Source organism: Mycobacterium sp. NGS63, from assembly GCF_059812295.1.
Window position 1 is genome coordinate 222,611 of sequence record NZ_JCALCJ010000001.1, and the last position, 226,697, is coordinate 449,307.

Below are 226,697 nucleotides of genomic sequence, written 5' to 3' on the forward strand. Positions count from 1 at the left end.
CGGCGTCGCTGGCGCTGGAGGCCATCCCCGCCGACGCGCACTCGGCGGCCACGCTGCAGGTGCCCGACGGGGCCGCGCTGCTCATGCTGGAGCGCCTCACCAGCCTCGACGACGGCAGACCCGTTGACTTGGAGTACATCCGGATGCGTGGCGACCGAATCACCATGCGCGGCAGCCTATTGAGGAGCAAGCTATGACGCTGGTCAACAGCCGCGCCGACGTGCCGGTCACGATCGACGAGTCGCTGTGCATCGACGGCTGCACGCTGTGCGTCGAGGTCTGCCCGCTGGACGCGCTGGCCATCGACCCGGAGACCGGCAAGGCCTTCATGCATGTCGACGAATGCTGGTACTGCGGCCCGTGCGCGGCCCGCTGTCCCACCGGCGCCGTCACCGTCAACATGCCGTATCTCTTGCGCTGAAACTCCCGCTGAAAACCCAGGGCCCCCAATGAAAAGCAACGCCCGCCGGCTGCTGTCGGTGCTTACCGCCGTCGTGGCCGTGGCCTCCGGCTGCTCGCTGGAATCGCTGTCGCAGTCCTCCGGCGTGGTCAACGTGGTGGTGGGATACCAGTCCAAGACCATCAACACCGTCACCGCCGGCGCGCTGCTGCGCGCGCAGGGCTACCTGGAGCGCCGGCTGGCCGACATCACCACCCGCACCGGAACCAGATACGCGGTGCGCTGGCAGGACTACGACACCGGCGCCCCGATCACCGCGCAGATGCTCGCCGAGAAGATCGACATCGGCTCGATGGGCGACTACCCGATGCTGATCAACGGCTCCAAGACGCAGGCCAGCGCCCGGGCCCGCACGGAGATGGTGTCGGTCACCGGCTACAACCCCAAGGGCGCGCTGAACATGGTTGTGGTGAAGCCGGATTCGGCGGCGACCGGGCTGGCCGACCTGGCCGGGGCCAAGGTGTCGGCCAGCGTGGGCTCGGCCGGCCACGGCACGCTGGTGCGCGCGCTGGCCAGGGCCCGCGTCACCGGCGTGGAGGTGCTCAACCAGCAGCCACAGATCGGGGCCTCGGCCCTGGAATCCGGCCAGGTGCAGGCGCTTTCGCAGTTCGTGGCCTGGCCCGGGCTGCTGGTCTACCAGAACAAGGCCAAGCTGCTCTATGACGGCGCGGAGCTGAACCTGCCCACCCTGCACGGCGTGGTGGTGCGGCGCTCGTACGCGTCCGCCCACCCCGAGGTGCTGGCCGCGTTCCTGCAGGCGCAGCTGGACGCCACGGATTTCCTCAACGACAAGCCGCTGGAGGCGGCGCGCATCGTGGCCCAGGCGAGCGCGCTGCCGCAGGAAGTGGTGTACCTCTACAACGGTCCCGGCGGCACGTCGTTCGACACCACGCTGAAGCCGTCGCTGTCCGACGCGCTGAAAAGCGATGTGCCGTACCTGAAGTCGATCGGCGACTTCGCCGACCTCGACATCGGCAAGTTCGTGGTGGACGGGCCGTTGCGCGCGGTGTTCGCCGCCCGCGGGCTGGACTACGACGCGGCAAGGGCGCGCACCGCGAACCCGTCGGCGCTGCGCGGTGAGCCCGCCCGCGCCAGCGAACTGTGGCTGGACGGGGCCGACGCGACGCAGACGGTCGCCGACCCCACCGGCCTGCTGCAGGCGATCCGGGACGCCACCGCCCGCGGCGCCAGGGTCCGCGCGGCCTACGTTCCCGACACCGAGCTGGGGACGCGCTGGTTCGCCGACAAGGCGGTCTGGGTGCGCGACGGGCAGGCCTACTACCCGTTCGGCACGACGGCGGGGGCGCGCCGCTACACCGCCGCACATCAGGGCAGCGTCGCCGTGGATTACCAACAAGCACTGGGAGGTTCGGTATGACCGCCGAGTTGAGCGAACGGGTCGCCGGGCCCGTCACGCTGCCCACCGTCGCGACGCCGCGAGCCTCCGCGTCACCATGGCGGTGGCGGCTGCTGCGGCTGGCGTCCGTGGCGGCCGCGATCGGGCTGTGGCAGCTGCTGACCGCCGGCAAGGTGCGGCTGCTGCTGCGGTTCGACACGCTGCCCACCGTCACCGAGATCGTGCACGCGCTGGACCGCCGGCTCGGCGCAGGCGAGTACTGGCTCGACCTGGCGCAGTCGTTGCTGCGGATCCTCACCGGCTTCGGCCTGGCCGCGGTGGTCGGCGTCGCCACCGGCGTGCTGCTGGGCCGCTCGCGGCTGTTCGCCGACACCTTCGGCCCGCTGGCCGAGCTGGCCCGGCCCATCCCGGCCATCGCGATGGTGCCGGTGGCGATCCTGCTGTTCCCCACCGACGAGGCCGGCATCGTGTTCATCACCTTCCTCGCGGCCTTCTTCCCGATCATGGTCAGCACCCGGCACGCGGTGCGGGCGCTGCCCACGCTGTGGGAAGACTCGGTGCGCACCCTGGGCGGCGGCCGGTGGCAGGTGCTCGGCCAGGTGGTGCTGCCGGGCATCCTGCCCGGCGTGTTCGGCGGCCTGTCGGTGGGCATGGGGGTGGCGTGGATCTGCGTCATCTCCGCGGAGATGATCTCGGGCCGGCTCGGCGTCGGCTACCGCACCTGGCAGGACTACACCGTGCTGGCCTACCCGCAGGTGTTCGTGGGGATCATCACGATCGGCGTGCTGGGGTTCGCGACGTCGGCGGCCGTCGAGCTGGTCGGGCGCCGGGTGACCCGGTGGCTGCCGCGGGCAGAGGAGGAGCGGCGATGACGGTCGGGATGAGCCTCGAGCTGGACCGAGTCCGGTTGTCCTACACGGGAAAACCCGTCATCGACGGGCTGAGCCTGACGGTGCGGCCGGGGGAGATCCTGGTGCTCACCGGGCCGTCGGGCTGCGGCAAGTCGACCGTGCTGCGCGCGCTGGCGGGCCTACTGGCCCCCGACGACGGCCGGGTGCTGGCCGACGGCGCCGAGGTCACCAGCACCTCGGGCGACCGCGGCATGGTGTTCCAGGACAACGCGCTGCTGCCGTGGCGCACGGTGCGCTCCAACATCGAGCTGGCGCTTCGGCTGCGCGGCGAGCCGCGGGCCACCCGCCGCGCGGCGGCCGAGCGCTGGATCTCCGAGCTCGGCCTGCGCGGCTTCGGCCACTTCCTGCCCAAGAGCCTGTCCGGCGGGATGCGCCAGCGCGTCCAGCTGGCCCGCGGCCTGGCCGGGGCGCCGCGCGCGGTGATGATGGACGAGCCGTTCGGGGCGCTGGACACCCAGACCCGCGCCGCCATGCAGCGGCTGCTCATCGACACCTGGCGCACCCACCCGACCACGATCGTGTTCGTCACCCACGACGTCAACGAGGCGCTTGCGCTGGGGGACCGGATCGTCGTGCTGGGCCGGGCCGGTGAGCCGCCCCGCGCGTCGATCGACGTGCCGGACCCGCGCAGCGACGTGCCGGCCGAGGAGCTGTTCGCGCAAGTCATTGCCGCGCTTGATCATTCGGTGGCGGCATGATGCAGATCCCCGACGCGGGGGCGCCGCTGCGCCTCGACTGTGACGTGCTGGTGATCGGCGGCGGCACCGCGGGCACCATGGCGGCGCTGTCGGCCGCCGAGAGCGGCGCGCAGGTGCTGCTGCTGGAGAAGGCCCACGTGCGCCACTCCGGCGCGCTGGCGATGGGCATGGACGGGGTCAACAACGCCGTCATCCCCGGCAAGGCCGAGCCCGAGGACTACGTCGCCGAGATCACCCGCGCCAACGACGGAATCGTCAACCAGCGCACCGTCTATCAGACGGCGACGCGCGGCTTCGCGATGGTGCAGCGCCTGGAGCGCTACGGGGTGAAGTTCGAAAAGGACGAGCACGGCGAGTACGCGGTGCGCCGCGTGCACCGCTCGGGGTCCTACGTGCTGCCCATGCCGGAGGGCAAGGACGTCAAGAAGGCGCTGTACCGGGTGCTGCGGCAGCGCGCGATGCGGGAGAAGATCCGCATCGAGAACCGGCTGATGCCGGTGCGGGTGCTGGTTTCCGAGGGCCGGGCCGTCGGGGCGGCCGCGCTGCACACGCGCACCGGCGAGTTCTATGCGATCGGCGCCAAGGCGGTGATCCTGGCCACCGGGGCGTGCGGGCGGCTGGGCCTGCCCGCGTCGGGCTACCTGTACGGCACCTACGAGAACCCGACCAACGCCGGCGACGGGTACGCGATGGCCTACCACGCGGGCGCGGAGCTGTCGGGAATCGAGTGCTTCCAGGTCAACCCGCTGATCAAGGACTACAACGGGCCGGCGTGCGCGTACGTGGCCAACCCGTTCGGCGGTTACCAGGTCAACGCTTTGGGGGAGCGGTTCGTCGACTCCGACTACTGGTCGGGGCAGATGATGGCCGAGGTCAAAAGCGAGATCGACTCCGCCCGCGGGCCCATCTACCTCAAGGTGTCGCACCTGCCCGACGAGACGCTCAGCGCGCTGGAGAACATCCTGCACACCACCGAGCGCCCGACCCGCGGCACCTTCCACGCCAACCGCGGCCACGACTACCGCACCCACGACATCGAGATGCACATCTCCGAGATCGGTTTGTGCAGCGGGCATTCCGCGTCGGGCGTGTGGGTCGACGAGCACGCCCGCACCACGGTGCCCGGGCTTTACGCCGCGGGGGACCTGGCCTGCGTCCCGCACAACTACATGATCGGGGCGTTCGTGTTCGGCGACCTGGCCGGCACGCACGCCGCGTCGACATGCGCGGACGTCGCTGCGCCGCAACAGCTTCCGGATGACCAGCTGCGCGAGGCCCACGAGCTGATCTACCGCCCGCTGCGCCACCCCGACGGCCCGCCGCAGCCGCAGGTCGAATACAAGCTGCGGCGCTTCGTCAACGACTATGTGGCGCCGCCGAAGACCGCGGCCAAGCTGTCCATCGCGGTGCGCACCTTCGACCGGATGCGCGCGGAGATCGCCGAGATGGGCGCCCACAACCCGCACGAGCTGATGCGCGCCGTGGAGGTGTCGTTCATCCGGGACTGCGCCGAGATGGCCGCCCGCTCGTCGCTCACCCGCACCGAATCGCGGTGGGGCCTCTACCACGACCGCGCCGACCTGCCCGGCCGCGACGACGGCCAGTGGGGCTATCACCTCAACCTGCGCAAAGGAACCGGCGGCCGGATGGCCTTCCTCAAGCGGCCCGTCGCGCCGTATTTCGTGCCCGTCCCGGAGCTCGACGGCCTGCCGCCAGCCGACCAGACCGTGCACGAGGTGGAGCAGCCGCCGCTGATCGGCGGCCAGGCCCCGGCCGCCGCCCGGTCCCGGATCGCCTCGCCCGCACCGGCGTTCGAGCCGCCCTCGCCGCGCATCGCCGAGGTCCTGGCACTGGAGGAGCCGACGATCGCCGACCTGGCGCCCTATCTGGCCGACGCGGATCCCGGGGTGCGCCGCACCGCGGTGGCCGCCCTGACCGAGCACATCCCCGACGGCTACGCGCCCGCCCTGTTCGCGGCGCTGGACGACGCCGACGCCGCGGTGCGCCGCACCGGCGCCGAGGGCATCCGCGAGCTGGTCGAGGTGCTGCCCGACCCCGGCGGCGCCGAGCCGTACCTTCGCTCGGCCGACACCGTGGTGCGCGCGGCCGCCGTGTACCTGCTGGCCGCCCGCCGCGCGGGCGACGCCGGGCAATACCGGCGCGCGCTGGACGATCCCGACCACCGGGTGCGGATCGAGGCGGTGCGCGCGCTGGTGTCGGTCGACGACGTGGCCGGCGTGGTGGCCGCCACCGGCGACGAGAGCCGGGAGGTGCGGATCGCGGCGGCCGCCGGCCTGGCGAGGCTGGGGGACGGCGCGCACGCGGTGAGCGCGCTCATCGCCGACCCCGACCCGCTGGTGCGGGCGGCGGCGCTGGCCGCGCTGGGCCAATTGGGTTGCGGCCCGGACGATTTCTCCGCCGTCGAGAGCGCGTTGCGCGCGCCGGCGTGGCAGGTCCGCGAGGGGGCAGCCCGGGCGCTGTCCGGCGCGGCCGCGGAGCTCGCGATCCCCCGGCTGGTCGAGGTGCTGGGCGACGCGCACCTCGACGTGCGCAAGGCGGCCGTGCTCAGCCTGACCCGGTGGGCCGGCGAGCCCGCCGCCCGCGACGCGCTGGGCATCGCGCTCAAGGACGGCGACGCCGACGTGCGGGCCTACGCGCGCCGCGCCCTGGGCGTCACTTGAGCATGCTGCCCGCGTCCACGGTGACCGGAAGCCCGGTGATGTAACGGGATTCGTCCGAGGCGAGGAACAGCACCGCGTTGCTGATGTCCACCGGCTCGACCCACCCGATCGGCAGCACGTGCATGAACTGCGCGGCGACCTTCAGGTCGTCGGGGCCCGGGTTTTCCAGGTCGGGGCGGAACAGCCTCATCGTTCCCTCGTTCATGAACATCGGCGTGTTCACGTTGGTGGGGTGCACGGAGTTGACCCGGATGAAGTGCTTGCCGAGTTCGACCGCGAAGGTGCGCATCAGGCCCACCACCCCGTGCTTGGCGGCGATGTAGTGGCCGGTGTGCGGGTAGGCCTTGAGCCCGCCGACCGAGCTCGTCAGGATGATCGATCCGCCCTGGCCCTGGGAAATCAGGTGCGGGACACCGGCTTTGACGGTCTTCCACACGCCCTCGAGGTTGACGTCGATCATGTCTCGCCAGTCTTCCTCGCTGGTCTTGTCGAGGGTCTGGCCGCCGTTGCCGATTCCGGCGTTGGCGCAGATGATGTCCAGGCGGCCCAGCTGCTCCACACCGGCGTCCACCGCCGCTTTCAGCGCGCCGTAGTCGCGCACGTCGACCTCGGTGGCGACGATGCGACGGTCGAGGCCCTTGATGAGGTCGACGGTTTCGGCGAGGTCGTCCGGCGTCGCCGGCGGGATCACCGTGTTGCTGCTGACCGGCTTGCAGATGTCGACCGCGATGATGTCGGCGCCCTCCTGCGCCAGGCGCACCGCGTGGCTGCGTCCCTGGCCGCGGGCCGCCCCCGTGATCAGCGCGACCTTGCCGTCGACTCGTCCACCCATGACTTCACCTCGTTTGTTTGTCGCTCGATCAGGAAGCGTTACACCTTTCGCCCGTGGTGTCAACCGCGTGGGGCGGGGGCCCCGAGCAGGCCCAGCAGCCGTTCGGCGAAGGCGCGCAGTTCGTCGTGCCCCTGGGTGACGCCGACGGCGCTCTCGTTGCACAGGCTGCGCGCGGTCTGCGCGATCAGCATCGAGATCGCCACCGGCGGATACTCCTCGAGGTCGACGCCGTGGGCCCGCAGCACCATCGTGGCCGCCGCGGTCTCGATGTCGCGGACACGTTCGGCGTAGGCCTTCAGCTCGGCGCCGATCGCCTTGCGGTGGTTAGCCAGGGCCATGAACTCCGCGTTCAGGGTGGTCAGCGCTGGATCGCTGTTCATCAGCCACAGCGCCCGCAGCGGCTCGTCGTCGGCCAGCAACGCGCGCATCCGCGCCAGCGCGACGTCGGCGCCCGCGCGCAGCACGGCCACGAACAGGTCGTCCATCGTCGGAAAGTAGTAGTACACCAGGGCCTGCTTGACCCCGGCCCGGGCGGCCACGCGCCGGGAGGTGGCCGCGGCGTAGCCCTCCTCCCGCATGATCCGGGCGGTGGCCTCGATCAGCTTGCCGCGCGCCCCCTCATTGCTTGACCGGTTCGCCCGCTCCGTGGTACGCATACCGCATCCTAGCAATTTGATCGATCGATCAGTACCCGAAGGGAGCTGTGCTCGTGAGCGGTGTCGCCGACGTCGACTACTTCACCGACGCCGAGACGGCGCAGGATCCCTACGGGTACTGGGATTACCTGCGCGGCCGGGGGCCTGTATTCCGCGAACCGCACCACGGGGTGGTGGCCGTGACCGGCTACCAGGAGGTGCTCGCCGCGTTCAAGGACGTCGACTCGTTCTCCGCGGTCAACGCGATCGGCGGCCCGTTCCCGCCGCTGCCGTTCACCCCCGAGGGTGACGACATCAGCGACCAGATCGAGGCGCATCGCCACGAGTTCCCGATCTTCGAGCACATGGTGGTCATGGACCCGCCGGAACACGACAAGGCGCGTTCGCTGCTGGGCCGGCTGCTGACGCCGCGCCGGCTGCAGGAAAACAAGGACTACATCTGGCAATTGGCGGACCGCCAGCTCGACGAGTTCCTCGCTCACGGCCGTTGCGAGTTCCTCGGCGAGTACGCCAAGCCGTTCGCCACCCTGGCGATCGCCGACCTCCTCGGGGTGCCCGAGGAGGACCGCCCGCAGATCCGCCGCAACCTCGGAGCCGGCAGCGCGCCGGGCGCGCGGGTCGGCGCCCTGGACCACGAGCCCGTCGGCAGCAACCCGCTGCAGTACCTCGACGACCTGTTCAGCGGCTACATCGCCGAGCGCCGCGAACGCCCGCGCGAGGACGTGCTCACCGGGCTGGCGACCGCCACCTACCCCGACGGGTCGACGCCGCCGCTGCTGGAGGTGGTCCGGCCGGCCACCTTCCTGTTCGCGGCCGGACAGGAGACCGTGACCAAGCTGCTGAGCACGGCGGTGCAGGTGCTCGGCGACCAGCCGGAACTGCAGGCGAGGCTGCGCGCGGACCGGGACCTGGTCGGCGCGTTCGTCGAGGAGTCGCTGCGGATGCAGAGCCCGACCAAGGTCGACTTCCGGCTGGCGCGCAAGACCACCACGCTGGGCGGGATGCGCATCCCCGCGGGCACGGTGCTGATGCTGTGCCTGGGCGCGGCCAACCGCGATCCGCGAAAGTTCGAGAACCCCAACGAGTTCCGGGTCGACCGCAAAAACGTGCGCGAGCACATCGCCTTCGGCCGCGGCATCCACACCTGCGCGGGCGCCCCGCTGGCGCGGGTGGAAGGACACATCACCGTCAACCGGTTGCTCGACCGCACCCGTGACGTCGCGATCAGCGAGACCGAGCACGGCGCGGCTACCGACCGCCGATACCGCTACGAGCCCACGTTCTTGTTGCGCGGGCTCACCGAGCTGCACATCGAGTTCACCCCGGTGGACTGAGCTTTACCGCAGGATCCTGGCGTACAGCAGGCTGTCCTGGGGTTCGGGCCCCATGGTGGGATAGACGGCGTGGCGGGCCAGCCGGCCCTCCAGCACGAAGCCGGCGTGCTCGAGCAGCCGCGCCGAGCGCTCGTTGTCGGGGCTGCACGTCGCCCAGACCCGATAGACCGTCGGGTCGGCGTCCAGCGCGGTCAGCAGCAGCTCGAGCACCTCGGACATGTACCCCTTGCCCCACCACCGCCGGCCCAGGCAGTAGCCGATCTCGACCGAGTGCGGGACGGGGCGCCGGCAGCTGGTCAGGCCGATGACGTCGCCGCGGTGCTTGAGCGCGATCGCCCAGGTCCGCTCCTCGTCGCTGGCGTTGAGCTTTTCGGTGATCACCCGGCGCGTCGCCGCCACGTTGGGGTGCGGCGCCCACAGCAGGTACTTGGTGACCGCGGGATCGCGGGCGACCCGCTGGAACAGCGCGCCCGCGTCGTCGAGCACCGGCGGGCGCAGCAGCAGCCGCGGCCCGGCGATGCGGTCAGGCGGGTAGTCGACCACGGGAGTCAGAGGCCGAGCGCTTGATAGGTCCGCCGGACGAATTTCGGTTGCGTGGATTGGAGTTTCGCCAGCGTGGTGTTACCCGCGACGGCCGCGGCCACGTCCACGGACATGTCGGGCAGATTCTGGACCAGATACATCAGCACCAGGTCGGCGGTCGGGTCGGCCTGCCACCACGTGCCGTACGCGCCGGGCCAGCTGAACGTTCCGAGGCCGCCCGGCCCGAACAGCGGCGCGCTACTGGCCGGATCGGTCACGACCGACAGGTTCAGCCCGAAGCCGCGGCCGACCCAATACGGCGCCCCCAGGAAGTTGTGGCGCTTTTGATCGTCGGTGAGCCGGTCGGTGCGCATGAGGCGCGCCGACTCGGGGGAGAGCACCCGCGCGCCGTCGATCGTCCCGTCGCCGAGCAACATCCGGATGAACCGCAGATAGTCGTCGGCCGTCGACCACAGCCCGCCGCCGGCATTGCAGAAGGACGGGAGTTTGATGTGCGGCGGCCCCATCGCGTCGTGGTGCAGCTGGCCCTGCCCGTCGAGCCGGTACATGGTCGCCGCGCGGCGGCGCCCTTCGGGGGACACGAAGAACCCGGTGTCGGGCATTCCCACCGGACCCAGGACCCGTTCGTCGAGCACCCGGTGGAACGGCTTGTCGTCGACGCGAGAAGCGATGACGCCCAGTAGGTCTATGGAGTGGCTGTAGGTCAACCGGTCACCGGGCTGGTGCACCAGCGGCAGCCTGGCCAGCTCGGCCAGCCAGGCGTCGGGGCCCTGGTTGAACGGCAGCCGCACGTAGGCCTTGGCGATCGGCCCGGACACCGAGAAGCCGTAGGCCAGGCCGCTGGTGTGGGTGAGCAGGTCCTCGATCAGGATGGCGCGGCGCAGCGGGTGCGTGCGCTCCAGCGGGCCGTGCGGGTCGTCGAGCACCCGCACGCCGGCCAGCTCGGGCGCCCACCGCACGACCGGGTCCTTCAGCGTCAGCTTGCCCTCGTCGACCAGGCTCATCACCGCCGCGACCGTGACCGGCTTGGTCATCGACGCGATGCGAAACAGCGTGTCGCGCTGCATCGGCAGGCCCGCGTCGATGTCGCGGTAGCCGATCTCGTTGACCTGCAGCAGGTTTCCGCTTTGCCAGACCATCGTCACCGCGCCGGCCAGCAGGCCGGCCTCGCACGCTTCGCGGATGGCGGCCTGATTGACGTCCAGATTCACGCTGTTCAGGGTAGTGGGCGCCCGCCTGGGGGTGACCGTCGGTCAGTGGGATTGCTTCCAGCCCGCTCCCACCTGGTCGTTGTTCACCAATATCGGATAGGCCAGCATCACGTTCGCCGAGTTGTCCATGGTGTCGTAGACGCACGCGACCCCGTCGGCGCTCGGGGTGTACCACGGCAGCGACGGTTGGGAGATGTCGGACGGCACGGCGTACGCCTGGGTGATCGTGCTGTTGGGAAACGTTGCCAACCAAGTCAATTGGTTGTTCGCCAGGGTGACCCGCTCGAAGATCCACTCGGCCTGACGGCCCGTGACGAACGTGCCGCCCAACGGTGTGACGGCGCGGCCCAGTTGTTCGGTGGTGAGGTTGATGACGTCGACGAGACCGCCGACACCGTTGTGCGCGGGCGCGTTGTTGCGGTCCACCACGGCCACCGTGCACTGGATCTGAGCATTCGGTGCGACCGGCAGGTTGTTCAGGACGACGTACGACGGCTGGTTGGGCAGCAATTCGGACCACGCCTGGTGTGTGGTGACGACGTGACCGGCGTTCTTCGAAACCGAGTGAACGGTTCCGCCCTGCAGGAGATCGACCTGGCCTTCACCGCCGTCCAGGCCGACCCAGATCGCGACGTCCGCCGACCCGTTGTCGGCGTCGTCCAGCGACACGTTCGGCACCATCCACGCGCCCTCGACCTCGTCGAACGAACGGCCGTCGACGTAGCGGAGCTCACCACCGCACCAGTTGAAGGTGTTGTCGGTTTCGACGTAGTCGGGGTGGATCATCGACGGGTCCACCTTGACACCGGTATCCGTTGGTGTGCCTCGCTTTTCGCCGATCTTGACTTTTCGGCCATGCCCGATGTCGGGGTTGGGGACATAACTCGGGGCGACGATGGTCAGCGGCCGGGACACCGCCCGACACCAGGTGCGGTACGCGGCCGGCGCCGCGTCGGGGTCCGGCCGCGACGGGTAGCCGCGCGCCATCAGCTCCGCCCGGTCGGAATCGCGGCACTCCTCCTCGCTGAGCGCGGGCAGCCGAATGTCCGCCGGCGACGACGGCCACGGCGACGCCGCCGGGCTCGGCGCGTCGTCCGTCGGGGATCCCGCGCAGCGGATGTCGATGACGTGTTCGGCCGACTTCTTGCCGCTCTCGGCCTCCACGGTGATCCGGCGGATCTCGCCTTCCGCCGTTGTGGTGGAGTACAAGTCGAGGCACCCGGCGGGACTGGCGATCACCGCGGCGGATCTTTCAGTGCGGTCGTCGAGGCGAATTCGGCAGACGGCATCGGGCAGGGTCCGCAACCGGATGAGCGTTTCGGTTCGGGGACTGATCGTGTAGCTGAAATGCGTGTCACCATCGGGAAATTCCGGTGGCGGTGACTGTGTGGCTGACTCGGTAGTCATGGAAGGACGATACGCCGACCAGCGACTTCGCATAAGAGCCTCCGCTCGCCAACCTAGGCCGCATGCAGATCGTCGAGTTTGATGGCGATCCGGGTTTCGATCTCGCTCAGCTCCACCCGCGGCGGCCCGGGCGCCGGTGGTGCGCCGGAGCGATAGCGGGCCCCGGTGGGCGTGACGAATTCGGCGGTGTGGCAGCCGGTTTCGTCCACTTCGGTGGTGACGCGCCAGCCGGGCGCTTCCTTGGCGTAGTTGCAGCGCTCGCACGACCCGAGCCCGTTGGCCGCGGTGGTCGGTCCGCCGCGGTGACTCGGCTCGGCGTGGTCGCGGTGGCGGATCGGGGCGTCGCAGTACGGCGTGCGACAGCGCTGATCGCGCAGGCCGATGAACGTCGCCAGGCCCTTCGGGAAGCAACGCGCCCGCGATTCCATGGTCAGCAGCGCCGCCGAGTGGGGATGGCGGTAGAGCCGGCGCAGGGTCGCCCGCGACCGTGCATCACCGACCGCGTCGCTCACCAGGTGGCGGGCGACCGCCCCCGGAATCGGGCCATAACCGTCGACCACCGCGGCGCAGTCGTCGTCACCGAACAGCGTCCCGTCGTTCAGCGCCAGGTTGACCGCGATCGGTTCGGCCACCTCGGCGGGGCGCCCGGTGACGCGCTCGACCAAGGTGTCGGCCATGACCTGGCCGCGGCTGCGGTCGTCGAACGTGGTGTCGGCCGCGCGCTTGAGGGCCGCGTACACCGCCACGCCCTTGGCCACCGGCAACAGCGCCGTCACCCAACTCATGGTGTCGGGGGCCGGCCGAATCGTCACCGTGCGTTCGGATTCGGCCTTGGCCGCGCGGTCGACAAACGCCTGCGCGTCGAGCCGGTAGGCGATCGCCCGGGCCGCCGCCGCGATGCGCGCGTCGCCCATCCCGTCCAGCTTCGAGCCGTCGTCGCACATCTCGGCGTCCAGCGCGCGGCGATCCTCGACGTCCAGGCACGCCGACTCCCGCACGATCAGGGTTGCCCGCCACTCGGACAGCCGCCCCGCCTCCAGCGCGGCGAGGGTGTGCGGCATCTCGTGCACCAGCGCCTTCGCAAAACCGAGGTGCCGCCCGCCCCGCGCCGGCGAATCCCGTCGCGCCAGCGCGATCTCGCTGGCCACCCCGCGGCCACGCTGCGCGGACGGCACACCCGCGTCGGACTCGTTGCGGCGGCGCAGCGCCTCGAACGCCGCGGCCGCACGCGCCTGACCCGCGGCGGCCGCCGACTTGACCGCCTCCAGCTCGGCGATCCGCGCGATCAGCGCCGCCTCGTCGGCGCGCGGATCCACCGCCGCAAGCCCACCGTGTTCGAACATGTGTTCGACAGTAGCACGGCGGCCGGACGCCCGCTAGCGCCGCTGCGCGCGGACGTACCAGAAGGCCATTTCGACCGAATTCCCGTCCACCTCGCGGCGCACGGCGGCCGGTTCCAGCGACTCGATATCCCAGCCGGCGCCGGCGAGGACGTCGCGCAGCGTCTGCTCGGACACCGCCGGGCGCGGCCGTTCCTCGTCGGGGTTGGCGTCGGAGAAGCAACTGATGAGCAAGGTGGCGCCGGGCCTGGTCGCCCGGTGCGCCGCGGCGGCGTAGCTGCGCTTGCCCTCGTCGTCGAGGCAGTGGAACATGCCGCTGTCGACGATCGTGTCGAAGGCGTCGGTGTAGCCCTCGAGCTTGGTGGAGTCGGTCACGGCGAAGCGCACGTCGACCCCGGCGTCGGCGGCCCGGCGCTCGGCGGTGATCAGCGCGGTCGGCGAGATGTCCAGCCCCGTGACGCGGTAGCCCTGCCCGGCCAGGTAGATCGCGTTGTCGCCGAGCCCGCAGCCGATGTCGAGAACGTCGCCGTGTATCCACCCGCCGGTGTGCCAGGCGATGACACTCTCCTTGGGCGCCTTGGTATCCCACGGCGGAGTGGTCATCGGCGGGATCCCCGGGCCGGGGCTCTCACCGCGGTAGAGCGCGTCGAAGTCCATCCGCTGCAACCCGGACGGAAAACCGGAAGGATTAGAGCCTGTCATTTTCGCCAGGGTAGGCCGGAATGCTACGCTGCCCGGCAGTCGACATCCTTTAACGATCCGTCCGGCGAGGCGGAGAAGGAGGTCAAGTCCTTTCATGGGTGACGCCAACGGCAGGGAATTGATGTCGGCGGCCGACGTCGGCCGCACCATTTCCCGCATCGCGCACCAGATCATCGAAAAGACCGCGTTAGATGAGGCGAGCCGGTCCCGGCCCCGCGTGGTGCTGCTGGGCATCCCGACCCGCGGCGTGATCCTGGCCGAGCGCCTGGCCGCCAACATCGGCGAATTCAGCGGCGTGGACGTCGCGCGCGGCGCCCTCGACATCACCCTCTACCGTGACGACCTGATGCAGAAACCGCCGCGGCCGCTGGAGGCGACCTCGATCCCGGCCGGCGGCATCGACGACGCGCTGGTGATCCTCGTCGACGACGTGCTCTACTCCGGGCGGTCGGTGCGCTCGGCGCTGGACGCGCTGCGCGACGTCGGCCGCCCGCGGGCGGTGCAACTGGCGGTGCTGGTCGACCGCGGCCACCGCGAACTGCCGCTGCGCGCCGACTACGTCGGCAAGAACGTGCCGACCTCGCGCGGCGAAAGCGTGCACGTGCTGCTGAGCGAGCACGACGGCCGCGACGCGGTGGTGATCTCGCGATGACCCGCCACCTGCTGGCCGCCGGCGACCTGAGCCGCGACGACGCCACCGCCATCCTCGACGACGCCGACCGGTTCGCCCAGGCCCTGGTGGGCCGCGAGATCAAGAAGCTGCCGACGCTGCGCGGCCGCACCGTCGTCACCATGTTCTACGAGAACTCGACCCGCACCCGGGTGTCCTTCGAGGTGGCCGGCAAGTGGATGAGCGCCGACGTGATCAACGTCAGCGCCGCCGGATCCTCGGTGGGCAAGGGGGAGTCGCTGCGCGACACCGCGCTGACGCTGCGGGCCGCCGGCGCCGACGCGCTGGTCATCCGGCACCCGGCCTCCGGGGCGGCGCACCTGCTGGCGGAGTGGACCTGCGCCGACGGTGACGGCCCGTCGGTGATCAACGCCGGGGACGGCACCCACGAGCACCCCACCCAGGCGCTACTGGACGCCCTGACCGTCCGCCAACGGCTCGGTGACATCGAGGGCCGGCGCATCGTGATCGTCGGCGACATCCTGCACAGCCGCGTCGCCCGCTCCAACGTCCACCTGCTGGCCACGCTGGGCGCCGAGGTGGTGCTGGTCGCGCCGCCGACGCTGTTGCCGGTCGGGGTCGAGGGCTGGCCGGCCACCGTGTCCTACGACTTCGACGCCGAGCTGCCCGCCGCCGACGCGGTGCTGATGCTGCGGGTGCAGGCCGAGCGGATGAACGGCGGCTTCTTCCCGTCGGTGCGCGAGTACTCGGTGCGCTACGGACTTTCCGAGCGGCGCCAGGCCATGCTGCCCGGCCACGCCGTGGTGCTGCACCCGGGCCCGATGGTGCGGGGCATGGAGATCTCGTCGACGGTGGCGGACTCGTCGCAATCGGCCGTGCTGCAACAGGTCTCGAACGGCGTGCACGTGCGGATGGCGGTGCTGTTCCACCTGCTGGTTGGGGCGGAGGAGATAGCGGCATGAGCGTGCTGATCCGCGGTGTGCGCCCCTACGGCGAGGGCGACGGCGTCGACGTGCTGGTCGACGACGGCCAGATCGCCGAAATCGGGGCGGGGCTGGCCATCCCGGACCTCGCGAACGTCATCGACGCGACGGGCCAGGTGCTGCTGCCCGGGTTCGTCGACCTGCACACCCACCTGCGCGAGCCCGGCCGCGAGTACGCCGAGGACATCGAAACCGGCTCGGCGGCGGCGGCTTTGGGCGGGTACACGGCGGTGTTCGCGATGGCGAACACCACCCCGGTCGCCGACAGCCCGGTGGTCACCGACCACGTCTGGCATCGCGGCCAGCAGGTCGGGCTGGTCGACGTGCATCCCGTCGGGGCCGTCACCGTCGGGCTGGCCGGGGCGGAGCTCACCGAGATGGGCATGATGGCCGCCGGCGCCGCGCAGGTGCGGATGTTCTCCGACGACGGCGTGTGCGTGCACGACCCGCTGATCATGCGCCGCGCCCTCGAGTACGCGCGGGGCCTGGGGGTGCTGATCGCCCAGCACGCCGAGGAGCCGCGCCTGACCGTCGGCGCCGTCGCCCACGAGGGCCCCACCGCCGCGCGGCTCGGGCTCGCGGGCTGGCCGCGCGCGGCCGAGGAATCGATCGTGGCGCGCGACGCGCTGCTGGCCCGCGACGCGGGCGCCCGGGTGCACATCTGCCACGCCTCCACCGCGGGCACCGTCGCGATCCTGAAATGGGCCAAGGGGCAAGGCATTTCGATCACCGCCGAGGTCACCCCACACCACCTGCTGCTCGACGACAGCCGGCTGGCCAGCTACGCGGGCGTGAACCGGGTCAATCCGCCGCTGCGCGAGGACACCGACGCGATCGCGCTGCGTCAAGCGCTGGCCGACGGGGTAATCGACTGTGTGGCCACCGACCATGCCCCGCACGCCGAGCACGAGAAATGCGTCGAGTTCTCGGCGGCGCGCCCCGGCATGCTGGGGCTGCAGACGGCGCTGTCGGTGGTGGTGCAGACCATGGTGGCGCCCGGGCTGATGACGTGGCGCGACGTCGCGCGGGTGATGAGCGAGAACCCGGCCCGCATCGTCGGCCTGCCCGATCACGGCCGCCCGCTGGAGGTGGGGGAGCCGGCCAACCTGACCGTCGTGGACCCGGGCGCCACGTGGACGGTCGCGGGGTCGGACCTGGCCAGCCGGTCGGCCAACACCCCGTACGAGTCGATGACCTTGCCGGCCACCGTGACCGCGACCCTGCTGCGCGGAAAGATCACCGCGCGGGACGGGAAGAGCCCGGCATGAGTTCAGGGACGCTGGCGGGGTCGCTGATCTTCGCGGCCGTGCTGGTGGTGGTGATCGCGGTGCTGATCCAGCTGATGATGCGCGGCTGGCAGCGCCGGTCGCAGCGCCACGCCGAGCTGATCGGGGACCTGCCCGACATCCCCCAGCGGGTGGGCACGGCGAGCATCACCACCCGCGGCCACTATTGCGGGGCGATGATGGCGCCGGATTGGAGCGAGCGGGTCGCCGTCGGCGATCTGGGCTACCGCGGCAAGGCGGTGCTGACCCGCTACCCCGAGGGGGTCATGCTGGAACGCGTTCGGGCGCAACCGATCTGGATTCCGCAAGGGTCAATTAAGGCTATCCGCATGGAACGCCGGATGTCCGGCAGGGTCGGCGCGCGCATCGGCATATTGGCGATCCGCTGGCGGCTGCCGTCGGGCGCCGAGATCGATATCGGGTTTCGGGCACACCACCGCGACGAATACACCGCGTGGCTGGAGTCGCAGGAGGGAGCTGCGCATGGATAAGGCCGTACTGGTACTCGAGGACGGCCGCGTCTTCACCGGCAAGCCGTTCGGCAAGGTCGGCGAAACGCTCGGGGAGGCCGTCTTTTCCACCGGCATGTCCGGCTATCAGGAGACGCTGACCGACCCCAGCTATCACCGGCAGATCGTGGTGGCCACGGCGCCGCAGATCGGCAACACCGGCTGGAATGGTGAGGACGCCGAGAGCCGCGGCGACAAGATCTGGGTCGCCGGATACGCGGTGCGCGACCCGTCGCCGCGCGCGTCGAACTGGCGCGCCACCGGCACGCTGGAGGACGAGCTGGTGCGCCAGGGCATCGTGGGGATCTCCGGCATCGACACCCGCGCGGTGGTGCGACACCTGCGCACCCGCGGCTCGATGAAGGCCGGGGTCTTTTCGGGTGCGGCGCTGGCCGAACCGGACGAGCTGGGCGGGCGGGTGCGGGGCCAGCAGTCGATGCTGGGCGCCGACCTCGCCGGCGAGGTCAGCACCGACGGCGGCTATGTCGTGGAATCCGAAGGGCAGCAGCGGTTCACGGTGGCCGCGCTGGACCTCGGCATCAAGACCAACACCCCGCGCAACTTCGCCAGGCGCGGCATCCGCAGCCACGTGCTTCCGGCGTCGACGACGTTCGGGCAGATCGCCGAGATCAAACCCGACGGCGTGTTCCTGTCCAACGGCCCGGGCGACCCCGCCACCGCCGACCACGTCGTCGCGCTCACCCGCGAGGTGCTGGGCGCCGGAATCCCGTTGTTCGGCATCTGTTTCGGCAACCAGATCTTCGGCCGGGCGCTGGGCCTGTCCACCTACAAGATGGTCTTCGGCCACCGCGGCATCAACATCCCCGTCATCGACCACGCCACGGGCCGGGTCGCGGTGACCGCGCAGAACCACGGCTTCGCGCTGGAGGGGGAGGCGGGCCAGTCCTTCGACACGCCGTTCGGGCCGGCGATCGTCAGCCACACCTGCGCCAACGACGGGGTGGTCGAGGGCGTCAAACTCAAAGACGGGCGGGCGTTTTCGGTGCAGTACCATCCGGAGGCCGCCGCCGGCCCGCACGACGCGAACTACCTCTTCGACCAATTCGTCGACCTGATGGAGGGGCACCAATGACCGCGAGCGCGCGTGTCTGTACAGCGACACGCCGTAGATCGCGTACAAATGCGGGCGCTCGCGCCAAGGAAAGGGGCCGCTAGTGCCACGGCGGACTGATCTCAACCATGTGCTGGTGATCGGCTCTGGGCCGATCGTCATCGGCCAGGCGTGCGAGTTCGACTACTCCGGCACCCAGGCCTGCCGGGTGCTGCGCGCCGAGGGCCTGCAGGTGAGCCTGGTCAACTCCAACCCGGCCACCATCATGACCGACCCCGAGTACGCCGACCACACCTACGTCGAGCCCATCACCCCCGCCTTCGTCGAGAAGGTGATCGCCCAGCAGGCCGAGCGGGGCAACAAGATCGACGCGCTGCTGGCCACCCTGGGCGGGCAGACGGCGCTCAACACCGCGGTCGCGCTGTACGAGAACGGGGCCCTGGGGCGCCACGGCGTCGAGCTGATCGGCGCCGACTTCGACACCATCCAGCGTGGCGAGGACCGGCAGATGTTCAAGGACATCGTCGCCAAGGTCGGCGGCGAATCCGCCCGCAGCCGTGTGTGTTTCACCATGGACGAGGTCCGCGAGACGGTCGCGGAGCTGGGCCTGCCGGTGGTGGTGCGCCCCAGCTTCACCATGGGCGGGCTGGGCTCGGGCATGGCGCGCTCCGTCGAGGAGGTCGACCGGATGGCCGGCGCCGGGCTGGCCGAAAGCCCCAGCGCCAACGTGCTCATCGAGGAATCGATCTACGGCTGGAAGGAATTCGAGCTCGAGCTGATGCGCGACGGCAACGACAACGTGGTCGTGGTCTGCTCGATCGAGAACTTCGACCCGATGGGCGTGCACACGGGCGACTCGGTCACCGTCGCGCCGGCGATGACGCTGACCGACCGCGAATACCAGCGGATGCGCGACCTGGGCATCGCGATCCTGCGCGAGGTCGGCGTCGACACCGGGGGCTGCAACATCCAGTTCGCGATCAACCCGGACGACGGCCGGCTGATCGTCATCGAGATGAACCCCCGCGTGTCGCGGTCCAGCGCCCTGGCGTCCAAGGCCACCGGCTTCCCGATCGCCAAGATCGCCGCCAAGCTGGCCATCGGCTACACCCTCGACGAGATCGTCAACGACATCACCAAGGAGACGCCCGCCTGCTTCGAGCCCACGCTGGACTACGTCGTGGTCAAGGCGCCGCGGTTCGCGTTCGAGAAATTCCCCGGCGCCGACCCCACCCTGACCACCACCATGAAGTCCGTCGGCGAGGCAATGTCGTTGGGCCGCAACTTCGTCGAGGCGCTCGGCAAGGTGATGCGGTCCCTGGAGACGGACCGCGCCGGGTTCTGGACCAAGCCGGATCCGCAGGGTGGCGCCCGGGAGGCGTTGACCCGGTTGCGGACGCCGACCGAGGGCCGGCTCTACGACATCGAGCTGGCGCTGCGGCTGGGCGCCTCGGTGGAAGAGGTGGCGCGGGCCTCGGGCGTCGACCCGTGGTTCGTCGCGCAGATCGGCGGTCTGGTCGAGCTGCGCGCCGAGCTGGTCGCCGCCCCGGTGCTCGACGCGGATTTGCTGCGGCAGGCCAAACACAGCGGGCTCTCGGACCGCCAAATCGCCGCGCTGCGCCCGGAATTGGCCGGCGAGCAGGGCGTGCGCTCGCTGCGCGAGCGCCTCGGCATCCACCCGGTGTACAAGACGGTGGACACCTGCGCGGCGGAGTTCGAGGCCAAGACGCCGTATCACTACAGCAGCTACGAGCTGGACCCCGCCGCCGAAACCGAGGTGGCCCCGCAGGCCGACAAACCCAAGGTCCTGATCCTCGGCTCGGGGCCCAACCGCATCGGCCAGGGCATCGAGTTCGACTACAGCTGCGTGCACGCGGCAACCACGTTGAGCCAGGCCGGTTTCGAGACCGTCATGGTCAACTGCAACCCGGAGACGGTGTCCACCGACTACGACACCGCCGACCGGCTCTACTTCGAGCCGCTGACGTTCGAGGACGTCCTCGAGGTTTTCCACGCCGAAACGCAGTCGGGCAGCGGCGGTCCGGGCGTGGTGGGCGTCATCGTGCAGCTGGGCGGGCAGACCCCGCTCGGGCTGGCGCAGCGGCTCTTCGACGCCGGGGTCCCGATCGTGGGCACCCCGCCGGAGGCCATCGACCTGGCCGAGGACCGCGGCGCCTTCGGTGACGTGCTGGCGAGTGCCGGGCTGCCCGCGCCGAAGTACGGCACCGCAACGACTTTCGCCCAGGCCCGCCGGATCGCCGAGGAGATCGGCTACCCGGTGCTGGTGCGCCCGTCCTACGTGCTGGGCGGTCGCGGCATGGAGATCGTCTACGACGAGGAGACGCTCGAGGGCTACATCACCCGCGCCACCGCGCTGTCGCCCGAACACCCGGTGCTCGTCGACCGCTTCCTCGAGGACGCCGTCGAGATCGACGTCGACGCGCTGTGCGACGGGGCCGAGGTGTACATCGGCGGCATCATGGAGCACATCGAGGAGGCCGGCATCCACTCCGGCGACTCGGCCTGCGCGCTGCCCCCGGTCACGCTGGGCCGCAGCGACATCGAGAAGGTGCGCCGCGCCACCGAGGCCATCGCCCACGGCATCGGCGTGGTCGGGTTGCTCAACGTGCAGTACGCGCTGAAGGACGACGTGCTCTACGTCCTGGAGGCCAACCCGCGGGCGAGCCGCACGGTGCCGTTCGTGTCCAAGGCCACCGCGATCCCGCTCGCCAAGGCGTGTGCCCGAATCATGCTGGGCGCCACCATCGCCCAGCTGCGCGACGAGGGCATGCTGGCCGCCTCCGGGGACGGCGCCCACGCGCCGCCGCACGCGCCCATCGCGGTCAAGGAGGCCGTGCTGCCGTTCCACCGGTTCCGCCGCGCCGACGGCGAGGGCATCGACTCGCTGCTGGGCCCGGAGATGAAGTCGACCGGCGAGGTGATGGGCATCGACCGCGACTTCGGCAGCGCCTTCGCCAAGAGCCAGACCGCCGCCTACGGGTCGCTGCCGGCCCGCGGAACGATCTTCGTGTCGGTGGCCAACCGGGACAAGCGGTCCCTGGTCTTCCCGGTCAAGCGCCTGGCCGACTTGGGATTTCGCGTCCTGGCCACCGAAGGGACCGCGGAGATGTTGCGGCGCAACGGGATTCCCTGTGACGAGGTGCGCAAGCATTTCGAGCCGCCGCAGCCGGGCCGCCCGGAGATGTCGGCCGTCGACGCGATCCGGGCCGGCGACGTCAACATGGTGATCAACACGCCCTACGGCAATTCGGGCCCGCGCATCGACGGCTACGAAATCCGCTCGGTGGCCGTGTCGGTCAACATCCCCTGCGTCACGACCGTGCAGGGCGCGTCGGCGGCGGTGCAGGGCATCGAGGCGGGCATCCGCGGCGACATCGGCGTGCGGTCGCTGCAGGAGCTGCACAGCGCGATGGGCGCGCAGTGACCGGATTCGGCGCCCGGCTGGCCGCGGCGAAGCTGGCCCGCGGCCCGCTGTGCCTGGGCATCGACCCGCACCCCGAGCTGCTGCGGGCCTGGGACCTGCCCACCACCCCCGACGGGCTGGCCGCGTTCTGCGACACCTGCATCGAGGCGTTCTCCGGCTTCGCCGTCGTCAAGCCCCAGGTGGCGTTCTTCGAGGCGTACGGCGCCGCCGGATACGCGGTGCTGGAACGCACCATCGCCGCGCTGCGCTCGGCGGGGGTGCTGGTGCTGGCCGACGCCAAGCGCGGGGACATCGGGTCGACGATGGCGGCCTACGCGGCGGCCTGGGCGGGCGATTCGCCGCTGGCCGCCGACGCGGTGACCGCCTCGCCGTATCTGGGGTTCGGCTCGCTGCGGCCGCTGCTGGAGGCCGCGGCGGCCCACGACCGGGGGGTGTTCGTGCTGGCGGCCACCTCCAACCCGGAGGGCGGCACCGTGCAGCGGGCGGCCTTCGACGGCCGGACGGTGTCGCAGCTGATCGTCGACCAGGCCGCGGTGGTCAACCGCTCCGCCACCCCGTCCGAGCCCGGCTACGTCGGCGTGGTGCTCGGTGCGACGGTGTTCGAGGCGCCCGACGTCAGCGAGCTGGGCGGGCCGGTGCTGGTGCCCGGTGTCGGGGTGCAGGGCGGCCGGCCCGAGGCGCTGGCCGGCCTGGGCGGGGCCGCGCCGGGCCAGCTGCTGCCCGCGGTTGCTCGCGAGGTGCTGCGCGCCGGGCCCGACGTGTCGGACCTGCGCGCAGCCGCCGAACGGATGCTGGACGCCGTCGCGTACCTGTCCGCGCTGTAGGCCTGGGCGTCGGGTGTGAATCCTGGGCTTCGACAGTGAATCGTGGGCGGGGAGATCGCCCCGGCTGCCGCCCTGGGTTCACACTGAAAGCCCTGGGCTCACATTCGAACGCTGGGCAAAGCCTCAGTCCGACGAGATGGCCGTCCCGGGCCGCGCGGTTTCGACGATGACGGTGGTGGCCTTGACGACGGCCACGGCGACGCTGCCGGGCGCGAGGTTCAGCTCCTGGGCCGCTGCGGTGCTCATCAGCGAGACCACGGTGTGGGGGCCGCACTGCATCTCGACCTGGGTCATCACCTTGTCGCTGACGACCTTGGTGACCAGCCCGACGAACCGGTTGCGGGCCGAGCTGCCGATGCTCAGCGGGTCCGGCGGGGGAGCGGGCGCGTTGGTCCGCGAAAACTCCGCCAAGTCCTCGCTGGCGATGACCTTGCGGCCGGCCGCGTCGTTGCTGACCGACAACGTGCCTTGGTTGATCCATCGCCGGACGGTGTCGTCACTGACTCCCAGCAGCTCAGCCGCCTGACGGATGCGCAGGTTCGGCACCGTTCGATGGTAACGGAAGCGCCGCCGACCTGGCGGTTGATCCTCCGAACGCGACACGCGCGACACGCAACGAAAAAATCCGTGATCCCCGGCACCCCTGCCGAGGGCCATCGGGGCCCGTACGCCCGCGCCCGCGGGGCGGCGCTCACCGCCCCCGCCACTTCCCGCCGAGGAGCGCAAACCCGCAGGTAGAAGGCGAATCCTGGGACGCCGAGGTGCCCGCCCAGCGACCGAAACCGCGCCCGAGCGACCCCGTTTCGGCGCCGCGCCGCGGGCCCGGCGCGGGGCCGGTCGGACGGGCCCACGCTGGACATTTGCGGAATTAACCAGGGGGCCGGGTTAGATTTCGTCAGGAAGCGTGAGTACGGTCATCTCCGCTGGCTGAAGTACCCGGCAGAGACAAAAGGAGATCGACTTCGGTCGATTGACAGATACGGAGGAATCGTGGCCCTTCCCCAGTTGACCGACGAGCAGCGGGCGGCCGCTTTGGAGAAGGCGGCTGCCGCACGTCGTGCGCGAGCAGAGCTCAAAGACCGCCTGAAGCGGGGCGGCACCAACCTGACCCAGGTGCTCAAGGACGCCGAGACCAACGAAGTCCTGGGCAAGATGAAGGTGTCTGCGCTGCTGGAGGCGTTGCCGAAGGTGGGCAAGGTCAAGGCGCAGGAGATCATGACCGAGCTGGAAATCGCCCCCACCCGCCGCCTGCGCGGCCTGGGCGACCGGCAGCGCAAGGCCCTGCTGGAAAAGTTCGGCTCCTAACCGCACCGGCGGCGATGCAGGCCGAACGGCCTGTGGGGGCACCGACCCGGGAGCGTCGATGAGCGCGAGCGGGGGGCCGGACGTCGTGCAGGGGGCACGCCCCGAGCCAACGGGCAAGGGGCGCGTGGTCGTGCTGTCCGGTCCCTCCGCGGTCGGCAAGTCGTCGGTGGTCCGCTGTCTGCGGGAGCGGATTCCCCACCTGCAGTTCAGCGTCTCGGCGACGACCCGCGCTCCGCGCCCGGGCGAGGTCGACGGCGTCGACTACCACTTCGTCAGCCCCGACCGGTTCCAGCAGCTGATCGACGACGGCGCCCTGCTGGAGTGGGCCGAGATCCACGGCGGGCTGCACCGCTCGGGCACGCTGGCCGAGCCGGTGCGGGCCGCCGCCGCGTCCGGGTTGCCGGTGCTCATCGAGGTCGACCTGGCCGGCGCCAGGGCGGTCAAGAAGGCGATGCCGGAGGTGCTCACGGTGTTCCTGGCCCCGCCCAGCTGGGCGGACCTGGAGGCCAGGCTGGTCGGCCGCGGCACCGAGACCCCCGAGGCGATGCGGCGCCGCCTGGACACCGCCCGCACCGAAATGGCGGCGCAGGACGACTTCGACGAGGTCGTGGTCAACAGTCGATTGGAGTCTGCGTGCGCCGAATTGGTATCCTTGCTGGTGGAAACTGCGCCGGGCCCGGCATGAACCGCTAGACAGACTGCATCCGAGCGCAAACCCCTTCAATCCGCCAGGAGACTGACCTACGTGAGCATTTCCCCGTCCGACGCGTCGCTGACCGCCGTGGACCAGTTCGACCCGTCGGTAGGCGGGCAGGGCGCCTACGACACCCCCCTCGGCATCACCAACCCGCCCATCGACGAGCTGCTGGACCGCGTGTCCAGCAAGTACGCCCTGGTGATCTACGCGGCCAAGCGGGCCCGCCAGATCAACGACTACTACAACCAGCTCGGCGAGGGCATCCTCGAATACGTCGGGCCGCTGGTCGAGCCCGGGCTGCAGGAGAAGCCGCTGTCGATCGCGTTGCGCGAGATCCACGGCGACCTGCTGGAACACACCGAGGGCGAGTAACAGACAGGCCGGGCGCGGTGGATCGCAAACGGATAGTCGTCGGCGTCTCCGGCGGCATCGCCGCCTACAAGGCGTGCACGGTCGTTCGCCAGCTCGCCGAGGCCGGCCACGACGTCCGCGTCATCCCCACCGAATCCGCGCTGCGGTTCGTGGGCGCGGCCACCTTCGAGGCGCTGTCCGGCCAGCCGGTGCGCACCGGCGTCTTCGACGACGTCCCCGAGGTGCCGCACGTCCACCTCGGCAAGCAGGCCGACCTGGTCGTGGTGGCGCCGGCCACCGCCGACCTGCTGGCCCGCGCGGTGCACGGCCGCGCCGACGACCTGCTGACCGCCACGCTGCTGACCGCGCGATGTCCGGTGCTGTTCGCGCCGGCGATGCACACCGAGATGTGGTTGCACCCGGCCACCGTCGACAACGTGGCCACGCTGCGGCGCCGCGGTGCGGTGGTGCTCGAACCCGCGCACGGGCGGCTCACCGGCACCGACAGCGGCGCGGGCCGGCTGCCCGAGGCCGAGGAGATCACCACCCTGGTGCACCTGCTGCTCGAGCGCCACGACGCGCTGCCCTACGACCTGTCCGGCTACCGGGTGCTGGTCACCGCCGGCGGCACCCGCGAACCGATCGACCCGGTGCGCTTCATCGGCAACCGCAGCTCCGGCAAGCAGGGCTACGCGGTGGCGCGCGTCGCCGCCCAGCGCGGCGCCGAGGTCACGCTGATCGCCGGGCACACCGCCGGCCTGATCGACCCCGCCGGCGTCAACGTGGTGCACGTCAGCTCGGCCCAGCAGCTCGGCGAGGCGGTGTCCAAGCACGCCCCCGAGGCCGACGTGCTGGTGATGGCCGCCGCGGTCGCCGACTTCCGGCCCGCGCAGGTCGCCACCGCCAAGATCAAGAAGGGCCCCGATCCCCAGGCCGAGCTGCCGACGATCGAGCTGGCCCGCAACGACGACGTGCTGGCCGGGGCCGTGCGGGCCCGGGCGCACGGGCAGCTGCCCAACATGCGCGCCATCGTGGGCTTTGCCGCCGAGACCGGCGACGCCAACGGCGATGTGCTGTTCCACGCCCGGGCCAAGCTGCGGCGCAAGGGCTGCGACCTGCTGGTGGTCAACGCCGTCGGCGACAACAGGGCGTTCGAGGTGGACAGCAACGACGGCTGGCTGCTGGCCTCCGACGGCACCGAGTCGGCGCTGCCACACGGTTCCAAGACGCTGATGGCCAGTCGTATCGTGGACGCAATCGTCGCGTTCCTGCACGGCGACAGCGGGTAGCAGGGTTTACTTCGCAGCGGCGCCCGGACGGGCGCCGGCTGACGCCGGACGATATAATTCGACTACCTAACTATTGGAAGGATCGAGACTGTGAGCGAAAAGGGTCGTCTGTTTACCAGTGAGTCGGTGACCGAAGGGCATCCCGACAAGATCTGTGACGCGATCAGCGACTCGGTCCTCGACGCCCTGCTCGCGGAGGACCCCCGCTCACGTGTCGCGGTCGAAACTCTGGTGACCACCGGCCAGGTGCACGTGGTGGGCGAGGTGACGACGTCGGCCAAGGAGGCCTTCGCCGACATCACCAACACGGTGCGCGCACGGATCCTCGACATCGGCTACGACTCGTCGGACAAGGGCTTCGACGGGTCGACGTGCGGCGTGAACATCGGCATCGGCGCGCAGTCGCCCGACATCGCCCAGGGCGTCGACACCGCCTACGAGGCGCGGGTCCAGGGCGAGCAGGACCCGCTGGACTCCCAGGGCGCCGGCGACCAGGGCCTGATGTTCGGCTACGCCATCAACGACACCCCGGAGCTGATGCCGCTGCCGATCGCGCTGGCCCACCGGCTGTCGCGGCGGCTGACCGAGGTGCGCAAAAACGGGACGTTGGACTACCTGCGTCCGGACGGGAAGACGCAGGTCACCATCGAATACGAGGACAACGTCCCGGTGCGGCTGGACACCGTGGTCGTCTCCACCCAGCACGCCGACGGGATCGACCTGGAGAAGACGCTGGACCCCGACATCCGCAAGCACGTGCTCCAGACCGTGCTCGACGAGCTGGCCCACGAGACCCTGGACTCGTCGGAGACCCGGGTGCTGGTCAACCCGACCGGCAAGTTCGTGCTCGGCGGCCCCATGGGCGACGCGGGCCTGACCGGCCGCAAGATCATCGTCGACACGTACGGCGGCTGGGCCCGCCACGGCGGCGGGGCGTTCTCCGGCAAGGATCCGTCCAAGGTGGACCGTTCGGCGGCGTACGCGATGCGCTGGGTGGCAAAGAACATCGTTGCCGCCGGCCTGGCGGAGCGGGTGGAGGTGCAGGTGGCCTACGCCATCGGCAAGGCCGCCCCGGTCGGGCTGTTCATCGAGACGTTCGGCACCGCGATCGTCGACCCGGTCAAGATCGAGAAGATCGTGCCCGAGGTGTTCGACCTGCGGCCCGGCGCGATCATCCGCGACCTCGACCTGCTGCGCCCGATCTACGCGCAGACCGCCGCCTACGGGCACTTCGGCCGCACCGACATCGAGCTGCCGTGGGAGCAGCTCAACATGGTCGACGAGCTCAAGCGCGCGATCTAGGGGTTCCAGAACCCGGAGCCGCCGGTGCCGGACTTGCCGAAGCCCGAGTTGCCTTCGACGAAGGGGTAGCCCCCGCCGGAGTTGAAGAAGCCGGTGTTGTTGCCGACGCCCGAGTTGAACCAGCCGGTGTTGCCGCCGGTGAACGAGTCGGTGTTCCAGAAGCCGGTGTTGTTGCCGCCGTGACCGGAGTTGCCGATGCCGGTGTTGTAGTCGCCGATGCCGGAGTTGGCGATGCCGGTGATCCCGAAGCCGCTGCCGGTGTTGGCGAAGCCGACCGTGAACGTGCCACCGCCGGAGTTGAAGGCGCCCATGTCGTTTCCGCCGGCGCCGGTGTTGAAGAAGCCGGAGTTGAGGCCGCCGGCCGCCGAGTTGAAAAAGCCCGAGTTGGCGTCGCTCGTGTTGTAGAAGCCCGAGTTGCCGGTGCCGGTGTTGCCGAAGCCCGAGTTGGCCACCAACCCGCTCAGGTCGGCGGTGCCGCCCCACCCGGTGTCCAGGGTGCCCGCGTTGAACAGCCCGGTGTTGACGTTGCCCGAGTTGAAGAAACCGGTGTTGGTGTTGCCCGCGTTGAACGATCCGGTGTTGTCGCAGCCCGCGTTCATGTCGCCCACGTTCTGGTCGCCGCCGTTGAAGCTGCCCATGTTGAACGCGCCGGCGTTGCCGACGCCGATGTTGTTGTAGCCGCCGTTGAAGTGGCCGATGTTTCCGTTTGACCCGTTGAAACCGCCGATGTTGTTTTCCCCGGCGTTCCAGGACCCCACGTTGCTGTTGCCGGGGTCGCCCGCCCCGACGTTCTGGTACCCGGCGTCGAACGAGCCGGTGTTGGAGTAGCCGGCATTCCAGAATCCGGTGTTGATGTCGCCGGTGTTGCCGATGCCGGTGTTGGCGTTGCCCGCGTTGAACAGCCCCCAATTGCCGGTGCCGCTGTTGAACACGCCGGTGTTGCCGGTGCCGCTGTTGAACAGGCCGGTGTTGCCGGTGCCGGAGTTGAACAGGCCGACGTTGCCGCTGCCGGAATTGAGCCCGCCGAGCGTGAGCTGACCGGTGGCGATGTCGTAATAGGTGTTGCCGATGCCGATCTCGTTGTTGCCGGTCAGCCCGAAGCCGATGTTGTGGTCGCCGGTGTTGCCCAGGCCGACGTTGTTGTTGCCGGAGTTGCCCCAGCCCCAGTTGCCGATGCTGCCGTTGGCGTTGAGCCCGCCGATGCCGACCAGATTGTTGCCGTTGAGCCCGATGCCGAGGTCGTTGCTGCCGTTGTTGCCGATGCCGCGGTTGCCATCGCCCAGGTTCGCCAAGCCGATGTTGCCGTTGCCGCGGTTGCCGGCGCCGGCGTTGAGGTCGCCGAGGTTGCCGGCCCCCACGTTGGCATTGCCGAGGTTGCCGCCACCCAGGTTGCCGTTGCCGGCGTTGCCGAGACCCAGGTTGCCGTCGCCCTTGTTGCCGCTGCCGACGTTGCCGCTGCCGATGTTGGCGCTGCCGACGTTGGTGTGGCCGACGTTGCCGACGCCCAGCGCGTTCTGCAGCTCGGTGCCGGCATACGCGGCCGCGTTGGCGGAAAGGTTCTGCACCAGCCCGCGATGCAACGCCGCGGTCTGGGCGCTCAGGGCCTGATAGGCCCGGGCATGCCCGGAAAGCAGCTCCGCGACCGCCGCGGACACCTGGTCGGCGGCGGGGGACGCCACCTGCGTGGTCGCGGCCGCCGCCGCCGCGTTGGCCGACTCGATCGTCGCGCCGATGCCGGCGAGATCCGCTGCCGCCGCACGCACCTGCTCCGGCATGGCGAACACAAACGACATCGTCGGTCGCCCTTTCCGTCAACCCCCGCCTGGCCCAACCATCGGTCAAGGCCGGCAAAGCGTTACGGAAACGGCGCCGATTGGCTCAGGCGCGCCGTTGCGGCAGCGGGTGGTCGGCATCGAGGGCGGGCAGCCCGTCGATGCTGAGTTGGTTGCGCCGGCCCAGACTGGCGAACTTCTCGTCGGTCGCCTTGGCGTGGTGCGCCTCGAGCACCGGCCGTTCGTCGACGAGGTCGTAGTAGGGCACCGCGAATCCGCAGGCGTCGGCGATCCGTTCCACGTCGATGACGACGACGGCGCGGACGCCCGCGTGCTCTTCGCCGAAATGCTTGAGCAGGGCGGGGAATTCGGCGTCGTCCGGACGCACGACCCGCCCGGTGCCGAACAGCCTCAGAATCCGCGAGTTGCGGGTGAACGAGCAGAACATGACGGTGATGCGGCCGTTGTCGCGCAGGTGGGCGATGGTCTCGACACCGCTGCCGAACAGGTCGAGGTAGGCCACGGCGTGTTCCCCCAGCACCGCGAAGGTATCGCGATAACCCTTGGGCGACAGGTTGATTCGTCCGCCCTCGGAAGGCGCGGTGGCAACGAAGAAGACGGCCTGCTCGTCGATGAAGGCGCGCAGGGACTCGTCGATGCGCTCAAATTCCTTTGCCACGCCTGAGATCCTAGCCGCCGGCGGCGGACGGCTACCGGCGCGGCTTGAGCGCGACCAACCGGCTGTCGCCGCCGTAGAAGTCGAGCACCCGCGGGTTCATCACCCGGCGCCACAGCGGCGGGAACAGCGCCAAGAGCAGCATGGCGCTGTATCCGCTCGGCAGCTGAGGGGCGTCGTCGACGTGGCGCAGCACCTGGTAGGGGCGCAGCGGATTGGCGTGGTGGTCGGAGTGCCGCTGCAGATGAAAGAGCAGGACGTTGGCGATCACCGTGCTGCTGTTCCAGCTGTGCGCGGCCCGCACCCGTTCGTAGCGCCCGCTGGCCAGCTTCTGCCGGCGCAGCCCGTAGTGCTCCATGTAGTTGACCGTCTCCAGCAGGCTGAAGCCGACGACGGCCTGGCCGAGCAGCCACGGCAGCACCACCGGGCCGAACCATACGGAAAGTACGGCGAACAGCCCGCCCGTTATTAGCCACGCGCTCAATACGTCGTTGTGCAGCGTCCAGCGGGATTTGCCGAGCGCGGCCAACCGCGCGCCCTCGAGCCGCCAGGCCGAGCGCACGCTGCCGGACACCGAGCGCGGGATGAAGGCGTACAGGCTCTCGTCGAACCGCGCGCTGGCGGGGTCCTCGGCGGTGGCGACCCGGACATGGTGACCGCGGTTGTGCTCGACGTAGAAATGCCCGTAGCAGGTTTGGGCGAGCGCGATCTTGCTCAGCCGCCGTTCGGTGCGTTCGCGCGTGTGTCCCAGCTCGTGGGCGGCGTTGATGGCGAGCCCGCCGACCAGGCCGACCGTCGCCATCAGCCCCACCTTGTCGACGAAACTCATTGTGAGCCAACCGCCGCCGCTCCACAGCCAGCAGGCGAACACCAGCGACAGGTACTGGTTGGGGAGGTAGAGGTAGGTGGCCCAGCGATAGAACCGGTCGGTCTCCAGCCAGGCGAGGACGCTGTCCTCGGGATTCGCCGCGTCGGGCCCGACGAGGTGGTCCAATACCGGGATGACCACGAAGGCCAGCAGGGGCACGGTCCACCAGAACAGGCCGATGCCGGTGGTCTCTATGCCCAGCCAGGACGGGAAGACGAGCGTGGGCACCGCCGCCGCGAGCAGCCACAGGTACCGCCGGGGTTGCTTCCAACTCGCGGCGTGCACCTCCGGTCGGAGGACCGGGAGCCGGGTGCTGGGCAAAAGTGGCACGTTCGTCCAAAAACATTCTGTCGGTCGAATTAGCAGGCGGACACCTGTCATGCCCACTCATGATAGCGCACTAAGCATACTTACGGTATGCTAACGACGCCGTTAGTTAAATCACAGTCTGTTATAAACCGGAGGCAGGGATGGCTCTCTCGCGGAGGCGCTTTCTCGGTGCCGCCGCCGGCGTCGTCGCGGGCGCCCTCGGCGCGGGCGTCGAACTCGGAACCCGGCGAGCGGCGGCCAGCGCGATGCGCCCCCACTACCGGGCCATCGTGGTCGGCAGCGGGTACGGCGGCGGGGTGTCGGCGCTGCGACTCGGCCAGGCCGGAATCGAGACGCTGATCCTGGAACGGGGCAGGTGGTGGAACGCCCCCGACGAGGACGGCAAGCGCTTCTCGCGGATGGTGCCCGCGGACAACCGCGCCGGCTGGTTCACCTCCGTGCCGCCGAGCCTGGTGCCGTCGTACCGGGGCGTGTCCATCGCCGAGGTGGCCAAGCATTCGCCGTCGCCGCAACCGGTCCAGGCCGGGATCTGCGAGAAGGTGACGCACGGCGCGCACACGGTGTTCCGCGGGTCGGCCGTCGGCGGCGGGTCCATGGTCAACGCCGCGATCGCGGCGATCCCGACCCCCGATCAGGTCCGCGCCACCTTCCCCGACATCGACCCCGACGCCTTCCTCGGGACCTACATCGAACGCGCCAAGACCATGCTCCGGATCAGTTACCGCGACATGGACTGGTTCGAGAAGACGCCGTGGTTCCAGTACGCCAGGGTGGGCCGGCAGTACGCGGACGCCGCTGGCTACGGCGTCGACTACAACGGCAGCGCATACTCGTTCGACTATATGGAAAAGGAAGAGGCGGAACTGGTTCCGCGCTCGGCGCTGAACTTCGAGCAGCAGTACGGCAACAACTACGGCAGGGTGGGCAGCGTCGACCAGACGTACATCGCGGCCGCGCTGGCGACGGGCAAGGTCAGCCTCAAGCCGCTCACCCAGGTGACCGGCATCCGTCGCGAGCCCTCGGGCGAATACGTGGTGTCCACCCGCGAGATCGACCGGTTCGGCAAGAAGGTCGCGGACTCCGAGATCGGTTGCGAGCAGCTGTATCTGAGCGCCGGCGTGCTGGGCACCAACGAGCTGCTGCTGCGGGCAAGGGAAACCGGCGGCCTGCCGCACCTGAGCGACGAGGTGGGCCGCGGGTACGGCAACAACGGGGACATCATGGTCGCCCACATGCTGGGGCCGAACGACCCGGCCGGCACGCAGCAGTCCCTGATGGGAATGATCAACCTCGACGGTCGCGACGACCCGGACAACCCGGTCTACGCCAGCATGTTCTCGCTTCCGCTGCCGGTGGAGACGTTCGCGTTGGGGTACTACGCGATGGTGCGCACCGGCGACCGCGCGGAGATCGTCTACGACCGGGCCAAGGACTCGATCGCCATCGACTGGCCGGTGGGTTATACGGACAACCTGCGCGAGCGGGCCCGGCTGGTGTTCGACAAGGTGACGCAGGCCAACGGCGTGGACTACCGCGACGACCTGTTCGAGGGAAAGGCTTTGGCGCCCAATACCGTTCATCCGCTGGGCGGGGTGGTGCGGGGCCGGGCCACCGACGGCTACGGCCGGGTGAAGGGTTACGACAACCTGTTCGTCAACGACGCCTCGCTGCTGCCGGGCTACCTGGGCTGCAACCCGTTCATGGCGATCACCGCGCTGGCCGAACGCAACATCGAGGGGATCCTGCAGGGGCGCCGGGGCTAGCCGCGCTCAGGCGGTGAACCGGTAGTCGTCGAGGCGGAACCGCCGGCTGCGCCAGTAGGTCTCCACCGTGGTGGCGGGGCGGAGCGGCACGTCGCCGTTCTTGTCGAAGTAGTAGCTGTTGGCCAGCCGGCAGCTGTCCTGCCAGAAGATCTGGCGGTGGCGCTTGCGCATCATCTCTGCGAAGTACCGGTCGTTGGCCTCGGCGGTCACCTCCACGCGGGTGGCGCCGTCGCGGCGGGCGCGCTTCAGGCAGCGCACGATGTGATGGGTCTGCGTCTCGATGAGCGCGAAATACGACGAGCCGACATAGCCGTAGGGCCCGAACACGGTGAACATGTTCGGGAAACCCGGAACCGACACGCCCTCGTAGGCCTGCAGCCGGTGCTCGTCCCAGAACCGGCTCAAGGACTCGCCGCCGCTGCCGGTGACGGAGAACGTGGGGACGTTGTCGGTGTCCATCACCTTGAAGCCGGTCGCCAGGATCAGCACGTCGATCTCGTGGCTCTCGCCGTCGGTGGTGGCCACCGCCGACGGCGTGACCTTGTCGATCGGCTCGGTGACCAGCCGCACGTTGTCGCGGTTGAACGTGGCCAGGTAGCCGTTGTGGAACCCGGGCCGCTTGCAGCCCACGGCGTATTGCGGGGTCAGCTGCTCGCGCACCTCCGGGTCGGCCACCTGTTGCCGCAGATAGCTGCGACCGGCCGCCGCCATCCGCTTGGCCAGCGGGAACACGGTGAAATACTGCGCCGCGAGCGGGAAGGTCAGCTCGACGAACGCCTGGCTGACCAACCGCTGGACCAACTTGCCGCCGGGGATGCGCATCGCGAGGCGCACCGGCGCCGGCAGCGGCACGTCGAACTTGGGGAAGCACCAGATCGGGGTGCGCTGGAACACGGTGAGGTGGGAGACGATCGGCGCGATCTCGGGGATGACCTGCACCGCCGAGGCGCCGGTGCCGATGATCGCGACGCGCTTGCCCGTCAGGTCCTGGTCGTGGTCCCAGCGCGCGGTGTGCATGGTGGTGCCCGCGAACGAATCCACGCCGTCGATGTCGGGCAGCTTCGGCACGGTCAGCACGCCGCTCGCGCTGATCAGAAACCGGGCGGTGACCACCCCGCCGGGGTCGGTCTGCACCCGCCACAGGTGGTGTTCGTCGTCGAACTCGGCGGTCTGCACCTTGGTGTTGAACCGGATCCGCGGCCGCAGGCCGTATTTGTCGACGCAGTGTTCGGCGTAGGCCTTCAGCTCGTGGCCCGGCGCGTAGGTGCGCGACCAGCGCGGGCTCTGCTCGAAGGAGAACTGGTAGGAGAACGACGGAATGTCCACGGCAATACCGGGATAGGTGTTCCAGTGCCAGGTGCCGCCCACGCCGTCGCCGGCCTCGACCATCAGGTAGTTGGACAGCCCGGCCTTGTCCAGCTTGATCGCCGCGCCGATGCCGGAGAATCCGGCGCCGACGATCAGGGTGTCGTAGTCGGGCGTGATGCTCATGTGCGCCTGCTTCCGATGACGGGCACCCCGCGCTTGGGCCGCAGGGTCATGGTTGCCTCGGGTTCCACAGGATCGCCCGGGGCGAGCTCAAAGACGAAGCGCTGACTCATGATTGCGGCCACCAGCACCATCTCCATCAGGGCGAAGCTCTGACCGATGCAGATGCGCCGGCCGCCGCCGAAAGGCAGGTACGCCGAGCGCGGCCGATTTAGGTCGGGCGGCAAGAAACGGCCGGGATCAAAGGTTTCTGGGTCGGGCCACCAGCGTGCGTCGTGGTGGATGTGGTGGATCGGGATGACGACGGTGGTGCCGCGGCGAATGTGGTGCCCCCCGATGACGTCGTCCTCGATGGCCCGGCGCGCGATGATCCACACCGAAGAGAAGTAGCGCTGCGATTCCTGCAGGCACGCGGTGGTCCACGGCAGCCGGCCCAGGTCGTCGGCGGCCGGGCGGCGGGCGCCCAGCACGTCGTCGACCTCGGCGAGCATCCGGTCCCGGGCGTCGGTGTGTTGGGCCATCAGATACCAGAACCAGGACATCGCGTTGGCGGTGGTCTCGTGGCCGGCGAGCATGAACGTCAGCGCCTCGTCGCGGACCCGCCGGCGCGGCCAGGTTCCGCCGTCGGCGCGCAGCAGCACGTTGAGCAGGTCGGCGGAGTCGGTCGGGTGGACCAGGCGCTCGTCGATCACGGCGTTGACGGCGCGGTCGAGCGTCAGCGTGATGTTCTGCATGTCGCGCAGCGGCGGCGGCAGGCGGATGCCGGAGAAGGCCAGCCCGTGCAGCGCGTCGTAGACCGGGGCCGGCATGAGGCCCACCAGCCCGAGCCGCTGTAGCCGCTCGGCGTGCCGCAACCCGCGCGTCGCCAGGTCGTTCATGCTCTGCACCAAGGGGCCGAAATCCTGGCTGAACAGGGAATTGGCGACCACGCGCAAAGTCGTCTCGACCATCGTCTCGTGGATGTCGAACCGGACGTCCGGTTTCAGCGCGTCGGTGACGTCGGTGATCGGGTCGATCATCAGGTCGACGATCCCGTTGAGGTGGCGGCGCGCGAACGTCGGGTTCAGCGCCCCGCGGTGGGCGGCCCAGGAGTCACCCTCGTCGGTGAGCAGGTTGATGCCGACGCTGGCCCGGATGGGTTCGTACTCGTTGGATTTGACGTAGCGCAGCCGGGCGCCGTGCAGCACGTGGTCGACGTAGTCGGGATGGCCGATCGAAACGAAACGTCTTCCGGCGCAACGGAACCGGACGATGTCGCTGCCGCGTAACCGGCCCAGGAACCGGTCGCCCACGTCGAACCCGACGGTGAGCGCCTCGCGGCTCATCGTCCAGGAACTCAGGCGGGTCGCCGGTGTTCCGGCGAGGCGCTCGTCGGTGCGGGTCGCCATGGTTCCACTGTAGGGATGACGCGGGGGGCCGTTAATGAGATTATCGGACACACAGTTGGGACTTTAGGACAGGCCGTGCGACATCCACCCGCGCTCAGTCACCCCGTGTACGCGACCCGCGTGCTATGCGAGGTGGCCAACGAGCGCGGCGTGCCCACGGGCGAGGTGCTCGCGGGCACCGCGATCGACCCGGCCGACCTGAATAAGGCGGACGCGATGGTCAGCGCGCTCGACGAGATCGGGGCGGTGCGCCGGTTGCTCGCCCGGCTCCCGTCCGAATGCGGTATCGGTGTCGAGGTGGGCAGCCGGTTCACGCTCACCCACTTCGGGCTGTTCGGGTTCGCGGTGATGTCGTGCGGCACCCTGCGCGAGCTGTTTTCGATCGCGATGCGCTACTTCGCGTTGACCATGCTGCACATCGACCTCGCGTTGTTCGAAACCGCCGAGGACTGCGTGATCGAACTCGACGCCGGCCACCTGCCCGCCGATGTGCGGGGGTTCTTCATCGAGCGCGACATCGCCGGGATCATCACCACCACAGTCAGTTTCGCGCTGGCGGCGGCCGAGAAATATGCCGACCAGGTGTCGGCGGAGCTGGCCGTCGACGAGGAGCTGCTGCGCCCGCTGCTCGAGTTGGTGCCGGTCCACGACGTGCGGTTCGGCCGCGCGCACAACCGGTTGCACTTCCCGCGCGCCATGTTCGACGAGCCGCTGCCGCAGGCCGACCGCCACACGCTGCAGATGTGCATGGCGCAGTGCGACGTGCTGATGCAGGGCAGCGAGCGCCGCCGCGGCATCACCGCGCTGGTGCGCAGCAAGATGTTTCGCGATTCCGGCGTGTTCCCCACGCTTCCCGACGTCGCCGCCGAGCTCGACATTCATCCGCGGACGCTGCGCCGCCGGCTCGCCGAGGAGGGCACGTCCTTCCGGGACCTGCTCAACGAGGCGCGATCGACGGTGGCCGTCGACCTCTTGCGCAACGTCGGGCTGACCGTCCAGGAGGTGTCGACGCGGCTGGGCTACACCGAGGTCTCGACGTTCTCGCACGCCTTCAAGCGCTGGCATGGCGTGGCGCCCAGCGCGTATTCGCGGCAGGGGTAGGCGCCCGGCGCCGCTACGGATACAGCGCCTTTTTCAGCGCCGCCAGGCCGCGGTTGGTCGCCTCGGCGGCCGTGGGCAGCGCCAGCGCGAAGCTGACGTAGCCGTGCACCAGGTTCGGCTCGTTGCTCAGTTCGGCGGGCACCCCGGCGGCGGTGAGCAGCTCGGCGTAGCGGGACCCGTCGTCGCGCAGCGGGTCGTGTTCGGCGGTCCCGATGAACGCGGGCGGCAGGCCGGACAGATCGGTCGCGTTGGCCGGGGCCAGCGCGGTGGGCAGGGCCTTCGGATCGGTGAGGTCGAAGCCGGGCACGTACCAGCCCAGGAACGCGTCGATGACGTCGCGGTCCAGGATGGGCGCCTCGGCGTTCTCGGTGTGCGCCGGCAGCGACAGGTCGCCGGTCAGGGTCGGGTACCACAGCAGCTGAAACCGCAGCGCCGGACCGCCGTTCTCACGGGTCCGCTGCGCCATCACCGCGGCGAGGTTGCCGCCCGCCGAGTCGCCCGCGACGGCCATCCGGTCCGGGTCGCCGCCCAGCTCGGCGGCGTGCTCGGCGACCCAGCGCAGCGCGGCCCAGCAGTCGTCGACCCCGGCCGGGAACGGGTGCTCGGGGGCCAGCCGGTAACCGACGGACACCACGATCGCCTCGGCGCCGACGGCATGGGTGCGCGCGACGGGGTCGTGGGTCTCGAGGTCGCCGAGGCAGAACCCACCGCCGTGGTAGAAGACGACGACGGGCAGGGGACCGCCGGCGGCGGGCGGCCAGTAGATCCGGACAGGGATGTCGGTACGCCCGATTGTGCGCTCCTCGACGCGCAGGTCGGGCAGCAGTTCGGCGGGCACCTGCAGCTGCTTGAGCCTCGATCGCGCGACCTCGACGCCGTCGGAGGCCTTGAAGGTCATCGGGAACGTGTCGAGCAACGCCCTCAGCGTCGGATCGATGCCCGGCCGGGCGGTGGCCGGCTCACCCATCGTGCAGCGCCTCCCGCAGCGCCGCGAGCCCACGATCCATGCCCGCGGTGGCCGCCGGCACCACGCCGGCGTAACCGAGGTAGCCGTGCACCATCGTCTCGGCGTTGTGCACCTGCACTTCGACGCCGGCGGCGGCCAGCAGCTCGCCGTAGCGGAGGCCGTCGTCGCGCAGCGGGTCGTGGCCGGCGACGCCGATGTAGGCCGGCGCCAGCCCCGCCAGGTCCGTCGCCCGCCCCGGCGCCATGCCCGGCGGCGGGTCCGACAGATCGACTTCGCCTGCGTACCAACGCGAGAACGCGGCGATGGCCGCCGAGTCGAGAATGGGCGCGGTGGCGTTCTCGGTGAAGGAGGGCAGCGACGCGTCCCACAGCGTGGAGGGGTACCACAACAGCTGAAATCGCAGGCCCGGTACGCCTTCATCGCGGGCGCGCTGCGCGGTGGCCGCGGCGATCGTCCCGCCCGCCGAATCGCCGGCGACCGCCATCCGAGTGGTGTCGGCACCGATCTCACGGCCGTGGTCGGTGACCCACAGCGTTGCGGCCCAAGCGTCTTCGACGGCGGCGGGGTAGGGGTGCTCCGGCGCCAGCCGGTAGTCGACGGACACCACGATCGCCTCGGCGCCGACCGCGTGCTGGCGCGCCGTGCCGTCGTGGGTGTCGAGGTCGCCGACGACGAATCCGCCGCCGTGGAAGAACAGCACCACGGGCGCGGCCACCCCGGGATCGGCTGAGGGCCAATAGATCCGGATGCCGAGGGGACCCCCGGGGCCCTCGATGTCGCGGTCCTCGACGCGGAGCTCGGGATGCAGCGGCCGGCGGGGCAGGTCGCGGAGCCGTTGACGCGCCGTTTCGACACCATCTTCGGTTGATAGCCGGAACGGAACCGCATCCAGTACCTTCAGCAGGATGGGGTCGATACCAGGGTTCTCCTCAGCGGTGTCCAAACTGGGCATGGAAGTACCGTACGCACCCCGCCTGGTGTCCGGCGGCTGGGTGGTGGCCGGGTGGGCGGGCCTCGCCTACGGCGTCTACCTGACCGTGCTCGCGTTGCGTTCGCCGCCGGGAACGGATTTGACCGGGCACTGGGTGCTGCAGCCGCCGTTCAAGGCGGCGATGGCGGTGTTGCTGACCGTCGCCGCGGTGGCCCATCCCGTCGTCCGCGAGCGGCGGTGGCTGATGCCGGCGCTGCTGTTGTCGGCCGTCGGCGACTGGCTGCTGGCGATCCCGTGGTGGACGATGTCCTTCGGGCTGGGGCTGGCGGCATTCCTGTTGGCGCACTTGTGTTTCCTGGGCGCGCTGGTTCCGCTGGCCCGCACGTCGAGGCCGCGGCTGGCCGCCGTCGTCCTGATGTGTTTGGCGTCGGTGTCGTTGCTGGCGTGGTTCTGGCCGCACCTGGGCCGGGACAAGCTGACGATTCCGGTAACGGTCTACATGATCGCGCTGACGGCGATGGTGTGCGCGGCGCTGCTGGCGGACCTGCCGACGATCTGGACCGCGGTGGGCGCGGTGTGTTTTGCGGTGTCGGACGCGATGATCGCCATCGGGCGGTTCATCCTGTACAACGACGCGCTCGCGGTGCCCATCTGGTGGTTGTACGCCGCGGCGCAGGTCCTGATCACCGCCGGGTTCTTCTTCGGCCGCGAGGAGCCCGAGTACCAGACCGACTACGAATACGACTACGACTACGACGCCGAGTACGAGCCCGAGGCCGACGAAGGCTAGTTGTCGGTCCCGTTGGCTAGCAAGGTAACTCGGCGCACTCCCGTCGAGGTCGAGCCGATCGCCCGGGTCCTGCCGATGCTGTCGGTGCCCCACCTCGACCGCGAGTTCGACTACCTGGTGTCGGCCGAGCAGTCCGACGACGCCCAGCCCGGCGTGCGGGTGCGGGTGCGCTTCCACGGCCGCCTGGTCGACGGGTTCGTGCTGGAGCGCCGCAACGACACCGACCACACCGGCAAGCTGGGCTGGCTCGATCGCGTCGTCTCGCCCGAACCGGTGCTCACCCCGGAGATCCGGCGCCTGGTCGACGCGGTGGCGGCGCGCTACGCCGGCACCCGGCCCGACGTGCTGCGGCTGGCGGTGCCGCCCCGCCACGCCCGGGTCGAGCGCGAACCCGCGGCCGCCCCGCCGGTGCCGGACATCGGGCCCGTCGACCCGGCGGCCTGGGAGGGCTACGGCCGCGGCGGGCAGTTCCTAGCCGCGCTGGCCGAGTCACGCGCCGCCCGGGCCGTCTGGCAGGCGCTGCCCGGCGAGCCGTGGGCCGACCGCTTCGCCGAGGCCGCGGCGCAAACCATCCGGGCGGGACGCTCGGTGCTGGCGATCGTGCCCGACCAGCGTGACCTGGACACGCTGTGGCGCGCCGCGACCGCGCGGATCGACCAGGGCTGCGCGGTGGCGCTCTCGGCGGGCCTGGGCCCCGCCGCGCGCTACCGGCGCTGGCTGGCGGCGCTGCGCGGTGTCGCGCGGCTGGTGATCGGCACCCGCAGCGCGGTGTTCGCGCCGCTGAGCGACCTGGGGCTGGTGATGGTGTGGGCCGACGCCGACGACAGCCTGTCCGAGCCGCGCGCGCCGTACCCGCACGCCCGCGAGGTGGCGATGCTGCGCGCGCACCAGGCGCGGTGCGCGGCGCTGATCGGCGGCTTCGCGCGCACCGCCGAGGCCCACGCGCTGGTGCGCGGCGGGTGGGCCCACGACATCGTCGCCGCGCGGCCGGTGGTGCGGGCCCGCACCCCGCGGGTGATCGCCCTCGACGACACCGGCTACGCCGAGGAACGCGACCCGGCGGCGCGCACCGCGCGCATCCCGTCCATCGCGCTGCGCGCCGCCCGCTCGGCGCTCGAGGGCGGGGCGCCGGTGCTGGTGCAGGTGCCGCGGCGCGGGTACGTCCCCTCGCTGGCGTGCGGGCGCTGCCGCGCCATCGCCCGGTGCCGGCAGTGCACGGGCCCGCTATCGCTGCAGGAGCGCGGCCCGGGCGCGGTCTGCCGCTGGTGCGGCCGCGGCGAACCGGCGCTGCGCTGCGCGCGTTGCGGATCGGACGCGGTGCGCGCGGTGGTGGTCGGGGCGCGGCGCACCGCCGAGGAGCTCGGCCGCGCCTTCGCCGGCACGCCGGTCGTCACGTCGGCTGGCGACGCCATCGTTGCCGACGTCGCCGCGCGCCCGGCCCTGGTGGTCGCCACGCCCGGGGCCGAGCCCCGTGCGGAGGGTGGCTACGGGGCGGCGTTGCTGCTGGACACGTGGGCGCTGCTGGGCCGCCAGGACCTGCGCGCCGGCGAGGACGCCCTGTGGCGCTGGATGACCGCGGCCGCCCTGGTGCGCGCCCGCGGCGACGGCGGCGTGGTGATCGTTGTCGCCGAATCTTCCATTCCCACAGTGCAATCGCTGATCCGCTGGGACCCGGTGGGGCACGCGGACGCCGAGTTGACCGCCCGCGCCGAGGTCGGGCTGCCGCCCAGCGTGCACATGGCGGCCCTGGACGGCACCGCCGGCGCCGTGGCGGCGTTACTCGAGCAGGCCCGGTTGCCGGGCTCCGATTACGCGGACGTGCTCGGCCCGGTGGACCTGCCGCCGGGCGTGCGCCGCCCGCCCGGCACGCCCGCCGGGGTGCCGGCGATCAGGATGCTGGTGCGGGTGCGCCGCGAGCGGGGCCTGGCGCTGGCGGGTGCTTTGCGGCGCGGCGTCGGTGTGCTCAGCGCCCGGCAGGACAACGAGCCGGTGCGGGTGCAGATCGATCCGCTGCACATCGGATAGCCGCGCGGCGCGCCGAATCTGCGGTGCGGCGATAGTATTCGTGGGAAATAATCTCGGGTTTCGATATAGGCAGGCTGTTACACTTTCATCTCTTTGCTGGTGGCCCCGGACGGGTCCGGAGGAGGGGCGCGATGGCGGCGGACAACGCGACGGCAGCTGACGAGTCACTGGACGTGATCACCGACGCGCTGCTCACGGCCTCCCGTTTGCTGGTGGCGATCTCGGCGCGCTCGATCGGACAGGTCGACGAGACCATCACCATCCCCCAATTCCGGACCCTGGTGATCCTGTCCAACCGCGGCCCGGTCAATCTGGCCACGCTGGCCGGCCTGCTCGGGGTGCAGCCCTCGGCGACCGGACGGATGGTCGACCGGTTGGTGGCGGCCGGGCTGATCGACCGCCTCCCGCACCCGACCTCCCGGCGTGAGTTGCTCGCCGCGCTGACCAAGCGCGGTCGCGAGGTTGTCCGCCGCGTCACCGCGTACCGGCGCAGCGAGATCGCCGCCATCGTGGAGAAGATGCCACCGCCCGAGCGCCACGGGCTGGTGCGGGCCCTGACCGCGTTCACCGCCGCGGGCGGCGAGCCCGACGTCCACCTGGACCCCGACCTCGACCTGTAGCCACGCGGGCATCGGGTGTGAGCCCAGGGCGTCGATTGTGAACGTAGGGCGGGTTTCGGCGCGGATTTCCGCCCAGGATTCACTGTGAAAGCCAAGGTTTCACACCCGAAGTCGTGAGCTCACGCCGAAGGCCACTTCCTTTCGGCGGTGGCCAGGAGGTACTGCCACCGCATGATCCCGCCGGACAGGTATTCGCGCGCCAGCTCGACGAGCTGGGCGTCCAGCTCGGCGGCCAGCACGCGGTTGGGGCCGATGTTCGCGTACGCCTCGATCGTCGGGCCGTAGTGCGCCTTGAAGTAGGCGTGCATGGCCTCGGCGGTGTCGAACCGGGTCACCTCCAGGTCGGCCCGCACCGCGGTGACGCCGCCGACCCGGTCGCCCAGCAGCCCCGCGACGTAGCCCTCGCGACCCCACAGCGCCGCCGGGGCAATCGCCGGCGACAGGCTCGGCCGGTACGGCCGCAGCGCGGCCAGCATCCGGCCGAAGTACCCCTCCGGGGTCCAGCTGATCACGCCGATCGTCCCGCCCGGCCGGCACACCCGGACCAGCTCGGCGGCGGCGCGCCGGTGATCCGGCGCGAACTGCACGCCGATCGCCGAGATCACGGCGTCGAACTCGCCGTCGGCGAAGGGCAGCGCCTGGGCGTCGGCCTCCCGGTAGTCGAGGGTGAGCCCGCGCGCCGCGGCCCGGGCCCGGCTGCGCTCCAGCAGCTCGGGGGTCAGGTCGGTGGAGACGACGTCGGCGGCCGCCGCGGCAGCCGGCATCGAGATGTTGCCGGAGCCCGCGGCGACGTCGAGCACCCGCGTGCCCGGGCCGATGCCCGCCGCGGCGACCAGGACCGGGCCCAGCGGCGCCATCACTTCCTCGGCCATCCGGGCGTAGTCGCCGCTGGCCCACAGCGCGCGATGGGTGGAGGCGACGTCCGAACTATAACTGTTTGCAATAGTTGTCATAGGAAATAATATACTGACGCAACTGTGGGGATCCTGGGCGTGCCCTGCGAAGATCCGGTGCTTCCTAGACTGTGCCCGTGCGCCTCGTCTTCGCCGGCACCCCCGAACCCGCGCTGCCCGCGCTGCGTTGCCTCCTCGACTCGCCCCGGCACGAGGTGGTCGCGGTGCTGACGCGGCCCGACGCCGCCGCGGGCCGGCGCGGCAAGCCGGAGCCGTCCCCGGTGGCCCGGGAGGCGCTCGAGCGCGGCATCCCGGTGCTGCGCCCGGCGCGGCCCAACGCACCGGAGTTCGTCGCCGAGCTGTCGGAGCTGGCGCCGCAGTGTTGCGCGGTCGTGGCCTACGGCGCGCTGCTGCGCGACGACCTGCTGGCGGTGCCGCCGCGCGGCTGGATCAACCTGCACTTCTCGCTGCTGCCGGCCTGGCGCGGCGCGGCGCCCGTGCAGGCCGCGATCGCGGCGGGGGACACCGTGACCGGGGCGACCACGTTCCGCATCGAGCCGAGCCTGGATTCCGGGCCGGTGTACGGGGTGGTCACGGAGGCGATCCGGCCCACCGACACCGCGGGCGATCTGCTTGGGCGCCTGGCCCTTTCGGGCGCGACACTGCTGTCGGCCACGCTGGACGGCATCGCCGACGGCACGCTGACGCCGCGCCCGCAGCCGGCCGAGGGGGTCAGCGTCGCGCCGAAGATCACCGTCGAGGCGGCCCGGGTGCGCTGGGACCTGCCGGCGGCGGCGGTCGAGCGGCGCATCCGCGCCGTCACGCCCCACCCGGGCGCTTGGACCCTCGTCGGCGATCTGCGCGTCAAGCTCGGCCCGGTGCGTCTCGATGCCGAGGGACCGAAACCCTTGCCGCCCGGCGCAATTCACGCCGACCGCAAAAACGTGTGGGTCGGCACCGCCTCGGAACCGGTGCGCCTGGGCCAGCTTCAGCCGCCCGGCAAGAAATTCATGGACGCCGTCGACTGGGCGCGTGGCGCCCGGCTCGAACCCACGGCGCGCGCGACATGAGTCCCAAGCCCCGCAAGCGGCGCCGGCCGCTGGACCCCGCGCGCGCCGCGGCATTCGAGGTGCTGCGGGCCGTCAGCGAACGCGACGCGTACGCGAACCTGGCCCTGCCCGCGCTGCTGCGCCAGCGCGGAATCGGCGGCCGCGACGCCGCATTCGCCACCGAGCTGACCTACGGGACCTGCCGCGCCCGCGGGCTGCTCGACGCGGTCATCGGCGCGGCGGCCGGACGCCCGCCGGAGGCCATCGACCCGGTGCTGCTCGACCTGCTGCGGCTCGGCGCCTACCAGTTGCTGCGCACCCGGGTCGACGCGCACGCCGCGGTGTCCACCACGGTCGAACAGGCCGGAATCGAATTCGACTCGGCGCGAGCGGGTTTCGTCAACGGCGTGCTGCGCGCCATCGCCGGCCGGGACGAGAAGTCCTGGGTCGACGAGCTCGCCCCCGACCCGTCGAAGGACCCGATCGGGCACGCCGCGTTCGTGCGCGCGCACCCGCGCTGGATCGCCCAGGCCTTCGCCGACGCGCTCGGCGCGGCCGCGACCGAACTCGACGCGGTCCTGGCCAGCGACGACCAGCGGCCCCTGGTGCACCTGGCCGCGCGCCCGGGCGCGCTGACGGCCGCCGAGCTGGCCGACGCGGTGGGCGGCACCGTCGGGCGCTATTCGCCCTACGCGGTGTACCTGCCGGGCGGGGACCCCGCGCGGCTGGCGCAGGTGCGCGACGGCGCGGCGCTGGTCCAGGACGAGGGCAGCCAGCTGGTGGCCCGCGCGCTGACGCTGGCGCCGGTGGACGGCGACACCGGCCGCTGGCTGGACCTGTGCGCCGGGCCGGGCGGCAAGACCGCGCTGCTGGCCGCGCTGGGCTCGAACGCCCGCGTCACGGCGGTGGAGCCCGCGCCGCGCCGCGCCGACATGGTGGCGGAGAACACCCGCGGGCTCGGCGTCGAGGTGTGCCGCGTCGACGGGCGGCAGAGCGGTCTCGAGCCGGGCTTCGACCGGGTGCTCGTCGACGCGCCGTGCACCGGGCTGGGCGCGCTGCGGCGCCGCCCGGAGGCCCGGTGGCGCCGGCAGCCGGCCGACGTGCCGGCGCTGGCCAAGCTGCAACGCGAGCTGCTGGCCGCCGCGGTCGCGCTGACCCGCCCCGGCGGCGTCGTGCTCTATGCGACCTGTTCGCCGCACCTCGCGGAAACCGTTGGGGTGGTTGGCGACGCGCTGCGCCGCCATCCGGTGAGCGCGCTGGACACCCGGCCGCTGTTCGAGCCCTTGGATAAGGGACCGGCCGACGGCCTGGGGGACGGGCCGTATGTGCAGCTGTGGCCGCACCGGCACGGCACCGACGCGATGTTCGCCGCCGCGCTGCGCCGCGTCTGACGTGAGGTTGGGCGCCCGGCTGCGTAGTCTGTCGCTCATGCATCGCAGTAGGGGGCTCCGATGGGACCGCTGATCGCCCCGTCGATCCTGTCCGCCGACTTCGCGCGGCTCGCCGACGAGGCGGCCGCCGTGCGCGGCGCGGACTGGCTGCACGTCGACGTGATGGACAACCACTTCGTGCCGAACTTGACCATCGGCCTGCCGGTGGTGGAGGCCCTGCTGGCGACCACGAAGATCCCGATGGACTGCCATCTGATGATCGAGGATCCGGATCGCTGGGCGCCGCCGTACGCCGAGGCCGGCGCCTACAACGTCACCTTCCACGCCGAGGCCACCGACAACCCCGTCGGCGTGGCCCGCGACATCCGCGCGGCCGGCGCCAAGGCCGGGATCAGCGTGAAGCCCGGCACCCCGCTGGAGCCGTACCTGGAAATCCTGCCGCACTTCGACACCCTGCTGATCATGTCGGTCGAGCCGGGCTTCGGCGGGCAGGACTTCATCCCCGAGGTGCTCGGCAAGGTCCGCACCGCGCGCAAGATGATCGACGCCGGGGAGCTGACGATCCTGGTCGAGATCGACGGCGGCATCAACGAGGACACCATCGAGCAGTCCGCCGAGGCGGGCGTCGACTGCTTCGTCGCCGGGTCGGCGGTGTACGGGGCGCAGGACCCCGAGGCCGCGGTCGAGGCGTTGCGCCGCCAGGCCGCCGCCGCGTCGCCGCACCTGCGCGCATGAACCAGCCCCAGTCGGTCAACAGCCTCGACGCGGCCATGCGCCTGGCGATCGAGCACTCCTACCAGGTCAAGGGCACCACCTACCCGAACCCTCCCGTCGGGGCGGTCATCGTCGACCCCGAGGGCCGGGTCGTCGGTGTCGGCGCCACCGAGCCCGCCGGCGGCGACCACGCCGAGGTGCTGGCGCTGCGCCGGGCGGGCGGCCTGGCCGCCGGCGGCATCGCCGTCGTCACCCTCGAGCCCTGCAACCACTACGGCAAGACGCCGCCCTGCGTGAACGCCCTCATCGAGGCCCGGGTGGGCACGGTGGTCTACGCCGTCGGCGACCCGAACGCGATCGCGGGCGGCGGCGCGGGCCGGCTGCAGGCCGCCGGCGTGCAGGTGCGCTCCGGGGTGCTGGCCGACGAGGTGGCCGCCGGGCCGCTGCGCGAGTGGCTGCACAAGGTGCGCACCGGGCTGCCGCACGTGACGTGGAAGTACGCCAGCAGCGTCGACGGGCGAAGCGCCGCCGCCGACGGCACCAGCCAGTGGATCTCCAGCGAGGCCTCCCGGCTGGACCTGCATCGCCGCCGCGCCATCGCCGACGCGATCGTGGTCGGCACCGGCACGGTGCTGGCCGACGACCCGGTGCTGACCGCGCGGCGGCCCGACGGATCGCTGGCCGACCGTCAACCGCTGCGCGTCGTGGTGGGCATGCGCGAAATACCGCCGGAGGCAAAGGTTCTCAACGACGATTCGCGGACCATGGTGATCCGCACCCGCGACCCGGTGGAGGTGATCAAGGCCTTGGCGGATCGCACCGACGTCCTGCTGGAGGGCGGACCCACCCTGGCCGGCGCCTTCCTGCGGGCCGGGGCGATCAACCGCATCCTGGCCTACGTGGCGCCGGTGCTCGTGGGCGGGCCGATCACGGCGGTCGACGACGTCGGGGTGCCGACGATCGCGCGGGCGCTGCGCTGGCACTTCGACGGGATCGACCGGGCCGGCCCCGACCTGGTGCTGAGCCTGGTGCCGCAGGGCTAGCTCAGGAGACGACCGCGGGTTCCTGCTCGGGGACCTCGGGCTCCTCGGCGTGCTCGGGACGGCCGACGATCAGCAAGCCCAGCAGCGCCCCGACCACGCAGACGCCCGCGGTGACGGTGAATATCTCGCCGTACATCGCCGCGAACGACGGCAGGATGTTCTGTGCCTGGGCGACCGCGCGGTCGGCCTTGCTCAAATCGCTGGGCAGCGCGCCGTTTTTCTCGTTGAGAATCTGGTAGAAGCGGTACAGCCCCCACGCGCTGAGCGCGGCCACGCCGATCAGCATGCCGGTCATCCGGGACACCACCACCGCCGCCGAGGCGATGCCGTGCTCGGCCGCCGGGACGACCCGCAGGGCCGCCGACGTCAGCGGCCCGATCACCAGTCCGAGCCCGAACCCCGCGATCAGCAGGTCGTTGTTGACCGCCACGCCGCCGATGAGCAGGTCGTTGTTCATCGCGGGCATCGAGAACAGCCCGAAGAAGCTGTGCCGGTAGTGGGGCAGGTCGACGGGCCAGTGCGAGATCAGCAGGTAGCCGCCCGCGGCGATGAGCAACCCGACCAGGGCGACGGCGCGGTCGCCGACCCGGGTGGCGATGAAGCCGCCCAGCAGCGCCCCGATCGGCAGCGCGATCAGAAACGACGTCAGCATCCCGGCCGCCTTGGCCTGGTCCAGGCCCATCACGCCCTGACCGAACAACTCCACGTCGACCAGGGTCACCATCAGCGCGGCGCCGGCGGCGAAGGACGCGCCCATGGCGGCCAGGAAGGGCCGGAACTGCACGCCCGCCGGGTTGATCAGCTTGGTCCGCGCGAAGCGTTCCCACAGCAGGAAGACGATCCCGAAGGCGACCGCCGCGATCACCAGCGGCAGCCCGTAGCTGGGCAGCGCCTGCTGGCCGTTCGGGTTCGGGTTGTACAGACCGATGACCGCGAAGCCGAGGGTGGCGGCCAGCAGCAGGCCGCCGACGACGTCGATCTTCTCCGGCGCCTCGCTGCGGTCGTGCGAGGGCAGGCTGATCTGGATCAGCGCCATGGCGACCAGCGTCAGCGGGACGTTGATCCAGAACACGTCGCGCCAGTCGCGCAGCAGCCAGACGATGAAGATGCCGTACAGCGGGCCCAGCACGCTGCCCAGTTCCTGGGCGGCGCCGATGCCGCCGAGCACGGCCGCGCGGTTGCGCTGCGCCCACAGGTCGGCGCCCAGCGCCAGGGTGACGGGCAGCAGCGCGCCGCTGGCGACGCCCTGGATGGTGCGGCCCGCGATCAGCACGTGCAGGCTCGACACGTGGAAGTTCTGGATCGGGTAGCCGAGGATCACCAGGTCGCGCAGGGGGTGGCCCATGAACTCCGCGCTCATGCTGGACGGGTCGAAGTTGCCGACCTGCACCGCCAGCGCGGTGACGACCGAGCCGACCATGAACGCCGCCAGGCTGACCTGCAGCAGCCGCTTGCGGCCGAACCGGTCGGACGCCTTGCCCAGCAGCGGCATGGCCGCGATGTAGCCCAGCAGGTACATCGTGACGATCGGGGTGATGCGCTGGAGCTGGTTAATCGGGATGCCGACGTCGTGCATGATGTCGCGCATGATGGTGACCACGACGTAGGCGTCGAGGGCACCGAGCAGCACCGCCAGGCTGCCGGCGCCGATCGCTACCCGGCGTCCCGCGAGCCGCCTCATGAGCCCGCGGGCTTGTTGATCTGCATCGGCTTGTTCCAGTTCGACACGGTCATCTGGACGCTGTTGCCCTGGCTCTGCTGGAGGCTGATCTGGGCCAGCTCGTGGTCGCCGGACTCCACCACCCACACCGTGGCCGGCACCGGCGCGGTCGCCTTGAACGGGGACACGATCTTGTTCACCGCGTCCGCCGAGACGTGGCCGCTGATGCGCACGGCCGTCTGGCCGCTGATCTGGTCGCGGCCCTCCGACTTGGCGTCGGTGAAGTTCGCCAGCACGTTGGCCACCCCGGTGTCGGGGTTCAGCAGCGCCGACGGGTCGTACACCTGGGAGGCGGGACCGACGTCGGTCATCGTCTTGTCGCCGGGGTTCAGCGCGTTGGTATAGAGGTCACCGCCGACGACGACGAAGTCGGCGCTGATGTCCTGCCCGAGGTACGTGAGCTGGGCGTTGCCCTGCGCCGCGGTGCTCGGCTGCGTGGTCAGGTCGCCGGACAGGTTCTTGACGGGCAGCCCGGCGATCTTGCCGGTCACCGTGAGCACCAGGTGCGCGCTCTTCAGGTTCTTGGTGGCGTCGGTGGCCTGCTTCACCAGCGTCCCGCCGTCGGGCAACGGGCCGCCGCTCTTCGACGAGCTGAACGAGCAGCCGGCCACCAGGGCGGCGGCGAGGCCCAGGAAGGCAAGGACTACCGAGAGACGACGGGGGTTTTGCATACCCTGCATCGTAGAGGGTGCCGCGGGGCGGCCCGGGGAACGCGGCGCGCGCTGGGCCCCGCATCGGCCGATTAACCTGGTGCAATGTTCACCGGAATTGTCGAGGAACTGGGGGAGGTCACGGGCCGTGAGGCCCTCGCCGACGCCGCGCGGCTGACCATTCGCGGGCCGGTGGTGACCGCCGACGCCGGGCACGGCGACTCGATCGCCGTCAACGGGGTGTGCCTGACCGTCGCCGAGCTGCTTCCGGACGGCCGGTTCACCGCCGACGTGATGGGCGAGACCCTGAACCGGTCCAACCTCGGTGACCTGCGGGTGGGCAGCCCGGTGAACCTCGAGCGCGCCGCGGCCGTCAACAGCCGGCTCGGCGGGCACATCGTGCAGGGCCACGTCGACGGCACCGGCCGGGTGATGGCCCGGACGCCCTCGCAGCACTGGGAGGTGGTGCGGATCGAGCTGCCCGCCCAGGTGGCCCGCTACGTCGTCGAGAAGGGGTCGATCACCGTCGACGGGATCTCCCTGACCGTCTCCGGGTTGGGTTCCGACCCGACGGACTGGTTCGAGGTGTCGCTGATCCCGACGACGCGCGAGCTCACCACCCTGGGCGCGGCCCCGGTCGGGACGCAGGTGAACCTCGAGGTCGACGTCATCGCGAAGTACGTCGAGCGGTTGATGGCGCGCTAGGCGCCGAGGAGCGCGCGAGCCTCGGTCATCGACAGCATGAGGTGCAGCGGGTCCGTCGGGGATGGTTCGAAGTCGAAGTGTGCGTAGAACGCGCGCGCGCGGTCATGCAGCGCATGCACCAGAATCGCCCGAACTCCAATCGAGTCGGCGGCCGCGACGCAACGTGTGATCGCGTCACGCAGCAGTTGCCCGCCCAGCCCGGCGCCCTGCTCTTTGCGATCGACCGCGAGCCGCGACAACAGAATCACCGGCACCGGGTCAGGCATGTTGCGCCGCACCCGGCCCGGCGCGTCGCCGCGCATCACCGACCCGGACGCCAACGCGTAATACCCGACCACCCGTCCTTCGCGGCAGGTCACGAAGCAGCGGGACGCGCCGTGCACATGGTTGGCCAGCGCGCGCCGGCGCAGGTATCGATCGAGGCTCGGCTCTCCGCTATCGAAGTCAGCGATGTCGTCAGCCCCGCTGATCGGTCGCGGTGCGCTGTAGCCGCTCACGTCCCCCTCTTCGATTTGGGATCGAAGAGGGAGGGCTCGGAGAACAACTTCTCAAGTCGAGGCTTGTGCGTGACGGGTTGGTCCAGCTTCACGACGAACTGCGTCCATGCCGCGTCGTCGAGCACGAACAGCCGGCGGTCGGCGAGCACGTCGCGGGCGCGCGCCAACGCCGCAGTGATCGTGAAAGTGGTGAGGTCGGTCCCCTCGATCTCGGCGGCACGACGAATAAGCGCGTTCTGCTCCGGAGTCAGACGCGCTGCAAGACGCTCTGTCTTTCGGTCGGCGGCCATGGGCTTTATTGTGTGCCCAATGGGCGTACAAGTCAACGGCATGCCGACCGCCTCCCGCTCAGTAAGCAGTGGCAATAACCGGGGCGCCCCGGTGGTTCATACTGGATGCAACACTTGGGCCTTTCACGATCGGCCCCTACGACAGCAAGGCAGCACAGATGACGAGGTTGGACTCCGTCGAGCGGGCGGTTGCCGACATCGCGGCCGGCAAGGCCGTCGTCGTCATCGACGACGAGGATCGCGAGAACGAGGGCGACCTCATCTTCGCCGCCGAGAAGGCCACCCCGGAGATGGTGGCCTTCATGGTCCGCTACACCTCCGGATACCTGTGCGTCCCGTTGGACGGCGCGATCTGCGACCGGCTCGGGCTGCTGCCCATGTACGCGGTGAACCAGGACAAGCACGGCACCGCCTACACCGTCACCGTCGACGCGAGAATCGGTGTGGGAACCGGGATCTCGGCGTCCGACCGGGCCACCACGATGCGGTTGTTGGCCGATCCGGCGGCCGTCGCCAACGATTTCACCCGCCCCGGTCACGTGGTTCCGTTGCGCGCCAAGGACGGTGGCGTGCTGCGCCGGCCCGGCCACACCGAGGCCGCGGTGGACCTGGCCCGGATGGCGGGGCTGCAGCCGGCGGGGGCGATCTGCGAGATCGTCAGCCAGAAGGACGAGGGCTCGATGGCCCAGACCGACGAGCTGCGGGTCTTCGCCGACGAGCACGACCTGGCGCTGATCACGATCGCCGACCTGATCGAGTGGCGGCGCAAGCACGAGAAGCACATCGAGCGGATCGCCGAGGCGCGGATCCCGACCCGCCACGGCGAGTTTCGCGCCATCGGTTACGCCAGCATCTACGAGGACGTCGAGCACGTGGCGCTGGTCCGCGGCGAGATCGCCGGGCCCAACGCCGACGGCGACGACGTGCTGGTCCGGGTGCACTCCGAATGCCTGACCGGTGACGTGTTCGGTTCGCGCCGCTGCGACTGCGGGCCGCAGCTGGACGCCGCGATGGCGATGGTCGCGCGCGAGGGCCGCGGTGTGGTGCTGTACATGCGCGGCCACGAGGGCCGCGGCATCGGCCTGATGCACAAGCTGCAGGCCTACCAGCTGCAGGACGCCGGCGACGACACCGTGGACGCCAACCTCAAGCTCGGATTGCCCGCCGACGCACGAGATTACGGGATCGGCGCGCAGATACTGGTCGACCTCGGGGTGCGCTCCATGCGGCTGCTGACCAACAACCCGGCGAAGCGCGTCGGGCTGGACGGGTACGGGCTGCACATCATCGAGCGGGTGCCGCTGCCGGTGCGCGCCAACGCCGAGAACATCCGCTACCTGATGACCAAGCGCGACAAGATGGGCCACGACCTGGTCGGCCTGGACGACTTCCACGAATCCGTGCACCTGCCGGGCGAATTCGGCGGGGCCCTGTGAGTCCTGCCGCCGGCGTGCCGGAGGTACCGGCGCTCGACGCGTCCGGCCTGCGGCTGGCGATCGTCGCGAGCACCTGGCACAGCGAGATCTGCGACGCCCTGCTGGCCGGTGCCCGCAAGGTGGCGTCCGAGTCGGGCATTGACGACCCGACGGTGGTCCGGGTGATCGGGGCGATCGAGATCCCGGTCATCGCGCAGGAGCTGGCGCGCACCCACGACGCCGTCGTCGCCCTGGGCGTCGTGATCCGTGGCCAGACACCGCATTTCGACTACGTGTGCGACGCGGTGACCCAGGGCCTGACCCGGGTGTCGCTGGACGCCTCGACGCCCGTGGCGAACGGCGTGCTGACCACCGACAACGAGGCGCAGGCCCTGGACCGGGCCGGGCTACCGGAATCGGCCGAGGACAAGGGGGCCCAGGCCACCGGGGCGGCCCTGACCACCGCGCTGACGCTGCGTGACCTGCGCGCCCGGTCGTGACTCCGCCGAGCCGCGACGGCTGGGACGTCGAGTTGCGTCCGCACCGCACCCCGCTATTCGTCTACGCCGCAGCGTTTCTGATCGCCGCCACGCACATCGTCGTGGGCCTGCTGCTCAAGATCCGCTCCAGCGGCGTGATCTTTCACACCTCCGACCAGGTGGCGATCGCCATCCTCGGCCTGGTGATCGCCGGCGGCGTGCTGTTGTTCGCGCGCCCGCGGCTGCGGGTGGGCCCAGCGGGGCTATCGGTGCGAAACCTCTTCGGCGACAAGCTGATTCCGTGGCCGGACGTGGTCGGCGTGTCGTTTCCCGCCGGCAAGCGGTGGGCGCGTATCGACCTGCCCGACGACGAGTACATCCCGTTGATGGCGATCCAGGCCGCCGACAAGGAGCGGGCCGTCGAGGCCATGGACACCGTGCGGTCGCTGCTCGCGCGCTACCGCCCGGATGCGTCAGACGTCGAAGAATAGCGTCCCGACGTTGGTGGGGGAGTACGAGAGGTAGATCGGGATTTTCTCGAACACCAAATTCCCGGTGTTGAAGTTGTCGGTCGCCGCGACGACTACCGGGGCGTTGGGGCTGGCACCGACCGTCTCCTGGTAGATCCCGACGCCGCCGGTCGTCGAGACCGTGAGGGTGGTGCCCTGTGGCACATAGCCGTTCACCGAACCGGTGCCGACCGAGGACGGGACGTCCCCCCACAGGCCGCCGGAATCGACGAACGCGTTGGTGACGGTCACGGGGGTCCCGCCGTTGACCGACACCCTCAGGTTGGTGACGGGCGCCCCGGCCGCCGAGGTGCCCACGGTCAGCGGGTTGGCGCCGAACTGCGCCGTGCCGGCGGGCTCGTTGATCAGCACCCCCTGGTTGAGGGTGCCCGGCAGGGACTGCACGGGGTTGGTGCTTAACGGGCCGACGCCCACCGTGCCCACCCCGCCGTACCCCACGCCGAGAACCGGCAGCCCCTCGGAGGCAGGCAAATTCGTCGACACGCCGTTCTGGGTCTGGATCACGGAGGTGATGACCGCAACCGTGGTCGGCTGGGTGATGATCCCGTTGCCGAAGTTCACCGTCGCCGAATATGTCGTGTAGGTCTCCTGCAACGTGTTTGCGCCTTCGCCGTACGTGACGGTGTGCGTCCCGGTGGGCGCGCCCAGGGTCGCGAAGTTGACGTCCTGGGGAGGCACCACCAGGCCCTTGGATCCGGTGTCGAGGACCACTTGCGAAGTGGGTCCGCCGGCGATGGACACGTTCACGTACGGCCGGTTGATCTGCTGGTCCACGGTCACCGGGATGGTGGGGTCGCCGCCGCTGGCGCCGGCGGCCCCGTGCGCGCCCAACAGGGGAGCGGAACCCCCGGGGCCGCCGGGACCACCCGCGACCCCGCCCGGGCCGCCGGACACCCCGCCGGTCCCGCCCGGGCCGCCGTTGCCGATCAGCAGCCCGCCGCGGCCACCGGCACCGCCGATGCCCCCGAGCTCGCCGCCCATCCCGCCGTGGCCGCCGTCGCCGAACAGCAGCGCGCTGCCCCCGACACCGCCCGTGCTGAACGGCCCGCCGATGCCGCCCCAGCCGCCGTTGCCCCACAGCAACCCGCCGGTGCCCCCGGCCCCGCCGGGCGCGCCCCAGCCGCCCATGCCGCCGGGGCCGCCGGAGCCGATCAGCCCGGCCGGACCGCCCGGCCCGCCGGCCAACCCGGACGCGCCCGACCCGCCGGCGCCGCCGCTGCCGAGCAGGATGCCGCCCGCCCCGCCGGCCTGCCCGGTCCCCGGTGCCCCGTTGGCGCCGTTGCCGATCAGTGGCCGCCCCACCAACACCTCGGTGGGCAGGTTGATCACGCCCAGCGCGTCTTCCACCAGGGTGACGAGCGGGGACGTGCCGGCGGCCTCGGTGGCCGCGTACGCGCCCGCGCTGCCGGCCAGCGCCCGCACGAACTGGGTGTGAAACGCCTCCGCCTGCGCGAGGAGCGCCTGGTACTGCTGGGCCTGGCCGGAAAATACCGCCGCGACGGCCGCCGATACCTCATCGCCGGCGGCGGCCAGCACCCCGGTGGTCGAGACCGCGGCCGCCCGGTGGGCCGCCGCCATCGACGAACCGATCCCCGCGATATCGGCGGCCGCTTCCGTGACCAGTCCGGGCGCCGCGACCACAAACGACATCTGCGGATCGTAGCCCTCGCCAACAGGGAATTTGCGGTTTTGACGGGTCAGGCGTCGGGCTCGTCGGCGGCGGGATTCCAGGTGCTCGGCGTCATCGGCGCGGTGCCGGCCAGCGCGGTCAACCCGGCCGCCGGTTCGGCTCCGGCCCGGTGCGCGGTGCCGGCGAACCCCAGCGGGCCCGCGCCCTGATCGGAAGCCGTGACGGGGTCCAGGTACTCGTGGCGGTGCCCCCGGTCGACCAGTCCGGTGCGGTGACGTCGTCGCCGCGCCCGTTCCTCCGTGGCCGCGCCAGCCGTCGCCGCGGCCGCATCGGGCTGCGCGACGCCGCGCCTGACGCCGGCGCCGACGCGCATCGGCGCGCCGGAACCGACGCCGGGAGGGCCGACCAGGTAGGGGTAACCGAAACTTTCGGCGCCGACGGGGGTGGGCGGCGGTGGCGGCGCGGCGCCGGGTGCCGGGGCCGCGGCGGACACGGGAGCGGGCGCCGGCGCCGGCGCGGCCGCCGCGGCGGGTGCGCCAAGGGTCGGGGACATCCCGGCCACCGGCCCGATCTGAGACGGAGCCGGCGCGGCCACCCCGGGGGCGGCGGGCATCGGGGCGGGCGCGACCCCGGACAGCCCGGCCAGCCCGGCCGCCCCCGCGAAACCCCCCAGGAACGCGGGAGCGATCAGGCCGGCCGAAAGCTCCGCCAATTGCGTCAACTGCGGGGCGAACGTCAGATAGACCTCGCCCGACCAGCGGGGGATCCAATACGTCACCGTGCTGTAGAGCACCTGACCGTTGGCCGAATTCGGGTTCGTCAACTCGTTCTCGAACGCGGTGATGACTTTGCCAATGCGCTCCGTCCACCAGTTCGGATCGGTGGGGCCCGGGCCTTCGTCGTGGCTGCCGCCGGAGTTGTTGGCGGCGGCTTTCATGATCCGTGGCGCCGGCGTGGTTGGTGGCGTCGAAGCCACCGCGGCGCCCGACGCGGCCTGATAGGTCGTCATCGTGGTGGCCGCCTGGATCCACATCCGCGCGTAGTCCGCCTCGTTGACCGCGATCGGAATCGTGTTGATGCCAAAGAAATTCGTCGCCACCAACACCGCGTGGGTGGCGTGGTTGGCCGCCAGCTCGGCCAGCGTCGGCATGGCCGCCAGCGCGGTCGTGTAGGCCGCCGCCGCGGTCTCGTGCTGTGTCGCCGCCGCGGCGCTGTCGGAGCTGACCTGCATCAGCCACGCCAGGTACGGCACGTGCGCGGCGACATAGGACTCCGCGCTGGGGCCCTGCCACGCCCCGGCCTGCACCGCCGCCAGCAGGCCGTCGAGTTCCTCGGCGGCCGAAGCGTATTCGGCGCTCAGGGAGTCCAGCGCCCCCGCCGCGGAGATCAGCGACTCGATGCCCGGGCCGCTGCTCAGCAGCGCCGAATGCACCTCCGGCGGCGAGGCCATCCAGCTCACCGGGCAATTCTTCACCCGGATTGCATGGTTCCGCAATATCGAACTCGAAAGGCTTCTCAGCACGCATCTGCGGAGAATTCGCTACGACTTCGCCGTGGCAGCGGCTGACGGGCTCTCAGTCGCCGGGCAGCCGGACCAGGAATCCGGCGGCAATCAGGGTGCGCGCTAACTCCGTCTGCTGCGGCGCGGTAAGCCCGGGCAGGTCGCCGACGCGAAACGGCCCGGTGCTCTTCGAGACGAAACGCAGCGCCGCGGCGTGGTCGGCGCCGACGTTGATCGACAACTGGGCAAACCGCAGGGCGGCGCCGCCCTCGTCGGACACCACCCGCGAATACAGCGGTTGGTACTTCGCCACCACGGTTTGCCCGTCGATCCCGGCGGAGTCGCCGATGCGGCCGACGGGTGGGCAGCGGCCGCGGTGCACGAGGACGTCCTCCATCGCGTCGAGGCCCCCGGCGATGACGCTCGGGTCGTCGGCGATCCCGCGCAGCGCCGCGCCGAGGCCGGCGCGCACGGCCTCGTCGTCGAGGTGTCGCGGCGGCAGCCGCGCGTGCAGGCGGTCGTCGCGCAGGCTCAGCGCATGCAGCGCGTGGGTGATGAGGGTGAGCACGGTCGGCGCGTGGATCCCGACGGTCAGGTGGACCGAGGGCTCCGACGCGGTCTCGGCCGCATGGACCCGCCCGCGCGGCACGTAGAGCACGTCGCCGGCGTCCAGGCGCAACTCGTTCGGCAGCGGTGTGTCGCCGGCGACCCCTTCGCGGCGCTGTATCTCGTGTGGCGGCACGGTGGCGCCGTCCGACAACCGCCACAGTTTGGATCCCTGGATCTGCAGGACCAACACGTCGTGCGGGTCGTAATGCGGCTCGAAGCCGGTGGATTCGGGCGGCGTGAGGTACGCGTTGACCCGCGTGGGGAAGTTCAGCTCGACTTCGACGGCGTGGGACAGCGTGGCGATCGCGCGAACGTATTGCTCGAGCCCGTTGAGGACGACCGTGTAGCCGTCGGCGAAGGCGCCGCGGACGCGCGTCAGGTCGAGGCTGCCGTCGGGGCAGCGGGGCGCCTCTTGGCCTTCGCCGCCTTGGACGAGGCGCACCGCCGACGGCTCCGGCCGGACGCGCTCGAGCAGCTCGTCGACCGCCGACGGGCCGTGTAGCAGGCCGTCGAAATAGCCGGTGTGGCTTCGCTCGACGTGGTGGTGCGTCACGCCCCACACCTCGTCGAGGAAGGTCTGCACGGACAGCGGCTGGAGCAACCAGCCCAGCGAAGCGGTAACCATGACGCTGTCAGCATCGCAGCCGGCCAAACGGCTTGTCGAACGGGTCGGGGGCGGCTATTAGCCTGGGTACGTGCCAGATCCCGCCACCTATCGCCCCGCGCCCGGGTCCATCCCGGTCGAGCCGGGCGTCTACCGGTTCCGGGACTCTCACGGGCGGGTCATCTACGTCGGTAAGGCCAAGAGCCTGCGCAGCCGGCTGACGTCGTACTTCCAGGACATCTCCGCCCTGCACCCGCGAACCCGGCAGATGGTGACCACCGCGGCCAAGGTCGAGTGGACGGTGGTCAACACCGAAGTCGAGGCGCTGCAGCTGGAATACAACTGGATCAAGGAATTCGATCCGCGCTTCAACGTCCGCTACCGCGACGACAAGTCGTACCCGGTGCTGGCGGTCACCCTCAACGAGGAGTTCCCCCGGCTCATGGTCTATCGCGGCCCGCGGCGCAAGGGGGTGCGCTATTTCGGGCCGTACTCGCACGCGTGGGCGATCCGCGAAACGCTGGACCTGCTCACGCGGGTGTTCCCGGCGCGCACCTGCTCGGCCGGAGTGTTCAAGCGGCACAAGCAGATCGACCGCCCGTGTCTGCTCGGCTACATCGACAAATGCTCGGCGCCGTGCATCGGCAGGGTCAGCGCCGAGCAGCACCGCCAGATCGTGGACGACTTCTGCGACTTCTTGTCCGGCAAGACCGACCGGTTCGCCCGCGACCTCGAGCAGCAGATGAACGCCGCGGCCGAGCGACTCGACTTCGAGCGGGCCGCGCGCCTGCGCGACGACCTCGGCGCGCTGAAGCGCGCCATGGAAAAGCAGGCCGTGGTGCTCGGCGACGGCACCGACGCCGACGTGGTCGCCTTCGCCGACGACGAGCTCGAGGCCGCGGTGCAGGTGTTCCACGTGCGCGGCGGCCGGGTCCGCGGTCAGCGGGGCTGGATTGTCGAAAAGTCCGGGGACCCAGGCGATTCCGGCGAGGAGCGGTTGGTCGAGCAGTTCTTGACCCAGTTCTACGGCGAGCAGGCCGAGCTGGGTGGCGCCGCCGACGAGGCCGCCAACCCGGTGCCGCGCGAGGTGCTGGTGCCGTGCCTGCCGTCCAACTCCGACGAGCTCACCAGCTGGCTGACCGGCCTGCGCGGGTCGCGGGTCGCTTTACGGGTGCCGCGCCGCGGCGACAAGAAGGCGCTGGCCGAAACCGTGCAGCGCAACGCGAAAGAGGCGCTGCAGCAACACAAGCTGAAGCGGGCCGGCGACTTCAACGCCAGATCCGCGGCGCTGCAGAACATTCAGGACGCGCTGGGCCTGGCCGACGCGCCGCTGCGCATCGAATGCATCGACATCAGCCACGTGCAGGGCACCGACGTGGTGGGCTCGCTGGTGGTGTTCGAGGACGGCCTGCCGCGCAAGTCGGACTACCGCCACTTCGGGATCCGCGAGGCCGCCGGGCAGGGGCGCTCCGACGACGTCGCGTCCATCGCCGAGGTGACCCGCCGGCGCTTCGCGCGCCACCTGAGCGACCAGAACGACCCCAATATGCTTTCCCCGGAAGGCAAATCGCGCCGCTTCGCCTACCCGCCCAACCTGTTCGTCGTCGACGGCGGCGCGCCGCAAGTCAACGCCGCGTCCGGTGTGCTCGACGAACTCGGCATCACCGACGTCGCGGTGATCGGGCTGGCCAAGCGGCTGGAAGAGATCTGGGTGCCCTCGGAACCGGACCCGATCATCATGCCCCGCAACAGCGAGGGCCTCTACCTGCTGCAGCGGGTGCGCGACGAGGCGCACCGGTTCGCCATCGCCTACCATCGCAGCAAGCGATCCAAGCGAATGACCGCCTCGGCGCTGGACTCGGTGCCAGGATTGGGAGAGCATCGCCGCAAGGCGCTGGTAACCCATTTCGGATCGATAGCCCGCCTCAAGGAGGCCACCGTCGACCAGATCACCGCCGTACCGGGGATCGGCGTGGCCACCGCGACCGCCGTCCTCGAGGCGCTAAAACCCGAGCAACCCGAGCAACCGGAAGCCCCGCAATGACGAGCCAGGCCACCGCGGGCATCGACGTCGTCCTGGTGACCGGGCTGTCCGGCGCCGGGCGGGGCACCGCGGCCAAGGTGCTCGAGGACCTCGGCTGGTATGTGGCCGACAACCTGCCGCCCCAGCTGATCACCAGGATGGTCGATTTCGGGCTGGCGGCCGGGTCGCGGATCACCCAGCTGGCCGTCGTGATGGACGTGCGGTCACGGGGATTCACCGGCGACCTGGACTCGGTGCGCACCGAGCTGGCCACCCGCAACATCACCCCCCGCGTGGTGTTCATGGAGGCCTCCGACGACATGTTGGTGCGCCGCTATGAGCAGAACCGGCGCAGCCACCCGCTGCAGGGCGAGCAGACGCTGGCCGAAGGCATCGCCGCCGAGCGCCGGATGCTGGCCCCGGTCCGCGCCACCGCCGACCTGATCATCGACACCTCGACGCTGTCGGTGCGCGGCCTGCGGGAGAGCATCGAGCGGGCCTTCGGCGGCGACACCGGGGCGTCCACCAGCGTCACGCTCGAATCCTTCGGCTTCAAATACGGCCTGCCGATGGACGCCGACATGGTGATGGACGTGCGGTTCCTGCCCAACCCGCACTGGGTCGACGACTTGCGCCCGCTCACCGGCCAGCATCCGGCGGTGCGCGACTACGTGTTGAGCCAGCCGGGCGCGGCGGAGTTCCTCGACGCCTACCATCGACTGCTGAACCTGGTCGTCGAGGGCTACCGCCGGGAGGGCAAGCGCTACATGACGGTCGCCATCGGCTGCACCGGCGGCAAGCATCGCAGCGTCGCGATCGCCGAGGCGCTCATGCAGCTGCTGGGCGAGCAGAAGGCCGACGGGCGGCTGGCGGTGCGGGTGCTGCACCGGGATCTGGGCCGCGAATGACCGGCAACATCGTCGCGTTGGGGGGCGGCCACGGCTTGTACGCGACGCTGTCGGCGGCGCGCCGGCTGACCCCCTACGTCACCGCCGTGGTCACCGTCGCCGACGACGGCGGCTCGTCGGGCCGGCTGCGCAACGAACTGGATGTGATCCCGCCCGGCGATCTGCGAATGGCGTTGGCGGCGTTGGCATCTGACAGCCCGTACGGGCGGCTGTGGGCGACCATCCTGCAGCACCGGTTCGGCGGCAGCGGCGCCCTGGCCGGGCACCCGATCGGCAACCTGATGCTGGCCGGCCTCAACGAGGTGCTGGCCGACCCGGTCGCCGCCCTCGACGAGCTGGGCCGCATCCTCGGCGTCAAGGGCCGGGTGTTGCCGATGTGCCCGATCGCGCTGCAGATCGAGGCCGACGTGTCGGGGCTGGAGGCCGACCCGCGGATCTTCCGGCTGATCCGCGGCCAGGTGGCGATCGCGACGACACCGGGCAAGGTGCGGCGGGTGCGGCTGCTGCCGTCGGACCCGCCGGCGACCCGGCAGGCCGTCGACGCGATCATGGCCGCCGACCTGGTGGTGCTGGGGCCGGGCTCCTGGTTCACCAGCGTGATCCCGCACGTGCTGGTGCCCGGGCTGTTCAAGGCGCTGCAGGCCACCACCGCCCGGCGGGCGCTGGTGCTCAACCTGGTCGCCGAGCCGGGGGAGACGGCCGGCTTCTCGGTGGAGCGCCACCTGCACGTGCTGGCCCAGCACGCGCCCGGGTTCACCGTGCACGACATCGTCATCGACGCCGAGCGGGTGCCGGGCGAACGCGAACGCGAGCAACTGCGGCGCACCGCGACGCTGCTGCGGGCGGAGGTCCACTTCGCCGATGTCTCCCGACCTGGTACACCTTTACATGACCCGGGCAAGCTCGCGGCGGCGCTGGACGGGGTCCGGGCGGGCCACGGTGGTGGTTCACCGGGCTCGGGAGCCCCTTCGGCGACGACCACGAAAGAGCTTCGGGTGGACGGTGAAAGGGGTGACGACGCGTGGCGATGACGACCGAAGTCAAGGACGAGCTGAGCCGCCTGATCGTGAAGTCGGTGAGCGCGCGGCGCGCGGAGGTCACGTCCCTGCTGAGGTTCGCCGGCGGGCTGCACATCGTGGGCGGCCGGGTCGTCGTCGAAGCCGAGGTGGACCTGGGCAACGTCGCCCGCCGGCTGCGCAAGGACATCTTCGAGCTCTACGGGTACAACGCCGTCGTGCATGTGTTGTCCGCCAGCGGGATTCGCAAGAGCACCCGGTACGTGCTGCGGGTGGCCAACGACGGCGAGGCGCTGGCCCGGCAGACGGGGCTGCTGGACATGCGGGGCCGCCCGGTGCGCGGGCTGCCGGCCCAGGTGGTCGGCGGCAGCGTCGCCGACGCGGAGGCGGCGTGGCGGGGGGCCTTTTTGGCGCACGGGTCGCTGACCGAGCCGGGGCGGTCGTCGGCCCTGGAGGTCAGCTGCCCCGGCCCCGAGGCCGCGCTGGCGCTGGTGGGCGCGGCGCGCCGGCTCGGGGTCAGCGCGAAGGCGCGTGAGGTGCGCGGCGCGGATCGGGTGGTGGTGCGCGACGGCGAGGCGATCGGCGCCCTGCTGACCCGGATGGGCGCGCAGGACACCCGGTTGGTCTGGGAGGAGCGCCGCATGCGCCGCGAGGTCCGCGCGACGGCCAACCGGCTGGCCAACTTCGACGACGCCAACCTGCGCCGCTCGGCGCGCGCGGCCGTCGCCGCGGCCGCCCGGGTGGAGCGGGCGCTGGAGATCCTCGGCGACACCGTCCCCGACCACCTGGCCTCGGCGGGCAAACTGCGCGTGGAGCACCGGCAGGCCTCGCTGGAGGAGCTCGGCCGACTGGCCGACCCGCCGATGACGAAAGACGCTGTGGCCGGGCGCATTCGGCGCCTGCTGTCCATGGCCGACCGCAAGGCCAAGGTCGACGGCATTCCCGACACGGAGTCGGCCGTGACGCCCGACCTGCTGGAGGACGCGTAAGCACGCCAGCAAATTGCTGGGCGTGACGGGGGGCGGGGGGTACGGTCGGTTCATGAAACGGCTTTCGAGTGTCGATGCGGCGTTTTGGTCAGCGGAAACCGCGGGCTGGCACATGCACGTGGGTGCCCTGGCCATCTGTGACCCCAGCGAATGCTCCGAGTACAGCTTTGCCCGGCTGCGCGAACTGCTCATCGAGCGGCTGCCGGAGCTGCCGCAGCTGCGGTGGCGGGTCACCGGCGCGCCGCTGGGGCTGGACCGGCCGTGGTTCGTCGAGGACGAGGAGCTCGACGTCGACTTCCACCTCCGTCGCATCGGCGTGCCCGGCCCGGGCGGTCGCCGCGAGCTCGAGGAGCTGGTGGGCCGGCTGATGTCGTACAAGCTGGACCGGTCGCGGCCGCTGTGGGAGATGTGGGTCATCGAGGGGGTGGAGGGCGGGCGGATCGCCACGCTGACCAAGATGCATCACGCCATCGTGGACGGGGTGTCGGGCGCGGGCCTGGGCGAAATCCTGTTGGACGTCACGCCGGAACCCCGTCCGCCGCAACAGGAAACGGTCGGGTCGCTGGTGGGGTTGCAGATACCGGGCCTGGAGCGGCGCGCGGTGGGCGCGCTGATCAACGTCGGCATCAAGACGCCGTTTCGCATCGCACGGCTCGTCGAGCAGACCGTTCGCCAGCAGGTCGCCACGCTGGGCGTCAGCAGCAGGCCGCCGCGCTACTTCGATGCGCCCAAGACCCGGTTCAACGCGCCGGTGTCGCCGCACCGGCGGATCACCGGGTGCCGCGTCGAGCTGGAGCGGGCCAAGGCGATCAAGGACGCCTACGGTGTCAAGCTCAACGACGTCGTGCTCGCCCTGGTGGCCGGTGCCGCCCGCGGCTACCTGGAGAAGCGCGGCGAGCTGCCCGTCAAACCGCTGATCGCGCAGATCCCGGTGTCGACCCGGACCGACGAGGACAAGAGCCATGTCGGCAACAAGGTGAGCTCGATGACCGCGTCACTGGCCACCGACATCGACGACCCCGCCGAGCGGCTCAAGGCCATCCATGAAAGCACCCAGAGCGCCAAGCTGATGGCCAAGGCGCTGTCGGCGCACCAGATCATGGGGCTGACCGAGACCACGCCGCCCGGGCTGCTGCAGTTGGCGGCGCGGGCGTACACGGCCAGCGGGTTGTCGCGAAACCTGGCCCCCATCAACCTCGTTGTGTCCAACGTCCCGGGGCCGCCGTTCCCGCTGTACATGGCCGGCGCCAAACTGGATTCGCTGGTGCCGCTCGGGCCGCCCGTCATGGACGTCGCCCTGAACATCACCTGCTTCTCCTACCAGGGGTACCTGGACTTCGGCTTCGTCACGACGCCCGAGGTGGCCAACGACATCGACGACATGGCCGACCGCATCGAGCCGGCGCTGAGCGAACTCGAGGCGGCCGCCGCGGCGCGCGACTGACTTCTTCCGCCGCGCCTCCTCCCTGCGCCGAGCGTGAAGCTGTGGCGAAAAAACGGCCCAGATTTCGCCGTGAGTGCACGCTCGGCGAAATAGCCCTACTCGGTGTCCGGCGGGCGCGTCGCGTACACCCAAGACAGGAACCGCGCCACCGCCTCCGCGGAGCGGTGCGCGCGCGGGGAGCTGAAGATGTCGAAAGCGTGTTGGGCGTGCGGCAATTCGGCGTAGGCCACCGGGGACTTGGACACCGCGCGCAGCTCGTCGACGAACTCCTGCGCCTCGCCGACCGGGATGAGCGAGTCGTCGGTGCCGTGCAGGACGAAAAACGGTGGCGCGTCGGCGCGTAACCGCCGGATCGGCGAGGCGTCGATGTAGACGTCGCGATGCGTGGCGTATTTGCGCTTCACGACGAACCTTTCGAGCAGCCCGACGAACTCCGGCCGGCCCTCGCCCTCGGTGGAGAACCAGTCGTAGCGCCCGTACACCGGGACCGCGGCGACGACCGAGGTGTCGGCGTCCTCGAAGCCCGGTTGGAAGGTGGGGTCGTTGGGCGTGAGCGCCGCCAGCGCCGACAGGTGCCCGCCGGCCGAGCCGCCGGTGATCGCGACGAAGTTCGGGTCGCCGCCGTAGCGGGCGATGTTCTCCTTGACCCAGGCCAGCGCCCGCTTGACGTCGACGATGTGGTCGGGCCAGGTGTGCACCGGGGACACCCGGTAGCCGATCGACACGCACACCCAGCCGCGGGCTGCCAGGTGGCTCATCAGCGGGTAGGCCTGGGGCCGGCGCATGCCGATCACCCAGGCGCCGCCGGGCACCTGCACCAGCACCGGGGCCTTGCCGTCGCGGGGCAGGTCGCGGCGCCGCCAGATGTCGGCGAGGTTCGCCCGGCCGTGCGGGCCGTAGGACACGACGTTGGTCTTCTCGACGTAGCGCCGCCGCGCCACGGTGTTGCCCAGCGGCAGGTTGCGCCGCCCGCGGCGGGTGGGCTCGCTCTGCGGCAGCTTGCTCAGCGCCTCCTCGTAGTCGTCCCCGAGCTGCTCGCGCAGGCCCGCCTCCAGCACCGGTCCCGGGGTGGTGACGCCGTGATACTTGATGACCGCCAGGATCGCCCACGACGCGGCCGTCAGGGCCAGCGCGGCCTTGCCCCGACGCCCGGCGAAGTCGCCGCGCCGCGCGCGGCGCAGCACGTCGGCCAGCGAGACCGAGAAGTACACGCCGGGCACCTCGGAGGCCGGCCAGCCGAACCAGAACACCAGCACGGTGCTGTAGCCCTTGCGCGCCAGCGGCCGCAATCCGTTGGCGGCGTTGGCCAATTCCAGCGCGGCGCGCCCCAGCGGCCGGGGCTTGCGCAGATCGCGCCACCGCATCAGCCGGTGACCTTCGCGTGCAACTCGTTGCGCAGGATCTTGCCGGTGCTGCCGCGCGGCAGTTCGTCGAGCACGGTGATCTCGCGGGGCACCTTGTAGTTGGCCAGGTTGACGCGCACGTGCTGCTTGAGGTCGTCGGGGGTGGCGGAACCGCCCGGCCCGAGCACCACGAAGGCCGCCAGCCGCTGCCCGTACTGCTCGTCGTCCACTCCGATCACCGCGGCCTCCGCCACGTCGGGGTGCGCCGCGAGGGTCTTCTCCACCTCGATCGGGTAGACGTTCTCGCCGCCGGAGACGATCATCTCGTCGTCGCGGCCGACGACGAACAGGCGCCCGGCCTCGTCGAGGTAGCCGACGTCGCCCGACGACATGAACCCGGCGTGGAAGTCCTTCGTCGTGCCCGAGGTGTAGCCCTCGAACTGGGTGTCGTTGTGGACGTAGATGCTGCCGACCTCGCCTGTGGGCAGCTCGTTGAGTTCGCCGTCCAGGATGCGGATTTGGGTTCCGCCGGCCGGCCGCCCCGCGGTGTCGGGGGCCGCCCGCAGGTCGGCGGGGGTGGCGGTGGCGATCATGCCGGCCTCGGTGGCGTTGTAGTTGTTGTAGATCACGTCGCCGAACTGGTCCATGAACGCGATGACGACGTCGGGGCGCATCCGCGACCCGGAGGCCGCGGCGAACCGTAATGACTTGCAGCTGTACCGGTTTCGCACCTCTTCGGGCAGCTCCATGATGCGGTCGAACATCACCGGCACCACCGCCAGGCCCGTCGCGCGGTGGCGGTCGATGAGGTCCAGGGTGGCCTCGGGGTCGAACTTGCGGCGGGTGACCACCGTGCAGGCCATCGACGCCGCGAAGATCAGCTGCGAAAAGCCCCAGGCGTGGAACATCGGCGCGACGATCACGATGGTCTCCTCGGCGCGCCACGGCGTGCGGTCCAGGATCGCCTTGAGCGTGCCGACCCCGGCGTTGCCGCCGGATTGGTTGGCGCCCTTGGGCGTTCCGGTGGTGCCGGAGGTGAGCAGGATCATCCTGCTCTTGCGGCCGGTGCGCGTGGGCTGCTGGCCGGCGTGGTCGGCGATCAGCCGCTCCACCGTCAGTTCGTGCCGGCCGTCGTTCCACGCCACGATGCGGGTGGCGTCGGGCCGGTCGGCGAACGCGCGGTCCACCGTCGCGGTGAACTCCTCGTCGTAGATGACGGCGTCGACGCCCTCCCGGCCGACCACGTCGGCCAGCGCCGGCCCGGCGAACGACGTGTTGAGCAGCACGACGTCGGAGCCGATCCGGCTGGCGCCCACCACCGCCTCGACGAAGCCGCGGTGGTTGCGGCACATCACGCCGACGACCTTCGGCTGGCCCTTGGGCAGGCCCTGCAGCGCGGCGCCCAGCGCGTTGATCCGCTCGTCGAGCTGCCGCCAGGTCAGCGTGCCGAGCTCGTCGATCAAACCGGGGCGGTCGGGGCAGCGCTGGGCCGCACTGGCGAAACCCACCGTCATGCCCATGCCTTCGCGCCGCATGGCCGCGGCGATCTTCAGGTAGCGGTCGGGCCGCATCGGCGCGATCATCCCGGCGCGCCGCAGGGTGGTGATGACGCCGAGGGTCTGGCTGATCGGATTCATGGCTCAGCCCAGGATCGGGAAACGGCGCTTGGCGGCGAGATCGCTGAGGGCTTGCTGCATCACCGACCGCACGTGCGCGTCGACCTCGTCGACGTCGGGCTCGTCGCCGAATTCCGCGGCGATGTCGATCGGGTCGAGCACCTGGGTGACGATCTTGGTGGGCAGCGGCAGGTTCGGCGGGATCGCGGCGGAGAACCCGAACGGGAACCCGAACGACAGCGGCAGAATGTCGCTGCGCAGAAAGCGTTTCAGCCCCAGCCGCCGGGCCAGCCCGGTGCCGCGGGACAGGTAGAGCTGGGTCTCCTGCCCGCCGATGGACACCGCGGGCACGATGGGCACGCCGGCCTCGATCGCCGTGCTGACGTATCCCTTGCGGCCGTTGAAGTCGATGACGTTCTCCGCCGTCGTCGGCCGGTACGCGTCGTAGTCACCGCCGGGAAAGACGATCACCACCCCGCCGGTGCGCAGCGCCTTGGCCGCGTTCTCCCGGTGGGCCCGGATGTAGCCGGTGCGCCGGAAGAACGGGCCCGTCGGGCCCATGAACAGGATGTCGTGGCTCAGCGTGTAGACGGGCCGGTCGTAGCCGAACTTCTCGTAGAAGTGGGCGCTGAAGATCGGGACGTCCATCGGGAACATGCCGCCGGAGTGGTTGCCGACGACCAGGGCACCGCCCGCCGGGAAGGCGTCCAGCCCGCGCACCTCGGACCGGAAGTAGGTCTTGAGGAACGGGCGCATCACCCCCATCAGGCGCTGGGTCAGGCCCGGATCGAACTTGTCGATGTCCTCGATGTCGGGGATGTCGGGGATGTCGGGGCTGTCGCTGTCGGTCACGTTTCTCCCTTGGGGCTCCGGCGGGCCGCTTCGCCGCGTCGAGTCCCTCGATGGTAGCGAGCGGGCGGAGAGAAACCGCAAGTTCACGGTCTGTTCGTCTGGCGTCGGCCGAATCCGGCGCGTTATGGTTACGCCGGTCTGTCTGACGAGCGGGACGCCCGCTGCGTCGCTGGGCACGGGTCGAATACGACGTCAAGGAGGGGCCATGCCTGCGCTGACGGTGAACCGGCCTGCCGGAGTGGTGGAACCTGCCGCCACCGCGGATCAGCGCCAGGCCGACTACTTCCGCCGGCTGCTGGCCCAGAGCCGCACGGCGTGCGCCGACGAACAGGATCGGCGAACCCTGGACGGCCTGATCGAGAACCTGGACCGGCGATTCCCGTGCCGCGAGCCGGGCGAGGTCCCGAGGCGGCCGGCGGTCCGTTAGGGGCCGAATGCGCTCGGGCCCAGCGGGTTTCGTCGCCTGAACCATTCACCTCCGACGGGAATGAGGCCACCGATGGGATTCATGTCACCGGAGCTGCCCGACGCCGACCCCGACACCTGGCAGGCGCAGTCGCGGGCCGCCCGACTGCAGATCGTGACCCGCCACTGGGCCGAACACGGCTTCGGCACCCCCTACGCGGTGTACCTGCTCTACGCGCTCAAGATCGCCCTCTACGTCGCCGCGCCCGCCGCCATCATCTCGCTGACCCCCGGACTGGGCGGGCTGGGCCGCATCGGCGACTGGTGGACGCAGCCGATCGTGTACCAGAAGTTCATCGTCTTCACGTTGCTGTTCGAGGTGCTGGGCTTCGGCTGCGGATCCGGCCCACTGACGGGACGCTTCATGCCGCCGGTCGGCGGCTTTCTTTATTGGTTGCGCCCGAACACGATTCGGCTGCCCGCGTGGCCCGGCAAGGTCCCGCTCACCCGGGGTGACACGCGCACCGTCGTCGACGTCGCGCTGTATGCGGCCGTACTGGCCGGCGGGGTGTGGGCCCTGGCGTCACCGGGGCGCGGGGGACCGGTGACCGTCGTGGGTGACGTGGGTCTGATCGACCCCGTCTCGGTGCTGCCCACGATCGTCGCCCTGGTGCTGCTGGGGCTGCGCGACAAGACCATCTTCCTGGCCGCGCGCGGCGAGCACTACTGGCTGAAGCTGCTGGTGTTCTTCTTTCCGTTCGTCGACCAGGTGGCGGCGTTCAAGATCATCATGCTCGGGTTGTGGTGGGGGGCGGCGACTTCCAAGCTCAACCACCACTTCCCGTACGTCGTGTCGGTGATGACGAGCAACAACGCGCTGCTGCGCAGCAGGCTGTTCCTGCGGGTCAAGCACGCGCTCTACCTCGACCCGGTCAACGACCTGCGGCCCTCCTGGCTGCCCAAGTTCATGGCCCACGTCGGCGGGACCACGGCGGAATTCATCATCCCGGGGATCCTGGTGCTCGTCGCCGGCGACCAGCCCTGGCGCTGGTTCCTCATCGCGTTCATGGTGATCTTCCACCTCAACATCCTGTCCAACCTGCCCATGGGGGTCCCGTTGGAGTGGAACGTGTTCTTCATCTTCTCGCTGTTCTATCTGTTCGGGCACTACGGCTACATCACCGTCTACGACTTCGACACGCCGTGGCTGCCGATCGCCCTGGTCGTCGTTCTCGTCGTGGCGCTGGTCGCGGGAAACATGTTCCCCCAACAGATTTCCTTCCTGCCCGCGATGCGCTACTACGCGGGCAACTGGGCCACCAGCGTGTGGTGCTTCCGCCCGGGTGCGGAGGAGAAGATCGAATCCACCATCGTCAAGAGCTCGGCGCTGGTCACCAAGCAGCTGGCCACGATGTACGACCCGAAGACCGCCGAGATCATGATCGACAAGGTCGCGGCGTTCCGCGCGATGCACGTGCACGGTAGGGCGCTCAACGCGCTGTTGCCGCGCGCCATCGACGACGAGGCCGACTACAAGATCCGCGAGGGCGAGATCGTCGCCGGCCCGCTGGTCGGGTGGAACTTCGGCGAGGGCCACCTGCACAACGAGCAGCTGCTCGAGGCGGTGCAGCGGCGCTGCGGGTTCGCCGACGGCGACGTGCGTGTCATCGTGCTCGAGGGCCAGCCCATCCACATCCAGAAGCAGTGGTACCGCATCCTCGACGCGCACGCCGGGGTGATCGAGGCGGGCTACGTCGAGGTCGCCGACATGCTGACCCGCCAGCCGTGGCCCGAGCCCGGCGACGAGTTCCCCGTGCACGTCACCACCGCATGACGACGGCGGTCGTCGTCGGCGCCGGGCCCAACGGGCTGGCGGCCGCGATTCACCTGGCCCGCCACGGCGTCGACGTGCAGGTGCTGGAGGCCCGCGACACGGTCGGCGGGGGAGCGCGCTCGGGTGAGCTGACGGTGCCGGGCCTCATCCACGACCACTGCTCGGCCACCCACCCGTTCGGCGTCGGCTCGCCGTTCTGGGAAGAGATCGACCTGGCCGGCCACGGGCTGGTGTGGAAGTGGCCCGAGATCGACTGCGCGCACCCGCTCGACGACGGCAGCGCCGGCGTGCTGTACCGGTCGATCGAGGCGACCGCGGCCGGGATGGGACCCGACGAGACGCGATGGCGGCGTGCGTTCGGGGGTCTCGCCGCGGGGTTCGACGAGCTGGCCGAGGAGTTCTTCCGCCCGATCATCCACCTGCCGCGCCACCCGATTCGGCTCGCGGCCTTCGGGCCGCGGGCGCTGCTGCCGGCGAGCGTCATGGCCCGCTGGTTTCGCACCGAGCAGGCGCGCGCGCTGTTCGCCGGCGCGTCCGCGCACATGTTCACCCGGCTGGACCGGCCGCTCACCGCGGCCATGGGGCTGATGTTCATCGCCGGCGGGCACCGCTACGGCTGGCCCGTCGCCGAGGGCGGAACGGGCTCGATCAGCCACGCCCTGGCCGCCGCCCTCAAAGCGCACGGCGGCACCATCACCACCGGGGTCACCGTCACCGCCCGCGCCGACATCCCCGGCGCCGACGCCGTCCTGCTCGACCTGACCCCGGCCGCGGCGCTGAAGATCTACGGCGACGCCCTGCCCGCCCGCATCAAGCGGGCCTACCAACGTTTCCGGCAGGGCTCGTCGGCGTTCAAGGTCGACTTCGCCGTCGAGGGTCACATCCCGTGGACCAACCCCGTCTGCGCGCGCGCCGGCACCGTGCACCTGGGCGGCACGTTCGACGAGACCGCCGACACGGAACGCCAACGCGCACAAGGCAAGATGGCGCGGCGGCCGTTCGTCCTCGTCGGGCAGCAGTACCTCGCCGACCCGTCCCGCTCGAACGGCAACGTCAACCCGATCTGGGCCTACGCCCACGTGCCGTTCGGCTACACCGGCGACGCCACCGAAGCCGTCGTCGGCCAGATCGAGCGGTTCGCCCCGGGTTTCCGCGACCGCGTGATCGCCACCGTCGCCACCGGCACCGCCGCATTGGAGGCCTACAACCCCAACTACGTCGGCGGCGACATCCTCGGCGGCGCCAACGACGGCCTGCAGGTCATCCTGCGGCCGCGGCTCGCCGTCGACCCGTATGCGACCGGCGTGCCGGGCGTGTACCTGTGCTCGCAGTCCACGCCGCCGGGCGCCGGCATCCATGGGCTGTGCGGCTATCACGCCGCGGACTCGGCACTGCGCTGGTTGCGGGTTATTCCTGCACGATCACGGGGTCGCCGACGCTGACGTTGTCGAAGTACCACTCGGCGTCGGCGGGGCTGAGGCTGATGCAGCCGTGGCTGACGTTCTCCAGGCCCATGGCGTTGACGGCCCACGGGGCCGAGTGCACGAACAGGCCGCGGCCGGAGATGCGCACGGCGTAGTCCACCGGGATGACGTAGCCGTCGGGGTCGTCGACGGGGATCCCGACGCTGCTCGAGTCCATCACCACCGAGCGTTCCTTGGACAGGACCGTGTAGGTGCCCACCGGGGTCGGGTACTCGGGCCTGCCCATCGAGGCCGGCAGCACGCCCTGCTCGCCGAAGTGGGGCCGGTGGTGCGGCGACGGCAGCGACGGCGGCGGTCCCGCCTCGACCCCGTCGATGCTCACCGTGAACGTGTGCTCGGAGATGCTGGCCACCCCGACCACGGCGGGACCCGTCTGAAATTCCGTGGCCACCCCGCCCACCGACAGCGCCACCGCGCTGTGCGCCGGCCAGAATCGGTCGGGAACCCAGCGCACGACGTCGTTGTCAAGCCATTCGTACTTGCCGGTCATCGCCGGCGCCGACTTGATCGCGATCGCGCTTTCGGCGGCCTGCCGGTCGGTGACGGGCGCGCGGAACGTCACCACCACCGGGTGCGCGACGCCCACCACCGCGCCCCGCGTCGGCAGCACCGACGCGATGGCGGACCCGTACGGCTGGTAGCCCGCGGCCAGGCGCACGTCGGCCGGCCCACCGGCCACACTCGCAGCGATGGCGACCACCACAAGAAGACACCGAACGAGGGTCCGCATGGCTCCAGTTCCTTCTGACTGAGATAGTTGGGGCCGCCCCGGCGGCGAAAGCGCCGGGGCGGGTGAGCAATTCGATTCCAGCCCGCGCTCAGTGCCCGGGGCCGGGCGCGATCGGCTGACCGGGCACGGGGCCGCCGGGCGGCGGCGGGCCGACCGGGTCACCCTTGCCCGCGTAGGTCCCCGACATGTCGATGATCGGGGCGCCGGCCGGCAGCGGCGCGCCGCCCACCGGGGCGCCGGCCAGGATGGGCGCACCCACCGGCAGCGGCGCGCCGATCGGCAGCGGCGCACCGATCGGCAGGGGCGCGCCCAGTGGCAGCGGCGCGCCGATCGGCACGGGCGCGCCGACGGGCAACGGCGGCCCCAGCGCGATCAGCGGGGCGCCGACCGGCACCACCGGCAGCGGCCCGGGCACCACCAGCGGGACGCCGGACATGTCCGTGACCGGAGCGCTGGCCGTGCACACCTGGCCTGCGGCCGCCGGCGCGCCGGCCGCACCCGCCGCGCCCGCAGCAGCCGGGGCACCGGCCACCGGCCCGCCGGCCGCCGGGGCTTCGCCCGACATCCCCTCGACGCACGCAGTCCCACCGGTTTTCAGCGGGGTGGCCGCCGCATCCGGGCTCAACGCTATGGCGGCCCCGCACAACACGGCGATGGCACCCACTTTGGTGTAGAACCGATCAAGGACCGTCATCACGGCCGACTCCTTCAGCACTCAGTAATCCGCGTTCAAACGGTGCAGCGAAACCGCACGGCCCACCGCAGCCGTGTCGAATGTAGGGCCGCCGATGGCTATTGGACACGCGACGATTCCGGCACTTATAGAACCGATACAAACCAGACACGCTCCGGTTATCGCGGGCGCCGATGGCCGGGTAAAAGCCCAGCACTCTTCCCGGCCGAGGGTGGCGCGCGTCACTGATCTAGGCTGGCGACGAGCGCTTCATCAGCGGACTGGTGAGCACAGGAGAAGACAGGGAGAGATGACGTGACGGTCCGAGTAGGCATCAACGGCTTCGGTCGAATCGGACGCAACTTCTACCGGGCCTTGCTGGCTCAACAGGAGCAGGGCGGCGCCGACATCGAAGTGGTCGCGGTCAACGACCTCACCGACAACGCCAGCCTGGCGCACCTGCTGAAATTCGACTCCATCCTGGGCCGGCTGCCCTACGACGTCAGCCTCGAGGGCGACGACACCATCGTCGTCGGCACCACCAAGATCAAGTCGCTGGAGGTCAAGGAGGGCCCGGCCGCGCTGCCGTGGGGCGATTTGGGCGTCGACGTCGTCGTGGAATCCACCGGCATCTTCACCAACGCCGCCAAGGCCAAGGGCCACCTGGACGCCGGCGCCAAGAAGGTGATCATCTCGGCGCCGGCCACCGACGAGGACATCACGATCGTGCTGGGCGTCAACGACGACCGCTACGACGGCAGCCAGAACATCATCTCCAATGCGTCGTGCACCACGAACTGCCTTGCGCCGCTGGCCAAGGTGCTCGATGACGAGTTCGGCATCGTCAAGGGCCTGATGACCACCATCCACGCCTACACCCAGGACCAGAACCTGCAGGACGGGCCGCACAAGGACCTGCGCCGCGCCCGCGCCGCCGCGCTGAACATCGTGCCGACCTCGACCGGCGCCGCCAAGGCCATCGGGCTGGTCATGCCCAACCTCAAGGGCAAGCTCGACGGGTACGCGCTGCGGGTGCCGATCCCCACCGGCTCGGTCACGGACCTGACCGCGGAGTTGAAGAAGCCCGCCACCGCCGACGAGATCAACGCGGCGATGAAGGCGGCCGCCGAGGGCCCGATGAAGGGCATCCTGAAGTACTACGACGCGCCGATCGTCTCCAGCGACATCGTCACCGACCCGCACAGCTCGATCTTCGACTCCGGCCTGACCAAGGTGATCGACAACCAGGCCAAGGTGGTGTCCTGGTACGACAACGAGTGGGGCTACTCCAACCGCCTCGTCGACCTTGTCGCGCTGGTCGGCAAGTCGCTGTAAGCCGTGAGCGTTCCGACCCTTTCCGACCTTCTCGCCGAAGGTGTTTCGGGTCGCGGCGTGCTGGTGCGCTCCGACCTGAACGTGCCGCTCGACGAGAACGGCGCCATCACCGACCCCGGCCGCATCACCGCGTCGGTGCCGACGCTGCAGGCGCTCGTCGACGCCGGCGCCAAGCTCGTGGTCGCCGCGCACCTGGGCCGTCCCAAAAACGGGCCCGACCCGGGGCTGTCGCTGGCGCCGGTCGCCGCGGCGCTCGGGGAGGGGTTGGGCCGGCACGTGCAACTGGCCGGCGATCTCGTGGGCTCCGACGCGCTGGCCCGCGCCGAGGGGCTGACCGACGGCGACGTGCTGCTGCTGGAAAACGTGCGTTTCGACCCGCGCGAGACCAGCAAGGACGACGGCGAGCGGCTGGGGTTGGCCCGGCAGCTCGCCGAATTGGTCGGTCCGACAGGGGCTTTCGTCTCCGACGGCTTCGGGGTGGTGCACCGCAAGCAGGCGTCGGTGTACGACGTCGCGACCCTGCTGCCGCACTACGCCGGCACGCTGGTGGCCGAGGAGATCCGGGTGCTCGAGCAGCTGACCAGCTCGACTACTCGGCCCTATGCGGTGGTGCTCGGCGGGTCCAAGGTCTCCGACAAGCTCGGCGTCATCGAGTCGCTGGCCACCAAGGCCGACAGCATCGTGATCGGCGGCGGGATGTGCTTCACATTCCTTGCCGCGCAGGGCCTTTCGGTGGGCACCTCACTGCTGGAAACCGAAATGATCGACACCTGTCGCCGGCTGCTGGACACCTACGCCGACGTGCTGCGCCTGCCCAGGGACATCGTGGTGGCCGAGAAGTTCGCGGCGGACTCGCCGCCGCGGACCGTGGCGTGCGACGCCATCCCTGCCGACATGATGGGGCTGGACATCGGCCCCGAATCGGTCAAACGCTTTGCGGCGCTGCTGTCCAACGCCAGCACCGTCTTCTGGAACGGCCCGATGGGCGTGTTCGAGTTCCCCGCCTTCGCCGCCGGCACCAAGGGTGTGGCCGAGGCGATCGCCGCGGCGACCGGCAAGGGCGCCTTTTCCGTGGTGGGCGGCGGGGATTCGGCGGCCGCGGTGCGCGCGCTCGGCATCCCAGAGGGCGACTTCTCCCACATTTCCACCGGCGGCGGCGCGTCGCTGGAGTACCTGGAGGGCAAGACGCTGCCGGGCATCGAGGTCCTACAACGTCCGCAACCGACTGGAGGCGCCGCGTGAGCCGCAAGCCACTGATCGCCGGCAACTGGAAGATGAACCTCAACCACTTCGAGGCGATCGCGCTGGTGCAAAAGATCGCGTTCGCGTTGCCGGACAAGTACTACGACAAGGTCGACGTCACGGTGATCCCGCCGTTCACCGACCTGCGCAGCGTGCAGACCCTGGTCGACGGCGACAAGCTGCGGCTGACCTACGGCGCCCAGGACCTGTCCCAGCACGACTCGGGCGCCTACACCGGCGAGGTCAGCGGCGCGTTTTTGGCCAAGCTCGGCTGCCGCTTCGTCGTCGTCGGGCACTCCGAGCGGCGCACCTACCACCACGAGGACGACGCGCTGGTGGCCGCCAAGGCCGCCGCCGCGCTCAAGCACGAGCTCACCCCCATCGTGTGCATCGGCGAGCACCTCGAGGTCCGCGAGGCCGGCGAGCACGTCGCCCACTGCGAGGGGCAGCTGCGCGGCTCGCTCGCCGGGCTGTCGGCCGAGCAGATCGCCGATGTCGTCGTCGCCTACGAGCCGGTCTGGGCGATCGGAACCGGGCGGGTGGCCAGCGCGTCCGATGCTCAGGAGGTGTGCGCGGCGGTCCGGTCAACGTTGGCGTCGCTCGCCTCGCCGCAGGTCGCCGATACCGTGCGGGTGCTCTACGGCGGGTCGGTGAACGCCAAGAACATCGGCGACATCGCCGCCCAGGACGATATCGACGGGGCGCTGGTGGGAGGCGCGTCGCTGGACGGCGAGCAGTTCGCGACGCTGGCGGCCATCGCCGCCGGCGGGCCGCTGCCCTGACGGCCCGTCGACACCGGTAGGCTTTCGCACATGGAATTGGCCCTGCAGATCACCCTGGTGGTCACCAGCGTGCTGGTGGTGCTGCTGGTGTTGCTGCACCGCGCCAAGGGCGGCGGCCTGTCGACGCTGTTCGGCGGCGGTGTGCAGTCGAGCCTGTCCGGGTCGACCGTCGTCGAGAAGAACCTCGACCGGCTGACGCTGTTCATCGTCGGCATTTGGCTGGTGTGCATCGTCGGCATGGCCCTGCTGATCAAGTACCGCTGACGCGGTAGCCCTCCCTCATCGCCGAGTGTGAAATACACGACGCGACACGCCGGCGACGCGTCGTGAGTTTCACTTTCGGCGCTTGGGGCGCCGCGCCGATACTTGAAACCATGGCCGAGGCCCCCGACACCGCGCTGGAACCGATCGGCGCCGTCCAGCGCACGCGCGTGGGCCGCGAGGCGACCGAGCCGATGCGCGCTGACATCCGGCTGCTGGGCGCCATCCTCGGCGACACCGTGCGCGAGCACAACGGCGAGGAGGTCTTCGGGCTCGTCGAACGCGCCCGGGTCGAGGCGTTCCGGGTGCGGCGCTCCGAGATCGACCGGGCCGAGATGGCGCGGATGTTCGACGGCATCGACATCCGCCAGGCCATCCCGGTCATCCGGGCGTTCAGCCACTTCGCGCTGCTGGCCAATGTGGCCGAGGACATCCACCGCGAGCGCCGGCGCGATATCCACGTCGCGGCCGGCGAGCCCCCGCAGGACAGCAGCCTGGCCGCCACCTACGCCAAACTCGATCGCGCTCAACTCGATTCGGCGACCGTCGCCGAGGCGCTGCGCGGCGCCCTGGTGTCCCCGGTGATCACCGCCCACCCCACCGAGACCCGCCGCCGCACGGTGTTCATCACGCAGCACCGCATCACCGCGCTGATGCGGCTGCACGCCGCCGGACACACCGAGACCGACGACGGCCGCGACATCGAGCTCGAGCTGCGCCGCCAGGTGCTGACGCTGTGGCAGACCGCGCTGGTGCGGCTGTCGCGGCTGCAGATCACCGACGAGATCGACGTGGGCCTGCGGTACTACCCGGCCGCGCTGTTCCGGGTGATCCCGCAGGTCAACGCCGAGGTGCGCGGCGCGTTGCGCACCCGCTGGCCCGACGCCGACCTGCTGGCCGCGCCCATCCTGCAACCCGGCTCGTGGATCGGCGGCGACCGCGACGGCAACCCGAACGTGACCGGCGACGTCGTGCGGCGGGCCACCGGCAGCGCCGCGTTCACCGCGCTCGCGCACTACCTGGCCGAGCTCACCGACCTCGAGCAGGAGCTGTCGATGTCGGCGCGGCTGATCACCGTCACCGACGAGCTGACCGCGCTGGCGCAGGGCTGCGACGAGACCGCCCGCGCCGACGAGCCCTACCGGCGGGCGCTGCGGGTGATCCGCGCCCGGCTCACCGCGACCGCAGCGCAGATCCTGGACCGCCGCCCGCAGCACGAGCTCGACCTGGGCATGCCGGCCTACGCCGCGCCGGGCGAACTGCGGGCCGACCTCGACGTCGTCGACGCCTCGCTGCGCACCCACGGCGCCGCGCTGCTCGCCGACGACCGGCTGGCCCGGCTGCGAGAAAGCGTGCACGCCTTCGGTTTCCACCTGTCCGGCCTGGACATGCGGCAGAACTCCGACGTCCACGAGGAGGTGGTCGGCGAGCTGCTGGCCTGGGCCGGCGTGCATCCCGACTACGCTTCGCTGCCCGAGGACGAACGCGTCGAGCTGCTGGCGGGCGAGCTGGCCACCCGCCGCCCGCTGGTCGGTGATCGCGGGGTGGGGGTACCGCCCGCTTGCGGGGGCCTGTCCGACCTCGCGCGCGGCGAGCTGGGCGTGCTGGCGGCCGCCGCCCGCGCCGTCGAGCTCTACGGCCCGGCCGCCGTGCCGAACTACGTCATCTCGATGTGCCGATCGGTGTCCGACGTCCTGGAGGCCGCCATCCTGCTGAAGGAGGCCGGCCTGTTGGACGCCTCCGGGCCGGAACCCTATTGCCCCCTGGGGATTTCGCCGCTGTTCGAGACCATCGACGACCTGCACAAGGGGGCGCCGATCCTGCAGGCGATGCTGGACCTACCGCTGTATCGGTCGCTGGTGGACGCGCGGGACGGCTGCCAGGAGGTGATGCTCGGCTATTCCGACTCCAACAAGGACGGCGGGTATCTGGCCGCCAACTGGGCGGTCTACCGGGCCGAGCTCGACCTCGTCGACACCGCCCGCAAGACCGGGATCCGGTTGCGGCTCTTCCACGGTCGCGGCGGCACCGTGGGCCGCGGCGGGGGGCCCAGCTACGAGGCCATCCTGGCGCAACCGCCGGGGGCGGTGAACGGCTCGCTGCGCCTCACCGAGCAGGGCGAGGTGATCGCCGCCAAGTACGCCGAATCCGAACTGGCGCGCCGCAACCTGGAGAGCCTGGTGGCGGCGACCCTGGAGTCGACGCTGCTGGACGTGGAGGGCCTCGGCGACGAGGCCGAGCCGGCCTACGCGGTGCTCGACGAGATCGCGACGCTGGCGCACCGCGCCTACGCCGAATTGGTCCACGAGACACCGGGTTTCGTCGACTACTTCATGGCCTCCACACCGGTCAGCGAGATCGGGGCGCTGAACATCGGCAGCCGGCCCACCTCACGCAAGCCCACCTCGTCGATCTCCGACCTGCGCGCCATCCCGTGGGTGCTGGCCTGGAGCCAGTCGCGGGTCATGCTGCCGGGCTGGTACGGCACCGGGTCGGCCTTCGAGCGCTGGATCGCGGCGGGCCGCGAAACCGAGCGGGTCGAAATCCTGCATGTGCTGTACGAGCGCTGGCCGTTCTTCCGCAGCGTGCTGTCGAACATGGCGCAGGTGCTGGCCAAGAGCGACCTGGGCCTGGCGGCCCGCTACGCCGAGCTGGTGCCCGACGAATCCTTGCGGCGCAGGGTCTTCGACAAGATCGCCGACGAGCATCGGCGCACCATCGCCATGCACAAGCTGATCACCGGTCACGACGACCTGCTCGCCGACAACGCGGCGCTGGCGCGTTCGGTGTTCAACCGGTTCCCGTATCTCGAGCCGTTGAACCACCTGCAGGTGGAGTTGTTGCGCCGCTACCGCTCCGGTGACGACGACGAACTCGTGCAGCGCGGCATCCTGCTCACCATGAACGGTCTGGCCAGCGCCCTGCGCAACAGCGGCTAGTGAGTCCATCCGCCGACCGTGGGGGATACGTAGGAAAAACCCGTCCGATCCCTACGTAACCCACTCACTCGGCGCGCGCCGGGGACGCTAGGGCAGCTTGATCGCCGACATGTACATCTGCAGGGTCGGCATGAACAGGTCGATATCGTCGAGTTGGCTGCCCAGCATCACGGCGTCGGTGGTGGCGACGAGCACGTGGGCGAAGGTCCGGGGCGGGATCAAAAGCGCCCCGCCGATGCGGTCGATGCCCTCCACGATGAACTGCGCCAGCGACTCGACGACCTCGGATCGCTTGGCGGCCACCCGTTCCCGCGCGTCGGGGTTGCGTAACAGGTAGAGGGTGAACTCGTGGCCCAGCGCGGCGTGCTCGGCGCCGCGGTCGCGGCTGAGCTGGCGCCAGCGCGCCGCGATCTGCTCGAGTTCGTGGGCCCCGATGTGCGTCGCGGTGGCCATCACCTCGGCGAAGTTGTCGAAATAGCGGCGCCAGTAGCGGTCGCTGACCGCCAGGAAGAGGTCTTCCTTGGTGGCGAAGTGCTTGTAGATGGCGCCCTTGGTGTAGCCCGCGGCCCCCGCGATGTCGTCCAAAGACGCTGCCATGAAGCCCTTTTCGGCGAAAACCTCCTCCGCGGCATCAAGCAGCACTGAACGGGTGTGCTCCAGGCGTCGCTCGCGCGTCCAACGCTCAACCATGCCGGCGATTGTGCCACAAGAATCTGAGAATACTCTTGGTCATCCAGATACCGATTGGTATATTTTCGTGTGGCCCGCCGACGATCCGAAGAGGAGACGGTGTCATGACCGAACTGTCCGACAAGAAGCGTGCGTCCCTGGAGTCGCTCGGTACCCAGCCCCCGTCCAAGGCCAGGCCGGTGCGGATCTGGGCCGCCGTCGGCGGCGTCATCCTGGCTTTCCAGCTGTACGTGTGGATCCGCTGGATCAGCGGGCCGCACTTCGAGCGCGTTGCCCCGGGACCGACCGAGCCGCCGATGTTCATGAAGGCGATCCTGTTCACCTGGACCAGCGTGATCGTCGTCGGCCTGCCGATCGCCTTCTGGTGGTTCATCATTCGGCCGTGGCGGCGGGAGCGGCGAATCACCCTCGACGGCATGCTCCTGATCTCCTGCGGCCTGTTGTTCTTTCAGGACCCGCTGCTGAATTACTTCAACACGTGGAGCACCTACAACACCTGGATGTGGAATCGGGGCTCGTGGGTCCAGGACATCCCCGGTTGGGTGTCGTTCGGGAAGCCGGGCGCCATGATGGCCGAACCGTTCCTGATGAACGCGCCCGGCTACTTCTTCGTGCTGCTGTGCACGATGCTCGGCTGCTGGGTCATGCGGAAAGCGAAGCAGCGGTGGCCCAACATCAACACCTTCGGCCTGATCGGCGTGGTGATCGCCTGGACCTTCGTCTTCGATTTCGTCATCGAGGGCCTGTTCCTCATGCCGATGGGGCTGTTCACTTACCCCGGCGCGATTCGTGCGCTGTCGGTCAATCCCGGCACCTACTACCAGTGGCCGCTCTACGAGGGGCTCATGTGGGGCGGTGTCCAGGCCGGCCTGTGCTGTCTGCGCTACTTCACCGACGATCGCGGCCGGACCTTCGTCGAGCGCGGACTCGACCAAGTCCGGGGCGGGCTCGCCCGACAGCAGTTGACCCGCTTCCTGGCGATCTTCGCCGCGTGCAGCGCCTTCTTCTTCGTCTTCTACAACCTTCCGGCCCAGTGGTTCGCCATGCACCAGGATCCCTGGCCCGACGACATCCTGAAGCGCTCGTACTTCCTGATGGGCATCTGCGGCGAGGATACCGATCGGCCGTGCCCCGACCCCGCGCTGCCGGTGCCCCTGACGAATTCCGGCTACATCAACCACGACGGGCAGCTTGTCCTGCCCAATGGCGTAAAGCTCCCCAGAAGCGTTCCCCTGGAGCGCGGGAAGTGACGCGTTGACGGGCCGGGCAGCGACCGAGACGATCGGCGGCGCGACTCCGATCGGTGACCAAGGCCAGGCCCCGGCCAAGCCGGTGCGGATTTGGGCCGTGGCGGGCGGTGCGCTGCTGGCGCTGCAGGTGTACGTGTGGATCCGCTGGATCACCGGGCTCTATTTCGAACGGGTGCCCACCGGGCCGAGCGATCCGCCGATGTACATGAAAGTGCCGCTGATGGCGAATGCCATAGCGCTCTGGGTCGGGCTGCCGTTCGCCGTGTGGTGGTTAATCATCAGGCCCTGGCGCCGCGAGCGACGAATCACGTTGGACGGCATGCTCTTTGCGTCGATGGCTCTGATGTTTTTCCAGGATCCCTTGCTGAACTACTTCAACACGTGGTGCACCTACAACACTTGGCTGTTCAATCGGGGTTCGTGGTCCCCGCACATTCCCGGATGGGTGTCGCCCGAGGAGCCCGGCCGCCAGGTCGTCGAACCGCTGCTGACGAACGCGCCCGGATACGCCTACGGGGTGCTGCTGATCACCATCGTCGGCTGCTGGGTGATGCGAAAGATCAAGGCGCGCTGGCCAAACATCAGCAACCTGCGGCTGATCGCGATCACCTATGGGATCGCGTTCCTCTTCGACTTCGTGATGGAGGGACTGGTCCTGCTGCCCATCGGGTTCTACACGTATCCCGGTTCGATCCGGTCGGTGTCGGTCAATGCCGGCACCTACTACCAGTGGCCCGTCTACGAAGGACTGATGTGGGGAGGTGTTCAGGCCGCGCTGTGCTGTCTGCGTTATTTCACCGATGATCGCGGCCGTACCGTCGTCGAGCGCGGCCTGGACCACGTCCGGGGCGGGCTCGCGCGCCAGCAGCTCACCCGGTTTCTGGCGATCTTCGCCGGGGTCAGCGCGTGCTTCTTCGTCTTCTACAACATCCCCGCGCAGTGGATCGGCATGCACGCCGACCCGTGGCCCGAAGACCACCTGAAGCGTTCGTACTTCAACGGCGGCATCTGCGGCGACGGGACCGACACGCCATGTCCGGATCCCGCGCTGCCGATACCGACCAAACGCTCCGGTTACGTCAATCAGGATGGCAGGCTTCTTCTTCCGCCGGGCGTGGGGCTTCCGAAAACCATTCCGTTCGATCGGGGGAAGTAATTTGTTGAACAGTCAGTCCGCAGCCGTCCGCTCCCTTTCGGACGCGCCGTTCTACCGCGCCGTCGGCGACGAGGTGGACGTCTTCCGCGCGGCGGCCGGCCGAGGCCTCCCGGTGCTGCTGAAAGGCCCCACGGGATGCGGCAAGACACGGTTCGTGGAGGCGATGGCCCACCAATTGGGCCGGGACCTGATCACCGTTGCCGGCCACGAGGACATGACGTCGGCCGATCTGGTGGGTCGTTTTCTGCTCAAGGGCGGTGAAACCGTTTGGGTGGACGGGCCTTTGACCCGCGCGGTGCGCGAGGGAGCCATCTTCTATCTGGACGAGGTGGTGGAGGCGCGCCAGGACACCACCGTGGTCATCCACCCGCTCGCCGATCACCGCCGCGAGCTGCCCGTCGACCGGCTCGGCACGACACTGCGGGCGGCACCGGGATTCCAGTTGGTGATCTCCTACAACCCCGGCTACCAGAGCGTCCTGAAGAACCTCAAGGAGTCCACCCGTCAGCGCTTCGTCGCGATCGAGCTCGGCTACCCATCGCCCGAGATCGAGACCGAGGTGGTCGCCTACGAAGCCGGGATCGACACCGAGACCGCGAGTGCCCTGGTCAAGCTCGCGTACGCCATCCGAAACCTCGAGGGCTCACCGTTGCGCGAAGTGTCCTCCACCCGCATGCTGATCCTCGCCGGTGGCCTCGCGGCTGAAGGGCTGAACCTGCGCAGCGCGGTCCACGCGGCCGTCGTGCAGGTCCTCTCCGACGATGACGACGTCATCCGCGCCCTCGACGAACTCGTCGACGCTGTCCTGCCCCAGAAGTGACCAACCCCAACCGGTTCCGGTTGCTCGCCACCCACATCGCCGGCAGGCCCGTCGAAGTCAGCGAGGCGCCCGCCGGCCAGCCCGCGCACACCGACGGCCGGTTCATCTTCGTCTCGCCCGGTTCGATCGGGGAGCAGCGCCGCGAGATGCTGGTCCAGGCCGCGCTTCTCGGTGCGGGAAGCCTTGATCGGCGGTTGGTGAGGGGTTTGCGGGCACGTTCCACATTGGCGCGACGCTACCTGGCACTCGAAGGTCAGCGGGTTCTCGCCGAACTCGCCCGGCAGATGCCGCTCGATCCGGCGCTCCTCCCGGACGGACGACCCAGCATCTCGAGCGCCGACGAGTCGCTCGAGATGGCCAAGGGCCGAACCAAGGTTGCCGACCCACCGGAGTGGTTCGGTGTCATCAAACCCTCCCGGTTGATGGCGGCGGCCTCCGCTCCGGGCGGGCGGGCCACCGACAAAGACCTCCGGTTGCGGTTCGATCCCATCGACATGCCCGAAGCGGAGGACGACGACCAAGACGACCAAGACGACGACGGCAGGCAGTCCGGGGGGAGCAAAATCCTCAAACTGTTCGAAAGCCCGCTCTTCAACAACCGATCGATGTCGGACTACTTCCGCAAGATGTTCGGCGGTTCGCGTGCTCCCGGAGAGGGCGCCGCGGGCGTCGAGATGACGGTTCGCTCGATCCGGCGGGTGCCAGAAGTCGGGCCGAATGCCCGTCCCCTGCCCACCCCGATCCAGTTCACCGATGACGACAAGCCCGGCGCCGCGATGGGCGTGGGCAGCGCCCTGTATCCGGAGTGGGACGTCTTCAACGACCGGTACAAGCCCGACTGGTGCCGGGTCATCGACTTTCCCCTGACCGCCGCCGCCGACGTCTCCGATGCCGGTGTGGCGCATGACGACGTGCTGCGGCGCCGCCTGGCCCGGGTCGGGCTCGGCCCCAAGGTGTTTCGCGCCCGCGCCGACGGGGACGACCTCGACGTCGAGGCGCTCATCGACCTGTTCGTCGATCTGCAATCCGGCTACTCCCCGCCCGAACACGTCTACCTGGAGCGGCGCAAACTCGCCCGCAACCTGGGCGTGCTGATCCTGCTCGACGCCTCCGGGTCGGCAACCGACAGCGACCCGGACGGCCTCGCGGTGCACGACCATCAGCGGCGCGCGGCCGCCACCCTCGCGGTGACGCTGGAGGAGCTGGGCGACCGCGTCGCCGTCTACGCGTTTCGTTCGCAGGGCCGCCACGCCGTGCATCTGCCGGTCATCAAGACGTTCGACCAGAGTTTCGGCGCCGTCGGTCGGGCGCGGCTCAATCAGCTCGAACCGGCGAGCTACACCCGCCTCGGCGCCGCCATCCGTGGCGCGGGGGAGATCCTCAAAACCGAAGCGGGGACACCGAATCGGCTGCTGCTGGTCCTCTCGGACGGCTTCCCCTACGACGACGGCTACGAAGGCCGGTACGCCGAAGCCGACGCCCACAAGGCCCTCGAGGAACTGCGCGCGGATGGCGTTGCGTGCCTTTGCCTTTCCCTCGGCGCCGCCACGGCCACCGATGCGCTGGAACGCGTCTTCGGCTCCGCCAGCTTCGCCAGCGCCGCCACCCTGGCCGAGTTGAGCCCGCGGATGGACGAGCTGTTCTTGTCGTCGCTGCGGGAACTGGCCGCGCCCCAACCGTCGAGAGGATGAGTAATGAAGGTGTTGTTGACCGGCGCGCTGGGCAACATCGGCCTGCCCACGCTGGAGGCGTTGCTCGCCGAGGGCCACGACGTCGTCGCCTTCGACCTCGAATCCCGCCGGGCACGCAAATTGGCGTCCGGCGTGCGGGGACCGGTGCGCTTCGTGTGGGGCGACATCACCGACGCGGAGTCGGTGCGCCTCGCCCTGGATGGCGTCGACGCGGTGATCCACCTGGCGGCCATCATCCCCCCGTATTCCGAGCAGCGACCCGAACTGGCCCGCCGGATCAATCTCGACGCGACGCGTGCACTGATCGCGCACATGGAGGCCTCGCCCACGGCCAACCGGCTGGTCTTCGCCTCGTCGCAAGGCATCTTCGGCGACGTGCAGGATCGCCAACCGCCCCTGCGCGCCGACAGCCCCGTGTCGCCGACCGACGAGTACGGCCGCCAGAAGGTCGCCTGCGAGCAGGCGATCCGGCAGTCGCAGCTGCGGTGGAGCATCCTGCGCCTGGCCGCCGTGACCCCCATTCACCTGCAGGCGCAGGACCCGAGCATCATGTTCGAGTTCAGCCCCGACGCGCGGTTCGAGTTCCTGCATCCCGCCGACGCCGGGACCGCGTTCGCCCGCGCGGTGGCGTGCGAGGAGGCGATCGGGCAGACGCTGTTCATCGCCGGCGGCCCCGACTGCCGCATGACCTACTACGACTTCGTCACCGCCCTGATGGGCGCGATCGGGATCGGCCCCATTCCCGCCGACGCCTTCGTGCGCCGATCACCGCCGCGGTTCTTCGGCGATTGGGTGGACACCGAAGAAAGCCAGCGCCTGCTCGGTTACCAGAAGCGCGGGCTCGCCGAGCAATTGGCGGACATGAGGAAAGATTTCGGAATGCTGGTGCCGCTCACCCGTCTCGTGCGCCCGGTCGCGACGTGGTTCGTCATCCGGAGTTCTCGACACCGCGACGCGTCGGCTAGGGCCTGACGTAGTCGACGCAGCACGGCCCCGCCGCCCGCGCTACGCCGCCGATCTGGGCCGGCACCGGTTGCGGATGAAACGTCCAGCGCGGCGTCATCCGGTACTCGCGCAGCATGCGCGTCGTGGCCGCTGTTGTGGCCGCCAGTGAGAACGGTTGGGCCGGGCAGGAATGCCTGCCATGCCCGAACGCCGTCACCAGCATCGGTGAGGGAAGGGCGTTCCGGGCGGCCAGCCGGTGCCGATTCCATCGATCGGGGTCCCACTCTTCCAGCCCCGGCGCCGCGGACGTGTTGAGCAGCGGCAGCAAGGTGGCGATGATCCAGCCCGTCGGCACCTCGTAGGTAACCTCGCCGGTGTCGAAGTGGATCGGAGACAGCACGGCGCGGGTCATGATCGAGCGTTGCGCCAGCCGGGTCGACTCGAGCGCACAGCGCTGAGCGAACTCCCTGTCGTCCAAGCGAACTCGGGCCAGCTGGGTGGGGTGCTCGAGGAGGTCGACCAACGCCCAGCCCAGGGCGGCGGGCAAGTTGGACATGGACGCGATGTGGATCAGCGCGATGTCGAGAGCGATCCCGCGCAGCCGGACGGCCGGTGTCTCCGCGGACCACGCGTCGACGACTCTGGTGAAAAGGCCCTGATCGCTCGTGTCGCCGGATTCGAATCGGCGTACGGCGGCGCCGACAACATCGGCAACCTCGTCCAGCGCGGCCCGCTCCGCGCTCTTGTTCGTGGCCGCCACCGCCGCCATCCGGTCGGGGTGGACGAACGCATCGGAGCCGTCGAGGGTGTCGAAAGCGCGCACCAGCCGTTCGAAGGCCTCACCGTCGGCCGATCCGGGTCCCGCCCACGAGGCCAGCCCCATCCGATGGCCGAGCCGCCGCGTGAGATCGAAGACATCCACCCAACCGGCCGACCCCAGCTCGTCGGTGGTCTGCCGCAGCGCCCAGTCCAGGTTGACCAGATAGGAGGCCACGTCGTCCCGCCGGAACAATGTGCTCGGCAAGGTACGGCGTCCGGCAAAGATCTCGTCGGGAAGCTTGCGCCGCAACATCAGGTAATCGGCGACTCCCTTGCTGGCCGTCTCCTCGGTGAGCGCGTAGAACGACTCGACACCCGTGCACGAAAACGTGAACAGATAGTGGTCGCCGCCGCTTTCAACGACGAAGGTGTCGCCGTGCTGTGCGCGGGCGGCGGCGATCGTGGCGACGGCATCGTCGACGGAAACGTCCCACGGCAGACCGGTTCCCGCCGCGTACGGCGGAGCCGGAACCGGGTGGGCCTCGGCCACGATCTAGTGAGCTGTCCGGTTCCGCAACCTGTCCAGCACGCCGCGCACGGCGTGCTCGGTGACCGACAGCGGGGACATCATCGTCTCGCCCACCTTCACGATCTCGTCCATGCGCGCAACGATGGACTCCACCGGCTCGACCAGCACGATCAGCCGCTTCGCGAGATCGTCCAGGCTGCCGAGGGTGCCGTCGAGGTGATCCAGGCCGCCCTCGAGGCGTTCGACGGTGGCGTTGAGGGCGCTCAGCGAGCTGTTCAGCTCGTTCATCGTCCTGCTCAGGCCGTCGAGGACGTCTTCGACCTGCTCGACGGTCTTGTCGGCGTTCAGGGCGGCCTGGGTGAGGGTCTTGATCCGGCTTCGCTCGGGCCCGCCGCGCACGGTTCTGTCTGCCATGGGGGTAATTATGCGCGCCGCGAGGTCAGTGCGGGAGCTTGGATGCGGCCGCTTCGTCGAGCAGCCACAGCGTGGTCTCCAGGCCGACGGCCCCGGCGGCCGGCGCCGACGCGGGCGCGGCGCCGTGGATGGCGGCGGCCGCCGCGTCGGCCTTGCCCGCCCCGGACACCAACAGCCACACCTCGCGGGAGTAGCGAATCGCGGGGATGGTCAACGTGATTCGCTGCGGCGGCGGCTTGGGGGAGTCGTCGACGGCGACCACCATGCGCGCCGTCTCCCGCACCGCGGGGGTGTCGGGGAACAGCGAGTTGATGTGGCCCTCCGGCCCCATGCCCAGCAGGTGGACGTCGAAACTCGGCACCGGCTGGCCGGGTTCGGCGTTGGCGGCCAGCAGCTGCTCGTAGGCCAGCGCCGCGGCAGCCAGGTCCGCGCCGAACTCGCCGTCGCTGGCGGGCATCGGATGCACCTGGCTGCTCGGGATGTCGACGTGATCGAGCAGCGCCTCGCGCGCTTGTTTGTCGTTGCGCTCGTCGTCGTCCTCGGGCACGTAGCGTTCGTCGCCCCAGAACAGATGCACGCGTGCCCAGTCGACGGGTTGGTCGGCGAGGTAGCGCAGCAGCCCGATGCCGTTGCCGCCGCCGGTGAGCACGATCAGCGCTCGCCCGCGCGCCGCCACGGCGGACCGGATCGTTTCGACCAGGCGGGTGCCCGCGGCCTCGACCAGGGCGTCGCCGTCGGGGAAAACTTCGACGATTGGGCTCATACGTACTCCACCTTCTCGATGCCTTCGAGCGCTGTCCGGTAGATTTCGTCGGCGTCCAGCCGGCGCAGGTCCTCGGCCAGGCACTCGCCGGTTTCCCTGCGCGCCAACGGAACCAGCGCGTCGGGCTTGGCGGTGCGGCTCAGGGTGGCGGTGCGGCCTTCCTGGGGCCGGCTCAGCGCGATGGTCTCGCTCGGGCGGACCAGCTCCACTTTGAGCTCGCCGACGGCGCGGCGCACGGGGCCGTCGATGCGGCTGGCCAGCCAGCCCGCCAGGATGTCGAGGGCCGGCTCGGTCTTCAGCCCGGACACCAGCGCCGACTCGATCGGTTCGTGCGGCGGCTGGTCGACGGCCGAGGTGAGCAGCGCCCGCCAGTAGGTGATGCGTGACCAGCACAGGTCGGTGTCGCCGGCGGTGTATCCGGGCAGGCGGCTCTTGATCGCCGACAGCGGGTCGAGGCCATTGGTGGCGTCGGTGATGCGCCGGATTGCCAACTTGCCCAACGGATCCTGGGCGGGCTTGTCGGGGGCGATGTCGGGCCACCACGCCACGACGGGAATGTCGGGCAGCAGGAAGGGGATGACCACGCTGGCGGCGTGGCCGGCCAGCGCCCCGGACAAAGTCAGGATCACCACCTCGCCGGCGCCGGAGTCGCCGCCTGCGCGCAGTTGCGCGTCCAGGCGCGGTTCGTCGGCGTACGGGTTGCCGCGCATCGTGACGATGATCCGGCTGGGGTGCTCGTGGCTGGCGTCGTTGGCGGCCTTGAGGGATTCCTCCAGGACCTCCTCGCTGTCCGGCGCGATGAGCAGCGTCAGCACCCGCCCCATCGTGACGGCGCCGATCTTCTCGCGCAGCTCGTCGAGCTTCTTGTTGATAGCGGTGGTGGTGGTGTCGGGCAGGTCGACAATCATGGCCGCCGCCATTCCCGCCCCGTGCGGCGCAGCATCTCGAACGCCGAGTCCGGGCCCCAGGTGCCGGCCTCGTACGGGTCGGGCTTGCCGTGCGCCGCCCAGTTTTCCAGCACCGGATCGAGGATCTCCCAAGCCAATTCGACCTCCGCGTTGACCGGAAACAGGGACGGCTCGCCCAGCAGCACGTCGAGGATGAGCGCCTCGTAGGCCTCCGGCGACTCCTCGGCGAACGCCGAGCCGTAGGAGAAGTCCATGTTGACGTCGCGGACCTCCATCGCGGTGCCGGGCACCTTGGAGCCGAACCGCAGGGTGGTGCCCTCGTCCGGCTGGACGCGGATGACCATGGCGTTGGCGCCCAGCTCGTCGGTCATGGTGGCGTCGAACGGCAGGTGCGGGGCCCGCTTGAAGACCAGCGCGATCTCGGTCACCCTGCGGCCCAGGCGTTTTCCGCTGCGCAGGTAGAACGGCACGCCCGCCCAGCGGCGGGTGTCGACCTCGAGCGTGATGGCCGCGAAGGTCTCGGTGGTGGAGTCCTTGGCGAACCCCTCCTCGTCGAGCAGCCCGACGACCTTCTCGCCGCCCTGCCAGCCGGCGGTGTACTGGCCCCGGCTGGTGGTCTCGTCGAGCGGCTCGGCCAGCTGCGTGGCCGACAGCACCTTGATCTTCTCGGTCTGCAGCGCCGCGGGATTGAAGCTGACCGGCTCCTCCATCGCGGTCAGCGCCAGCAGCTGCATGAGATGGTTCTGGATGACGTCGCGGGCGGCGCCGATGCCGTCGTAATAGCCGGCCCGCCCGCCCAGCCCGATGTCCTCGGCCATGGTGATCTGGACGTGGTCGACGTAGTGGGAGTTCCAGATCGGGTCGAACAACTGGTTGGCGAAGCGCAGCGCCAGGATGTTGCGCACCGTCTCCTTGCCCAGGTAGTGGTCGATCCGGAAGACGGCCTCCTCCGGGAAGACGGCGTTGACCGACTTGTTCAGCGCCTGAGCGCTTTCCAGGTCGTGGCCGAACGGTTTTTCGATGACCACCCGGCTCCACCGGTCGCCCTGCGGGCGGGCCAGGCCGGACTTGTGCAGCTGCTCGCACACCACCGGGAACGACTTGGGCGGAATCGCCAGATAGAACGCGTGATTGCCGCCGGTGCCGCGCTCGGCGTCCAGCTTCTCCAGCGTCTCGGCGAGCCGGGCGAACGCCTCGTCGTCGTCGAAAGCGCCCGGCACGAAACGGAATCCCTCGGCCAGCCGCTCCCAGTTCTCCTCGCGGAACGGCGTGCGGCAGTGTTCCTTGACGGCCTGGTAGACCACCTTGCGGAAGTCCTGGGTCTGCCAGTCGCGGCGGGCGAAACCGACCAGGGAGAAGGTGGGCGGCAGCAGGCCGCGGTTGGCCAGGTCGTAGATCGCCGGCATCACCTTCTTGCGGGCCAGGTCGCCGGTGACGCCGAAGATCACCATGCCGCACGGCCCGGCGATCCTCGGCAGCCGCTTGTCCTGCTTGTCCCGTAACGGGTTACGCCATTGCGTCGCTGAGCGAGCCGGGCTCATTTGGAGCTGGAGCCCAGCTGCTTTTGCGTCTCCTCCAGCAGCTCGGTCCACGACTCCACGAACTTTTCCACGCCCTCTTTCTCCAGCACGACGAAGACGTCGGTCAAATCGACCCCGACCCCGGCCAGCTTGTCGAACACCTCCTGGGCGGCTGAGGCCGCGCCGCTGACCGTGTCACCGGTGATGTCGCCGTGGTCGGCGACCGCGTCAATCGTCTTCTCCGGCATGGTGTTCACCGTGTTCGGCGCGACCAGCTCGGTGACGTAGAGGGTGTCGGGGTAGTCAGGGTTCTTGACGCCGGTGGACGCCCACAGCGGGCGCTGCACGCGCGCCCCGTCGGACTTCAGCGCCGCATAGCGGTCGCCGCCCTCGAAGACCTCCTGGTAGGCCGCGTACGCCAGCCGGGCGTTGGCGACACCGGCCCTGCCGCGCAGCGCCTGCGCGTCGTCGGAGCCGATCTTCTCCAGCCGCTTGTCGACCTCGGTGTCCACCCGGGACACGAAGAACGACGCCACCGAATGGATCTTGGACAAGTCGTGTCCGGCCTCGCGGGCCTTCTCCAGCCCGGCGAGGTAGGCGTCCATCACCTGGCGGTGGCGCTCCACCGAGAAAATCAGCGTGACGTTGACCGAAATCCCTTCCGCCAGAACGGCGGTGATCGCCGGGATGCCCGCCTTGGTCGCCGGGATCTTGATGAACAGGTTCGGCCGGTCGACGATCTTCCACAACTCGACGGCCTGCGCGATGGTCTTGTCGGTCTCGGCCGCCAACCGCGGGTCGACCTCGATGGACACCCGGCCATCGACGCCGTCGGAGGCCTCCCATTCACGCGCCAGCACGTCGCACGCGTTGCGCACGTCGTCGGTGGTGACGGTGCGCACCGTGGCGTCGACGTCGGCGCCGCGCTCGGCCAGCTCGGCGATCTGCCCGTCGTAGGCGTCGCCCTCGGCAAACGCCTTCTGGAAGATCGACGGGTTGGTGGTCACGCCGACAACGCTTTTGGTGTCGATCAACTCCTGCAAGTTGCCCGACTGCAGCCGCTCCCGCGACAAGTCGTCCAGCCAAACGGATACCCCCGCGGCGGACAGCGCCGCAAGCCTAGGGTTCTGACCGGCCATGTGAATCACCCTCTCTTAGTTGTCGACGACCTGTTCCGCGGCGGCGGCGACGGCTTCGGCGGTGAAACCGAACTCACGGAACAGCGTCTTGTAGTCGGCGGATTCGCCGTAATGCTCGATCGACACGATCCTGCCGGTGTCGCCGACGAGCTTGTGCCAGCACTGCGCGACGCCCGCCTCGACGGCCACCCGCGCCGACACCGACGGCGGCAGCACGGAATCGCGGTACTCCTCGGACTGGGACTCGAACCATTCCACGCACGGCATCGACACCACCCGCGCCACAATGTCGCGGGCCGCCAACAACTTCTGCGCCTCGACGGCGAGCTGCACCTCGGATCCGGTGCCGATCAGCACCACGTCTGGCTCGTCCCCGCCGTCGTCGCCGAGGATGTACCCGCCCCGCTGCACGCCCTCGAAGTCGGTCCCCTCGAGCACCGGCACGCCCTGGCGGGTCAGGATCAGCCCGACCGGGCCACTGCCGTTGCCGCGGGCCAGGATCGTGCGCCAGGCGTACGCCGTCTCGTTGGCGTCGGCCGGGCGCACCACCGACAGCTTGGGGATCGCGCGCAGCGCCGCGAGGTGCTCGATGGGCTGGTGGGTGGGGCCGTCTTCGCCGAGCCCGATCGAGTCGTGCGTCCACACGTAGATGGTGTCGATGTCCATCAGCGACGCCAGCCGCACCGCCGGGCGCATGTAGTCGGAGAACTGCAAAAACGTGCCGCCGTAGGCCCGGGTGGGGCCGTGCAGCACGATGCCGGACAGGATGGCGCCCATGGCGTGCTCGCGCACCCCGAAATGCAGCGTTCGCCCGTACCAGCCCGCGGTGTAGTCCTTCGTCGAAATCGACGGCGGGCCAAAGGAATCCACCTCGTCCATGGTGGTGTTGTTGCTGCCCGCCAGGTCGGCCGAACCGCCCCACAGCTCGGGCAGTTTGGGCCCCACCGCGCTGAGCACCTTGCCCGACGCGGCGCGGGTGGCCAGCTCCTTGGACCCGGGCTCCCAGCGCGGGATGTCGGCGTCCCAGCCGTCGGGCAGCTTCTCGGCGGTCAACCGGTCCAGCAGCGCCTTGCGTTCGGGTTCGCGTTGCCCCCACGCGTCGAACTCGGTCTGCCACTTCTCGTGGGCTTCCTTGCCGCGGTCGATGAGCTTGCGGGTGTGCGCGATGACGTCGTCGCGCACCGCGAAATTCTTGTCGGGATCGAACCCGAGGATCTTCTTGACCGCGGCGACCTCGTCGTCGCCCAGCGCCGCGCCGTGCGCCTTGCCGGTGTTCATCAGGTTGGGCGCCGGGTAGCCGATGATCGTGCGCAGCTCGATGAACGACGGCCGGTCGGTGACGGCCTTGGCGTTGGCGATGGCGTCGAGGATTGCGACGACGTTCTCGCCGCCCTCCACCTTCTGCACGTGCCAGCCGTAGGCCTCGTAGCGCGCGGCGGTGTCCTCGCACAGGGCGATGTTGGTGTCGTCCTCGATGGAGATCTGGTTGTGGTCGTAGAAGACGATGAGGTTGCCCAGCTGCTGCACGGCCGCCAGCGAGGACGCCTCCGACGTCACGCCCTCCTCGATGTCGCCGTCGGAGGCGATCACGAAGATGAAGTGGTCGAACGGGCTGGTTCCGGGCTCGGCGTCCGGGTCGAACAGCCCGCGCTCGTAGCGTGACGCCATCGCCATGCCGACGGAAGACGCCAGCCCCTGGCCCAGCGGGCCGGTCGTGATCTCAACGCCCTTGGTGTGCCGGAACTCCGGGTGCCCGGGCGTCTTGGATCCCCAGGTGCGCAGCGACTCGATGTCGGAGAGCTCCAGCCCGAACCCGCCCAGGTACAGCTGCAGGTACAGCGTCAGGCTGCTGTGCCCGCACGACAGCACGAACCGGTCGCGGCCCAGCCAGTAGGTGTCGCTGGGGTCGTGGCGCATGACGCGCTGAAACAGCGTGTAGGCCAGGGGGGCCAGGCTCATCGCCGTCCCGGGATGGCCGTTGCCGACCTTTTGGACGGCGTCGGCGGCCAGCACCCGGATCGTGTCGACCGCGGCCGAATCGATCTCGGTCCAGTCGTCGGGCAGGTGCGGTTCGGTCAGCGTGGAGATCTCTTCGAGTGTGGTCACAGCCTCGGTCCTTGGGTCATCAAGCTGATATTGCTCACCCTAATGCGGGAGCGCCGGCTCTTACAGCGCAGAGTCTGGGATACCCACGGCCGGCCGTGTGAAAAAATTACGCGCCGGACGCGTGGGCCCCGCAATCAGTCCGGCCATCCGGTGGAATTCCGGCGGAAGGGACCCTGAGGGCTGGCCACCGCCCCCGGGCGGTCTACCATCGTGCGTAGTAGATGCTGCGCGCTGCTGCGACCCCGAGGAGTTATTGCGTGAGCGTTCGCGGGCGCGTCGCGCCGGGCCGGATACCGAGCCGAGTACACGGCACGGTCTTGGCGTACCTGGCGCTGACCAAGCCGCGGGTCATCGAGCTGCTGCTGGTCACCGCGATACCCGCCATGCTGCTGGCCCACCGCGGCACGGTGAACCCGCTGCTGATCGCCAACACGCTGATCGGCGGCATGCTGGCCGCCGGCGGCGCCAACACGCTCAACTGCGTGGCCGACGCCGACATCGACAAGGTGATGAAGCGCACCGCGCGCCGGCCGCTGGCCCGGGCCGCGGTGCCGACGCGCAACGCGTTGGTGCTGGGCCTGGTGCTCAGCGTGGGGTCGTTCTTCTGGCTGTGGTGGACGACGAACCTGCTGTCGGGGCTGCTGGCGATCGCCACCATCGCGTTCTACGTGTTCGTCTACACGCTGCTGCTCAAGCGACGCACGTCACAGAACGTGGTGTGGGGCGGCGCGGCCGGCTGCATGCCGGTGATGATCGGCTGGTCGGCCGTCACCGACACGATCGGCTGGCCGGCGCTGGTGATGTTCGCGATCATCTTCTTCTGGACGCCGCCGCACACCTGGGCGTTGGCGATGCGCTACAAGGACGACTACCGGGCCGCCGGTGTCCCGATGCTGCCCGCGGTGGCGACCGAGCGTCAGGTCACCAAGCAGATCCTGATCTACACGTGGCTGACCGTGCTCGCGACGCTGGCGCTGGCGCTGGCCACCGGCTGGCTGTACGCGGCGGTCGCGCTGGTCGCCGGGGTGTGGTTCCTGGCGATGGCCCACCAGCTCTACGCCGGCGTGCGCGCCGGTGAGCCGGTCAAGCCGTTGCGGCTGTTCCTGCAGTCGAACAACTACCTGGCGGTGGTGTTCTGTGCCTTGGCGATCGACTCGGTGATCGCGCTGCCGCACCTGTTCGCTTAAGGCAGCAGCACGATCGAGCCCGTGGTCTTGCGGCCCTGCAGGTCCTCGTGCGCCCGGGCCGCCTCGGACAGCGGGTAGCGGCCGCCGACCTCGACGGTGATGGCCCCGCCGGCGATCGCGTCGAACAATTCGGTTGCCCGCCAGCCGAACTCGTCGGCGGTGCGCACGAAGTGCGCCAGCGACGGGCGGGTCAGAAACACCGACCCGGCGGCGTTGAGGCGCTGCGGATCGAACGGCGGGACGGGCCCGCTGGCCGCGCCGAACAGCGCCAGCGTGCCGCGCATGGCCAGGCTGGCGAGGCTGGCGTCGAACGTGGTGGCGCCGACGCCGTCGTACACCGCGGCCACGCCGGCCCCGTCGGTCAGCCCGCGAATCCTCGCGCCGAACTCCGCGGCGTCGTCGGGGTAGGGGAGCACCTCGTCGGCGCCGGCGGCCCTGGACATCCGCTCCTTCTCCGGGGTGGAGACCGTGGTGATCACCCGGACGCCAAGGGTTTTCGCCCACTGGGTCAGGATCAGCCCGACGCCGCCGGCGCCGGCGTGCACCAGCACGGTGTCGCCGTCGCGCACCGGATAGACGGATTTGAGCAGGTAGTGCGCGGTCAGCCCCTTCAGCAGCACCGAGGCGGCCACCTCCGACGACACCCCGTCGGGCACCCTCGCGGTCAAAGCGGCCGGGGCGGTGGCGAATTCGGCGTAGCCGCCGTTGGCCGAGGCGCTGACGACGCGGTCGCCCACGCCGAAGCCCTCGACGCCGTCGCCGGTAGCGGCGACGGTGCCGCACGATTCGAGGCCGATGACGAACGGCAGCTCGCGCGGGTAACTGCCCGAGCGGAAGTAGGTGTCGATGTAGTTCACACCGATCGCCTCGGCCTCGATCAGCACCTGGCCCGGGCCGGGCTCGGGCCGGGCCGTCTCCACGTAGCGCAGGACCTCGGGGCCGCCGGTTTCGCTGACTTCGATTGCGTGCATGGGGGATATCATGCCCGGGCATGAAGCTGGCCCGGCCGGACGTCTTCCATCCGCGTATCGTGCTGGCGGGTGAGCGCCACCCCGACGATGCTGGGCTGGTGCCCGCCCTGCGGCGGCGCGGCCTGCACGCCCGCTGGGTGCCCTGGGACGATCCGCTCACCGCCCGCGCGCACCTGGTGATCCTGCGCGCCGCCCCCGCGGTCGAGGAGTTCGCGGCCTGGAGCAAACGCGTCCAGCACCTGCTCAACCCGCCCGACGCGGTCGCCTGGAATCTCGACGAGCAATACCTGCGCGACCTCGACGCCGCCGGCGTGCCCGTCCGACCGGGGGGCGGGCCGGAGGCGGCGCTGGTCTTCCTGGGAGGGGAGCCGTCGCACTCGTGGCCGGTCGAGCCGGAGTTCGAGGCGTGGGAGCTCGGCCACGCGGCGCTCGCGGCGGCCGCCGAGCGCGCCGGCATCGCCCCGCGTGACTTGCTCTACGCGCGCGCCGACGTGGCGGGGGACCGGCTCGTGGCCCTCGACCTCGTCGCGCCGTCGCTGGGCTGGTCGCATCTCGACGCCGAGACCCGTGCGCGCGCCCAGCGCGAATTCGCGCTGGGCGTGGAGTCAACCCTCGAGCGCCTCGGGTTGGGCCCGCTCTCGCATCGACGCCCATAGCGCCGCGGTGGCCGCCGTGCACGCCGCCGCCCCGGCGACGTGCACCGCGACCAGGGCGGCGGGCACCCCGGTGTAGTACTGTGCGACGCCGACGGCGGCCTGCGCGCAGACCAAGGCGAGCAGGACGCCCAGCCGCAGCAGGACGGCCCGGGCCGCGCGCACCGCCAGCAGCCCGAAGCCCAGCCCGACCAGCAGGGCCAGGTAAAAGACCAGCAGCGACGAATGCGCGTGCACCAGCGTGGTGATCTCGACCTTGAGCCGAGGGACCGTGCGGCTGGGGCTGCGGTCACCGGCGTGCGGGCCCGCGGCGGTGACCAGGGTCCCGGTCACCAGCACGGCCGCCAGGTTCAGCCCGGTCAGCGCGGTGAGCACGCGCAGGGGGCGGGCCACCCGCTCCCGCACGACCCCATCATCCGGCTCGCCGACCTTGACGAAGAGCAGCACCGACAGCCACACCATCGCCATCGACGTCAGCAGGTGGACGGCCACCGTCCACCACAGCAGCCCCGTGCGCACGGTGACGCCGCCGATCACCGCCTGCACCACCGTCGACGCCGGCATCAACCACGCGTAGACGAGGACCTCGGTGCGCCGCCGCGCCCGGGTCACGGCCAGCACGGCCAGCGCCGCGGCGATCACCACCGCGAAGGTGACCATCCGGTTGCCGAACTCGACGGCCTGGTGGATCCGCGGCACCTCGGCATGGGCCACCGGGACGAAGCTGCCCGGAAAGCACTGCGGCCAGGTGGGGCACCCGAGGCCCGACGCGGTGACGCGCACGATCGCGCCGGTGACGGCGATGCCGCCCTGGGTGAGGATGACGAGCGCGGCGATCGCCCGCTGGGCGCGCGGGCTGGGGTCGGGGAGCAGGTCCAGCCACCGTCGCACACGCATCGCCCGATCGTAGCGATAACTACCGTGCGTAGTAGACATGGGCGTTGACTCTGCGCTGAGCGCGCGTCCTACTCGAACTTTTCCGCCCTGGACGCAGACTCAACGAGGCTCAGGTGAAGCGGAACCAGCGCCGCGCGGCCAGCGCCGCCAGCGCGCCCCACACCGCCAAGACGATGACCCCGAACCAGTCCACCGACAGCGTCATCGCCTGCGACAGCGCCTCGGTGAGCGCGCCCGAGGGGGTGAGTCGGGCCGCCCACTTGACCGCCGTGGGGATCATCGAAGTTTCCAGGGTCAGCGCGCCGAGCCCGGCGAAGACGAACCACATCAGGTTGGCCACCGCGAGCACGATCTCGGCCCGCAGCGTCCCGCCGAGCAGCAGGCCGAGGGCGGTGAAGCCCGCGGTGCCCAGCGCAATGACCGCCGCGCCCAGCGCCAGCGCCGCGGGGGCGGGTCGCCAGCCGAGCGCAAACCCGATGGCGCCCAACAGGATTGCCTGCAGGAACACGACCGTGACCACCGCCAGCGACTTGCCGGCGATGATGCCCCACACCGGCAGCGGGGTGGCCCCGAGCCGCTTCAACGCCCCGTAGCGGCGGTCAAAGGCGACCGCGATCGCCTGCCCGGTGAACGCGGTCGAGATGACGGCCAGGGCCATGATGACGGGCGTGAACACCGCCGCGCGGTGCCGGCCGAATTCGCCGAACGGAAGCAGAGTCAGCCCGACCAGCAGGGTGATCGGGATGAACATGGTCAGCAGCAGTTGCTCGCCGTTGCGCAGCAGCAGCTTGAGCTCCAGGCCGAACTGCGCCGCGAGCATCCGCGACACCGGGCTGGGCCGCGGATCGGGGGTGAAAGTCCCAGCGGGAAAGGGGGATTCGCTCATGGTCGCAACTTCCTGCCGGTCAGGTCGAGGAAGACGTCCTCGAGGCTGCGTTGCTCGACGCGCATGTCGGTGGCCAGCACGTCGATGCGCGCGCACCACGCGGTGACGGTCGCCAGCACCTGCGGGTCGACCGGGCCCTCGACCAGGTACTCGCCCGGCGTCACCTCGCTGGCCTTGTACTCCTCGGGCAGGGCGGAGGTCAACAGGGACAGGTCCAGGCGGGGCGGCGCGGTGAACCGCAGCTGGTCCTTGGCGCCCGAGCGCATCAGTTCCGTCGGCGTGCCCGAGGCCACCGTCACGCCGTGGTCGATGATGACGATCCGGTCGGCGAGCTCCTCGGCCTCCTTGAGTTGGTGGGTGGTCAGCAGCACCGTCACGCCGTCGCGGCGCAGCGCGTCGATCAGTTCCCAGACCAGCAGCCGGGCGTGGGCGTCCATGCCCGCGGTGGGCTCGTCGAGGAACACCAGCTCGGGGCGCCCCACCAGCGCGCAGGCGAGCGCGAGCCGCTGCTGCTGCCCGCCGGACAGCCGCCGGTAGGTGGTGCGGGCGGCGTCGGTCAGCCCCAGGGTGTCCAGCAGCCACGCCGGGTCCAGCGGGTCGGCGGCGTAGGCCGCCACCAGGTCGAGCATCTCGCCCGCGCGGGCCGCGGGATAGCCGCCGCCGCCCTGCAGCATCACCCCGATGCGTGAGCGCAGGCGCGCGTTGTCGGCGATCGGGTCCAGGCCGAGCACCTCGATGGTGCCGGCGTCGGGGCGCACGAATCCCTCGCACATCTCGACCGTCGTGGTCTTGCCCGCGCCGTTGGGTCCGAGCAGGGCCAGCACCTCGGCGGCGCGCACGTCCAGATCGAGCTCGGAGACCGCGGTGGTTTGCCCGTATCGCTTGGTCACCCCGCGCAGCCGGACGACCGCGTCGGGGGCGTGGGGGGCCGAGGTCACGTGGAGTCAGCGTAGGCGTCGGGCGCGGCCTCGGAAGAAGGGGTGGCCCGTGGCGCCCCGGCGTCCGGCACGGTGTCGGGAACCGCCGGGGCCTCCGGTTCGCGCTGCCCGTTGGGCAGACGTCGCCACGGCAGGCGGGTGTAGGTGACGGCGATGAGCGCCAGCACGACGACGCTGCTGGCCAGCGTGGCGTCCACGATCTGGAACAGCGCGAAGCGGTCGCCGTTGGCCGTCGGGCCGAAGATCCCGACGATCAGGGTGATGAGGATCGCCGCCACCCGGAAGCCGGTGCGCGTCGCCCAGGCCGCCAGCGGGATGATCGCCCACAGCAGGTACCAGGGCTGCACGACGGGAAACAGCAGCACGGTGACGCCCAGCGCGACGCCCAGGCCGCCGATCGGGTGCAGCCGGCCGCGGAAGACCGCCACCAGCAGCCAGGCCACCATCACCGTGATGATCAGCACGCCGATGCCACGCGTGAGGCCCAGCACCGCGGTGGTGTGATCCCCCAGCCCCAGCAGGATGCCCACCTGCCCGGTGCCCAGGGCCAGCAGCGTCGGCGGCGACATCCAGCTGCGCACCACGTTGGCGGTGCCCAGCGTGTAGATCCAGCCGAACCCGAGCCCGCTGGCCCAGCCGACGAGCGCCATCACCGCCAGCGACAACGCCGTCATCGCGCCGCCCGCCAGCAGCAGCGCCCGCATGTTGCCGCCGCAGCGGTAGGCCAGCGCGACCGTGACGAACCCCAGTGCCAGCAGCGACGGCAGCTTCACCTGCGACGACAGCGTGATCAGGATGGCGCCGGCGAGCAGCATGCCCAACGGTCCCCAGTCCGGCCCGGGCCGCCACGACGCCGGCCACAGCCGCGGCGCCTCGATGCCGCGCAGCGCGAACTCGGCGCCGGCCAGCATCAGCCCGAGCATCAGCGCCTCGTTGTGGACGCCGGCGACCAGGTGCATGATCAGCAGCGGGTTGGCCGCCCCCAGCCACAGCGCGCTGACCTCGGCGACGCCGCAGCGCCGCGCCAGCCGCGGGGTGGCCCAAACGATCAGGCCGACGCCGATCAGCACCACGATCCGGTGACAGAGCACCGCGGCGACGATGTTTTCCCCGGTCAGGGCCGAGATTCCGCGGCCGATCCACAGGAACAACGGGCCGTAGGGCGCCGGCGTCTCCCGCCACAGGGTGGGCACGGACAGCGTGAACACGTGGGACAGGCCCAGCCCGGAGGCCGGGCCGACCCGGTAGGGGTCGAGGCCCTCCAGCGAGATCTGGCTCTGGGCCAGGTAGGAGTAGACGTCCTTGCTGTACATCGGCGGCGCGATGAGCAGCGGCAGCACCCACAAAAGCAGGGTGCGGTCCAGGTCGCCGCGCGACATGCGCCGATTGCCCAGCGCGAAGCGGCCGAGCATCAGCCAGGCCAGCGCCATCATGACCGCGCCGGTCGTCGTCATCGTCAGCGAGACGGTCTGGATGCGCGACGGGAGGTTGAGCAGCCGGACCCCGAAGGTGGGGTCCTGCACGACGGGGCGGGCGCCGGCCCCCAGCGCGCCGATCGCCATCACGACGGTTCCGGTCGCACCGAACAGCCGGGTGCGCTGCAGCGCGGTCAGCTCGGTATCGTTCAGCGGCGAACCCACCGCTTGCTCGTCGCCGTGCAGGCTGGCGATCGACGAGCTCAGCGTGTGCTGGCGGGCTGACATCTTCAGCAGCCTAGCCCCGACGACGAGGCGCGCCCCGGTGTGACCAGCGCAACGCCGGGACAGAGGGGACCCTTGCTAGACCGATCCCCGGAATTGCGTCACACTGGTGTTGTGAAAATCCGAACCAGCCTGGATGAGACGGTGGCGCCCGCCGCTGTCTCGGACGGTCACACGCGGCGCGCCATCGTGCGCCTGCTGCTGGAGTCCGGATCGATCACCGCCGTCGAGATCGGTGAGCGGCTGGGCCTGGCGCCCGCCGGTGTGCGGCGCCACCTGGACGCGCTGATCGAGGCGGGCGACGCCGAGTCGGCGCCGGCCGCGGCGTGGCAGCAGGTTGGCCGCGGGCGTCCCGCCAAGCGGTTCCGGCTGACCGCGGCCGGTCGGGCCAAGCTCGACCACGCCTACGACGACCTGGCCGCGGCGGCCATGCGCCAGCTGCGGGAGATCGGCGGCGAGGACGCCGTCCGCACGTTCGCCCGGCGCCGCATCGATGCGATTCTCGACGGCGTCCAGGCCGCGGACGGCCACGACGATGCCGCGGTCGAGGCGGCGGCCGAACGCGTGGCCGGCGCGCTGACCGAGGCCGGCTACGTGGCCACCACCACCCGGGTCGGCGGGCCGATCCACGGAGTGCAGATCTGCCAGCACCACTGCCCGGTGTCCCACGTCGCCGAGGAGTTTCCCGAGTTGTGTGAAGCCGAGCAGCAGGCCATGGCCGAGGTGCTCGGAACGCACGTGCAGCGGTTGGCGACCATCGTCAACGGAAACTGCGCCTGCACCACCCACGTACCACTGACTGTGCCTGTGGCGCAGCCTATTTCGAAGGCGCCCAGCCCGCGCCGCGACACCACGAGCACCGAAGGAGCGTCGTTATGACCCTAGAGGCCGACAAGGCCCCAGCCCCGCCGCTGACGCAGGAAGAGGCGATCGCCTCCCTGGGCCGGTACGGCTACGGCTGGGCGGACTCCGACGTCGCGGGCGCCAGCGCGCAGCGCGGGTTGTCCGAGGCGGTGGTGCGCGACATCTCCGCGAAGAAGAACGAGCCCGAGTGGATGCTGCAGACCAGGCTGAAGGCGCTGCGCATCTTCGAGCGCAAGCCGATGCCGAATTGGGGCTCCAACCTCGAGGGCATCGACTTCGACAACATCAAGTACTTCGTGCGCTCCACCGAAAAGCAGGCGGCGTCGTGGGAAGAGTTGCCAGAGGATATCCGTAATACCTACGACAGGCTCGGAATTCCCGAAGCAGAAAAGCAAAGATTGGTTGCTGGAGTAGCCGCACAATACGAAAGTGAAGTTGTTTACCACCAGATCAGAGAGGATTTAGAGGCTCAAGGCGTCATATTCTTAGACACTGATACTGGTTTGCGGGAGCATCCGGAAATATTCAAAGAGAATTTCGGATCAGTAATTCCGGCGGGCGATAATAAGTTTTCTGCATTGAATACTGCGGTGTGGAGTGGCGGTTCTTTTATTTACGTTCCGCCGGGTGTGCACGTCGACATCCCGCTGCAGGCCTACTTCCGGATCAACACGGAGAACATGGGCCAGTTCGAGCGGACGCTGATCATCGCCGACGAGGGCTCCTACGTCCACTACATCGAGGGCTGCCTGCCGGCCGGTGAGCTGATCACGACCGCCGGCGGCGACCTGCGACCCATCGAGTCGATCCGCGTCGGCGACTACGTCACCGGCCACGACGGGCGGCCGCACCGCGTCACCGCCGTGCAGATGCGCGACCTCAACGGTGAACTCTTCACCTTCACCCCGATGTCGCCCGCCAACGCGTTCTCCGTCACCGCCGAGCACCCGTTGCTCGTCGTCCCGCGCGACGAGGTCCGGGTGATGCGTAAGGAGCGCAACGGGTGGAAGGCGGAAGTCAACTCCGCCAAGCTCCGTGCCACCGACCCACGGTGGATCGCGGCCAAGGACGTGGCCGAGGGCGACTTCCTGATCTACCCCAAGCCGAAGCCCATCCCACACAAGACGGTCCTGCCGCTGGAGTTCGCGCGACTGGCCGGCTACTACCTCGCCGAGGGCCACGCGTGCCTCACCAACAAGTGTGAATCGCTGATCTTCTCCTTCCACAGCGACGAGTTCGAGTACGTCGAGGAGGTGCGGCAGGCGTGCAAGTCGCTGTATGAGACGCCGGGCTCGGTCCTCATCGAGAAGGACAAGCACTCGGCCCGCGTGACCGTGTACACCAAGGCCGGTTATGCGGCGATGCGCCAGCACGTCGGCTCGGGCTCGGCGAACAAGAAGCTGTCCGACACCCTCATGCGCCAGGACGAGACGTTCCTGCGCGAGCTCGTCGACGCCTACGTCAACGGCGACGGCAACGTCACCCGTCGTGGCGGCGCACTGTGGAAGCGCGCGCACACGACGTCGCGCGTGTGGGCCTTCCAGTTGCAGTCGATCCTGGCGCGGCTGGGCCACTACGCCACCGTCGAGCTGCGGCGGCCCGGCGGTCCCGGTGTCATCATGGGGCGCAACGTCGTTCGTCAGGACATCTACCAAGTGCAGTGGACCGAGGGCGGTCACGGACCTAAGCAGGCCCGCGACTGCGGCGACTACTTCGCGGTGCCGATCAAGAAGCGCGCCGTGCGCGAAGCGCACGAGCCGGTCTACAACCTCGATGTCGAGGAACCGGACAGCTACCTGGCCTACGGCTTCGCGGTCCACAACTGCACCGCGCCGATCTACAAGTCGGACTCGCTGCACTCCGCGGTCGTCGAGATCATCGTGAAACCTCATGCGCGCGTTCGTTACACCACGATCCAGAACTGGTCGGGCAACGTCTACAACCTGGTCACCAAGCGCGCCCGCGCCGAGGCCGGCGCCACCATGGAGTGGGTCGACGGCAACATCGGCTCGAAGGTGACCATGAAGTACCCGGCGGTCTGGATGACCGGCGAGCACGCCAAGGGCGAGGTGCTGTCGGTGGCGTTCGCCGGCGAGGACCAGCACCAGGACACCGGCGCCAAGATGCTGCACCTGGCACCCAACACGTCGAGCAACATCGTGTCCAAGTCGGTTGCCCGCGGCGGCGGCCGCACCTCCTACCGCGGCCTGGTCCAGGTCAACAAGGGCGCGCACGGCTCCAAGTCGAGTGTGAAATGCGATGCGCTGCTGGTCGATACGGTCAGCCGCAGCGACACCTACCCCTACGTCGACATCCGCGAGGACGACGTCACCATGGGCCACGAAGCCACCGTGTCCAAGGTCAGCGAGAACCAGCTGTTCTACCTGATGAGCCGCGGCCTGACCGAGGACGAGGCGATGGCCATGGTGGTGCGCGGCTTCGTCGAGCCGATCGCCAAAGAGCTGCCGATGGAGTACGCGCTGGAGCTCAACCGGCTGATCGAGCTGCAGATGGAGGGCGCGGTCGGATGACCGCCATCTTGAACAAGGGAGAGCTGTTCTCTTCCTTCGATGTTGACGCGTTCGAGGTTCCGCACGGCCGCGACGAGCTCTGGCGGTTCACCCCGCTGCGCCGGCTGCGCGGCCTGCACGACGGGTCCGCCAAAGCCACCGGCAAGGCGCACATCGACGTCAGCGAACACCCCGGCGTGCGGACCGAGACGGTCCGCCGCGGCGACGAACGGCTCGGCGACGGCGGCGTCCCCGCCGACCGGGTTGCCGCCCAGGCGTTCTCGTCGTTCAACACCGCCACGGTGGTCACCGTCGGCCGCGACACGCAGGTCGCCGAGCCGATCAACATCACCGTCACCGGGCCCGGCCAGGGCGCAACCGCCTACGGGCACCTGCAGATCCGCGTCGAGGAGCTCGGCGAGGCGGTGGTCGTCATCGACCAGCGGGGCGGCGGAACCTACGCCGACAACGTCGAATTCGTCGTCGCCGACGCCGCCCGGCTGACCGTCGTGTGGATCGCCGACTGGGACGACGACATGGTCCACGTGTCCGCGCACCACGCCAGGCTGGGCAAAGACGCGGTGCTGCGGCACGTCACCGTCACGCTCGGCGGCGAGGTGGTGCGGCTGGCCGCCAACGTGCGCTACTCGGCCGCCGGCGGCGACGCCGAGCTGCTGGGCCTGTACTTCGCCGACGACGGCCAGCACCTAGAGTCGCGGCTGCTGGTCGACCACGCCCGGCCCGACTGCAAGTCGAACGTGCTGTACAAGGGTGCGCTGCAAGGGGATCCGGACTCCGCGCTGCCCGACGCGCACACCGTCTGGGTGGGTGACGTGCTGATCCGCGCCGACGCCACCGGCACCGACACGTTCGAGGTGAACCGCAACCTGGTGCTCACCGACGGGGCGCGCGCCGACTCGGTGCCCAACCTGGAGATCGAGACCGGCGAGATCGTCGGCGCCGGGCACGCCAGCGCCACCGGGCGTTTCGACGACGAGCAACTGTTCTACCTGCGCTCCCGCGGCATCCCGGAAGAGCAGGCCCGCAGGCTGGTGATCCGCGGCTTCTTCGGCGAGATCATCTCCAAGATCGCGGTGCCCGAGGTTCGGGAACGCCTCACCGCAGCCATCGAACACGAACTGGAAATCACGGAAAAGACTGCCACTTCATGACCACTCTGGAAATCAAAGACCTGCACGTCAGCGTCGAGAACCCCAACGCCGCCGAATCCGAACGCGAGATTCCCATCCTCAACGGCGTCAACCTGACCGTGAAATCCGGTGAGACGCATGCGCTGATGGGCCCGAACGGGTCCGGCAAGTCGACGTTGTCCTACGCCGTCGCCGGCCACCCCAAATACCGGGTGACGTCCGGGTCGATCACGCTGGACGGCGAGGACGTGCTGGCGATGAGCGTGGACGAGCGCGCGCGGGCCGGCATCTTCCTGGCCATGCAGTACCCGGTCGAAGTGCCCGGCGTCTCGGTGTCGAACTTCCTGCGCTCGGCGGCCACCGCGGTGCGCGGCGAGGCGCCGAAGCTGCGCCACTGGGTCAAGGAGTTCAAGGCGGCGATGACGTCGCTCGAGATCGACCCCGCCTTCGCCGAGCGCAACGTCAACGAGGGGTTCTCCGGCGGCGAGAAGAAGCGCCACGAGATCCTGCAGCTGGAGCTGCTCAAGCCGAAGATCGCCATCCTCGACGAGACCGACTCGGGGCTCGACGTCGACGCGCTGCGGGTGGTCAGCGAGGGCGTGAATCGCTACGCGCAAACCGAGCACGGCGGCATCCTGCTGATCACTCACTACACCCGAATCCTGCGCTACATCCACCCGGAATTCGTGCACGTGTTCGTGGGTGGGCGCATCGCCGAATCCGGCGGGTCGGAGCTCGCCGACGAGCTCGAGCAGAACGGCTACGTGCGCTTCACGCAAGCCAATGGCGGCGACCCGCAGCGCCCGGCTTCGCCGCGCTCGCGATCGCCGCAGGCGGCCGCGGGGGCGTAAGCATGACCGCGTCACGACTGGACCTCGCCGCGATCCGCGCCGATTTCCCCATTCTCAAGCGGGTGATGCGCGGCGGAAACCAGTTGGCGTACCTGGACTCCGGTGCGACGGCGCAGCGCCCGCTGCAGGTGCTCGACGCCGAGCGGGACTTCCTCACCACGTCCAACGGCGGCGTGCACCGCGGCGCGCACCAGCTGATGGAGGAGGCCACCGACGCCTACGAACAGGGCCGCGCCGACATCGCCGCCTTCGTGGGCGCCGATCCCGACGAATTGGTGTTCACCAAGAACGCAACCGAGGCGCTCAACCTTGTGTCCTACGCGCTGGGCGACGACCGTTTCGGTCGATCGGTGCGCGAGGGCGACGCGATCGTCGTCACCGAGCTCGAGCACCACGCCAACCTGGTCCCGTGGCAGGAGCTGTCCCGCCGCACCGGCGCCACGCTGCGCTGGTACGGCGTCACCGACGACGGCCGCATCGACCTGGACTCGCTGCGACTCGACGAGCGAGTCAAAGTCGTTGCGTTCAGCCACCATTCCAACGTCACCGGGGCGCTGGCTCCGGTGGGCGAACTGGTCGCCCGCGCCAAGGCCGTCGGCGCGCTGACCGTCCTGGACGCCTGCCAGTCCGTGCCGCACCGGCCGGTCGACTTCCACGCCCTCGACGTCGATTTCGCCGCGTTCTCCGGGCACAAGATGCTGGGCCCCAACGGGATCGGCGTGCTGTATGGCCGCGGCGAGCTGCTCGACGAGATGCCCCCGTTCCTCACCGGCGGCTCGATGATCGAGACGGTGACCATGGAGGCCAGCACCTACGCGGCCCCGCCCCAGCGGTTCGAGGCCGGCACCCCGATGACCTCCCAGGTGGTCGGGTTGGCCGCGGCCGCACGCTATCTCAACAACATCGGGATGGACGCGGTCGAGGCCCACGAACGCGAACTCGTCGCCGCCACGCTTGACGGCCTGTCCGGCATCGAAGGCGTGCGCATCCTCGGGCCCACGTCGACGGAAAACCGCGGCTCGCCGGTGTCGTTCGTCGTCGACGGCGTGCACGCGCACGACGTCGGGCAGGTGCTCGACGACGACGGCGTCGCGGTCCGGGTCGGGCACCACTGCGCGCTGCCGCTGCACCGCCGGTTCGGTTTGGCCGCCACGGCGCGGGCGTCGTTCGCTGTCTACAACACCGCCGACGAGGTCGAGCGGCTGGTCGCCGGCGTGCGCCGCGCACTGGATTTCTTTGGGAGAGACTGACGTTGCGCCTCGAACAGATCTATCAGGACGTGATCCTCGATCACTACAAGCACCCGCAGCACCGGGGGCTGCGGGAGCCGTTCGGCGCCGAGGTCTTCCACGTCAACCCGGTCTGCGGTGACGAGGTCACCCTGCGGGTCGCGTTGTCCGACGACGGCGAGACCATCACCGATGTCTCCTACGACGGGCAGGGCTGTTCGATCAGCCAGGCCTCGACGTCGGTGCTGACCCAGCAGGTGATCGGCCGCACCCTCGGCGAGGCGCTCAAGACGATCACCGCGTTCACCGAGATGGTGTCCTCGCGCGGCACCGTCGAGGGGGACGAGGACGTGCTGGGCGACGGGGTGGCGTTCGCCGGGGTCGCCAAGTACCCGGCGCGGGTGAAATGCGCGTTGCTGGGGTGGATGGCGTGCAAGGACGCCCTGGCCCGGGCGGCGGAAAGAGACGGCTTCAAGGAGGTCAGCTGATGAGCGAAACCACTGCGCGGGACGAGGAATTCCTCGCCGACGTCGAGGAGGCGATGCGCGACGTCGTCGACCCCGAACTGGGCATCAACGTCGTCGATCTCGGATTGGTCTACGGCCTCAACGTCGAAGAGGGCGACGAGGGCACCGTCGCCTTGATCGACATGACGTTGACCTCGCCGGCCTGCCCGCTGACCGACGTCATCGAGGACCAGTCGCGCAGTGCGCTCGTCGGCGCCGGCCTGGTGGACGAGCTGCGGATCAACTGGGTGTGGAACCCGCCGTGGGGCCCGGACAAGATCACCGAGGACGGCCGCGAGCAGCTGCGCGCCCTCGGCTTCACCGTCTGACCTGACGCGCTCAGGGCCTCCGTCCCCTTAGTGATGGTGGAACGGAATGTGGATGGGCAGGTGGGGCAGGTGGGGGTGCGGGCGCCCCATCGGCGGGCACGCCTGCAGGGCGATCGTCACCGCTTGCAGCGCGCCGTCGGTGTTCGTTCCCTGGGCCCCCATGCATTTGCCGTTCCCGATCGCGTCCGAGCTCGAAGGCGTCTGCTTGTTGTAGGTGGTCGAGTCGGTGACGGTGACGTTGGTGGGCGTCGGTTGGGGACCGAGGCCGCTGACGGCGATGGTGTTGCCCGACACCGAATTGACCAACCCGTAGAAACCGGCCGGCGGCGGGCACTTCCCGTCGGCCGCCGGTGTGACCGTCACGGCTTGCGCGGTGATCGCGGCGGGGGGAGGAGCGCTCTGCGGGGTGGCACGTACGTTGACGCAACTGCCCTCGGTGACGTCGGTGAGCTTGGCCGGCGTCTGCTCGACCACCCTGGTCTGCGGCGAGAAGTCCACCGTGGCCGACCCGGTGCGCGTCCTGAGCTGGATGGTGCCGCCCGATACCGATTGGACCATGCCCTCGACGTAGTCCTTCGGAACGTTGGGTGGCGGCGGGGGGGCCGGTGGGGGCGCGGCACCGGGTGCCGGGCTGGGCGGGACCGCCGTGACCGCCGGCTTTCCGCCGTTGCCGTTGTTGGTCGCGCCGTCCGAGTGGCACATGGCGACGCTCAACGCGAGCGCGGCGATGACGGCGACCAGCGCGATTTGGGCCAGTCGCGGCTTGAGCGTCCGGGCAGGCATCGACGCGCTCCGATCGTGAACTTCAGATTTTGAGTCTGGATACCCGCTCGGAGCGAGATTTCACGAATCAGTAGCGGGGATCACCCGCCCTGGCCGTGCGGCCCCTTGCCCGGGCACTTGCCGTCCTGGGCCGCGCGCAGCTTGATGGTCGTCGCCTGCAGCGCGCCGCCGTTGTCCTGGGTGCCGCTCGCCGTGACGCACTTGCCCTGCGCGATGGCGTCCGGCGTCGCGGTGACCAGCTTGGTGTACTGCGTCTTGTCGTCGACCGTCACCGGCGTCTGGGTGGTGTTGCCGCGGTCATCGGTGCCCGCGACAGTGATCGTGTTGCCCGTCACCGAGGCGACCGAGCCCCGCAGCGGCTTGGGCTTCGGGGGCGCGGGCGCCGGCGAGCTCGACGGCGGTGTGCTGGAACCCGGCTGGTTCTCCTTGGGCTTCGGGCAGGTGCCGTTGACCGAGGGGCTGACGCGGACGGAGACCGCGGTGACCGGCTGCCCGGCCTGGGCCTCCTGCGTGGGCCGCACGGTCACACAGCTGCCGTTCGTGACGTCACTCAGTGTCGCCGGAGACACCTCGGTGATCTTGGTCGTCGAGGTGAAGTTCACCGTGGCGTTGGAGTTGTCCTCCTTGGTGACCTGGATCGAGTTGCCCGCCACCGACGCGATCAGTCCGCTGACCTTGGCCTCGCCCTGGGCGGGCGCCTGCGAGGTGGCCGTCGAGGTCACCGTCGACGTCGACGTGGACGTCGACGTCTGATTCGCCTGATTCGACGAACCGCAGGCGGCGACGGACAACGCGGTCGCGCCGGTGACGGCGAGGATGGCGAGCCGGGTGAGCCGAGGAGTGAGACAGCTGGCGGGCATCTACGTTTCCCCCAATCGTGAGTTGGACCACGAAAAGGTGTACCCGATGTTGCTGTGTTTGACCTGTGCGTGTCAGAACGCGTCTTCGGAGACGCGCATGATGTCGCCATCGAGGGATTCGATGACCCGGCGCTGCGCGGTGAGCCGGGGCAGCATGTTCTTGGCGAAGAACGTCGCGGTCGCGATCTTGCCCCGATAGAAGTGCCGGTCGTCGGCCGACGCGTCGGCCAGCGCGGCGTGGGCAATGCCGGCCTGCACCAGCAACCGCCAGCCGATCAGCAGGTCGCCGACGGCGAGCAGGTAGCGCACCGACCCCAGCCCCACCTTGTAGATCTCCGTCGGGTGCTGCGCGGCCGACATCAGGTACCCGGTCAGCGCGCCCGTCATCGCCGTGACGGCGTCGAGCGCGGTCTGCATCAGCTCGGCCTGCGGTCGCAGCGCCTCGTCGCAGGCGTCGAGGGTCTCGCTGATTTGCGCCGTCAGGAACTGCAGCGCCCGGCCGCGGTCGCGAACGATCTTGCGGAAGAAGAAGTCCAGCGCCTGGATGGCGGTGGTGCCCTCGTAGAGCGAATCGATCTTGGAATCGCGGATGTACTGCTCGATGGGATAGTCGACGAGGAAGCCCGAGCCGCCCAGCGTCTGCAGCGACTCGGTGAGGACCTCGTAGGCCCGCTCCGAGCTCACCCCCTTCACGATCGGCAACAACAGATCGTCGATGCGGTGCGCGAGGTCGGGGTCGGCACCCGAAACCCGTTGCGCCACATCGGGATCCTGGTGCGCGGCAGCGTACATGTACAGCGCGCGCAGCCCCTCGGCGTACGCCTTCTGGGTCATCAGGCTGCGACGCACGTCCGGGTGGTGGATGATCGTGACCCGCGGCGCGGTCTTGTCCGCCATCTGGGTGAGGTCGGCGCCCTGCACCCGCTCCCTGGCGAACGCCAGCGCGTTCAGGTAGCCCGTGGACAGGGTGCCGGCGGCCTTCACGCCGATCGTCATGCGCGCCTGCTCGATGATGGTGAACATCTGCGCGATCCCGTTGTGCACGTCGCCGACCAGGTAGCCGACGGCGGGCACGTCGCCGTCGCCGAAGGTCAGTTCGCACGTCGGCGAGGACTTGATGCCCATCTTGTGTTCCAGCCCGGTGGCGAAAACCCCGTTGCGGGAACCGAGTTCGAACGTCTCGGGGTCGAACAGGTACTTGGGCACATAGAACAGGCTCAGTCCCTTGGTGCCCGGGCCGGCGCCCTCCGGCCGGGCCAGCACCAGGTGGAAGATGTTCTCGGTGGTGTCGCCCACGTCGCCGCCGGAGATGAACCGCTTGACGCCCTCGATGTGCCAGGTGCCGTCGGGTTGTGCGATGGCCTTGGCGCGGCCGGCCCCGACGTCGGATCCCGCATCGGGCTCGGTGAGGACCATGGTGGCCTGCCAGCCGCGTTCCACACCGATTGCCGCCCAGCGCTTTTGCTGCTCATTGCCCTCTTCGTACAGCGCCTGCGCCATGAACGGGCCGAAGTTGAAGAAGCTCGCCGACGGGTTGGCGCAGAGGATCATTTCGGTGACCGCCCAGGTCAGCGGGGGCGGCGCGGGCATGCCGCCGATCTCCTCGGCGAGGCCCAGTCGCCACCACCCGGCGTCCTTGATCGCCCGCACCGTGGCGGCCAATTCGCCTGGGACGCTGAGCGTATGCTCAGCCGGGTCGAAGACCGGCGGGTTGCGGTCGGCGGCGGCGAAGGATTCGGCGACCGGGCCCTCGGCCAGGCGGGCCGCCTCGGCCAGGATCGTCCGGACGGTGTCCTCATCGAGGTCGCCGTAGCGCCCGCTGCCCAGGACGGCGCCGATGTCGAGGACGTCGAACAGGTTGAACTCGAGATCACGGACGTTAGCGATGTAGTGGCCCAACGCAATTCCCTCCGCCCGACTGCTCAGCGCTAAGTCTGTCGGACGGGGGAAAACGTACGCAACCGTAGGTAGGGCTGGACCTGGGCTAGATCACGCCGGACGTGCCCCTGGTGCCGAACAAGATTCCGGCATTGCCGCCGGCGCCGTTGGTGCCGCCGATTCCGCCCTTGCCGCCGTTGCCGCCGTTGCCGACGAGGAAGGAATTGCCGCCGTTGCCGCCGTTGCCGTTCGACCCGCCGTTGCCGCCGTCCCCGCCGTTGCCGTAGAAGAGCCCGGCGGCGCCGCCGTCGCCGGCATTTCCGAGCGATTGAGTGAACCCGCCCGCGCCGCCGTTGCCGACCAGCCACGCCCGGCCACCGGCGCCGCCGCCGAAGAACCCGGTGCCGCCGGCACCGCCGTTGCCGTACAGCAGCCCGCCGTTGCCGCCGGCGCCGCCGACCGCGGCGGCGCCGCTGGCGCCGCCCGTGCCACCGGCGCCGAAGAGCCCCGCGTCGCCGCCCCGGCCGCCGTTCTGGCCCGCGAGCGTGCCGGCGCCGCCCGCGCCCCCGTTGCCGAACAGGATGCCGCCGGATTCGCCGGCCTGGCCGGGTCCGCCGTTGTTGCCGTTGCCGATCAGGGGCCGGCCGATGAGCAGCCGGGTGGGCGTGTTGATCACGTCGAACAACGGCTTCAAGGGGTTGGTGCCGGCGGCCTCGGTGAGGGCGTACGCCTGCGCGCCGCCGACCAAGGCTTGGACGAACCGGTCGTGAAAAGCCGCGGCCTCGGCGCTCAGCGTCTGATAGCTCTGGGCGTGCGCGCCGAACACCGCGGCGATGGCGCCCGACACCTCGTCGGCCCCCGCGGCCGCCACGGCGGTCGTCTGGGCCGCCGCCGCGGAATTGACCTCGCTAATTGTCGAGCCGATGCGCGCCAGATTCCCGGCCGCCCCCGACAGCGACTCCATATCGGCGACTAAAAATGACATCCCGCACCTCCGGTGAAGCGTCAGCGATGGCAAAATCCTATCGCTATTCCCGCAGCTGTGGGAGCGCAATCGTCGGCCGGAACCGCGACGAATTTAGTTGCCCACGTACATATTTCACGATGTGTTCAATATGCACGGTTGATATTTCGGGACGAGATTTGAGATTTCCGTGAATTCGGCCGGTGGCAAATTCGATAAGCGCCCCCGGGCGACCGCGGCGCGAAAAGCCGGGCGACCGCGCCCGGCGGGACGTACGCTCGGGCGGAAGTGACTACCCAAGACCTGACCAACGAGAACTTCAAGCGGACCGTCTACGGCAACGACAACGTGCTCGTCTACTTCTGGGCGCCGCTCTGCGCGCCGTGCGACGTGTTCGCCCCCACCTACGACGCGTCGTCGGACAAACACCCCGACATCGTCCACGGCAAGGTCAACTACGACACCGAGCGTGACCTGGTCGGCGCCGCCCAGGTGGCGTTGCTGCCCACGCTCATGGCCTTCCGGAAGGGCAAGCTGGTGTTCAAGCAGGCCGGCATCGCCAACCCCTCGGTCATGGACGACCTGGTGCGCCACCTGCGGGCCTACCGCGTCGACCCGGCCGAGATCCGGCGCGGCCTGATCTGAGCTCCCGGCGGGAACATCGCGCCGTCCGCCGACGTTGGGCCGAATGTGACAACACGTGATCTCACTGCCGAGCAGTTCAACGAAACCATCGAGGGCAACGACATCGTGCTCGTCGACTTCTGGGCCTCCTGGTGTGGTCCGTGCCGCCAGTTCGCGCCGACGTTCGCCGCGTCGTCGGAAAAGCACCCCGACATCGTCTTCGCCAAGGTCGACACCGAAGCCGAGCAACAGCTCGCGGCCGCGGCCCAGATCCAGTCCATCCCGACGTTGATGGCGTTCAAGAAGGGCAAGCTGCTGTTCAACCAGGCCGGCGCGCTGCCGCCGGCGGCCCTGGAGGACCTGGTCCAGCAAATCAAGGACTTCGACGTCGACGCTGCGGTGCAGGCCGAGCAGGCCTGATCAGACCAGCTGCCGCTGGTCGTCGCGCAGTGGCATCACCGCGCGGCCCTCGGCGACGCGGACGTAGATGGATTTGAGCGTTTCGATGTAGCGCGCGACCGACTCGCGGGCGACCGGGTTGTCGGGGAAGAACACCATCGCGTGCGTCTCCTTCTCGTACCGATTCACCCGCAGGTCGAATCGGGCCGGAACGCCGCCGTCGTGGTGGATCTTGATGTTCGACCCGCCCCACTCCGACTTCACGATGGTGGACAGGGGCGGGCTGCTGGCGTCGAGGTGGAAGAGCAGCGGAACGCGTCCCAGCGGCATCCGCAGCCACGGCGCCAGCTCCAGCACCCGATGGAACGGCACGTTGGCCAGCGCCTTGCCCGAGTCGAACGACTGTTGCGCGACGCGGGCGGTGTCACCGAACGACGACGGGTCGACGGGGATGGTGATCGGGACGAAGCCGGTGAACCACCCGATCGTCAGGAACTCCGCCCGGCTGCTGCGGGTGTCACACGCGACGAGCCCGTGATACGTTGCGGCGCCGGTCAACTCGTATTGCGCCAGGGCGGCGCAGGCGAACACGCCGCCGCTGAAGCGGGCGCCGGCGGCCAGGCAGGCGGATTCGAAGGCGGCCGTCTGGCGCTCGTCCATCACCCGGACGAACATCAGCTGACACGGCCCCGACCCGTCGCCCAGCGACACCGGACAGTCCGGCAGGGTGCCGTCGTTGCGCTCGAAGAAGTCGACCCAGGCGCGCACCTGCGGGGAGTCCAGGGTCAGGGCGGAGCTGTACTCGTGCTGGCGGAGGCAGTAGTCCGCGTAGCTGCCCGCGGCCGGCAGGGACGGTGGCGCACCGCCGGCGAGCAACGACGTGTACATCAGATACAGCTCCAGGCGGATCGCACCGAGGAACTGCGCGTCGATGTAGAGATGGTCGATGCTGAAGCAGAAGGTGAAATGGTCCGCGCGCTGAATGATGGCGAAGCGGAAGCAGTCCCACTGCAGCGGGCTCGGTGTCGTGCTGATGTGCTCCCGGATATCGGCCGGGGCCATCTCGCCGCGGTTGACCGGAACCAGCCGGATGTCGGTGGGCTCGGCCACGGTGTGCCGGACGATGCGGTCGCCGTCGGCAAACTCGAACCAGCTGTGATACGTGTCGTGGCGCTGCAGGTGCGTGTTGATGACGTACGTCAGCGCCCGGACATCGCACCGGCCCGGCATGTCCCAGCTGCCGATGCACAGCCGCGACATGTCGAGGCCGCGGTCCGCGTGGTCGCGAAAGTTGCGCAGGTGCCGGGCCTGCTGATGGCTGGCCGGCACGGCGCTCGCCGGGGCCCGCCGGACCTTGGCGAGCGAGTCGGGTGAGGGTTGCCAGCACACCACCGAGCCGCGGTCCGGCACCCATTCGTCGATGGATCCGAACGCGTCTTCTGCCGGTATGAACACATTCCCTCCCTACCTGTCTCACTGACCGGACACAGGGGACTCACAAGACTCGGGTTCGCTCTGTCGCGGCTTTGCCCAACGGCGCACCTACCTCCATTGAGTCAAATCCGTTGCGGTACAGCACATTCGGCGCCAGTGCTCCGGCTTCCGTCGTTCGCGCGGCTAACCAAGACGTCTCGCCGGGCCGTTTGCTGACACGTGCCCAACGGTCGCTTAAGATAGCAGATCAAACCAGTTCCGGTGGGGGTATTTCGCCGACATTTAACGTTCGCGTCGCATGCGCCCGTCCGGGGGCCCCGATCCCGGTAGAGTCCCGCCCATGTGGGGCACCGTTCTCGCGTTGGCGCTGGTCGCGGGGGTGGATCCGGGGCGGATCGCGATCGCGCTGCTGGTGTTTTCGCGTCGGCGCCCCGTCCTGCACCTGGTGGCGCTGTGGCTCGGCGGGATCGCCGTCGGCGTCGCCCTGGGCGTCGGCGCGCTGCTGGGGCTGCACGACGTCGCCCTCCGGGCGATGCACCGGCTGGAAATCGCCACCGCCGGCCCCGCCGCGGGGCAGATCCAGGTCGCGGCGGGCGTGTTGGCGCTGGTCGTTGCCGTGGCGATCGCGACCGGGGTCGCCGCGCGCCGACCTTCGGTGACGCCGGCCGGCGACCCCGCCCCGGCCCCGGCAGGCGGGTTCTCGCGGGTGTCCACGCGCGCGCTGGGCGCGCTGCAAGCCGGCCCGCCCTGGCTGACGTTTGTGGCCGGCGTCGTGATCACGACCGACTTCCGCTACCTGGGGGCGCTCGCGGTGATCCTGGCCTCCGGCGCCGCCCTGGGCAGCCAGGTGGGCGCGGCCGCGGCGTACACGCTCGTCGGGCTGGCGTTCGCCGAGGTCCCGCTCGTCTGCCACCTGGCCGCGCCCGCCCGGACCCGCGCGCTGATGTCGCGTATGCACGACTGGGTGCGGGCCCGCCGGCGGGCGGTTCTCGGGGTCGTCGTGGCCGCGCTGGGGGTTTTCCTGCTGACCAGCGGCATGGGGCACGTCTGAGCCCGTCGCGCACGCGTTAGGTTGCACGGGTGAGTTTGGTACTGGTGGAGCAACCGCGGCCGGGCGTCGCGCTGATAACCCTCAATCGGCCCGAGCGGATGAATTCCATGGCGTTCGACGTCATGGTGCCGCTCAAGGAGGCCCTCGAGCAGGTCACCTACGACAACGCCGTGCGGGTCGTCGTGCTGACCGGGGCGGGCCGGGGGTTCTCCTCGGGCGCCGACCACAAGTCCGCGGGCACCGTGCCCCACATCGACAGCCTGACCCGCCCGACCTACGCGCTGCGCTCGATGGAAGTGCTCGACGACGTGATCCTGGCGCTGCGGCGGCTGCACCAGCCGGTGATCGCCGCCGTCAACGGCCCCGCCATCGGCGGCGGCCTGTGCCTGGCGCTGGCCGCCGACATCCGGGTGGCCTCGACCAGCGCGTACTTTCGGGCCGCCGGCATCAACAACGGGCTGACCGCCAGCGAGCTGGGCCTTTCCTACCTGCTGCCCCGGGCCATCGGATCGTCGCGCGCCTTCGAGATCATGCTGACCGGCCGCGACGTCACCGCCGAGGAGGCGGAGCGCATCGGGCTGGTGTCGTGCCAGGTGCCGGAGGGGCAGTTGCTGGACACCTGCTATGCGATCGCCGCACGCATCGCGGCCTTCTCGCGGCCGGGAATCGAGTTGACCAAGCGCACACTGTGGAGTGGACTGGACGCCGGTAGCCTGGAGGGGCACATGCAAGCCGAAGGCCTGGGACAGCTCTTCGTCCGCCTACTCACCGCCAACTTCGAAGAAGCAGTTGCCGCGCGCGCGGAGAAGAGGCCGCCGGTGTTCACCGACGACAAGTAACAACGCAGGGAGCGGATCGTGATCACGGCCACGGACCTCGAGGTCCGCGCTGGAGCGCGCATTCTGCTCTCGCCCGACGGCCCGGACCTGCGGGTGCAGCCCGGCGACCGCATCGGGCTGGTCGGGCGCAACGGCGCCGGCAAGACCACGACGCTGCGCATCCTGGCCGGCGAGACCGAGCCGTACGCCGGGTCGATCGTGCGCGCCGGCGAAATCGGTTATCTCCCACAGGATCCCAAAGAAGGCGACCTCGACGTGCTGGCCCGCGACCGGGTGCTCTCGGCGCGCGGGCTCGACGTCCTGCTCACCGACCTGGAAAAGCAGCAGGCGTTGATGGCCGAGGTCGCCGACGACGACGCGCGCGACCGCGCGATCCGCCGCTACGGGCAGCTGGAGGAGCGGTTCGTGGCGCTGGGCGGGTACGGCGCCGAAAGCGAGGCCGGCCGGATCTGCGCGAGCCTGGGCCTGCCGGAACGGGTGCTGACGCAGCAGCTGCGCACGCTGTCCGGCGGCCAGCGCCGCCGCGTGGAGCTGTCGCGCATCCTGTTTGCCGCGTCGGACTCCGGCGCGGGATCGTCGACCACCTTGCTGCTCGACGAGCCCACCAACCACCTCGACGCGGATTCGCTTGGCTGGCTGCGCGATTTCCTGCGGGCGCACACCGGCGGGCTGGTGCTGATCAGCCACAACGTCGAGCTGCTCGCCGACGTCGTCAACCGGGTGTGGTTCCTGGACGCGGTGCGCGGCGAGGTCGACGTCTACAACATGGGCTGGCAGAAGTACCTGGACGCCCGCGCCACCGACGAGCAGCGTCGGCGCCGGGAACGCGCCAACGCCGAACGCAAGGCCGCCGCGCTGCGCACCCAGGCCGCCAAGCTCGGCGCCAAGGCCACCAAAGCCGTTGCGGCCCAGAACATGTTGCGTCGCGCCGACCGGATGATGGCCGCACTCGACGAGGAGCGGGTCGCCGACAAGGTGGCCCGGATCAAGTTCCCCACCCCGGCCGCCTGCGGGCGCACGCCGCTGGTCGCCAAGGGGCTTTCCAAGTCGTACGGTTCGCTCGAGGTGTTCAGCGGCGTCGACCTGGCCATCGACCGCGGCTCGCGGGTGGTGGTGCTGGGTCTCAACGGCGCCGGCAAGACCACGCTGCTGCGGTTGCTGGCCGGCGTCGAAAGCCCCGACAGCGGGGCGCTGGAACCCGGACACGGTTTGCGGATCGGCTATTTCGCGCAGGAGCACGACACGCTCGACGCCGACGCGACCGTCTGGGAGAACATCCGGCACGCCGCGCCGGAGTCCGGCGAACAGGAGCTGCGAGGCCTGTTGGGCGCCTTCATGTTCAGCGGGGCGCAGCTCGACCAGCCGGCGGGAACCCTGTCGGGCGGCGAGAAGACCCGGCTCGCGCTGGCCGGCCTGGTGGCCTCCACGGCCAACGTCCTGCTGCTCGACGAGCCGACCAACAACCTCGACCCGGCGTCACGCGAACAGGTGCTCGACGCGCTGCGCAGCTATCACGGCGCGGTGGTGCTGGTGACCCACGACCCGGGAGCCGCCGAGGCTCTCGACCCGCAACGCGTCGTGCTGTTGCCCGACGGCACCGAGGACTATTGGTCCGACGAGTACCGGGATCTCATCGAGCTGGCGTAACAGCGCAGCGATTTCGGCCAAACCCGCCCGCGACCGGCACGGCGTTCCTACGCTATGTGCTGGGGATCGAGTCCGGGCGGGGGAGGGACATTGGGGACGTCGAAGAGCGCGGCGAAAAAGCCGAAGAAGACGCGCGACCAACTGCTGCGTGAGTTACGCAACGCGTACGAGGCCGGCGCCAGCATCCGCACTCTGGTGGCCAGCACCGGCAAGTCGTACGGATCGGTTCACAGCATGCTGCTCGAGTCCGGCACCACGCTGCGCGGTCGCGGCGGCCCCAACCACACGTCTGGGCGGCCACAGTCCGCGCGAGCGTAGCGTCACTGCGAAAGTTCGTCCCCTTATTCGCAGTGGCGCTACGCCCGCCGTCCAAATCAGTTGCGGCGCACCGACTTTTCCACGAGATCCAGCACGGCCGACAGCCTTTCGGGGTCCTCGCCCGAGGCCAGCCGGGCCACCAGGCCGTCGAGCACCAGTTCCAGGTAGCACTGCAAGACGTCGCCGGGCACGTCGTCGCGGACCCGCTGCGCCTCCTTCTGGCGGCGCAGCCGATCCGTAGTCGCCGCCGCCAGTTCGGCCGAGCGTTCCGCCCAGCCGCGGCTGAACACGGGGTCGTTGCGCAGTTTGCGCGCGATCTCCAACCGGGTGGCCAGCCAGTCGAACTGGTCGGGCGCGGCGAGCATGTCGCGCATCACCTGGATGAGGCCCTCGCGGGACGCCACGTCGGCCATCCGCTCGGCGTCCTCGTGCGCCAGCGCGAAGAACAGCGCGTCCTTGTCCCGGAAGTGGTGGAAGATCGCGCCGCGCGACAGGCCGACCGCCGTTTCCAGCCGGCGCACCGTCGCCCTGTCGTAGCCGTATTCGGCGAAGCACCGGCGGGCGCCGTCGAGGATCTGACGGCGCCGGGCCGCCAGATGATCCTCGCTGACTCGTGGCATGGCCGCGGCCCGTCCCGGTCGGGGGCTAGCCCTGTTTCGAGCCCGACTTCAGCATGTTGCGCAGCACGTACTGCAGGATGCCGCCGTTGCGGTAGTAGTCGGCCTCGCCGGGGGTGTCGATGCGCACCACCGCGTCGAACTCCAAAGCGTCTCCGGGATCGCCGGAGCTGTCCTTGATCGCCTTGACCTTCACCGTCTTCGGGGTCTTGCCGTCGTTGAGCGCTTCGATGCCGGTGATGTCGAAGACCTCGGTGCCGTCCAGGCCCAGGTCCTGCGCCGACTTGCCGTCGGGGAACTGCAGCGGGATGACGCCCATGCCGATCAGGTTGGATCGGTGGATGCGTTCGAACGACTCGGCGATCACCGCGCGCACGCCCAGCAGCAGCGTGCCCTTGGCCGCCCAGTCGCGCGACGAACCCGACCCGTACTCCTTGCCGCCCAGCACCACCAGCGGGATGTCTTGCGCGGCATAGTTTTGCGCCGCGTCGTAGATGAACGCCTGCGGCCCGCCGTCCTGGGTGAAGTCGCGGGTGTAGCCGCCGGCCACATCGTCCAGTAGCTGGTTGCGCAGCCGGATGTTGGCGAACGTGCCGCGGATCATCACCTCGTGGTTGCCGCGCCGCGACCCGAAGGAGTTGTAGTCCTTGCGCTCGACGCCGTGCTCGTCGAGGTACTGCGCCGCGGGCGTGCCCGGCTTGATGCTGCCGGCGGGGGAGATGTGGTCGGTGGTCACCGAATCGCCGAGCAGCGCCAGCACCCGCGCGCCGGTGATGTCCTTGACCGGCTCGGGGTCGGCCGACATCCCCTCGAAGTAGGGGGGCTTGCGCACGTACGTCGAATCCGGGTCCCACTCAAAGGTATTGCCGCTGGGCGTCGGCAGGTTGCGCCAACGCTCGTCGCCCTTGAACACGTCGGCGTAGTTCTTGGTGAACATCTCCTGGCTGATGGCCGAGGCGATGGTGTCCGAGACGTCCTTCTGCGACGGCCAGATGTCCTTGAGATAGACGTCGTTGCCGTCTTTGTCTTGGCCGAGCGGCTGCTCGTCGAAGTCGAAGTCCATGGTGCCGGCCAGCGCGTAGGCGACCACCAGCGGCGGCGACGCCAGGTAGTTCATCTTCACGTCGGGGTTGATGCGGCCCTCGAAGTTGCGGTTGCCCGACAGCACGGCGGCCACCGAAAGGTCGTTGTCGTTGACGGCCTTCGAAATGTCCTCGGGCAGCGGGCCGGAGTTGCCGATGCACGTGGTGCAGCCGTAGCCGACCAGATAGAAGCCGAGCTTCTCCAAATACGGCCACAGGCCGGCCTTGTCGTAGTAGTCGTGGACGACCTGCGAGCCCGGCGCCATCGTGGTCTTCACCCACGGCTTGGAGGCCAGCCCCTTCTCGACGGCGTTGCGCGCCAACAGCGCCGCGCCCAGCATCACCTCGGGGTTGGAGGTGTTGGTGCACGACGTGACCGCGGCGATCACCACCGCGCCGTGGTCGAGCTCGAACTCGCCCAACTCGTCGGACTTCACCGTGACCGGGTTGCTCACCCGGCCCTTGGCGTGCCTGGCGGCCGACTCCGCCGGCTTGTGGTCGTCGGCGTGGCCGTTGCTCAGCGCCCCCGGGTCGCTGGCCGGGAACGTCTCGTCGACCGCCTCGTCGAGCTTCGAGTAGTCCTTCTTGTCGGGGTCGTCGCCGACGTAGTTCGGGATCTGCTCGCGGAACGTAGATTTGGCGTCCGACAACGCGATGCGGTCCTGCGGGCGCTTGGGCCCGGCGATGGACGGCACCACGTCGGACAGGTCGAGTTCGATGTATTCGGAGAACGCCGGCTCGTGCTTGGGGTCGTGCCACATGCCTTGTTCCTTGGCGTAGGCCTCGACCAGCGCCAGCTGCTCGTCGGAGCGGCCGGTGAAGCGCAGGTAGGAGATGGTCTCCTCGTCGATCGGGAAAATGGCTGCGGTGGAACCGAATTCGGGGCTCATGTTGCCCAGCGTGGCGCGGTTGGCCAGCGGCACCTCGGCTACGCCCTCGCCGTAGAACTCGACGAACTTGCCCACCACGCCGTGCTTGCGCAGCATCTCGGTGACCGTCAGCACCACGTCGGTGGCCGTCACGCCGGCCTGGATCTCGCCGGTCAGCTTGAACCCGACGACGCGCGGGATCAGCATCGACACCGGCTGGCCGAGCATCGCGGCCTCGGCCTCGATGCCGCCGACGCCCCAGCCCAGCACGCCGAGCCCGTTGACCATCGTGGTGTGCGAGTCGGTGCCCACGCAGGTGTCGGGGTACGCCAGCCCGTCGCGGTCCATCACGACGCTCGCCAGGTACTCGATGTTGACCTGGTGCACGATGCCGGTGCCCGGGGGCACCACCTTGAAGTCGTCGAAAGCGCCCTGCCCCCAACGCAGGAACTGGTAGCGCTCGCCGTTGCGCTCGTACTCGATCTCGACGTTGCGCTCGAAGGCGTTGGCGGTGCCGAACAGGTCGGCGATCACCGAGTGGTCGATCACCAGGTCGGCCGGCGCCAGCGGGTTGACCTTCTCCGCGTCGCCGCCGAGCTCGCCGATCGCCTCGCGCATGGTGGCGAGGTCGACGATGCACGGGACGCCGGTGAAGTCCTGCATCACCACGCGCGCCGGGGTGTACTGGATCTCAATGCTGGGCTCCGCCTTGGGATCCCAGTTCGCGATGGCCTCGATGTGGTCCTTGGTGATGTTGCTGCCGTCCTCGTTGCGCAGCAGGTTCTCGGCGAGGACCTTGAGGCTGTAGGGGAGTTTCTCGGTGTTGGGGACGGCGTCCAGGCGATAGATCTGGTAACTCTTGTCGGCGACCTTGAGGGTGTCGCGGGCTCCGAACGAGTTCACAGAATCTTTGCTAGTCACTTCAACTCCCAAGGATTAAATTCTTCCGCCGGCGGGCTGTGCCGGCGGCGCGGTGCTACTTTAACAGTACGCTTGTCCTGCATTACGGCGGGCACCTCGTAGTCCAGTCTTGTCTCGCAAGCCGCGCCTTTAAACCCCCGTGGATGCTCAGTTGAGGGATTTCCCGGTGCGTTGTCCGCGCGAGACATAACACACGGCGACCGGCGCCGGCGCGTCGTGTGCGAGGTTTATGTGTCGCGGCATGCCACGCGCGATCCGGCGGACCCGGGGCGCGTACCGTGCCTGTAGCACCGCGCCAGGAGGGACACGATGACGGGTCAACAGTTCCTGCCCGCCTACATTCCGCAAGACGTCGACATGGCCGCGATCAAGGCCCAGGTCGCCGCCGACGGCGTCAGCGCGCCGCCGCCGGCCATGGCCGGGCTGCTCGACGTGGTCAACCAGGCGCGCGCCGGGGGCATCAACCTCAAGATCGTGCTGCTCGACCACAACCCCCCGAACGACACGCCGCTGCGCGACATCTCGACCGTCGTCGGCGCCGACTACCACGACGCCACGGTGCTGACCCTGAGCCCCAACTACGTCGGCAGCTACAGCACGCAGTTCCCGCGGGTCACCCTCGAGGCGGGCGAGGACATCGCCAAGACGGGTAACCCGGTGGTCTCGGCGCAGCACTTTCTGCACGAGCTGAGCGCGCCGGAGTTCCCCTGGACGGGGCTGACCATCTTCTTGTTGGTCTTCGTGTTCGCGGCGGCGGTCGGCACCCGCTTCCTGCAGGTGCGCGGCAGGCGCGCAGCAACCCCGGCCGGCGGGCCCGACGACCCGCCCGACGCGACCGGCAGCGCCTAGCACCGGCGCCTAGCACGGCCATCCGGCTCCAGCCGCCCCGGCGGCCGGACGGCCACGGTCCGGCGCGGCAAACCCAGCAGGTCACCGTTCGGTCACATTAAACGCACGTCAAGAGTGCAGTTTGTGACGGGCGTTTCCCACGCGTCATGTGTGACGTACGGTGCAAATGATGCTTGTGTTGTTATGGCCGCCCCCCGTGAATGACCGTGCCTTCCGCCGCCCGCGCTGAGCCGTAGGAGACCTGACTCGAATGAGAAGCATCCGCTCGGGCTCCGCCGCGCGACCGGCCGCCAGGCTGGTCCGGCCGCTGCTGCCCTCGGTGCTGAGCGTGGCCATGCTGGTGTGCACCCCCGGCCTGGCGCAGGGCGACCCCGCGGCCGACGGCCTCGCCGCGCTGATCGCGAACGTCGCCAAGGCCAACCAGCGGCTGGAAGACTTGACCGCCGAGATCGAGACCGAGCAGGAAAGCGTCAACAAGGCCCTCGTCGACGTGGAGACCGCTCGGGACAACGCGGTCGCCGCCGACCACGACCTTCAGGACAGCCGGCAGGCGGTCAACGACGCCAACACGGCGATCGCCGCGGCGCAGCGGCGCTTCGACACCTTCGCGGCGGCCACCTATATGAACGGGCCGTCGGGCAGCTACCTGACGGCGACCAGCCCCGAGGACATCATCGCCACCGAAAGCGCGTCGCGGACCCTGACCGCCAGCTCCCAGGCCGTGATGGACAAGCTGCAGCGGGCCCGCACCGAGCAGGTGAACAAGGAGTCGGCGGCGCGGCTGGCCAAGCAGAAGGCCGACAAGGCCGCGACCGACGCGAAGGCCAGCCAGGACGCCGCGGTGGCGGCGCTCACCGATTCCAAGCGCAAGTTCGACGAACAGCGTGAGCGGGCGACCCGCCTGGCCGCCGAGCGGGACGAGGCGCAGGCCAAACTCGAGGCGGCCAAGCGCGAATGGGCGGCGGGCCGGGGCGGTGCGGCCGTGCCGGCCTCGGGCGACCGGTGGGACCCCGGTGCGCCGGCCAGCGCGCCGCCCGGCGGCGGCCGTCAGTGGGACGGGCTGTGGGACCCGACGCTGCCCATGGTGCCCAGCGCCAACGTGCCCGGCGACCCGATCGCGGTGGTGAACCAGGTGCTCGGCATCTCGGCGACCTCGACGCAGGTGACGGCCGGCATGGGCCGCAGCTTCCTGCAGCAGCTGGGCATCCTCAAGCCCGACGACACCGGCATCACCAACCCCGCCCCTGGCCGCCCGTCGCGGATTCCGCGGGTTTACGGGCGGCAGGCCTCCGAATACGTGATCCGGCGCGGCATGTCGCAGATCGGGGTGCCCTACTCGTGGGGCGGCGGCAACGCGGCCGGCCCGAGCAAGGGGATCGACTCCGGCGCGGGCATCACCGGCTTCGACTGTTCGGGCCTGGTCCTGTATTCGTTCGCCGGGGTCGGCATCAAGCTGCCCCACTATTCGGGCTCGCAGTACAACCTGGGCCGCAAGATCCCGTCGTCCCAGATGCGCCGCGGCGATGTCATCTTCTACGGCCCGGGCGGCAGCCAGCACGTGACGATCTACCTCGGCAACGGACAGATGCTCGAGGCCCCCGACATCGGTTTGAAGGTCCGCGTCGCCCCGGTGCGGACCAGCGGGATGACGCCGTATGTGGTCCGCTACATCGAGTACTGAACGAGGAGCTATGCGCCGCAAGCGGTTTCGCCTGATCCACCTGGCCTCCAGCGTCACGGTGGTAGCCGGGCTGACGTTGTCCATTGCCGCCCCGGCCGGCGCCGACCCCGGCGCGTGGGATCCCACCCTGCCGGCCACCATCAGCGCGGGCGCCCCGGGCGATCCGCTCGCGGTCGCCAATGCCTCGCTGCAGGCCACCGCCCAGGCCACCCAGACCACGCTGGACCTGGGCCGCCAATTCCTCGGCGGGCTCGGAATCAACCTGGGCGGCAGCCCACCCGCCGCCGACCCGGGCGCGACCAGCCCCAGCCGGATCCCGCGGGCCAACGGCCGGCAGGCCATCGAGTACGTGATCAAGCGCGGCGGCTCGCAGATGGGGGTGCCGTACTCGTGGGGCGGCGGTTCGCCGAACGGCCCGAGCAAAGGTGTCGGCGACGGCGCCAACATCACCGGCTTCGACTGCTCGGGCCTGATGCGGTACATGTTCGCCGGCGTCGGCGTGCTGATCCCGCGGTTCTCCGGCGACCAGTACAACTTCGGCCGCCACATTCCGCAGAACGAGGCCCGGCGCGGCGACCTGATCTTCTACGGCCCGGGCGGCAGCCAGCACGTCACCATGTACCTGGGCAACGGCCAGATGCTGGAGGCCTCCAGCCTCGCCGGCAAGGTCACCGTCAGCCCGGTGCGCAAGCCCGGCATGACGCCGTTCCTGACTAGGATCATCGAGTACTGATCAGCGGGGCCGGCGACCATCAGCTGGGCGAGCGTCGACGGAATTACGCAGGCCTGGAATAGTTGGACGAGGGCACGTCGCTGCCCGGCAGTCGTGTCCGATTGAGCTGTGGAGGGTTCTTCATGACAACAGCAGGTGGGCCGCCCCCGGGCGCCAGCAACTACCCGGGCCAGTCCGGCCCTCCCGCGCATGAGGCGCCCCCCGGCGGCGGTAACGGCCTGGCCGCCGAGGTCCACACGCTCGAGCGGGCCATCTTCGAGGTCAAACGGATCATCGTCGGCCAGGACCAGCTCGTCGAGCGGATGCTGGTCGGCCTGCTGTCCAAGGGGCACGTCCTGCTCGAGGGCGTTCCCGGCGTGGCCAAGACCCTGGCCGTGGAGACCTTCGCGCGGGTGGTCGGCGGGACCTTCGCGCGCATCCAGTTCACCCCCGACCTGGTGCCCACCGACATCATCGGTACCCGCATCTACCGGCAGGGCAAGGAGGAGTTCGACACCGAGCTCGGCCCGGTGGTGGTCAACTTCCTGCTCGCCGACGAGATCAACCGCGCGCCCGCCAAGGTGCAGTCGGCGCTGCTCGAGGTCATGCAGGAGCGCCACGTGTCGATCGGCGGCAAGACCTTCCCGCTGCCCAACCCGTTCCTGGTGATGGCGACGCAGAACCCGATCGAGCACGAGGGCGTCTACCCGCTGCCCGAGGCCCAGCGCGACCGCTTCCTGTTCAAGATCAACGTCGGCTACCCGACGCCGGAGGAGGAGCGCGAGATCATCTACCGGATGGGGGTCAAGCCGCCGGTGCCCAAGCAGATCCTCAACACCGGCGACCTGCTGCGGCTGCAGGACATCGCGTCCAACGTCTTCGTCCACCACGCGCTCGTCGACTACGTGGTGCGCGTCGTCACCGCCACCCGCCACCCCGAGCAGCTGGGCATGAACGACGTCAAGACCTGGATCTCGTTCGGCGCGTCCCCGCGCGCCTCGCTGGGCATCATCGCCGGGGCCCGCTCGCTGGCGCTGGTGCGCGGCCGCGACTACGTCATCCCGCAGGACGTGGTGGAGGTCATCCCCGACGTGCTGCGCCACCGCCTGGTGCTCACCTACGACGCGCTGGCCGACGAGATCTCGCCCGAGATCGTCATCAACCGCGTCCTGCAGACGGTTGCCCTGCCGCAGGTGAATGCCATTCCGCAGCAAGGTCATTCGGTGCCGCCCGTGATGCAGGCCGCCGGCGCGGCCAGCGGTCGGTGACGGATCCAGCCCCCGCCGGGAAGCCCGCGGCCAACCGCCCGCCGTCGTTCCAGCGCGGGCAGATCGACGACCCGAAGCTCTCGGCAGCCCTGCGCACGCTCGAGCTCACCGTCAAGCGCAAGCTCGACGGCGTCCTGCACGGCGATCACCTCGGGCTGATCCCGGGGCCGGGCAGCGAGCCGGGGGAGTCGCGCGAGTACCAGCCCGGCGACGACGTCCGGCGCATGGACTGGGCCGTCACCGCGCGCACCACCCACCCGCACGTGCGGCAGATGATCGCCGACCGTGAGCTGGAGACCTGGCTGGTGATCGACATGTCGGCCAGCCTGGACTTCGGCACCACGGTGTGCGAGAAGCGCGACCTGGCCGTGGCGGCCGCCGCGGCGATCACGTTCCTCAACAGCGGCGGCGGCAACCGGCTCGGCGCGATTGTGTCCACCGGCGCGACCATCACCCGCGTGCCGGCCCGCTCCGGGCGCCAACACGAGCAGACGCTGTTGCGGACCATCGCGACGACGCCCAAGGCGCCGGTCGGGGTGCGCGGGGATTTGGCGACGGCCATCGACGCGCTGCGCCGGCCCGAACGCCGCCGCGGCATGGCCGTGATCATCAGCGACTTCCTCGGCCCGATCAACTGGACGCGGCCGCTGCGCGCGATCGCGGCCCGCCACGAGGTGCTGGCCATCGAGGTGCTCGATCCCCGCGACGTCGAGCTGCCCGACGTCGGCGACGTCGTGTTGCAGGACGCCGAGTCCGGCGTCACCCGCGAGTTCACCATCGACGCCCAGCTGCGTGACGACTTCGCCAAGGCCGCCGCGGCGCATCGCGAGGAGGTTTCGCGCACCTTCCGCAGCTGCGGGGCGCCGGTGCTGACCCTGCGCACCGACCGGGACTGGATCGCCGACATCGTCCGCTTTGTCGAGTCCCGCCGGCGCGGGGCACTGGCCGGGCGGCAGTGACTCGGATATGACCTTGCCCCTGCTGGGCCCGATGACGTTGTCGGGCTTCGCGCATTCGTGGTTCTTCCTTTTTCTCCTCGTCGTCGCCGGGTTGGCCGCGCTGTACATCGTGCTGCAGCTGGCGCGCCAGCGGCGGATGCTGCGGTTCGCGAACATGGAGCTGCTGGAAAGCGTCGCCCCGCAGCGGCCATCGCGGTGGCGGCACGTGCCGGCGATCCTGCTGGTGACCTCGCTGGTGCTGTTCACCGTCGCGATGGCGGGGCCCACCAACGATGTGCGGATCCCCCGCAACCGCGCGGTGGTGATGCTGGTGATCGACGTGTCGCAGTCGATGCGCGCCACCGACGTCGCGCCCAACCGGATGGCCGCCGCGCAGGAGGCGGCGAAGGCGTTCGCCGACGAGCTGACCCCGGGGATCAACCTGGGCCTGATCGAGTACGCGGGCACCGCGACCGTGCTGGTGTCGCCGACCACCAACCGGGAGGCGACCAAGAACGCGCTGGACAAGCTGCAGTTCGCCGACCGCACCGCGACCGGGGAGGGCATCTTCACCGCGCTGCAGGCCATCGCCACGGTCGGCGCGGTGATCGGCGGCGGCGACACGCCGCCCCCGGCGCGCATCGTGTTGTTCTCCGACGGCAAGGAGACGATGCCGACCAACCCCGACAACCCCAAGGGCGCCTTCACCGCCGCGCGCACCGCCAAGGACCAGGGCGTACCGATCTCGACGATCTCGTTCGGCACCCCCTACGGCTTCGTCGAGATCAACGATCAGCGCCAGCCCGTCCCGGTCGACGACTCCACCATGAAGAAGGTCGCCGAGCTGTCCGGCGGGAGCTGGTACAACGCCGCGAGCCTGGCCGAGCTGAAGGCCGTCTACGCCTCGCTGCAGCAGCAGATCGGCTACGAGACGATCAAGGGTGACGCCAGCGCGAGCTGGCTGCGCCTGGGCGCGCTGGTGCTGGCGCTGGCGGCGGGGGCGGCGCTGCTGATCAACCGCCGGCTGCCGACCTAGCCCTATTCCGCGGACGTAACGCCGGGGCGAAACTTAGCTCCATATTTCGCCCTGCCGTTACATGCGGCGGGCGCGCGCTTGGGCCACTCGACGGGTGATGTCGTCGGGGTGGTCTTCAGCGATGACCCGAACGACGATCCACCCGTAGCGTTCGAGCATCTCCAGGCGACGGATGTCCTTCACGTATTGATAGCGACTGGATTGATGATGATCGCCGTCGTACTCGACCGCGACCTTGATGTCCTCCCATCCCATGTCCAAATACGCTTCGGCCCAATCCCATTCGTTGCGCACCGCGATTTGCGTCTGCGGACGGGGAAATCCGGCGCGCACCAGCAAGAGCCGTAACCAGGTTTCTTTCGGCGACTGAGCCCCGCCGTCGACGAGTTCGAGAGCCGCTCTGGCGGCCTTCATGCCGTGGCGGCCGCGGTAGCGGTCGACGAGCAGCTCGACGTCTGCCATCTTCAACTCGGTCGCTTGGACCAGCGCGTCGATCGCGGCGATCGCGATGCCCGCCGGATTGCGGCGGGCCAGATCAAGCGCGGTGCGCGCGGGCGTCGTGATGCGCATCTGATCGATGACGGTGATCTCGTCGGCCTCGATGCGTTCTTCCCAGACGCGCACCCCGGCGGCTTGGCGGCGGTTGGTATCGATGATCTCGGCCGGCCGCGATGGATCGATCCACCGAGCGCCATGCAGAGCGGAAGCGGAGAAACCTGCCAGGATGCCGCGGCGCCGCGAGCGCAGCCAGCTTGCTTTGGCGCGCCGCACCGCTGTCAGTTCGGTGTCCCGCGGGAGGTACACGTCCCGGAAAAGGGCGACGTAACGGCTTCGCAGCTCGTGGCGAGTCACTAGCTGCGCGGCCCGGGCTTCGCTGCCCACGAACGGGTCAGTCATGACGAAAGTGTGCTGAGCCACACCGACAGCCCGACGCTCACGTAACGCCAGGGCGGAATCCCGCTCATTGTTTCGCCATGACGTTACGCGCGCGAGAGGGGGAGATTTCAGGCGGACCGCACTGAAACGATAGGTTGGCGGGGTGACTGACTCCGACTACGGCAGACCCGCGTTCGTGTCCCGTTCGACCCTGGTGACGGGCGGAAACCGGGGGATCGGTCTGGCGATCGCGCAGCGGTTGGCCGCCGACGGGCACAAGGTGGCCGTCACGCACCGGGGATCAGGGGTGCCCGACGGGCTGTTCGGCGTCGAGTGCGACGTCACCGACAACGACGCCGTCGACCGCGCCTTCACCGAGGTCGAGGAGCACCAGGGCCCGGTCGAGGTGCTGGTGTCCAACGCCGGCATCTCCAAGGACGCATTCCTCATCCGGATGACCGAGGAGCGGTTTGAGGAGGTCATCAACGCCAACCTCACCGGCGCGTTCCGGGTGACCCAGCGTGCGGCGCGCAGCATGCAGAAAAAGCGGTTCGGCCGGATCATCTACATCGGTTCGGTCTCCGGCAGCTGGGGCATCGGCAACCAGTCCAACTACGCGGCCGCCAAGGCCGGCCTCATCGGCATGGCCCGCTCGATTTCCCGCGAGTTGTCGAAGGCCGGGGTGACCGCGAACGTGGTCGCCCCCGGCTACATCGACACCGAGATGACCCGCTCCCTGGACGAGCGGATCCAGAAGGGGGCACTCGAGTTCATCCCGGCAAAGCGGGTCGGCACCGCCACCGAGGTCGCCGGGGTGGTCAGCTTCCTGGCGTCCGAGGACGCGAGCTACATCGCCGGCGCGGTCATCCCGGTCGACGGCGGCATGGGCATGGGCCACTGATTTTCATTACGACACAAGGCATTAAGGACGGACATGGCAGGACTGCTCGAAGGCAAACGGATTCTGGTCACCGGGATCATCACCGACTCCTCGATCGCGTTTCACATCGCGCGGGTGGCCCAGGAGCAGGGGGCCGAACTGGTGCTGACCGGGTTCGACCGGCTGCGGCTCATCCAGCGCATCGCCGACCGGCTACCGAACAAGGCCCCACTGATCGAGCTCGACGTGCAAGACGAGAAGCATTTGGCCACGCTGGCCGACCGGGTGACCGAGGTGATCGGTGAGGGCAACAAGCTCGACGGCGTGGTGCATTCGATCGGCTTCATGCCGCAGACCGGGATGGGCATCAACCCGTTCTTCGACGCCCCGTACGAGGACGTCGCCAAGGGCATCCACATCTCGGCGTATTCGTATGCGTCGCTGGCCAAGGCGCTGCTGCCGATCATGAACCCCGGCGGCGGGATCGTCGGCATGGACTTCGACCCGTCGCGCGCGATGCCGGCCTACAACTGGATGACCGTCGCCAAGAGCGCGCTGGAGTCCGTCAACCGGTTCGTGGCCCGCGAGGCCGGCCGCTACGGCGTGCGCTCCAATCTGGTTGCGGCCGGGCCGATCCGGACGCTGGCGATGAGCGCCATCGTCGGCGGCGCGCTCGGCGAGGAGGCCGGCGCGCAGATACACCTGCTCGAGGAGGGCTGGGACCAGCGCGCGCCGCTGGGCTGGAACATGAAGGACGCCACGCCGGTGGCCAAGACGGTGTGCGCGCTGCTGTCCGAGTGGCTGCCCGCCACCACCGGGACCGTCATCTACGCCGACGGCGGCGCCAGCACCCAATTGCTGTAAATCGCAATGGAGTTTGACGCCGTCCTGCTGCTGTCCTTCGGCGGCCCGGAGGGGCCCGAGCAGGTGCGGCCGTTCTTGGAGAACGTCACCCGCGGCCGAAACGTCCCGCCGGAACGCCTCGACGACGTCGCCGAGCACTACCTGCATTTCGGCGGAGTCTCGCCGATCAACGGCATCAACCGGGCGCTGATCGCGCAGCTGGAGGCCGAGCAGCAGTTGCCGGTCTACTTCGGCAACCGCAACTGGGAGCCCTACGTGGAAGACGCCGTTACCGCCATGCGGGACAACGGCGTTCGTCGTGCCGCGGTGTTCACCACGTCGGCGTGGAGCGGGTACTCCAGCTGCACGCAGTATGTCGAGGACATCGCCCGGGCCCGCGCGGCGGCGGGACCCGGCGCGCCCGAATTGGTCAAGCTGCGAACCTATTTCGACCATCCGCTTTTCGTGGAGATGTTCGCCGGCGCCGTCGCCGACGCCGCGAAAGCGGTGCCCGCCGGCGCCCGGTTGGTGTTCACCGCGCACTCGATCCCGGTGGCCGCCGACCAACGCTGCGGCCCGCGGCTGTACAGCCGCCAAGTCGCGTATGCCGCACGGCTGGTCGCGGCCGCGGCCGGATACGCCGACTACGACCTGGTGTGGCAGTCTCGGTCGGGCCCGCCCCAGATTCCATGGCTGCAACCCGACGTCGCCGACCACCTCAGGGCGATCACCCCCCAGGCCGTGGTCGTCTGCCCGATCGGGTTCGTTGCCGACCACATCGAGGTCGTCTGGGATCTCGACCACGAGTTGCGGTTACAGGCCGAGGCCGCCGGAATCGCGTTTGCCCGGGCCGCAACGCCCAACGCCGATCGGCGGTTCGCCCGCCTGGCCGCCGACCTGATCGACGAGCTCCGCCACGGGCGCGCGCCGCGCCGGGTGAGCGGCACCGATCCGGTGCCGGGCTGCTTTGCCAGCACCGACGGCGAACCGTGCCGCCCGCCGCATTGCGCGGCGCCGCAGCAGACCTAGTCCGCCCAGGCGGAGTAGAGGATCGCGGTGACCGCCGCGATCCTCGCCGAGCGCACCACCGCGGTGAGCGGCCGCAGCGCGTCGGTCGCGATCTGGGCCTGCGACGACGATTGCGGGCCGATCCCGGCCAGGCCCGCGCTGACCGCGATGATCGCGTCGACGTGCGCGGCGTTCTCCAGCACCCGCAGCGCGCGAGTCGGCGCGTGGTCGGGAATGCGGTGTTGCCGTGAGGATTCCAGCAGCTGCTCGACGAGTCCCCGCGGATCGTCGACGTCGGACGCGGCGCCGAGCCCGAGGGTGCCCAGGGCGTCGGCGGCCGATCGCACCGCCGACCGCAGCCCGTACTCGGCGTCGCCGAGCTCGTAGTGGTCGAGTACGGGCGCGCCCGGCAGCGAATAAACCGTCCACGCCAGCCCGCACAGTTCGGGCAGGCCGTCGTCGACCTCGTCGAGTTCGCCGTAGTTGAACTCGGGGACCAGCCCGATGGCGGCGGCGGGATCGTCGGGGCTGGCGATGATGACGGCCTCGCCCGCGGCCAGGGCGTCGGATTCGAACTGCGTCCCCGGGGCCAGCCCCCGCACGTCGCCGGGCACGGGCAGCACCACGTTGATCGTCCCGCGGGCGCGGGACCGGCCGACCGCGGCGCGCAGCGTCTGCAGCAGCGTGACCGTCCCGGCGTCGTGGACGTCGGGCCACGGCAGCCCGGTGTGGCCCGCGGCGACGGCATCATACGCGGTGACCGATTGCTTTGGCGCCCAGAGGGATAACGCGTCCAAGACATCGTCGGGCGCGGCCTTGCCCGCGAGCCAGGCGTTGGCCCACAGGGACAGCGAGACACTGGGACACCACATGTTCTCGGAGTGTAGTTGTTTGGTCCGGCAAAGTCGGATTACGCGTATTCTGGCCGCATGCCCGCCGCGGTGATCTGGCTGATATTCGCGCTGGTGCTTGCCGGTGCCGAGGCGCTCACCGGCGATATGTCCCTGCTGATGCTTTCCGGGGGCGCGCTGGCCGCCGCGGGCAGCACCTGGCTGCTGGGCTGGCCGGTCTGGGCCAACGCGGCGGTGTTCGTGGCCGTGTCGATCCTGCTGATGATCGGGGTGCGGCCCGCGCTGCGGCGACGGCTCGCGCCCGCCAAAGGGCTGCCGACCGGCATCGCCGCGCTGGAGGGCAAGAGCGCGCTGGTGCTCGACCGCGTCGCGCGCGACGAAGGCCAGGTGAAGCTGGACGGCCAGGTGTGGACGGCGCGGCCGCTCAACGACAACGACGTGTACGAGCCCGGCGAACGGGTCACCGTCATGCAGATCAGCGGCGCCACAGCGGTGGTGTTCAAGGGCGTGTAACCCTCTGAAAAAACAGGAGGAAAAGATGGTCGTTCTATTGGTGGTGGCGCTCGCGCTGGTGATCTTCGGGATCATCATCGTGGCCAAGTCCGTCGCCCTGATCCCGCAGGCCGAGGCGGCGGTGATCGAACGCCTGGGTCGCTACAGCCGCACGGTCAGCGGGCAACTGACGCTGCTGGTGCCGTTCATCGACCGGGTGCGCGCCCGCGTGGACCTGCGCGAGCGGGTGGTGTCGTTCCCGCCGCAGCCGGTGATCACCGAGGACAACCTGACGCTGAACATCGACACCGTGGTCTACTTCCAGGTCACCGTGCCGCAGGCGGCCGTCTACGAGATCAGCAACTACATCGTCGGCGTCGAGCAGCTCACCACGACCACGCTGCGCAACGTGGTCGGCGGGATGACGCTCGAGCAGACCCTGACCTCCCGGGACCAGATCAACGGCCAGCTGCGCGGCGTGCTCGACGAGGCGACCGGCCGCTGGGGCCTGCGCGTCGCCCGGGTCGAGCTGCGCAGCATCGACCCGCCCCCATCGATCCAGGCGTCGATGGAAAAGCAGATGAAGGCCGACCGCGAGAAGCGGGCGATGATCCTGACCGCCGAGGGCATGCGCGAGTCGGCGATCAAGGAGGCCGAGGGCAACAAGCAGGCGCAGATCCTGGCCGCCGAGGGCGCCAAGCAGGCCGCGATCCTGGCCGCCGAGGCCGATCGGCAGTCGAGGATGCTGCGCGCGCAGGGTGAGCGCGCCGCCGCCTACCTGCAGGCGCAGGGGCAGGCCAAGGCGATCGAGAAGACGTTCGCCGCGATCAAGGCCGGCAGGCCCACCCCGGAGATGCTGGCCTACCAGTACCTGCAGACGCTGCCGGAGATGGCGCGCGGTGACGCCAACAAGGTGTGGGTGGTGCCCAGCGATTTCAGCGCGGCGCTGCAGGGGTTCACCAAGCTGCTCGGCGCTCCGGGCGAGGACGGGGTGTTCCGGTTCCAGCCGTCGCCGGTCGATGACGCGCCCAAGCACGCCGGCGACGACGACGCCGAAGTCGCCGACTGGTTCTCCACCGAGACCGACCCGGCGATCGCCCAGGCCGTGGCCAAGGCCGAGGCGATCGCGCGGCAGCCGGTCGACGGCCAGCCGGGTGCGCCGCCCGAGCTGACCCAATAGGCTTTCGGGCATGAGTGTCCTGACTTCACCGAAAACCTATGTGGCGCTTGCCGCTTTCCACGCCGGCGACGCCGTGGCCTGCGGGGTCCAGGTGGCCCCGATCAAGAAGGTCCTGGACACCCTCGGGGTGCCCGACGACGTCCGGCGCGTGCTGCCCGTGGTCAAGGCCGCCGCGGCGCTGGGACTGTTGTCGGTCACCCGGTTCCCGGCCCTGGCGAGGCTGACGACGGCGATGCTGACGTTGTACTTCGTCCTGGCGGTGGGCGCGCACATCCGGGTCCGCGACAAAATCGTCAACACGCTTCCGGCCGCGACGTTTCTGGCCACGTTCGCCGCGATGACGGTCAAGGGGCCGGACACGCGCTAGGCCGATGCGCATCGATCCTGCGCTCAGATCGCGATTTCGGCGGCGGAGGCGCGCTGGTTGCAGTTTCGATGAAAGCACCGGCTAGTCCACCCGCAATTCGACCAGGGGCAGCGGGGCGTCGGTGTGGGTGATCGCCGCGCCCAGCGTCTGCTCCAGCACCGGGCGGAACCGTTCCCAAGTCCGGGGGTGCCGGTCGCGGTAGGCGGCCAGCGTCCGGTCGGCTTCGTCCTGGGCCAGAACGCGCGCGGTGGCGCGCCGCGGCGCCCGGCTGCCGGCGTACACCCGAACGCGCGGGTTGGCCTCAATGTTGCGGAACCACTGGGCCTTTCGGCCGAAGCCGGATGCGACGACGTAGACGTCGGGGGCGGGGTGGTCGACGACCTCCAGCACGGCGTAGCGCGGCGCGCCCGACTTGCGCCCGATGTGTTCGAGCATCAGGATGCGCGCGCCGAACAGCGCGCCGGCGCGGGCCTTGTAGATCCAGACGGGGGCGCGCACCAGCCGTCGGGAGCGCAGCAACCGCGCGCCGGCCGTCGCCAACATCGATGCTCGTGCAGCCATGACTGTGATCCTCCTCCGCCCGGGGCGGTCGCATAGCCGGGCAACGTTTCGGGTAAGCCTGATACCCAATGAATCCAAAAGCGGGCAAGGCTCGCCGCGGTACACACGACGAGGTCACGGTGGTCGACGCCCGTGCCACGCATCGCTCGATCCAGGGCACCGCGATCGGCAACTTCATGGAGGCGTACGACTTCACGCTGTTCAGCCTCGTCGCGACCATCCTCGCGCAGAAGTTCTATCCCGGGGAAAACTCCGAGGCCGGCAACCTCATCGCCACGTTCGGGACGATGACGGCGGGGTTCGTCGTGCGGCCGCTGGGCGGGTTCATCTTCGGCCCGCTCGGCGACCGCATCGGGCGCAAGCCGGTGCTGGTGATGACGATCTCGCTGATGGCGGTGTGCGCGTCGCTGACCGGTGTGCTTCCCGTCTACCACACCATCGGGGTGTGGGCGCCGATCCTGCTCACGGTCGTCAGGATCTGCCAGGGGCTGTCGTCCGGCGGCGAGTATGCGGGCGCCATGACCTACATCGCCGAGCACGCCCCGGACCACAAGCGCGGAATGCTCGCCGGATTCCTCCCGGTGGGCACGCTGGCCGGTTTCGTGGTGGGCGCCGCGCTGGTGACGGCGCTGCAGACCGCGCTGCCGACGAGCGACATGCTGGCCTGGGGCTGGCGCGTGCCGTTCCTGTTGGCCGCGCCGCTCGGCCTGATCGCGGTGTACCTGCGCAAGCGCATCGACGAGTCGCCCGACTACGAGGAGATGCACGCACGCCAGCCGCCGATCTCCGGTCGCAAGCAGTTCGTGCAGACGGTCGTGCGGCAGTGGAAGGGGCTGTTGATCTGCTTGGGCGTGGAGCTCGCGGTCACCGACACCAGCTACATGGTCAGCGGGTACGTGCCGACCTACCTCAAGAAGACCGCGAGCGTCGGGGACACGGTGGCGCTGGTGATGGTCCTCATCGTGCTGGCCGTGCTGACCGTCGGCGTGCTGTTCGTCGCCATGCTTTCGGACCGCGTCGGGGTCAAACCGCTGATGTGGACGGGCTGCGGGCTGCTCGTCGCCGTCTCGATACCGGCGTTTTCGCTGATGCGTTTCGGCGCGGCGTATCCGACGAAGTTCGCCGGCGTCCTGCTCGTGGGGCTCCCAATGCTGTTTTTGAGCAGCCTCGAGCCGGCCATCCTGCCCGCGCTGTTCCCGACCAACGTGCGCTACGGCGCCGTGTCCATCGGCTTCAACATCGCGGTGTCGGCCTTCGGCGGCACCACCCCGTTGGTCGCCGAGACGCTGGTCGCCGGAACCGGCAACGCGATGTGGCCGGCGTACATGCTGATGTTCGCGGGGGTCGTCGGCGCCGTCACCCTGGCCTTCGCCCCGGAGGTGGCCGGTAGGCCGTTACTGGGCTCCGGGCCCTCGGTGGAGAGCCCCGACGGCGACGGCGGAGATTACGTCGCTTCCCGATCGTCGGGTCTCGGTAGTTGAGAAAGCCGAATTCCCGGCGTTCGCAGAAGCCGCCGGTCCAGGGTCACCAGCGGCGCCGCCAGGATCTCGGCCAGCGCGACGTAGGCGGCGTCATAGCTCGATAAGTTGGCGCGCAGCTGCCAGGCGCGGCCGGCGAGCAGTTCGTATGGCCAGAGCTCTATCGCCAGATCCAGCAGATCGGCGTGGGCCTGAGCGGCCTGGTCGGCGCTGACGACGCCGCCGAGCTCGGCGCGCCTGATGACGTTGGCGCATTCGTAGAGCAACAGCGTCGGCGCGTGGAGGTCCGCTTCGGCCAGACGCGTCGTCGCCCACTGACCGTCGGCGCCGGAATCGAGCAGGACGGCAACTACGGCCGAGGCGTCGCAGACGACACGCTCGGTCACCGGCGGTCGGCGTCTTTGGCGGCGAGGATGGCCGCTGCGTCGAGGCGCACACCGGTCGCGTTGACCCGGGCGCGGGCGCGGGCGACGACGTCGTGGACCGCGGGCTTCTCGACGGTCGCCACGAGCAGCCCGCGCAGGTATTCCTGCAGTGACTGCCCGGAGCGCGCGGCGCGTGCGGCGAGCTCGTCGCGAACGTCGTCCGGTATGCCGCGGATCGTGATGGCCACCATGCCTGCAGAATAGCAGCAAACGCATCATACTGATGGCAGTCGATCCGGTGCTCAGCCGAGGAATTCGATGTCTGCTCCGTGTCCATGGGAACTCGCCAGTCGCCCGTCGCAAGTGATCAGCGGCGCGGCGAGACCCTCGGCGAGTGCCACGTACGCGCCGTCGGCAACGGTGTGAGTGCCGCGCAGTTCGTAAGCGCGCTTGACGAAACGCTTTGTTGGCCAACGCCGCACCGGCAGACTTTGTAAATCGGCGACGGCGACGAGCCCTTCGTGGTCGCTGATCAGCCGGCGCACGACGGCGCGGCGTATCGCACCGACCACTTCGACGTCGAAGTGGGCAGGGGTGTGCAAAGCCTCGCCACGCAGTCGCCGGTTCACTGCCGCCCCCGATGGTGTCGCAAGGATCAGTTCGACGGCTGCCGACGTGTCCAGGACGATCACTCGGATCGCGCTTCGCCGACCAATTCGGCCGCCGTCACGCCGAGTTCGCGGCGCGGCAACGCCGCGAGCCGATCGAGAACCTCGTCGAGCGGCGGTTCTTCGGCAATCTCACGCAGCCGAACAAGTAGAAAATCGCTGAGGCTCATGCGGTGCGCCGCCGCCCTGGCTTTCAACTCCTGGACCAGTTCGTCGGGCACATTCCGAATTTGAACCATCACTGACATGTCTTGAACATATCGCACATGCTATAGACATGTGTCCGAACGTGAAGCGAACCTGAAGAAAACCGCTCCGACGGCCGCTCAGCGGCGACGCGCGCTAACAATGAGGCATGACGAGTTCCCGGCGCGCGGCCAGCCGTCCCGCGGGCGCAACGCCTCGCGTGCTGGTGGTCGAGGATTCCGAGACCATCCGCGAAATGGTCAGCGAGGCGCTGACCGACGCCGGATACCACGCCGACGCGCGCCCCGACGGTGACGGGCTGGAAGACGCGCTCGACGGCCTGCGCCCGGACCTGGTGGTGCTCGACGTGATGCTGCCGGGGCGCGACGGGTTCGAGCTCATCGACGTGATCCGCGACTGGGGCGACGCCGGCATCGTGATGATCACCGCCCGCGACGGCCTGCCGGATCGGCTGCGCGGCCTCGACGGCGGGGCCGACGACTACGTCGTCAAGCCCTTCGAGCTCGCCGAGCTCGTGTCCCGCGTCAGCGCGGTGTTGCGCCGGCGGGGACGGCTGCCGCGGGCGCTGCAGGTCGGCGACCTGATGGTCGACGTCGACGCGGGCGTCGCCGTGCGCGCGGGGCACGTGCTGGACCTGACGGCCACCGAGTTGCGGCTGCTGCACTTCCTGGCCGAGCAGCGCAGCCGGACCGTCAGCGCCGGCCAAATCCTCAGTGCGGTATGGGGTTACGACGCCTACGACCCAAACCTCGTGCAGGTGCACGTCAGCGGGCTGCGGCGCAAGCTCGAGGTCCACGGGCCGCGGATCCTGCACACCGTGCGCGGCATCGGCTACCGGCTCCAGCCCCGACGCGCGTGACGGGCGTACCCGACCCCGTCACGCCGACGCCGTCGCTGCAGCGGCGGGTCACCGTCGTCGTGATCGGGTTGCTCACGGTCGTCTTGTTGGCGCTGGGCGTCGTCATCGACGTGAGCCTGCGCGCCCAGGCGCGTCGCGACCTCAACGACCGGCTGCTGGCGGCGACGTCGCGCGCGGACGCGCTGGCTCTGGCGCGCACCCCGGCGCAGCAGATCGCCGCCCAGCTCAACGGCGGCGGCGTTCGGGCGTTGGTGATCGCCGCCGACGGCGCCGGCTACGGCGACTACGCGCTTAGCGCCGACGCCGACGCCGGCGCGTTCGTTCCGGCATGGGGCCCGCCACCACCGCCCGGGCCACCCCCGCCGCCACGACCACCCTTCGCGCCGCCACGACCACCCTTCGCGCCGCCGGAGGCGACCGCGACCCAACTGGTGCATCCCTTGCCCGACGGTGGCCGGCTGATCCTGGTGGCCGACACGACGCAGACCACACTGGTGACGCGTCAGCTTCGTCAGCTGATGATCGGCGCCGGGGTGGTGACACTGTTGGTGGCCGCGTTGCTGCTCGTCGCCGTCAGCCGGGCCGCGCTGCGGCCATTGGATCGGCTCACGGCGCTGGCCACGGCCATCGCCACCGGTGACCGCGGCCGGCGCTTGCGCGCGAAGCGCACCGACACCGAACTCGGCCGCGCCGCAAGCGCATTCGACGGAATGCTGGAAGCGCTGGAAGCCTCCGAGCGGCGGGCGCAAGAGGCGGCCGACGCCGCCCGGCGCGCCGAGACCGCCACCCGCCGATTCCTCGTCGACGCTGCGCACGAGCTGCGGACGCCGATCGCCGGCATCCAGGTCGCCGCCGAACAACTCCTCAGCAACGCCAACGATCCCGCGGCGCACGGTCAACACCGCCGCGCCAGCCTGTTGCTGTCCGACGCGCGCCGCGCCGGGCGCCTGGTCGCCGACATGCTGGACCTGAGCCGCATCGATGCCGGGCTGCCGCTGGATCTGCAGGACGTCGACCTCGGGGCCGTCGTCGACGCCGAGGCCGAGCGGGCGGCGATGCTGGCGCCGCGGGTGACGGTAACGAGGACCGGCCTGACCCAGCTCGAGGTCAGGGCCGACCCCACCCGGCTGGCGCAGATCCTGTCCAACCTGCTCGACAACGCCCGCCGGTACACCCCGGCGGGCGGGACCATCCACGTCGACCTCCGCGAGACCGACCGCACCGCCGAGGTGACCGTCACCGACAGCGGCCCCGGCGTCCCCGACGACGAGCGGGAGCGCATCTTCGAGCGGCTGGTGCGCCTGGACGCCGGGCGCGACCGCGACCACGGCGGGGCCGGGCTGGGCCTGCCGATCGCCAGGGCGCTGGCGCGCGCCCACGGCGGGGAGTTGGCATGTCTGCCGCGCGAGGGCGGGGCCCAGTTTCGGCTCAGTCTGCCCGTCGACGCGGCGCCGGAAGTTCCAGTGTGAGCCCACGGCTTTGGGTGTGAGCCGATGGCGGCGCCGCGGCGATTTTTCCGCCCTGGACTCACATTCGACGCCGTGGACTCACACTCGTTTGACCTCGTTTATCGCGGCGGCGGCGGGGGAGTCGGGGCGCCGGGCTCGGCCGGCGGCCGGTTCGGCGGCGGCGGGAACGCCCCGGGCGGTGGCGCCGGCTGGTGCCAGGCGAACTGCGGCGGGGGCGGCGGGGGGCCCCACGCCCCGGCCGGCGGTGGCGGCGGGAAACCCCAACCCGGCGGCGGGGGCGGCGGGGCCCACAGGCCGACCAGGGTGGCGGCCCCGAAGGCCCCGACGGCGAGGCCGGCCACGCCGCTACCGATGGCGACGCCGACGGGGTGGCGGTGCGCGATCGACGGCCGGGCCGCCGGGACGGGTTGCGCGGGTTCCGCGCTGGGGATCGGTTCTTCGCTGGTCACTGTGCCTCCTCGTTGCTGTGCGGTGCCAGCGACGCTAGGAAGCCAAGCTGAAGTCAACCTGAAGTGGGCCGCGTCGGGCCGAGGTCTTCAGGTTCGCTTCAGGTCAAACGTCGGCGGCCTGGGCCTCGCGGTGGTGTTGCCGATAGTGGCGGATCTCGACGATCAGCCCCGTCACCCCCACCGCCGCGGTGCACAGCGACACCAGGAACAGCAGCGGGCTGGGGTGACCGGCCAGCGCGTCGCCGAGGATCACCACGGCGGCGGTGCCGGGCAGCAGGCCGGCCAGCGTGGCGACGGTGTACGGCAGCGGCCGCACGGTCGATGCGCCGGCGGCGTAGTTGATCGCCGAGAACGGCACGGCGGGGATCAACCGCAGCGACAGGATGGCCAGCCAGCCGCGCTGGCGCAGGCGCTGGTCGACCGTGTCGATCGAGCGGTGGCGAACCAGGCGTTTGAGCTGCCAGCCGGCCGCGCGCACCAGGAGCAGCGCGAGCACCGCGCTGGCGGTGCTGGCGACCACCGCGATGGCAACACCCAGCGCCGGGCCGAACAGCAGCCCGGCGGCCAGGGTGAACGCCGTGCGGGGCACCGGCACCACCGTGGCCACCACGTGCGCGCCCAGAAACGCCAGCGGGAACCAGGGACCCACCGATTCCGCCCAATCCCGCATCTGCACCGGCGTCGGCAGCGGAAGCCAGCTCGCCGCGACGACAAGGGCTGTGATACCGGCCACTGTCGCCAGCGCCCGGGGCCGCGACAGCTGGCGCGCCGCCGCGCCCAGGGCGCAGCCGAGGTCGCGCAGCGTCGCGGTGATTTTGCAGGTGGCGGAAGCCGTCACGCCCGTAAAGGTTACGGGGCGCAGGTGAATAACTCGTTTCTCAGGCCTGGCGTTTCGTTCCCGTCCAGCGGCGGAGGCGCCGCGCGGTTTTTAGCGGGGCGCGTCGATCAATTAGCCTCATTAGTACGTGGCAGACCCCCAATTGCTGGGAAAAAGGGAGCAATCGGTGTCCATTGATGTACCCGAGCTCGCCGACCTAGAACAGGTTCGCGGGCGTTGGCGCACTGCGGTCGCCGGTGTGCTGTCCAAGAGCACGCGCAAGGCGCCCGAGCAGTTGGGGGACGAGCCGGAGCGGCTGCTGGAGAACCCGACGTATGACGGGATCGCCGTGCGCGCGCTGTACACCGCGCTCGACGAGCTGCCCGAACCGGCGCTGCCCGGCGAGTGGCCCTACGTGCGCGGCGGCGATGCCCGGCGCGACGTCAACGCGGGCTGGAAGATCGCCGAGGCGTTCGCCGATCACGACAACGCCGCGGTGCTCGCGGCGCTGGCCGACGGGGTCAGCGCGCTGGTGATCCGGGCCGGCGAGCCGGAGAAGCTGCTCGCGGGGGTGTACCTGGACCTGGTGCCGGTGATCCTCGACGCCGGCACTGACTATGCCGCGGCGTGCGACGCCCTGCTGGCGCTGGTCGACGAGCCGGAACCGGATAAGCGCGACGCTCTGTCCATCGACCTGGGCGCCGACCCGCTGACCGCGCCGCTGAGCGAGCGGGAATCCGCGCCGGTCGAGCAAGTGGTCGCCGTGGCGATGCGGGTGGCCGAACGCCGCGGCGTGCGGGCGATCACCGTCGACGGGCCCGCCTTCCACAACCTGGGCGCCAACGCGTCGTGGGAGCTGGCCGGCGGCATCGCGGCCGCCGTGGCCTACCTGCGGCTGCTCACCGACGCCGGGATCCCGGTCGGACAGGCGTTGCGGCAGATCAGCTTCCGGCTGGCCGCCGACGACGACCAGTTCGTGACGATCGCCAAGATGCGCGCCGCGCGTCAGCTGTGGGCGCGCGTCGCCGAGGTCGTCGGCGACGCCGAGGGCGGCGCGGCCGTCGTGCACGCGGAGACCTCGCTGCCGATGATGACCCAGCGTGACCCGTGGGTGAACATGCTGCGCGTCACGATCGCCGCCTTCGGCGCGGGCGTCGGCGGCGCCGACACCGTGCTGGTCACCCCGTTCGACGCGGCCATCCCGGGCGGCTTTCCCGGTGTGGCGAACGGCTTTTCGCGCCGCATCGCGCGCAACACCCAGCTGCTGCTCCTGGAGGAGTCGCACGTCGGGCAGGTGCTGGACCCGGCCGGTGGGTCGTGGTTCGTCGAGGACCTCACCGAGCAGCTGGCGCAACGGGCGTGGCAGCAGTTCCAGGATGTCGAGGCGCGCGGCGGTTTCGCCGAGGCCCGCGACCACGTCGCCGAGCAGATCGCCGAGGTGGCCGCGAAGCGCGCCGACGACATCGCGCACCGGCGCACCGCGCTCACCGGAGTCAACGAATACCCGAACCTCGGGGAACCGCCTTTAAAGCACGGGGATTCGCCGTCGGCGGTGCGGCGCTACGCGGCGGAATTCGAAGCGCTGCGGGATCGTTCGGACGCCCACCTGGAGCGCACCGGGTCGCGCCCGAAGGCGCTGCTGCTGCCGCTGGGCCCGTTGGCCGAGCACAACATTCGCGCGACGTTCGCGGCGAACCTGCTGGCGTCGGGCGGGATCGAGGCCGTCAACCCGGGGCCCGTCGACGCCGCGGGCGTCGCGGCGGCGGTCACCGAAGCGGGATCGCCCGTGGTCGTCATCTGCGGCACCGACAAGCGCTATCACGACGAGGCCGCGGGCGTGGTCGAGGCGGCCCGCACCGCCGGCGCCTCGCGGATCTACCTGGCCGGGCCCGAGCAAGACGCCGAGCACCGGCCGGATGAGTACCTGACCGCGAAAATCAATGCGGTGCAAGCCTTGTCGAACCTGCTCACCAGACTGGGAGCCTAGCCGCCATGACGATGACCACACCCGCGATCGGCAGCTTCTCGAACGTTCCGCTGCACGGTGACCGCGACGTGCCCCCGCCCACCGAGGCCGGGGTCGACGAGCACGTCGCCGCCGCGGCGTCGGCGCACGGGTACACCCCCGAGCAGATGCATTGGCACACACCCGAAGGCATCGACGTCAAACCGGTGTACATCGGCGCCGACCGCGCCGGCGCGGCCGCCGAGGGTTACCCCCTGAACAGCTTCCCGGGCGAGCCGCCGTTCGTGCGCGGGCCCTACCCGACGATGTATGTCAACCAGCCCTGGACGATTCGCCAATACGCGGGATTCTCCACGGCCGCGGACTCCAACGCGTTCTACCGGCGCAACCTCGCCGCCGGACAGAAGGGCCTGTCGGTGGCCTTCGACCTGGCCACGCACCGCGGCTACGACTCCGACCACCCGCGGGTTCAGGGCGACGTCGGAATGGCGGGCGTGGCAATCGATTCCATCCTCGACATGCGCCAGCTGTTCGACGGCATCGACCTGTCCACCGTGTCGGTGTCGATGACGATGAACGGCGCGGTGCTGCCGATCCTGGCGCTGTATGTGGTGGCCGCCGAGGAGCAGGGGGTGCCGCCGGAGAAGCTCGCCGGCACCATCCAGAACGACATCCTCAAAGAGTTCATGGTGCGCAACACCTACATCTACCCGCCCAAGCCGTCGATGCGCATCATCTCCGACATCTTCGCCTACACCAGCGCCAAGATGCCGAAGTTCAACTCCATCTCGATATCCGGATACCACATCCAGGAGGCCGGCGCCACAGCGGATTTGGAGCTGGCCTACACGCTGGCCGACGGTGTCGATTACATCAAGGCGGGCCTGGACGCCGGGCTGGACATCGACAAGTTCGCGCCGCGGCTGTCGTTTTTCTGGGGCATCGGGATGAACTTCTTCATGGAGGTCGCCAAGCTGCGCGCCGGCCGGCTGCTGTGGAGCGAGCTGGTGGCCGGGTTCGGGGCCAAGAACCCCAAATCGCTGTCGCTGCGCACCCATTCGCAGACCTCCGGGTGGTCGCTGACCGCCCAGGACGCATTCAACAACGTCGCGCGCACCTGCATCGAGGCGATGGCCGCCACCCAGGGGCACACGCAGTCGCTGCACACCAACGCGCTGGACGAGGCGCTGGCACTGCCCACCGACTTCTCGGCGCGGATCGCGCGCAACACGCAGCTGGTGTTGGCGCAGGAGTCGGGCACCACCAGGCCGATCGACCCGTGGGGCGGCTCGTATTACGTGGAGTGGCTGACCCATCGGCTCGCGCAGCAGGCGCGCGCCCACATGGCCGAGATCGCCGAGCATGGCGGCATGGCGCAGGCCATCGACGACGGCATCCCCAAGATGCGCATCGAGGAGGCCGCCGCGCGCACCCAGGCCCGCATCGACTCCGGCCAGCAGCCGGTGATCGGGGTCAACAAGTACCAGGTCGACGAGGACCAGGAGATCGAGGTACTCAAGGTCGAAAACGACCGGGTGCGCGCCGAGCAGCTGGCCAAATTGCAACAGCTGCGGGCCGATCGGGACCAGGCGGCCGTAGACGCCGCGCTGGCCGAGCTGTCACGCGCGGCCGCCGCCCACGGCCGCGCCGGCCAAGACGGGCTGGGCAACAACCTGATGGCGCTGGCCATCGACGCGGCGCGGGCCAAGGCCACCGTCGGCGAGATTTCCGACGCGCTGGAAAAGGTGTATGGCCGGCACCAGGCGGAGATCCGTACTATCGCCGGGGTCTACCGTCACGAAGCCGGAAAGGCCACCAACATCGCCACCGCCACCGAACTCGTCGAGAAGTTCGCCGAGGCCGACGGCCGCCGGCCCAGGATTCTGGTGGCCAAAATGGGCCAGGACGGCCACGACCGCGGACAGAAGGTGATCGCGACGGCGTTCGCCGACATCGGGTTCGACGTGGACGTCGGGTCGCTGTTCTCCACGCCCGAGGAGGTGGCCCGCCAGGCCGCCGACAACGACGTGCACGTCATCGGGGTGTCGTCGCTGGCCGCCGGGCACCTGACGCTGGTGCCGGCGCTGCGCGACGCACTGGCCGAGGTGGGGCGGCCCGACATCATGGTCGTGGTCGGCGGCGTCATCCCGCCGGGCGACTTCGACGAGCTCTACGCGGCCGGGGCCACGGCCATCTTCCCGCCCGGGACGGTGATCGCCGATGCCGCAATCGGCTTGCTGCACAAGCTCGCCGAGCAGCTGGGCTACGACCTGAACTGATGTTGACTCTGCGGCTATGGCGACAAAGTGCGAGAAGGCCGCACCCTGCGCGCAGAGTCAACGCCTGATGACCTCTCAAGACCTGGCCAAGGCCGTGCTCGGCGGTGACCGCGCGGCGCTGCCGCGGGCCATCACGCTGCTGGAGTCCACCCGCGCCGACCACCAGAAAGAGGCCCAGCAGCTGCTGCTGGAGCTGACGCCGCACTCGGGCAACGCCCATCGCGTCGGCATCACCGGCACCCCCGGGGTGGGGAAGTCGACCAGCATCGAGGCGCTCGGCATGCACCTCATCGAGCAGGGCCATCGGGCGGCGGTGCTTGCCGTCGACCCGTCGTCGACGCGCAGCGGCGGCTCGATCCTGGGCGACAAGACCCGGATGGCGCGCCTGGCCGTGCACCCCGACGCCTACATCCGGCCGTCGCCGACGTCGGGCACGCTGGGCGGGGTGGCCAAGGCCACCCGGGAAGCCATCGTGCTGCTGGAGGCCGCCGGGTTCGACGTGGTCCTCGTCGAAACCGTCGGTGTGGGGCAGTCCGAGGTGGCGGTGGCCAACATGGTCGACACCTTCGTGCTGTTGACCCTGGCCCGCAGCGGCGATCAGCTCCAGGGCATCAAGAAGGGCGCGCTGGAGCTGGCCGACATCGTGGTGGTCAACAAGGCCGACGGGGATCACCTGCCGGAGGCGCGCAAAGCCGCGCGCGAGTTGTCCGCGGCGATCAGGCTGATCCATCCGGGCGAAACCCTGTGGCGGCCACCGGTTCTCACGATGAGCGCGACGGAGGGGACCGGCCTGTCGGAGCTGTGGGAGACGATCGAGCGCCATCACCGCGTGTTGTCCGACGCCGGCGAGCTCGACGAGCGCCGCCGGGCCCAGCAGGTCGACTGGACCTGGCAGATGGTCCGCGACACCGTGCTGGACCGGGTACTGTCCAACCCGGGCGTGCGCAAGATCCGCGCCGACGTGGAACGCCGGGTCAAGGCGGGGGAGCTGACGCCCGCGTTGGCGGCCCAGCAAATCCTGGAGGCCGCCGCGCGCTGACGGACACAACGCCCGCTGCGGTGAGACAATCGGGCGGTGGATCAGGTCGACGAGCGAATTGCGGAGACAATCGAAGCGCTGCAGGCCAGCGGCGCTGTTTTTGCCTACCTGCATGGCAGCCGCGCGTCGGGCGGTGCCCGGCCGGGTTCCGACATCGATATCGCGGCGTATTTCCTTGGACAACCGCCGGAGGCGTTTGAGGTTCTCCTGCCCGCCGGCGTCGACCTCGTAGTCCTCAACCGTGCCCCCCTCGAACTCGCGGGACGCGTAGCGCTTTACGGGAAACTGCTCTTCGAATGCGATGCCGGTGCTCGTGTGGTGTGGGAGGCGACCACACGCAAGGTCTACCTCGACGAACTCCCGCGGCTTGAGCGCGCCCACCGGGATTTCGCGGATGCGGTGCTTCGTCGTGGTCGATGACGTCCGCGTGTTGCGATTACTGCGCGTTGTCGCCGACGATCTCGCTGTTTTGCATCAGGAATCTCAGGCCGACGGCGCGCGGCGCTCCGACCCGATGTGGCTTCGTGGCGTGAAGTACACCTTCGTCACGTCGATCGAGGCGTGCGTCGATATCGCTCAACACATGTGTTCCGCGCAGGGCTGGGGTCCGCCGGCGGACAACGGCGACACCATGAAAATCCTTGGGCGCCAACGGGTACTGACGGCCGATTTATCCGATGCCATGCGTAGGGCGGTTGGATTCCGCAACATCCTCGTGCATGAATACGTGGAGGTCTCGGATGAGGTCGTCGTATCCAGGCTTGCGAATCTCGGCGATCTCGAGCAGTTTGTCGAGCAGGTGACCGCATTTTTGCGCGACGGCCCTGGCACCGGCTGACAGCTTGGCCTCATTCGGCCGGTCGGTTATGCCCTTGATCTGTGATGATTGTTTGGAGAAGCTCGACGATCTGCTGCTGTCCCGCGGCTGCGGCGTCGAATTTGCCCCGCATCTCGATGAATCCTCGATCGACATGCTCTCGAAGGCTGCCGAAGTCCGATCGGAGGGTGCCGAACTCCGACCGGAGGACACCGAACTCCGATCGGAGATCGACGAAGTCCTCCCGCAGGGCATTGAAGCCGGCCGTCGTCGCCCGGCGGAAGTCGCGAAGCTCGTCGCGAAATTCGCTGACGTCCCGGTCGGCGGCTCCCGCGAGGACGCGCGCGGCCGCGGCGTCTTGCTCACTTCCCTGGACTCGCTCGGTCAGGTTGTGCACCTGGTGCTCAAGGGCGGTGACGCGCGATTCGAGATCCCCGGGCTCCATGACACCCGAGCGTAGCGCCGCCCAATGGCAACCGGCACCGCCGATCAACAGGGGGCCCTGTTCTTCACCCGGGAACCGCGCAAAGCCCGCTGCGGCGCGGCGGCGAGGTCACCGTGGCCGGGCCCAGTACCAGCAAATACAGGACGGCGCGGCTCGCTAACGGATAGGTAAATAAATCCCTGTTTGCCAGACGGAAGGTATGAAATCCAAGTAAATTCGTTAGTGTGACGATGAAGTCCGGGATCGATCGCCGCGCGGTCCACTCCCACGATGGCCCTGACGCAGGCCGTCGTGTGTCCGGCGCGGCGGACCCACATTTTGCGTGCGTCGTTCGCAGTTTCTCCGCGATGTTTCCCGCCCGCCGGTTCGGCGGCGGGGCGCTGGCGGTCTACGTCGACGGCCAACCCGCCGTCGACGTGTGGTCCGGCTACGCCGACCGGGATGGTCACCTGCCGTGGTCGGCCGACACCGCGCCGATGGTGTTCTCGGCGACCAAAGGGATGGCGGCCACGGTCATCCACCGTCTGGCCGACCGCGGGCTCATCGACTACGAGGCCCCCGTCGCCGAGTACTGGAAGGAGTTCGCGGCCAACGGCAAGGCGAGCCTCACCGTGCGCCAGGTGATGCGACACACCGCCGGCCTCTCGGGCCTGCGCGGGGCCAGCCAGGATGACTTGCTGGATCACGTCCTGATGGAGGAACGGCTGGCGGCCGCGTCCCCGGGGCGCCTGCTGGGCAAATCCGCGTACCACGCGCTGACGTTCGGCTGGCTGATGTCCGGGCTGGGCCGGGCGGTGACCGGCAAGGGCATGCGCGCGCTGATCCGCGAGGAGCTCGCCGAGCCCCTGGGCACCGACGGCATGCACCTCGGCCGGCCGCCGGCCGGCTCGCCGACGCGGGCCGCCCAGATCATCATGCCGCAGAGCATCATCGGCAATCCCGTCGTCAGCTACGTGACGAACAAGGTCGCCAACCAGCTGTCCGGCGCCTACCGGTCCATGTACTTCCCGGGCATCATCGCCGCCGCCCAGGGCGAGATCCCGTTGCTGGACGCCGAGATTCCGGCGGCCAACGGCGTGGTGACGGCCCGCGCGCTGGCGCGGATGTACGGCGCGATCGCCAACGGCGGCGAGATCGACGGCACCCAATTCCTGTCGCGTGAGCTGGTCGCGGGGCTGACGGGCAAGCGAAGCCTGCGCCCCGACCGAAATCTGTTCGTGCCGTTGGCTTTCCATCTGGGCTACCACAGCCTGCCGTTCGGCAACGTGATGCCGGGCTTCGGCCACGTCGGGCTGGGCGGCTCGGTCGGCTGGGCCAACCCCGCCGAGGGGGTGGCGTTCGCCCTGGTGCACAACCGGCTGCTGACACCGTTCGTGATGACCGATCACGCGGCGTTCGTGGGGATCTACAAGCTGATCCGCGACGCGGCCGCCAAGGTCCGCGAGCGCGGGTTGCAGCCGGTGACCGAGTTCGGGGCGCCGTTCTCCGAGCCGGGGGCCGTCGCGGGCTGATTCTCCTGCGGCCCAGCCACGTTCGTCCGGCGCCGCGTCAGCGGCCGCGGGATATCGTCAGCAGGTTCAACGCTTCCGCGGCGTCCCGCAGGCTTTCGTATAGGTGACAAACCCGGTAAGTCGACCGCCGAAGATGACCGATGCCGTCGCTTCCGACGATGCTTGGCGGACTTGCGAACCATAAAAGATCCGTCGCCCGTCGGTCCGCGACCCCGCGTCACGCGACTGGCTCGCCAATGGCCGTGTGGTCCCAAAAGCGGCTCGCACAAGCCAGTTGCCGAAAACGTCCGTGCTCGCATGCATGAAGTTCGTAGGCTCGCGTCATCGGGTTCCAGATCAGGTGAGTGCTTGCCCCTGTCATTGTTCAACCCTTGGGTCGGGTGTGCGACGAGGGGCGGAGGGGGAGTCCGCGCATGGCGGGTCAACCTGAAGTCGTCGTTCTCCGACAGCGGAAAGCGGCTGGGTCGGAACATAATTGGGACGTCCGGTCAGTTTCGTCCGACGCGCCACCAATGGCGTCGCCACGGCACAAAGGCATGTCCGCCATGCTTGCGGCCGTAGCCTGCGCCATCTTTGGCTCCAAGCTCGTCGTCATTTCGTCGCTGGGTTCGCCGATGCCCATTTTGGATCAATGGGACGTCGAGGCCGCGGGCCTCTATTCGCCGTATCTGAAGGGCGCCCTCTCGTTCTCCGACCTTTTCGCCGCGCATCTCGAACACCGCATCCCGGTTTTCCGCATGCTCGCGCTGGCGCAGTTGGAGCTGGCCGGCGAGTGGAACACACGCCTCGAGATGATCTTTGGCGCAACAGTGCACACGGCGGCGGTCACGTGGCTCACTGCGTTGCTGATGCCCCTGATGGCGCGACAGCGGCGGATTCTTCTGGCGGGCTTCGTCGCATTTTTGTTCGGATTCCCGGTCGTCTACGAGAACGCGCTGTGGGGATTGCAGCTGGAGGTGTACCTATCGTTGTTTTTCGGCATCGCGTCGCTGGTCGCGTTCGCCACCGCGCGTCCGTTTTCTGCGCGCTGGTTTGGCGGCTTGGTTGCCGCGGTCCTCAGTTACTTCTCGTTTGCCACAGGGGTCGCCGCCATCCTCGCCGCCGGTGCACTCGTGACTATGCAGGTAACACTCAACGCCAGAAAGAGACGGCGCCGGGAGTTGGCCGGCGTCGTCGTCATGGCATCGGTAGCTCTGATGATGGTCGTGTGGGCGGCGTCGGGTGCGAACCCGATGAGCACGGCGCGGACGCTCATCCAAGGACTGATGGTGTTCTTGGCTATGGCCGGCATGGCACTCGTCCCGGCGGTGTGGTTTTTATATCGCACGACGGCCGAGCGCCCTGGTATTGCCGACCGATCCTGGGTGGCAGTCGGAATCGTTGCGTGGCTCGCCATCCAGTTCGTCCTTCTCGCCTATGGTCGGGGGGCCGCCGTGGGGGTGCGATATCTCGACTTCGTCCTCCCTATCTACCCGGTGGGGCTAGTGGCGGTGTTCGGTCTCGTCACCAGAGCGCACAGGCCGCGGTTCAGCCAGCAAACGGCGGCGGCCGCGGCGGCGTGGTCGTTTGCCGTCGTAGCTGCCATCGCACTGTTCGGTTATTACGGATCAGTCCTGGGGGCCATGGACTGGAGCAAAGCCGCCAGCCAACAACTCGCCAATATCCGGGCCTACCTCGCCACAGGCGACGTCGGCCGTCTCGGCCCAAACGGTCCGGGTGGGCACGGGATACAACTTTCCTACCCAAGCCCGCAGCGACTGGTCGAAGTTCTTCGAGACCCTGAAATCACTGCGATACTGCCGCCCGAGTTCCGGCCTTCCAACTCCGGCACCGCCGAGGTCCGCAAGCGGATGTGGCTCAACGGATCGCTCGCCAGCGGCACTGCTGCCGCGGTCCGCCTGGTGCTTGCGGCTGGGCCAGCGTTGCTCGCAACTGCGCTGGCTTTGTTCTTCGCGGTTGCAGCACGACGAAGTCAGCCAGGTGGTGAGGTGGTAGCACGCACCACGATCACCACTCGACATGCCGCCAAGCATCGTGGTCACTTTGTGGTAAACCATGCGGCCAGGCGCAGCTTGTCCGTGCTGATGAGGTCAGTCAACTCACCCTTTGCAGCCGGAATCGGGCGCGACAATTTTCGGCCCGCGGGGTGACGTCGAGTTTCGCTTCGCGTTTGGCGCAGCCGTGAACGCCGCGCTGTCCTGATTCAGTTCGCGCACAGGCACTTCGGACACAGTTCTTCGATTGTTCTACGAAACGTATTGCAACGACCGCCGCCGACCGCTACGTCGACCCGTTGTTGCCCGGCAATCCGAGCAGCAGACCGCCGGTGCCGCCCGCTCCCGGGATGCCGGCCGTCCCCGCGTTCCCGCCGTTGCCGCCGTTGCCGCCGTTGCCGACCAGCACGGCGTTGCCGCCCTTGCCGCCGGTGCCGCCGACCCCGGCGCTGTTGGCGGTACCGCCGTCACCACCGGCACCGCCGTTGCCGATCATCCCGGCCACACCGCCCGGGCCGCCCGCACCGCCCAGCACGTTGCCGTGCCCGCCCTGCCCGCCGAGCCCTCCGTTGCCCCAGAGCATGCCGGCGGCTCCGCCGGCCACGCCGATGCCGCCATTGCTACCACCGGACGAGCCGGCCCCCGCGGCACCCCCGTTGCCGATGAGCATGCCGGCGTTGCCGCCCGCCCCGCCGTTCCCGCCGGTGGTGTTGCCGAAGCCGCCCGCACCGCCCGGGGCGCCGTTGCCGAAGAGTCCGCCGACGCTGCCGCCGGCGTTGCCGGGCCCGCCGACGACGGCTCCGAACCCGCCGTTGCCGCCCGCTCCGGGCGTGCCGTAAAGAAACCCGGACCTACCGCCGATGCCGCCATCGCCGCCGGCGTTGGTCGCTCCTTGTCCGCCGGCGCCGCCGACGCCGCCATTGCCGCCGAACATGCCCCCGGCGCCACCGGCCCCGGCGTCGCCGGAATCCGTGCCACCCGATCCGCCCGGGCCGCCGGCGCCGCCGTTGCCGAACATGCCGCCCGATCCGCCGTTGCCTCCGTTCCCGGACATGCCCGCCGCCGAGGTTCCGCCGCCGCCGCCGGCGCCGCCGGTGCCAAACAGCCCGGCGATACCGCCGTTCCCACCGGCCCCGCCGGTTATCGAGTTTCCGCCGGGGCCGCCGGCCCCGCCGGTCCCGAACAACATCCCGCCGGCGCCGCCGTTGCCGCCGTTCCCGCCGGCGGTCCCGGCAGACCCGCCGGCGCCGCCCGCACCGCCGTGACCGAACAGCCCTGCGGCGCCGCCATTGCCGCCGTTTTGCCCCGGCCCCAGGACGCCGTTGGCCCCGGCGCCGCCGTTGCCGCCGTTACCGAGCAGCCACCCGCCGGGCGCGCCGTTTTGGCCGGTCCCCGGGGCGCCGTTGGCGCCGTTGCCGATGAGCGGGCGCGCGGTCAGGGCCAGGAAGGGCGCGTTGACCACATTGAGCACGTCCTGGCCCAGCGTCTGCGCCGCGACGTTGGCGGCCTCCGCGCCAGCGTACGAACCGGCACCGGCAGTGAGGGCCTGCACGAACTGCTGATGAAACCCAGCGACCTGAGCGCTGAGCGCCTGAAAGCCCTCACCGTGGGCGGAAAACAGCTCGGCAATCGCCGCCGACACCTCGTCCTGGGCGGCTACCAGGATCCCCGTCGTCTGGGCCGCCGCGGCCCCGGTAGCCGCGTCGAGCGTCGCGCCGATGCCCGCTAAATCCGTTGCCGCCGCGACCATCGTCTCCGGCGCCGCCATGACAAACGACATCCCGCACCTCCAAGCAAACCAAGACAACCCAGCGGCTGGCTGGCGATCGGTGACACACAAATCGTATGCCGAAATACAGCGGCGCAGCGGGGTAACGCGATTATCCTTCGGGCCTTCATGGCGTCGGGCCGCGTGAGCGACCGCGCGGTCGGTGCGAGTAAGGTCGCCTACGATCGGGCCGCTGCATCAACCTGACGAGGTTTACGACATGACCGAGGACGAGCTGACGCGCAAGGACCTTGTGCGTCCGGGCGCTTTGAACACGGTCTGATCGAAAGAAGATGGGCATCGGGGACCGTGACGCGGCCAGGCGCATCGGCATCTTCGCGCACGGCGAGGTCGGCCATGCGATTCTCGGGAAATTGCTCGCCTACGCGCCGGAAAGCGTTGTCGCGCTGCTGACCGAAACCGACGCTGTCGCCGACGGGTTCCCCGTTCCCGAGGGTTGCGAGACCAGACGGTGGGGGGATCAGGACGAGGGTGACAGGGTCGAGTGGCTCGTCTCCAGGCGGCTTGACGTCATCGTTCTCGCCTGGTGGCCGCATCTGCTCAAGGAAGGTGTCCTCGAGGCGGCTCCCGTCATCCTGAACACCCATCCCAGCCTGCTGCCGTACTGCCGGGGCAAGGACCCGAATTTCTGGGCGATCGTTGAAGGCGCGCCTTACGGCGTCACGCTCCATCACGTCAACGCCGCGATCGACGCCGGTGACATCGCCTTCCAGAAAGAGATACCGGTGTCGTGGACCGACACGGGGGAGACGCTGTACCAGAAGGCGTTGGCAGCAATGGTCGCGCTTTTCGAAGAGGCCCTGCCGGTGATCGTGCACGGCACGATCCCGCGGATTCCGCAATCGGATGCCGGCACCCTGCACTATCGCAGCCAACTCGAGTCAGCGAGCATCATCGACCTCGATGAACCGACGACGGCCAGGGAGGTACTGAACCGCCTGCGCGCCCGGACTTTCCGTCCACACCCCGCGTGCCGGTTTTCCGACGGCGACGGCGATTACGAGGTGCGGGTCACCATAGAAAAGCTCACCTAGCCCGCGGCGCTTTTCACGCTTCGCACAGCTCGCGAACGACTTGCACGACGCGGCACTGCTCGTCCTTGGTGATGTCATGGAAGCTGGGCAGATTGATCGCCCGCTCGGGAATGTCGGCGGCCCATCGACCGCCGGGCGATCCGGCAAATGGTGGAATCGTCGAAAGCGGGTGAAAAAAGACCCGGGCGTCGATGTTTTGTGCGGCAAACGCACCCCGAATGCGGTCGGACGTCAGCCCCCTCGCTCCCTCGAAGACGACCGTGGGCATCCAGAAGCCGTTCTGGGTGTCGGCCGGTTCGGGATTCATCGAGATGCCCGCCACCCCGGTCAACGCGTCGTGGTAGACGTAGAAGACTTCCCGCTTTCGCGAGATCAGCTCCTCGATGCGTTCCATCTGGCCGCAACCGATGGCCGCCTGGATGTTCGACATCTTGTACTTGAACCCCACCATGTCCGGCCAGAACTGTTTGGTCTGACCGCGCGCGCGGCCGTGGTTGCTCAGCGTGAGCACGTGCTCGTACAGGTCGTCGTCGTCGGTGACGAACATGCCGCCCTCACCGGTGGAGACGGTCTTGGTGCCGTGAAACGAGAAGGTCCCGAATCGCCCCAGGGAGCCGGCGCGGTTGCCGTGATAGATCGAGCCGAGGGCCTCCGCCGCGTCCTCGATGACCGGGATGCCGTGCTTTCGCCCGATCGCCAACAGGGCGTCCATCTCGCACAGGTTGCCGTACAGGTGCACGGCGACGATGGCCTTGGTGCGCGGAGTGATCGCCGCCTCGGCCAAATCCGGGTCGATACACCAGCTTTCGGGCAGGATGTCGACGAAGACCGGTTTGGCGCCCAGGTGGACGATGGGCGCCGCGGTGGCGATCCAGTTGGTGTCGGCCATGATGACCTCGTCGCCCGGGCCGATGCCCAGCGCGGCCATGCCCATGTGCAGGGCGCCGGTGCAACTCGACGTCGCGATCGCGTGCTTGACACCCAGGTGCGCGGCGAAAGCATGCTCGAAGCGATCGAGGTATTCGTAGCAACGCGCGCCCCAGCCGTTCGCGGCGGCGTCGGTCGCGTACCGCACCTCGAGGTCGGTGATCGACGGTTTGGTGTAGGGGATGCGGGGGTTCACAGCACGCTCAACTCCGGGACCGCGGTGACGAGACGCACGCCTTTGTCGACGAGATCACCCAACTGGGCGCGGACCTCATGGGCGATGTTCCACGGCAAGACGACAACGTAGTCCGGCGGGTCCTCCCGCAGCGCTTCGGGTGAATAGATGGGAATGTGGCTGCCGGGCATGAATTTTCCTTGCTTGGACCCCGCGGCATCGCACACGTAGGGCAGCAGGTCGGGACGGACGCCGGCGTAGTTCAGCAGCGTGTTGCCTTTGGCGGCGGCCCCATAGGCGGCCACGCGCCGGCCGGCGCGCTTCTGCTCGACCAGAAATGCCAGCAGATCGACCTTGACCCGGTCGGTGCGCTGCTGGAACTCGGTGTAGGTCTCCAGTCGGGTCACCCCGAATCGGTCCTCGCGCGTCTGCAGCGCAGCGACGCGGTCGGTGGTGGCGATCGCCGCGTCGGTCAGGCAGCCGTAGACGCGAAGGCTGCCGCCGTGGGTCGACAGTTCTTCGACGTCCCACACCCGCAGGCCGGCGGCTGCGAAGATCTGGGTCACGGTGGTGAGCGACAGGTACGAGAAGTGCTCGTGATAGATGGTGTCGAACTGGGTGTGTTCTATCAGCGGCACAATGTGGGGAAATTCCAGTGTCACGACGCCTTCGGGCTTCAGCACCGTGGCCAGCCCGCGGGTGAAGTCGTTGATGTCGGGGACGTGGGCATACACGTTGTTGCCCAGAATCAGATCGACCCGCCGGCCTTCGCCGGCCAGCCGGCGTCCCAGGGCCTCGCCGAAGAACTCCCGCGCCACCGGGATTCCCAGCGCCTCGGCCGCCGCAGCCGTGCCCGCCGTCGGCTCGATACCCAGGCACGGGATGCCCGCTGCCACAAAGTTCTTCAGCAGATAGCCGTCGTTGGACGCCACTTCGATGACGAAGCTCTCGGGCCCGAGATTCAGCCGCTCGGTGATCATGCGCACATACCCGGCGGCGTGGTCGAGCCAACTGGTCGAGGTACTGGAGAAGTAGGCGTAGTCGGGGCTGAACAGTTCCTCAGCGCGCGCGTAGTCCTCGGTCTGCACCAACCAGCACTGGTGGCACACCTTAACGCGCAGCGGGTAATGCAACTCCGGGTTGGACAGGTCGTCGGCCTGCAGGTAGGCGTTCGACGGTGGCGCGAAGCCCAGGTCCACGAACGTGTGCTCCAGGGGCGTACCGCAGTGTCGGCATTTCATACCGCGACCCCCGTGAAGTTGGGGTCCAGCAGCGGATGGGATCGGTCGCGAGCCGAAAGGTCCTGCGGCGGCAGGGGCCAGCTGATGGCGAGCCGCGGGTCGTCGTGCCGGAGCCCGCCCTCGGCGGGCGGGTGGTAGAACGCCGTGTGCAGGTACAACAACTCGCTGTCGGGTTCCAACGCCTGGAAGCCGTGCGCGAAACCCTCTGGGATGACGAACATCTGGGCGTCGCCCTGCGCCAGCTCCTGGGCGTGCCATTGCAGGAATGTGGGGGATCCCTTGCGCAGGTCGACCGCCACGTCCCAAACCCTGCCGCGAAGGCAGCGGATCATCTTGACTTCCGCGTGCGGCGGGCGCTGGAAATGCATGCCGCGCACGGCCCCCGCGTGGCGGGTGGTCGAGTGGTTGATCTGCACGACCTGGCGGTGGCCCAGCAGGGGCTCGAGTTCCTCGGCACAGAAGAGGCGCAGGAAGGTGCCGCGGTCGTCTTGGTGAGGGTCGGACCGCACGACCTTCAGGTCGGCCACCGGGGTGTCGATGATGTTCATGCCGTCGCCCAAACCTGGCCCGACTCGGCCGCATCGGCGACGTAGGCGGCCAACTGGTCGGCACTCGACACCTCGTCGGCCTCGATCAGCTGCCGATACCAATGGGCCGTGTGCCGCAGCGTCTTCTCGAGATCCCAGACCGGACGCCACCCCAGATGCATCTTCGCCTTGGCGCTGTCCAGGTGTAGCAGACCCGCCTCGTGTGGCTGGGGGCTCGATGTCACCTGCCACCGAAGCTGCGGCCAGGTGCGGGCCAGCTGTCCGAGCACCTGCTCGACCGTGCGGTTTCCGGCCTCGTCGGGACCAAAGTTCCACGCATCTGCGCACGCGCTGTCGCCCGTCAGCAGCCGCTGACCCAGCAGCAGATACCCGCTGAGAAGATCGAGCACGTGCTGCCAGGGGCGCGTGGCGTTCGGCGAGCGAATGACCAGCGGCTCGCCGGCTGCGATCGAACGCGCCAGGTCGGGAATCAGCCGGTCCTCGGACCAGTCGCCACCGCCAATCACGTTGCCGCCCCGGGCTGTTGCGAGCAGGGGCGCCGACGGGTTTTGCAACAACGAAGCCCGGTAGCTCGCGGACACCAGCTCGGCGGCGGCCTTGGACGCACTGTAGGGCTCGTGGCCACCCAGCCGGTCTTGCTCCCGGTAGGCCCAAGGCCATTCGCGATTCTCGTAGCACTTGTCGCTCGTAATCGCGACCACGGCGCGCACTTCCGGGGTATGACGAACGGCCTCGAGGACGTGCACCGTGCCCATCACGTTGGTGGCCCAAGTGGTCACCGGCTCGCGGTAGGACCGACGGACCAACGGCTGGGCGGCCAAATGGAAAACCATCTCCGGCCGCTCCGCGGCGAAAACCCTGCGGACTGAGGCTTCATCGCGGACGTCGACGCGGTGATCGTTGATGGACAGCTTCAGCAGGTCCCAATGGCTGGGCTCGACCCATGGGTCCAACGCGAGCCCGGTGACCTCGGCGCCCAGCGTTTGCAGCCACAGCGCCAACCAGCTGCCCTTGAATCCCGTATGGCCGGTGACGAGGACCCGGCGCCCGCGGTAAGCAGTCCCGAAAGCGTTCAATGCCAGCATTTCCAGGGCGCTTCGCCGCTGCTCCAGAGTTCTTCGAGCATGTTTCTGTCTCGAAGGGTGTCCATGGGTTGCCAGAAGCCGGAATGCTCGAAGGCCATCATTTCGCCGTCGGCAGCGAGACGAGTCAAGGGTGCGCCTTCCCACGAGGTCTGGTCGCCTTCAATGTAATCGAGCACCGCGGGCGACAGGACGAAAAATCCGCCGTTGATGAGCCCGCCGTCGCCGCGCGGCTTCTCGACAAAGCGCGTGACCCTGTCACCCGCGCACTCGATGGCCCCGTAGCGTCCCGGCGGGAGCACCGCCGTGACCGTGGCGCTCCGCCCGTGCTGACGGTGGAAGTCGATGCTCGCGCCGATGTTCACGTCGCTGAGCCCATCGCCGTAGGTGAAGCAGAAGGCCTCGTCGTCCTTGATGTAGCTGCCCACCCGCTTGAGCCGCCCGCCCGTCATGGTGTCTTCACCCGTGTCCACCAGCGTCACCCGCCAGGGCTCGGCGTGTCGCGTGTGCACTTCCATCTTGTTAGCCGACATGTCGAAGGTCACGTCCGACATGTGCAGGAAATAGTTCGCGAAATACTCCTTGATGACGTAGCCCTTGTAGCCGCAGCAAACGACGAAGTCATTGATCCCGTGGTGGGAATAGAGCTTCATGATGTGCCACAGGATCGGCCGCCCGCCGATCTCCACCATCGGCTTCGGGCGGATCGTGGTCTCTTCCCTGAGGCGGGTGCCCAGGCCACCGGCCAGCAAGACGGCTTTCATCGGACCCGCGAGTAACCCGCGTTACCTTCCACTAAAGCCCCCAGCAGTTGGTACTTTTTGCCCTGCAACCAGGTGGTTTTGGGCGTTTCGGCCTGCTCACGCTGCCCGGATACCGCGACCGCGATCAGGAGCGACACGCGGTGAGAGTACACCGGACACCACCTCCTCGAAGGCAGAAACCGCGAGACAAAACGTTGCGGTCCAGGGGCGTGTTCAGAGAAATCACAATTGAGTCACTTAGTCGGTCATGCCTCGGTACAGTTACGGCACTGGAGCTGTCCGTTGGGGAGGCAACGCGTGACTGGTGACGGTCAATCGACCCGCGTGGACTCGGTTAGCGTGGTGATTCCGGTCTACAGCGGTGCCGAGACCTTGCCCGGCGTGGTCAAGGAGCTCGAGCAGCTTCGTTCGACGCAGAAAACCCCCGAGGGTCGTCAGTACTGCGTCGACGAGGTGCTCCTGGTGTGGGACCGCGGCATCCGGGGCAGCGACGAAGTCGTACGCGAGCTGGCCGCGCGGGACGACTGGATCCGCCCAATATGGTTGTCTCGCAACTTCGGACAGCATCCGGCGACGCTGGCGGGCATGACGTCGTCGGGCGGGGACTGGATCGTCACCATGGACGAGGACGGGCAGCACGATCCGGCGTATATCGGCGACATGCTCGACACGGCGTACCGGGACCGCACCCAGTTGGTGTATGCGGCGCCGACGAATCCGCCACCCCACGGTGCCTTCCGCAACGCGGCGTCTTGGCTGACGAAATGGCTGTTCGTGCACGTGCTGATGTCGTCCGACGGGCCCAAGGCGTTCAACAGCTATCGACTGATTCTGGGCGAGGCCGGACGCAGCGTGGCCGCCTACACCGGCGCAGGGGTGTTCTTGGACGTCGCGCTGTGCTGGGTTGTCGCCAACCCCTCGACCTGTCCGGTGGCGATGCGCCAGGAAGGGCGGCCGGCCAGTGCCTACACCCTGAGTCGCCTGGTCGCGCATTTCTGGCGCCTGGTCATCTCGTCGGGAACCCGGCCGCTGCGTTTCGTCTCGATGATGGGAATCCTGTTCGCCCTGATCGGTTTTGGGATGGCGATCAACAGCGCGGTCCAAAAAGCGCTCGGGGACATCAGCGTGCAGGGGTGGACATCGGTGTTCGTGGCGGTGCTGGTCGTCGGCGGCGCCATCTTGTTCGCCCTGGGGATCATCGCCGAGTACATCGCGGCCGCGGCCAATATGGCCATGGGTAAGCCGGTATATGTCATCGTGCGCGATCCGAGCGACGTGTTCGGCGACCGGGCGGAGTGAGCGGTGTTCACCTGGGTCGTGGGTCGCGGCGGACTGCTGGGCAGCGCCGTGTCCCGGGCGATTCGTCCGAAGTTCACGGAGCTTCGGGTGCCGTGGGCGGACCACGATACGGCGGTCGAGGTGCTCGACTCTAACCTCGAACGATTCGTCCGCGAGGCCGGAAGGGACGACTGGTCGGTCATTTGGGCCGCGGGCAGCGGCGTCGTCGGTACTACGGCCGACAAACTCGCCGCGGAGACGCGCATCATGTCTCACCTGCTCACGAGGTTGCGAGACACGCGACCGGCGGGTCGGGGCGCGTTCTTCCTCTCGTCGTCGGCCGGCGGCATCTACGCCGGGTCGACCCATCCACCGTTCAGCGAGTCGACGGCACCAAAGCCGCTGAGCCCGTACGGCGAGACGAAACTTGCGCAGGAGGAGATGGTCCAGACGACACTCGCGGGCCGTATCCCGCTGGTCATCGGGCGCTTCTCGAACCTCGCCGGACCCGGCCAGAACATGGTGAAACAGCAGGGTCTCGTCAGTCAGATGTGCCGAGCCGCGATCACGCGGCAATCGTTGAACGTCTTCGTGCCGATGGAGACGCTCCGCGACTACCTGTACATTGATGACGCCGCCGCGATGGTGCGCACCCTGGTCGAAAAGGCCGTGACCAACCAGCCGTCGATGCCGGTGCTGCGCAACATCTCCTCACAACAACCCGTGTCCGTCTGCACCGTGGTACGGACGGTGCAGCAGGTGGCCCACCGCACGGTCCGCATCGCGCTGGGGACCAGCCCGTCGTCGACCTATCACGTCCGGGACTTGCGGCTTTGCACTGATTTCCGGGACGACTTCCACAGCGTGGCGATCACGCCGTTCCCCGTGGCGGTCAAGCGCGTATACGACGACGTGCTGCGGCATCAAGCCATGCACGACTGACCGCCGTGCGTAGAGGTCGAACCCGCAAAGTGGTCGGCGCCTGTCACTTGGGGACCCGACGCGGCCTGCGGTGACGGCTGCAAGCTCTACGTGTGCGACGTCTCGCCTTGCGTGTCGGCGGCGGTGCGGCGGAAAGAAAAGTACCGATGACCGATGTAGTTCAGCAGCACCGTGGGCACCAAGATGATTGCCTGTGCCGCGATGCGCTGCACACCCAACTCGACCAGCGCGGTCAGGCCGACGGCGTTGATGCCGAACGTCGTGAGGTACACACTCTCGAATCGCACCAGGTCACGCAGCACGTGGCCGCGAACGCGGAAGACCAACCGGCGGTGCATCAAGAAAGCGAACAGCACACTCAGCGCGTGTGAGAGGACCACCGTCACCAGAGACCCGGCGACGGTGCCGAGCCGGTGGTCGACGAAGTGGCCCACAGTCTCCGAACAGCCGACGAAGAGCGCGAACCCGACGGCGGTGTTGATTCCCCCGACCACCACAAATGCGACGCGCTGGTCCTGCACGAGCCTGATCAGCGGCCCCGGCGGCGCCGATTCAGGCGGCAGGTCGAATTCACTCATAGAGCAGCGTTGGGGTGGTCATGACTCGCTCTCTGGTTTCAACAGCGGTGTTCGCGGCGTGGATTTCTTCGTAACATGTTGGCCCACTTCCCCCGATGGCCGCGCAATATCTGCGAATCCTAGCGCCACGATCGGTTAGGAACTAAGTTACTGAGCTGCCGGCGTTCACCCGGCTCGTTCGCTCGTGGGGGCTTGTCGTTGCGCCGCAATCGCGCGGAACTCCGCCTGGCCGAGCAGTAGGAGGCAGTGTCGTGGCGCCAGCGGTATCGGTCGTCGTGCCGGTGTACAACGGCGTGTCGTTCATTCACGAGACGATGCAGTCGATTTTGGCGCAGACGTTCACCGACTTCGAACTGCTGGTTTCGGAGCGCTATTCCACCGACGGCACCTGGGAGGCTTTGCAGCGCTACGGTGACGACCCGCGAGTTCGCCTGCTGCGGCTGGATGCCCCCGGTCCGGCGCCGGTGAACTTCAAGTACGTGACCGACCTTGCCAGCGGCGAATTCATCAAGGCCGTCTGCGCCGACGATGTGCTCTATCCCGACAATTTGGCCGTGTTGGTCGCCGAATTGAGGGCGCACCCGTCGGCCGTGCTGGCCGTCAGCTCCCGAGATGTTATCGACGCCAACGGAAAGATGGTGCTGCGCAACCGGGGGCTGGCCGGGCTGAGCGGTGAGGTCGACGGCGTTGAGGCCATCCGCCGCACCGTGCTCGCCGGCACGAACATCTACGGCGAGCCGCCGACGGCCTTGTTCAGGCGCAACGCGCTGATCGAGGCTGGTGGTTGGGAACCCAACCGCCCCTTCCTCTTTGACCTGGCGACTTACTGCAGGGTGCTGCTGCATCACGGTGGGAACCTCGTAGCGGTGCCCCGACCGCTCTGGGCTTTTCGGCTCAGCGGCGCTCAGGAGACCGTCAAAACCTACAACCACACCCAGACCGACGATGTCATCGGGTTTTTCCAAGAGTTGGCCGCCGCGAACCCAGGGCTGCTCAGTCGGCGGCACCTGCTCGTCGGCAGCACGCGGGCCCGGATGAACACCATCGGACGTCACGCGATGTACCGCTGGCTTGGGCGCAAGCGCCTCGAGGCCGCCACAACCGGCAGCTAAACCTCGCAACTACGTCACTCACACCACAGGTGACCAAACCGGTGGAGTGATAGCCACTGGACGATCTTCTGCACGGATCGCATCCGTTCGGGAAATGCTGCCCGGGTTGCACGGCGGGATCAGTGGCCGGGTGGAGCGTTTCCGCTAGGCTTGGCAACCACTTGTGTTGTGCTTCAGGTACTTCGGCTCGAGGTACATCGCGCGGCCCGAATTTCGACGATTTGACCACGCGTGTAGCCGTTACTGCACTCGGTGGTCGGGTTGCCCTAGTGTGCCGCAGCGCCTGGAATGCGCGGAGACATCATGCATGCCGACCCAAATCGTTTCGTTGCGACACGCTTGCTCCGTGCCGACATGCGATCCGGCTCGCGGGGCAAGCGTTGTCGGGGGCCTTTCCAAGTCCCGCGAATCTCAGTTCGATGGGGGGGTCGTTGGGTAGACTGCCGGGCGGCGGATTGGGGGCGCGCCATGCTCCCGCCACTGTCCACGCAGAAGGGGAAAGTGCAGTGAGGCGACCCCTCGACGTGCTCCTTCAGATGGTTTCTGCCACCCGGGATCGGCTTTCGGTGGTCACCGGACAATCCGAGCGCACCATCTTCCTCGGTACTGTCCTGGTGGCGTCGGCGATTTCGGCTGCGACAGGCTTTGTTCTCGTGCAGTACTACTCGGTCGACCTGATCACGTCGCTGATCGTTTTCCTCCCCGAGGACTGTTACCTGGATTGGCCCACGAGGGTAGGTCGACATTGTTTCAGCGACTATTCGATACCTATGAGCTTCGGGATGGCGCCCGACCCCTGGGCGCCTTATCCGTTGTACCTTCCGCCAGCATTCAAGCCGTCCAGCAGCAACTACTTGGCGGCCGGGATGGTGCCTCCGGCGATGTTCGGGTTTCTGGGTAAATGGCTGGGTGCACCACGGCTCGGACTGTTCGGCTACCTGCTCGTTCTGACGGCCGCGGTGTTTTCTCCCGCAATGTGGGCCGCGCGCGGCGCGCGGGGCCTGGAGCGGGTAATGGTGTTTGTGGCGTGCGGCGTCGCGGCCGTCCCGGCCTGGGTCGTGATCGATCGAGGCAACGTGGTGGGGTTCGTCGTGCCAATCGCGCTGGCTTTCCTGGTCGCGCTGTGCCGGCGGCGCTGGAACCTGGTCGCAATCATGGTGATCCTGGCGGCGCTGGTGAAACCGCAGTTCGCCGTGCTGGTTGTCGCGCTGTTCGCCGCGCGGCAATGGCGACTGGGTGGCATCGCAGTTGGCGGGGTCGCGGTCTCCAATGTCGCCGCATATCTGTTGTGGCCGCGCGACTTTCCCGACACGATCCTGCGATCCGCCCACAACACCCTTAGCTACGGTAAGGGGGCGTTCCAAGCCGTCGTCGCGAACTCGAACATATCTTTCGGCAAGGCGTTCTTGACGATCCCCGATGGCATCAAGGCCCGTGAAACGGGGGGTGCCATCCCAGACGACTTCCTCGCCGGCCCACGATCAGCGATCGGGTACGCCATCCTCTTGCTGGTCGTCGTGTCAGTCATGGCCCTGGGGCGGCGGCTCCCGCCTGTCATGGCGGGCATCCTGCTGCTGGCCACTGCCTCGCTTTTCCCCACGCTAAGCAACCCGTACTACCTGATCTTCGTGTTACCAGTTGCGGCGCTGGTTGTCCGGCATCCGGACGGACCGCCGGGAACCGGGATTTTCGACCGCCATGCGACCGTAGGCGGCCACCGCCGCGCGGTCGGCGTTTGCCTGAGTCTGGCCGTGGCGCTGTGCGTTGCCCAGATCGCCATACCCGCTCCGCCGCACCAGATCTCAGTGATTGTGCGACAGATGGCGGCACCCACCACCGCGATACTCGTCAGCAGTACGCTGTTCCTCGCGCCGTTCCTCTGGCTGGTCACGTGTGGGGTGATCATCGTTTCCTACGCGCGGCGCCCGGATCCCTTGTCCCGAGGTTCCGCTGGCCAGCCGGGGTCTTCGGAGGTAATCACGGCGTTTTCGCCACAACGACCAACACAATCTGGGAAGCTGTTCGCAACCGGCGACCTCGGGTCCAAAGCTTGCTCTCCTTCGTCGAGCACGGAGACCTCGCAGGGAAGCGAGTCGTCCGATCGAGCACTCGATCAGTAGCCGGGATAGGAAGGGAAGGAACGCGGGGGATAGTCGGGGAATTTTCGCCGCATCGCCCGTCGACCGTCTAACCAAAAGGAATAAAATGCCGCGGGCTGTGAAAGAATATTTCTCATCGAAATCGATGATCGACCTCTACTTCAACCTGAGGTTCGCTCCATTTCGGTTTCCGCAGCGTCACCAATATTACTCGGCCGTCGAGGGCAAATATGGGATCGAGATCGGCGGACCTAGTTCGCTCTTCAAAACGGTCCTGCCGGTCTATCAGATCGTGCGCGGATTGGATGGCGTGAACTTTGCGACGGATACCATCTGGGAAGGTAATATCGAGGCCGGAGATAATTTTAACTATTACCACAGCAAATCCGGCCGTCAATTTATCTCTGAGGCGTCGGATTTGAGTGAAATTTCGTCCGGCCGATACGATTTCCTCCTCTCGTCAAACTGCCTGGAGCATGTCGCGAACCCCATCAAGGCCCTCAAGGAGTGGGGAAGGGTTATCGCAGCCGGCGGAGCGCTCATCCTTGTTCTGCCCAACAAAGAGAGCAACTTCGACCATCGGCGCCCGGTTTCGAAGTTCGAACATCTGTTGGAGGACTTCGATCGAGACACCGGAGAGGACGACCTGACTCATCTGGACGAAATCTTGATGCTTCACGACCTGAGCATGGATCCGCCGGCCGGCGACCTAGAGCATTTTCGGCAACGAAGTCTGAAGAACTTCGAGAATCGAACTCTGCACCACCATGTGTTCGATGTCCCGCTGATTGAACAAGTCCTCGACCACATTGGATTTGAGATCGTGGATATCACGACCACCAAAAGCGACTTCTTCGCGCTCACAAAGAAGCCTGGCGCCGGCGCCCCTGCGGACTGATCATGCACCGAACGGCTGAGAACGCCCTGGCCCTGCTGACCAAGCTGCGAAGTGAATCCGAGCGCGCCTCCTATCGGGCTGCGGAAAGCTACCGGCGATCTGGTGACGCTTTGGGCTTCATTTGCGAAACCCACCAGGAGCTTCCACCGCAGCCGCCGACCGGCCGGCGCACCTTGCTTTTGTTCGCGCACTTCGATCCCCAGGGTGTCGTGGATCCTTATGTCGTCAACTACTTGAGGGCGCTGCACGGGCTGGGAGCAGCCATCGTTTTCGTTTCGGGATCGCCGAGCCTTACACCGGAGTCGGTGGCTCCTCTCCGGCCCCTGTGTGCCGGCATATACACGCGCCAGACGTTATCCCTCGACTTCGGTTCGTGGCACTTGGCGTGGTCCATCATGAGGGAGCGCGGCTGGTCGCTCGATCAGTTCGACCGCTTCGTACTGGCCAACGACAGCGTGTATGGGCCGCTATTTCCCATTGAAGAGATGTGGGCCTCGTTTCACGGAGCCGACATGTACGGCGCCATCGAAAATACCGAGCAGTCACCCCACGTTCAATCTTTTTTCCTATGCTGGGACCTCAACCCGCGCACCCGTTCTTTCCTGAACGACGAGTGGAATGGCTTCCAATACGTTACCGACAAACTCCTCTTGATCCGGCGGTACGAGGTCGGCCTGTCCACGCGTGCCCATGATGCGGGCCTCACTGTAAAACCGTTCCTTTCCGTCGCCGCTGTCAAAGCGATGAGTAATCGCTTATCGGGGCATCAGTGGTCCCAAAGATTGTTCTGGCCCCGACCCCCGAACATCACCATCTACTTTTGGGATGTCCTCATCGAGCACTTCCGGTTTCCTTTTCTCAAGGCGAGCTTGCCGCGTTACAACGCACCGTGGCAAGATTCCATTCCGCAGCTGCGCGACTTCATCGAGAACCACACCTCTTACCCCTACGAACTCATTCAGTCCAACGTCGAAAGGCTTGGGCTTGGCGAGTCGACCTGGGTCAGGCCAAATCCCACTTTTCAGCACATCCGGACATGGGGCGAGTCTCGGGTCGTGCAACTGAGAACTCAATTACAGCATCGGGGTTCCGATACCCAGGAGCCTCGGGTGGAAAATCAAGCCACACATCGGTTTTAGCGCCCGACGACATTCGGGCGTCAGGTGGGCAAGGATGGCCTAGGGTGATTGCCGAAAGCGTTGTCCAGCGAGTTGAGGAAGATTTTGACCTTCGGCGATGAAGACCTCCGGGCAAGGGTAAAGAAGGTCCGGAGAGCGGTCGCGCTTTCGAACCGGCAGGCGGCTGACTTCTCAAGCTTCATGCTGGACCTTCCGAGCAGGCTGCGCGACGAGTCGGTGCGCTCTTCCTACCGGGCGGCCCTGCGCTATCGGTTGGACGGCGACGCGCTCCGCTTCGTTTGCGAAACCCATCAAGAGCTTTCACCGCAGCCTCCCCCGGGTCGCCGCACGCTGGTATTGTTCGCGCATTTCGATCCGCAAGGCGTTGTCGATCCTTACGTCGTTCACTACTTGAAGGCGCTCCACGGGCTCGGAGCCACGATTATTTTTGTCTCCGGCTCGCCGGCCCTGACGCCGGAGACAATCGAGCCCCTCCGCGCCCTGTGTGCCGGCATCTATACGCGTCGCACGCTTTCCCTTGACTTCGGTTCGTGGCACTTGGCGTGGTCCACCATGAGGGAGCGCGGCTGGTCGCTCGACCAGTTCGATCGCATGGTCCTTACCAACGACAGCGTGTTCGGGCCACTTTTTCCGATCGAAGAGATGTGGAGCTCTTTCCGGGATGCCGACATGTACGGCGCGATCGAAAGCACGGAGTACGCCTCCCACCTCCAATCCTTTTTCGTGGCTTGGGATCTCAACTCGCGCACCCGCGGCTTCCTCGACGACTTCTGGAACGGCTTCCGCTACGTCGTAGACAAGAACCGCCTCGTCCGTAGGTACGAAATCGGGCTATCCAGGCGCGCTCGCAAAGCGGGGCTGACGCTTCAGCCGTTCGTCTCCGCGGCCGCCATCGAAGCCGCCTATGCGCGTGCGCCGGACCACGAATGGGCCGGCGCATTTTCCGGGGAGCCCATCAACAACACGCTCTATTTCTGGGACGGGCTCATCGAGCACCTCAGGTTCCCCTTCCTCAAGGCGATCCTGCCGCGCCACAATCGGCCCTGGCACGAGTCGATGTGGCAACTGCGCGAGTTCATCGAGCGACACACCGACTACCCGTACGAGTTGATCCAGTCGCACGTGGAAAGGCTTGGCTGCGGGCCGTCTTCGTGGGTCAAACCGGCCGCCGTGCAGTCGTGAGCCGCGGGCACGACCAACTAGCCCAAGACCTCGGCGGTCAGACCGAACTCGTCGAACGCGCGGGAGAGATCCTCGCGCAGCGCCTCCTGGGAGTTCGCCCGGCCGGTGAGGTAGGCGTTGACGGTAATCCATGATTTCCCGCCGCCCCGGCCGGAAACCACGAACAGCTGGCCGCCGATGCGTTCCATGGCCCGCCTGGTGATCCCGGGCTCGATCAACCGCCCCGACGTGTAGTCGGCGTCGGTGCCGTCCGGGCGCAGCACCGCCGCGGGCATGTCTCCGACGTTCGAGCACCCGACGGGACGGCGGGCCGCCCCCAGCCCCATCCCGGTCGCCCGGCGCGCCACCCACTTCGGGGTCAACGGCGTCAGCGGCAGCGGCCCCAGCAGTTCCTCGGTGATCGTGTCCAGGTCGGCGAACGCCTGTTTGAACTTCAGGCGAGCTTCGGTGAGGTCCGAGGACAGTTGCGTCGGGTCCACGGAAATGGTCGGCAGCACCACGGCGTTGCCGCGCGTGTCGTCTTCGGTGCGGTCGCCGACCGGGAACGCCAGGGTGACCGTTCCGTCGTCGCCGACGCGGCCCATTCGCGCGCCGAGCCTGCCGGCGAACCCCGCCAAGAGCGTGAAGCTGTTCCCGCCAATGCCTTTCGCGCGCGCATCCCATAGCGCGGTGTCGACGTAGGCGGTCGCCGACGGCACCACCAAGGGCTCGTCGTCGCCGGCTTTGCGCGGCGACGGCGGGGGCGAGGCCATCGACGCGGCGACGTCCCGGCGCCGGCGCCGCGTGATACGCACCGTCGCGGCCGCCGCGCGCGCCAGCTCCGGCGCCGAGGCGACGGTTTCCCGCACGTCCTGCAGCATGGCCCGGCCGCGGCGGCGTGCACCGGGCTGGGGGTAGCCCAGGTCGCGGAGCCTTCCGTCGGCCGCGTCGCTGAGCGCCCGCAGGACCCCGAGCCCGTCGACGAGGGTGTGCGACGTCGTCAGGCACACCGCGGTCCCGCCGTCGGTTAGCGGCAGCACCCCGATGTGCCAGCCGGGTCCGTATTCGGGATCCAGCGGCAACCGCGCCCGCTGGTCGAGCCACGAGTTCAGATCCGCACGGGGCCGCGGTGTTTGGGCGACGTCGATGTCGTGCAGTCCCCGGGAGACCACCCATCGGTCGCGGGCGAAGGGCAGCGGAGACGGTTCGACAAGCCTTCCCAGCAACCCAAATCCGAGATTTCGGTGGAAACGGCGCAACCCGTCGATATTTGCGGGGCGGTTGTAGATCCAGTTGAACTGCACAAGCGCCCCGTAGCCAAGCGCCCGCAGACCTAGATAGGACGCCTGGTCCATGTATGCGAGTCGATTGTCCACTGCGTTCACGGTAGTTTATTTGCCAGCCGGGCGGGCCGCTATGCCCGGGGGGTGTGCTGGTTCGGCGTCAACCTCGCCGTTCCTGGCCAGAAACGGTTTCGACGAAGGTAGGGTATTGCCCGTGGTTCAGTCTTCGATTCCTGCTGTGCTGCGCGAGCGCGCGAACCTGCAGCCCAACGACACGGCATTCACATTCTTTGACTACGAGCAGGATTGGGACGGGGTCACTCAGACCCTGACGTGGTCGCAGTTGTACCGGCGTGTGTCGAACCTCGGTGAGCAGCTCAAGGCCAGCGGTTCCCCCGGTGATCGGGCACTGATCCTCGCGCCGCAGGGACTCGACTACATCCTGGGCTTTCTCGGGGCCCTGGAGGCCGGGCTGGTCGCGGTTCCGCTCTCGGTTCCCTTTGGTGGGGCGCACGACGAACGCACCATCGCGGTGCTGGCCGACACCTCGCCCAGCGTCGTACTCACCACGTCGGCGGTCATCGACAACGTCAGCGCGTCGGTGGGCTCGCAGCAGGGGCAATCCGCGCCCGCGATCGTCGAAATGGATTTGCTGGACCTCGAGACCCGGCAGCGGCCGACGGGCCCGAGACCCCGCACCCGCGCGACCGACGGGTCGGACTTCATCTACTTGCAGTACACATCCGGGTCCACCCGCACTCCCGCCGGCGTGATGGTCTCCAGCAAAAACGTCTTCGCCAATTTCGAGCAGATCATGGGCGACTTCTTCAAGCCCGAGGGCGGCGTCCAGCCTCCCGACATGTCGGTGGTGTCGTGGCTTCCGCTCTACCACGACATGGGTCTCCTGCTGGGGATCATCATGCCGATCCTGGCGGGTGCGCCGACCGTGCTCAGCAGCCCGGTGGGGTTCCTGCAGCGTCCGGCGCGCTGGTTGCAGTTGATGGCGCGCAGCGGCCCCACGATCTCGGCGGGGCCGAACTTCGCCTACGAGCTCGCGGTGCGCAAGACGTCCGACGACGACATGGCCGGGCTCGATCTCGGCGGTGTCCACACGATCCTCAACGGCAGCGAGCGCGTGCAGCCCGCCACCTTGAAGCGATTCGCGGATCGGTTCGCCCGCTTCAATTTCGACCCCAAAGCCCTGCGGCCTTCCTACGGCATGGCGGAAGCGACGGTGTACATCGCGAGCCGTCAAGTCGGTGAACCACCGAAGATCGGTCAATTCGACGCCGAGAAACTGCCTGCGGGCCAAGCGATTCCGGTATTGGACGGCGGAGGCACTCCGCTGGTCAGCTACGGCAGCCAGCAGTCGACACTGACGCGCATCGTCGATCCCGACACCGGCCGCGAAGCCGCCGACGGAACCGTCGGCGAGATCTGGGTGCACGGCGACAACGTCGCGGCCGGCTACTGGCAGAAGCCCGAGGAGACCGAGCGCACCTTCGGCGCCAAGATCGTCGAGCCGTCGCAGGGCACACCTGAAGGCCCTTGGCTGCGAACAGGGGATTCGGGCTTCCTCTCCGAGGGCGAGCTGTACATCATCGGCCGCATCAAGGATCTGCTGATCGTCTACGGGCGCAACCATTCTCCCGACGACATCGAGGCGACGATCCAGGAGATCACCGCCGGGCGTTGCGCGGCGATCGCGGTTCCGGACAGGGGAGTCGAGAAGCTGGTCGCGATCATCGAGATGAAGAAGCGCGGCGACTCCGACGAGGAGGTGGCCGACCGGCTGCGCGGCGTCAAACGCGAAGTCACGTCGGCGATCTCGAAGTCGCACGGCCTGAGCGTGGCGGACCTGGTGCTGGTGTCGCCCGGTTCGATTCCCATCACCACCAGCGGCAAGATCAGGCGCTCGCAGTGCGTCGAGCTCTACCGGCAGGACGAGTTCGTCCGGTTGGACGCTTAAGACCTAAGGCAGCTCGTGTTTTCCGTGCCCGTTGCCGTTGGTGCCGTGCTGCGCCGTGGCGCCGGCGCCGAACAGGGGTAGGGGGTTGGTGACGTCGTCCCCGGCGGATCGCTCGCCGTGTTTGTTGCCGTTCCCGTGCCCATTTCCGTTAGCACCGACGGTGACCGGCCGCTGCGCCTGAAGGCCCTGGCCGAACAGCGGCAGCGAATGGCCGGGATACTTGTCCGCCTTGCGCTTGCCGTTCTTGCCGTTCTTCCCGTTGGCGGGCGTCGCCGGGTCCAGCCGTGAGTCCCGCAGGTCGTTGGTCACGTGATCCGGCAGGGCGCCGAGGTCGAACAGGGGCAGCGCGTGCTCGGCGAGACGCCCGACCTTCGCCGTTGGCTTCGGTGCCGCCTGAGCCGGCCCGGTCGACGCCGGCCGTCGCCGCTTGCTTCGCGGTTTGTGGCTCGGGGGAACGAGTTTCAGGCGAACGAGCAGGTCGTCGGGAATCAACGGCTGCCCCGCCGCGCCCGCCGCCGCCGTGGCGGGGGCCGGGGTCAAAGTCTCGCGGCTGGGGATCACCTTCATCCGGACCAGTTGGTCGGCCAACTGCTCCAGCTGTTGCTGCTTCTTCTGGTGGGCGGCGTAGACCTGGGCCGCGCTCTTGCCCAAATGCGAAGGCCACCAGTTCTTCTGGCCGACCAGCGCGGCGATGGCGGGCACCGTGATCGTGCGCACCAGGAAGGTGTCGATCAAAATGCCCATGCCGAGGATGAACCCTGCCTCGGCCATGGTGTAGATGCTGGCGGTCATCAACCCGAACATCGAGGCCGCGAAGATCAGGCCGGCCGAGGTGATCACGCCGCCGGTCGAACCCACGGTGCGGATCACGCCCACCCGCACGCCGTGCGGTGACTCGTCGCGGATGCGCGAGATCAGCAGCATGTTGTAGTCCGCGCCGACCGCGACGAGCAGGATGAACGACAATCCGGGCAGGCTCCAGTGCAGGTTCTGCCCCAAGATCATCTGGAATACCAAGACGCCCAGGCCCATCGCCGACAGGTAGGACAGCAGCACCGACCCGATCAGGTACAGGGGCGCGACGACCGCCCGCAACAGGCCGACGAGGATCAGGAACACGATCAGGATGGTGGCGAAGACGATGAATCCGATGTCCTGGTTGTAGTAGTCGCGGGTGTCCTTAAGCCCGCTGGGCAGGCCGGCCACGTCCACCGTCGCGTCCGAGAGCTCCGTGTTGGGCTGCGCCGATTGTGCGGCCTTGATGATCTTGGCGATCTGGTCCATCGCCTCGGTGGAGAACGGACTCAGCGCGCTTTGGATCAGGTAGCGCGCCGCGTGCCCGTCGGGGGAGATGAAGATCGCCGCGCCCTTCTTGAACTCGTCGCGCGTCATGATCTGCGGCGGGATGTTGAAGCCCGCCATCGACGGCTTCTCGGCGTTGTGCTTCATGTCCAGCAAGAATTGCGACGCCTGGTCGAGGCCGCTGCCGATGTTTCGGGTCTGATCGACCAGTTCCTTCACGCCACCGGCGATCGCGCGGCTGCCGTCGGCGAGCGCGTTGGCGCCCTGTTGCGCCTGGCTCATCGTGGTCTGCAGGCCCTTGATCGTCTTCATGGCGCCGGAGGCCTGGCTCAGCGTCTGCTGGACCTTGTCCAGCGTCTGCCCGATGGTCATCGCGCCATGCGCCGCCTGCAGGTTGTGGGCCATGATCTTCAGCGAGTTGAGGGTGCCGTCGTTGTTGGCCTGCACCATCGCCGCCAACCCGGCCCGCGAATTCACGCAACCCGGGTCGGCATTGCACGTCGGGCTTTCGTTGAGCGCCACCAACATCGGGCCGGCCCACGCGGCGATGTTCTCCGCGTTCGCCGTCGACGAGTTGAGGTTGTCGCCCAGCGACTTCATCTGCCCGGTGAGCGCTGCGCCCTGGTCCAGCGCCGCGATGGTGCGGTCGCCGCCCGCCGCCTGCTCGAGTGCCGTCAGCGTCCCGACCACCCCGCTGAGGCTGGAAACCGCACCGGTGACCTGGTCGCGAAGTTGGGCCAGGGCGTCGGCCAACTGATTGGAGCCGTTGACCAGCCGGTCCAGATCGTTGCCGTGCTGCTGAATCTGGGTCGAGCCTTCGCCGAGCTTGTTGCCGACCTCCCCGGCCTGGTACGAAACCTTCGTCTGCTCCAGCGGTTCCCCGTTGGGCCGGGTCAGGCCCCGCACCATCGTGATGTCGGGCAGCTGGCTCACCCGGCTGGCCATCATCTCGAGGTCGGCCAGCGCGGTCGGGTTCCTCAGGTCGTGCGACGGCGACCTGATGAACAGCACCATCGGCGTCAGCGCATTCATCGGGAAATGGCGATTCATCGCGTCATATCCCTTGGAGCTGTCGGTGGAATTGGGCATCGTCTTGAGGTCGTCGTAGTTGAAGCGCATCACGCTCGTGCAACTGGCCAACGCGATCAGCACGATCAGGCTCCCGATCAGATGGATCTTGGGCCGGCGCACCACGCGCGTTCCCATGATCCGCCAGGTGCGCGTGGTCAGGTCGCGCCGGGGCTTGATCCAGCCGCGTCGCCCGGCGAGCACCAGCAGCGCGGGCAGCAGGGTGATCGCGGAGAGCAATGCCACGACGACCGAAATCGAAATGGCCGGCCCGACGGCCGAAAACACTTGCAGTTTGGTGAAGGTCATCGCCACGAAGGCGATCGCGACGGTGGCCGCCGATGCCGTGATGACCTTGCCGATCGACATCAACGCCATCCGGACCGCTTGGTCGGAATCGTGGCCGTGCCGCACATAGTCGTGGTAGCGACTGATCAGAAAGACGGCGTAGTCGGTTCCCGCTCCGACCATGACCGCGGTCATCAGGACGAGGCTCTGCAAGATCACCGGCAGGCCGAGCTGGCTACTCAGCCCCGACAAGACGCCCTGCGATGTCGCGATGGATGCACCGATGTTGGCCAGCGGCACCAACATGGTGACCACGTTGCGGTAGATCATGAAAAGGATGAGCAGCACGGCCACCACGGTGCCGATCTCGATGAAATGCGCGTCCTCCAGCGCCATTTCGGTGGCGTCGGCGATGGTGGCCAACGGGCCGCTGGCGTACGCGGTCAGCGAGGTTCCCGCCGTGACCTCTTTGGCGATGTCCTTGACGTGGTGATAGGCCGCGATCGTGCTGGGCGCGGTGGCCGCGCCGGGGATGGACACCGGCAGGATGAAGGCCTTGCCGTCCTTGCTCGCCAGGACCTCGCGCATCTGCGGGGTGGCGAGGAAGTCCTGCACCGTCATCTTGTCCTGCGTGTCCTGGTGCAGCTTCTCCACCAGCTTGGCGTAGACGCCCTCGTCGGCGGGGGAGATCCCGTTCTCGTCGATCAGCAGGAGCATCATCAGCGAACCGCCGCCGCCCAGCGGATTGGCGCCGCTCGTGTCGGTGTCGGCGGCCGGCTTGGCGTCCGCAGGTCCCTTGGCATCGGGCTTGGGGGGCGCGACGGGCGCGGCGAATGCCTTGGCCATTTCCTGGTTGACGAGCATCGTCGGCGCGTCGTCCGGCAGCGGCTTCTGCTCATGCCGGCCGGCCTCCACCATCAGCGGCGGAAACACCAGCCACAGGACGGCCGCGATGGCGACCCAGCCGGCGATGACAAGCAGCGGCCACCGCACCACGACATCGCCGATGCGGTCGAAGATTCCCCCAGGCTTGGCTGCCTCGCCCGTGCCAGTCTGGCTCGACACCCAACTAACCCTACAATCAAGGCCCTGCTCGCGCGGGGTAATCAAGATCTGGCCGGCGACCGTGATATTGCCGTGATCTTGACGCCAAAACCGCTGGTTGACGGCATTTCGGCCGACGGTTGCGAGTGAGCACCGGGGTATCCGGTGTGGCGGGCGGCGAAAGGTGTAAGACTCTCCGCGTGGCTACGAGATTTCGCCTGCAATCCAACCCGCTGATCGGAAAACTCGCGACGAAGTACTTCCTGCCGCTGGGCACCCGCCAGGTCGGTAACAACGTGGTGTTCTTCAACTTCGGCTACGAGGAAGACCCCCCGATGGGTCTGCCGCTCACGGCGGAGGACGAGCGCAACCGGTACTGCATCCAGCTCTACCACGTCACGGCCGCCCAAGTGGATCTCACCGGCAAAAGCGTCCTGGAGGTCAGCTGCGGTGCCGGCGGGGGAGCGTCCTACATCATGCGCAACCTGGGTCCCGCCTCCTACACGGGCCTCGACCTGAACCCGGCCAGCATCGAGCTCTGCCGCAAAACCCATAGCGTGCCCGGCCTCGATTTTGTGCAGGGCGACGCGCAGAACCTGCCGTTCCCCGACGAGTCCTTCGACGCGGTCATCAACGTCGAAGCCTCACACCAGTACCCCGACTTCGTTCGTTTCCTGTCCGAAGTGGCGCGCGTGTTGCGCCCGGGAGGCCATTTCCTGTACACGGACAACCGACGACCGGAAGCTGCGGCCTGGTGGGATTCGGTGTTGGCCCAAGCACCGTTGCGACAGTTGTCACAACGGGACATCCTCGACGAGGCCAAGCGCGGCCTGGCTGCGAATACCCAGCGGTCGCACGAGCTGCTGCAGCGGCGGGTGCCATCGTTTTTGGCCCGCGCGATCCGTTACGGCGTCGACAGGATGGACCGGGATCTGGAGCGCGACGGCGGGATTTCTTACCGGCTGTATTGCTTCGTCAAGGATTGATCAGGCGGCCCTGCTCAGGGCTGGGAGTTTTTCGACCAGCTGTTGTGCTCGAGCGAATTCGGTAACGCGCGCGTCGGCCAAGATCCTCAGCCGCGACCGTCGTTCGGGACCGAGCACCGCGACCCCCAAGAACATAACGGCCCACTTGAGCACCCACCACACCCTCGCCGTAACCCGAACAACCTTGGGCGACGCCGGATCCACGATCAGCCAGGTGAGGATGCGAAGGTGGTCGAGCCAGTTGCGTCGCGCCTTCAAGATGCTCAGGGTGGTCGTGCCCGCCGAATGGATGCGGACCGAAAGCTTCTGCCGCACAAAGCGCACGTCGCACCGCAGCATCAAGCGAAGCCAGAAATCCAGGTCGACGAGTTGATAGATGTCGTCGCGCAGGCCCCCGACATCCAGCCCCAACTGGCGCCGGAACATCACGCACGTCGGTTCGCCTATCCAGTTGCCCATTGCGGCCTGCAACATCATCTGCGCTACCAGCGTCGGCCCGTGGTTGTACTTGCGAAGCCAGGGAAACCAGATGTGGGCCGGGCCCAATCGACGGTGCAGAGGAACGTCCTTCTGATTGATCACGCGGCGGGGCGCGAAGGCCATCCCTACCGCCGGTTCGTCGAAGCAGGGGACAAGTGTGCGCAACGCCCCCGGAAGCAGCCAGTCGTCTCCGTGGACGAACTGGATGTAGCGACCACGCGCCATTTCAATGCACTTGTTGTGGTTGCCGTTCAGACCGAGGTTTGGCCGGTTGCGGATCAGCCGATCTCCAGGCCGCAGCAGCGACGCGGCGATGGCGGCGCAGTCGTCGGATGAGTCGTCGTCACAGACCACGATCTCGAACTCCACGCCGTCCTGGTCGAGGATGCTGCGCAGGCAGCGTTCGATCGTCGCGCTGTTGTTGTACATCGGCACACACACCGAGACCGACGGATTTGTCGGCGTGTGGTTGTCGTTGTTGGTGGTCACTGAGCTGCTCAGAGACTGGCGATGCCTGTCACCACTGACCAGACACCCATCACGGCAAGCAACGTTTCGACGATTTGCCGGCGATGAACTGTGATCCAGGTGTTCATCCGCAGCATGACCGCCTCGGTTTTCTGCGGGGCCGCCAAGTAGCTGACCAACGGGATCTCGATGAAGGCGAGCACCATCAGGGTGAACAGGATGAAGGCACTGAATTGTGCGCCGGCGGCAGCCCTTGATCCCATGATGACGGTCAGCACCATGGGGCCCTCAATGGGTGGAAAAGTCGACAGCAGGCCGACAACGAACGCAGGCCATACGAAGCCGGAATCGAGCATGCCGTGGGTACTGGCTGCTATCGCCGAGAACGGGTTCAGCCTGCGTGGCCGCGCCGCCATGTCCGCCAACGTGTCACCGCCGCCCACGGCGACCAGTGTCTTCATTCGAGCCTGATCGCGGGCCAGCATGACGGCCAAGCCGATCAACCCAGCAACCCCCAGCGTGATCTGCAGCCGCGGGCCGGTCAGGAAGATGACCGCTGACCGCACGTCGTTGATCGTCGAGATCGCACCGTGGATTGCTACCAGGGCGATGTCGTGCAGCAGCACCAGTACCGCCAGTCCGACCAAAAGACCGGCAACCATCCCCCCCACCCAGAACGCGACCAGATTAACGATGGCCCGTCGTCGGGACATCAAGATGGCCGCGATGCCGATTCGAACGGGGTCGATCAGCATCCACAAGCCGATCCACACTACGTAAGTCCACATCGTCTGCGACGTTACTAGTTCGGGCCGTATTTCGCGGCGTAACCAGCGAATTGGCGACGCCGACCTGCCGCGAAAGTGCAACTGGCGACGCATCGCCCGAGTGGCGGTGTCGGTAGTTGCACTCTCGCGGCGAAGGAAGGAGCACGCATCTCACACGCCGACCCGGACGGTCTGCTCGAGCAGGTCGGCGGCCGCCACCACGCCGACCGACGGCTTGGTCATCCGCGGGGCGATCTCGCGGGCCCGCGCGACGTAGTCCGGCGCGAGGATGCGGCGCAGCTGGGACACCAGCGACCGCCGGGAGATCTTCGAAAGGCGCTTGGCGGACCCAACTTTGAGCCGCTTGACCTGGGTCGCCCAGATGAACTGGTCGGCCACATCCCACAGGATCAGGGTCGGCAGCCCGGCCCGCAGGCTGGCCGCGACGGTGCCGGCGCCGCCATGGTGAACGGCCGCGCGACACATGGGCAGGATCGTGCTGTAGTTGACCTGGCCGACGAGCCGCACGTGGTCGCCGTGGGGCGCCAAGGCATCGGAGGCGTCGGAATAGACCAGCGCCCGCTCGCCCAGCTCGGCGCACGCGTCGGCGATCATCGCCACCGTCTCGGCGGGGGATTTGACCGGAGTGCTGCCAAAGCCGAAGTAAATCGGGGGTTTCCCCGCCGCGATCCAGGACGCGACCTCGTCGTCGGACTCCGCGGCCAGCTCCAAAGTCAGCGCGCCGACGAAGGGCCGCCGGCCGTCCCATTCCGACGCGAGTCTCGGGAACACGGCCTGGTCGTAAGCTTGGATTTCCAGCGTGCCGTTGCGGGCCATCCGCTCCCAGGCGGGGACCGACGTTCGCGGCAGGCCCAGTTCGTTGCGCTGGGCGTCCTCGTCCGCCTTGGTGATGCGCGAATACAGCCACCAGCCGGCCCGCAACGTCGTGCGGACCGCCGGCGCCGGCGAGGGCAGGAATGGAACGCCGATCTGACCGTTGACCCGCACCGGGAAGTGATGCAGCCCGGCCACCGGAATGTCGTAGTACTCCGCGACATTCGCCACCACCCCGTGGTAGGTCTGGCCCGTTACCACCAGGTCGGCACCTTCGGCCAGCGACGCGAGGGTGTGGCCCATCTCCGCCCAGCCCTCGACGAAAAGCTCCCTGAGGTCGCGCAGGAGCTTGACCGGGTTCTGGACGGTGAAGGCGTTGTGGGTGAAGTCGGCGACGGCCACCACCTGCTCGCGCGTGTCCGGCCCGTAGGAGACGGCCGGCACCCCGGCGGACTCGACGAAGTCAACGAGGTTGGGCGGCACCGCCATTGCGACATCGTGCCCACGGCGCCGCAGTTCCACACCGACCGTCGCGCAGGGCTCGATGTCGCCGCGGGTGCCGTGGGCCGCCAGAACAAACTTCATTACCGGTCAGTCCCGTTGGGGGTCAGGCGCTTTGGCGCCTACCTGGCTACGCGAACCGGCAACTCGGGCAAACTGCCCGCAACCACCTTGTCGAACGCCGACTTCAGCGCGTCGGTGTATCGGATCACGGACTCGCGGGCGACCGGGTTGTTCGGGTACGAGACCATGATCGAGACCTCGTCGAACAGCCGGAAGACCGTGGAGTACATGTACGCCGGGCTGCGACCGTCGGTGAACGCGGTCGCGTTCACCCCGTCCAGCGCGGTGGCGACGATGGCGGACAGCGGCGGAAGCCCCGCGTCCATGTAGCTCATCATCGTGAACTGTGGCCCGTAGGACCGCAGCCACGGAGCCAACTCCAGCACCTTGTCGTACGGTACGTTCGCGCACTCCATGTTCGCGTCGAAGGAGGCCTGCGCGGCGCGCGCGGTTTCTCCGAACGAGTCGGGGTTGATGGGAACCGTGAACGGCACCACACCGGTGAACCAGCCCACCGTCATGAAGTCGGCCGGGCTCTTGCGCTTGTCGGTGGGGGTCAGGCCGTAATACGTGTCCTCACCGGACAATTCGTGGTGAGCCAGGGCCGCGCACGCGAACAGGCCACCGCTGAACCGCGCACCCGCCTGCTGGCACAGCGTCTCGAACTGGGCCGTCTGCTCCGGGCCCAGCAGCCGCTCCACGCGAACGTCGCCGCCGCACGGGATCGACTGGTCACCCAGCGGCAGGGGGAAGTCCGGCAGGGTGCCGCCGTTGGCCTCGGCGAAGTCGATCCACTTGCGCACCTCCGGGGACTCCAGCGTCATCCCCGACACGCACGCGTCCTCCCGCACGCAGAAGTCGTCGTAGCTGGCCGCCGGCGGCAGTGTGACGGGCGCCTTGCCCTCGAGCAGGGCGGTGTAGTTCATCAGGATTTCCACGTACAGCCCCGCGATCAGCATGGGGTCGCAGTGCAGGTGGTCCACGACCGCGTACAACGCGAAGCGGTCCTCGTACTGAATGACGCCGAACCTAAAGCAGTCCCACTGTAGCGGGTCGGGCGTGGCCAGCACGTGGTCGCGCCACTCCAGCTGCGTCATGACGCCGTACTCCTTGGCGACGAAGTTGATGTCGCGCGGGTTCTTCAGCGTGTGCCGGACGATGTTCTTGTCGTCGGTGTACTCGAACCAGCTGTGATACGTCGCGTGGCGCCGGAGGTGCGCGTTGATGACGTAGGTCATGGCGCGAATGTCGCAGCGGCCCGGCACATCCCAGGAGCCCATCACCGCACGGGAGTAGTCGAGACCGCGCTCACGGAACTCGACGAATCCACGAAGGTGGCCCACCTGCATGGAGCTGGGCGGCACCGGGCTGACGGGCGCCTGCCGAGCCTTCGCGGCGCAGCCGGGCGTGGGCTGCCAGGTGACGACGGATCCCTCACCCGGATCCCAGTCGTAGGCGTTGCCCACTCGCAGGCTGTCGTGCTCAGAGCCTCCACCTATGAACACGTTTCCCTCCTTAAATAAGGCCAAGCTGTGCAGTCGATTTTGACGTAGGACCTATCTCATGCTGGTGCAGCGGCGTTCTCCTCCTTGGGAGCCAACTTCTGGACCAGGTGATCCGCCAAACCCCGCACAGTGGTGATATCGGCAGAGGTGATGCGTACCCCCGTTTGGGCCTCGATGTGCGTGCGCAATTCGAGATTGCCCAGCGAGTCGAGCCCGTACTCGGACAGCGGATGGTCCACGTCGATGTTGCGACGCAGGATCAATCCGATCTGCTCGGAGAGCAGGCGCCGCAGCCGCGTGGGCCACTCCTCGAGCGGCAGGTCGGCCAGTTCGGCGCGCAACTTGCTTGAGCCCGAACGCTTTTCGCCCGCGGACTTGAACATCTCGAGGAACTTGCTGCGTTCCGCGAAGGACGCGATCCACGGCGTCCCGATGAGCGGGCTGTAGCCGGTGTACGCCCGGTCGTGGCGCAGCAGCGCCTCGAACGCGTAGGCGCCCTCGTCGGGAGCGATGGCCGCGCCGCTGCCCTCGGCGAAGTCCGCGCCGCGGCCGATCTCGCCCCAGGCCCCCCATGCGACCGCCGTGGCCGGCAGGCCTTGCGCGCGACGCCAGTGGGTGAAGGCGTCCAGCCAGCTGTTGGCCGCGGCATAGGCGCCCTGACCCGGCGAGCCCAGCAGGGCGGCCGCCGAGGAGAACAGGCAGAACCAGTCCAGCTCCGCGGATGCGGTGGCCTGGTGCAGGTTCCACGCGCCGTATACCTTGGGCGCCCAGTCGCGGTCGATCAGCTCGTCGGTGATGTTGGTCAACGTGGCGTCCTCGACCACCGCGGCCGCGTGCAGCACGCCGCGCAACGGCAGGCCGGTGGCCGTCGCGGTGGCGACCAACCGCTCGGCGGTGTCGGCCGCGGCGATGTCGCCGCACTCGACCACCACGTCCGAGCCGATCGAACGGACGAGTTCGATTGTCTCGAGCGCCTTTACGGTGGGCTCCGAACGGGAGCTGAGCACGATCCGGCCCGCGCCGGCCGCGGCCATCTTCTCGGCCAGGAACAGGCCCAGGCCGCCCAGACCGCCGGTGATGATGTAGGAGCCGTCCTTGCGGAAGACCGGCGCCTGCTCCGGCGGCAGCACCACGCTGCTGCGCCCGGCCTGCGGGATGTCGAGGATGAGCTTGCCGGTGTGCTCGGCCGCGCTCATCACGCGAATCGCGGTGGCCGCCTCCGCGAGCGGGTAGTGCGTGCTCTCGGGCATCGGCAGCACGCCCTCGGCGGTCAACCGGTAGACGGTGGAAAGGATTTCGCTGACCTGCTGCGGGTGGCTGACCGACATCAGGCCCAGGTCCACGCCCCAGAACGCCAGGTTGCGGCGGAAGGGGAAGAGACCCAGCTTGGTGTCCCCGTAGATGTCGCGCTTGCCGATCTCGACGAACCGGCCCCCAAGTGCGAGCAGCTTGAGCCCGGCCAGCTGCGCCGCGCCGGTCACCGAGTTGAGCACGACGTCCACGCCGTAGCCGTCGGTGTCGCGGCGGATCTGGTCGGCGAACTCGACGGTGCGGGAGTCGTAGACGTGCTCGATTCCCATGTCGCGCAACACCTGTCGGCGACCCTCGCTACCGGCGGTGGCGAAGATCTCGGCTCCCGCGGCGCGGGCGATCGCGATCGCCGCCTGCCCCACGCCACCGGTGCCGGAGTGGATCAACACCTTGTCACCGGTCCTGATGCGGGCCAGATCGTTCAGGCCGTACCAGGCGGTGGCGTGCGCGGTGGTGACCGCGGCCGCCTGCGCGTCGGTCAGCCCGTCGGGCAGCGTGGTCGCCAGGCGCGCGTCGCACGTGACGAACGTGGCCCAGCAGCCGTTGGGGGACATGCCCCCGACCCGGTCGCCGACCTTGTGGTCGGTGACGTCGGGCCCGACGGCGGTGACCACGCCGGCGAAGTCGGTGCCCAGCTTGGGCAGGATGTTGTCCAGGCTCTGGTAGCGCCCGAACGCGTTCAGCACGTCGGCGAAGTTGATGCTCGACGCGGTGACCGCCACCTCGATCTGCCCGGGGCCCGGGGGAACCCGGTCGAACGCGGCGAACTCCATCGTCTGCAGGTCACCCGGCGTGCGGATCTGCATGCGCATCCCGTCGCGCTCGTGGTCGGCGATGGTGGCCAGCCGCTCCTCGGGCCGCAACGGGGTGGGGCACAGGCGCGCGGTGTACCACTCGTCGTTGCGCCAGGCCGTCTCGTCCTCACCCGGGCCCATCATCACCAGCTGGCGGACCACCTGCTCGGCGCCGGTCTGCTCGTCGACGTCGATGTGGGTGGTGTGCAGGTGCGGGTGCTCCGAACCGATCACCCGCAGCAGGCCGCGCAGCCCGCCCTGGTCGAGGTTGGGGACGTCCTCCGACAGCACCTTCTGGGCGTTGCGAGTCACGACGTACAGCCGCGGCGACTCACCCTGCAGCTCGGGCAGCTCGCGGGCGATGCGCACCAGGTGGTGGATGTAATCCCCACCGCGCACGGCACTTTCGTCGTCCGGGTTGCCGTTCTTCGGCTCGGTGAGCACCACGACGCCCGCGTACCCGCCCTTTTCGACCTCGGCGCGCAGCCGCTCGGCGACGGCCGGGTGGTCGGCCTGCGCCGGCCAGGACAGGGTGACGCATTCCGCGTCGTGCAGCTTCATCGCGTCGGTGTACGCCGCCGCGACCAGGTCGGCCGCATCGGAGGTGCTGACCAGCAGCCACGCCCCGGTGTCGGCCGCCGCCACCTCGGGCAGCTCGCGTTGCTGCCACTCGACGGTCAGCAGCCGCTCGGCCATCACGCGGGCGCGCTCACCGCTCGGCGAGACGCCGGTGCCCATCTGCAGGCCGCGCACGGCCAGCAGGACGGTCCCGTGCTTGTCCACGATGTCGAGGTCGGCCTCGACGGACCCGCCCGTCGCCGCGGTCACCCTCGAGTAGCAGTAGCGGGCGGTGCTGACGGGGCCGTGGACCTGCAGCTGGCGGACGCCGAGCGGCAGCAGCAGGCCGCCGAGGCTGGCGTTCGCGACGCTCGGGTGCGCGGCGACCGACTGGAAGCAGGCGTCGAGCAGCGCGGGGTGCACGCCGTAGTTGGACTGCTGGGTGCGGATCACGCTGGGCAGCCCGATCTCGGCCAGCACCGTGGTGCCGGTCCCCTCGGCGGTGTGCGCGGCGGACAGGCCGGTGAAGGCCGGGCCGTACTGAATGCCGCACAGGTCCATCGCGTCGCGAAGGTCGTTGCCCTCCAGGCGGCTCGGGTGCGCGGCGAGCAGCTCCTCGATGTCCACCGCCGCGGGCCGCTCGGCCGCCGGTGCGTCCAGGACCTCGTGCAGGACCGCGGACGCCCGCCGTGCCTGCACCCCCTCCTCGTTGGTCTCCACCGCGAAGGTCAGCGCGCCCGGAACCTCGGCGGTTGCGGTGAGGCTGATCTGCGTCTCCTCGTCGAGCATCAGCATCTGCTCGAAGCGGACGTCACGCACCTCGGACATTTCGCCGAAGACCGTGCGCGCCGCGGCCAGCGCCATCTCGCAGTAGGCGGCACCCGGCAGGGTGGCCGTGCCGTGCACCTGGTGGTCGCCCAGCCAGGGCAGCGTCGCGGTGCCGATCTCGGCCTGCCACACGTGGCGCTCCGGCTCCTCGGGCAGGCGCACGTGCTGACCCATCAGCGGGTGCACGGCCACGCTGGAAGCCAGCGCGCGGGAGCTGTGGCCCTCGCGGTCGAGCAGCAGCGACCGGTGCGTCCAGGCCGGCAGCGGCGCGTCGACCAGGTGCCCGCCGGGGTAGAGCACGGAGAAGTCGACCGTCGCGCCGGTGGCGTACAGGTCGCCCACCAGCCCGCGCAGCCCGTGGGGCATCGGCTGCTCGCGCCGCATCGCGGCGAGCGCGGCGACCGTCATGTCCAGGCTGCGAGCCGTCTGGTCGACGGCGTGGGTCAGCAGCGGGTGCGGCGACAGCTCACCGAAGACCCGGTAGCCGTCCTCCAGCGCCGCCTGCACCGCCGCGGAGAACCGCACCGTGTGGCGCAGGTTGTCCACCCAGTAGTTGGCGTCGCAGTAGGGCTCCTCGCGCGGGTCGAACGAGGTGGCCGAGTAGTAGGGGACCTCGGGGGTCAGTGGCTCGATCTCGGCGAGCACGTCGTACAGCTCGTCGAGGATCGGGTCGACCTGCGGCGAGTGCGACGCGACGTCGACGGCCACCTCGCGGGCCATCACCTCGCGCTGCTCCCACACCGCGACCAGCTCGCGGACGGTCTCGGTGGCGCCGCCGATCACGGTGGACTGCGGCGAGGCCACGACGGCCACCACTGCGTCGTTGACGCCGCGGGCCATCAGCTCCGAAAGCACTTGCTGCGCAGGAAGTTCCACCGACGCCATGGCGCCCGAACCGGCGATCTTGGTCATCAGCCGCGAACGGCGGCAGATGACCCGCGCGCCGTCCTCGAGCGACAGCGCACCGGCGACGACGGCCGCGGCGGACTCGCCCATCGAGTGGCCGATCACCGCGCCGGGGCGGACCCCGTAGGACTTCATCGCGGCCGCCAGTGCGACCTGCATGGCGAAGATGGTCGGCTGGATGCGGTCGATGCCGGTGACCTTCTCGGGGGCGGTCAGCGCCTCGGTCACCGAAAACCCGGACTCGTGGGCGATCAGCGGCTCGATCTCGGCGATGGCGGCCGTGAACGCGGGCTCGTTGGCCAGCAGGTCGGAGCCCATCGTCGCCCACTGCGAGCCCTGCCCGGAGAACACCCAGACCGGCCCGCGCTCCTCCTGGCCCACCACTTCCTGGAACAGGGCGCCGCCGTTGGCGACGTCGCGCAGCGCCGTCAGCAGTTCGGGGGTGTCGCTGGCCAGTACCGTGGTCCGCACCGAGCGGTGCCCGCGCTTGCGGGCCAGCGTGTAGGCGAGGTCGGCCGCCGCCAGCTCGGTGGCGTGCGCCTCGACCCAGTCGGCCAGGCGGGTGGCGGTCTCCCGCAGCCCGTCGGCCGAGGTGGCCGACAGCGGGAACAGCAGCGTGCCGTCGTGGCTCGCCTTGGTGGCTGCGCCGTTGCGGGACAGGGGCTCGGGGGCCTGCTCGACGATGGCGTGCACGTTGGTGCCCGAGATCCCGTACGCCGACACCGCCGCGCGCCGCGGCTGCCCACCGCTCAGCGGCCACGGCGTATTCTCTTGCGGCACAAACAATCCGGTGTCGATCCGGGCCATGTCGTCGGGCAGGCTCTCGAAGTGCAGGTTCTTGGGGACCACGCCGTGCTGGACGGACAGGACCGCCTTCATCAGGCCCAGCGCGCCGGCGGCGGCCTGGGTGTGGCCGAAGTTTGTCTTCGACGCGCCCAGCACGCACGGGTTGCCGATGCCGTACACCTCGGCGAGGCTGCCGTATTCGATCGGGTCACCGACGGGCGTGCCGGTGCCGTGGGCCTCGACCATGCCGACGGTGCCGGCGTCCACGCCCGCCGCCGCCAGCGCCGCGCGGTAGACGGCGGCCTGCGCCTCGCCCGACGGCATCGCGATGTTCATGGTGTGGCCGTCCTGGTTGGCGGCCGTGGCGCGGATCACACCGAGGATCCGGTCGCCGTCCTGCTGCGCGTCGGTCAGGCGCTTGAGCAGCAGCACCACGCAGCCCTCGCCGGAGACGAAGCCGTCGGCCTTGATGTCGAAGGCGTGGCAGTGTCCCGTGCCCGAGAGCATGCCGCCCGCCGACGCCGACGCCGACCGGCGCGGCTCCATCATCACGTTGACGCCGCCGGCGAAGGCGAGGTTGCTCTCGCCGTCGTTCAGGCTGCGGCAGGCCTGGTGGATCGCGAACAGGCCGGACGAGCAGGCGGTGTCGATCGTGACCGCGGGACCGTGCAGGCCGAGCGCGTACGCGATCCGCCCGGAGGCCATGCAGGAGATGGTGCCGGGGTTCCCGTAGGGGCCGTCGAACGCGTCGGTGGCGGCGTGCACGAATTGGTAGTCGCCGTAGTTCAATCCAACGAAAACGCCCGTTTCGTCGGCGATCGTGTCTTTGGTGAGGCCCGCGTGTTCCATGGCCTCCCACGCGGTTTCCATCAGCAACCGGTGCTGAGGGTCGATCGCGATGGCTTCCTTTTCGGTGATGCCGAAGAACTCGGGGTCGAAGTTGCCGACGTCGTCCAGGAACGAGCCCCACTTGCAGACCGACCGGCCGGGCACGCCGGGTTCCGGGTCGTAGTAGTAGTCGACATCCCAGCGCTCGGCGGGAATTTCCTTGACAAGGTCGTCGCCACGCAGCAACGCTTCCCAAAAGAGGTCAGGGGAGTTGATGCCCCCCGGCAGTCGGCACGCCATCCCGATGACGGCGACCGGAGCAACGCCTGCCTTACCCACTGTCCTTCACCTCTCCTTGCCTATCCACAAGTTCCTATCACTGCTGCTCGCTCTTATCAGAGCTTCGAGAAATCTCGCCGAATTTTTTTGTGCGCGCTCGCAACTCCGCAGCAAAGCACAATCAACCCACCGACCCCCGCAATCGAAGCCCGCCGTAAGAACGTGGCGCGATCAGCAGCGTAGCGGCTGCGCACGTTACGCGTGGAAAAATCGTGCGATCGTACAAAAATTTAACAACGGCTTGCCCCGGTGGGCCCGACAATCGGCTTGGCCGAAGGGCCAGACGCATACTTTTCGGACGATATTTGGGCGTTGAGCCGCACTTGAGTCGCTGCCAGAGGCGCTGTGCCGCAAGGCCGTCCGGCAACATCGCGCCATCGCGTGGGCCCTCGGCGGCACTGCCGGCGCCGAGGGCTGTGCAGCGCAGCACGAACCGGCCCGAGCCAGAACGGCCAAGGCCAGAGACCAAATTGGACGCGCCGATGCAGGGCATCGGGGATGCGTGATGCGGCCATGGTAGGGGCTATTGCGAAACCGCGCAGGGAAATCGCTGAAATCTTTAAGATTGCAAGCTTAAGCCGAGATTAAATGTCGGTGAGATTCGTTCGTTATGTTCGTCGGCGGGCCACCACAGGCGCGGGCGGACCGCCGGGTGTGACCCGGGTCACGGCCGGACCCGGGGATTGAATTCATGGGGGTCTCGGGCGTCTCCCAGGCCGCCGGGCCGGGCCACATCGGCGTATTTGTTAGCGCGCCAAAGGTATTCGCGTCCAGGACCGAGATCGGCCGTTTTCGCCGGGCGCATGGCGGCCGACGGCGCGATTCGCGTTTGCCCTTGGCGCTCCGGGCTTTTCGCCCGATACCTGGCTACGATGACCGTGATGACAGCCCGGGTGCCCAGACTGCCGCTCGACGAGGCCAAGGCCGCCGCCGACGAAGCCGCGGTGCCGGACTACATGGCCGAGCTCAGCATCTTCCAGGTGTTGCTGAACCATCCGGCGCTGGCGCGCGCTATCAACGATCTGCTCGCCACCATGCTGTGGCACGGCGCCCTCGACGCCCGGTTGCGCGAGCTGGTGATCATGCGGATCGGCTGGCTCACCGCGTGCGACTACGAGTGGACGCAGCACTGGCGGGTGGCATCGCGGCTGGGCGTGAGCGCCGACGACATGCTCGGGGTGCGCGATTGGCGGGGTTATGAGGGCTTCGGGCCCAAAGAGCGCGCGGTGCTGGCGGCGACCGACGACGTGGTGCGCGACGGCGCCGTCAGGGCCGAGAGCTGGGCGGCCTGCGCGCGCGAGCTGGGCGACGACCCCACGGTCCTGGTCGAGCTGGTGACGGCCATCGGGGCGTGGCGGATGATCGCGTCGATCCTGCACAGCCTCGAGGTGCCGCTGGAACAGGGTGTCTCGAGCTGGCCGCCGGACGGCGAATCGCCCCGGCCCGCTCTCGATTGACTTATCAGTCAGTAACTCTTAGCGTCGGAAAATGCGAACCAGAGCCGCCGAACTGCTCGGCGTTGAGTTTCCTATCTGCGCCTTCAGCCATTGCCGCGACGTGGTGGCCGCGGTGACCAACGCCGGCGGGTTCGGCGTCCTGGGCGCCGTCGCGCACAGCCCCCAGCGGCTGGACAGCGAGCTGACCTGGATCGAGGAGCAGACGGGCGGCAAGCCCTATGGGGTCGACCTGCTGTTGCCGCCCAAGTACGTCGGCGCCGATAAAGGCGGGATCGACGCCGCGCAGGTCTCCGAGCTGCTGCCGGAGGAGCACCGGGCGTTCGTCGACGACATCCTGGCTCGCTACGGCATCCCGGCGCGCACCGACGACCACCGGGTGCCCGGCTCCCTCAACATCTCGCCCAAGGGCTACGAGCCGCTGCTCGAGGTCGCGTTCGCCCACGACATCCGGCTGATCGCCAGCGCGCTGGGGCCGCCACCCGCCGACCTCGTCGAGCGGGCCCACGGCCACGACGTCCTGGTGGCCGCGCTGGCCGGCACCACCCGGCACGGGCAGCGGCACGCCGCCGCCGGCGTCGACCTGATCGTCGCGCAGGGCACCGAGGCCGGCGGGCACACCGGCGAGGTCGCGACCATGGTCCTGGTCCCCGAAGTAGTGGACGCCGTGGCCCCGGTACCGGTGCTGGCGGCCGGCGGCATCGCGCGCGGCCGCCAGGTCGCCGCCGCGCTGGCGCTGGGGGCCGAGGGCGTGTGGTGCGGGTCGGTGTGGCTGACCACCGAAGAGGCAGAGACGACGCCGGCGGTCAAGGAGAAGTTCCTGACGGCCAGCTCGTCGGACACGGTGCGGTCGCGGTCGATGACCGGCAAGCCGGCGCGGATGCTGCGCACCGCCTGGACCGACGAATGGGCGCGCGCGGACACCCCCGACCCCCTCGGGATGCCGCTGCAGACCGCGCTCGTCACCGACTCCCAGGTGCGCATCAACCAGGCCGCGACGCACCCGGACTCCCGGGCCCGGGACCTGGCGACCTACTTCGTCGGCCAGGTCGTCGGCTCGCTCGACCGGGTCCGCCCGACGCGCTCGGTGGTGCTGGACATGGTGGAGGAGTTCATCGACACCATCGGGCGGCTCGACGGCCTGGTCGATACGTGACCAGCGCGACCCGGCGGCGTCGCGCGGTCAGCGACGAGGAGAAGTCGCAGCGGCGCGAGCAGATCATGGCCGCGGCCAAAGAAGTGTTCGCGCGCAAGGGTTTTCATGCGACGACGATCGCCGACATCGCCAAGCGGGCCGGGCTCGCCTACGGCTCCGTCTACTGGTACTTCGACTCCAAGGACGAGCTGTTTCACGCGTTGATGGCCGCCGAGGAGGGCGCGCTGCGCAGCCATGTCGCGTCGGCGCTGGCCGCCCTCGGCGTGCCGGCGGAGAACTTCGGCGACGAAAAACCGCTTCGGGTGGCCGTGCGGGCGACGCTGGAGTTCTTCGAATCCGACAAGGCCACCGTCAAGCTGCTGCTGCGCGACCCCTACGCACTGGGCGAGCGGTTCGAAAAGCACCTCGGCGGGATCTACGAGCGGTTCATCGACGACATCGAAGCCTTCATCGTCGCCGCCCAGGAGCGCGGCGAGGTGGTGGCCGCGCCGCCGCGCATGGTGGCGTACACGCTGGCGGCGCTGGTCGGGCAGCTGGCGCACCGGCGGCTGACCACCGACGACGACGTCACCGCAGCTCAGGTGGCCGATTTCGTCGTCGCGCTGGTGCTCGACGGGCTGCGCCCGCGAGGGTGACGCAAGGCTTGCGTAAAGATTCGGACACGGCGCCCGGGGGGATTTGACCGCGCCATGCCCGTCGTGCATCATCGGTCGGGTAGCACCTCGTTAGGTGAGGCGTCTACACGAATACAGGCCACTGACCCCGAACGTCCAAAGACGCCCCGGGTCAGGACAGCTCCTCCCGGCTTAAGGGTTGAGCCCAGGTGGCTTCCGGCTCGGTTTGTTTTTCCGGGCAGGACACGTCGTGTAGTGCCGAAGCTCTGACGAGAGGGGTGCGGTTTACCGGCGGTCGCCGGTTTCTGTACTCCTTTGTGATGCGTGTAGATCGCGCGGGCAGCCGCGCGCCGTCGCGACGTCGAGGAGGTGAGGGACGCATGAGTTCCAGCGACAGTCCGGGTCGAAGTCCGGGCTTTGTCTCGTCCCGATCCGGTCTCCGGCGCGACGACCGCGGCTAGCTTTCAGCTTCGCGGCCAAGCGTTTTGGGATCGGAACCGCAACGGGACGGGCAACGTCAGTCCATTCAACGCTCGTTTTGCGATTCCGCTCTAGGAGACGATCATGACCGCATTCCCGCACGACCCCGTAGTTGACTACGACGAAGTGGTGCCCGCCCCCAAGCTGTCGGTGGTGCGCGACGACACCGCGGCGCCCGAGCAGGCGGCGCCCCGGGTCGAAAGCCGGACCATCATCATCCGCGACCCGCTGGTGGACGGCGCCGCGCACCTGCTGGGCATCGGTGTGCGCCACGTGTACGCGGCGCTGTGGCGCGTCGGCCTGCTCGAAGTCCAGACCTGAGGGGCTTCCCGGCCCCAGGTTTTCCCTGAGGCCAGGTAACCCCTCGGGGTGCACGATTTCGTAGTATTGATGCATTGGCGTCGATCCGGCCATCACCGGGGAGCCTTCGGAAGAACAGCCGCACCGGCTCAGTAGAACCGAACGGGTAGGCCCGTCACAGCCGTCGATGAGCGGCCGCGCGCCAGCGCGGCAAGCGGGGTGGTACCGCGGCGCTCGCGCACCTGGCGCGTCGTCGTCCCCGGCCAGCTAAGTGGCACAGGGAGACGACGCTGTGACTTACCCCAAGCCGGCCGGTGGGGCGCCCGACTTCCCGGCGCTCGAGCTCGAGGTTCTCGACTACTGGGACCGCGACGACACCTTCCGGGCCAGCATCGCGCGCCGCGACGGCGCCCCGGAGTACGTGTTCTACGACGGGCCGCCGTTCGCCAACGGGCTGCCCCACTACGGGCACCTGCTCACCGGCTACGTCAAGGACATCGTGCCGCGCTACCGCACCATGCGCGGCTACAGGGTGGAGCGCCGCTTCGGCTGGGACACCCACGGGCTGCCCGCCGAGCTGGAGGTCGAGCGCCAGCTCGGGATCACCGACAAGTCCCAGATCGACGCCATGGGCATCGCCGCCTTCAACGACGCGTGCCGCGAATCGGTGTTGCGCTACACCGACGAGTGGCGCGCCTACGTGACGCGCCAGGCGCGCTGGGTCGACTTCGACAACGACTACAAGACGCTGGACCCGTCCTACATGGAGTCGGTGATCTGGGCGTTCAAACAGCTGTGGGACAAGGGCCTGGCCTACGAGGGCTACCGGGTGCTGCCGTACTGCTGGCGCGACGAGACCCCGTTGTCCAATCACGAATTGCGGATGGACGACGACGTCTACCAGAGCCGCCAGGATCCGGCGCTGACCGTCGGTTTCAAGGTGGTCGGCGGCCCGCTCGACGGGGCTTATCTGCTGATCTGGACGACGACGCCGTGGACGCTGCCGTCGAACCTCGCCGTCGCCGTCAACCCGGACGTGACGTACGCGCAGGTGCGGGTGGGGGAGCGGCGCTTCGTGCTGGCCGAGGCGCGGCTGGCCGCCTACGCGCGCGAGCTCGGTGAAGAGCCCGAGGTGTTGGGCACTTACAGCGGTTCTTCGCTGCTGGGGATGCAGTATTTGCCGCCGTTCGCGTATTTCCTGGACGCGCCCAACGCTTTTCGGGTGCTGCCCGGCGACTTCGTGACCACCGAGGACGGCACCGGCATCGTGCACATGGCGCCGGCCTACGGCGAGGACGACATGGCGGTCGGGGAGGCGGCCGGCATCGCGCCGGTGACGCCGGTCGACTCCAACGGCCGATTCGATGCGACGGTCCCGGATTACCAGGGGCAGCACGTCTTTGACGCCAACCCGCACATCATTCGCGACCTGAAGAACGGCAGCGGCCCGGCGGCGGCCAACGGCGCGGTGCTGGTCCGCCACGAAACCTACGAGCACCCCTACCCGCACTGCTGGCGGTGCCGCAATCCGCTGATCTACCGGGCGGTGTCGTCGTGGTTCGTCGCGGTGACCGAGTTCCGCGACCGCATGGTCGAACTCAACCAGCAGATCACCTGGTATCCCGAGCACGTCAAGGACGGCCAGTTCGGCAAATGGCTGGCCGGCGCCCGCGACTGGTCGATCTCGCGAAACCGCTACTGGGGCACACCGATTCCGGTGTGGAAGTCCGACGACCCGGCCCATCCGCGCATCGACGTCTACGGAAGCCTCGACGAGCTGGAGCGCGACTTCGGGGTGCGACCCACCAACCTGCACCGGCCCTACATCGACGAGCTCACCCGCCCCAACCCCGACGACCCCACCGGGCGCAGCACGATGCGGCGCATCCCCGACGTGCTCGACGTGTGGTTCGACTCGGGCTCGATGCCGTATGCGCAGGTGCACTACCCGTTCTCGAACCGCGACTGGTTCGACAGTCATTATCCGGGCGATTTCATCGTGGAGTACATCGGCCAGACCCGCGGCTGGTTCTACACGCTGCACGTGCTGGCGACGGCGCTGTTCGACCGTCCGGCGTTCAAAACCTGTGTGGCGCACGGGATCGTGCTGGGCTCCGACGGCCAGAAGATGAGCAAGTCGCTGCGCAACTACCCCGACGTTTCCGAGGTGTTCGACCGGGACGGTTCCGACGCGATGCGGTGGTTTTTGATGGCGTCGCCGATCCTGCGCGGCGGCAACCTGATCGTCACCGAGCAGGGCATCCGCGAGGGCGTGCGGCAGGTGCTGCTGCCGCTGTGGAACGCCTACAGCTTCCTGGCGCTGTACGCGCCGAAAGTCGGGACCTGGCGGGTTGATTCGGCCAACGTGCTGGACCGCTACATCCTCGCCAAGCTGGCGCAGCTGCGCGACGACCTGACCGCGTCGATGGAGACCTGCGACATCTCCGGCGCGTGCGAGCAGCTGCGGCAGTTCACCGAGGCGCTGACGAATTGGTATGTGCGGCGGTCGCGTTCGCGGTTCTGGGAGGAAGACGCCGACGCCATCGATACCCTGCACACCGTGCTGGAGGTGACCGCGCGGCTGGCCGCTCCGCTGTTGCCGTCGGTGACCGAGATCATCTGGCGGGGCCTGACGTCCGAGCGCTCGGTGCACCTGACCGACTGGCCGGACGACGGCGTGGTACCCGCCGATCCCGATCTGGTCGCCGCGATGGATCAGGTCCGCGAGGTGTGTTCGGCGGCGTCGTCGCTGCGCAAGGCCAAGAAGCTGCGGGTGCGCCTACCGCTGCCGAAACTGACCGTGGCCGTGGAGGATCCGCGACGGCTGGAGCCGTTCGCCGACCTGATCGCCGACGAGCTCAACGTCAAGGGAGTCGCGCTGACCGACGCGATCGACGCCTACGGCCGGTTCGAGCTCACCGTCAACGCGCGGGTGGCCGGGCCGCGGCTGGGCAAGGATGTGCAGGCCGCCATCAAGGCGGTCAAGGCTGGCGAGGGCGTCGTCAACCCCGACGGCACCCTGAGCGCCGGCCCCGCGGTGTTGCGGCCCGAGGAGTACAGCTCACGCCTGGTGGCGGCGGATCCGGATTACAGCGCGGCCCTGCCCGACGGGTCCGGCCTGGTCGTGCTGGACGGCACGGTGACGCCGGAGCTGGAGGCCGAGGGCTGGGCCAAGGACCGGATCCGCGAGCTGCAGGAACTGCGCAAGTCGACCGGGCTGGACGTCTCGGATCGCATCGGCGTGGTGATGTCGGTGCCCGCCGAGCGCGCCGACTGGGCGCGCGTCCATGCCGACCTCATCGCGCGGGAGATCCTGGCGACCAGCTTCGAGTTCGGCGAGCCCGCCGACGCTGTGAAGATCGGTGACGGCGTAAGGGTGCGGATCGCTAAAGTCTGACCCACTCTCGCGGAGGGGGTTATGACGACAACGCCTTTCGTCGGCACCGAAGCCGTGCGTTCCGGGATCGTCACCGAGCACGAACTGCGACGGTCGTGTACGCGGATCTACCGCAATGTCTACCGACGGCGCGGCAGCGCGCTGACCGCGAAGGAGCGGGCGGTGGCCGCGTGGCTGTGGTCGGGTAAGAAGGCCGTCGTCGCGGGGAACTCGGCGGCCGCGCTGCTGGGGGCGAAGTGGGTCGATCCCCACGCGCCGGCGGAGCTGATCACCGCTCGCAAGCGTCCGCCGTCGCTGATCGTTGCCCGCAACGAGAGGCTGCTGGCCGGTGAGACGACGCTGGCCGATCGCGTTCCGGTGACCTCGCCCGCGCGCACCGCGTTCGACCTCGGTCGGCGCCCGGGGTTTCAGACCGCCGTCATTCGGATTGATGCCCTCGCCCGGGCTACTGGGTTGGTGGCCGACGACGTTGCGCCGCTGATCGACGCGCACCGCGGCGTGCGCGGGCTGAAGCAATTGCGGCGGGTCCTGCCGCTGGTCGACGCCGGCGCCGAATCGCCGCAGGAGACGCGCACCAGGCTGGTCCTGATCGGAGGCGGATTGCCCAGGCCGCAAACCCAGATCGTCGTGGGGGACGAGTGGGGCTGGCCGTTCGCCCGCATCGATATGGGCTGGGAGGAGTGGCTCGTCGGCGTCGAATACGACGGGCCCCAACACTGGACCGACCCGCGCATCCGCGCCGACGACATCGAACGCACCGCCAAACTCGAGCGCCGGGGCTGGCGGCTGGTCCGCGTGAGTTCCGACCTGTTGCGCTATCGCCCGCATGTCATCGTGGCCCGAGCCCGCGACGCGCTGCGGGCGGCGGGCCACCCCGGGCTCTGCTGACCGCCTTCTGCCGATCCGCGAGGGTGCGGTTAGCGAGGTGTTTCGCGAGAGCCGGTGTCGGTAGTTGCACTCTCGCGGATGGGGCGGCCTTTGTTGGACCGCGAGGGTGCGGTTAGCGAGGTGTTTCGCGAGAGCCGGTGTCGGTAGTTGCACTCTCGCGGATGGGGCGGCCTTTGTTGGGCCGCGAGGGTGCGGTTAGCGACCCATTTCGCGAGAGTCGGCCACGGTAGGTGCACTTTCGCGGAAGGGGTGGCCTTTGTTGGGCCGCGAGGGTGCGGTTAGCGAGGCGTTTCGCGAGAGCGGGTCACGGTAGGTGCACGTTCGCGGAAGGGGTGGCCTCTGTTGGGCCGCGAGGGTGCGGTTAGCGAGGCGTTTCGCGAGAGCCGGTCACGGTAGGTGCACTTTCGCGGCGGATTTTTCAGAAAAAGTGTCCGACCCGTCGGGGGTGGCTGCTCCTACCTGTGACGACGGCCCAACGGGGGCCGCGACCACAGTTAAGGAACACCATGAGCACCATCGAAGACTTCCAGTCGACGACATTCGCCGCCATCCCGCAGGACGACCTGACCGTCGCCGAGGCCTGGGCGTCGAGCCCGCTGGGCGACCCCGCGATCGAAGACGGATCGCTGTGGCAGCCCGCGAAATTCGAGGACTTCCCCGCCACGACCGTGACCGCGAAGCCGCGGTCGAGGGGCAGCAACGCCCTGGTGGCCGCGGCCGTGGTCGCCGCCGTCGGGATGGCCTCCGGGCTTGGCCTGATGCTGCTCGACGGGTCGGGTTCGAAGGAGCAGAAGCCGGCCGTCGTGGTCCCGAACTCCAGCGTCGGCGCGGTGACGCCCCAGGCCCCCAGCCCGGTCGCGCCGCCGCCGGTGGCCCCGGCACCGCCATCGGCGGCGACGCCTCCCGACGCCGGGCAACCCGCGGCCGGCGGCGGGGCGGAAGCGCCGGTGGTGACCGTTCCGGCGCCGGTAACGGCCCCGGTCGACCCGGGCGCCCCGCCGCCCCCGCCGTCGGTCACCGTCAACATCCCGCCGGTGATCCCGGTGCCCATCCCGATACCGGTGCCGCCGCAGCCGCCGCAGCCGCAGCCGCAGCCGCCGCAGGGCGGCGGCCACCCGCCGATCGTGCACGGGCCCGCCGGCTGCATCCCCTGTCAGCAGCCGATCCACCCGGAACCGGTTCAGCAGCAGCCGGTTCAGCAGCATCACTGAGCGGGGCGCCGGGCGCGGCCGGACATGATCCGGCCTCGCCCTTTGCGCTCAAGGACTAGCCGCGGCGGGCCCGCAGCGCGCGACGGGCGTGCGGCCAGAACGGCATGCCGGCCACCACGGTCGCGCCGGTCGCGATGACGCCGACGGCGACGTCGACGCTCTCGCGGCCCTCGCGCGCCCAGTAGACGTCCTCGAGGTCCAGCAGCAGCGCCAACTCGTCGACGATCATCGCGTTGGCCGCACCGAACGCGACCGCGGCCGCGGGGTGCCGTCGCTGCTGTTCCGTGCCGCGCAGACCGACCGCGGCCACCGTCGCCAACAGCCCGATCCCGAGGTTGTAGTGGTGAAAGTGCTTGCCCCCCAGCGACATACCGCCGCCCGAGGGCCCGTGGCCGGCGCGGATCCAGTGCGTGAGCCCGCGCAGCCCGGCGAACGTCAGCGTGAACGACGCCCAGGCCAGGACGGTGGCCTGCTCGCCGGGTTCCAGCCGCTCGCTCCATTGGTGGCGCAGGCGCTCCCATTGCGACGACGCGTCGGCACCCATCACGCCGCCTTGACCGCCCGCCAGCGCTGCGTGCCCGTGCCCACCTCGACCTCCACATCGCGAAAACCCGCCGCGCGCAACCGGTCCGGCAGTGTCCCGGGCGGGATCGGGTTGCAGGTGTCGCGGAAATGCAGAATCCGGAACAGCGTCGACGGCACGCTGTCGCTGCCGGCGAACACCCCGCCGGGACGCAGCACCCGGAACGCCTCGGCGAACAACCGGTCCTGCAGCTCGGCGGTCGGCACGTGGTGCAGCATCGTGAAGGACACCACCGAGCTGAACTCGTTGTCCGGCAACCCCGTATCGGCGCCGTCGCCGTTGATGATGCGCGCGCGATCGCCGTAGAGCTCCTGCAGTCGCTGCGCCATCGGGGCATCGATCTCCACTGCGGTGAGCCTGGTCGTCTTGTCGACCAGCACCCGCAGAAAGGAGCCGTACCCGGGCCCGATCTCCAGCGTGTTGTCGCCCAGCTCCACGCCGGCCAGGACCGTCGGCAACACGTGGGTTTCCACCTCTTTGGCCCAGCGGTTGGAGTTGCAGCACAGCCGGTGGCAGAGGTTCATCGCCATACGCCAAGACGCTAGCCCAATACCATTTGGCGTTGTGGAGTTCCGGTGGGTGCTGCACCTGGACATGGATGCGTTCTTCGCCTCGGTCGAACAGCTCACCCGGCCCACCCTGCGGGGGCGGCCGGTGCTGGTCGGCGGCCTGGGCGGACGGGGCGTGGTGGCCGGCGCCAGCTACGAGTCCCGGGTGTTCGGCGCGCGGTCGGCGATGCCGATGCACCAGGCGCGCCGGCTGGTGGGCGTGACCGCGGTGGTGCTGCCGCCGCGCGGCGTGGTGTACGGGGTGGCCAGCCGCCGGGTGTTCGACACCGTGCGCAGCGTCGTGCCGGTCGTCGAGCAGCTGTCCTACGACGAGGGTTTCGGTGAGCCGCCGCAACTCGCCGGGGCGTCGGCCGAGGACGTCGAGGCGTTCTGCGAGGCCCTGCGGCGACGGGTGCGCGACGAGACCGGCCTGGTGGCGTCGGTCGGCGCGGGCTCGGGCAAGCAGATCGCCAAGATCGCGTCGGGGCTGGCCAAACCCGATGGTGTACGGGTGGTTCGGCGCGCCGAGGAACAGCGGCTGCTGGACGGGCTGCCGGTGCGGCGGCTGTGGGGCATCGGCCCGGTCGCCGAGGAGAAGCTGAACCGGCTCGGCATCGAGACGATCGGGCAGCTGGCCGCGCTGACCGACGTCGAGGTGGCCAACATCCTGGGCGCGACGGTCGGCCCGGCGCTGCATCGCCTGGCCCGCGGCATCGACGACCGGCCCGTCGCCGAGCGCGCCGAGGCCAAGCAGATCAGCTCCGAGTCCACCTTCGCCGCCGATCTGACCAGCCTGGAGCAGCTGCGCGACGCGATCGACCCGATCGCCGAGCACGCCCACCAACGGCTGCTGCGCGACGGCCGGGGCGCCCGCACCGTCACGGTGAAGCTGAAGAAGTCCGACATGAGCACGCTGACCCGCTCGGCCACGCTGCCCTACGCGACGACGGAGGCCGGCGCGCTGGTCGCGGTGGCCCGCCGGCTGCTGCTCGACCCCCGCGAGGTCGGGCCGATTCGCCTTCTGGGCGTGGGTTTTTCGGGGCTGAGCGACGTCCGGCAGGAGTCGTTGTTCCCGGACCTGGAGATGTCGGGGGAGAACCCGGAGGAACACCATGTCGAAACGGCGGCCGACGCGATGTTCGCGCCGGCCCCGGAAAGCTCGCGGTGGCGGATCGGCGACGACGTCGCGCACCGCGAGTTCGGGCACGGCTGGGTGCAGGGCGCGGGCCACGGCGTGGTGACCGTGCGGTTCGAGACCCGGAGTTCGGGGCCGGGCCAGGCGCGCACGTTTCCCGCCGATACCGGCGACCTCGCGGGCGCCAACCCGGTCGACTCCCTGGACTGGCCGGAGTATGTCGGTGCGCTGCAGGCCGACGCGCTGCTAGCCCCAGCGGCCGAGGACGTCGGCGACGGGTAGCCCCGCGGCCAGCGCCGCCATCACCAGCACCCGGGCCTGCGGCGGCCGCAGCCGCGGCACCAGCACCGCGCCGGCCGCGGCCATGTCGTGGCCGGGGCCGTAACCCGCGCCGACCCGCCCGCCGGGGACCCGGGTGGACACCGCGACGACCACCCCGTCGCCGCAGTGGCGGCGCACCCCGTCGACGACGGCCGGCCCGGCGTTGCCGGATCCGAGCGCCTCCAGCACGACGCCCCGGGCGCCGGCGGCCACGCAGGCGTCCAGGGCCACCGCGTCGCTGCCGAGGTAGGCCGCGACGACGTCGACCCGCGGCGCGCCGGCGGCGTCCAGATCGCCGAGGTAGGGCCGGGTCTTGGGGCCCCGCAGCGTCACATCGCCCTTCACGGTGCCGACCAGCTCGCCGGCGAAACCGCTCAGGTCGTCGGTGGCCACCTTGTGCAGGCCCAGCGGCTGCAACACCCGGCCGGCGAAACACACCAGCACCCCCAGGCCCCGGGCGGCCGGGCTGGCCGCGACGGCCAGCGCGTCGCGCAGGTTGGCCGGGCCGTCGGCGTCGGCGGCGTCGGCGCTGCGCATGGCCCCGGTGAGCACGACCGGGACGTTTCCCGCGTGGGTGAGGTCCAGCCACAGGGCGGTTTCTTCCATGGTGTCGGTGCCGTGGGTGACGACCACGCCGTCGGCGCCGGCCCCGATCGCCGCGCACACCGCGGCGCGGATCCGGTCCCAATCGGCCAGGGTCAGCTCCGAGCTGTCGAGCGCGAGCAGGTCGACGACGTCGACGTCGAGGCCCGCCGTGAGGTCGGCGCCGCTGTAGGCGGGCCGGCGCACGCCGTCGGCGCCCTTGCCGGTCGAGATGGTCCCTCCGGTGGCGATGACGGTGAGGCGGGGCATGGTGGCATCATCGCGCGTCCGGCTTAAGGAATGATGGGGACGTGCCCGAGAAACCAACAGGACCGACCCCGGAGGCCGAGCCCAGGCCCCCGCGGCGGCTGCGCCTGCTGCTGTCGGTCGCGGCGGTGGTGTTGACCCTGGACATCGTGACCAAGGTGCTCGCCGTCAAGCTGCTGCCGCCCGGGCAGCCGGTGTCGATCATCGGCGACACCGTGACCTGGACCCTGGTGCGCAACTCGGGCGCGGCGTTCTCGATGGCCACCGGATACACCTGGGTGCTGACGCTGATCGCGACGGGCGTGGTGGTCGGCATCTTCTGGATGGGCCGGCGGCTGGTGTCGCCGTGGTGGGCGGTCGGGCTCGGGATGATCCTGGGCGGCGCGATGGGCAACCTGGTCGACCGCTTCTTCCGCGCGCCCGGGCCGCTGCGCGGCCACGTCGTGGACTTCCTGTCGGTGGGCTGGTGGCCGGTGTTCAACGTCGCCGACCCGTCCGTGGTGGGCGGGGCGATCCTATTGGTGGTGCTGTCGATCTTCGGCTACGACTTCGACATCGCCGGCCGGCGCAAGGCCCCCGAGCCCGACTCCCGCGGCCGGCGAAAGGCCGACCAGCACCAATGACCGACCGTTCGATGCCGGTCCCGGAGGGGCTGGCGGGCATGCGCGTCGACGCCGGGCTGGCGCGCCTGCTCGGCCTGTCGCGCACGGCGGCGGCCGCGCTGGCCGAGGACGGGGGCGTGGAACTCGACGGGGTGCAGGCCGGGAAATCCGACCGGTTGACGCCCGGCGCCTGGCTGCAGGTGCGCCTGCCGGAGGCCCCTGCGCCGCTGGAGAACACCCCCGTCGACATCGAGGGCATGACGATCCTGTACTCCGACGACGACATCGTCGCGGTCGACAAGCCCGCCGCGGTGGCCGCGCACGCGTCGGTCGGCTGGAGCGGACCCACGGTGCTCGGCGGGCTGGCCGCCGCCGGCTACCGGATCACCACCTCCGGCGTGCCCGAGCGCCAGGGCATCGTGCACCGCCTCGACGTCGGCACCTCCGGGGTGATGGTGGTGGCGCTGTCCGAGCGCGCCTACACGCTGCTCAAGCGGGCGTTCAAGCAGCGCACCGTCGACAAGCGCTACCACGCGCTGGTGCAGGGCCATCCGGATCCGTCCAGCGGGACGATCGACGCGCCGATCGGTCGGCACCGCGGTGGCGAGTGGAAGTTCGCCGTCACCAAGGACGGCCGCCACAGCCTCACCCACTACGACACCGTCGAGGCGTTCGTCGCGGCCAGCCTGCTCGACGTGCACCTGGAAACCGGCCGCACCCACCAGATCCGGGTGCACTTCGCGGCGCTGCATCACCCGTGCTGCGGCGACCTCGTCTACGGCGCCGACCCGAAGCTGGCGAAAAGGCTTGGGCTGCAACGTCAATGGCTGCACGCGCGGTCGTTGTCCTTCGCCCACCCGGCCGACGGCAGGCGGATGGAGATCGTCAGCCCGTATCCGCCCGATCTGCAGCACGCGCTCGACGTGCTGCGCGACGACGGCTGATCGCTTGCGTCATTGGGGCTTGCGGGCCTCCACGAGCACCCGGGTGGCGTGGGCGACGTAGGGGCCGTCGGCCTCGATGCGCTCGTGCAGTTCACGCAGCCGGTCGCGGTAGCGGTCGACGGTGAAGTCCGGCACCGTCCAGACCACCTTGCGCAGGAAGTAGACGACGGCGCCGATGTCGAAGAACTCGGCGCGCAGCCGTTCCATGCGCAGATCCACGACCTGCAGGCCGGCGTTTTCCACCTGCGCGCGCACGGCGTCGGGGTGGAACTCGGCCCACTTCTCCGGCTGCGGCCCGATGAAGTACTCGACCAGCTCGCCCATGGTGGCGGGCCCGATGTGCTGGGCGAAGTAGGTGCCGCCCGGCCGCAGCACCCGCAGGATCTCGGTCCACCACACCGAGATCGGATGGCGGGTGGTGATTAGGTCGAACGCCTCGTCGGCGAACGGCAACGGCGGCTCGTCGCGGGTCGCCACGACCACCACGCCGAGCGGATGCAGCCGTTGGGTCGCCAGCGCCGCGTTCGGCGGCCAGGTCTCGATGGCGACCATGGTCGGCGGGAACGGGCCCGCGCCGGAGAGCACCTCGCCGCCCCCGGTGTGGATGTCCAGCGCCGCCGACACCGTCGCCAGGCGGCCGCGCAGCAACCGCTGATAGCCCCACGACGGCCGCTCCTCCGTCGCGCGCCCGTCGAGCCAGGAGAAGTCCCAGCCGTCCACGGATACCGAATCGGCCTCGTCCACCAGATCGTCGAATGAGCGCCCCATGTGTTGCATTGTTCACGATGGCGCCCCGATCTTTGCGGCTCAGACCGTGGTGGTTTCCTGCGACGCGATCTCGGGGGCCAACGGCGCGATGGCGCCGATGATCTCGGCGACCGTCTCGGGGGGCACGCCGGCGGCGGAGAGCGCGTCGGTCAGGTGCCCGGCGACCAGGTCGAAGTGGTGCATGGTGATGCCGCGGCCCTGGTGCACCTGCTTCATCGGCGCGCCTGTGTAGGGCTCGGGCCCGCCGAGCGCGGCCGCGAAGAACTCGGCCTGCTTGCCCCTGAGGCGGTTCATGTTGGTGCCGGCGAAAAAGCCGGACAGTTCGGTGTCGGCGAGCACCCTGATGTAGAAGTCTTCGACCACCGCTTCGATGGCCTCGTGCCCGCCGATGCGGTCATAGATCGTTTCCATGACGCCGATTGGACCATCGCGGCGTTGCCCGCCCGTTAGTGCGCGATCACGCCCGGATTGCGTTCTGTAACAAGCGGATTGCTGATCAGCGGCCTTGCGGGGCGCTGCCGCGTGAGCCTCGACACTCCCGGTTACCTGACGGAAATTCGCATCCGGTGGCCGACCGATGCCCTAGGTTAGGTGCTATGACCCACGTCACAGTGCTCGTCCTGAACCCGTCAGGAGCTTTAAGCGGATGAATCTCTTCGGTGACTTGACGAATCTGGTGGAAAAGCCGTTCGCGGCGGTCTCCAACATCATCAACACCCCCAACTCCGCCGGGCGGTATCGGCCGTTCTACCTGCGCAATCTGCTGGATGCGGTGCAGGGCCGCACGCTCGAGGACGCCGTCGAAGGCAGGACCGTCCTGATCACCGGGGGGTCGTCGGGCATCGGCGAGGCGGCTGCCAAGAAGATCGCGGAGGCCGGCGGCGTGGTGGCGCTGGTGGCCCGCACGCGGGAGAACCTCGAGAAGGTGGCGTCGGAGATTCAGGGGAGTGGGGGGACCGCCCACGTCTACCCGTGCGACCTCACCGACATGGACGCCATCGCCGCGATGGCCGACCAGGTGCTCGACGACCTCGGCGGCGTCGACATTCTGGTCAACAATGCGGGGCGGTCGATCCGGCGCTCGCTGAAGCTGTCCTACGACCGCATCCACGACTACCAGCGGACGATGCAACTGAACTATCTCGGCGCGGTCCAGCTGATCCTCAAGTTCATCCCGGGGATGCGGGAACGCGGATATGGGCAGATCATCAACGTTTCCTCGGTGGGGGTGCAGACGCGCGCGCCGCGGTTCGGCGCCTATATCGCGAGCAAGGCCGCGCTGGACAGCCTGTGCGACGCGCTGCAGGCCGAGGTCGTCAACGACGACGTCAAGTTCACCACAGTGCACATGGCGCTGGTACGCACGCCGATGATCAGCCCGACCACCATGTACGACAAGTTCCCGGCGCTGACGCCCGACCAGGCGGCCGGCGTGATCACCGACGCGATCGTGCACCGGCCGCGACGCGCGAGCTCGCCGTTCGGGCAGTTCGCCGCCGTCGCCGACGCCGTGAACCCGGCGGTGATGGACCGGGTGCGCAACCGCGCGTTCGCCATGTTCGCGGATTCCGACGCGGCCAAGGGCGGCGAAACGCCCAGTGACGCACAGCCTTTCGACAAGCGCAGCGAGACGTTTGTGCGGGCGACTCGCGGGATACATTGGTGAGATCATGAGCCTTCCGAAACCCGACACCGACACGACCGTCGTCATCACCGGAGCCTCTTCGGGTATCGGCGCCGAACTGGCCCGCGGCCTGGCCCGGCGCGGCTTCCCGCTGCTGCTGGTCGCGCGGCGCCGTGAGCGCCTCGACGAACTGGCCAACGACGTGGGCCAGGAGTACTCGGTGGCCGTCGAGGTGCTGCCGCTGGACCTCAGCGACGCCAAGGCCCGTGCGCGGCTGGGGGACCGGCTGCGGGCCGAGCCGATCGCCGGGCTGTGCAACAGCGCCGGTTTCGGGACCAGCGGGGTGTTCCACGAGTTGCCGGTGGAACGCGAAAGCGAAGAGGTGGTGCTCAACGCGCTGGCGTTGATGGAGCTCACGCACGCGGCGCTGCCCGGCATGATCGACCGCGGCGCCGGCGCGGTGATGAACATCGCGTCGATCGCCGGTTTCCAGCCGTTGCCCTACATGGCGGTGTATTCGGCGACCAAGGCGTTCGTGCAGACGTTCTCCGAGGCCATCCACGAGGAACTGCACGGCACCGGTGTATCCGTCACGGTGCTGTGCCCGGGGCCGGTGCCGACGGAGTGGGCCGAGATCGCCAACGCCGAGCGCTTCAGCATTCCCGTCGCGCAGGTCTCGCCGCGCGATGTCGCCGAGGCCGCCATCGGCGGGATGCTCGCCGGCAAGCGCAGCGTGGTGCCCGGCATCGTGCCCAAGGTCGTCAGCACCGGCGGCCGATTTGCCCCGCGCAGCCTGCTGTTGCCGGGGATCCGGATCGGCAACCGATTCCGTGGGGGACCAAGCAAGTAGGGGCCGCTGAGCCTCGCTGATCGGTTGTGAATCCTTGGCGTCGGGTGTGAGTGTAGGGCGGGAAAATCGCCGGATCGCCGCCCTGTGTTCACTTTCAAAGCCGTGGGCTCACAGTCAATGCCTGAGCGGGCCGGCGGCGCTGTCGCCAACGGCGCGGAGCCCCGCCATCGGTTGTGAATCCTTGGCGTCGGGTGTGAGTGTAGGGCGGGGAAATCGCCGGATCGCCGCCCTGTGTTCACTTTCAAAGCCGTGGGTTCACAGTCAATGCCCTGCCTTAGGCTGGCGCTATGGCTTCCGTCGAAATGACCGCCGACGTGCCGATGGCCCCGCAGGACATGTGGGACCACGTCTCGGACCTGTCCGGGCTGGGCGATTGGCTGGTGATGCACGAGGGCTGGCGCAGCGAGCTGCCCGACGAGATCACCGAGGGCACCGAGATCATCGGGGTGGCGCGGTCGAAGGGCCTGCGCAACCGGGTGACGTGGACGGTGACGAAGTGGGACCCGCCGCGGGAGGTCGCGATGAAGGGATCCGGCAAGGGCGGAACGAAATACGGCGTCACGCTCACGGTGCGGCCCAGCAAGGACGGGTCGACGCTGGGCCTGCGCCTGGAGCTCGGGGGGCGGCCGCTGTTCGGCCCGGTGGGCTCGGCGGCGGCGCGCGCGGTCAAGGGAGACGTGGCGAAGTCGGTGCAGCAGTTTGTGGAGCTCTACGGCTAGGCAGACGCCGTTTCAAGACGGCGATCCTGAGTAGCTGAATCGTCAGGTTCGTGGCTCCCAGCATGGGGAACAGTCCGATGTAAATGCGAAGCGATCTGATGCTGTGCAGTTCGATGGTGCTGAACACGATGAAGCATCCGATGGTGAAAATGGCGGCGGGGATCGAGAAGGCCATCAAGGAGCCGCGATCGGCGATGGTCTGCGCGGCAAGATTCAACTCGTCCTGTGACATGGGTTCGCCCCGGCGCAATTTCCCCAAAACCCTTTTGACGCCGCCGATTTCCTCACCGATCGGATCGGGCGGGCGTTCCAGCAGCCGCTTGACGAAGGCAAAGACGAAGGCGGCGAGTACCAATTCCGTCACGCCGGTGAGCACCGCCAGATAACCAAACAGGCCCAACTCTAGTTACTCCTTTGTCGAGCGAGACCCGGTCAGGCGCGGGGTTTCATTGCCGCTGAAGGGGATTCGGGCGTGACTGCGGGGTCTCCGTCTTCCCAGAGCAGCAGTTGCCGAACCGCGGACCGCGGCCCGTAGGGGCGAAGCATGGTGCTGGCGGGGCGGGGGCGAACGCGTTGTGGCCACCAGAACCAGCGCCCCAGCAGCGCGGCGACGGACGGCGTCATGAACGACCGCACGATCAGCGTGTCGAACAACAGCCCCAGCGCGATCGTCGTCCCGATCTGACCGAGCACCAACAAGGAGGCGGACACAAAGGAGGCCATGGTGAAGGCGAATACCAGGCCCGCAGAGGTCACGACGGCTCCGCTGCCCGCCATCGAGCGGATGATCCCCGTATTCAGGCCGGCGTGAATTTCTTCCTTGAACCGCGAGATCAGCAGCAGGTTGTAGTCGGATCCGACCGCCAACAGGATGATCACGGATAGCGCCAGACAAATCCAGTAGAGCTTGATACCGAGGATGTCCTGCCAGACCAATACGGAAAGCCCGAACGAGGCGCCGAGCGAAAGCGCCACCGTCCCGACAATGACGATCGCGGCGACCAGGCTTCGCGTGATGATCACCATGATGAGCAGGATCAGGCTCAGCGCGGCTATTCCGGCGATCAGAAGGTCGTATTTGGCGCCCTCGGCGATGTCCTTGTACGTTGCGGCGGTGCCGGCGAGATAAATGTTGGAGTCCCCCAGGGGGGTGTTCTTCACTGCCTGTTTGGCCGCATTCCTGATCGGCTCGATGTGCGAAATGCCTTCGGGGGTGGCGGGATCGCCCTCGTGGGAGATGATCATGCGGGCGGCCTTGCCGTCCGGCGAGAGAAATAGTTTCAGTCCCCTCTTGAACTCCGGGTTGGCGAAAGCCTCGGGTGGCAGGTAGAAGGAATCGTCGTTTTTGGCGGCGTCATATGCCTGCCCCAGGGCGGTCGCGGTGTCGGTGTTCGCCCGCGTCTGCGCGTTGATGCCCAAGTTCGTGGCGTAGTTGGACAGCGTCAGGCCGAGGTTCTTCTCCTGGTCGGCGATCTGGGGTGGCAACAGCGTCACCAATTTCTGCTGGCCGGCATCCAGCTTGTCCAGGCTCGCGGTGAGCTTTTCAAACTGCGCACTGAGCTGATCGATCCCGTCGATCGCGTCGAAAACGGATCGCAGCGCAAAGCAGGCGGGGATGTCGTAGCAATGCCGCTCCCAGTAGAAGTAACTGCGAACTGGCCTGAAGAAGTCGTCGAAGTTCGCGATCTTGTCGCGCAGGTCGTTGATGACGGCGATCGTGTCGTGAAAGCTCTGGGTCTCGTCGTGCGTGGAGGCGGCGAGCTGCTTTTGCAGGCTGTACTGCTGGTTCAGGATGCCGATCGTGTCCTTCAGATTGTCGGCCTGCTTGAGCAAATCCTCGGCGCGCTCCTTCTGATAGTGCAGGTTCTCGATGCTGCCGATGCTGCCCGCGCTGATCTGAAAAGCCAGCGAGGTGTGCTCGAGCGGGGTTCCCAACGGCCTGGTCATGGACTGCACCTGGGCGATTCCGGGCAGGTGCGCGATCGCTTTCGCCACCCGCTCCAAATTGATCATGTCGGCCGGGTTGCGCATATCGTGGTCGGTTTCGATCATCAGCAACTCGGGGTTGAGCCGGGCCTGCGAAAAATGCCGCTCCGCGGCCGCATAGCCGACATTGGCCGGGGCGCTGGCCGGCATGTAGGCCCGGGCGTCGTAATTCGTCTTATATCCCGGCAAGGCGAGCAGGCCGATGAGGGCGACACCGGTGGCCACCACCAGGATCGGTCCGGGCCAGCGCACGATCGCGGTGCCGATGCGCCGCCAGCCCCGGGTCGCCATCTGGCGCTTGGGGTCGAACAACCCGAAGAGGCTGCCCACGGTGATCACCGCCGGGGCCAGGGTGAGCGCGGCCGCCAATGCGACCCCGATGCCGATCGCGGCGGGAATGCCCAGGCTCTGGAAATAATTCAGCCTGGTGAAGCGCAGACAGAGCACCGCCCCGGCCACAGTCAGGCCCGAACCCAACACCACATGGGTCGTCCCGCGGTACATGGTGTAGAAGGCGGTTTCGCGGTCCTGCCCGTCGTGCCGCGCCTCGTGGTAGCGGCCGACGAAGAAGATCGCGTAGTCGGTGCCGGCGGCGATGACGAGCAGTGTCAGCAGGTTCGTCGCATACGTCGAGAGGCCGATCAGGCCGACGCTGCCCAGAAAAGCGACGATGCCCCGAGCCGCGGCCATTTCAACGATGACGGTGACCAGCACGAAGATCGCCGTGACGGAACGGTAGACCCAGAGCAACATCGCCAGGATCACCAGCACGGTGATCACGGTGACCTTGAAGATGCCCTTGCTGCCCACTTCGAACTGATCCGTGACCAGCGGGGCCGCACCGGTCACGTATGCCTTGACCCCGGTCGGTGCGGGCGTGTGCGCCACCATCTCGCGGATGGCGTCAACGGACGCGTTGGCCCTCGCATCGCCCTGGTTGCCGACCAGGTAGACCTGAACGTATGCGGCCCTGCCGTCTTTGCTTTGCGAGCCCGCCGCCGTCAGCGGGTCCCCCCAGAAATCCTGGACGTGCTGGACATGCTTGGTGTCGTGCTCGAGCTTGCGGACCAGGTCGTCGTAAAACCGGTGGGCATCCTCGCCCAGCGGCTTGTCGCCCTCCAAGACGATCATGGCCGCACTGTCGGAATCGAATTCGTGGAACACTTTGCCGATGTGTTGCATCGCCTGAAAAGACGGCGCATCCGGCGTGTTCAGGGATACGTTGTGCGCCTTGGCCACGTCCTCCAGATTCGGGACGGCGATGTTCGAGACCGCGGCCAGGGCTACCCAGAGCAACAGGATCGGCACCGAAAACCGGCGAATCGCTTGCGCCAGAGCGGGTTTCGGGGTGTGATCGGTGCTCATGCCGACTTCACCAGGCAAAAGGTATAGGCGCTCACCTGGTTGACGATCCTTTCGTCCTTGACGTCACCGTCCACCGTGATCCGACAGCCGAGCGAGTCGCTGTTGCCCTGGGCCACGAGGTTGCTGAAGGCCCCGGGCTGCGTCGTCACCATGGTCAGCGACCAGGGCAGGGGCGCGTTCAACACCTGCTGGGGCTGCACGTTGATGTCCACGTAATTGATGGTCGCCACCGCCCCGGGGTTGCCGAACACCTCGAGGGTGATGTGTTTGGGACTGAAGGGTTCGGTCTGATCGGAAATCCCGCCGCCCGCCGACGTGTTGTTGTGTGACCCGAAGACCCCGTGCAGCCGGTAGACGCAGAACACCGCGACGGCCACGACCACGACGACTACCAGCACGATCCACCCCCGTCTGACCAGGGATGTCAGTGAAAACCCCTTCACCCGTTGGCCTTTCGATGCTCGTGCGAAGCCTACGGTACTGACCAGTACTGCTCAATAGACGTGAGCGTACACTGCCTATGCGCTGCTTATCAAGAGGCCTGATACGGGGTGGGCCGGGTCAGGCCGGGGACGACGAAGTCGTCGACCAGGGCTTGCACCGTCTCCCGGGTGGGTGGGCGGCCGGGAATGATGGACCGGAAGATCAGGTAGCCGGGCAGCAGGTCCCACAGCTCGTCGGCGATCGCGGCCTCGGCGATCTCACCCCGGTCCACGGCCCGCCGGAGGATGTGCTCGAACAGGGCCTTGCGCTGATCGATGAATTGATGCTGCAGGGCGTCTTTGAGGGCGGGGTGGCGCGACACCTCGACCAGCACCGCGCGGATGGTGCCGGCGTGCTGGTGGCCCTGCCGGCAGATCGTCTCGCCCAGCTGCAACAGATCGCCCCGCAGCGTGCCGGTCTCGGGCGGGACCGCGACCTGGCGGATGCCCTCGATGAAGGCGGCCAGCACCAGCTCGGCCTTCGACGGCCAGCGCCGATACACCGTGGCCTTGCTGGCCCGGGCCTCGCTGACCACGGCATCCACCGTCAGCCCGTCGTAGCCGTGCTCCTGCAGCAGCCGCAACGTCACCGCGAGCAACTCGGCCTCACGCGGCGACCACGGTGATGCCCCTGCGTCCCGGTCGCCCGTCATAGCGCTCACCTTAAATCCGGGGCGGCGTTTTCCAGACACACGCGCAGACACGCCGGGGATGCGTCGGTGGTCGGTCATAGACTGGCGTCCCTATGAACCAATCCTTCGTGCACCTGCATAACCACACCGAGTACTCGATGCTGGACGGTGCCGCGAAGATCACGCCCCTGCTCGACGAGGTCGAGCGGCTGCAGATGCCCGCGATCGGGATGACCGACCACGGCAACATGTTTGGGGCAAGCGAGTTCTACAACGCGGCCACCAAGGCCGGGATCAAACCGATCATCGGGGTCGAGGCCTACATCGCGCCCGGCTCGCGCTTCGACACCCGCCGCATCACCTGGGGTGACCCCAGCCAGAAGGCCGACGACGTCTCCGGCAGCGGCTCCTACACGCACCTGACGATGCTGGCCGAGAACGCCGCCGGGCTGCGCAACCTGTTCAAGCTGACCTCGCTGGCCTCCTTCGAGGGGCAGCTGAGCAAGTGGGCGCGGATGGACGCCGAGCTCATCGCCGAACACGCCGAGGGCATCATCATCACCACCGGCTGCCCGTCCGGGGAGGTGCAGACGCGCCTTCGGCTGGGGCACGACCGCGAGGCGCTGGAGGCGGCCGCCCGGTGGCGCGAGATCGTCGGGCCGGACAACTACTTCCTCGAGCTGATGGACCACGGCCTGTCCATCGAACGGCGGGTCCGCGAGGGGCTGCTCGAGATCGGCCGCACGCTGAACATCCGCCCGCTGGCCACCAATGACTGCCACTACGTCACCCGCGACGCCGCCCACAACCACGAGGCGCTGTTGTGCGTGCAGACCGGCAAGACGCTGTCGGACCCCAACCGCTTCAAGTTCGACGGCGACGGCTACTACCTCAAGTCGGCCGGCGAGATGCGCCAGATCTGGGACGACGAGGTGCCGGGCGCCTGCGACTCGACGCTGTTGATCGCCGAGCGGGTGTCCTCCTACGACGAGGTGTGGGCGCCGCGCGACCGGATGCCGGTCTTCCCGGTGCCCGAGGGCCACGACCAGGCGTCCTGGCTGCGCCACGAGGTGGCCGCCGGGCTGGGCCGGCGGTTTCCGGCCGGCCCGCCCGACGGGTACGTCGCGCGGGCGGACTACGAGATCGACGTCATCTGCGGCAAGGGGTTCCCGTCGTACTTTTTGATCGTCGCCGACCTGATCAACTACGCCCGGTCGGTGGGCATCCGGGTCGGGCCCGGCCGGGGCTCGGCGGCGGGGTCGCTGGTCGCCTACGCGCTGGGCATCACCGACATCGACCCGATCCCGCACGGCCTGCTGTTCGAGCGGTTCCTCAACCCCGAGCGCACCTCGATGCCCGACATCGACATCGACTTCGACGACCGCCGCCGCGGCGAGATGGTGCGCTACGCCGCCGACAAGTGGGGCTCCGACCGGGTGGCCCAGGTCATCACGTTCGGCACCATCAAAACCAAAGCGGCGCTGAAGGATTCGGCGCGCATCCACTACGGCCAGCCCGGGTTCGCCATCGCCGACCGGATCACCAAGGCGCTGCCGCCGGCGATCATGGCCAAGGACATCCCGCTGTCGGGCATCACCGACCCCAGCCACGAGCGCTACAAGGAGGCCGCCGAGGTCCGCGGCCTGATCGAGACCGACCCCGACGTGCGCACCATCTACCAGACCGCGCGCGGCCTGGAGGGCCTGATCCGCAACGCCGGGGTGCACGCCTGCGCGGTGATCATGAGCAGCGAGCCGCTGACCGAGGCGATCCCGCTGTGGAAGCGGCCGCAGGACGGCGCCATCATCACCGGCTGGGACTACCCGTCGTGCGAGGCCATCGGCCTGCTGAAGATGGACTTCCTGGGCCTGCGCAACCTGACGATCATCGGCGACGCGATCGACAACATCAAGGCCAACAAGGGAATCGACCTGGACCTGGAGTCGGTGCCGCTGGACGACCAGGCCACCTACGAGCTGCTCGGCCGCGGCGACACGCTGGGCGTGTTCCAGCTCGACGGCGGGCCCATGCGCGACCTGCTGCGGCGCATGCAGCCGACGGGCTTCGAAGACATCGTCGCGGTGCTCGCGCTGTACCGGCCCGGCCCGATGGGCATGAATGCCCACAACGACTACGCCGACCGCAAGAACAACCGGCAGGCGATCAAGCCCATCCACCCCGAGCTCGAGGAGCCGCTGCGCGAGATCCTCGCCGAGACCTACGGCCTGATCGTGTATCAGGAGCAGATCATGCGCATCGCGCAGAAGGTGGCCAGCTACTCGCTGGCCCGAGCCGACATCCTGCGCAAGGCCATGGGCAAGAAGAAGCGCGAGGTGCTGGAGAAGGAGTTCGAGGGGTTCTCCGACGGCATGAAGGCCAACGGGTTTTCGGCCGGCGCCATCAAGGCGCTGTGGGACACCATCCTTCCGTTCGCCGACTACGCGTTCAACAAGTCGCACGCCGCCGGCTACGGGCTGGTGTCGTACTGGACCGCCTACCTGAAGGCCAACTACGCGAGCGAGTACATGGCCGGGCTTTTGACCTCGGTCGGCGACGACAAGGACAAGGCGGCCGTCTACCTCGCCGACTGCCGCAAGCTGGGCATCACGGTGCTGCCGCCCGACGTCAACGAGTCGGGGCTCAACTTCGCCTCGGTGGGCGCCGACATCCGCTACGGGCTGGGCGCGGTGCGCAACGTCGGCGCCAACGTGGTGAGCTCGTTGATCCAAACCCGCGGCGCCAAGGGGAAATTCACCGACTTCTCCGACTACCTGAACAAGATCGACATCTCGGCGTGCAACAAGAAGGTCACCGAGTCGCTGATCAAGGCGGGCGCGTTCGACTCGCTGGGGCACGCCCGCAAGGGCCTGTTCCTGGTGCACACCGACGCCGTCGACTCGGTGCTGGGCACCAAGAAGGCCGAGGCGATGGGGCAGTTCGACCTTTTCGGTGGCTCGGACGGGGAGGGCCCCGCTGATGCGGTGTTCACCATCAAGGTGCCCGACGACGAGTGGGAGGACAAGCACAAGCTTGCCCTGGAGCGAGAGATGCTGGGGCTCTACGTGTCCGGGCACCCGCTCAACCGCGTCGCGCACCTGCTGACCGCGCAGGTCGACACCGCGATCCCCGCCATCCTGGACGGCGACGTCGCCAACGACACCCAGGTGCGGGTCGGCGGCATCCTGGCGTCGGTGAACCGGCGGGTCAACAAGAACGGGATGCCGTGGGCGTCGGCGCAACTCGAGGACCTCACCGGCGGGATCGAGGTGATGTTCTTCCCGCACGCGTACTCCACCTTCGGCGCCGAGATCGTCGACGACGCGGTGGTGCTGATCAACGCCAAGGTGGCGATCCGCGACGACCGGATCGCGCTGATCGCCAACGACCTTGTGGTGCCGGACTTTTCCAGCGCCCAGGCCGACCGGCCGCTGGCGGTCAGCATGCCGACCCGGCAGTGCACCATCGACAAGGTCAGCGCGCTCAAGCAGGTGCTGGCGCGCCACCCCGGCACCTCCCAGGTGCACCTGCGGCTGATCAGCGGGGACAGGATCACCACGCTCGAGCTCGACGCGTCGCTGCGGGTGACGCCGTCGCCGGCGCTGATGGGCGACCTCAAGGAGCTGCTGGGCCCGGGCTGCCTCGGCGTCTAGGGATCCCGTCTGCCGCGAAAGTCCGCAAATGTACGCGGTTTACGGCGTGTCGGTGTACAAACACGGACACTCGCGAGGTGGGGTTACGCCTGTGCCGCTCCGGTTTCGAGGCGCGCCCGGACGGCCGCCATGCGCTCGGCCAGCGCCGCCTCGTCGATGACGTCGCGGGCGACCAGCGAGTGCGCGAGCGCGACGAGCTGGCTCTCGGGGTGGGGCAGGCCGGGATACACCTGTTCGGTGAGGCGGTCCTCGTCGTGGCGGCGGGTCAGCGGCTGCAGCGCCGAGCCTTCCCGGTCGAGCGCTTCGCACATCCCGTCGAGGCTCGACTTCCAGGGCGGCACCGGATTGCTCACGCCGTACTTCTCGGCCATCCGTGGCCACGCCTGACCGCCCCCGGCGACGCGCGACAGCGTCGGAACACTGCGGGCCGTGACGTCTCCGTCGTCCGTCATCCGTTGGCCCTCAGTAGTTTTCGGCCGGGCGGACCGCGGGGTGCACCGGGCGTTCCGCGTTGGACGTGACGCCGGGCTTGGGCAGCGCGACGCCGATCATGCAGTCACGGGTGACGATTTCGGCCAGCTGCTCCTCGCTCCAGCCGTCGGTCCCGTCCGGCCGGACCGGAAGCACCAGGAACCGGTGCTTGGAATTGGAGTCCTCCACGCGTATTTCGACGCTCTCCGGCAGGTAGAGGCCGAACTCCGCGAGAACCTGGCGAGGCCAGCGCACGATGCGCCGCCGGTAGTTCGGCGTGCGGTACCACTCGGGCGAGTTCCCCAGGACCGGGCGGGGATAGCACGAACACAGGGTGCACACGATCACGTGGTGCAGCGTCGGGGTGTCCTCGAGGACGTGCAGCGCGGTGAAGTCGCTGGGGGTTCCGAAGCCGGTCGGGTTGAGCCAGTCGATGCCAACCTCGCGGCTCGCGGCGATCGGATCCTCGAGCGCCAACTTCTTGAAATCCGGATTCGCCCACGCCTTGGCGACCAGCCGGGCGCCGGGCGCTGGGCCGATCTGCTCGACGAACTCAGTGTAGCGCCGGTGATCTTCGGCGGTGAACAGTCCCTTCTCAATCGCCAACTCGCGCAACGCGATTTCCAGCACCTCGAAGTCGGTGACCTCCTCGACCATCGGCGCCGCGTGGGGCTGACTGTCGTCGTGCTCTGCCATCTGGGTGCTCCTAGGCGGCCGGCCGCAGCCAGCGCTCCGAAATCTCCGCTTGGAGGGTGTCGTTTGCCGCGCCCTGGTAGGGCTGCCACAGGTCGGTCATCTTGAAGCGCACGATGTAGAACCACTCCGGGTCCTGGTCCTCGCGGTCGAACGCCTCGTCCTCGGGCGCCGGGCTCTCATACGAGACGCGGACGACCGTGCCCGGCTTGCCCCGCAGGTATTCCTGGGTGCGGGTGTAGAAGATGGTGGGCAGATCGCGCACCACCACCGCGTCGCCGACCGCGAACCGCGCTTCGCCGGCCATGCCGGCGAAGCATTGCGGGTCTCCCTTGCCGAGCGCCTCGGTGTGGTGGCGGTTGCGCGCGACCGCGTCGGCGTCGCCGACCGAGCGGGGCTCGGGTTGCAGCGCCGTGTCGCGGCGGGCCGCGCGCGTGTGGACCTCGTCGGCCCGCTCGATCAACTCGCCGAGCGTGATGTGGCGCTTGTCGATGAGGCAGCGCGCCATGGCCAAAACCCAACGGCCGTAATACGGGAAGCCGAGGTACTGCATCCGCCCGAGGTCGACGTTGCCGAGTCGCCGGCGCTCCTCCGAGGTCCAGATGCCCCGCCAGCCCAGCACCTCACAAGTGACGAACGTGTCGAGTTCCCACTGCTCTTCCTGTTTTTCCTCGAACGTCGCCGGGGCGTCCGGTTCGCCGCCGACGTCGTGCGAGGTCTTCGTCAGGGCGCGAAACAGGTCGTGGCCGACCTCGTCGGGATAGGCCCAGTCCTGCAACCGGTGAAACGCGACGCGCAGCTGGCTGACCACGTCGCCCAGCACGGAGTTGGCCATGGATCACCACCCTCAAGCCGAGTACCGAGGATGCCCGATCTAGCCACCGTAACACCGCCACCGACGGCTTAACAGCGCTCGCCGTCTACTGCGAAGGTCCGCAAATGTACGCGGTTTACGGCGTGTCGGCGTACAGACGCGCACGCTCGCGGGGGTGGGGGGGTGGGGCTCAGGCCAGGTCGATCCGGACGATGGCGCTGTCGCTCCACAGCCCGCGAGCGCGGGCGCGGCGCAGCTTTTCGCGCAGGCTCAGGTCGCGATGAACGTTCGTCACGCCCGGAATCTTGAGCAGCGGCACGATGTTCCACTGCCAGCCGTACCGCTGGTGCAGGATCCGGTTGCCCCGCTCTGCGTCCTCGCCGGATAGGACGGTGGCGCGGCCGGCGAAGGTGGGCGCACCCGCGCGGGCCCGGCCCCGGTAGTCGCACACGGTGAGCTCGACGTCGCCGCGCGCCGCGATCCGCCGCGTCTTCGGGCCCACTTTGGTGCGGAACACCAGCGCCTCGCCGTCGAACCCGAACCAGATCGGGGTGTCGACCGGCGTGCCGTCGCGACGAAACGATCGGAGCAGGGCATAGCGGGAACGGCTCAGGTCGGGAAGCGCAATGTTGAGCATGACCACAGTCAACGACTTAGAGTTGACTCTAAGTCAAGTGGGGAGGTGCGATGGCCCTGACGATCGGTGACGTGGCGCGGGAAGCGGGAATCGCGGCGACCACGCTGCGCTACTACGAACGGATCGGGCTGGTCCCGGAGCCGGCGCGGCTCGGCGGTCAGCGCCGCTACGACCAGTCGGTGCTGGCACGGCTCGAGGTGATCCGGCTGTGCAAATCCGCCGGGTTCGCCCTGGAGGAGATCCAGCTGCTATTCGCCGACGACGCCCCCGGCCGACCCGCCAGCCGCGCGCTGGCGCAGGCCAAGCTCGCCGAGATCGACGCCCAGATGGAGTCGCTGGCCCGGGCGCGCGCCGTCATCGAGTGGGGGATGCGCTGCACGTGCCCGTCAATCGATGCCTGTACGTGTGGAATTCACGCGAAACTACCCGTTTGATCCGAAGGAGCAGCCATGAGCGAGCCGAACCCGATTGCCGTGCAGAACTTCTCGCACGTGTGCATCGGTGTCTCCGACATCGAGGCGTCGCGCGAGTTCTACACCGCGGTGCTGGGCATGGACGTCGTGTTCGACGTCGAGCTCGAGGGGGCGGCGTTGGGTTCGGTGACCGGCGGGGCCGCCCAGCGCGGCCGCATGGTCGGCGGGCTGATCGGCGGCGCCATGGTCGAGCTGCTGTCGCTGGGCACGATGCCCGACGGCCCGAGCGGGCCGCACCTGGGCTACACCAACGTCTCGTTCCGGGTCGACGACCTCGACGCCACCTACGACGACGTGCGGCGCCAGCACCCCGACGTCCGCGCCGAACCACCCGTCGACATCGGGGGAGTGCGGATGTTCTTCATCCAGGACCCCGACGGCACGCCCATCGAACTGCTGGAGCTGCCCGGCGGCCTGACCAGCACGCTGCAGCTATGGCGCCCGAGCGCCTGACGACGTATTCCCCGCCCCTGAGCAGCGACGTACGCTACTTCAAATGACGACCACGCCACGTCCGACCACCTTTTGCGAGGCGTTCCAGCGCACCGCGTCGATCGATCCGGACGCCGTCGCGCTGCGCACGCCGGGCGGCACTCAGGCGCTGACCTGGCGAGAGCTCGCGGCGCAGGTGCGCAGGGTCGCCGCCGGCCTGGCCGGCCTGGGGGTCCGGCGGGGCGACACGGTGTCGCTGATGATGGCCAACCGGATCGAGTTCTACCCGTTGGAGATCGGCGCCCAACACCTTGGCGCCACGTCGTTTTCGGTGTACAACACGCTGCCCGCCGAGCAGCTGACCTACCTGTTCGACAACGCCGGCACCAAGGTCGCGATCTGCGAGGAGCAGTACGTGGAGCGCATCCGCGCCAGCGGCGCGCCCATCGAGCACATCGTCTGCATCGACGGAGCGCCGCCCGGCACCATCTCGGTCGACGACCTGTACGCCGCGGCCGCGGACGACTTCGACTTCGAATCCACCTGGCGCGCAGTGCAACCCGAGGACGTCGTCACCCTCATCTACACCTCGGGCACCACCGGAAACCCCAAGGGCGTGGAGATGACGCACGCCAGCCTGCTGTTCGAGGCGTACGGGCTCGACGCGGTGCTGGGCAGCCGGTTCGGCGACCGGACCACGTCGTACCTGCCGTCGGCGCACATCGCCGACCGGATGATGGCCCTCTACCCGCTGGAGGTGTTCGGCACCCAGGTGACCACCGTCGACGACCCGCGCGCGATCGCCGGGGCGCTGCCCGACGTGCGCCCCACGGTCTGGGGCGCGGTGCCGCGGGTATGGGAAAAGCTCAAGGCCGCAATCGAATTCGTCGTCGCCAACGAGACCGACGAGGTGAAGCGGCAGGCCTTGCAGTGGGCGCTGGGGGTCGCTGCCAGGCGCGCCGCCGCGCTGGTGTCCGGCGAGCCCGAGCCGGCCGAGGCGGCGGCCGAGTGGGCCAAGGCCGACGAACTGGTGCTATCGAAGCTGCGCGAGCGGCTGGGCTTCGCCGAATTGCGCTGGGCGGTGTCCGGGGCGGCGCCGATCCCCAAGGAGACGCTGGCGTTCTTCGCCGGCATCGGTATCCCGATCAGCGAGGTCTGGGGCATGTCGGAGCTGAGTTGCGCCGCCAGCGTGTCACATCCCGACGACACCCGGCTGGGCGCCGTGGGCAAGCTGTTGCCCGGCCTGGAGGGCAAGGTCGCCGACGACGGTGAGTACCTGATCCGCGGCCCGCTGGTGATGAAGGGCTACCGCAAGGAACCCGCCAAGACCGCCGAGGCGATCGACGAGGACGGCTGGTTGCACACCGGCGACATCATCGAGGTCGACGCCGAGGGCTACCTGCGGATCGTCGACCGCAAGAAGGAGCTGATCATCAACGCGGCCGGAAAGAACATGTCGCCGGCCAACATCGAGAACACCATCCTGGCCGCCTGCCCGATGATCGGCGTGATGATGACCATCGGGGAGGCCCGGCCGTACAACGCCGCGCTGATGGTCTTCGACGCCGAATCGGTCGGCCCGTACGCGGCCCAGCTCGGCGTGTCCGACGCCACGCCCGCGGCCCTGGCCGCCCACCCGGAGGTCATCACGCGGGTCGCCGCCGGCGTGGCCGAGGGCAACGCCAAACTGTCCCGGGTGGAACAGATCAAGCGCTTCCGGATCCTGCCGACGGTGTGGGAGCCCGGCGGTGACGAGATCACCCTGACGATGAAGCTCAAGCGCAAGCCGATCATGGCGAAGTACGCGCGCGAGATCGAGGAGCTCTATTCGGCGGAGTTGCCTGATGAGGTCCACGAGCCGGCCGGGGCGGTGCAGCCCGCATGAGCGGGATGCCGCTGCGAAAGTTGCTGCAGCGCAGCGGGATTGTCGACGAGTCCACGGGACCGTTGCCGACCGACCCCGACGAGGTCGTCCAGTTGCTGGCTGCGCCGTGGTACGACGAGCGGCTGATCAAGCTGGCCGACGAGCTCGGGCGCGACCCGGACAGCGTCCGCGCCGAGGCCGCCTGCTACCTGCGCGAGATGGCGCCCTCGCTCGACGAGCGGGCGGTGAGGGCGTGGCGCAGGTTCAGTTGCTGGCTGATGCGGGCCTACGACATCCTCGTCGACGAGGACCAGATCGCCGCGTTGCGCAGGCTGGACCGCAAAGCGACGCTGGCGTTTGCGTTTTCGCATCGCTCCTACCTGGACGGGCTGCTGCTGCCCGAGGTGATCCAGGCCAACCGGCTCTCGCCGGCGCTCACCTTCGGCGGCGCCAACCTGAACTTCTTCCCGATGGGCGCGTGGGCCAAGCGCACCGGGACGATCTTCATCCGGCGTCAGACCAAGGACATTCCCGTCTACCGGTTCGTGCTGCGCGCCTACGCCGCCCAGCTGGTGCAAAACCACGCCAACCTCACCTGGTCGATCGAGGGTGGCCGTACCCGGACCGGAAAGCTGCGGCCGCCGGTGTACGGAATCCTGCGCTACATCACCGACGCCGTCGACGAAATCGACGGCCCCGAGGTGTATTTGGTGCCGACCTCCATCGTGTACGACCAGCTGCACGAGGTGGAGGCCATGACCACCGAGGCCTACGGCGCCGAGAAACGCCCGGAGGACTTCCGCTTCCTGATCCGGCTGGCGCGCCAGCAGGGCGAGCGGCTCGGCCGCGCGTACCTGGACTTCGGCGAGCCGCTGCCGCTGCGCAAGCGCCTCGAGGAGCTGCGCACCCTGGACACGTCGGCGCCCGGGACGGGGACCGAAATCGAGCGCATCGCACTGGATGTCGAGCACCGGATCAACCGCGCCACCCCGGTCACGCCCACGGCGGTGGTCAGCCTCGCGCTGCTGGGCGCGGACCGGTCGTTGTCCATCAGCGAGGTGCTGGCCACCGTGCGGCCGCTGGCGAGCTACATCGCGGCGCGCCACTGGGCGGTGGCCGGGGCCGCCGACCTGACCAACCGCTCGACGATCCGGTGGACGCTGCATCAGCTCGTCGCCTCGGGCGTGGTCAGCGTCTACGACGCCGGCACCGAGCCGGTCTGGGGGATCGGGGCCGACCAGCACTTGGTCGCCGCCTTCTACCGCAACACCGCCATCCACATCCTGGTCGACCGCGCGATCGCCGAGACCGCGTTGCTGGCCGCCGCCGAGACCGCCGTCGACGGCTCGGTGCTGCCGGCGACCGTGCGCGACGAGGCGCTGAGCCTGCGCGAGTTGCTGAAGTTCGAGTTCCTGTTCTCCGCGCGTGCGCAGTTCGAAAAGGAGCTCGCCGACGAGGTGCGGCTGATCGGGCCGGCCGACGACCCGGTGGACACCAGCAGGGCCGCGGGGGCGGCCGACGTGCGGCGGCTGCTGGAACGGGCCGACCTGCTGCTGGCGCACCTGGTGCTGCGCCCGTTTTTGGACGCCTATCACATCGTCGCCGATCGGCTGGCCGACCTGGAGGACGAATCGTTCGACGAGGACGCGTTTCTCGCCGAGTGCCTCGAGGTCGGCAAGCAGTGGGAGCTGCAGCGCCGGATCGCCAGCGCCGAGTCGCGGTCGATGGAGCTGTTCAAGACCGCGCTGCGGCTGGCCCGGCACCGCGAGCTGGTGGACGCGGCCGGGCAGCCTGACGTCGCCGCGCGCCGGCGCGAGTTCGCCGACGAGATCGCCTTGGCCATCCGGCGGGTCAACACAATCGCGGAGCTGGCCCGCCGCACGGTCATGTCCAGCTGCCACAGCCCGGCCGAGCGCCGCGAAGCGCCTTAGGGTGGGGGCATGCCGCTGACAGGTGAATACGCCCCGAGCCCCTGGGACTGGTCCCGCGAACAGGCCGACAAGTACGCCGCATCCGGCGGAACCGAGGCCGCGGACATGAAGGGCAAGCCCATCATCCTGCTGACCACCGTCGGGGCCAAGACCGGCAAGCTGCGCAAGACCCCGCTCATGCGCGTCGAGCACGACGGCGTGTACGCGATCGTCGCCTCGCTGGGCGGGGCCCCGAAGCACCCCGTCTGGTACCACAACGTCAAGGCCAACCCGCGCGTCGAGCTGCAGGACGGCGGCGTCACCCGCGACTACGACGCGCGCGAGGTGTTCGGCGACGAGAAGGCCACCTGGTGGGGGCGGGCCGTGGAGGCCTGGCCCGAGTACGCCGAGTACCAGACGAAGACCGAGCGCCAGATCCCGGTGTTCGTGCTGACCCCGGTCGGCTGACTTCCGGTACCGGGCGCCTGGCATGGCACCATTGATCGGTGTCCGCTGAACTGAGCCAGAGCCCCGGGAGTCTGCCGCTGACCGCGGCCGACATCGACACCGCGGCGCAGCGGATCGCCCCGGTGGTCACCCCCACCCCCCTGCAGCACAACGACCGGTTGTCGGCGATCACCGGCGCCGAGGTCTACCTCAAGCGCGAGGACCTGCAGGTGGTGCGGTCCTACAAGTTGCGCGGCGCCTACAACCTCCTGGTGCAGCTGTCCGCCGACGAGCTGGCCGCGGGCGTGGTGTGCTCGTCGGCGGGCAACCACGCGCAGGGCTTCGCGTTCGCGTGCCGGGCGCTGGGCGTGCACGGCCGGGTGTACGTGCCGGCCAAGACTCCCAAGCAGAAGCGCGACCGGATCCGCTACCACGGCGGGGAATTCATCGAGCTGATCGTCGGCGGGTCGACTTACGACCTGGCCGCCGAGGCCGCGCACGCGGACGTCGCGCGCACCGGCGCCACCCTGGTCCCGCCGTACGACGACCCGCGCACCATGGCCGGCCAGGGCACCATCGCCGTGGAGCTGCTCGATCAGCTCGACGGGGAGCCGGACCTAATGGTGGTCCCGGTCGGCGGCGGCGGCTGCGTCGCCGGCATCACCACCTACCTCGCCGAACGCACGGCGAACACGGCGGTGCTTGGCGTCGAGCCGGCCGGCGCCGCGGCGATGATGGCCGCGCTGGCCGCGGGCGAGCCCGTGACCCTGGACCACGTCGACCAGTTCGTCGACGGCGCGGCGGTGAAGCAGGCGGGCACGCTGACCTACGCCACGCTGGCCGCCGCCGGCGACATGGTGTCGATCACCGCGGTCGACGAGGGGGCGGTGTGCACCGCCATGCTGGACCTGTACCAGAACGAGGGCATCATTGCCGAGCCGGCGGGCGCGCTGTCGGTGGCGGGCCTGCTGGAGGCCGACGTCGAGCCCGGGTCGACGGTGGTGTGCCTCATCTCGGGCGGCAACAACGACGTGTCGCGCTACGGCGAGGTGCTGGAGCGCTCGCTGGTCCACCTCGGGCTCAAGCACTACTTCCTGGTGGACTTCCCGCAGGAGCCGGGCGCGCTGCGCCGGTTCCTCGACGAGGTGCTCGGCCCCAACGACGACATCACCCTGTTCGAGTACGTCAAGCGCAACAATCGGGAAACCGGCGAGGCGCTGGTGGGGATCGAGCTGGGATCGGCCGCGGACCTCGACGGGCTGATGGGCCGCATGCGCGCGACGGACCTGCACGTCGAAACCCTCGACCCGGGCTCGCCGGCCTACCGCTATCTGCTGTAGGCGCCTCTTGACATGAACGAGCCGTATGGAGGGGGTACGGCCGGGTTCGGCCTGGTCAGCGCCGGCACCCTGGTGTTCCTGGCGCTGCTGGTGACCGCGGCGATCTGGATCGGCCGGCGCGAGCGCCTGCTGGGCCGCGCGTGGGCGCTGACGTCCGACGCCGCGGTGCTCACCAGCCGCGCGCTGACCTGGGCCCGCGACCGGGTCACGGCCCGGGGATGGGCGTGGGCCCGCCGGCTGCCCGCCGACGAGGTCGCCGCCGTCGCGCTGCTGCTCGGGCTGGGTGTGGTCGTGGCGGTGGCGGTGGGCTTCACCGAGGTGCTCGACGACGTGCTCGAGGGCGACGGCATCTCCGGCATCGACCGCCCGACGGCCCGGTGGCTCGCGGCTCACCGCGACCTGTGGCTGACCGCGGCACTGCGCGCGGTGACGATCGGCGGCGATCCCCGCTTTCTGGCCGCGCTGGCGTTCCCGATCGCCGTCGTCGCCGGCCGGCGGTGCCGGTCGTGGCGGCCCGTGCTGCTCGCCGTGGCGGCGGGCGCCGGGATCGCGCTGATGCTCTTCACGGCCAAGGCGCTGGTGGGCCGGCAACGCCCGCCCCTGCCGTTCGCCGCGGTCGCCGCCGACGGCTATTCCTTCCCGTCCGGGCACGCGACCGGGACCGCCGCGATCCTGGTCGTGACGGCGTGGATGGTGACCCGCTGGCTGGTCACCCCGTGGGTGGGCCGGGTGATCGTGTGGGCCGTGGGGATCGGTGCGGCGCTGGTGATCGGGTATTCGCGGGTCTACCTGGGCGTGCACTACGTCAGCGACGTGCTGGCCGGTTGGCTGCTGGGCCTGGCTTGGGCCTTCGTCGTCATGCTGGTCGGGTCGTGGTGGACCGACGGCCGGCGGGCGTCACCGTAGATACGCCGGCACCGGGGTGCCGGGGGCGAGGTCACCGGCCGGTACCGGCGACCCGGGCGTCAGGCGCAGCGGCACCAGGCCGGCCCAGTGCGGCAGCGCCTGGTCCTCCGGGTCGTCGACGGGCTCGCCGGCGCGCACCTTGGCCGAGACCTCGGCGAGGTCGAGGGCGAGCACGCCGGTCGCGGCGAGCTCGCGCGCGTTGGGGGAGCGGCAGTCGTCCGCGCGTCCGGGCCGGATGTGGTCGAGCAGGGCGCGCAGCGCCCGCATCTTCTCCGCCGGGTCCTCGACCACACGCGCGGCGCCGCGCGCGACCACCGAGCGGAAGTTGACCGAGTGGTGCATGGCCGAGCGGGCCAGCACCAGCGCGTCGACCAGGGTGGCGGTGACGCAGACCTCCAGGCCCGCCGGGGCCTGTTTGGCGGCCAGCATGGGGCCGCCGCCGGTGGAACCGTGCAGGTAGAGGGTTTCGCCCAGGCGCGCATGCGTCGTCGGAAGCACCACCGGGCCGCCGGCGCCCAGATAGCCCAGATGACAGATCAGTGCCTCGTCGAGGATCGCGTGCACGGTCGCGCGGTCGTACGCGGCGCGCTCCCGGTAGCGGGTGGGCGTGGTGCGGGTGGTGGGGCGGTAGTCCACGGGATTGCCTTCCGACATCGTACTAGTACATAATAAACCTCGTGCCAGTACAATATATCGGGTCGGGCGCGCAGTCCATAGCCGCCAGCGTCGAAGAGGCCATTTCCGGCGGCGCTCTGGCCCCCGGCGACGCGCTGCCGCCGATCC

At 69.3% G+C, this 226,697-nt stretch carries 204 protein-coding genes, 2 pseudogenes and 1 riboswitch (2 of these 207 running past the window's edge); of the genes and pseudogenes, 119 read left to right on the forward strand and 87 right to left on the reverse strand.

Translation table 11 applies throughout. The features are described from left to right. The 6 genes in view from AC5Y4Z_RS01165 to AC5Y4Z_RS01190 are tightly spaced (at most 28 nt apart) and all read left to right on the forward strand, a layout consistent with a single transcriptional unit that may run on beyond the window. Positions 1–197, forward strand: partial view of a GntR family transcriptional regulator gene (locus tag AC5Y4Z_RS01165; protein WP_499960396.1) — the end only. Its footprint begins 550 nt before the window's first position; the window shows 197 of its 747 coding nt (coding positions 551–747); its start codon lies beyond the left edge, outside the window; it ends in the stop codon at positions 195–197. Next, positions 194–421: a 4Fe-4S dicluster domain-containing protein gene (locus AC5Y4Z_RS01170; protein WP_499960397.1), complete on the forward strand. Its 228-nt coding sequence runs from the start codon at positions 194–196 to the stop codon at positions 419–421. Before AC5Y4Z_RS01165 ends, AC5Y4Z_RS01170 begins: the two co-directional genes overlap by 4 nt. Before the next feature lie 28 nt (positions 422–449). Continuing rightward, positions 450–1,838: an ABC transporter substrate-binding protein gene (locus tag AC5Y4Z_RS01175; RefSeq protein ID WP_499960398.1), complete on the forward strand. Its 1,389-nt coding sequence runs from the start codon at positions 450–452 to the stop codon at positions 1,836–1,838. After that, positions 1,835–2,689, forward strand: coding sequence for an ABC transporter permease (locus AC5Y4Z_RS01180; protein ID WP_499960399.1), 855 nt, complete (start codon positions 1,835–1,837; stop codon positions 2,687–2,689). Before AC5Y4Z_RS01175 ends, AC5Y4Z_RS01180 begins: the two co-directional genes overlap by 4 nt. Then, positions 2,686–3,426 carry an ABC transporter ATP-binding protein gene (locus tag AC5Y4Z_RS01185; RefSeq protein WP_499960400.1) on the forward strand — a complete coding sequence of 247 codons (741 nt, stop codon included), beginning with the start codon at positions 2,686–2,688 and terminating at the stop codon, positions 3,424–3,426. Before AC5Y4Z_RS01180 ends, AC5Y4Z_RS01185 begins: the two co-directional genes overlap by 4 nt. Beyond that, positions 3,423–6,107 (forward strand): fumarate reductase/succinate dehydrogenase flavoprotein subunit, encoded by a 2,685-nt coding sequence (locus tag AC5Y4Z_RS01190; RefSeq protein WP_499960401.1) that lies wholly within the window; start codon positions 3,423–3,425, stop codon positions 6,105–6,107. Before AC5Y4Z_RS01185 ends, AC5Y4Z_RS01190 begins: the two co-directional genes overlap by 4 nt. Here the strand turns inward: AC5Y4Z_RS01190 and AC5Y4Z_RS01195 are convergent. Continuing rightward, entirely contained in the window at positions 6,100–6,939 is an 840-nt protein-coding gene (locus tag AC5Y4Z_RS01195) for a mycofactocin-coupled SDR family oxidoreductase (protein WP_499960402.1), read from the reverse strand. The genes AC5Y4Z_RS01190 and AC5Y4Z_RS01195 overlap by 8 nt on opposite strands. Positions 6,940–6,998: 59 nt before the next feature. Next, on the reverse strand, positions 6,999–7,595 hold the full coding sequence (locus AC5Y4Z_RS01200; RefSeq protein WP_499960403.1) for a TetR/AcrR family transcriptional regulator: 597 nt from the start codon (positions 7,593–7,595) through the stop codon (positions 6,999–7,001). Between the two features lie 53 nt (positions 7,596–7,648). Between AC5Y4Z_RS01200 and AC5Y4Z_RS01205 the strand changes: the two genes are divergently transcribed. Then, entirely contained in the window at positions 7,649–8,929 is a 1,281-nt protein-coding gene (locus tag AC5Y4Z_RS01205) for a cytochrome P450 (protein ID WP_499960404.1), read from the forward strand. 3 nt (positions 8,930–8,932) lie between these two features. Here the strand turns inward: AC5Y4Z_RS01205 and AC5Y4Z_RS01210 are convergent, their stop codons facing one another. The 5 genes from AC5Y4Z_RS01210 to AC5Y4Z_RS01230 are packed head-to-tail and all read right to left on the reverse strand — an operon-like array spanning position 8,933 to position 14,096. Then, the gene (locus AC5Y4Z_RS01210) at positions 8,933–9,472 is read right to left on the reverse strand and encodes a GNAT family N-acetyltransferase (RefSeq protein WP_499960405.1); all 540 of its coding nucleotides are present in this window, start codon (positions 9,470–9,472) and stop codon (positions 8,933–8,935) included. Positions 9,473–9,477: 5 nt separating this feature from the next. Beyond that, positions 9,478–10,683, reverse strand: a complete 1,206-nt coding sequence (locus AC5Y4Z_RS01215; protein WP_499960406.1) for a serine hydrolase domain-containing protein — start codon at positions 10,681–10,683, stop codon at positions 9,478–9,480. Positions 10,684–10,725: 42 nt separating this feature from the next. Next, the gene (locus tag AC5Y4Z_RS01220; RefSeq protein WP_499960407.1) at positions 10,726–12,090 is read right to left on the reverse strand and encodes a G1 family glutamic endopeptidase; all 1,365 of its coding nucleotides are present in this window, start codon (positions 12,088–12,090) and stop codon (positions 10,726–10,728) included. Between the two features lie 53 nt (positions 12,091–12,143). After that, positions 12,144–13,433, reverse strand: a complete 1,290-nt coding sequence (locus AC5Y4Z_RS01225) for an HNH endonuclease (RefSeq protein WP_499960408.1) — start codon at positions 13,431–13,433, stop codon at positions 12,144–12,146. A gap of 33 nt (positions 13,434–13,466) precedes the next feature. Further along, positions 13,467–14,096: a class I SAM-dependent methyltransferase gene (locus AC5Y4Z_RS01230; protein WP_499960909.1), complete on the reverse strand. Its 630-nt coding sequence runs from the start codon at positions 14,094–14,096 to the stop codon at positions 13,467–13,469. A 130-nt stretch (positions 14,097–14,226) separates the two neighbouring features. Here AC5Y4Z_RS01230 and pyrR point away from each other — a divergent pair, with 130 nt between their 5' ends. From pyrR to pyrF, 7 genes are all read left to right on the forward strand, one after another. Then, entirely contained in the window at positions 14,227–14,784 is a 558-nt protein-coding gene (gene pyrR, locus AC5Y4Z_RS01235; protein WP_499960409.1) for a bifunctional pyr operon transcriptional regulator/uracil phosphoribosyltransferase PyrR, read from the forward strand. Beyond that, a complete protein-coding gene (locus tag AC5Y4Z_RS01240; protein WP_499960410.1) occupies positions 14,781–15,725 on the forward strand; it encodes an aspartate carbamoyltransferase catalytic subunit in 945 nt (314 codons plus the stop codon). The genes pyrR and AC5Y4Z_RS01240 overlap by 4 nt, the downstream gene beginning before the upstream one ends. Next, positions 15,722–17,014, forward strand: a complete 1,293-nt coding sequence (locus tag AC5Y4Z_RS01245; RefSeq protein WP_499960411.1) for a dihydroorotase — start codon at positions 15,722–15,724, stop codon at positions 17,012–17,014. The genes AC5Y4Z_RS01240 and AC5Y4Z_RS01245 overlap by 4 nt, the downstream gene beginning before the upstream one ends. After that, positions 17,011–17,523: a PH-like domain-containing protein gene (locus AC5Y4Z_RS01250; protein ID WP_499960412.1), complete on the forward strand. Its 513-nt coding sequence runs from the start codon at positions 17,011–17,013 to the stop codon at positions 17,521–17,523. Before AC5Y4Z_RS01245 ends, AC5Y4Z_RS01250 begins: the two co-directional genes overlap by 4 nt. Continuing rightward, positions 17,516–18,634, forward strand: coding sequence for a glutamine-hydrolyzing carbamoyl-phosphate synthase small subunit (gene carA, locus AC5Y4Z_RS01255; RefSeq protein ID WP_499960413.1), 1,119 nt, complete (start codon positions 17,516–17,518; stop codon positions 18,632–18,634). The genes AC5Y4Z_RS01250 and carA overlap by 8 nt, the downstream gene beginning before the upstream one ends. A gap of 82 nt (positions 18,635–18,716) precedes the next feature. Then, positions 18,717–22,058: a carbamoyl-phosphate synthase large subunit gene (gene carB / locus AC5Y4Z_RS01260; RefSeq protein ID WP_499960414.1), complete on the forward strand. Its 3,342-nt coding sequence runs from the start codon at positions 18,717–18,719 to the stop codon at positions 22,056–22,058. After that, positions 22,055–22,882: an orotidine-5'-phosphate decarboxylase gene (gene pyrF / locus AC5Y4Z_RS01265; protein ID WP_499960415.1), complete on the forward strand. Its 828-nt coding sequence runs from the start codon at positions 22,055–22,057 to the stop codon at positions 22,880–22,882. Before carB ends, pyrF begins: the two co-directional genes overlap by 4 nt. A gap of 123 nt (positions 22,883–23,005) precedes the next feature. On the opposite strand, the gene AC5Y4Z_RS01270 is transcribed toward pyrF, so the two are convergent. Continuing rightward, on the reverse strand, positions 23,006–23,428 hold the full coding sequence (locus AC5Y4Z_RS01270) for a TOBE domain-containing protein (protein ID WP_499960416.1): 423 nt from the start codon (positions 23,426–23,428) through the stop codon (positions 23,006–23,008). Positions 23,429–23,872: 444 nt separating this feature from the next. Between AC5Y4Z_RS01270 and mihF the strand changes: the two genes are divergently transcribed. The 5 genes from mihF to metK all read left to right on the forward strand — a co-directional run bounded on the left by mihF (position 23,873) and on the right by metK (position 27,826). Next, on the forward strand, positions 23,873–24,187 hold the full coding sequence (mihF, locus tag AC5Y4Z_RS01275; protein WP_046185993.1) for an integration host factor, actinobacterial type: 315 nt from the start codon (positions 23,873–23,875) through the stop codon (positions 24,185–24,187). Positions 24,188–24,245: 58 nt separating this feature from the next. After that, positions 24,246–24,872 (forward strand): guanylate kinase, encoded by a 627-nt coding sequence (gene gmk / locus AC5Y4Z_RS01280; RefSeq protein WP_499960417.1) that lies wholly within the window; start codon positions 24,246–24,248, stop codon positions 24,870–24,872. 60 nt (positions 24,873–24,932) lie between these two features. Further along, entirely contained in the window at positions 24,933–25,256 is a 324-nt protein-coding gene (gene rpoZ, locus AC5Y4Z_RS01285) for a DNA-directed RNA polymerase subunit omega (protein ID WP_499960418.1), read from the forward strand. Positions 25,257–25,273: 17 nt separating this feature from the next. Next, positions 25,274–26,524, forward strand: coding sequence for a bifunctional phosphopantothenoylcysteine decarboxylase/phosphopantothenate--cysteine ligase CoaBC (coaBC, locus tag AC5Y4Z_RS01290; protein ID WP_499960419.1), 1,251 nt, complete (start codon positions 25,274–25,276; stop codon positions 26,522–26,524). A 90-nt stretch (positions 26,525–26,614) separates the two neighbouring features. After that, entirely contained in the window at positions 26,615–27,826 is a 1,212-nt protein-coding gene (gene metK, locus AC5Y4Z_RS01295; protein ID WP_499960420.1) for a methionine adenosyltransferase, read from the forward strand. Here the strand turns inward: metK and AC5Y4Z_RS01300 are convergent. The 3 genes from AC5Y4Z_RS01300 to AC5Y4Z_RS01310 form a co-directional block, all read right to left on the reverse strand. Next, on the reverse strand, positions 27,823–29,619 hold the full coding sequence (locus tag AC5Y4Z_RS01300; protein WP_499960421.1) for a PE domain-containing protein: 1,797 nt from the start codon (positions 29,617–29,619) through the stop codon (positions 27,823–27,825). The genes metK and AC5Y4Z_RS01300 overlap by 4 nt on opposite strands. An 85-nt stretch (positions 29,620–29,704) precedes the next feature. Next, on the reverse strand, positions 29,705–30,277 hold the full coding sequence (locus AC5Y4Z_RS01305) for a pyridoxamine 5'-phosphate oxidase family protein (protein WP_499960422.1): 573 nt from the start codon (positions 30,275–30,277) through the stop codon (positions 29,705–29,707). A 31-nt stretch (positions 30,278–30,308) separates the two neighbouring features. Further along, the gene (locus AC5Y4Z_RS01310) at positions 30,309–31,472 is read right to left on the reverse strand and encodes an alkane 1-monooxygenase (RefSeq protein ID WP_499960423.1); all 1,164 of its coding nucleotides are present in this window, start codon (positions 31,470–31,472) and stop codon (positions 30,309–30,311) included. A gap of 140 nt (positions 31,473–31,612) precedes the next feature. On the opposite strand from AC5Y4Z_RS01310, the gene AC5Y4Z_RS01315 reads away from it, so the two are divergent. Beyond that, positions 31,613–33,235, forward strand: a complete 1,623-nt coding sequence (locus tag AC5Y4Z_RS01315; protein WP_499960424.1) for a GMC oxidoreductase — start codon at positions 31,613–31,615, stop codon at positions 33,233–33,235. 6 nt (positions 33,236–33,241) lie between these two features. Here the strand turns inward: AC5Y4Z_RS01315 and AC5Y4Z_RS01320 are convergent, their stop codons facing one another. After that, complete coding sequence (locus AC5Y4Z_RS01320; protein ID WP_499960910.1) at positions 33,242–34,720, reverse strand: flavin-containing monooxygenase; 1,479 nt, start codon at positions 34,718–34,720, stop codon at positions 33,242–33,244. A gap of 2 nt (positions 34,721–34,722) precedes the next feature. Continuing rightward, the gene (locus tag AC5Y4Z_RS01325) at positions 34,723–36,111 is read right to left on the reverse strand and encodes a cytochrome P450 (RefSeq protein ID WP_499960425.1); all 1,389 of its coding nucleotides are present in this window, start codon (positions 36,109–36,111) and stop codon (positions 34,723–34,725) included. A gap of 75 nt (positions 36,112–36,186) precedes the next feature. Between AC5Y4Z_RS01325 and AC5Y4Z_RS01330 the strand changes: the two genes are divergently transcribed. Further along, positions 36,187–37,212: a helix-turn-helix transcriptional regulator gene (locus tag AC5Y4Z_RS01330; protein ID WP_499960426.1), complete on the forward strand. Its 1,026-nt coding sequence runs from the start codon at positions 36,187–36,189 to the stop codon at positions 37,210–37,212. A 13-nt stretch (positions 37,213–37,225) separates the two neighbouring features. Here AC5Y4Z_RS01330 and AC5Y4Z_RS01335 read toward each other — a convergent pair whose 3' ends face one another. Both AC5Y4Z_RS01335 and lipI read right to left on the reverse strand, forming a co-directional pair. Next, the gene (locus AC5Y4Z_RS01335) at positions 37,226–38,179 is read right to left on the reverse strand and encodes an alpha/beta hydrolase (protein ID WP_499960427.1); all 954 of its coding nucleotides are present in this window, start codon (positions 38,177–38,179) and stop codon (positions 37,226–37,228) included. After that, entirely contained in the window at positions 38,172–39,131 is a 960-nt protein-coding gene (gene lipI, locus AC5Y4Z_RS01340) for an esterase LipI (protein ID WP_499960428.1), read from the reverse strand. The genes AC5Y4Z_RS01335 and lipI overlap by 8 nt, the downstream gene beginning before the upstream one ends. On the opposite strand from lipI, the gene AC5Y4Z_RS01345 reads away from it, so the two are divergent. The 3 genes from AC5Y4Z_RS01345 (at position 39,130) to AC5Y4Z_RS01355 (ending at position 42,545) form a co-directional block, all read left to right on the forward strand. Then, positions 39,130–39,900 carry a lysoplasmalogenase gene (locus AC5Y4Z_RS01345; protein WP_499960429.1) on the forward strand — a complete coding sequence of 257 codons (771 nt, stop codon included), beginning with the start codon at positions 39,130–39,132 and terminating at the stop codon, positions 39,898–39,900. The genes lipI and AC5Y4Z_RS01345 overlap by 2 nt on opposite strands. Before the next feature lie 75 nt (positions 39,901–39,975). Further along, entirely contained in the window at positions 39,976–41,925 is a 1,950-nt protein-coding gene (locus AC5Y4Z_RS01350; protein WP_499960911.1) for a primosomal protein N', read from the forward strand. Between the two features lie 131 nt (positions 41,926–42,056). Next, positions 42,057–42,545 (forward strand): MarR family winged helix-turn-helix transcriptional regulator, encoded by a 489-nt coding sequence (locus tag AC5Y4Z_RS01355; protein ID WP_499960430.1) that lies wholly within the window; start codon positions 42,057–42,059, stop codon positions 42,543–42,545. 119 nt (positions 42,546–42,664) lie between these two features. Here AC5Y4Z_RS01355 and AC5Y4Z_RS01360 read toward each other — a convergent pair whose 3' ends face one another. After that, positions 42,665–43,498, reverse strand: coding sequence for a class I SAM-dependent methyltransferase (locus tag AC5Y4Z_RS01360; RefSeq protein WP_499960431.1), 834 nt, complete (start codon positions 43,496–43,498; stop codon positions 42,665–42,667). Between the two features lie 77 nt (positions 43,499–43,575). Here AC5Y4Z_RS01360 and fmt point away from each other — a divergent pair, with 77 nt between their 5' ends. Genes fmt through ribD form a run of 4 tightly spaced genes read left to right on the forward strand, consistent with a single transcriptional unit; the run spans position 43,576 to position 47,635 of the window. Next, a complete protein-coding gene (gene fmt, locus AC5Y4Z_RS01365; protein ID WP_499960432.1) occupies positions 43,576–44,508 on the forward strand; it encodes a methionyl-tRNA formyltransferase in 933 nt (310 codons plus the stop codon). After that, the gene (locus tag AC5Y4Z_RS01370) at positions 44,505–45,878 is read left to right on the forward strand and encodes an RsmB/NOP family class I SAM-dependent RNA methyltransferase (RefSeq protein ID WP_499960433.1); all 1,374 of its coding nucleotides are present in this window, start codon (positions 44,505–44,507) and stop codon (positions 45,876–45,878) included. Before fmt ends, AC5Y4Z_RS01370 begins: the two co-directional genes overlap by 4 nt. 60 nt (positions 45,879–45,938) lie before the next feature. Next, positions 45,939–46,613: a ribulose-phosphate 3-epimerase gene (gene rpe, locus AC5Y4Z_RS01375; protein ID WP_499960434.1), complete on the forward strand. Its 675-nt coding sequence runs from the start codon at positions 45,939–45,941 to the stop codon at positions 46,611–46,613. Continuing rightward, a complete protein-coding gene (ribD, locus tag AC5Y4Z_RS01380; RefSeq protein ID WP_499960435.1) occupies positions 46,610–47,635 on the forward strand; it encodes a bifunctional diaminohydroxyphosphoribosylaminopyrimidine deaminase/5-amino-6-(5-phosphoribosylamino)uracil reductase RibD in 1,026 nt (341 codons plus the stop codon). Before rpe ends, ribD begins: the two co-directional genes overlap by 4 nt. Position 47,636: 1 nt before the next feature. Here ribD and AC5Y4Z_RS01385 read toward each other — a convergent pair whose 3' ends face one another. Then, positions 47,637–49,316: an MFS transporter gene (locus tag AC5Y4Z_RS01385; protein ID WP_499960436.1), complete on the reverse strand. Its 1,680-nt coding sequence runs from the start codon at positions 49,314–49,316 to the stop codon at positions 47,637–47,639. Then, a complete protein-coding gene (locus AC5Y4Z_RS01390) occupies positions 49,313–50,035 on the reverse strand; it encodes an LppX_LprAFG lipoprotein (RefSeq protein WP_499960437.1) in 723 nt (240 codons plus the stop codon). Before AC5Y4Z_RS01390 ends, AC5Y4Z_RS01385 begins: the two co-directional genes overlap by 4 nt. Positions 50,036–50,110: 75 nt before the next feature. On the opposite strand from AC5Y4Z_RS01390, the gene AC5Y4Z_RS01395 reads away from it, so the two are divergent. Next, entirely contained in the window at positions 50,111–50,710 is a 600-nt protein-coding gene (locus tag AC5Y4Z_RS01395; protein WP_499960438.1) for a riboflavin synthase, read from the forward strand. Here the strand turns inward: AC5Y4Z_RS01395 and AC5Y4Z_RS01400 are convergent. Next, complete coding sequence (locus tag AC5Y4Z_RS01400; protein ID WP_499960439.1) at positions 50,707–51,207, reverse strand: GNAT family N-acetyltransferase; 501 nt, start codon at positions 51,205–51,207, stop codon at positions 50,707–50,709. The two genes, AC5Y4Z_RS01395 and AC5Y4Z_RS01400, sit on opposite strands and share 4 nt — an antisense overlap. Then, a pseudogene (locus tag AC5Y4Z_RS01405) lies at positions 51,204–51,542 on the reverse strand (type II toxin-antitoxin system TacA family antitoxin); the annotation flags it as partial. The gene AC5Y4Z_RS01400 and the pseudogene AC5Y4Z_RS01405, both read right to left, overlap by 4 nt. Before the next feature lie 113 nt (positions 51,543–51,655). Here AC5Y4Z_RS01405 and AC5Y4Z_RS01410 point away from each other — a divergent pair. From AC5Y4Z_RS01410 to AC5Y4Z_RS01420, 3 genes are read left to right on the forward strand one after another with little or no spacing between them, the layout of a single operon-like run. Continuing rightward, complete coding sequence (locus AC5Y4Z_RS01410) at positions 51,656–52,933, forward strand: bifunctional 3,4-dihydroxy-2-butanone-4-phosphate synthase/GTP cyclohydrolase II (protein WP_499960440.1); 1,278 nt, start codon at positions 51,656–51,658, stop codon at positions 52,931–52,933. Beyond that, the gene (ribH, locus tag AC5Y4Z_RS01415; protein ID WP_499960441.1) at positions 52,930–53,412 is read left to right on the forward strand and encodes a 6,7-dimethyl-8-ribityllumazine synthase; all 483 of its coding nucleotides are present in this window, start codon (positions 52,930–52,932) and stop codon (positions 53,410–53,412) included. Before AC5Y4Z_RS01410 ends, ribH begins: the two co-directional genes overlap by 4 nt. Continuing rightward, entirely contained in the window at positions 53,409–53,882 is a 474-nt protein-coding gene (locus tag AC5Y4Z_RS01420; RefSeq protein WP_499960442.1) for a PH domain-containing protein, read from the forward strand. Before ribH ends, AC5Y4Z_RS01420 begins: the two co-directional genes overlap by 4 nt. On the opposite strand, the gene AC5Y4Z_RS01425 is transcribed toward AC5Y4Z_RS01420, so the two are convergent. The 3 genes from AC5Y4Z_RS01425 to AC5Y4Z_RS01435 all read right to left on the reverse strand — a co-directional run bounded on the left by AC5Y4Z_RS01425 (position 53,865) and on the right by AC5Y4Z_RS01435 (position 58,286). Beyond that, positions 53,865–55,571, reverse strand: a complete 1,707-nt coding sequence (locus AC5Y4Z_RS01425; protein ID WP_499960443.1) for a PecA family PE domain-processing aspartic protease — start codon at positions 55,569–55,571, stop codon at positions 53,865–53,867. The genes AC5Y4Z_RS01420 and AC5Y4Z_RS01425 overlap by 18 nt on opposite strands. A gap of 47 nt (positions 55,572–55,618) precedes the next feature. After that, positions 55,619–57,001: a PPE family protein gene (locus AC5Y4Z_RS01430; protein ID WP_499960912.1), complete on the reverse strand. Its 1,383-nt coding sequence runs from the start codon at positions 56,999–57,001 to the stop codon at positions 55,619–55,621. Between the two features lie 124 nt (positions 57,002–57,125). Next, entirely contained in the window at positions 57,126–58,286 is a 1,161-nt protein-coding gene (locus AC5Y4Z_RS01435) for a cupin domain-containing protein (RefSeq protein ID WP_499960444.1), read from the reverse strand. Between the two features lie 70 nt (positions 58,287–58,356). On the opposite strand from AC5Y4Z_RS01435, the gene uvrC reads away from it, so the two are divergent. The 5 genes from uvrC to AC5Y4Z_RS01460 are packed head-to-tail and all read left to right on the forward strand — an operon-like array spanning position 58,357 to position 64,645. Continuing rightward, positions 58,357–60,309 carry an excinuclease ABC subunit UvrC gene (gene uvrC / locus AC5Y4Z_RS01440; protein WP_499960446.1) on the forward strand — a complete coding sequence of 651 codons (1,953 nt, stop codon included), beginning with the start codon at positions 58,357–58,359 and terminating at the stop codon, positions 60,307–60,309. Continuing rightward, complete coding sequence (gene rapZ, locus AC5Y4Z_RS01445) at positions 60,306–61,196, forward strand: RNase adapter RapZ (RefSeq protein ID WP_499960447.1); 891 nt, start codon at positions 60,306–60,308, stop codon at positions 61,194–61,196. The genes uvrC and rapZ overlap by 4 nt, the downstream gene beginning before the upstream one ends. Further along, entirely contained in the window at positions 61,193–62,227 is a 1,035-nt protein-coding gene (locus tag AC5Y4Z_RS01450; RefSeq protein ID WP_499960448.1) for a YvcK family protein, read from the forward strand. The genes rapZ and AC5Y4Z_RS01450 overlap by 4 nt, the downstream gene beginning before the upstream one ends. Then, positions 62,224–63,201 carry a DNA-binding protein WhiA gene (gene whiA / locus AC5Y4Z_RS01455; protein ID WP_499960449.1) on the forward strand — a complete coding sequence of 326 codons (978 nt, stop codon included), beginning with the start codon at positions 62,224–62,226 and terminating at the stop codon, positions 63,199–63,201. Before AC5Y4Z_RS01450 ends, whiA begins: the two co-directional genes overlap by 4 nt. A 52-nt stretch (positions 63,202–63,253) precedes the next feature. Then, on the forward strand, positions 63,254–64,645 hold the full coding sequence (locus tag AC5Y4Z_RS01460) for a WS/DGAT/MGAT family O-acyltransferase (RefSeq protein ID WP_499960450.1): 1,392 nt from the start codon (positions 63,254–63,256) through the stop codon (positions 64,643–64,645). Positions 64,646–64,740: 95 nt separating this feature from the next. Here AC5Y4Z_RS01460 and AC5Y4Z_RS01465 read toward each other — a convergent pair whose 3' ends face one another. Genes AC5Y4Z_RS01465 through AC5Y4Z_RS01475 form a run of 3 tightly spaced genes read right to left on the reverse strand, consistent with a single transcriptional unit; the run spans position 64,741 to position 68,456 of the window. Next, the gene (locus AC5Y4Z_RS01465; RefSeq protein ID WP_499960451.1) at positions 64,741–66,009 is read right to left on the reverse strand and encodes an alpha/beta hydrolase; all 1,269 of its coding nucleotides are present in this window, start codon (positions 66,007–66,009) and stop codon (positions 64,741–64,743) included. Continuing rightward, positions 66,009–67,625, reverse strand: coding sequence for an acyl-CoA ligase FadD12 (gene fadD12 / locus AC5Y4Z_RS01470; protein WP_499960452.1), 1,617 nt, complete (start codon positions 67,623–67,625; stop codon positions 66,009–66,011). Before fadD12 ends, AC5Y4Z_RS01465 begins: the two co-directional genes overlap by 1 nt. A 3-nt stretch (positions 67,626–67,628) precedes the next feature. Then, the gene (locus tag AC5Y4Z_RS01475) at positions 67,629–68,456 is read right to left on the reverse strand and encodes a lysophospholipid acyltransferase family protein (RefSeq protein WP_499960453.1); all 828 of its coding nucleotides are present in this window, start codon (positions 68,454–68,456) and stop codon (positions 67,629–67,631) included. Positions 68,457–68,661: 205 nt separating this feature from the next. Between AC5Y4Z_RS01475 and AC5Y4Z_RS01480 the strand changes: the two genes are divergently transcribed. From AC5Y4Z_RS01480 to AC5Y4Z_RS01490, 3 genes are all read left to right on the forward strand, one after another. Further along, a complete protein-coding gene (locus tag AC5Y4Z_RS01480; protein WP_499960454.1) occupies positions 68,662–68,883 on the forward strand; it encodes a hypothetical protein in 222 nt (73 codons plus the stop codon). Between the two features lie 72 nt (positions 68,884–68,955). After that, complete coding sequence (locus tag AC5Y4Z_RS01485; protein WP_499960455.1) at positions 68,956–70,695, forward strand: DUF3556 domain-containing protein; 1,740 nt, start codon at positions 68,956–68,958, stop codon at positions 70,693–70,695. Further along, positions 70,692–72,137: a phytoene desaturase family protein gene (locus AC5Y4Z_RS01490; protein ID WP_499960456.1), complete on the forward strand. Its 1,446-nt coding sequence runs from the start codon at positions 70,692–70,694 to the stop codon at positions 72,135–72,137. Before AC5Y4Z_RS01485 ends, AC5Y4Z_RS01490 begins: the two co-directional genes overlap by 4 nt. On the opposite strand, the gene AC5Y4Z_RS01495 is transcribed toward AC5Y4Z_RS01490, so the two are convergent. Together AC5Y4Z_RS01495 and AC5Y4Z_RS01500 are read right to left on the reverse strand one after the other, a co-directional pair. After that, positions 72,103–72,909, reverse strand: coding sequence for a L,D-transpeptidase (locus AC5Y4Z_RS01495; RefSeq protein ID WP_499960457.1), 807 nt, complete (start codon positions 72,907–72,909; stop codon positions 72,103–72,105). The two genes, AC5Y4Z_RS01490 and AC5Y4Z_RS01495, sit on opposite strands and share 35 nt — an antisense overlap. Before the next feature lie 88 nt (positions 72,910–72,997). Next, positions 72,998–73,603 (reverse strand): hypothetical protein, encoded by a 606-nt coding sequence (locus AC5Y4Z_RS01500; RefSeq protein ID WP_499960458.1) that lies wholly within the window; start codon positions 73,601–73,603, stop codon positions 72,998–73,000. 294 nt (positions 73,604–73,897) lie between these two features. On the opposite strand from AC5Y4Z_RS01500, the gene gap reads away from it, so the two are divergent. The 5 genes from gap to ppc all read left to right on the forward strand — a co-directional run bounded on the left by gap (position 73,898) and on the right by ppc (position 80,141). After that, on the forward strand, positions 73,898–74,917 hold the full coding sequence (gap, locus tag AC5Y4Z_RS01505; protein ID WP_499960459.1) for a type I glyceraldehyde-3-phosphate dehydrogenase: 1,020 nt from the start codon (positions 73,898–73,900) through the stop codon (positions 74,915–74,917). 3 nt (positions 74,918–74,920) lie between these two features. Then, entirely contained in the window at positions 74,921–76,159 is a 1,239-nt protein-coding gene (locus tag AC5Y4Z_RS01510; protein WP_499960460.1) for a phosphoglycerate kinase, read from the forward strand. Continuing rightward, on the forward strand, positions 76,156–76,941 hold the full coding sequence (tpiA, locus tag AC5Y4Z_RS01515; RefSeq protein ID WP_499960461.1) for a triose-phosphate isomerase: 786 nt from the start codon (positions 76,156–76,158) through the stop codon (positions 76,939–76,941). The genes AC5Y4Z_RS01510 and tpiA overlap by 4 nt, the downstream gene beginning before the upstream one ends. 30 nt (positions 76,942–76,971) lie before the next feature. After that, on the forward strand, positions 76,972–77,205 hold the full coding sequence (gene secG, locus AC5Y4Z_RS01520) for a preprotein translocase subunit SecG (RefSeq protein WP_499960463.1): 234 nt from the start codon (positions 76,972–76,974) through the stop codon (positions 77,203–77,205). Positions 77,206–77,315: 110 nt separating this feature from the next. Continuing rightward, positions 77,316–80,141 (forward strand): phosphoenolpyruvate carboxylase, encoded by a 2,826-nt coding sequence (gene ppc, locus AC5Y4Z_RS01525; protein ID WP_499960464.1) that lies wholly within the window; start codon positions 77,316–77,318, stop codon positions 80,139–80,141. An 87-nt stretch (positions 80,142–80,228) separates the two neighbouring features. On the opposite strand, the gene AC5Y4Z_RS01530 is transcribed toward ppc, so the two are convergent. Then, positions 80,229–80,831: a TetR/AcrR family transcriptional regulator gene (locus tag AC5Y4Z_RS01530; protein WP_499960465.1), complete on the reverse strand. Its 603-nt coding sequence runs from the start codon at positions 80,829–80,831 to the stop codon at positions 80,229–80,231. 104 nt (positions 80,832–80,935) lie between these two features. Between AC5Y4Z_RS01530 and AC5Y4Z_RS01535 the strand changes: the two genes are divergently transcribed. Genes AC5Y4Z_RS01535 through AC5Y4Z_RS01555 form a run of 5 tightly spaced genes read left to right on the forward strand, consistent with a single transcriptional unit; the run spans position 80,936 to position 86,720 of the window. After that, a complete protein-coding gene (locus tag AC5Y4Z_RS01535; RefSeq protein ID WP_499960466.1) occupies positions 80,936–82,081 on the forward strand; it encodes a spirocyclase AveC family protein in 1,146 nt (381 codons plus the stop codon). 31 nt (positions 82,082–82,112) lie between these two features. Further along, the gene (locus AC5Y4Z_RS01540) at positions 82,113–83,237 is read left to right on the forward strand and encodes a spirocyclase AveC family protein (protein ID WP_499960913.1); all 1,125 of its coding nucleotides are present in this window, start codon (positions 82,113–82,115) and stop codon (positions 83,235–83,237) included. A 1-nt stretch (position 83,238) separates the two neighbouring features. After that, positions 83,239–84,057: a CbbQ/NirQ/NorQ/GpvN family protein gene (locus AC5Y4Z_RS01545; protein ID WP_499960914.1), complete on the forward strand. Its 819-nt coding sequence runs from the start codon at positions 83,239–83,241 to the stop codon at positions 84,055–84,057. Then, entirely contained in the window at positions 84,054–85,748 is a 1,695-nt protein-coding gene (locus tag AC5Y4Z_RS01550; RefSeq protein ID WP_499960467.1) for a nitric oxide reductase activation protein NorD, read from the forward strand. Before AC5Y4Z_RS01545 ends, AC5Y4Z_RS01550 begins: the two co-directional genes overlap by 4 nt. Positions 85,749–85,751: 3 nt before the next feature. Continuing rightward, positions 85,752–86,720 carry an NAD-dependent epimerase/dehydratase family protein gene (locus tag AC5Y4Z_RS01555; RefSeq protein ID WP_499960468.1) on the forward strand — a complete coding sequence of 323 codons (969 nt, stop codon included), beginning with the start codon at positions 85,752–85,754 and terminating at the stop codon, positions 86,718–86,720. Here the strand turns inward: AC5Y4Z_RS01555 and AC5Y4Z_RS01560 are convergent. Genes AC5Y4Z_RS01560 through tkt form a run of 7 tightly spaced genes read right to left on the reverse strand, consistent with a single transcriptional unit; the run spans position 86,710 to position 94,831 of the window. Beyond that, the gene (locus tag AC5Y4Z_RS01560; protein ID WP_499960469.1) at positions 86,710–88,002 is read right to left on the reverse strand and encodes a cytochrome P450; all 1,293 of its coding nucleotides are present in this window, start codon (positions 88,000–88,002) and stop codon (positions 86,710–86,712) included. The genes AC5Y4Z_RS01555 and AC5Y4Z_RS01560 overlap by 11 nt on opposite strands. 3 nt (positions 88,003–88,005) lie before the next feature. After that, positions 88,006–88,404, reverse strand: a complete 399-nt coding sequence (locus AC5Y4Z_RS01565) for an ATPase (RefSeq protein ID WP_499960915.1) — start codon at positions 88,402–88,404, stop codon at positions 88,006–88,008. Between the two features lie 16 nt (positions 88,405–88,420). After that, complete coding sequence (pgl, locus tag AC5Y4Z_RS01570; protein ID WP_499960470.1) at positions 88,421–89,158, reverse strand: 6-phosphogluconolactonase; 738 nt, start codon at positions 89,156–89,158, stop codon at positions 88,421–88,423. Further along, positions 89,155–90,066, reverse strand: coding sequence for a glucose-6-phosphate dehydrogenase assembly protein OpcA (gene opcA, locus AC5Y4Z_RS01575; protein WP_499960471.1), 912 nt, complete (start codon positions 90,064–90,066; stop codon positions 89,155–89,157). Before opcA ends, pgl begins: the two co-directional genes overlap by 4 nt. After that, positions 90,063–91,607: a glucose-6-phosphate dehydrogenase gene (zwf, locus tag AC5Y4Z_RS01580; RefSeq protein ID WP_499960472.1), complete on the reverse strand. Its 1,545-nt coding sequence runs from the start codon at positions 91,605–91,607 to the stop codon at positions 90,063–90,065. The genes opcA and zwf overlap by 4 nt, the downstream gene beginning before the upstream one ends. After that, positions 91,604–92,725 carry a transaldolase gene (gene tal, locus AC5Y4Z_RS01585; protein ID WP_499960473.1) on the reverse strand — a complete coding sequence of 374 codons (1,122 nt, stop codon included), beginning with the start codon at positions 92,723–92,725 and terminating at the stop codon, positions 91,604–91,606. The genes zwf and tal overlap by 4 nt, the downstream gene beginning before the upstream one ends. A gap of 15 nt (positions 92,726–92,740) precedes the next feature. Next, a complete protein-coding gene (tkt, locus tag AC5Y4Z_RS01590) occupies positions 92,741–94,831 on the reverse strand; it encodes a transketolase (RefSeq protein WP_499960474.1) in 2,091 nt (696 codons plus the stop codon). Between the two features lie 257 nt (positions 94,832–95,088). Here tkt and AC5Y4Z_RS01595 point away from each other — a divergent pair, with 257 nt between their 5' ends. Continuing rightward, positions 95,089–96,018 carry a heme o synthase gene (locus tag AC5Y4Z_RS01595; RefSeq protein WP_499960475.1) on the forward strand — a complete coding sequence of 310 codons (930 nt, stop codon included), beginning with the start codon at positions 95,089–95,091 and terminating at the stop codon, positions 96,016–96,018. On the opposite strand, the gene AC5Y4Z_RS01600 is transcribed toward AC5Y4Z_RS01595, so the two are convergent. Beyond that, entirely contained in the window at positions 96,015–96,989 is a 975-nt protein-coding gene (locus AC5Y4Z_RS01600) for a quinone oxidoreductase family protein (RefSeq protein ID WP_499960476.1), read from the reverse strand. The genes AC5Y4Z_RS01595 and AC5Y4Z_RS01600 overlap by 4 nt on opposite strands. A gap of 20 nt (positions 96,990–97,009) precedes the next feature. Between AC5Y4Z_RS01600 and AC5Y4Z_RS01605 the strand changes: the two genes are divergently transcribed. Further along, the gene (locus AC5Y4Z_RS01605) at positions 97,010–97,645 is read left to right on the forward strand and encodes a DcsG N-terminal domain-containing protein (protein ID WP_499960477.1); all 636 of its coding nucleotides are present in this window, start codon (positions 97,010–97,012) and stop codon (positions 97,643–97,645) included. On the opposite strand, the gene AC5Y4Z_RS01610 is transcribed toward AC5Y4Z_RS01605, so the two are convergent. The 4 genes from AC5Y4Z_RS01610 to mptB all read right to left on the reverse strand — a co-directional run bounded on the left by AC5Y4Z_RS01610 (position 97,595) and on the right by mptB (position 102,066). Next, complete coding sequence (locus AC5Y4Z_RS01610) at positions 97,595–98,539, reverse strand: COX15/CtaA family protein (RefSeq protein ID WP_499960478.1); 945 nt, start codon at positions 98,537–98,539, stop codon at positions 97,595–97,597. The genes AC5Y4Z_RS01605 and AC5Y4Z_RS01610 overlap by 51 nt on opposite strands. 109 nt (positions 98,540–98,648) lie before the next feature. After that, complete coding sequence (locus tag AC5Y4Z_RS01615; protein WP_499960479.1) at positions 98,649–99,425, reverse strand: ABC transporter permease; 777 nt, start codon at positions 99,423–99,425, stop codon at positions 98,649–98,651. Then, the gene (locus AC5Y4Z_RS01620; protein ID WP_499960480.1) at positions 99,422–100,363 is read right to left on the reverse strand and encodes an ABC transporter ATP-binding protein; all 942 of its coding nucleotides are present in this window, start codon (positions 100,361–100,363) and stop codon (positions 99,422–99,424) included. Before AC5Y4Z_RS01620 ends, AC5Y4Z_RS01615 begins: the two co-directional genes overlap by 4 nt. Beyond that, positions 100,360–102,066: a polyprenol phosphomannose-dependent alpha 1,6 mannosyltransferase MptB gene (gene mptB / locus AC5Y4Z_RS01625; protein WP_499960481.1), complete on the reverse strand. Its 1,707-nt coding sequence runs from the start codon at positions 102,064–102,066 to the stop codon at positions 100,360–100,362. The genes AC5Y4Z_RS01620 and mptB overlap by 4 nt, the downstream gene beginning before the upstream one ends. A gap of 39 nt (positions 102,067–102,105) precedes the next feature. On the opposite strand from mptB, the gene AC5Y4Z_RS01630 reads away from it, so the two are divergent. From AC5Y4Z_RS01630 to AC5Y4Z_RS01660, 7 genes and pseudogenes are all read left to right on the forward strand, one after another. Next, entirely contained in the window at positions 102,106–102,942 is an 837-nt protein-coding gene (locus tag AC5Y4Z_RS01630; RefSeq protein WP_499960482.1) for a helix-turn-helix transcriptional regulator, read from the forward strand. Continuing rightward, positions 102,939–105,458, forward strand: a complete 2,520-nt coding sequence (gene sufB, locus AC5Y4Z_RS01635; RefSeq protein WP_499960483.1) for an intein-containing Fe-S cluster assembly protein SufB — start codon at positions 102,939–102,941, stop codon at positions 105,456–105,458. Before AC5Y4Z_RS01630 ends, sufB begins: the two co-directional genes overlap by 4 nt. Next, positions 105,455–106,609, forward strand: coding sequence for a Fe-S cluster assembly protein SufD (sufD, locus tag AC5Y4Z_RS01640; protein ID WP_499960484.1), 1,155 nt, complete (start codon positions 105,455–105,457; stop codon positions 106,607–106,609). Before sufB ends, sufD begins: the two co-directional genes overlap by 4 nt. Next, a complete protein-coding gene (gene sufC, locus AC5Y4Z_RS01645) occupies positions 106,606–107,439 on the forward strand; it encodes a Fe-S cluster assembly ATPase SufC (protein WP_499960485.1) in 834 nt (277 codons plus the stop codon). Before sufD ends, sufC begins: the two co-directional genes overlap by 4 nt. Positions 107,440–107,441: 2 nt before the next feature. Continuing rightward, positions 107,442–108,689 (forward strand): cysteine desulfurase, encoded by a 1,248-nt coding sequence (locus AC5Y4Z_RS01650; RefSeq protein ID WP_499960486.1) that lies wholly within the window; start codon positions 107,442–107,444, stop codon positions 108,687–108,689. Beyond that, a pseudogene (sufU, locus tag AC5Y4Z_RS01655) lies at positions 108,686–109,178 on the forward strand (Fe-S cluster assembly sulfur transfer protein SufU); the annotation flags it as partial. The gene AC5Y4Z_RS01650 and the pseudogene sufU, both read left to right, overlap by 4 nt. After that, positions 109,156–109,503 (forward strand): metal-sulfur cluster assembly factor, encoded by a 348-nt coding sequence (locus AC5Y4Z_RS01660; protein ID WP_499960488.1) that lies wholly within the window; start codon positions 109,156–109,158, stop codon positions 109,501–109,503. The pseudogene sufU and the gene AC5Y4Z_RS01660, both read left to right, overlap by 23 nt. Positions 109,504–109,530: 27 nt before the next feature. On the opposite strand, the gene AC5Y4Z_RS01665 is transcribed toward AC5Y4Z_RS01660, so the two are convergent. The 4 genes from AC5Y4Z_RS01665 to AC5Y4Z_RS01680 all read right to left on the reverse strand — a co-directional run bounded on the left by AC5Y4Z_RS01665 (position 109,531) and on the right by AC5Y4Z_RS01680 (position 114,009). Next, entirely contained in the window at positions 109,531–110,286 is a 756-nt protein-coding gene (locus AC5Y4Z_RS01665; RefSeq protein ID WP_499960489.1) for a DUF5666 domain-containing protein, read from the reverse strand. 80 nt (positions 110,287–110,366) lie between these two features. Beyond that, the gene (locus AC5Y4Z_RS01670; RefSeq protein ID WP_499960490.1) at positions 110,367–111,146 is read right to left on the reverse strand and encodes a DUF5666 domain-containing protein; all 780 of its coding nucleotides are present in this window, start codon (positions 111,144–111,146) and stop codon (positions 110,367–110,369) included. A 72-nt stretch (positions 111,147–111,218) separates the two neighbouring features. Next, positions 111,219–113,045 (reverse strand): acyl-CoA dehydrogenase, encoded by a 1,827-nt coding sequence (locus tag AC5Y4Z_RS01675; RefSeq protein WP_499960491.1) that lies wholly within the window; start codon positions 113,043–113,045, stop codon positions 111,219–111,221. An 85-nt stretch (positions 113,046–113,130) separates the two neighbouring features. Next, entirely contained in the window at positions 113,131–114,009 is an 879-nt protein-coding gene (locus AC5Y4Z_RS01680) for a PE family protein (protein ID WP_499960492.1), read from the reverse strand. A gap of 267 nt (positions 114,010–114,276) precedes the next feature. Here AC5Y4Z_RS01680 and AC5Y4Z_RS01685 point away from each other — a divergent pair, with 267 nt between their 5' ends. Beyond that, positions 114,277–114,633: a thioredoxin family protein gene (locus AC5Y4Z_RS01685; protein WP_499960493.1), complete on the forward strand. Its 357-nt coding sequence runs from the start codon at positions 114,277–114,279 to the stop codon at positions 114,631–114,633. Positions 114,634–114,678: 45 nt separating this feature from the next. Continuing rightward, positions 114,679–115,032, forward strand: coding sequence for a thioredoxin (gene trxA, locus AC5Y4Z_RS01690; protein WP_499960494.1), 354 nt, complete (start codon positions 114,679–114,681; stop codon positions 115,030–115,032). On the opposite strand, the gene AC5Y4Z_RS01695 is transcribed toward trxA, so the two are convergent. Beyond that, entirely contained in the window at positions 115,033–116,466 is a 1,434-nt protein-coding gene (locus tag AC5Y4Z_RS01695; protein ID WP_499960495.1) for a condensation domain-containing protein, read from the reverse strand. It lies immediately after the preceding gene. Positions 116,467–116,785: 319 nt separating this feature from the next. On the opposite strand from AC5Y4Z_RS01695, the gene AC5Y4Z_RS01700 reads away from it, so the two are divergent. From AC5Y4Z_RS01700 to AC5Y4Z_RS01715, 4 genes are all read left to right on the forward strand, one after another. Next, positions 116,786–117,496: a GAP family protein gene (locus AC5Y4Z_RS01700; protein WP_499960497.1), complete on the forward strand. Its 711-nt coding sequence runs from the start codon at positions 116,786–116,788 to the stop codon at positions 117,494–117,496. Between the two features lie 29 nt (positions 117,497–117,525). Then, positions 117,526–118,335: an enoyl-CoA hydratase gene (locus tag AC5Y4Z_RS01705; protein ID WP_499960498.1), complete on the forward strand. Its 810-nt coding sequence runs from the start codon at positions 117,526–117,528 to the stop codon at positions 118,333–118,335. 18 nt (positions 118,336–118,353) lie between these two features. Further along, entirely contained in the window at positions 118,354–119,982 is a 1,629-nt protein-coding gene (locus tag AC5Y4Z_RS01710) for an ABC-F family ATP-binding cassette domain-containing protein (protein ID WP_499960499.1), read from the forward strand. 90 nt (positions 119,983–120,072) lie between these two features. Then, entirely contained in the window at positions 120,073–120,300 is a 228-nt protein-coding gene (locus AC5Y4Z_RS01715; RefSeq protein ID WP_499960500.1) for a helix-turn-helix domain-containing protein, read from the forward strand. Between the two features lie 56 nt (positions 120,301–120,356). Here the strand turns inward: AC5Y4Z_RS01715 and AC5Y4Z_RS01720 are convergent, their stop codons facing one another. Next, positions 120,357–120,920: a TetR/AcrR family transcriptional regulator gene (locus tag AC5Y4Z_RS01720; protein ID WP_499960501.1), complete on the reverse strand. Its 564-nt coding sequence runs from the start codon at positions 120,918–120,920 to the stop codon at positions 120,357–120,359. A gap of 25 nt (positions 120,921–120,945) precedes the next feature. After that, on the reverse strand, positions 120,946–123,789 hold the full coding sequence (locus tag AC5Y4Z_RS01725) for an aconitate hydratase (protein WP_499960502.1): 2,844 nt from the start codon (positions 123,787–123,789) through the stop codon (positions 120,946–120,948). A gap of 309 nt (positions 123,790–124,098) precedes the next feature. Here AC5Y4Z_RS01725 and AC5Y4Z_RS01730 point away from each other — a divergent pair, with 309 nt between their 5' ends. From AC5Y4Z_RS01730 to AC5Y4Z_RS01755, 6 genes are all read left to right on the forward strand, one after another. Beyond that, positions 124,099–124,638 (forward strand): Rv1476 family membrane protein, encoded by a 540-nt coding sequence (locus AC5Y4Z_RS01730; RefSeq protein ID WP_499960503.1) that lies wholly within the window; start codon positions 124,099–124,101, stop codon positions 124,636–124,638. Positions 124,639–124,888: 250 nt separating this feature from the next. Next, complete coding sequence (ripA, locus tag AC5Y4Z_RS01735) at positions 124,889–126,319, forward strand: NlpC/P60 family peptidoglycan endopeptidase RipA (protein WP_499960505.1); 1,431 nt, start codon at positions 124,889–124,891, stop codon at positions 126,317–126,319. A gap of 10 nt (positions 126,320–126,329) precedes the next feature. Continuing rightward, the gene (gene ripB, locus AC5Y4Z_RS01740; RefSeq protein ID WP_499960506.1) at positions 126,330–127,052 is read left to right on the forward strand and encodes an NlpC/P60 family peptidoglycan endopeptidase RipB; all 723 of its coding nucleotides are present in this window, start codon (positions 126,330–126,332) and stop codon (positions 127,050–127,052) included. Positions 127,053–127,174: 122 nt separating this feature from the next. Continuing rightward, positions 127,175–128,299 (forward strand): chaperone MoxR1, encoded by a 1,125-nt coding sequence (gene moxR1 / locus AC5Y4Z_RS01745; RefSeq protein WP_499960507.1) that lies wholly within the window; start codon positions 127,175–127,177, stop codon positions 128,297–128,299. Next, entirely contained in the window at positions 128,296–129,258 is a 963-nt protein-coding gene (locus tag AC5Y4Z_RS01750; RefSeq protein ID WP_499960508.1) for a DUF58 domain-containing protein, read from the forward strand. Before moxR1 ends, AC5Y4Z_RS01750 begins: the two co-directional genes overlap by 4 nt. A 7-nt stretch (positions 129,259–129,265) precedes the next feature. Then, on the forward strand, positions 129,266–130,273 hold the full coding sequence (locus AC5Y4Z_RS01755; RefSeq protein WP_499960510.1) for a VWA domain-containing protein: 1,008 nt from the start codon (positions 129,266–129,268) through the stop codon (positions 130,271–130,273). A 57-nt stretch (positions 130,274–130,330) separates the two neighbouring features. Here AC5Y4Z_RS01755 and AC5Y4Z_RS01760 read toward each other — a convergent pair whose 3' ends face one another. Further along, on the reverse strand, positions 130,331–131,170 hold the full coding sequence (locus AC5Y4Z_RS01760; RefSeq protein WP_499960511.1) for a type IV toxin-antitoxin system AbiEi family antitoxin: 840 nt from the start codon (positions 131,168–131,170) through the stop codon (positions 130,331–130,333). A gap of 142 nt (positions 131,171–131,312) precedes the next feature. Between AC5Y4Z_RS01760 and fabG1 the strand changes: the two genes are divergently transcribed. From fabG1 to AC5Y4Z_RS01775, 3 genes are read left to right on the forward strand one after another with little or no spacing between them, the layout of a single operon-like run. Continuing rightward, entirely contained in the window at positions 131,313–132,050 is a 738-nt protein-coding gene (fabG1, locus tag AC5Y4Z_RS01765; protein ID WP_499960512.1) for a 3-oxoacyl-ACP reductase FabG1, read from the forward strand. A 33-nt stretch (positions 132,051–132,083) separates the two neighbouring features. After that, positions 132,084–132,893 (forward strand): NADH-dependent enoyl-ACP reductase InhA, encoded by an 810-nt coding sequence (gene inhA, locus AC5Y4Z_RS01770; RefSeq protein ID WP_499960513.1) that lies wholly within the window; start codon positions 132,084–132,086, stop codon positions 132,891–132,893. 6 nt (positions 132,894–132,899) lie between these two features. Continuing rightward, positions 132,900–133,901, forward strand: a complete 1,002-nt coding sequence (locus AC5Y4Z_RS01775; RefSeq protein ID WP_499960514.1) for a ferrochelatase — start codon at positions 132,900–132,902, stop codon at positions 133,899–133,901. On the opposite strand, the gene AC5Y4Z_RS01780 is transcribed toward AC5Y4Z_RS01775, so the two are convergent. Then, a complete protein-coding gene (locus AC5Y4Z_RS01780) occupies positions 133,898–134,752 on the reverse strand; it encodes an Rv1486c family protein (protein WP_499960515.1) in 855 nt (284 codons plus the stop codon). The genes AC5Y4Z_RS01775 and AC5Y4Z_RS01780 overlap by 4 nt on opposite strands. A gap of 57 nt (positions 134,753–134,809) precedes the next feature. Here AC5Y4Z_RS01780 and AC5Y4Z_RS01785 point away from each other — a divergent pair, with 57 nt between their 5' ends. Genes AC5Y4Z_RS01785 through AC5Y4Z_RS01795 form a run of 3 tightly spaced genes read left to right on the forward strand, consistent with a single transcriptional unit; the run spans position 134,810 to position 136,770 of the window. After that, positions 134,810–135,244 carry an NfeD family protein gene (locus tag AC5Y4Z_RS01785; protein ID WP_499960516.1) on the forward strand — a complete coding sequence of 145 codons (435 nt, stop codon included), beginning with the start codon at positions 134,810–134,812 and terminating at the stop codon, positions 135,242–135,244. Between the two features lie 25 nt (positions 135,245–135,269). Next, positions 135,270–136,403 carry an SPFH domain-containing protein gene (locus AC5Y4Z_RS01790; RefSeq protein ID WP_499960517.1) on the forward strand — a complete coding sequence of 378 codons (1,134 nt, stop codon included), beginning with the start codon at positions 135,270–135,272 and terminating at the stop codon, positions 136,401–136,403. A 10-nt stretch (positions 136,404–136,413) separates the two neighbouring features. Beyond that, positions 136,414–136,770: a DoxX family protein gene (locus AC5Y4Z_RS01795; protein ID WP_499960518.1), complete on the forward strand. Its 357-nt coding sequence runs from the start codon at positions 136,414–136,416 to the stop codon at positions 136,768–136,770. Positions 136,771–136,851: 81 nt separating this feature from the next. Here the strand turns inward: AC5Y4Z_RS01795 and AC5Y4Z_RS01800 are convergent, their stop codons facing one another. Continuing rightward, positions 136,852–137,313 (reverse strand): nitroreductase family deazaflavin-dependent oxidoreductase, encoded by a 462-nt coding sequence (locus AC5Y4Z_RS01800; protein ID WP_499960916.1) that lies wholly within the window; start codon positions 137,311–137,313, stop codon positions 136,852–136,854. Between the two features lie 137 nt (positions 137,314–137,450). Between AC5Y4Z_RS01800 and AC5Y4Z_RS01805 the strand changes: the two genes are divergently transcribed. Next, entirely contained in the window at positions 137,451–138,812 is a 1,362-nt protein-coding gene (locus AC5Y4Z_RS01805; protein WP_499960519.1) for an MFS transporter, read from the forward strand. Here AC5Y4Z_RS01805 and AC5Y4Z_RS01810 read toward each other — a convergent pair. Genes AC5Y4Z_RS01810 through AC5Y4Z_RS01825 form a run of 4 tightly spaced genes read right to left on the reverse strand, consistent with a single transcriptional unit; the run spans position 138,776 to position 140,090 of the window. Continuing rightward, on the reverse strand, positions 138,776–139,195 hold the full coding sequence (locus AC5Y4Z_RS01810; RefSeq protein WP_499960520.1) for a type II toxin-antitoxin system VapC family toxin: 420 nt from the start codon (positions 139,193–139,195) through the stop codon (positions 138,776–138,778). The genes AC5Y4Z_RS01805 and AC5Y4Z_RS01810 overlap by 37 nt on opposite strands. Further along, positions 139,192–139,425 (reverse strand): FitA-like ribbon-helix-helix domain-containing protein, encoded by a 234-nt coding sequence (locus AC5Y4Z_RS01815; RefSeq protein WP_499960521.1) that lies wholly within the window; start codon positions 139,423–139,425, stop codon positions 139,192–139,194. The genes AC5Y4Z_RS01810 and AC5Y4Z_RS01815 overlap by 4 nt, the downstream gene beginning before the upstream one ends. 51 nt (positions 139,426–139,476) lie before the next feature. Next, positions 139,477–139,866 carry a type II toxin-antitoxin system VapC family toxin gene (locus tag AC5Y4Z_RS01820; protein WP_499960523.1) on the reverse strand — a complete coding sequence of 130 codons (390 nt, stop codon included), beginning with the start codon at positions 139,864–139,866 and terminating at the stop codon, positions 139,477–139,479. After that, the gene (locus AC5Y4Z_RS01825) at positions 139,863–140,090 is read right to left on the reverse strand and encodes a FitA-like ribbon-helix-helix domain-containing protein (protein WP_499960524.1); all 228 of its coding nucleotides are present in this window, start codon (positions 140,088–140,090) and stop codon (positions 139,863–139,865) included. Before AC5Y4Z_RS01825 ends, AC5Y4Z_RS01820 begins: the two co-directional genes overlap by 4 nt. Before the next feature lie 107 nt (positions 140,091–140,197). On the opposite strand from AC5Y4Z_RS01825, the gene AC5Y4Z_RS01830 reads away from it, so the two are divergent. Further along, entirely contained in the window at positions 140,198–140,908 is a 711-nt protein-coding gene (locus AC5Y4Z_RS01830; protein ID WP_499960525.1) for a response regulator transcription factor, read from the forward strand. Next, entirely contained in the window at positions 140,905–142,377 is a 1,473-nt protein-coding gene (locus AC5Y4Z_RS01835; RefSeq protein WP_499960526.1) for a sensor histidine kinase, read from the forward strand. Before AC5Y4Z_RS01830 ends, AC5Y4Z_RS01835 begins: the two co-directional genes overlap by 4 nt. A 98-nt stretch (positions 142,378–142,475) precedes the next feature. Here AC5Y4Z_RS01835 and AC5Y4Z_RS01840 read toward each other — a convergent pair whose 3' ends face one another. Together AC5Y4Z_RS01840 and AC5Y4Z_RS01845 are read right to left on the reverse strand one after the other, a co-directional pair. Next, positions 142,476–142,826 carry a hypothetical protein gene (locus AC5Y4Z_RS01840; protein WP_499960527.1) on the reverse strand — a complete coding sequence of 117 codons (351 nt, stop codon included), beginning with the start codon at positions 142,824–142,826 and terminating at the stop codon, positions 142,476–142,478. 103 nt (positions 142,827–142,929) lie between these two features. Continuing rightward, a complete protein-coding gene (locus AC5Y4Z_RS01845) occupies positions 142,930–143,664 on the reverse strand; it encodes a TVP38/TMEM64 family protein (protein ID WP_499960529.1) in 735 nt (244 codons plus the stop codon). Positions 143,665–143,830: 166 nt separating this feature from the next. On the opposite strand from AC5Y4Z_RS01845, the gene mutA reads away from it, so the two are divergent. The 5 genes from mutA to hepT all read left to right on the forward strand — a co-directional run bounded on the left by mutA (position 143,831) and on the right by hepT (position 149,765). Continuing rightward, positions 143,831–145,630 (forward strand): methylmalonyl-CoA mutase small subunit, encoded by a 1,800-nt coding sequence (mutA, locus tag AC5Y4Z_RS01850; protein WP_499960530.1) that lies wholly within the window; start codon positions 143,831–143,833, stop codon positions 145,628–145,630. 5 nt (positions 145,631–145,635) lie between these two features. Continuing rightward, positions 145,636–147,888, forward strand: a complete 2,253-nt coding sequence (gene scpA / locus AC5Y4Z_RS01855; RefSeq protein WP_499960531.1) for a methylmalonyl-CoA mutase — start codon at positions 145,636–145,638, stop codon at positions 147,886–147,888. Between the two features lie 67 nt (positions 147,889–147,955). Continuing rightward, positions 147,956–148,927 carry a methylmalonyl Co-A mutase-associated GTPase MeaB gene (meaB, locus tag AC5Y4Z_RS01860; RefSeq protein WP_499960532.1) on the forward strand — a complete coding sequence of 324 codons (972 nt, stop codon included), beginning with the start codon at positions 147,956–147,958 and terminating at the stop codon, positions 148,925–148,927. 36 nt (positions 148,928–148,963) lie between these two features. Further along, on the forward strand, positions 148,964–149,347 hold the full coding sequence (locus AC5Y4Z_RS01865) for a nucleotidyltransferase domain-containing protein (RefSeq protein ID WP_499960533.1): 384 nt from the start codon (positions 148,964–148,966) through the stop codon (positions 149,345–149,347). Then, the gene (gene hepT / locus AC5Y4Z_RS01870; protein ID WP_499960535.1) at positions 149,337–149,765 is read left to right on the forward strand and encodes a type VII toxin-antitoxin system HepT family RNase toxin; all 429 of its coding nucleotides are present in this window, start codon (positions 149,337–149,339) and stop codon (positions 149,763–149,765) included. The genes AC5Y4Z_RS01865 and hepT overlap by 11 nt, the downstream gene beginning before the upstream one ends. A gap of 10 nt (positions 149,766–149,775) precedes the next feature. Here the strand turns inward: hepT and AC5Y4Z_RS01875 are convergent, their stop codons facing one another. Continuing rightward, positions 149,776–150,189 (reverse strand): hypothetical protein, encoded by a 414-nt coding sequence (locus AC5Y4Z_RS01875; protein ID WP_499960536.1) that lies wholly within the window; start codon positions 150,187–150,189, stop codon positions 149,776–149,778. Between the two features lie 230 nt (positions 150,190–150,419). Here AC5Y4Z_RS01875 and lipL point away from each other — a divergent pair, with 230 nt between their 5' ends. Together lipL and AC5Y4Z_RS01885 are read left to right on the forward strand one after the other, a co-directional pair. After that, the gene (gene lipL, locus AC5Y4Z_RS01880) at positions 150,420–151,700 is read left to right on the forward strand and encodes an esterase/beta-lactamase LipL (protein ID WP_499960917.1); all 1,281 of its coding nucleotides are present in this window, start codon (positions 150,420–150,422) and stop codon (positions 151,698–151,700) included. 545 nt (positions 151,701–152,245) lie between these two features. Beyond that, the gene (locus tag AC5Y4Z_RS01885) at positions 152,246–153,850 is read left to right on the forward strand and encodes a hypothetical protein (protein ID WP_499960537.1); all 1,605 of its coding nucleotides are present in this window, start codon (positions 152,246–152,248) and stop codon (positions 153,848–153,850) included. Between the two features lie 130 nt (positions 153,851–153,980). Here the strand turns inward: AC5Y4Z_RS01885 and AC5Y4Z_RS01890 are convergent, their stop codons facing one another. Continuing rightward, positions 153,981–155,474: a PE family protein gene (locus tag AC5Y4Z_RS01890; RefSeq protein ID WP_499960539.1), complete on the reverse strand. Its 1,494-nt coding sequence runs from the start codon at positions 155,472–155,474 to the stop codon at positions 153,981–153,983. Between the two features lie 281 nt (positions 155,475–155,755). On the opposite strand from AC5Y4Z_RS01890, the gene AC5Y4Z_RS01895 reads away from it, so the two are divergent. Then, positions 155,756–156,517, forward strand: coding sequence for a formyltransferase family protein (locus AC5Y4Z_RS01895; protein WP_499960540.1), 762 nt, complete (start codon positions 155,756–155,758; stop codon positions 156,515–156,517). A gap of 13 nt (positions 156,518–156,530) precedes the next feature. On the opposite strand, the gene AC5Y4Z_RS01900 is transcribed toward AC5Y4Z_RS01895, so the two are convergent. The 6 genes from AC5Y4Z_RS01900 to AC5Y4Z_RS01925 are packed head-to-tail and all read right to left on the reverse strand — an operon-like array spanning position 156,531 to position 161,391. Further along, the gene (locus AC5Y4Z_RS01900) at positions 156,531–157,640 is read right to left on the reverse strand and encodes a DegT/DnrJ/EryC1/StrS family aminotransferase (RefSeq protein ID WP_499960541.1); all 1,110 of its coding nucleotides are present in this window, start codon (positions 157,638–157,640) and stop codon (positions 156,531–156,533) included. Then, entirely contained in the window at positions 157,637–158,860 is a 1,224-nt protein-coding gene (locus AC5Y4Z_RS01905) for a class I SAM-dependent methyltransferase (RefSeq protein WP_499960543.1), read from the reverse strand. The genes AC5Y4Z_RS01900 and AC5Y4Z_RS01905 overlap by 4 nt, the downstream gene beginning before the upstream one ends. Continuing rightward, positions 158,857–159,408 carry a dTDP-4-dehydrorhamnose 3,5-epimerase family protein gene (locus AC5Y4Z_RS01910; RefSeq protein ID WP_499960544.1) on the reverse strand — a complete coding sequence of 184 codons (552 nt, stop codon included), beginning with the start codon at positions 159,406–159,408 and terminating at the stop codon, positions 158,857–158,859. Before AC5Y4Z_RS01910 ends, AC5Y4Z_RS01905 begins: the two co-directional genes overlap by 4 nt. After that, positions 159,405–160,493 (reverse strand): CDP-glucose 4,6-dehydratase, encoded by a 1,089-nt coding sequence (gene rfbG / locus AC5Y4Z_RS01915; RefSeq protein ID WP_499960545.1) that lies wholly within the window; start codon positions 160,491–160,493, stop codon positions 159,405–159,407. Before rfbG ends, AC5Y4Z_RS01910 begins: the two co-directional genes overlap by 4 nt. Beyond that, complete coding sequence (gene rfbF / locus AC5Y4Z_RS01920; RefSeq protein ID WP_499960547.1) at positions 160,481–161,254, reverse strand: glucose-1-phosphate cytidylyltransferase; 774 nt, start codon at positions 161,252–161,254, stop codon at positions 160,481–160,483. Before rfbF ends, rfbG begins: the two co-directional genes overlap by 13 nt. Further along, positions 161,251–161,391: a hypothetical protein gene (locus AC5Y4Z_RS01925; protein WP_499960548.1), complete on the reverse strand. Its 141-nt coding sequence runs from the start codon at positions 161,389–161,391 to the stop codon at positions 161,251–161,253. The genes rfbF and AC5Y4Z_RS01925 overlap by 4 nt, the downstream gene beginning before the upstream one ends. A 187-nt stretch (positions 161,392–161,578) precedes the next feature. Here AC5Y4Z_RS01925 and AC5Y4Z_RS01930 point away from each other — a divergent pair, with 187 nt between their 5' ends. After that, positions 161,579–162,553, forward strand: coding sequence for a glycosyltransferase (locus AC5Y4Z_RS01930; RefSeq protein ID WP_499960549.1), 975 nt, complete (start codon positions 161,579–161,581; stop codon positions 162,551–162,553). A gap of 3 nt (positions 162,554–162,556) precedes the next feature. Continuing rightward, positions 162,557–163,474 carry an NAD-dependent epimerase/dehydratase family protein gene (locus AC5Y4Z_RS01935; protein WP_499960550.1) on the forward strand — a complete coding sequence of 306 codons (918 nt, stop codon included), beginning with the start codon at positions 162,557–162,559 and terminating at the stop codon, positions 163,472–163,474. Between the two features lie 86 nt (positions 163,475–163,560). Here AC5Y4Z_RS01935 and AC5Y4Z_RS01940 read toward each other — a convergent pair whose 3' ends face one another. Then, on the reverse strand, positions 163,561–164,052 hold the full coding sequence (locus AC5Y4Z_RS01940) for a GtrA family protein (protein ID WP_499960551.1): 492 nt from the start codon (positions 164,050–164,052) through the stop codon (positions 163,561–163,563). A gap of 251 nt (positions 164,053–164,303) precedes the next feature. Between AC5Y4Z_RS01940 and AC5Y4Z_RS01945 the strand changes: the two genes are divergently transcribed. From AC5Y4Z_RS01945 to AC5Y4Z_RS01965, 5 genes are all read left to right on the forward strand, one after another. Further along, positions 164,304–165,164, forward strand: a complete 861-nt coding sequence (locus tag AC5Y4Z_RS01945) for a glycosyltransferase (RefSeq protein WP_499960552.1) — start codon at positions 164,304–164,306, stop codon at positions 165,162–165,164. A 506-nt stretch (positions 165,165–165,670) separates the two neighbouring features. Continuing rightward, entirely contained in the window at positions 165,671–167,284 is a 1,614-nt protein-coding gene (locus AC5Y4Z_RS01950; protein ID WP_499960553.1) for a glycosyltransferase family 87 protein, read from the forward strand. A gap of 97 nt (positions 167,285–167,381) precedes the next feature. After that, entirely contained in the window at positions 167,382–168,161 is a 780-nt protein-coding gene (locus tag AC5Y4Z_RS01955; RefSeq protein ID WP_499960554.1) for a class I SAM-dependent methyltransferase, read from the forward strand. Positions 168,162–168,163: 2 nt separating this feature from the next. Then, positions 168,164–169,300 (forward strand): rhamnan synthesis F family protein, encoded by a 1,137-nt coding sequence (locus tag AC5Y4Z_RS01960; RefSeq protein ID WP_499960557.1) that lies wholly within the window; start codon positions 168,164–168,166, stop codon positions 169,298–169,300. Between the two features lie 48 nt (positions 169,301–169,348). After that, positions 169,349–170,482, forward strand: a complete 1,134-nt coding sequence (locus tag AC5Y4Z_RS01965) for a rhamnan synthesis F family protein (protein ID WP_499960558.1) — start codon at positions 169,349–169,351, stop codon at positions 170,480–170,482. 17 nt (positions 170,483–170,499) lie between these two features. Here the strand turns inward: AC5Y4Z_RS01965 and AC5Y4Z_RS01970 are convergent, their stop codons facing one another. Next, on the reverse strand, positions 170,500–171,837 hold the full coding sequence (locus tag AC5Y4Z_RS01970; RefSeq protein ID WP_499960560.1) for a condensation domain-containing protein: 1,338 nt from the start codon (positions 171,835–171,837) through the stop codon (positions 170,500–170,502). 121 nt (positions 171,838–171,958) lie between these two features. On the opposite strand from AC5Y4Z_RS01970, the gene AC5Y4Z_RS01975 reads away from it, so the two are divergent. Next, complete coding sequence (locus tag AC5Y4Z_RS01975; protein WP_499960561.1) at positions 171,959–173,713, forward strand: AMP-binding protein; 1,755 nt, start codon at positions 171,959–171,961, stop codon at positions 173,711–173,713. Positions 173,714–173,716: 3 nt separating this feature from the next. Here AC5Y4Z_RS01975 and AC5Y4Z_RS01980 read toward each other — a convergent pair whose 3' ends face one another. Further along, the gene (locus tag AC5Y4Z_RS01980) at positions 173,717–177,436 is read right to left on the reverse strand and encodes an MMPL/RND family transporter (RefSeq protein ID WP_499960562.1); all 3,720 of its coding nucleotides are present in this window, start codon (positions 177,434–177,436) and stop codon (positions 173,717–173,719) included. A gap of 119 nt (positions 177,437–177,555) precedes the next feature. Between AC5Y4Z_RS01980 and AC5Y4Z_RS01985 the strand changes: the two genes are divergently transcribed. Beyond that, complete coding sequence (locus AC5Y4Z_RS01985; RefSeq protein WP_499960563.1) at positions 177,556–178,401, forward strand: phthiotriol/phenolphthiotriol dimycocerosates methyltransferase; 846 nt, start codon at positions 177,556–177,558, stop codon at positions 178,399–178,401. On the opposite strand, the gene AC5Y4Z_RS01990 is transcribed toward AC5Y4Z_RS01985, so the two are convergent. The 5 genes from AC5Y4Z_RS01990 to pks2 all read right to left on the reverse strand — a co-directional run bounded on the left by AC5Y4Z_RS01990 (position 178,402) and on the right by pks2 (position 189,369). Beyond that, positions 178,402–179,412, reverse strand: a complete 1,011-nt coding sequence (locus AC5Y4Z_RS01990; protein WP_499960918.1) for a glycosyltransferase family 2 protein — start codon at positions 179,410–179,412, stop codon at positions 178,402–178,404. Further along, positions 179,379–180,104 (reverse strand): GAP family protein, encoded by a 726-nt coding sequence (locus AC5Y4Z_RS01995; protein WP_499960564.1) that lies wholly within the window; start codon positions 180,102–180,104, stop codon positions 179,379–179,381. Before AC5Y4Z_RS01995 ends, AC5Y4Z_RS01990 begins: the two co-directional genes overlap by 34 nt. A gap of 183 nt (positions 180,105–180,287) precedes the next feature. Next, entirely contained in the window at positions 180,288–181,535 is a 1,248-nt protein-coding gene (locus AC5Y4Z_RS02000; protein ID WP_499960565.1) for a glycosyltransferase, read from the reverse strand. Positions 181,536–181,573: 38 nt separating this feature from the next. Then, the gene (locus AC5Y4Z_RS02005) at positions 181,574–183,019 is read right to left on the reverse strand and encodes a condensation domain-containing protein (RefSeq protein ID WP_499960566.1); all 1,446 of its coding nucleotides are present in this window, start codon (positions 183,017–183,019) and stop codon (positions 181,574–181,576) included. A gap of 56 nt (positions 183,020–183,075) precedes the next feature. After that, positions 183,076–189,369, reverse strand: a complete 6,294-nt coding sequence (gene pks2 / locus AC5Y4Z_RS02010; RefSeq protein WP_499960567.1) for a sulfolipid-1 biosynthesis phthioceranic/hydroxyphthioceranic acid synthase — start codon at positions 189,367–189,369, stop codon at positions 183,076–183,078. Between the two features lie 878 nt (positions 189,370–190,247). Here pks2 and AC5Y4Z_RS02015 point away from each other — a divergent pair. The 7 genes from AC5Y4Z_RS02015 to AC5Y4Z_RS02045 all read left to right on the forward strand — a co-directional run bounded on the left by AC5Y4Z_RS02015 (position 190,248) and on the right by AC5Y4Z_RS02045 (position 198,869). Continuing rightward, positions 190,248–190,826, forward strand: coding sequence for a carboxymuconolactone decarboxylase family protein (locus tag AC5Y4Z_RS02015; protein WP_499960919.1), 579 nt, complete (start codon positions 190,248–190,250; stop codon positions 190,824–190,826). A 31-nt stretch (positions 190,827–190,857) separates the two neighbouring features. Continuing rightward, the gene (locus tag AC5Y4Z_RS02020) at positions 190,858–191,979 is read left to right on the forward strand and encodes an NAD(P)H-dependent flavin oxidoreductase (RefSeq protein WP_499960569.1); all 1,122 of its coding nucleotides are present in this window, start codon (positions 190,858–190,860) and stop codon (positions 191,977–191,979) included. After that, positions 191,976–192,614 carry a TetR/AcrR family transcriptional regulator gene (locus AC5Y4Z_RS02025; protein WP_499960570.1) on the forward strand — a complete coding sequence of 213 codons (639 nt, stop codon included), beginning with the start codon at positions 191,976–191,978 and terminating at the stop codon, positions 192,612–192,614. The genes AC5Y4Z_RS02020 and AC5Y4Z_RS02025 overlap by 4 nt, the downstream gene beginning before the upstream one ends. A 79-nt stretch (positions 192,615–192,693) precedes the next feature. After that, positions 192,694–192,878, forward strand: a riboswitch (M-box (ykoK) riboswitch). Positions 192,879–193,157: 279 nt separating this feature from the next. Continuing rightward, positions 193,158–193,394 (forward strand): Rv1535 family protein, encoded by a 237-nt coding sequence (locus AC5Y4Z_RS02030; protein WP_499960571.1) that lies wholly within the window; start codon positions 193,158–193,160, stop codon positions 193,392–193,394. A gap of 271 nt (positions 193,395–193,665) precedes the next feature. Continuing rightward, positions 193,666–196,770 carry an isoleucine--tRNA ligase gene (gene ileS, locus AC5Y4Z_RS02035; RefSeq protein WP_499960573.1) on the forward strand — a complete coding sequence of 1,035 codons (3,105 nt, stop codon included), beginning with the start codon at positions 193,666–193,668 and terminating at the stop codon, positions 196,768–196,770. A gap of 21 nt (positions 196,771–196,791) precedes the next feature. Then, the gene (locus AC5Y4Z_RS02040; RefSeq protein WP_499960574.1) at positions 196,792–197,658 is read left to right on the forward strand and encodes a hypothetical protein; all 867 of its coding nucleotides are present in this window, start codon (positions 196,792–196,794) and stop codon (positions 197,656–197,658) included. Between the two features lie 506 nt (positions 197,659–198,164). Then, positions 198,165–198,869, forward strand: coding sequence for a hypothetical protein (locus AC5Y4Z_RS02045; protein WP_499960576.1), 705 nt, complete (start codon positions 198,165–198,167; stop codon positions 198,867–198,869). A 55-nt stretch (positions 198,870–198,924) separates the two neighbouring features. Here AC5Y4Z_RS02045 and AC5Y4Z_RS02050 read toward each other — a convergent pair whose 3' ends face one another. Continuing rightward, the gene (locus AC5Y4Z_RS02050; RefSeq protein ID WP_499960577.1) at positions 198,925–199,413 is read right to left on the reverse strand and encodes a hypothetical protein; all 489 of its coding nucleotides are present in this window, start codon (positions 199,411–199,413) and stop codon (positions 198,925–198,927) included. Then, entirely contained in the window at positions 199,413–199,982 is a 570-nt protein-coding gene (locus AC5Y4Z_RS02055; RefSeq protein WP_499960578.1) for a class I SAM-dependent methyltransferase, read from the reverse strand. Before AC5Y4Z_RS02055 ends, AC5Y4Z_RS02050 begins: the two co-directional genes overlap by 1 nt. Before the next feature lie 34 nt (positions 199,983–200,016). Between AC5Y4Z_RS02055 and AC5Y4Z_RS02060 the strand changes: the two genes are divergently transcribed. Further along, positions 200,017–201,417, forward strand: coding sequence for a DNA polymerase IV (locus AC5Y4Z_RS02060; protein ID WP_499960579.1), 1,401 nt, complete (start codon positions 200,017–200,019; stop codon positions 201,415–201,417). On the opposite strand, the gene AC5Y4Z_RS02065 is transcribed toward AC5Y4Z_RS02060, so the two are convergent. Continuing rightward, the gene (locus AC5Y4Z_RS02065) at positions 201,382–202,308 is read right to left on the reverse strand and encodes an asparaginase (protein WP_499960580.1); all 927 of its coding nucleotides are present in this window, start codon (positions 202,306–202,308) and stop codon (positions 201,382–201,384) included. The genes AC5Y4Z_RS02060 and AC5Y4Z_RS02065 overlap by 36 nt on opposite strands. A 41-nt stretch (positions 202,309–202,349) precedes the next feature. Here AC5Y4Z_RS02065 and lspA point away from each other — a divergent pair, with 41 nt between their 5' ends. Then, positions 202,350–202,928 (forward strand): signal peptidase II, encoded by a 579-nt coding sequence (lspA, locus tag AC5Y4Z_RS02070; RefSeq protein ID WP_499960581.1) that lies wholly within the window; start codon positions 202,350–202,352, stop codon positions 202,926–202,928. Then, complete coding sequence (locus tag AC5Y4Z_RS02075; RefSeq protein ID WP_499960583.1) at positions 202,925–203,851, forward strand: RluA family pseudouridine synthase; 927 nt, start codon at positions 202,925–202,927, stop codon at positions 203,849–203,851. Before lspA ends, AC5Y4Z_RS02075 begins: the two co-directional genes overlap by 4 nt. A 9-nt stretch (positions 203,852–203,860) precedes the next feature. Here AC5Y4Z_RS02075 and AC5Y4Z_RS02080 read toward each other — a convergent pair whose 3' ends face one another. Further along, on the reverse strand, positions 203,861–204,619 hold the full coding sequence (locus AC5Y4Z_RS02080; RefSeq protein ID WP_499960584.1) for a class I SAM-dependent methyltransferase: 759 nt from the start codon (positions 204,617–204,619) through the stop codon (positions 203,861–203,863). A gap of 39 nt (positions 204,620–204,658) precedes the next feature. Further along, positions 204,659–205,030 carry a group I truncated hemoglobin gene (locus tag AC5Y4Z_RS02085; RefSeq protein ID WP_499960585.1) on the reverse strand — a complete coding sequence of 124 codons (372 nt, stop codon included), beginning with the start codon at positions 205,028–205,030 and terminating at the stop codon, positions 204,659–204,661. 235 nt (positions 205,031–205,265) lie between these two features. Between AC5Y4Z_RS02085 and AC5Y4Z_RS02090 the strand changes: the two genes are divergently transcribed. The 3 genes from AC5Y4Z_RS02090 (at position 205,266) to AC5Y4Z_RS02100 (ending at position 207,812) form a co-directional block, all read left to right on the forward strand. Next, positions 205,266–206,285 carry an SDR family NAD(P)-dependent oxidoreductase gene (locus AC5Y4Z_RS02090; protein WP_499960586.1) on the forward strand — a complete coding sequence of 340 codons (1,020 nt, stop codon included), beginning with the start codon at positions 205,266–205,268 and terminating at the stop codon, positions 206,283–206,285. Between the two features lie 4 nt (positions 206,286–206,289). Next, positions 206,290–207,093 (forward strand): SDR family NAD(P)-dependent oxidoreductase, encoded by an 804-nt coding sequence (locus AC5Y4Z_RS02095; RefSeq protein WP_499960588.1) that lies wholly within the window; start codon positions 206,290–206,292, stop codon positions 207,091–207,093. Positions 207,094–207,380: 287 nt separating this feature from the next. Continuing rightward, on the forward strand, positions 207,381–207,812 hold the full coding sequence (locus tag AC5Y4Z_RS02100) for a type II toxin-antitoxin system Rv0910 family toxin (RefSeq protein ID WP_499960589.1): 432 nt from the start codon (positions 207,381–207,383) through the stop codon (positions 207,810–207,812). Here AC5Y4Z_RS02100 and AC5Y4Z_RS02105 read toward each other — a convergent pair. The 4 genes from AC5Y4Z_RS02105 to AC5Y4Z_RS02120 form a co-directional block, all read right to left on the reverse strand. Then, the gene (locus AC5Y4Z_RS02105) at positions 207,760–208,212 is read right to left on the reverse strand and encodes a hypothetical protein (protein WP_499960590.1); all 453 of its coding nucleotides are present in this window, start codon (positions 208,210–208,212) and stop codon (positions 207,760–207,762) included. The two genes, AC5Y4Z_RS02100 and AC5Y4Z_RS02105, sit on opposite strands and share 53 nt — an antisense overlap. A 32-nt stretch (positions 208,213–208,244) precedes the next feature. Further along, the gene (locus AC5Y4Z_RS02110; protein ID WP_499960592.1) at positions 208,245–211,163 is read right to left on the reverse strand and encodes an MMPL/RND family transporter; all 2,919 of its coding nucleotides are present in this window, start codon (positions 211,161–211,163) and stop codon (positions 208,245–208,247) included. Further along, positions 211,160–211,606, reverse strand: coding sequence for an MmpS family transport accessory protein (locus AC5Y4Z_RS02115; protein ID WP_499960593.1), 447 nt, complete (start codon positions 211,604–211,606; stop codon positions 211,160–211,162). The genes AC5Y4Z_RS02110 and AC5Y4Z_RS02115 overlap by 4 nt, the downstream gene beginning before the upstream one ends. Before the next feature lie 89 nt (positions 211,607–211,695). Further along, positions 211,696–212,298 carry a TetR/AcrR family transcriptional regulator gene (locus AC5Y4Z_RS02120; RefSeq protein ID WP_499960594.1) on the reverse strand — a complete coding sequence of 201 codons (603 nt, stop codon included), beginning with the start codon at positions 212,296–212,298 and terminating at the stop codon, positions 211,696–211,698. 92 nt (positions 212,299–212,390) lie between these two features. Here AC5Y4Z_RS02120 and dnaE point away from each other — a divergent pair, with 92 nt between their 5' ends. Beyond that, on the forward strand, positions 212,391–215,927 hold the full coding sequence (dnaE, locus tag AC5Y4Z_RS02125) for a DNA polymerase III subunit alpha (protein WP_499960595.1): 3,537 nt from the start codon (positions 212,391–212,393) through the stop codon (positions 215,925–215,927). Between the two features lie 83 nt (positions 215,928–216,010). Here the strand turns inward: dnaE and AC5Y4Z_RS02130 are convergent, their stop codons facing one another. The 4 genes from AC5Y4Z_RS02130 to AC5Y4Z_RS02145 all read right to left on the reverse strand — a co-directional run bounded on the left by AC5Y4Z_RS02130 (position 216,011) and on the right by AC5Y4Z_RS02145 (position 218,542). After that, positions 216,011–216,379: a thiocyanate hydrolase gene (locus tag AC5Y4Z_RS02130; protein WP_499960596.1), complete on the reverse strand. Its 369-nt coding sequence runs from the start codon at positions 216,377–216,379 to the stop codon at positions 216,011–216,013. Between the two features lie 10 nt (positions 216,380–216,389). Then, entirely contained in the window at positions 216,390–217,094 is a 705-nt protein-coding gene (scnC, locus tag AC5Y4Z_RS02135) for a thiocyanate hydrolase subunit gamma (RefSeq protein WP_499960597.1), read from the reverse strand. A gap of 10 nt (positions 217,095–217,104) precedes the next feature. Beyond that, positions 217,105–217,926: an SH3-like domain-containing protein gene (locus tag AC5Y4Z_RS02140; RefSeq protein ID WP_499960599.1), complete on the reverse strand. Its 822-nt coding sequence runs from the start codon at positions 217,924–217,926 to the stop codon at positions 217,105–217,107. A gap of 169 nt (positions 217,927–218,095) precedes the next feature. Then, positions 218,096–218,542, reverse strand: a complete 447-nt coding sequence (locus AC5Y4Z_RS02145; RefSeq protein WP_499960600.1) for a PPOX class F420-dependent oxidoreductase — start codon at positions 218,540–218,542, stop codon at positions 218,096–218,098. 50 nt (positions 218,543–218,592) lie between these two features. Here AC5Y4Z_RS02145 and AC5Y4Z_RS02150 point away from each other — a divergent pair, with 50 nt between their 5' ends. From AC5Y4Z_RS02150 to AC5Y4Z_RS02180, 7 genes are read left to right on the forward strand one after another with little or no spacing between them, the layout of a single operon-like run. Then, complete coding sequence (locus tag AC5Y4Z_RS02150; RefSeq protein WP_499960601.1) at positions 218,593–218,976, forward strand: MerR family transcriptional regulator; 384 nt, start codon at positions 218,593–218,595, stop codon at positions 218,974–218,976. Positions 218,977–218,991: 15 nt separating this feature from the next. Then, a complete protein-coding gene (locus AC5Y4Z_RS02155; RefSeq protein ID WP_499960602.1) occupies positions 218,992–219,468 on the forward strand; it encodes a VOC family protein in 477 nt (158 codons plus the stop codon). Positions 219,469–219,511: 43 nt separating this feature from the next. Then, positions 219,512–221,332, forward strand: coding sequence for a fatty acid--CoA ligase FadD11 (gene fadD11, locus AC5Y4Z_RS02160; RefSeq protein ID WP_499960603.1), 1,821 nt, complete (start codon positions 219,512–219,514; stop codon positions 221,330–221,332). Beyond that, complete coding sequence (locus AC5Y4Z_RS02165) at positions 221,329–223,242, forward strand: lysophospholipid acyltransferase (RefSeq protein ID WP_499960604.1); 1,914 nt, start codon at positions 221,329–221,331, stop codon at positions 223,240–223,242. Before fadD11 ends, AC5Y4Z_RS02165 begins: the two co-directional genes overlap by 4 nt. A 9-nt stretch (positions 223,243–223,251) precedes the next feature. Beyond that, positions 223,252–223,689 carry a nitroreductase family deazaflavin-dependent oxidoreductase gene (locus AC5Y4Z_RS02170; RefSeq protein WP_499960605.1) on the forward strand — a complete coding sequence of 146 codons (438 nt, stop codon included), beginning with the start codon at positions 223,252–223,254 and terminating at the stop codon, positions 223,687–223,689. A 38-nt stretch (positions 223,690–223,727) separates the two neighbouring features. Continuing rightward, positions 223,728–225,008, forward strand: a complete 1,281-nt coding sequence (ilvA, locus tag AC5Y4Z_RS02175) for a threonine ammonia-lyase (protein WP_499960606.1) — start codon at positions 223,728–223,730, stop codon at positions 225,006–225,008. Between the two features lie 12 nt (positions 225,009–225,020). Further along, positions 225,021–225,914 carry a phosphatase PAP2 family protein gene (locus AC5Y4Z_RS02180; RefSeq protein WP_499960607.1) on the forward strand — a complete coding sequence of 298 codons (894 nt, stop codon included), beginning with the start codon at positions 225,021–225,023 and terminating at the stop codon, positions 225,912–225,914. Here AC5Y4Z_RS02180 and AC5Y4Z_RS02185 read toward each other — a convergent pair. Next, positions 225,906–226,568 (reverse strand): pyridoxamine 5'-phosphate oxidase family protein, encoded by a 663-nt coding sequence (locus AC5Y4Z_RS02185; protein WP_499960608.1) that lies wholly within the window; start codon positions 226,566–226,568, stop codon positions 225,906–225,908. The genes AC5Y4Z_RS02180 and AC5Y4Z_RS02185 overlap by 9 nt on opposite strands. A gap of 23 nt (positions 226,569–226,591) precedes the next feature. Here AC5Y4Z_RS02185 and AC5Y4Z_RS02190 point away from each other — a divergent pair, with 23 nt between their 5' ends. Next, positions 226,592–226,697, forward strand: partial view of an aminotransferase class I/II-fold pyridoxal phosphate-dependent enzyme gene (locus AC5Y4Z_RS02190; RefSeq protein WP_499960609.1) — the 5' end (the start) only. It continues 1,202 nt past the right edge of the window; 106 of the gene's 1,308 nt are visible here — the first part of the coding sequence; it begins with the start codon at positions 226,592–226,594; its stop codon lies beyond the right edge, outside the window.

What these genes read in the sequence shown, in the direction of transcription:
- AC5Y4Z_RS01170 (WP_499960397.1), top strand. Translation starts at nt 194, where the DNA reads ATGACGCTGGTCAACAGCCGCGCCGACGTGCCGGTCACGATCGACGAG.
- AC5Y4Z_RS01175 (WP_499960398.1), top strand. Translation starts at nt 450, where the DNA reads ATGAAAAGCAACGCCCGCCGGCTGCTGTCGGTGCTTACCGCCGTCGTG.
- AC5Y4Z_RS01180 (WP_499960399.1), top strand. Translation starts at nt 1,835, where the DNA reads ATGACCGCCGAGTTGAGCGAACGGGTCGCCGGGCCCGTCACGCTGCCC.
- AC5Y4Z_RS01185 (WP_499960400.1), top strand. Translation starts at nt 2,686, where the DNA reads ATGACGGTCGGGATGAGCCTCGAGCTGGACCGAGTCCGGTTGTCCTAC.
- AC5Y4Z_RS01190 (WP_499960401.1), top strand. Translation starts at nt 3,423, where the DNA reads ATGATGCAGATCCCCGACGCGGGGGCGCCGCTGCGCCTCGACTGTGAC.
- AC5Y4Z_RS01195 (WP_499960402.1), bottom strand. Translation starts at nt 6,939, where the DNA reads ATGGGTGGACGAGTCGACGGCAAGGTCGCGCTGATCACGGGGGCGGCC.
- AC5Y4Z_RS01200 (WP_499960403.1), bottom strand. Translation starts at nt 7,595, where the DNA reads ATGCGTACCACGGAGCGGGCGAACCGGTCAAGCAATGAGGGGGCGCGC.
- AC5Y4Z_RS01220 (WP_499960407.1), bottom strand. Translation starts at nt 12,090, where the DNA reads ATGACTACCGAGTCAGCCACACAGTCACCGCCACCGGAATTTCCCGAT.
- AC5Y4Z_RS01225 (WP_499960408.1), bottom strand. Translation starts at nt 13,433, where the DNA reads ATGTTCGAACACGGTGGGCTTGCGGCGGTGGATCCGCGCGCCGACGAG.
- pyrR (WP_499960409.1), top strand. Translation starts at nt 14,227, where the DNA reads ATGGGTGACGCCAACGGCAGGGAATTGATGTCGGCGGCCGACGTCGGC.
- AC5Y4Z_RS01240 (WP_499960410.1), top strand. Translation starts at nt 14,781, where the DNA reads ATGACCCGCCACCTGCTGGCCGCCGGCGACCTGAGCCGCGACGACGCC.
- AC5Y4Z_RS01245 (WP_499960411.1), top strand. Translation starts at nt 15,722, where the DNA reads ATGAGCGTGCTGATCCGCGGTGTGCGCCCCTACGGCGAGGGCGACGGC.
- AC5Y4Z_RS01250 (WP_499960412.1), top strand. Translation starts at nt 17,011, where the DNA reads ATGAGTTCAGGGACGCTGGCGGGGTCGCTGATCTTCGCGGCCGTGCTG.
- carA (WP_499960413.1), top strand. Translation starts at nt 17,516, where the DNA reads ATGGATAAGGCCGTACTGGTACTCGAGGACGGCCGCGTCTTCACCGGC.
- gmk (WP_499960417.1), top strand. Translation starts at nt 24,246, where the DNA reads ATGAGCGCGAGCGGGGGGCCGGACGTCGTGCAGGGGGCACGCCCCGAG.
- AC5Y4Z_RS01300 (WP_499960421.1), bottom strand. Translation starts at nt 29,619, where the DNA reads ATGTCGTTTGTGTTCGCCATGCCGGAGCAGGTGCGTGCGGCGGCAGCG.
- AC5Y4Z_RS01315 (WP_499960424.1), top strand. Translation starts at nt 31,613, where the DNA reads ATGGCTCTCTCGCGGAGGCGCTTTCTCGGTGCCGCCGCCGGCGTCGTC.
- AC5Y4Z_RS01325 (WP_499960425.1), bottom strand. Translation starts at nt 36,111, where the DNA reads ATGGCGACCCGCACCGACGAGCGCCTCGCCGGAACACCGGCGACCCGC.
- AC5Y4Z_RS01335 (WP_499960427.1), bottom strand. Translation starts at nt 38,179, where the DNA reads ATGGGTGAGCCGGCCACCGCCCGGCCGGGCATCGATCCGACGCTGAGG.
- AC5Y4Z_RS01345 (WP_499960429.1), top strand. Translation starts at nt 39,130, where the DNA reads ATGGAAGTACCGTACGCACCCCGCCTGGTGTCCGGCGGCTGGGTGGTG.
- lipI (WP_499960428.1), bottom strand. Translation starts at nt 39,131, where the DNA reads ATGCCCAGTTTGGACACCGCTGAGGAGAACCCTGGTATCGACCCCATC.
- AC5Y4Z_RS01350 (WP_499960911.1), top strand. Translation starts at nt 39,976, where the DNA reads ATGCTGTCGGTGCCCCACCTCGACCGCGAGTTCGACTACCTGGTGTCG.
- AC5Y4Z_RS01355 (WP_499960430.1), top strand. Translation starts at nt 42,057, where the DNA reads ATGGCGGCGGACAACGCGACGGCAGCTGACGAGTCACTGGACGTGATC.
- AC5Y4Z_RS01360 (WP_499960431.1), bottom strand. Translation starts at nt 43,498, where the DNA reads ATGACAACTATTGCAAACAGTTATAGTTCGGACGTCGCCTCCACCCAT.
- AC5Y4Z_RS01370 (WP_499960433.1), top strand. Translation starts at nt 44,505, where the DNA reads ATGAGTCCCAAGCCCCGCAAGCGGCGCCGGCCGCTGGACCCCGCGCGC.
- rpe (WP_499960434.1), top strand. Translation starts at nt 45,939, where the DNA reads ATGGGACCGCTGATCGCCCCGTCGATCCTGTCCGCCGACTTCGCGCGG.
- ribD (WP_499960435.1), top strand. Translation starts at nt 46,610, where the DNA reads ATGAACCAGCCCCAGTCGGTCAACAGCCTCGACGCGGCCATGCGCCTG.
- AC5Y4Z_RS01385 (WP_499960436.1), bottom strand. Translation starts at nt 49,316, where the DNA reads ATGAGGCGGCTCGCGGGACGCCGGGTAGCGATCGGCGCCGGCAGCCTG.
- AC5Y4Z_RS01390 (WP_499960437.1), bottom strand. Translation starts at nt 50,035, where the DNA reads ATGCAGGGTATGCAAAACCCCCGTCGTCTCTCGGTAGTCCTTGCCTTC.
- AC5Y4Z_RS01395 (WP_499960438.1), top strand. Translation starts at nt 50,111, where the DNA reads ATGTTCACCGGAATTGTCGAGGAACTGGGGGAGGTCACGGGCCGTGAG.
- AC5Y4Z_RS01410 (WP_499960440.1), top strand. Translation starts at nt 51,656, where the DNA reads ATGACGAGGTTGGACTCCGTCGAGCGGGCGGTTGCCGACATCGCGGCC.
- AC5Y4Z_RS01425 (WP_499960443.1), bottom strand. Translation starts at nt 55,571, where the DNA reads ATGTCGTTTGTGGTCGCGGCGCCCGGACTGGTCACGGAAGCGGCCGCC.
- AC5Y4Z_RS01430 (WP_499960912.1), bottom strand. Translation starts at nt 57,001, where the DNA reads ATGGCCTCGCCGCCGGAGGTGCATTCGGCGCTGCTGAGCAGCGGCCCG.
- AC5Y4Z_RS01435 (WP_499960444.1), bottom strand. Translation starts at nt 58,286, where the DNA reads ATGGTTACCGCTTCGCTGGGCTGGTTGCTCCAGCCGCTGTCCGTGCAG.
- rapZ (WP_499960447.1), top strand. Translation starts at nt 60,306, where the DNA reads ATGACGAGCCAGGCCACCGCGGGCATCGACGTCGTCCTGGTGACCGGG.
- AC5Y4Z_RS01450 (WP_499960448.1), top strand. Translation starts at nt 61,193, where the DNA reads ATGACCGGCAACATCGTCGCGTTGGGGGGCGGCCACGGCTTGTACGCG.
- whiA (WP_499960449.1), top strand. Translation starts at nt 62,224, where the DNA reads ATGACGACCGAAGTCAAGGACGAGCTGAGCCGCCTGATCGTGAAGTCG.
- AC5Y4Z_RS01460 (WP_499960450.1), top strand. Translation starts at nt 63,254, where the DNA reads ATGAAACGGCTTTCGAGTGTCGATGCGGCGTTTTGGTCAGCGGAAACC.
- AC5Y4Z_RS01465 (WP_499960451.1), bottom strand. Translation starts at nt 66,009, where the DNA reads ATGCGGTGGCGCGATCTGCGCAAGCCCCGGCCGCTGGGGCGCGCCGCG.
- fadD12 (WP_499960452.1), bottom strand. Translation starts at nt 67,625, where the DNA reads ATGAATCCGATCAGCCAGACCCTCGGCGTCATCACCACCCTGCGGCGC.
- AC5Y4Z_RS01480 (WP_499960454.1), top strand. Translation starts at nt 68,662, where the DNA reads ATGCCTGCGCTGACGGTGAACCGGCCTGCCGGAGTGGTGGAACCTGCC.
- AC5Y4Z_RS01485 (WP_499960455.1), top strand. Translation starts at nt 68,956, where the DNA reads ATGGGATTCATGTCACCGGAGCTGCCCGACGCCGACCCCGACACCTGG.
- AC5Y4Z_RS01490 (WP_499960456.1), top strand. Translation starts at nt 70,692, where the DNA reads ATGACGACGGCGGTCGTCGTCGGCGCCGGGCCCAACGGGCTGGCGGCC.
- AC5Y4Z_RS01495 (WP_499960457.1), bottom strand. Translation starts at nt 72,909, where the DNA reads ATGCGGACCCTCGTTCGGTGTCTTCTTGTGGTGGTCGCCATCGCTGCG.
- AC5Y4Z_RS01500 (WP_499960458.1), bottom strand. Translation starts at nt 73,603, where the DNA reads ATGACGGTCCTTGATCGGTTCTACACCAAAGTGGGTGCCATCGCCGTG.
- secG (WP_499960463.1), top strand. Translation starts at nt 76,972, where the DNA reads ATGGAATTGGCCCTGCAGATCACCCTGGTGGTCACCAGCGTGCTGGTG.
- ppc (WP_499960464.1), top strand. Translation starts at nt 77,316, where the DNA reads ATGGCCGAGGCCCCCGACACCGCGCTGGAACCGATCGGCGCCGTCCAG.
- AC5Y4Z_RS01530 (WP_499960465.1), bottom strand. Translation starts at nt 80,831, where the DNA reads ATGGTTGAGCGTTGGACGCGCGAGCGACGCCTGGAGCACACCCGTTCA.
- AC5Y4Z_RS01535 (WP_499960466.1), top strand. Translation starts at nt 80,936, where the DNA reads ATGACCGAACTGTCCGACAAGAAGCGTGCGTCCCTGGAGTCGCTCGGT.
- AC5Y4Z_RS01555 (WP_499960468.1), top strand. Translation starts at nt 85,752, where the DNA reads ATGAAGGTGTTGTTGACCGGCGCGCTGGGCAACATCGGCCTGCCCACG.
- pgl (WP_499960470.1), bottom strand. Translation starts at nt 89,158, where the DNA reads ATGAGCCCAATCGTCGAAGTTTTCCCCGACGGCGACGCCCTGGTCGAG.
- opcA (WP_499960471.1), bottom strand. Translation starts at nt 90,066, where the DNA reads ATGATTGTCGACCTGCCCGACACCACCACCACCGCTATCAACAAGAAG.
- zwf (WP_499960472.1), bottom strand. Translation starts at nt 91,607, where the DNA reads ATGAGCCCGGCTCGCTCAGCGACGCAATGGCGTAACCCGTTACGGGAC.
- tal (WP_499960473.1), bottom strand. Translation starts at nt 92,725, where the DNA reads ATGGCCGGTCAGAACCCTAGGCTTGCGGCGCTGTCCGCCGCGGGGGTA.
- AC5Y4Z_RS01600 (WP_499960476.1), bottom strand. Translation starts at nt 96,989, where the DNA reads ATGCACGCAATCGAAGTCAGCGAAACCGGCGGCCCCGAGGTCCTGCGC.
- AC5Y4Z_RS01605 (WP_499960477.1), top strand. Translation starts at nt 97,010, where the DNA reads ATGAAGCTGGCCCGGCCGGACGTCTTCCATCCGCGTATCGTGCTGGCG.
- AC5Y4Z_RS01610 (WP_499960478.1), bottom strand. Translation starts at nt 98,539, where the DNA reads ATGCGTGTGCGACGGTGGCTGGACCTGCTCCCCGACCCCAGCCCGCGC.
- AC5Y4Z_RS01615 (WP_499960479.1), bottom strand. Translation starts at nt 99,425, where the DNA reads ATGAGCGAATCCCCCTTTCCCGCTGGGACTTTCACCCCCGATCCGCGG.
- mptB (WP_499960481.1), bottom strand. Translation starts at nt 102,066, where the DNA reads ATGTCAGCCCGCCAGCACACGCTGAGCTCGTCGATCGCCAGCCTGCAC.
- sufB (WP_499960483.1), top strand. Translation starts at nt 102,939, where the DNA reads ATGACCCTAGAGGCCGACAAGGCCCCAGCCCCGCCGCTGACGCAGGAA.
- sufD (WP_499960484.1), top strand. Translation starts at nt 105,455, where the DNA reads ATGACCGCCATCTTGAACAAGGGAGAGCTGTTCTCTTCCTTCGATGTT.
- sufC (WP_499960485.1), top strand. Translation starts at nt 106,606, where the DNA reads ATGACCACTCTGGAAATCAAAGACCTGCACGTCAGCGTCGAGAACCCC.
- AC5Y4Z_RS01650 (WP_499960486.1), top strand. Translation starts at nt 107,442, where the DNA reads ATGACCGCGTCACGACTGGACCTCGCCGCGATCCGCGCCGATTTCCCC.
- AC5Y4Z_RS01660 (WP_499960488.1), top strand. Translation starts at nt 109,156, where the DNA reads ATGAGCGAAACCACTGCGCGGGACGAGGAATTCCTCGCCGACGTCGAG.
- AC5Y4Z_RS01665 (WP_499960489.1), bottom strand. Translation starts at nt 110,286, where the DNA reads ATGCCTGCCCGGACGCTCAAGCCGCGACTGGCCCAAATCGCGCTGGTC.
- AC5Y4Z_RS01670 (WP_499960490.1), bottom strand. Translation starts at nt 111,146, where the DNA reads ATGCCCGCCAGCTGTCTCACTCCTCGGCTCACCCGGCTCGCCATCCTC.
- AC5Y4Z_RS01680 (WP_499960492.1), bottom strand. Translation starts at nt 114,009, where the DNA reads ATGTCATTTTTAGTCGCCGATATGGAGTCGCTGTCGGGGGCGGCCGGG.
- AC5Y4Z_RS01700 (WP_499960497.1), top strand. Translation starts at nt 116,786, where the DNA reads ATGTGGGGCACCGTTCTCGCGTTGGCGCTGGTCGCGGGGGTGGATCCG.
- AC5Y4Z_RS01720 (WP_499960501.1), bottom strand. Translation starts at nt 120,920, where the DNA reads ATGCCACGAGTCAGCGAGGATCATCTGGCGGCCCGGCGCCGTCAGATC.
- AC5Y4Z_RS01730 (WP_499960503.1), top strand. Translation starts at nt 124,099, where the DNA reads ATGACGGGTCAACAGTTCCTGCCCGCCTACATTCCGCAAGACGTCGAC.
- ripA (WP_499960505.1), top strand. Translation starts at nt 124,889, where the DNA reads ATGAGAAGCATCCGCTCGGGCTCCGCCGCGCGACCGGCCGCCAGGCTG.
- ripB (WP_499960506.1), top strand. Translation starts at nt 126,330, where the DNA reads ATGCGCCGCAAGCGGTTTCGCCTGATCCACCTGGCCTCCAGCGTCACG.
- moxR1 (WP_499960507.1), top strand. Translation starts at nt 127,175, where the DNA reads ATGACAACAGCAGGTGGGCCGCCCCCGGGCGCCAGCAACTACCCGGGC.
- AC5Y4Z_RS01755 (WP_499960510.1), top strand. Translation starts at nt 129,266, where the DNA reads ATGACCTTGCCCCTGCTGGGCCCGATGACGTTGTCGGGCTTCGCGCAT.
- AC5Y4Z_RS01760 (WP_499960511.1), bottom strand. Translation starts at nt 131,170, where the DNA reads ATGACTGACCCGTTCGTGGGCAGCGAAGCCCGGGCCGCGCAGCTAGTG.
- inhA (WP_499960513.1), top strand. Translation starts at nt 132,084, where the DNA reads ATGGCAGGACTGCTCGAAGGCAAACGGATTCTGGTCACCGGGATCATC.
- AC5Y4Z_RS01775 (WP_499960514.1), top strand. Translation starts at nt 132,900, where the DNA reads ATGGAGTTTGACGCCGTCCTGCTGCTGTCCTTCGGCGGCCCGGAGGGG.
- AC5Y4Z_RS01780 (WP_499960515.1), bottom strand. Translation starts at nt 134,752, where the DNA reads ATGTGGTGTCCCAGTGTCTCGCTGTCCCTGTGGGCCAACGCCTGGCTC.
- AC5Y4Z_RS01785 (WP_499960516.1), top strand. Translation starts at nt 134,810, where the DNA reads ATGCCCGCCGCGGTGATCTGGCTGATATTCGCGCTGGTGCTTGCCGGT.
- AC5Y4Z_RS01790 (WP_499960517.1), top strand. Translation starts at nt 135,270, where the DNA reads ATGGTCGTTCTATTGGTGGTGGCGCTCGCGCTGGTGATCTTCGGGATC.
- AC5Y4Z_RS01795 (WP_499960518.1), top strand. Translation starts at nt 136,414, where the DNA reads ATGAGTGTCCTGACTTCACCGAAAACCTATGTGGCGCTTGCCGCTTTC.
- AC5Y4Z_RS01800 (WP_499960916.1), bottom strand. Translation starts at nt 137,313, where the DNA reads ATGTTGGCGACGGCCGGCGCGCGGTTGCTGCGCTCCCGACGGCTGGTG.
- AC5Y4Z_RS01815 (WP_499960521.1), bottom strand. Translation starts at nt 139,425, where the DNA reads ATGGTGGCCATCACGATCCGCGGCATACCGGACGACGTTCGCGACGAG.
- AC5Y4Z_RS01825 (WP_499960524.1), bottom strand. Translation starts at nt 140,090, where the DNA reads ATGTCAGTGATGGTTCAAATTCGGAATGTGCCCGACGAACTGGTCCAG.
- AC5Y4Z_RS01830 (WP_499960525.1), top strand. Translation starts at nt 140,198, where the DNA reads ATGACGAGTTCCCGGCGCGCGGCCAGCCGTCCCGCGGGCGCAACGCCT.
- scpA (WP_499960531.1), top strand. Translation starts at nt 145,636, where the DNA reads ATGACGATGACCACACCCGCGATCGGCAGCTTCTCGAACGTTCCGCTG.
- meaB (WP_499960532.1), top strand. Translation starts at nt 147,956, where the DNA reads ATGACCTCTCAAGACCTGGCCAAGGCCGTGCTCGGCGGTGACCGCGCG.
- AC5Y4Z_RS01875 (WP_499960536.1), bottom strand. Translation starts at nt 150,189, where the DNA reads ATGGAGCCCGGGGATCTCGAATCGCGCGTCACCGCCCTTGAGCACCAG.
- lipL (WP_499960917.1), top strand. Translation starts at nt 150,420, where the DNA reads ATGAAGTCCGGGATCGATCGCCGCGCGGTCCACTCCCACGATGGCCCT.
- AC5Y4Z_RS01885 (WP_499960537.1), top strand. Translation starts at nt 152,246, where the DNA reads ATGCTTGCGGCCGTAGCCTGCGCCATCTTTGGCTCCAAGCTCGTCGTC.
- AC5Y4Z_RS01890 (WP_499960539.1), bottom strand. Translation starts at nt 155,474, where the DNA reads ATGTCGTTTGTCATGGCGGCGCCGGAGACGATGGTCGCGGCGGCAACG.
- AC5Y4Z_RS01895 (WP_499960540.1), top strand. Translation starts at nt 155,756, where the DNA reads ATGGGCATCGGGGACCGTGACGCGGCCAGGCGCATCGGCATCTTCGCG.
- AC5Y4Z_RS01905 (WP_499960543.1), bottom strand. Translation starts at nt 158,860, where the DNA reads ATGAAATGCCGACACTGCGGTACGCCCCTGGAGCACACGTTCGTGGAC.
- AC5Y4Z_RS01910 (WP_499960544.1), bottom strand. Translation starts at nt 159,408, where the DNA reads ATGAACATCATCGACACCCCGGTGGCCGACCTGAAGGTCGTGCGGTCC.
- rfbG (WP_499960545.1), bottom strand. Translation starts at nt 160,493, where the DNA reads ATGCTGGCATTGAACGCTTTCGGGACTGCTTACCGCGGGCGCCGGGTC.
- rfbF (WP_499960547.1), bottom strand. Translation starts at nt 161,254, where the DNA reads ATGAAAGCCGTCTTGCTGGCCGGTGGCCTGGGCACCCGCCTCAGGGAA.
- AC5Y4Z_RS01940 (WP_499960551.1), bottom strand. Translation starts at nt 164,052, where the DNA reads ATGAGTGAATTCGACCTGCCGCCTGAATCGGCGCCGCCGGGGCCGCTG.
- AC5Y4Z_RS01960 (WP_499960557.1), top strand. Translation starts at nt 168,164, where the DNA reads ATGCACCGAACGGCTGAGAACGCCCTGGCCCTGCTGACCAAGCTGCGA.
- AC5Y4Z_RS01995 (WP_499960564.1), bottom strand. Translation starts at nt 180,104, where the DNA reads ATGCTGATCGACCCCGTTCGAATCGGCATCGCGGCCATCTTGATGTCC.
- AC5Y4Z_RS02000 (WP_499960565.1), bottom strand. Translation starts at nt 181,535, where the DNA reads ATGAAGTTTGTTCTGGCGGCCCACGGCACCCGCGGCGACATCGAGCCC.
- AC5Y4Z_RS02020 (WP_499960569.1), top strand. Translation starts at nt 190,858, where the DNA reads ATGCGAACCAGAGCCGCCGAACTGCTCGGCGTTGAGTTTCCTATCTGC.
- AC5Y4Z_RS02030 (WP_499960571.1), top strand. Translation starts at nt 193,158, where the DNA reads ATGACCGCATTCCCGCACGACCCCGTAGTTGACTACGACGAAGTGGTG.
- AC5Y4Z_RS02040 (WP_499960574.1), top strand. Translation starts at nt 196,792, where the DNA reads ATGACGACAACGCCTTTCGTCGGCACCGAAGCCGTGCGTTCCGGGATC.
- AC5Y4Z_RS02045 (WP_499960576.1), top strand. Translation starts at nt 198,165, where the DNA reads ATGAGCACCATCGAAGACTTCCAGTCGACGACATTCGCCGCCATCCCG.
- AC5Y4Z_RS02050 (WP_499960577.1), bottom strand. Translation starts at nt 199,413, where the DNA reads ATGGGTGCCGACGCGTCGTCGCAATGGGAGCGCCTGCGCCACCAATGG.
- AC5Y4Z_RS02055 (WP_499960578.1), bottom strand. Translation starts at nt 199,982, where the DNA reads ATGGCGATGAACCTCTGCCACCGGCTGTGCTGCAACTCCAACCGCTGG.
- AC5Y4Z_RS02065 (WP_499960580.1), bottom strand. Translation starts at nt 202,308, where the DNA reads ATGCCCCGCCTCACCGTCATCGCCACCGGAGGGACCATCTCGACCGGC.
- AC5Y4Z_RS02075 (WP_499960583.1), top strand. Translation starts at nt 202,925, where the DNA reads ATGACCGACCGTTCGATGCCGGTCCCGGAGGGGCTGGCGGGCATGCGC.
- AC5Y4Z_RS02080 (WP_499960584.1), bottom strand. Translation starts at nt 204,619, where the DNA reads ATGGGGCGCTCATTCGACGATCTGGTGGACGAGGCCGATTCGGTATCC.
- AC5Y4Z_RS02085 (WP_499960585.1), bottom strand. Translation starts at nt 205,030, where the DNA reads ATGGAAACGATCTATGACCGCATCGGCGGGCACGAGGCCATCGAAGCG.
- AC5Y4Z_RS02090 (WP_499960586.1), top strand. Translation starts at nt 205,266, where the DNA reads ATGAATCTCTTCGGTGACTTGACGAATCTGGTGGAAAAGCCGTTCGCG.
- AC5Y4Z_RS02095 (WP_499960588.1), top strand. Translation starts at nt 206,290, where the DNA reads ATGAGCCTTCCGAAACCCGACACCGACACGACCGTCGTCATCACCGGA.
- AC5Y4Z_RS02100 (WP_499960589.1), top strand. Translation starts at nt 207,381, where the DNA reads ATGGCTTCCGTCGAAATGACCGCCGACGTGCCGATGGCCCCGCAGGAC.
- AC5Y4Z_RS02110 (WP_499960592.1), bottom strand. Translation starts at nt 211,163, where the DNA reads ATGAGCACCGATCACACCCCGAAACCCGCTCTGGCGCAAGCGATTCGC.
- AC5Y4Z_RS02120 (WP_499960594.1), bottom strand. Translation starts at nt 212,298, where the DNA reads ATGACGGGCGACCGGGACGCAGGGGCATCACCGTGGTCGCCGCGTGAG.
- dnaE (WP_499960595.1), top strand. Translation starts at nt 212,391, where the DNA reads ATGAACCAATCCTTCGTGCACCTGCATAACCACACCGAGTACTCGATG.
- AC5Y4Z_RS02130 (WP_499960596.1), bottom strand. Translation starts at nt 216,379, where the DNA reads ATGACGGACGACGGAGACGTCACGGCCCGCAGTGTTCCGACGCTGTCG.
- scnC (WP_499960597.1), bottom strand. Translation starts at nt 217,094, where the DNA reads ATGGCAGAGCACGACGACAGTCAGCCCCACGCGGCGCCGATGGTCGAG.
- AC5Y4Z_RS02140 (WP_499960599.1), bottom strand. Translation starts at nt 217,926, where the DNA reads ATGGCCAACTCCGTGCTGGGCGACGTGGTCAGCCAGCTGCGCGTCGCG.
- AC5Y4Z_RS02145 (WP_499960600.1), bottom strand. Translation starts at nt 218,542, where the DNA reads ATGCTCAACATTGCGCTTCCCGACCTGAGCCGTTCCCGCTATGCCCTG.
- AC5Y4Z_RS02150 (WP_499960601.1), top strand. Translation starts at nt 218,593, where the DNA reads ATGGCCCTGACGATCGGTGACGTGGCGCGGGAAGCGGGAATCGCGGCG.
- AC5Y4Z_RS02155 (WP_499960602.1), top strand. Translation starts at nt 218,992, where the DNA reads ATGAGCGAGCCGAACCCGATTGCCGTGCAGAACTTCTCGCACGTGTGC.
- fadD11 (WP_499960603.1), top strand. Translation starts at nt 219,512, where the DNA reads ATGACGACCACGCCACGTCCGACCACCTTTTGCGAGGCGTTCCAGCGC.
- AC5Y4Z_RS02165 (WP_499960604.1), top strand. Translation starts at nt 221,329, where the DNA reads ATGAGCGGGATGCCGCTGCGAAAGTTGCTGCAGCGCAGCGGGATTGTC.
- AC5Y4Z_RS02170 (WP_499960605.1), top strand. Translation starts at nt 223,252, where the DNA reads ATGCCGCTGACAGGTGAATACGCCCCGAGCCCCTGGGACTGGTCCCGC.
- AC5Y4Z_RS02180 (WP_499960607.1), top strand. Translation starts at nt 225,021, where the DNA reads ATGAACGAGCCGTATGGAGGGGGTACGGCCGGGTTCGGCCTGGTCAGC.
- AC5Y4Z_RS02185 (WP_499960608.1), bottom strand. Translation starts at nt 226,568, where the DNA reads ATGTCGGAAGGCAATCCCGTGGACTACCGCCCCACCACCCGCACCACG.